The sequence below is a fragment of the Streptomyces chumphonensis genome, from assembly GCF_014779715.1.
Taxonomy (GTDB): Bacteria; Actinomycetota; Actinomycetes; order Streptomycetales; family Streptomycetaceae; genus Streptomyces; species Streptomyces chumphonensis.
In genome coordinates this window covers 56,822-247,875 of the sequence record NZ_JACXYU010000008.1, presented here as the reverse complement: position 1 = coordinate 247,875, position 191,054 = coordinate 56,822, and the positions used below count along the sequence as shown (strand labels likewise).

149 protein-coding genes, 3 tRNA genes and 2 pseudogenes (1 of these 154 cut by a window edge) are annotated in these 191,054 nt (G+C 72.2%); 61 read left to right on the top strand and 93 right to left on the bottom strand.

Annotated elements, in window-relative coordinates; genetic code table 11:
- Nucleotides 1–130: 130 nt before the first annotated feature.
- From IF129_RS17020 to IF129_RS17000, 5 genes are all read right to left on the bottom strand, one after another.
- Nucleotides 131–1,036, bottom strand: a complete 906-nt coding sequence (locus tag IF129_RS17020; RefSeq protein ID WP_191210528.1) for an anti-sigma factor family protein — start codon at nucleotides 1,034–1,036, stop codon at nucleotides 131–133.
- Nucleotides 1,033–1,743, bottom strand: coding sequence for an RNA polymerase sigma factor SigM (sigM, locus tag IF129_RS17015; protein ID WP_191210550.1), 711 nt, complete (start codon nucleotides 1,741–1,743; stop codon nucleotides 1,033–1,035). Before sigM ends, IF129_RS17020 begins: the two co-directional genes overlap by 4 nt.
- Nucleotides 1,744–1,788: 45 nt before the next feature.
- Nucleotides 1,789–3,633, bottom strand: a complete 1,845-nt coding sequence (locus IF129_RS17010; protein WP_191210527.1) for a protein kinase family protein — start codon at nucleotides 3,631–3,633, stop codon at nucleotides 1,789–1,791.
- 141 nt (nucleotides 3,634–3,774) lie between these two features.
- A complete protein-coding gene (murJ, locus tag IF129_RS17005; RefSeq protein WP_425579782.1) occupies nucleotides 3,775–5,943 on the bottom strand; it encodes a murein biosynthesis integral membrane protein MurJ in 2,169 nt (722 codons plus the stop codon).
- 397 nt (nucleotides 5,944–6,340) lie between these two features.
- Entirely contained in the window at nucleotides 6,341–8,611 is a 2,271-nt protein-coding gene (locus IF129_RS17000) for a DUF6049 family protein (RefSeq protein WP_191210525.1), read from the bottom strand.
- Between the two features lie 264 nt (nucleotides 8,612–8,875).
- Here IF129_RS17000 and IF129_RS16995 point away from each other — a divergent pair, with 264 nt between their 5' ends.
- A complete protein-coding gene (locus tag IF129_RS16995; protein WP_191210524.1) occupies nucleotides 8,876–10,360 on the top strand; it encodes a CCA tRNA nucleotidyltransferase in 1,485 nt (494 codons plus the stop codon).
- 92 nt (nucleotides 10,361–10,452) lie between these two features.
- On the opposite strand, the gene IF129_RS16990 is transcribed toward IF129_RS16995, so the two are convergent.
- The 3 genes from IF129_RS16990 to dnaB form a co-directional block, all read right to left on the bottom strand.
- A complete protein-coding gene (locus IF129_RS16990) occupies nucleotides 10,453–11,748 on the bottom strand; it encodes an MFS transporter (protein ID WP_191210523.1) in 1,296 nt (431 codons plus the stop codon).
- 61 nt (nucleotides 11,749–11,809) lie between these two features.
- On the bottom strand, nucleotides 11,810–13,276 hold the full coding sequence (locus IF129_RS16985; protein ID WP_191210522.1) for a glycosyltransferase family 87 protein: 1,467 nt from the start codon (nucleotides 13,274–13,276) through the stop codon (nucleotides 11,810–11,812).
- A gap of 74 nt (nucleotides 13,277–13,350) precedes the next feature.
- Nucleotides 13,351–14,826: a replicative DNA helicase gene (gene dnaB, locus IF129_RS16980; protein WP_191210521.1), complete on the bottom strand. Its 1,476-nt coding sequence runs from the start codon at nucleotides 14,824–14,826 to the stop codon at nucleotides 13,351–13,353.
- 456 nt (nucleotides 14,827–15,282) lie between these two features.
- Here dnaB and IF129_RS16975 point away from each other — a divergent pair, with 456 nt between their 5' ends.
- On the top strand, nucleotides 15,283–16,665 hold the full coding sequence (locus tag IF129_RS16975) for an MATE family efflux transporter (RefSeq protein ID WP_191210520.1): 1,383 nt from the start codon (nucleotides 15,283–15,285) through the stop codon (nucleotides 16,663–16,665).
- A 93-nt stretch (nucleotides 16,666–16,758) separates the two neighbouring features.
- Here IF129_RS16975 and rplI read toward each other — a convergent pair whose 3' ends face one another.
- From rplI to rpsF, 4 genes are all read right to left on the bottom strand, one after another.
- On the bottom strand, nucleotides 16,759–17,205 hold the full coding sequence (gene rplI / locus IF129_RS16970) for a 50S ribosomal protein L9 (protein ID WP_191210519.1): 447 nt from the start codon (nucleotides 17,203–17,205) through the stop codon (nucleotides 16,759–16,761).
- 17 nt (nucleotides 17,206–17,222) lie between these two features.
- Nucleotides 17,223–17,459, bottom strand: a complete 237-nt coding sequence (gene rpsR, locus IF129_RS16965; RefSeq protein ID WP_003978893.1) for a 30S ribosomal protein S18 — start codon at nucleotides 17,457–17,459, stop codon at nucleotides 17,223–17,225.
- 62 nt (nucleotides 17,460–17,521) lie between these two features.
- Nucleotides 17,522–18,079 carry a single-stranded DNA-binding protein gene (locus tag IF129_RS16960; RefSeq protein WP_191210518.1) on the bottom strand — a complete coding sequence of 186 codons (558 nt, stop codon included), beginning with the start codon at nucleotides 18,077–18,079 and terminating at the stop codon, nucleotides 17,522–17,524.
- 80 nt (nucleotides 18,080–18,159) lie between these two features.
- Nucleotides 18,160–18,450, bottom strand: a complete 291-nt coding sequence (rpsF, locus tag IF129_RS16955; RefSeq protein ID WP_191210517.1) for a 30S ribosomal protein S6 — start codon at nucleotides 18,448–18,450, stop codon at nucleotides 18,160–18,162.
- Nucleotides 18,451–18,728: 278 nt separating this feature from the next.
- Between rpsF and IF129_RS16950 the strand changes: the two genes are divergently transcribed.
- The 3 genes from IF129_RS16950 (at nucleotide 18,729) to IF129_RS16940 (ending at nucleotide 21,457) form a co-directional block, all read left to right on the top strand.
- The gene (locus IF129_RS16950; protein ID WP_191210516.1) at nucleotides 18,729–19,082 is read left to right on the top strand and encodes a hypothetical protein; all 354 of its coding nucleotides are present in this window, start codon (nucleotides 18,729–18,731) and stop codon (nucleotides 19,080–19,082) included.
- A 129-nt stretch (nucleotides 19,083–19,211) separates the two neighbouring features.
- Nucleotides 19,212–20,333, top strand: a complete 1,122-nt coding sequence (locus tag IF129_RS16945) for a lipid II:glycine glycyltransferase FemX (protein ID WP_191210515.1) — start codon at nucleotides 19,212–19,214, stop codon at nucleotides 20,331–20,333.
- Between the two features lie 92 nt (nucleotides 20,334–20,425).
- The gene (locus IF129_RS16940; protein ID WP_191210514.1) at nucleotides 20,426–21,457 is read left to right on the top strand and encodes an alanine racemase; all 1,032 of its coding nucleotides are present in this window, start codon (nucleotides 20,426–20,428) and stop codon (nucleotides 21,455–21,457) included.
- Between the two features lie 99 nt (nucleotides 21,458–21,556).
- Here the strand turns inward: IF129_RS16940 and IF129_RS16935 are convergent, their stop codons facing one another.
- Together IF129_RS16935 and IF129_RS16930 are read right to left on the bottom strand one after the other, a co-directional pair.
- Nucleotides 21,557–22,639 carry an inositol-3-phosphate synthase gene (locus tag IF129_RS16935; protein WP_191210513.1) on the bottom strand — a complete coding sequence of 361 codons (1,083 nt, stop codon included), beginning with the start codon at nucleotides 22,637–22,639 and terminating at the stop codon, nucleotides 21,557–21,559.
- Nucleotides 22,640–22,688: 49 nt separating this feature from the next.
- Nucleotides 22,689–23,342, bottom strand: a complete 654-nt coding sequence (locus IF129_RS16930) for a PadR family transcriptional regulator (protein ID WP_191210512.1) — start codon at nucleotides 23,340–23,342, stop codon at nucleotides 22,689–22,691.
- 466 nt (nucleotides 23,343–23,808) lie between these two features.
- Between IF129_RS16930 and IF129_RS16925 the strand changes: the two genes are divergently transcribed.
- Nucleotides 23,809–26,484 carry a transglycosylase domain-containing protein gene (locus tag IF129_RS16925; protein WP_191210511.1) on the top strand — a complete coding sequence of 892 codons (2,676 nt, stop codon included), beginning with the start codon at nucleotides 23,809–23,811 and terminating at the stop codon, nucleotides 26,482–26,484.
- Between the two features lie 66 nt (nucleotides 26,485–26,550).
- Here IF129_RS16925 and IF129_RS16920 read toward each other — a convergent pair whose 3' ends face one another.
- Entirely contained in the window at nucleotides 26,551–27,003 is a 453-nt protein-coding gene (locus tag IF129_RS16920; RefSeq protein WP_191210510.1) for a GNAT family N-acetyltransferase, read from the bottom strand.
- Nucleotides 27,004–27,287: 284 nt separating this feature from the next.
- On the opposite strand from IF129_RS16920, the gene IF129_RS16915 reads away from it, so the two are divergent.
- Both IF129_RS16915 and IF129_RS16910 read left to right on the top strand, forming a co-directional pair.
- A complete protein-coding gene (locus IF129_RS16915) occupies nucleotides 27,288–28,715 on the top strand; it encodes a globin domain-containing protein (protein WP_191210509.1) in 1,428 nt (475 codons plus the stop codon).
- Nucleotides 28,716–28,734: 19 nt separating this feature from the next.
- Nucleotides 28,735–29,670, top strand: coding sequence for a pyridoxamine 5'-phosphate oxidase family protein (locus tag IF129_RS16910; protein WP_318153789.1), 936 nt, complete (start codon nucleotides 28,735–28,737; stop codon nucleotides 29,668–29,670).
- 40 nt (nucleotides 29,671–29,710) lie between these two features.
- On the opposite strand, the gene IF129_RS16905 is transcribed toward IF129_RS16910, so the two are convergent.
- From IF129_RS16905 to IF129_RS16895, 3 genes are all read right to left on the bottom strand, one after another.
- On the bottom strand, nucleotides 29,711–30,184 hold the full coding sequence (locus IF129_RS16905) for an NUDIX domain-containing protein (protein ID WP_191210508.1): 474 nt from the start codon (nucleotides 30,182–30,184) through the stop codon (nucleotides 29,711–29,713).
- A gap of 46 nt (nucleotides 30,185–30,230) precedes the next feature.
- Nucleotides 30,231–31,394: a cystathionine gamma-lyase gene (locus IF129_RS16900; RefSeq protein WP_191210507.1), complete on the bottom strand. Its 1,164-nt coding sequence runs from the start codon at nucleotides 31,392–31,394 to the stop codon at nucleotides 30,231–30,233.
- A 128-nt stretch (nucleotides 31,395–31,522) separates the two neighbouring features.
- Nucleotides 31,523–31,894, bottom strand: a complete 372-nt coding sequence (locus IF129_RS16895) for a phage holin family protein (RefSeq protein ID WP_191210506.1) — start codon at nucleotides 31,892–31,894, stop codon at nucleotides 31,523–31,525.
- A 53-nt stretch (nucleotides 31,895–31,947) separates the two neighbouring features.
- Here IF129_RS16895 and IF129_RS16890 point away from each other — a divergent pair, with 53 nt between their 5' ends.
- From IF129_RS16890 to IF129_RS16880, 3 genes are all read left to right on the top strand, one after another.
- Nucleotides 31,948–32,265, top strand: coding sequence for a cupin domain-containing protein (locus IF129_RS16890; RefSeq protein WP_191210505.1), 318 nt, complete (start codon nucleotides 31,948–31,950; stop codon nucleotides 32,263–32,265).
- A 155-nt stretch (nucleotides 32,266–32,420) separates the two neighbouring features.
- Entirely contained in the window at nucleotides 32,421–32,642 is a 222-nt protein-coding gene (locus tag IF129_RS16885) for a DUF5326 family protein (RefSeq protein ID WP_191210504.1), read from the top strand.
- Nucleotides 32,643–32,860: 218 nt separating this feature from the next.
- On the top strand, nucleotides 32,861–33,277 hold the full coding sequence (locus tag IF129_RS16880) for an SsgA family sporulation/cell division regulator (protein WP_191210503.1): 417 nt from the start codon (nucleotides 32,861–32,863) through the stop codon (nucleotides 33,275–33,277).
- A 33-nt stretch (nucleotides 33,278–33,310) separates the two neighbouring features.
- Here the strand turns inward: IF129_RS16880 and IF129_RS16875 are convergent, their stop codons facing one another.
- Nucleotides 33,311–34,588, bottom strand: coding sequence for a YibE/F family protein (locus IF129_RS16875; protein WP_318153788.1), 1,278 nt, complete (start codon nucleotides 34,586–34,588; stop codon nucleotides 33,311–33,313).
- A 189-nt stretch (nucleotides 34,589–34,777) separates the two neighbouring features.
- On the opposite strand from IF129_RS16875, the gene thiC reads away from it, so the two are divergent.
- A complete protein-coding gene (thiC, locus tag IF129_RS16870; protein WP_191210501.1) occupies nucleotides 34,778–36,580 on the top strand; it encodes a phosphomethylpyrimidine synthase ThiC in 1,803 nt (600 codons plus the stop codon).
- 81 nt (nucleotides 36,581–36,661) lie between these two features.
- Here thiC and IF129_RS16865 read toward each other — a convergent pair whose 3' ends face one another.
- The 4 genes from IF129_RS16865 to IF129_RS16850 all read right to left on the bottom strand — a co-directional run bounded on the left by IF129_RS16865 (nucleotide 36,662) and on the right by IF129_RS16850 (nucleotide 41,211).
- Nucleotides 36,662–37,594: a BRO-N domain-containing protein gene (locus IF129_RS16865; protein WP_191210500.1), complete on the bottom strand. Its 933-nt coding sequence runs from the start codon at nucleotides 37,592–37,594 to the stop codon at nucleotides 36,662–36,664.
- Nucleotides 37,595–37,683: 89 nt separating this feature from the next.
- A complete protein-coding gene (locus IF129_RS16860; protein ID WP_191210499.1) occupies nucleotides 37,684–38,508 on the bottom strand; it encodes a hypothetical protein in 825 nt (274 codons plus the stop codon).
- 196 nt (nucleotides 38,509–38,704) lie between these two features.
- Nucleotides 38,705–39,877, bottom strand: a complete 1,173-nt coding sequence (locus IF129_RS16855; protein ID WP_224755077.1) for a metallophosphoesterase — start codon at nucleotides 39,875–39,877, stop codon at nucleotides 38,705–38,707.
- A gap of 215 nt (nucleotides 39,878–40,092) precedes the next feature.
- The gene (locus IF129_RS16850) at nucleotides 40,093–41,211 is read right to left on the bottom strand and encodes a LacI family DNA-binding transcriptional regulator (protein ID WP_191210498.1); all 1,119 of its coding nucleotides are present in this window, start codon (nucleotides 41,209–41,211) and stop codon (nucleotides 40,093–40,095) included.
- 411 nt (nucleotides 41,212–41,622) lie between these two features.
- On the opposite strand from IF129_RS16850, the gene hisC reads away from it, so the two are divergent.
- A complete protein-coding gene (gene hisC / locus IF129_RS16845) occupies nucleotides 41,623–42,714 on the top strand; it encodes a histidinol-phosphate transaminase (RefSeq protein ID WP_191210497.1) in 1,092 nt (363 codons plus the stop codon).
- 89 nt (nucleotides 42,715–42,803) lie between these two features.
- On the opposite strand, the gene IF129_RS16840 is transcribed toward hisC, so the two are convergent.
- Complete coding sequence (locus IF129_RS16840; protein ID WP_191210496.1) at nucleotides 42,804–43,193, bottom strand: cyclophilin-like fold protein; 390 nt, start codon at nucleotides 43,191–43,193, stop codon at nucleotides 42,804–42,806.
- A 276-nt stretch (nucleotides 43,194–43,469) separates the two neighbouring features.
- Between IF129_RS16840 and IF129_RS16835 the strand changes: the two genes are divergently transcribed.
- The 4 genes from IF129_RS16835 (at nucleotide 43,470) to IF129_RS16820 (ending at nucleotide 51,439) form a co-directional block, all read left to right on the top strand.
- Nucleotides 43,470–45,008 (top strand): cytochrome ubiquinol oxidase subunit I, encoded by a 1,539-nt coding sequence (locus IF129_RS16835; protein WP_191210547.1) that lies wholly within the window; start codon nucleotides 43,470–43,472, stop codon nucleotides 45,006–45,008.
- Between the two features lie 62 nt (nucleotides 45,009–45,070).
- Nucleotides 45,071–46,135: a cytochrome d ubiquinol oxidase subunit II gene (gene cydB, locus IF129_RS16830; RefSeq protein ID WP_191210495.1), complete on the top strand. Its 1,065-nt coding sequence runs from the start codon at nucleotides 45,071–45,073 to the stop codon at nucleotides 46,133–46,135.
- Between the two features lie 4 nt (nucleotides 46,136–46,139).
- Complete coding sequence (gene cydD / locus IF129_RS16825; RefSeq protein WP_191210494.1) at nucleotides 46,140–49,775, top strand: thiol reductant ABC exporter subunit CydD; 3,636 nt, start codon at nucleotides 46,140–46,142, stop codon at nucleotides 49,773–49,775.
- Nucleotides 49,776–49,798: 23 nt separating this feature from the next.
- Nucleotides 49,799–51,439, top strand: a complete 1,641-nt coding sequence (locus IF129_RS16820) for a sensor histidine kinase (RefSeq protein ID WP_191210493.1) — start codon at nucleotides 49,799–49,801, stop codon at nucleotides 51,437–51,439.
- A 67-nt stretch (nucleotides 51,440–51,506) separates the two neighbouring features.
- Here the strand turns inward: IF129_RS16820 and IF129_RS16815 are convergent, their stop codons facing one another.
- Nucleotides 51,507–52,403 (bottom strand): Cof-type HAD-IIB family hydrolase, encoded by an 897-nt coding sequence (locus IF129_RS16815; protein WP_191210492.1) that lies wholly within the window; start codon nucleotides 52,401–52,403, stop codon nucleotides 51,507–51,509.
- An 89-nt stretch (nucleotides 52,404–52,492) separates the two neighbouring features.
- Nucleotides 52,493–53,383, bottom strand: coding sequence for an LLM class flavin-dependent oxidoreductase (locus IF129_RS16810; RefSeq protein ID WP_191210491.1), 891 nt, complete (start codon nucleotides 53,381–53,383; stop codon nucleotides 52,493–52,495).
- Nucleotides 53,384–53,704: 321 nt separating this feature from the next.
- Here IF129_RS16810 and IF129_RS16805 point away from each other — a divergent pair, with 321 nt between their 5' ends.
- From IF129_RS16805 to htpX, 4 genes are all read left to right on the top strand, one after another.
- Nucleotides 53,705–55,717: an NHL repeat-containing protein gene (locus tag IF129_RS16805; RefSeq protein WP_191210490.1), complete on the top strand. Its 2,013-nt coding sequence runs from the start codon at nucleotides 53,705–53,707 to the stop codon at nucleotides 55,715–55,717.
- 124 nt (nucleotides 55,718–55,841) lie between these two features.
- A complete protein-coding gene (locus IF129_RS16800) occupies nucleotides 55,842–56,048 on the top strand; it encodes a DUF2191 domain-containing protein (protein WP_191210489.1) in 207 nt (68 codons plus the stop codon).
- A gap of 57 nt (nucleotides 56,049–56,105) precedes the next feature.
- Complete coding sequence (gene pspAB, locus IF129_RS16795) at nucleotides 56,106–56,675, top strand: PspA-associated protein PspAB (protein WP_191210488.1); 570 nt, start codon at nucleotides 56,106–56,108, stop codon at nucleotides 56,673–56,675.
- Between the two features lie 104 nt (nucleotides 56,676–56,779).
- Nucleotides 56,780–57,682 (top strand): zinc metalloprotease HtpX, encoded by a 903-nt coding sequence (gene htpX, locus IF129_RS16790; RefSeq protein WP_191210487.1) that lies wholly within the window; start codon nucleotides 56,780–56,782, stop codon nucleotides 57,680–57,682.
- 55 nt (nucleotides 57,683–57,737) lie between these two features.
- Here htpX and IF129_RS16785 read toward each other — a convergent pair whose 3' ends face one another.
- Complete coding sequence (locus tag IF129_RS16785; RefSeq protein ID WP_191210486.1) at nucleotides 57,738–58,130, bottom strand: hypothetical protein; 393 nt, start codon at nucleotides 58,128–58,130, stop codon at nucleotides 57,738–57,740.
- 943 nt (nucleotides 58,131–59,073) lie between these two features.
- Between IF129_RS16785 and IF129_RS16780 the strand changes: the two genes are divergently transcribed.
- The gene (locus IF129_RS16780) at nucleotides 59,074–59,490 is read left to right on the top strand and encodes a hypothetical protein (protein ID WP_191210485.1); all 417 of its coding nucleotides are present in this window, start codon (nucleotides 59,074–59,076) and stop codon (nucleotides 59,488–59,490) included.
- Nucleotides 59,491–59,501: 11 nt separating this feature from the next.
- Here the strand turns inward: IF129_RS16780 and IF129_RS26980 are convergent, their stop codons facing one another.
- The 4 genes from IF129_RS26980 to IF129_RS16760 form a co-directional block, all read right to left on the bottom strand.
- Nucleotides 59,502–60,716: a PucR family transcriptional regulator gene (locus IF129_RS26980; RefSeq protein WP_191210484.1), complete on the bottom strand. Its 1,215-nt coding sequence runs from the start codon at nucleotides 60,714–60,716 to the stop codon at nucleotides 59,502–59,504.
- A 32-nt stretch (nucleotides 60,717–60,748) separates the two neighbouring features.
- Nucleotides 60,749–61,393 carry a GNAT family N-acetyltransferase gene (locus IF129_RS16770; RefSeq protein ID WP_191210483.1) on the bottom strand — a complete coding sequence of 215 codons (645 nt, stop codon included), beginning with the start codon at nucleotides 61,391–61,393 and terminating at the stop codon, nucleotides 60,749–60,751.
- A 154-nt stretch (nucleotides 61,394–61,547) separates the two neighbouring features.
- Entirely contained in the window at nucleotides 61,548–62,522 is a 975-nt protein-coding gene (locus tag IF129_RS16765) for a magnesium and cobalt transport protein CorA (RefSeq protein ID WP_191210482.1), read from the bottom strand.
- A 99-nt stretch (nucleotides 62,523–62,621) separates the two neighbouring features.
- Entirely contained in the window at nucleotides 62,622–64,400 is a 1,779-nt protein-coding gene (locus IF129_RS16760) for an SDR family oxidoreductase (protein WP_191210481.1), read from the bottom strand.
- A gap of 282 nt (nucleotides 64,401–64,682) precedes the next feature.
- Here IF129_RS16760 and IF129_RS16755 point away from each other — a divergent pair, with 282 nt between their 5' ends.
- The 6 genes from IF129_RS16755 to IF129_RS16730 all read left to right on the top strand — a co-directional run bounded on the left by IF129_RS16755 (nucleotide 64,683) and on the right by IF129_RS16730 (nucleotide 70,880).
- Nucleotides 64,683–65,654 carry an ABC transporter ATP-binding protein gene (locus IF129_RS16755; RefSeq protein ID WP_191210546.1) on the top strand — a complete coding sequence of 324 codons (972 nt, stop codon included), beginning with the start codon at nucleotides 64,683–64,685 and terminating at the stop codon, nucleotides 65,652–65,654.
- Nucleotides 65,644–66,573 (top strand): ABC transporter permease subunit, encoded by a 930-nt coding sequence (locus tag IF129_RS16750; RefSeq protein WP_191210480.1) that lies wholly within the window; start codon nucleotides 65,644–65,646, stop codon nucleotides 66,571–66,573. Before IF129_RS16755 ends, IF129_RS16750 begins: the two co-directional genes overlap by 11 nt.
- Entirely contained in the window at nucleotides 66,570–67,487 is a 918-nt protein-coding gene (locus IF129_RS16745; protein WP_191210479.1) for an ABC transporter ATP-binding protein, read from the top strand. Before IF129_RS16750 ends, IF129_RS16745 begins: the two co-directional genes overlap by 4 nt.
- A gap of 15 nt (nucleotides 67,488–67,502) precedes the next feature.
- Entirely contained in the window at nucleotides 67,503–68,225 is a 723-nt protein-coding gene (locus tag IF129_RS16740; protein ID WP_191210478.1) for an ABC transporter permease subunit, read from the top strand.
- A gap of 216 nt (nucleotides 68,226–68,441) precedes the next feature.
- Nucleotides 68,442–69,359: an ATP nucleotide 3'-pyrophosphokinase gene (locus IF129_RS16735; RefSeq protein ID WP_263576240.1), complete on the top strand. Its 918-nt coding sequence runs from the start codon at nucleotides 68,442–68,444 to the stop codon at nucleotides 69,357–69,359.
- A gap of 60 nt (nucleotides 69,360–69,419) precedes the next feature.
- Complete coding sequence (locus tag IF129_RS16730) at nucleotides 69,420–70,880, top strand: dihydrolipoyl dehydrogenase family protein (RefSeq protein ID WP_191210477.1); 1,461 nt, start codon at nucleotides 69,420–69,422, stop codon at nucleotides 70,878–70,880.
- Between the two features lie 73 nt (nucleotides 70,881–70,953).
- On the opposite strand, the gene IF129_RS16725 is transcribed toward IF129_RS16730, so the two are convergent.
- From IF129_RS16725 to IF129_RS16680, 10 genes are all read right to left on the bottom strand, one after another.
- On the bottom strand, nucleotides 70,954–71,709 hold the full coding sequence (locus IF129_RS16725; RefSeq protein ID WP_191210476.1) for an SDR family NAD(P)-dependent oxidoreductase: 756 nt from the start codon (nucleotides 71,707–71,709) through the stop codon (nucleotides 70,954–70,956).
- Between the two features lie 33 nt (nucleotides 71,710–71,742).
- Complete coding sequence (locus tag IF129_RS16720) at nucleotides 71,743–72,546, bottom strand: HAD family hydrolase (protein WP_191210475.1); 804 nt, start codon at nucleotides 72,544–72,546, stop codon at nucleotides 71,743–71,745.
- The gene (gene serS, locus IF129_RS16715; protein WP_191210474.1) at nucleotides 72,543–73,820 is read right to left on the bottom strand and encodes a serine--tRNA ligase; all 1,278 of its coding nucleotides are present in this window, start codon (nucleotides 73,818–73,820) and stop codon (nucleotides 72,543–72,545) included. The genes IF129_RS16720 and serS overlap by 4 nt, the downstream gene beginning before the upstream one ends.
- 463 nt (nucleotides 73,821–74,283) lie before the next feature.
- Nucleotides 74,284–75,213 (bottom strand): prephenate dehydratase, encoded by a 930-nt coding sequence (gene pheA, locus IF129_RS16710; protein WP_191210473.1) that lies wholly within the window; start codon nucleotides 75,211–75,213, stop codon nucleotides 74,284–74,286.
- A 76-nt stretch (nucleotides 75,214–75,289) separates the two neighbouring features.
- On the bottom strand, nucleotides 75,290–76,627 hold the full coding sequence (efeB, locus tag IF129_RS16705; RefSeq protein ID WP_191210472.1) for an iron uptake transporter deferrochelatase/peroxidase subunit: 1,338 nt from the start codon (nucleotides 76,625–76,627) through the stop codon (nucleotides 75,290–75,292).
- On the bottom strand, nucleotides 76,614–78,599 hold the full coding sequence (locus IF129_RS16700; protein WP_191210471.1) for a copper resistance CopC/CopD family protein: 1,986 nt from the start codon (nucleotides 78,597–78,599) through the stop codon (nucleotides 76,614–76,616). The genes efeB and IF129_RS16700 overlap by 14 nt, the downstream gene beginning before the upstream one ends.
- Before the next feature lie 13 nt (nucleotides 78,600–78,612).
- Nucleotides 78,613–79,158 carry a copper chaperone PCu(A)C gene (locus IF129_RS16695; RefSeq protein ID WP_318153787.1) on the bottom strand — a complete coding sequence of 182 codons (546 nt, stop codon included), beginning with the start codon at nucleotides 79,156–79,158 and terminating at the stop codon, nucleotides 78,613–78,615.
- Nucleotides 79,155–79,847 carry an SCO family protein gene (locus IF129_RS16690; RefSeq protein ID WP_191210470.1) on the bottom strand — a complete coding sequence of 231 codons (693 nt, stop codon included), beginning with the start codon at nucleotides 79,845–79,847 and terminating at the stop codon, nucleotides 79,155–79,157. The genes IF129_RS16695 and IF129_RS16690 overlap by 4 nt, the downstream gene beginning before the upstream one ends.
- 126 nt (nucleotides 79,848–79,973) lie before the next feature.
- A complete protein-coding gene (locus IF129_RS16685; RefSeq protein ID WP_191210469.1) occupies nucleotides 79,974–80,708 on the bottom strand; it encodes a YcnI family protein in 735 nt (244 codons plus the stop codon).
- Between the two features lie 234 nt (nucleotides 80,709–80,942).
- Nucleotides 80,943–81,731, bottom strand: coding sequence for a hypothetical protein (locus tag IF129_RS16680; protein WP_191210468.1), 789 nt, complete (start codon nucleotides 81,729–81,731; stop codon nucleotides 80,943–80,945).
- 186 nt (nucleotides 81,732–81,917) lie between these two features.
- Between IF129_RS16680 and IF129_RS16675 the strand changes: the two genes are divergently transcribed.
- A complete protein-coding gene (locus IF129_RS16675; protein WP_191210467.1) occupies nucleotides 81,918–82,358 on the top strand; it encodes an ATP-binding protein in 441 nt (146 codons plus the stop codon).
- Nucleotides 82,359–82,367: 9 nt separating this feature from the next.
- Here IF129_RS16675 and IF129_RS16670 read toward each other — a convergent pair whose 3' ends face one another.
- The gene (locus tag IF129_RS16670) at nucleotides 82,368–83,936 is read right to left on the bottom strand and encodes an MFS transporter (protein WP_191210466.1); all 1,569 of its coding nucleotides are present in this window, start codon (nucleotides 83,934–83,936) and stop codon (nucleotides 82,368–82,370) included.
- A gap of 106 nt (nucleotides 83,937–84,042) precedes the next feature.
- Between IF129_RS16670 and IF129_RS16665 the strand changes: the two genes are divergently transcribed.
- Nucleotides 84,043–84,702, top strand: coding sequence for a class-II aminoacyl-tRNA synthetase family protein (locus IF129_RS16665; protein WP_191210465.1), 660 nt, complete (start codon nucleotides 84,043–84,045; stop codon nucleotides 84,700–84,702).
- 41 nt (nucleotides 84,703–84,743) lie between these two features.
- On the opposite strand, the gene IF129_RS16660 is transcribed toward IF129_RS16665, so the two are convergent.
- Nucleotides 84,744–86,183 carry an LCP family protein gene (locus IF129_RS16660; RefSeq protein ID WP_450163464.1) on the bottom strand — a complete coding sequence of 480 codons (1,440 nt, stop codon included), beginning with the start codon at nucleotides 86,181–86,183 and terminating at the stop codon, nucleotides 84,744–84,746.
- Nucleotides 86,184–86,891: 708 nt separating this feature from the next.
- Here IF129_RS16660 and IF129_RS16655 point away from each other — a divergent pair.
- A complete protein-coding gene (locus IF129_RS16655) occupies nucleotides 86,892–88,340 on the top strand; it encodes a hemolysin family protein (protein ID WP_191210463.1) in 1,449 nt (482 codons plus the stop codon).
- Nucleotides 88,337–89,356 carry a hemolysin family protein gene (locus IF129_RS16650; RefSeq protein ID WP_191210462.1) on the top strand — a complete coding sequence of 340 codons (1,020 nt, stop codon included), beginning with the start codon at nucleotides 88,337–88,339 and terminating at the stop codon, nucleotides 89,354–89,356. The genes IF129_RS16655 and IF129_RS16650 overlap by 4 nt, the downstream gene beginning before the upstream one ends.
- A gap of 94 nt (nucleotides 89,357–89,450) precedes the next feature.
- Here IF129_RS16650 and IF129_RS16645 read toward each other — a convergent pair whose 3' ends face one another.
- Together IF129_RS16645 and IF129_RS16640 are read right to left on the bottom strand one after the other, a co-directional pair.
- Complete coding sequence (locus IF129_RS16645; protein WP_191210543.1) at nucleotides 89,451–90,200, bottom strand: ZIP family metal transporter; 750 nt, start codon at nucleotides 90,198–90,200, stop codon at nucleotides 89,451–89,453.
- A gap of 113 nt (nucleotides 90,201–90,313) precedes the next feature.
- The gene (locus IF129_RS16640) at nucleotides 90,314–91,210 is read right to left on the bottom strand and encodes a hypothetical protein (protein WP_191210461.1); all 897 of its coding nucleotides are present in this window, start codon (nucleotides 91,208–91,210) and stop codon (nucleotides 90,314–90,316) included.
- Nucleotides 91,211–91,433: 223 nt separating this feature from the next.
- On the opposite strand from IF129_RS16640, the gene IF129_RS16635 reads away from it, so the two are divergent.
- Nucleotides 91,434–92,267, top strand: a complete 834-nt coding sequence (locus IF129_RS16635) for a DUF1206 domain-containing protein (protein WP_191210460.1) — start codon at nucleotides 91,434–91,436, stop codon at nucleotides 92,265–92,267.
- A 139-nt stretch (nucleotides 92,268–92,406) separates the two neighbouring features.
- Here IF129_RS16635 and IF129_RS16630 read toward each other — a convergent pair whose 3' ends face one another.
- Together IF129_RS16630 and IF129_RS16625 are read right to left on the bottom strand one after the other, a co-directional pair.
- Entirely contained in the window at nucleotides 92,407–93,864 is a 1,458-nt protein-coding gene (locus tag IF129_RS16630; RefSeq protein WP_191210459.1) for an aminopeptidase P family protein, read from the bottom strand.
- A 132-nt stretch (nucleotides 93,865–93,996) separates the two neighbouring features.
- On the bottom strand, nucleotides 93,997–95,427 hold the full coding sequence (locus tag IF129_RS16625; protein ID WP_191210458.1) for a PP2C family protein-serine/threonine phosphatase: 1,431 nt from the start codon (nucleotides 95,425–95,427) through the stop codon (nucleotides 93,997–93,999).
- Between the two features lie 670 nt (nucleotides 95,428–96,097).
- Between IF129_RS16625 and IF129_RS16620 the strand changes: the two genes are divergently transcribed.
- The gene (locus tag IF129_RS16620; RefSeq protein ID WP_191210457.1) at nucleotides 96,098–96,817 is read left to right on the top strand and encodes a bifunctional DNA primase/polymerase; all 720 of its coding nucleotides are present in this window, start codon (nucleotides 96,098–96,100) and stop codon (nucleotides 96,815–96,817) included.
- Between the two features lie 292 nt (nucleotides 96,818–97,109).
- Here the strand turns inward: IF129_RS16620 and IF129_RS16615 are convergent, their stop codons facing one another.
- The 3 genes from IF129_RS16615 to IF129_RS16605 form a co-directional block, all read right to left on the bottom strand.
- Nucleotides 97,110–98,078: a DUF5926 family protein gene (locus tag IF129_RS16615; RefSeq protein WP_191210456.1), complete on the bottom strand. Its 969-nt coding sequence runs from the start codon at nucleotides 98,076–98,078 to the stop codon at nucleotides 97,110–97,112.
- Nucleotides 98,079–98,263: 185 nt separating this feature from the next.
- Entirely contained in the window at nucleotides 98,264–98,788 is a 525-nt protein-coding gene (locus tag IF129_RS16610) for an ATP-binding protein (RefSeq protein WP_191210455.1), read from the bottom strand.
- A 198-nt stretch (nucleotides 98,789–98,986) separates the two neighbouring features.
- Nucleotides 98,987–99,772: a glycerophosphodiester phosphodiesterase gene (locus tag IF129_RS16605; protein ID WP_318153785.1), complete on the bottom strand. Its 786-nt coding sequence runs from the start codon at nucleotides 99,770–99,772 to the stop codon at nucleotides 98,987–98,989.
- 237 nt (nucleotides 99,773–100,009) lie between these two features.
- Between IF129_RS16605 and IF129_RS16600 the strand changes: the two genes are divergently transcribed.
- The 4 genes from IF129_RS16600 to IF129_RS16585 all read left to right on the top strand — a co-directional run bounded on the left by IF129_RS16600 (nucleotide 100,010) and on the right by IF129_RS16585 (nucleotide 106,412).
- On the top strand, nucleotides 100,010–101,728 hold the full coding sequence (locus IF129_RS16600; protein ID WP_318153784.1) for a S1C family serine protease: 1,719 nt from the start codon (nucleotides 100,010–100,012) through the stop codon (nucleotides 101,726–101,728).
- Between the two features lie 41 nt (nucleotides 101,729–101,769).
- Nucleotides 101,770–101,856 (top strand) — tRNA-Ser (locus IF129_RS16595).
- 861 nt (nucleotides 101,857–102,717) lie between these two features.
- Entirely contained in the window at nucleotides 102,718–104,025 is a 1,308-nt protein-coding gene (locus tag IF129_RS16590) for an esterase/lipase family protein (protein ID WP_191210452.1), read from the top strand.
- The gene (locus IF129_RS16585) at nucleotides 104,022–106,412 is read left to right on the top strand and encodes a hypothetical protein (protein WP_191210451.1); all 2,391 of its coding nucleotides are present in this window, start codon (nucleotides 104,022–104,024) and stop codon (nucleotides 106,410–106,412) included. Before IF129_RS16590 ends, IF129_RS16585 begins: the two co-directional genes overlap by 4 nt.
- A 336-nt stretch (nucleotides 106,413–106,748) precedes the next feature.
- On the opposite strand, the gene IF129_RS16580 is transcribed toward IF129_RS16585, so the two are convergent.
- From IF129_RS16580 to IF129_RS16565, 4 genes are read right to left on the bottom strand one after another with little or no spacing between them, the layout of a single operon-like run.
- Nucleotides 106,749–107,147, bottom strand: a complete 399-nt coding sequence (locus IF129_RS16580) for a hypothetical protein (RefSeq protein ID WP_191210450.1) — start codon at nucleotides 107,145–107,147, stop codon at nucleotides 106,749–106,751.
- Nucleotides 107,144–107,437, bottom strand: a complete 294-nt coding sequence (locus tag IF129_RS16575; RefSeq protein ID WP_191210449.1) for a hypothetical protein — start codon at nucleotides 107,435–107,437, stop codon at nucleotides 107,144–107,146. Before IF129_RS16575 ends, IF129_RS16580 begins: the two co-directional genes overlap by 4 nt.
- The gene (locus IF129_RS16570) at nucleotides 107,431–107,859 is read right to left on the bottom strand and encodes an ATP-binding protein (RefSeq protein ID WP_191210448.1); all 429 of its coding nucleotides are present in this window, start codon (nucleotides 107,857–107,859) and stop codon (nucleotides 107,431–107,433) included. The genes IF129_RS16575 and IF129_RS16570 overlap by 7 nt, the downstream gene beginning before the upstream one ends.
- Nucleotides 107,860–107,904: 45 nt before the next feature.
- Nucleotides 107,905–108,312, bottom strand: coding sequence for an NUDIX hydrolase (locus IF129_RS16565; protein WP_191210542.1), 408 nt, complete (start codon nucleotides 108,310–108,312; stop codon nucleotides 107,905–107,907).
- A gap of 117 nt (nucleotides 108,313–108,429) precedes the next feature.
- Here IF129_RS16565 and IF129_RS16560 point away from each other — a divergent pair, with 117 nt between their 5' ends.
- The 11 genes from IF129_RS16560 (at nucleotide 108,430) to IF129_RS16510 (ending at nucleotide 115,574) form a co-directional block, all read left to right on the top strand.
- Nucleotides 108,430–109,218, top strand: coding sequence for a GntR family transcriptional regulator (locus IF129_RS16560; protein WP_191210447.1), 789 nt, complete (start codon nucleotides 108,430–108,432; stop codon nucleotides 109,216–109,218).
- Between the two features lie 207 nt (nucleotides 109,219–109,425).
- Nucleotides 109,426–109,782: an SCO3933 family regulatory protein gene (locus IF129_RS16555; protein ID WP_191210446.1), complete on the top strand. Its 357-nt coding sequence runs from the start codon at nucleotides 109,426–109,428 to the stop codon at nucleotides 109,780–109,782.
- Between the two features lies 1 nt (nucleotide 109,783).
- Entirely contained in the window at nucleotides 109,784–111,163 is a 1,380-nt protein-coding gene (locus tag IF129_RS16550; RefSeq protein WP_191210445.1) for an FtsK/SpoIIIE domain-containing protein, read from the top strand.
- 82 nt (nucleotides 111,164–111,245) lie between these two features.
- Nucleotides 111,246–111,851 (top strand): DUF2637 domain-containing protein, encoded by a 606-nt coding sequence (locus IF129_RS16545; protein WP_191210444.1) that lies wholly within the window; start codon nucleotides 111,246–111,248, stop codon nucleotides 111,849–111,851.
- 10 nt (nucleotides 111,852–111,861) lie between these two features.
- Nucleotides 111,862–112,041: a hypothetical protein gene (locus IF129_RS16540; protein WP_191210443.1), complete on the top strand. Its 180-nt coding sequence runs from the start codon at nucleotides 111,862–111,864 to the stop codon at nucleotides 112,039–112,041.
- Nucleotides 112,042–112,043: 2 nt separating this feature from the next.
- Nucleotides 112,044–112,235, top strand: coding sequence for a mobile element transfer protein (locus IF129_RS16535; RefSeq protein WP_191210442.1), 192 nt, complete (start codon nucleotides 112,044–112,046; stop codon nucleotides 112,233–112,235).
- A 14-nt stretch (nucleotides 112,236–112,249) separates the two neighbouring features.
- Nucleotides 112,250–112,447: a hypothetical protein gene (locus tag IF129_RS16530; protein WP_191210441.1), complete on the top strand. Its 198-nt coding sequence runs from the start codon at nucleotides 112,250–112,252 to the stop codon at nucleotides 112,445–112,447.
- Nucleotides 112,448–112,461: 14 nt separating this feature from the next.
- Nucleotides 112,462–112,746 (top strand): SpdD protein, encoded by a 285-nt coding sequence (locus tag IF129_RS16525; protein ID WP_191210440.1) that lies wholly within the window; start codon nucleotides 112,462–112,464, stop codon nucleotides 112,744–112,746.
- A gap of 94 nt (nucleotides 112,747–112,840) precedes the next feature.
- Nucleotides 112,841–114,184 carry a replication initiator gene (locus IF129_RS16520; protein ID WP_381480520.1) on the top strand — a complete coding sequence of 448 codons (1,344 nt, stop codon included), beginning with the start codon at nucleotides 112,841–112,843 and terminating at the stop codon, nucleotides 114,182–114,184.
- Nucleotides 114,184–114,396, top strand: coding sequence for an excisionase family DNA-binding protein (locus IF129_RS16515; RefSeq protein ID WP_191210439.1), 213 nt, complete (start codon nucleotides 114,184–114,186; stop codon nucleotides 114,394–114,396). The genes IF129_RS16520 and IF129_RS16515 overlap by 1 nt, the downstream gene beginning before the upstream one ends.
- The gene (locus tag IF129_RS16510; protein ID WP_191210438.1) at nucleotides 114,396–115,574 is read left to right on the top strand and encodes a tyrosine-type recombinase/integrase; all 1,179 of its coding nucleotides are present in this window, start codon (nucleotides 114,396–114,398) and stop codon (nucleotides 115,572–115,574) included. The genes IF129_RS16515 and IF129_RS16510 overlap by 1 nt, the downstream gene beginning before the upstream one ends.
- 238 nt (nucleotides 115,575–115,812) lie before the next feature.
- Here IF129_RS16510 and IF129_RS16505 read toward each other — a convergent pair whose 3' ends face one another.
- The 16 genes and pseudogenes from IF129_RS16505 to IF129_RS16430 form a co-directional block, all read right to left on the bottom strand.
- Nucleotides 115,813–117,219, bottom strand: a complete 1,407-nt coding sequence (locus IF129_RS16505; RefSeq protein ID WP_191210437.1) for a tyrosine-type recombinase/integrase — start codon at nucleotides 117,217–117,219, stop codon at nucleotides 115,813–115,815.
- 66 nt (nucleotides 117,220–117,285) lie between these two features.
- Nucleotides 117,286–117,474, bottom strand: coding sequence for a helix-turn-helix transcriptional regulator (locus tag IF129_RS16500; protein WP_191210436.1), 189 nt, complete (start codon nucleotides 117,472–117,474; stop codon nucleotides 117,286–117,288).
- A 183-nt stretch (nucleotides 117,475–117,657) separates the two neighbouring features.
- Nucleotides 117,658–118,908 carry a DUF3631 domain-containing protein gene (locus IF129_RS16495; protein WP_191210435.1) on the bottom strand — a complete coding sequence of 417 codons (1,251 nt, stop codon included), beginning with the start codon at nucleotides 118,906–118,908 and terminating at the stop codon, nucleotides 117,658–117,660.
- Nucleotides 118,905–119,267: a hypothetical protein gene (locus IF129_RS16490; RefSeq protein ID WP_191210551.1), complete on the bottom strand. Its 363-nt coding sequence runs from the start codon at nucleotides 119,265–119,267 to the stop codon at nucleotides 118,905–118,907. The genes IF129_RS16495 and IF129_RS16490 overlap by 4 nt, the downstream gene beginning before the upstream one ends.
- Entirely contained in the window at nucleotides 119,264–120,160 is an 897-nt protein-coding gene (locus tag IF129_RS16485; protein ID WP_191210540.1) for a bifunctional DNA primase/polymerase, read from the bottom strand. The genes IF129_RS16490 and IF129_RS16485 overlap by 4 nt, the downstream gene beginning before the upstream one ends.
- An 82-nt stretch (nucleotides 120,161–120,242) precedes the next feature.
- Complete coding sequence (locus IF129_RS16480; RefSeq protein WP_191210434.1) at nucleotides 120,243–120,506, bottom strand: hypothetical protein; 264 nt, start codon at nucleotides 120,504–120,506, stop codon at nucleotides 120,243–120,245.
- A gap of 11 nt (nucleotides 120,507–120,517) precedes the next feature.
- Nucleotides 120,518–120,994, bottom strand: a complete 477-nt coding sequence (locus IF129_RS16475) for a hypothetical protein (protein WP_191210433.1) — start codon at nucleotides 120,992–120,994, stop codon at nucleotides 120,518–120,520.
- A 213-nt stretch (nucleotides 120,995–121,207) separates the two neighbouring features.
- Complete coding sequence (locus IF129_RS16470) at nucleotides 121,208–123,358, bottom strand: ATP-binding protein (RefSeq protein WP_318153783.1); 2,151 nt, start codon at nucleotides 123,356–123,358, stop codon at nucleotides 121,208–121,210.
- Nucleotides 123,359–123,446: 88 nt separating this feature from the next.
- Entirely contained in the window at nucleotides 123,447–125,063 is a 1,617-nt protein-coding gene (locus tag IF129_RS16465) for a hypothetical protein (protein ID WP_191210432.1), read from the bottom strand.
- Nucleotides 125,060–125,377 (bottom strand): hypothetical protein, encoded by a 318-nt coding sequence (locus IF129_RS16460; protein WP_191210431.1) that lies wholly within the window; start codon nucleotides 125,375–125,377, stop codon nucleotides 125,060–125,062. The genes IF129_RS16465 and IF129_RS16460 overlap by 4 nt, the downstream gene beginning before the upstream one ends.
- A 71-nt stretch (nucleotides 125,378–125,448) precedes the next feature.
- Nucleotides 125,449–125,838 (bottom strand): RRQRL motif-containing zinc-binding protein, encoded by a 390-nt coding sequence (locus IF129_RS16455; protein WP_191210430.1) that lies wholly within the window; start codon nucleotides 125,836–125,838, stop codon nucleotides 125,449–125,451.
- Entirely contained in the window at nucleotides 125,835–126,929 is a 1,095-nt protein-coding gene (locus IF129_RS26450) for a conjugal transfer protein (RefSeq protein ID WP_381480494.1), read from the bottom strand. Before IF129_RS26450 ends, IF129_RS16455 begins: the two co-directional genes overlap by 4 nt.
- A gap of 11 nt (nucleotides 126,930–126,940) precedes the next feature.
- Complete coding sequence (locus IF129_RS16445; RefSeq protein WP_191210429.1) at nucleotides 126,941–127,096, bottom strand: hypothetical protein; 156 nt, start codon at nucleotides 127,094–127,096, stop codon at nucleotides 126,941–126,943.
- Nucleotides 127,093–127,308: pseudogene (locus IF129_RS16440) on the bottom strand (DUF6284 family protein); the annotation flags it as partial. The pseudogene IF129_RS16440 and the gene IF129_RS16445, both read right to left, overlap by 4 nt.
- A gap of 152 nt (nucleotides 127,309–127,460) precedes the next feature.
- On the bottom strand, nucleotides 127,461–127,631 hold the full coding sequence (locus IF129_RS16435) for a hypothetical protein (protein ID WP_191210428.1): 171 nt from the start codon (nucleotides 127,629–127,631) through the stop codon (nucleotides 127,461–127,463).
- Nucleotides 127,632–127,731: 100 nt separating this feature from the next.
- Nucleotides 127,732–127,959, bottom strand: a complete 228-nt coding sequence (locus tag IF129_RS16430; RefSeq protein ID WP_191210427.1) for a hypothetical protein — start codon at nucleotides 127,957–127,959, stop codon at nucleotides 127,732–127,734.
- Between the two features lie 424 nt (nucleotides 127,960–128,383).
- Between IF129_RS16430 and IF129_RS16425 the strand changes: the two genes are divergently transcribed.
- The 3 genes from IF129_RS16425 (at nucleotide 128,384) to IF129_RS16415 (ending at nucleotide 131,314) form a co-directional block, all read left to right on the top strand.
- On the top strand, nucleotides 128,384–129,154 hold the full coding sequence (locus IF129_RS16425; protein ID WP_191210426.1) for a GntR family transcriptional regulator: 771 nt from the start codon (nucleotides 128,384–128,386) through the stop codon (nucleotides 129,152–129,154).
- Nucleotides 129,151–129,714, top strand: coding sequence for a GNAT family N-acetyltransferase (locus tag IF129_RS16420; protein WP_191210425.1), 564 nt, complete (start codon nucleotides 129,151–129,153; stop codon nucleotides 129,712–129,714). The genes IF129_RS16425 and IF129_RS16420 overlap by 4 nt, the downstream gene beginning before the upstream one ends.
- A gap of 193 nt (nucleotides 129,715–129,907) precedes the next feature.
- Nucleotides 129,908–131,314, top strand: a complete 1,407-nt coding sequence (locus tag IF129_RS16415; RefSeq protein WP_318153782.1) for an ApeA N-terminal domain 1-containing protein — start codon at nucleotides 129,908–129,910, stop codon at nucleotides 131,312–131,314.
- A gap of 321 nt (nucleotides 131,315–131,635) precedes the next feature.
- Here IF129_RS16415 and IF129_RS16410 read toward each other — a convergent pair whose 3' ends face one another.
- The 15 genes from IF129_RS16410 to IF129_RS16340 all read right to left on the bottom strand — a co-directional run bounded on the left by IF129_RS16410 (nucleotide 131,636) and on the right by IF129_RS16340 (nucleotide 168,364).
- Nucleotides 131,636–132,283: a hypothetical protein gene (locus IF129_RS16410; protein ID WP_191210423.1), complete on the bottom strand. Its 648-nt coding sequence runs from the start codon at nucleotides 132,281–132,283 to the stop codon at nucleotides 131,636–131,638.
- Nucleotides 132,284–132,715: 432 nt separating this feature from the next.
- Nucleotides 132,716–133,528, bottom strand: coding sequence for an alpha/beta fold hydrolase (locus tag IF129_RS16405; protein WP_191210422.1), 813 nt, complete (start codon nucleotides 133,526–133,528; stop codon nucleotides 132,716–132,718).
- The gene (locus IF129_RS16400; RefSeq protein ID WP_191210421.1) at nucleotides 133,525–138,336 is read right to left on the bottom strand and encodes a non-ribosomal peptide synthetase; all 4,812 of its coding nucleotides are present in this window, start codon (nucleotides 138,334–138,336) and stop codon (nucleotides 133,525–133,527) included. The genes IF129_RS16405 and IF129_RS16400 overlap by 4 nt, the downstream gene beginning before the upstream one ends.
- Nucleotides 138,337–138,466: 130 nt before the next feature.
- Entirely contained in the window at nucleotides 138,467–138,691 is a 225-nt protein-coding gene (locus IF129_RS16395) for an MbtH family protein (protein ID WP_191210420.1), read from the bottom strand.
- Nucleotides 138,692–138,769: 78 nt separating this feature from the next.
- Nucleotides 138,770–140,527, bottom strand: coding sequence for an ABC transporter ATP-binding protein (locus tag IF129_RS16390; RefSeq protein WP_191210419.1), 1,758 nt, complete (start codon nucleotides 140,525–140,527; stop codon nucleotides 138,770–138,772).
- Nucleotides 140,524–142,473, bottom strand: coding sequence for an ABC transporter ATP-binding protein (locus IF129_RS16385; RefSeq protein ID WP_191210418.1), 1,950 nt, complete (start codon nucleotides 142,471–142,473; stop codon nucleotides 140,524–140,526). The genes IF129_RS16390 and IF129_RS16385 overlap by 4 nt, the downstream gene beginning before the upstream one ends.
- An 11-nt stretch (nucleotides 142,474–142,484) precedes the next feature.
- Complete coding sequence (locus tag IF129_RS16380) at nucleotides 142,485–143,711, bottom strand: MFS transporter (protein WP_318153781.1); 1,227 nt, start codon at nucleotides 143,709–143,711, stop codon at nucleotides 142,485–142,487.
- A gap of 123 nt (nucleotides 143,712–143,834) precedes the next feature.
- Nucleotides 143,835–144,839 carry an ABC transporter substrate-binding protein gene (locus IF129_RS16375; protein WP_191210416.1) on the bottom strand — a complete coding sequence of 335 codons (1,005 nt, stop codon included), beginning with the start codon at nucleotides 144,837–144,839 and terminating at the stop codon, nucleotides 143,835–143,837.
- A 51-nt stretch (nucleotides 144,840–144,890) separates the two neighbouring features.
- On the bottom strand, nucleotides 144,891–145,700 hold the full coding sequence (locus IF129_RS16370; RefSeq protein WP_191210415.1) for an SDR family NAD(P)-dependent oxidoreductase: 810 nt from the start codon (nucleotides 145,698–145,700) through the stop codon (nucleotides 144,891–144,893).
- The gene (locus IF129_RS16365) at nucleotides 145,693–151,740 is read right to left on the bottom strand and encodes a non-ribosomal peptide synthetase (protein WP_191210414.1); all 6,048 of its coding nucleotides are present in this window, start codon (nucleotides 151,738–151,740) and stop codon (nucleotides 145,693–145,695) included. The genes IF129_RS16370 and IF129_RS16365 overlap by 8 nt, the downstream gene beginning before the upstream one ends.
- A 52-nt stretch (nucleotides 151,741–151,792) precedes the next feature.
- Nucleotides 151,793–152,968 (bottom strand): acyl-CoA dehydrogenase family protein, encoded by a 1,176-nt coding sequence (locus IF129_RS16360; RefSeq protein WP_191210413.1) that lies wholly within the window; start codon nucleotides 152,966–152,968, stop codon nucleotides 151,793–151,795.
- Nucleotides 152,961–159,086, bottom strand: coding sequence for a type I polyketide synthase (locus IF129_RS16355; RefSeq protein ID WP_191210412.1), 6,126 nt, complete (start codon nucleotides 159,084–159,086; stop codon nucleotides 152,961–152,963). The genes IF129_RS16360 and IF129_RS16355 overlap by 8 nt, the downstream gene beginning before the upstream one ends.
- Nucleotides 159,083–160,519, bottom strand: coding sequence for a SidA/IucD/PvdA family monooxygenase (locus tag IF129_RS16350; RefSeq protein ID WP_191210411.1), 1,437 nt, complete (start codon nucleotides 160,517–160,519; stop codon nucleotides 159,083–159,085). Before IF129_RS16350 ends, IF129_RS16355 begins: the two co-directional genes overlap by 4 nt.
- 150 nt (nucleotides 160,520–160,669) lie before the next feature.
- Nucleotides 160,670–167,260 (bottom strand): non-ribosomal peptide synthetase, encoded by a 6,591-nt coding sequence (locus IF129_RS16345; RefSeq protein ID WP_191210410.1) that lies wholly within the window; start codon nucleotides 167,258–167,260, stop codon nucleotides 160,670–160,672.
- 231 nt (nucleotides 167,261–167,491) lie between these two features.
- Complete coding sequence (locus IF129_RS16340; RefSeq protein WP_191210409.1) at nucleotides 167,492–168,364, bottom strand: aspartyl/asparaginyl beta-hydroxylase domain-containing protein; 873 nt, start codon at nucleotides 168,362–168,364, stop codon at nucleotides 167,492–167,494.
- Between the two features lie 681 nt (nucleotides 168,365–169,045).
- On the opposite strand from IF129_RS16340, the gene IF129_RS16335 reads away from it, so the two are divergent.
- The 4 genes from IF129_RS16335 (at nucleotide 169,046) to IF129_RS16320 (ending at nucleotide 173,092) form a co-directional block, all read left to right on the top strand.
- Nucleotides 169,046–169,699 (top strand): GNAT family N-acetyltransferase, encoded by a 654-nt coding sequence (locus tag IF129_RS16335; protein ID WP_191210408.1) that lies wholly within the window; start codon nucleotides 169,046–169,048, stop codon nucleotides 169,697–169,699.
- A gap of 246 nt (nucleotides 169,700–169,945) precedes the next feature.
- Nucleotides 169,946–170,251 carry a hypothetical protein gene (locus IF129_RS16330; protein ID WP_191210407.1) on the top strand — a complete coding sequence of 102 codons (306 nt, stop codon included), beginning with the start codon at nucleotides 169,946–169,948 and terminating at the stop codon, nucleotides 170,249–170,251.
- A gap of 291 nt (nucleotides 170,252–170,542) precedes the next feature.
- Nucleotides 170,543–171,205, top strand: coding sequence for a SigE family RNA polymerase sigma factor (locus IF129_RS16325; protein WP_191210406.1), 663 nt, complete (start codon nucleotides 170,543–170,545; stop codon nucleotides 171,203–171,205).
- Between the two features lie 219 nt (nucleotides 171,206–171,424).
- Nucleotides 171,425–173,092 (top strand): long-chain fatty acid--CoA ligase, encoded by a 1,668-nt coding sequence (locus IF129_RS16320; RefSeq protein ID WP_191210405.1) that lies wholly within the window; start codon nucleotides 171,425–171,427, stop codon nucleotides 173,090–173,092.
- A 51-nt stretch (nucleotides 173,093–173,143) separates the two neighbouring features.
- Here IF129_RS16320 and IF129_RS16315 read toward each other — a convergent pair whose 3' ends face one another.
- Entirely contained in the window at nucleotides 173,144–176,758 is a 3,615-nt protein-coding gene (locus IF129_RS16315; RefSeq protein ID WP_191210404.1) for a response regulator, read from the bottom strand.
- A 141-nt stretch (nucleotides 176,759–176,899) separates the two neighbouring features.
- Nucleotides 176,900–177,265, bottom strand: coding sequence for an SSI family serine proteinase inhibitor (locus IF129_RS16310; RefSeq protein ID WP_224755074.1), 366 nt, complete (start codon nucleotides 177,263–177,265; stop codon nucleotides 176,900–176,902).
- Nucleotides 177,266–177,548: 283 nt separating this feature from the next.
- Between IF129_RS16310 and IF129_RS16305 the strand changes: the two genes are divergently transcribed.
- Nucleotides 177,549–177,639, top strand: a tRNA-Ser gene (locus IF129_RS16305).
- Between the two features lie 202 nt (nucleotides 177,640–177,841).
- Nucleotides 177,842–177,914 (top strand) — tRNA-Arg (locus IF129_RS16300).
- Nucleotides 177,915–178,087: 173 nt separating this feature from the next.
- Here IF129_RS16300 and IF129_RS16295 read toward each other — a convergent pair.
- From IF129_RS16295 to IF129_RS16285, 3 genes are all read right to left on the bottom strand, one after another.
- On the bottom strand, nucleotides 178,088–178,306 hold the full coding sequence (locus IF129_RS16295; RefSeq protein ID WP_191210402.1) for a hypothetical protein: 219 nt from the start codon (nucleotides 178,304–178,306) through the stop codon (nucleotides 178,088–178,090).
- 1,873 nt (nucleotides 178,307–180,179) lie between these two features.
- Nucleotides 180,180–181,121, bottom strand: a complete 942-nt coding sequence (locus IF129_RS16290) for a restriction endonuclease (RefSeq protein WP_191210401.1) — start codon at nucleotides 181,119–181,121, stop codon at nucleotides 180,180–180,182.
- 451 nt (nucleotides 181,122–181,572) lie between these two features.
- The gene (locus IF129_RS16285; RefSeq protein ID WP_191210400.1) at nucleotides 181,573–181,929 is read right to left on the bottom strand and encodes a hypothetical protein; all 357 of its coding nucleotides are present in this window, start codon (nucleotides 181,927–181,929) and stop codon (nucleotides 181,573–181,575) included.
- Nucleotides 181,930–183,149: 1,220 nt separating this feature from the next.
- On the opposite strand from IF129_RS16285, the gene IF129_RS16280 reads away from it, so the two are divergent.
- Both IF129_RS16280 and IF129_RS16275 read left to right on the top strand, forming a co-directional pair.
- Nucleotides 183,150–183,521 (top strand): hypothetical protein, encoded by a 372-nt coding sequence (locus IF129_RS16280; protein ID WP_191210399.1) that lies wholly within the window; start codon nucleotides 183,150–183,152, stop codon nucleotides 183,519–183,521.
- An 85-nt stretch (nucleotides 183,522–183,606) separates the two neighbouring features.
- Nucleotides 183,607–184,599, top strand: a pseudogene (locus IF129_RS16275) (DMT family transporter); the annotation flags it as partial.
- A gap of 72 nt (nucleotides 184,600–184,671) precedes the next feature.
- Here the strand turns inward: IF129_RS16275 and IF129_RS16270 are convergent.
- Complete coding sequence (locus IF129_RS16270; protein WP_191210398.1) at nucleotides 184,672–185,676, bottom strand: TIGR00341 family protein; 1,005 nt, start codon at nucleotides 185,674–185,676, stop codon at nucleotides 184,672–184,674.
- A 200-nt stretch (nucleotides 185,677–185,876) separates the two neighbouring features.
- Here IF129_RS16270 and IF129_RS16265 point away from each other — a divergent pair, with 200 nt between their 5' ends.
- Nucleotides 185,877–186,728: an extensin family protein gene (locus tag IF129_RS16265; protein ID WP_191210397.1), complete on the top strand. Its 852-nt coding sequence runs from the start codon at nucleotides 185,877–185,879 to the stop codon at nucleotides 186,726–186,728.
- Between the two features lie 45 nt (nucleotides 186,729–186,773).
- On the opposite strand, the gene IF129_RS16260 is transcribed toward IF129_RS16265, so the two are convergent.
- Both IF129_RS16260 and lpdA read right to left on the bottom strand, forming a co-directional pair.
- The gene (locus tag IF129_RS16260) at nucleotides 186,774–190,094 is read right to left on the bottom strand and encodes an AfsR/SARP family transcriptional regulator (protein ID WP_191210396.1); all 3,321 of its coding nucleotides are present in this window, start codon (nucleotides 190,092–190,094) and stop codon (nucleotides 186,774–186,776) included.
- Between the two features lie 196 nt (nucleotides 190,095–190,290).
- A protein-coding gene (gene lpdA, locus IF129_RS16255; RefSeq protein ID WP_191210395.1) for a dihydrolipoyl dehydrogenase crosses the window boundary here: on the bottom strand, nucleotides 190,291–191,054 show its 3' portion. The gene runs 640 nt beyond the window's last position; 764 of the gene's 1,404 nt are visible here — the last part of the coding sequence; its start codon lies beyond the right edge, outside the window; it ends in the stop codon at nucleotides 190,291–190,293.

Sequence of the window (191,054 nt, the reverse complement as noted above, 5' to 3'; positions counted from 1 at the left end):
CGGGTGTCTTCCTTCTGTCTGCCGACGGCTTCCGGTTCCGAGTGGGGGTCTCACCCCGCCCAACGGATACTACGGGCCGCACATTCCCGGCGGTCCTCACCGGGCGGGCGAGCACGCTGCCGTGCCGGGGTCAGGAACGCTCGACGGTGCGGAAGGCCAGCTGTCGGCCCTCCCCCTGGGGGGCCTGGGTGACGCAACTCGCATCGACGACGTAGGCGTCGACACGGCCCGCGTCACCGGGGTGGGGAAGCACGACCAGGTAGGCCGCAGTGCCCTGGTAGCTCTCCTCACCCAGGGCGAGCGGCTGCTCGACCCGGCCCACGGCGCGCTCGACGCAGGGAGGCACGGCAGGGGCGGTCTCCGTGGTGAAGGGCAGGTTGGGGTCGCCCTGGGCGCTCGGCCCCTCGGGCGTCTTCGGGTCCTGTTCGGGGCGCGTGCCCGGAGACGTGGTCGGCGCCGTGAGAAGGGCACGGACCTGGTCTTCCAACCGTTCGTCTCCCGCGGCCTCCTCCTGGGGCTGTGCCACGCTCGGCGGGTCGTTCGTGCTGTCACTCGTCAGCACGCCGGACACGAGCACCCCACCCAGGGCGGCGACAGCGAGCGCTCCGGCCGTGCTGAGCAGCGCGGTGCGGCGGTCGGCCCAGGCGCGACGCCGGGTCCGGGGGCGGCCGGGCCCGGTGGCAGCCCCGGAGGTACCGGAGGGACGTCGTGTTTCACGTGAAACATGCGCCCCCGGATCTGCGGAGGGCTTCGGGGAACGGACGGGGGGGCGGGGTGGCTGTGCGGCCTCGGAGGACAGGGCGGCCTCGATCCGGGCGATGACATCCTCCGGCATCGGCTCCGGGACGTTCAGCTCACGGAGCCCGCCCTGGACCGCGGCCAGGGTGTCGCGCACCTCGGCGCAGGGTCGGCACTGCTGGAGGTGCGCCCGCACCTGAACGGCATGTTCGGGGGCCAGCAGTCCCTCGGCCAGGTCAGCGATGTCCTCGACCTCGGGATGGTCGTTCCGGTCGGGTGTCGAGAAAGACGCGGTCATGCTGTTCCACCTCCGCCCTTCACGGCTCCGTTTCCTCTGACCCCTTGCGGCGGTGGGACGGATGCCCCGCCCGTCCGGTTCCGTCCTGGTGCCAGGGCGGTGCCGCCCCCCGGGGGGTCGCCGTCCGGCCGCAGGTGCCCGACGAGGGGGACGAGCCGGGCCCGGCCACGGGCGCAGCGGCTCTTGACGGTACCGACGGCCACATCGAGGATCCGGGCCGCTTCCGCCACCGGATAGCCCTGCATGTCCACGAGCACCAGAGCGGCCCGCTGATCGGCCGGGAGCCGGTTCAGCGCGGCGATCAGCTGGCGGTGTACGTCCGAACGCTCCGCAGGTGCCTCGGCGGATTCCTCCGGCTCCATCAGCCGGTCCAGATGTTCGGTGTCGTCGGTCAGGGAGGTCCGCCGCGAAGCGGCCTTCCGCGCGCGGTCGAGGCAGGCGTTGACGGTGATCCGATGCAGCCAGGTCGTCACTGCGGAGCGGCCCCGGAACGTCTCAGCCCGGCGGTATGCCGAGACCAGAGCGTCCTGAACGGCGTCGGCCGCCTCCTCGCGGTCTCCGAGCGTGCGCAGCGCCACGGCCCACAGCCGGTCACGGTGGCGGCGCACGAGCTCCCCGAAGGCCTCCGGATCGCCGGCCACGTGGCGGGCCAGCAGCTCGTGGTCGTCGGGCGGCTCGGGGGCGTCACCGTGCCGGGTGCGCCCCATGGCGTTCTCGCCCACCGCAAGGCCCTCCCTCAGCCTGGGTACGGATCAGCTCCGTATGCCGATCTCCGTGATCCGGCCACGGTATTCGCCGTCCTCGGTGAGTGGTAGCTCCGTGAGCCAGACCAGCACGTAACGCGTCTTGATCGGCTTCTTCGCCTCCAGGGCGACCTCGGACCCACGACCGCTGCTGACCATGCTGAAATCGTGCAGCGAGTCCGGCTCACCGCCCGCGGAGGACGGTGCGGCGAGGAAGTCGACGGCCGTCTCCCCCCGGAACCGGACGTCGAGTGTGCTCACCTGCTGCACGGACCCGAGGTCCAGGATGAGCCCCACTCCCTGCTTGAGGTTTCCGAACCGCGCACTGGCGTAGTACAGCGTCTGCCAGTGGCTGCCCTCGTCGCCGTCGAAGGCCAGGCCCGCGTCCTTGGCGCTCTCCCGCCCCACACCGCCGGGATCGAGGATGCGGGCCGACTCGATGGAGACCGGCTTCCCGGTCTCCGGCTTCTTCGCCGGGGAGTCCTTGCTCTGCTCCTGAGCGTCGTCCTCGTTCTGCTGCGTCGTGTCCGTCCCGCGGTCGCCGCGCAGCAACGTGTCGGCGACCTGCCAGCTGCCCAGGCTCAGGGCGGCGACCAGGAGAGCCGCCACCCCCCACTTGAGGGCCTTGCCGGTCCGGCCGGGCAGTGCGGGCGGTGCGTCGGCGACCAGGCCGGGGCGGTTCCCGGGCCCGACCGGGCCACGGTCCGCCGCCAGAACGCCCTGCTGGTAGGTGGTCCGCTCGTACGGGGCCGGGTGCACGAACTCGGGCTCCGGCGGACGGATGCGTGGCAGCTCGGCGACGGCCGCCACCAACTCCTCGGGCGTCGTGCACGGGGGGTTCTCGCTGGCGGCCGTCGCACCGTCGTTGACCAGGGCGCGCATGGCCAGCTCCGACAGCCCACGGTGAACGCCCGCGCGGACCTGGTCGGGGGGCATCAGAGTGCCGCCGGCGAGCTGGGTGGCGGCGCTCAGCCCGTAGGCGTCCTCCTCGTACGGCCAGAGCCGGGTGAGGGCGGCGTAGAGCAGCGCGCCGACGGCCTCCGTGTCGGAGCGCTGCGGGGTGTCCGAGGAGATGCCGCGCAACGCCGCGTTCACCGCGAGGCCGCGGATGCGGTACTGGCCGGTCACGGTGCGCAGCACGGCGCCCGGGGTCAGGCGGAGGTGTGCGAGCCCCTCGCGGTGGGCCGCCGCCAACGCCCCGGCGAGGTGCCGCACCAGCTCGTAGGCCTCGTGGGCGGGCAGCGGACCGGCGGCCAGAAGAGCCGTCAGCGGCGTCGCGTCCGGCAGCCACTCGTGGACGACGTAGACCAGCTCACCGTCCTCGACCGCGTCCAGGACCTGGACGAAGCGGGGGTCGCCCAGGAGCGCGGCCGAGCGGGCCGCGGCCAGCACCGGACGGACGCGCCGGTGGTCCGCCGGCAGCACGTGGACGCCCACGGCCCGTCGCAGCTTCTCGTCCACGGCACGCCAGCTGCTGAAGCCGTCGAGCCGGGTGACGCACTCCTCCAGGCGGTAGCGCTTGGCGAGCTTGTGGCCGCTGTGCAGCTCGGGAGGGGGAGGGCTCGGCCGGGGGGCTCGGGCGTCGACCGCAGGCGTCCGCGCAGCCTCCTCCGAGGAGACGGTGCCGTCCTCCCGGGAGGCGGGAGCGGGGGGCGAAGCGGTGTCTTCGCGGGGCTCCGTGTCCTCGGCGCTGTCGTCGGCTCCGGCCGCGGCGTCGGCCTCCCGGTCTTCCTGCTGGGGCGTGGCACCGTCGGCCGCGGTGTCCTCGGTGGTGTCGGTGCGGGGCGACTCCTCGCCACCGCCCTGACCGCCCGAGTGCGCCACGTCGACGGCAGCTGTGCTCCGTTCCGCCACCGTCGCTCCTGCCTCCCCGTCCGTTCCGTCCCGTGAACCGGCCCGATGAGCCCGGCACATCGGGCGGGCCGGGACCGGCCACAGCCAATTGTGCCCGCCCTCCCCCGTGGCGCACGACACGGGAGGGCGGTTGGGGTGGTATCAGCGACCGAGTTTGGCGCGGACCATGCCGATCATCGCGGTCATCTCCTGGATCCGGAGTCGCTTCGCCATGAGGACGAAGAGCACGGCCATGAGGAGTGATCCCGCCACGAGCGCGGTCAGCCCGCCCACGAAGCCGTCGCCGAGCGTGCGCACGATGCCGTACGCGGCCGCGCCACCCGCCAGGGTGCCCGGGATGCTCGCGAGCCCGAGCCGCGCGTAGGTGCGGACGATGCGGGAGCCGTCGAGGTCGCCGTCGAGCTTGCCGCGCAGGCGGCGCCAGGCCACGGCGACGCCGACGACGTAGGCCAGACCGTAGGTGGCGGCCATGCCCGCGACCGCGTACCGGCCGGGCAGCAGCAGGTAGCAGAGTCCGGCGCCCGCCGCGTTGCCGATGGCGACGATGACGGTGTTGTAGAACGGCGTGCGCGTGTCCTCGTAGGCGTAGAACGCCCGCAGCACGATGTACTGCACGGAGTAGGGAATGAGCCCGAGGCCGAACGCCATGAGGATCAGGCCCATCGACGTCGCGGGATCGGAACCCACCGACGCGTAGAGCACGAGGCACATCGGGACGCCCAGGGCCAGGAACGCGAAGGCGATCGGCACGATGGCGACCGCCGAGGTGCGCAGGCCGTGCGAGAGGTCGTCGCGTACGGCGTCGCGGTCCTCGTCGTGGGCCGAGCGGGAGAGTCTGGGCAGCAGCGCGGCCATGACGGAGACGGTGATGATGGCCTGCGGCATCTGCCAGATGAGCAGGGCGTTCTGGTAGCCGAGGATGCCGGCTCCGTCGTTGCCCCCGGCCGCGGCCTCGGCCCCCGCCGCCGTGGCGAGCTGCGTGACGACCAAGAGGCCGGCCTGGTTGGCGAGCACGAAGAAGAACGTCCACTTGGCCAGCTTGGCGGCCTTGCCGAGACCCTGGCCCTTCCAGTCGAAGCGGGGCCGGAAGTGGAATCCGGCGGCCCGGAGGTAGGGCAGCATCGCCAGGGCCTGGACCACCAGCCCGAGCAGGGTGCCGGCGCCGAGGAGCCGGACGCCCTCGGGCGGGATGCTGCCGACACCGAGGCCCGAGCTCTCCGCACTGCCGTAGACCCAGATGAACGAGCCGAACGTGAAGATGATGACGAGGTTGTTGAGGACCGGCGTCCACATCATCGCGCCGAACCGGCCGCGGGCGTTGAGGATCTGCCCCATGACGACGTGCACGCCCATGAAGAAGATCGTCGGCAGGCAGTAGCGTGCGAAGGTCACGGCGACGTTGTTCGCATCGGGTTGATCTGCGATGGACACCGAGAGCATGCGCACCAGGAGCGGTGCGCCCACGAAGGTGAGCAGCGTCAGACCGGCGAGGATCACCATCACCAGCGTGAGCAGCCGACTGGCATACGCCTCCCCGCCGTCCTCGTCGTTCTTCATGGCCCGGACGAGCTGCGGCACGAAGACGGAGTTGAGGCCGCCGCCGATGGACAGCATGTAGACCATGGTGGGCAGCGTGTAAGCGACGGTGTAGGCGTCACCGAGAGTGGCTGCGCCGAGGGCGGCGGTGATCACGAGGGTGCGGACGAAGCCGGTGACGCGGGACACGAGGGTGCCCGCGGCCATCACCGCACTGGACTTCAGCAGCCCGCCGCCACGGCCGCCGGACTTGGCGGGAGCGGAGGGCGTCGCAGCACCTGCCGCGTCACCGGCCGGCGCGCCTGGCGGGGGCGTCGGGGCCGCGGTGGGCGGGACACCCGGCGTGGGCGGGGCAGGCGGTGCCTCGGGCTGCGGGACGGCTCCCGCCGGCGCCCCGTGGTGCGGGCTCCGTGGCGGCTCTCCGTACTCGGCGTACCGCGCGTACTCGGGGTTCTGCGCGTACCCGGACGGCTGCGGTGTCCGCGCGCTCCCGTAGGGCCCCTGGTGGGCGTACGGGCCACCGGGCTGCTGCGGTCCGTGCTCCGAGGCCGGCTGCTGCCGGGCCGGGTCCCCGTACGGCACTCCGTAGGTCGGTCCGGGTTGCGCGGAGGCGTCGGGGGAGGGCCCTGGGTGGCCGTACGGGTGCTGCGGCGCGTGCTGCGGCGGCTGCTGGGGAATCTGCTGCTGGTCGCGGAAGAGGTGCGCGAAGGCGTCCTCGGCGGGCTCGCGGGGGACGGCGCCGTGGCGGTCGTCGTGGTCGGGCGCGCGGGTGATCAGTTCGTCCACCCCGGTGAACTGGACGCGCGCCGCTTCGTCACCGTAGGGCAGGTGCCGGGAGGGCCCGTCGGGCTCGGGGGCGGGCGGTGTGGCCCAGCGGCGGGGGTCCGGCGCGTGAGGTGGAGCCTGCGGCGGCTGGTAGAGCGTCTCCGGCGCGGGCGGCGGGGGCGGCGGGGGGTGCTCGGCACGGTCGTACAGTGCCTCGTCCACCGGGTCCTGCGAGGCGAGGTCGCGGTTGCGGTAGGGGTCGGCGGCATAGGCGTCCCGCACGTACGCGTCGTGTCCCTCCTCGCCCGGTGCGGCCGGTCCCCGCTCGCCGCCCTCGCGGTCGTACGGCACATTCACTGCGTACCCCACCTCATCAGTCGCGCCGGCGTTCGGCCCGGTACCTCGCTCAACGCTCCACTTTCTCACCTGGTCCGGGGGACTCCGTGCTTTCCGGCCCGGTGTCCTCGGTTGCGGCCGCGCCGGGGTCGTCCTCCGCCCCGTCCTCGCCGGGGGCCAGCGGGGCGTCGGGGTCGGGTCGGGGGCCGCGTCGCTTGCGCTGCGTGTACATCCGCACACCGGCGAGCACGACGAGCAGGACACCGCCCGCGATGACGAGCAGAACGGTGGAGGTGATCTCCGTGACGTCGACCTGGAACGTCATCGGCTCGCCGTACGGCTTGTCGTCCTCGGTGTAGAGCTGGGCGGTCAGGAAGGTGCGGCCGTTCGCCTTCGCCGAGGTGTCGAAGGTGATGGACTGGCTGTGGCCGCCCTCGACGACGACGGGCTTGACCTCGTCGTCGATCTCCAGACCGATCCGGCGCCCGGAGGTGAGCCTCAGCTTCAGGCCGTCGACCTCCTGCACCAGGTTGTTCTGCACGGTCACGGGGATGGTGGCGCTCCGGCCGGACAGCGTCATGGGCGACTTCGGCACGAGCTGGACCTGCTCGGTGAGGCCCATGAGGTAGTCGTGGACGGACTCCCGGTAGGCCCGGGCCTCGCCGCCACGGCCGCGCCAGGCCGTGGACATCTCGCGCCGGATGGCACCGCCGAACGGCGTCACCACGCGGTCCTCCTGGCTGAGGATGACCGCGAAGTCCTTGAGGGTGGTCTGCGTCGCCCGCATGGACTCGAACGCCTCGGTGGGCAGCTCCTCCTTCCGGAGGCGCTCGGGGTAGGCCTTGCCCCCCGGCACCTTCCGGTTCGCCCGCGCGTCCGGCTCCGCCTTCGCCGTCTCGGCGAGGTCGACGAAGCGGGCCCAGCCGCCGTGCTCCGCCAGCGCCTCCACGGTCGTCGCCATGACCCCCGCCTGGCTCGCGGTGGGCATGCGGTCCGGAGCCACGAGGATGCTGCGGCGCTTCGTCGGGTTCTCCTCGGTGATGGACAGCGTGTGGGAGACGAACCGCTGGACGGCGTCCGTGGTGTTGTCCGCCCGGGTCATGTCACCGCGGAACACGGTGGACAGCGTGGCGTCGGCCGACACCGCGGTGATGCCCCCGCCGATCGGCCGAGCGGCGTTCGGCGTGTAGGGAAGGCTGCGGTCCTCCCGCAGGCTGTCGCTGCGCGTGATGACGTTCCGGGCCCCCGCTGAGGTGGCGACGGCGACCACGGACCCGTCGACGGCGCCCTCCACCGGCCAGGCGAAGTCGGTGTCGGGCGTGGTGTTGAGAATGGTCTCGGTCGTGACCTCGGCTGCCTCGGTGGCCGTCTGCAGATGCCCCAGGGAGCCGGACACGTCACGGCCCCGGTGGGCCAGGGAGGCCACGTCGGGGTCGCCGAAGGGAAGGGCGACGACCTCGCGGTCCGCGGTGGCCTCCTGGAGGTCGTTCAGCCACCGGTTCGCGGCGTCCTGGCCGCGTCCCGCGACCGGCCCGTCGGGCGTCTCGACCTGGTAGGTCTGTCGCATCGCGTCCACCGAGGCGAGGAGGTCGGGGTCGACGACCCACGTCACCGGCAGGTCGGCCCCCTGCCGCACGAGCTCGTAGAGGCGCCCGCCCGGGGAGATCTCGTCGAGGAGGTCCTCATCGCGGAAGACGGGCGTCTGCTGTTCGTCCGACGCGGTACGGGCGGTGAGATGCGGGGTGGAGACCAGCGGCCACAGGAACGTGACGTCGGTACGGGTGGAGGCCGGGTCGGCCTGCCAGGGAAGGAAGGTCCGCTCGATGCCGAGCACCTGCTCGTACCCCACGGAACGGGTGTGACCGGACAGCGCCACACCGAGCTGGTACGTCCCGCTCTCGTCGAACCCGAGCTCCTCGACGGGCACGTCGAGTGTGAAGGCCCGCGTGCCACCGGAGGGCAGGTCCTCCATCGGCAGCGTCGCGGCGTCGTCCGTGACCTCCCGGCCGTCCTGGTCGTACGCGAAGCCCTTCCGGTCGGCGGCCCGTTCGATCGAGCTCCGCGTGGTGAGGACCGGGCCGGTGCGAAGGTTGACCTCAAGGTCGGTGAGGGGATCGCGTGACCGGTTGGTCACGCTGCCGCTGATGGTGAGGGTGTCCTCCTCGTCGGGGATCACGGGGCCCACCTTGGTGATCGACACCTCGGCGGCCTCCGCGCCCGTGTCCGCCTCGGCCAGCGTGGTGCTCCCGGCGCCGGGAGCGGAGGGCGCGGGAGCCGCCGAAGCCGGTGCCGCGTGCAGGGCGCTCGCGAGCAGGGGTGAGAGCATGACGGCCGTCGCCATGCGGTGCAGTCGACGTCTGGGGGCAGGGGCGGAACGCCTCCCCGGGGTCTTCGGCGCTTCGGCCACGCGATCGTCCGTCCCGTCTTCTGCTCTACCGCTGGTGGTCTGCCGCTCTCCCGATGCTAACGAGCCCCGCGGGCCGGGGGTGCCGCGGTCCACGGCACGCCCCGGCGGCCGCGCCCCCGCACCGGTACCGGCGCTTCGGGAGCACCCGAGCGGAATGGGTGCGCGGCGGTCGGGAGGCGGCACGTACCCTGTGCTGTTGTGCCGAACGCCAAGACTGACAGCAACGTCCAGCAGCCGAATCAGGAGCTCAGTATCGCGCAGCGCCGTGCGGTGACCGAGTTGCTGAGGGTGTCCCCCGTGGCCGACGACCTGGCCCGTCGCTTCCAGGAGGCCGGCTTCTCCCTCGCCCTGGTCGGCGGATCGGTGCGGGACGCTCTGTTGGGGCGGCTCGGCAACGATCTGGACTTCACCACGGACGCGCGCCCGCAGGACGTCCTGAAGATCGTGCGGCCGTGGGCGGACGCGGTGTGGGAGGTCGGCATCGCCTTCGGCACGGTCGGCTGCATCAAGGCCGTCGAGGGGGACGAAGGCGCCCAGGAGTACCAGATCGAGGTCACGACCTATCGGTCCGAGATCTACGACCGGTCCTCCCGCAAGCCGGACGTGTCCTACGGCGACTCCATCGAGGACGACCTCGTACGGCGTGACTTCACGGTCAACGCGATGGCGGTGGCGCTACCGGAGAAGGAGTTCATCGATCCGCACCGGGGCCTGGAGGACCTGGCACGCAGGGTGCTGCGCACGCCGGGCACCCCGGAGGCCTCCTTCTCGGACGACCCGCTGCGGATGATGCGGGCTGCCCGGTTCGCCGCCCAGCTCGACTTCACCGTGGACGAGCCCGTGCTGGTGGCGCTGCGGGACATGGCCGAGCGCATCGACATCGTCTCGGCGGAGCGGGTCCGGGACGAGCTGAACAAGCTGGTCCTCTCCGGCCACCCCCGGAAGGGGCTGGAGATCATGGTGGACACCGGCCTGGCCGCGCGTGTGGTGCCCGAGCTGCCCGCCCTGCGGTTGGAGCGGGACGAGCACCACCGGCACAAGGACGTCTACGAGCACTCGCTGACCGTGCTGGAGCAGGCGATGGACCTGGAGGACGGCGGACCGGACCTCACGCTCCGCCTGGCCGCGCTCCTGCACGACATCGGGAAGCCGAGGACGCGACGCTTCGAGAAGGACGGCCGGGTGTCGTTCCACCACCACGAGGTGGTCGGGGCGAAGATGACGCGGAAGCGGATGACGGCACTGAAGTACTCGGGTGAGCTCGTCAAGGACGTCTCCCGACTCGTCGAACTCCACCTGCGCTTTCACGGTTACGGCTCGGGTGAGTGGACGGATTCCGCAGTGCGGCGCTACGTGCGCGACGCGGGCCCGCTCCTGGACCGGCTGCACAAGCTCACCCGCTCTGATTGCACCACCCGGAACCGGCGCAAGGCCGCTGCGCTCTCGCGTGCCTACGACGGTCTGGAGGAGCGCATCGCCCAGCTCCAGGAGCAGGAGGAGCTGGATGCGATCCGCCCGGACCTCGACGGCAACGAGATCATGGCGGCCCTGGACGTGAAGCCGGGCCCTCAGGTCGGCGCGGCCTACCGGTTCCTGCTGGAGCAGAGGTTGGAGCACGGTCCGATGAGCCGGGAGGCGGCGGTCTCCGTGCTCAAGCAGTGGTGGGCGGAGCAGCAGAGCTGACCCGCGCGAAAGGGTGGCCACCGTTGGGGGGTGGGGTGTGTTTCACGTGAAACACACCCCACCCCCCAACGAAGCGAGCCTCACGTCCACGGTCAGGGCTGCTTCGCCTCGACCCTCCTGAGCCGGAAGACTCCGGCGGCCGTGAGCCCGTAGAGCACCGCGATGCCGACGACGAGAGCGGCCGACCTGCCATCGGGAGGCAGCATCAGCGCGGCCACCGCTGCGGCCCCGACGAACGCCACGTTGTACTGCATGTCGTACAGAGCGAAGACCCGTCCCCGGAAGCCGTCGTCCACGGCCGACTGCACGACGGTGTCCGTGATGATCTTCGCTCCCTGGGATGCCGCGCCCAGGAGGAAGGCGGCGGCCAGCATGGGGACGGGCTGGAACGGGAGCCCCAGGGCGGGCAGGAGGACTGCTGCGCCTGTGGCGCACCACGCCATCCAGCCGAGCCGACCGAGCCGTCGGGCGCCCCAGGGAGTGACGACGGCGGCGACGAAGAAGCCGAGGCCGGACACGGCGAGTGCGACACCGAGGAGCGCCATCCCCTCCGAGACGCTGTCACTCCAGGCGTAGCGGCACAGCATCAGCACCATGACGGTCAGCCCCCCGTAGCAGAAGCGCATGACACCGACGGCGAGCAGTGTGTGAGCGGCGGTGCGCCGGTGGGCCAGGTGACGAACTCCGTCCACGAGCCCCCGGGCCGTGCTGACGACGGCCGCGAGCACGCGGGGCTGTGCCTGTGCGGGATCGGGGCCCAGGAGATCGGGCCCCATCCGTAGCGCCGAGAGTCCGGCCAGCGCGTAGATCGCGGCTGCGCCCAGCACCACCCAGGCGTCCGCGGCGGCACCCTCGCTGAGGAGGGCCCGAAGGCCGAGGGCCAGCCCGGCGCCCAGGGTCGCAGCGAGGGTCCCCGCCGTGGGCGAGACCGAGTTGGCCATCACCAGACGGTCGCCGTCCACCACGCGGGGGAGCGCGGCGGAGAGACCGGCCAGGATGAACCGGTTGACGGCGGTGACCGAGAGCGCGGAGAGGTAGAACAACCATGTGGGGACGGAGGCCAGCACCAGGGCGCAGGTGCCCAGAGCCAGGACGGAACGCAGCAGGTTGCCGAACAGCAGCACCTGTCGACGGCGCCAGCGGTCCAGCAGCACGCCGACGAACGGGCCGAGGAGGGAGTAGGGGAGCAGGAGCACGGCGAGGGCTCCCGCGATGGCTCCCGCCGAGGCTTCCCGCTCGGGGGAGAAGACGACGTAGGCCGCCAGGGCCACCTGGTAGACACCGTCGGCCAGTTGGGACAGGAGGCGGACCGTGAGGAGTCGGCGGAAGTTCCGGAACCGCGCGAGGGTCCGTGCGTCGTGGATCAGGTTCCCCCGCACGGCGGGCATACGTCGCCTCGGCTTCCGGTCGTTCTCATGTTTCACGTGAAACAGTGCCTGAGGGCTCCGTTCAGCCGCTCGGGTTCCCCCAGCGTACGGTGCGGTCCTCAGCGTCCAACGACGGCTCGGAGTCACCGGAGAGGGTCTCGTGCGCCGTGAAGGCGTCGGGGGCGCCGTCGAGCACTCCGCCGGCCGGATCGTCCGAACCGTCCCGGCGCACCGGGTCGTGCTCGGGGAGCATCACATCGCGGACGACCATGCCGCACAGGTAGAGCACGCCGATGAGGTGCACGGCGATCGCGACGTGGTATCCGTCCTGCGGCAGCCCCTGGTTGTTCCCGCCCGTGGTGTAGGCGAGGTACATCCAGATGCCGAGGAAGTAGAGGACCTCGCAGGCCTGCCAGATCAGGACGTCGCGCCAGCGTGGGCGCGCGAGGGCGGCGAGCGGGATGAGCCACAGCACGTACTGCGGCGAGTAGACCTTGTTGGTGAGGATGAAGAGGGCCACCACCAGGAAGGCCAACTGCGCGAAGCGCGGACGCCGGGGGGCGTAGAGCGCGAGCAGGGCGATGGCCGCACAGCCCAGCAGCATCAGCAGGATGCCGTAGGCGTTGGCCTTCTCCAGGGGCTGACCGGTCTGCTGGGAGATGATCAACCAGATCGAGCCGTAGTCCACGGGCCGGTCCTGGGAGAAGGAGTAGAACGTCGCCCAGCCCTCCGCCGCGAACAGCATCACCGGCAGATTGACCACGAGCCATGACACCGCCGTGCCCACCAGAGCCGAACCGAACGCGCGCCAGCGGGCCGCGCGCCAGCACAACACGAGCAGTGGACCCAGCAGGAGCACGGGGTAGAGCTTGGCGGCCGTGGCGAGGCCGAGCAGCAGGCCGAAGGCCAGCGGACGGCTCCGGGACCACATCAGCATCGCGGCCGCCGTCAGGGCGACGGCCAGCAGGTCCCAGTTGATCGTGGCCGTCAGCGCGAGAGCCGGGGCGAGCGCCACCAGGAGCCCGTCCCAGGGGCGCTTGCGGTGGGTGCGGGCCACGCACACCACGAGCACCGCGGTGCAGGCCATCAGCATGCCGGCGTTCACCAGCCAGTACGCCTGCTGCTCCTGCATCGTCTCGGCGAAGTCGGGCGTCAGCCAGGCGGCGACCTGCATGAACAGGCCCGTCAGCACGGGGTACTCCAGGAACTCCATGCCCCCGGAGTACTGCGTGATGCGGTCGACGTACGGGGTCAGACCCGCTTCGAATCCCCGGCCGGTGTAGAGATGCGGAATGTCGGAGTAGCAGGCGTGCACGTACTGGGCGCCCTGGCCGAAGAACCAGCCGCCCTCGTAGCAGGGCAGTTTCTGCACCATGCCCAGGGCGAAGACACCCAGAGCGCACAGCGCCACGACCCGTACGGGTGTCCACCAGTGCGCGCCGAGCAGCGCACGCCGACCCACGGGGCCGCCGATCAGCTCACTGCCTGCGGCGGCGACCTCGTCCTCGACCGTGGGCCGCACGACCCCCTCGTCACGCACGCTCGTCATGCCCCACATCCTGCCTCACACCGCCTCCGCCCCACCCCCCAGGCGCCGATGGCTTTCGGCCTCGCGTCAGCGGGTCAGGTCTGGGCCATGTCGACGAAGCGGGAGTAGTGGCCCTGGAACGCCACCGTGATGGTGGCGGTGGGGCCGTTGCGGTGCTTGGCCACGATCAGGTCGGCCTCGCCGGCTCTGGGGGACTCCTTCTCGTAGGCGTCCTCACGGTGGAGGAGGATCACCATGTCGGCGTCCTGCTCGATGGAGCCGGACTCACGCAGGTCCGAGACCATCGGCTTCTTGTCGGTGCGCTGCTCCGGGCCACGGTTGAGCTGGGACAGCGCGATGACGGGTACTTCGAGTTCCTTGGCGAGCAGCTTCAGGTTCCGCGACATCTCGGAGACCTCCTGCTGACGGGACTCGGGACGCCGGGATCCGCCGGACTGCATGAGCTGGAGGTAGTCGATGACGATCAGCTGGAGGTCGTTGCGCTGCTTGAGCCGCCGACACTTGGCACGGATCTCCATCATCGTCAGGTTCGGTGAGTCGTCGATGTAGAGGGGGGCGTCGGTGACCTGCGGCATCTGCCGGGCGATCTTGTTCCAGTCGTCGTCGGTCATGCTGCCGGACCGCATGTGGTGCAGGGCGACGCGAGCCTCGGCGGACAGCAGGCGCATCGCGATCTCGTTGCGTCCCATTTCGAGCGAGAAGATGACGCTGGGGAGGTTGTTGCGGATGGAGCATGCTCGGGCGAAGTCGAGGGCGAGCGTGGACTTGCCCATGGCGGGGCGTGCGGCGATGACGACCATCTGGCCCGGGTGAAGGCCGTTCGTCAGTGAGTCGAGGTCGGTGAAGCCGGTGGGCACGCCGGTCATCTGGCCGCTGCGGGAGCCGATGGCCTCGATCTCGTCGAGGGCGCCTTCCATGATCTCGTTGAGCGGCAGGTAGTCCTCGGACGTACGCTGCTCGGTGACGGCGTAGATCTCGGCCTGCGCGGAGTTCACGATCTCGTCGACATCCCCGTCGGCCGCGTATCCCATCTGGGTGATGCGGGTGCCGGCCTCGACGAGGCGGCGCAGAACGGCCCGCTCGTGGACGATCTCCGCGTAGTACTCGGCGTTGGCGGCCGTGGGGACCGTTTGGACCAGTGAGTGAAGGTAGCCGTTGCCACCCACCTTCGTGAGCTCCCCGCGCCGGGTCAGCTCGGCCGCGACGGTGATCGGGTCGGCCGGCTCTCCCTTGGCGTAGAGGTCGAGGACGGCCTGGTAGATCGTCTCGTGCGCCGGACGGTAGAAGTCCTGCCCCTGTAGGACCTCCACGACGTCCGCGATCGCTTCCTTCGACAGGAGCATGCCGCCCAGGACCGACTGCTCGGCGGCGAGGTCCTGCGGCGGGACACGTTCGAAGGTGCTGCCGGAGAAGCTGTCGTGACTGCGGTCGTGCTGTTCGCCCTCGGGCTCGCCCCCGCGCCGGGGGCGGGAGACGGGGAGGCGGTCGCCGGGCCGCTCGGCGGTCGGCGTCGCCGCCCAGGGGTCCTCCAGATGCTCGGGCTGAGTCACCCTGCCCACCTCCTCCCGTGCGAGCCGCAGCGCGCAGTTCCTCTGCTTTCTACGGCACCGCTCTGACAACTGAAGGCGCCGCACTCCGGTGACGTCGCGTGGGTCCTGCGGCGAAGACGAGGGGAACACGGGGCGGGCGCCGGACAACGGTACGGCCGCGCGGGAGCTGGGCCAATTCGGTTATCCACAGGGCCCTGTGGGTGACGTGCCCCATCCTGTGGAGAACTGCCGTGAACCTGTGCACGGGCCGGGGGACAGCCCTGTGGAGAAGCTCACCCGGAACCCACGGCACCCCGCTCGACCTGCATGTTCTCCGTCCACCGCCTGTGCAGGGGAAAAAGTCGACGGCGAGCTGCGCCAACCGGGGCCGAGAGCGGTCGAGTCCACCCCGGCGTTGACCTTTGTAAGGGTCACTCGTGCATTGCGATTATTACCTGTGGATGTTTCAATCTCCTCATGCCCCCGCTCCGCCCCACGTCCGGTCCCCGGCAGAAGACGGACGCCGCCCACAGCGGCCGACGCTCGACCGGGCGCCGCCACGACCGCGAGATCCTCGCCCTCGCGCTGCCGGCCTTCGGCGCCCTGGTGGCCGAACCGCTCTTCCTCATGGCCGACAGCGCCATCGTCGGCCACCTCGGCACGCCGCAGCTGGCCGGTCTCGGGATCGCGGCGGCACTGCTCACCACCGGCGTCAACGTCTTCGTCTTCCTCGCCTACGCCACCACGGCCGCCGTGGCGCGCCGCGTCGGCGCGCAGGACCTGCCCGCCGCGATCCGGCAGGGCATGGACGGCATCTGGCTCGCGCTCGCCCTCGGCCTGGCGGTCCTCGCCGTGGTGTACCCCCTGGCTCCGACCCTCGTCGACGCCTTCGGCGCCTCGGCCACCGCGTCCCCGCACGCGGTGACGTACCTGAGGATCAGCCTCTTCGGCATCCCCGCCATGCTCGTCGTCCTGGCGGCCACGGGAGTGCTGCGCGGCCTGCAGAACACCCGCACGCCGCTGTACGTCGCCATCGCGGGCTTCACCGCCAACGCCGTACTCAACGTCGTCCTCGTCTACGGCGTGGGCCTCGGCATCGCGGGCTCCGCGTGGGGAACCGTGCTGGCCCAGTGCGGCATGGCCGCCGTCTACCTCGGGGTCGTCGTGCGCGGAGCGCGCCGCCACGGTGCGTCCCTGCGCCCCGACGCGGCGGGCATCCGGGCCTGTGCCCGGGCCGGTGCTCCCCTGCTCGTGCGCACCCTGTCGCTCCGCGCGGTGCTGCTCATCGCGACGGCCGTCGCGGCAGGGCTGGGGGACGCCTCGATCGCGGCACACCAGATCACCCTCACCCTCTGGTCGCTGCTCGCCTTCGCGCTGGACGCCATCGCCATCGCGGGCCAGGCCATCATCGGCCGGTACCTGGGGGCGGACGACGCCGCCGGCGCCCGGGCGGCCTGCCGCCGCATGGTGCAGTGGGGCATCGCCTCCGGGGTCGTGCTGGGGCTGCTGGTCCTACTGGCCCGGCCGCTCATCCTGCCCCTGTTCACCAGTGATCCGGGCGTGCACGCGGTGCTGATGCCGGCGCTGCTCGTCGTGGCCCTCACGCAGCCCGTGGCCGGTGTGGTGTTCGTCCTGGACGGGGTGCTGATGGGCGCGGGCGACGGACCGTACCTGGCCTGGGCCATGCTGGCCGTGCTGGTGGTCTTCGCGCCGGTGGCCCTGGCCGTACCGACTCTCGGGGGCGGCCTCGCCGCCCTGTGGTGGACGATCGCCGGCCTCATGATGACGACGCGCCTGGTGACGCTCTGGGTGCGGGCCCGCTCCGGCCGGTGGGTGGTCACCGGGGCCGTCCGCGTCTGAGGGGGCGCCCGGCGTTCCGACCCCGCACGGCGTAGCGGGCCGCACCCGGTCAGGGTGCGGCCCGCTACGTGGAGCCGGTCGGCAGCGCAGTGGTTACGCGGCCTGGACCTCGACGCCGACCTTGGCGACGACGTCGGTGTGCAGCCGGACCGAGACCTCGTGCGCGCCGAGGGTCTTGATCGGGGAGCCCAGCTCGATGCGGCGCTTGTCCACGTCCGGACCGCCGGCCGACTTCACCGCGGTGGCGATGTCGGAGGGGGTGACGGAGCCGAAGAGCCGGCCGCCGTCGCCGGCACGGACCTTCAGGCGCACGCGGGTGCCTTCGAGCTGTGCCTTGACGTCGTTGGCCTGCTCGATCGTGGCGATCTCGCGGATCTTGCGGGCGCGACGGATCTGCTCGACGTCCTTCTCGCCACCGCGGGTCCAGCGAATCGCGAAACCACGGGGGAGCAGGTAGTTGCGGGCGTACCCGTCACGGACGTCGACGACGTCCCCGGCGATGCCGAGGCCGGAGACCTCGTTGGTAAGGATGATCTTCATGATGCGGTCACCCTTCCTTATCGAGCGGTCGACGTGTAGGGCAGCAGCGCCATCTCACGGCTGTTCTTCACGGCCGTGGCGACGTCACGCTGGTGCTGGGTGCAGTTGCCGGTGACCCGGCGGGCACGGATCTTGCCACGGTCGGAAATGAACTTCCGCAGCAGGTTCGTGTCCTTGTAGTCGACGTAGGAGATCTTCTCCTTGCAGAAAACGCAAACCTTCTTCTTCGGCTTGCGAGCAGGCGGCTTCGCCATGGTCTCTCTCCAGTGAGTTCAAGAAGTTGCGGGTGAGCCCGCTTCCGGCCGGTCGGAACCGGTCAGAACGGGGGCTCGTCCGAGTAGCCGCCGCCGGAGCCGCCGCCCCAGCCGCTGTTGCCACCGCCGCCCTGCTGGCCGCCGGCCGGAGCACCGGTCGCCCACGGGTCGCCGGCGGGGGCACCGCCCCCGCCCTGCTGGCCGCCGGGACCGCTGTTCCAGCCTCCGCCGCCGCCCTGCTGGCCGCCGCCGCGCCCGCTGGTCTTGGTGACCTTCGCGGTCGCGTTGCGCAGGCTGGCGCCGACCTCGTCGACGTCCAGCTCGTAGACCGTGCGCTTGATCCCTTCACGGTCCTCGTACGACCGCTGCTTGAGGCGGCCCTGCACGATGACCCGGGTACCCCGGGTCAGGGACTCGGCGACGTTCTCCGCCGCCTGCCGCCAGACCGAGCAGGTCAGGAACAGGCTGTCGCCGTCCTTCCACTCGTTCGTCTGCCGGTCGAAGGTGCGGGGCGTGGACGCGACGCGGAACTTCGCGACCGCCGCACCGGAAGGGGTGAAGCGCAGCTCGGGGTCGTCGACAAGATTGCCGACGACCGTGATGACGGTCTCGCCTGCCATGGGGGTACCTCTCGGCGTGCTGCTGGCTGCTGGGGCTGCGTGGCGCTGCTACTCGGGGCCTTCGTCCGTGAGCCGGGGGCTCAGCGAACGGAGGGGCGGAGCACCTTGGTCCGGAGGACCGACTCGTTCAGGTTCATCTGGCGGTCGAGCTCCTTGACGACCGCAGGCTCGGCCTGCAGGTCGATGACCGAGTAGATGCCCTCGGGCTTCTTGTTGATCTCGTAGGAGAGACGACGACGGCCCCAGGTGTCGACCTTCTCGACCTTCCCCTTGCCCTCACGGACAACGGAAAGGAAGTTCTCGATCAGGGGGGCGACAGAGCGCTCCTCGAGATCGGGGTCGAGGATCACCATCACCTCGTAGTGACGCATGTGGAACCCACCTCCTCTGGACTCGGCGGCCACGGTCGTTCCGTGGCAGGAGGGTTGTGTATGCGTGTAGCCACGGTCCCTGCCGTTATATCCGCCGCCACTGACAGTCCCCGGACTCGGCCGGAGCAGCGCGGGCGGACAGGACAGACACCGGTGCAGACGGCACAGCCTACCCGCGATGGGCCTTCCGGTTGAAATCCGGCCCGAGCACCCCGCAATCTGGACACAACGGGTGTGAGCGGCGCCACAGCGCGCCGCCTTCCGCTGGGAGGTGCCCCATGGCACAGGCAACACGGCAGCACGACCACCGGCACGGCCCTCTGTCCGTACTCAACACCGACGGCCGGGCGCATCCGGTGGAGAACGCCTTCGCCGCGGCGACGATCGTGCTGGGGCTCGTCGCCTTCGTCACGTCCTTCTTCGCCGGGCTGCACATCCTGGCGTCCTGGGTGGGCCTCGTGGGGGTCCTGACCGGATTGCGCGGCCAGATGATCTCCGCGACGACCGCCGAGCGCTTCCTGCTGATCATCGGACTCGGCATGGCGGCCTTCGGCCTGTACCTGGGCATGGCGAACGGCGGCTTCTTCGACGGCTTCTTCGGCGACCGGCACGGCGGCTTCAGCGCCCTCTGACCGACACGGCGGCACGGGACCGGTGCGGTGACGTCCTTTCCGGGCGGGCCCGCGCCCCGTACGGGGCGTTCCCCGGAGCAGTAGGCTTCGCGCCAGACCCTGCGAAGTACGCCGGAGGAGCGCCCCCCCATGAGCCTGACCCTGAGGACCATCAGCCGCGAAGAGCATCTGGCGTACATCCGGAGCCTGCCGTCCGCCAGCCACTGCCAGGTCCCGGCGTGGGCGGACGTGAAGACCGAGTGGCGCGCGGAGAACCTCGGCTGGTTCGACGAGCGCACGGGTGCGCAGGTCGGCGCCGGGCTGGTGCTCTACCGGCAGTTGCCGAAGGTCAAGCGCTATCTCGCGTACCTGCCGGAAGGACCGGTGATCAACTGGTACTCGCCCCATCTGGAGGACTGGCTCAAGCCCATGCTGGCCCACCTCAAGGGCCAGGGGGCGTTCTCGGTGAAGATGGGCCCGCCGGTGGTGATCCGCCGCTGGGACGCGGTCGCCATCAAGAAGGGCATCCAGGACCCCGAGGTGAAACGCCTGCGTGACGTCGAGGCGACCTTCATCGAGCCGCGGGCCTTCGAGGTGGCCGACAAGCTGCGGCGGATGGGCTGGCAGCAGGGCGAGGACGGCGGCGCCGGCTTCGGCGACGTCCAGCCGCGCTACGTCTTCCAGGTCCCGCTGGAGGAGCGGAGCCTGGAGGATGTCCACAAGGGCTTCAACCAGCTGTGGCGGCGCAACATCAAGAAGGCCGAGAAGGCCGGTGTCGAGGTCGTCCAGGGCGGCTTCGACGACCTTCCCCAGTGGCAGCGGCTCTACGAGGTGACGGCCGAGCGCGACCGCTTCCGGCCCCGCCCTTTGAGCTACTTCCAGCAGATGTGGAAGGCGCTCAACAACGAGGACCCCAACCGGATGAGGCTGTACTTCGCCGTGCACGAGGGCGAGGCGGTCGCGGCCGCGACGATGCTCGTCGTCGGCGGGCACGTCTGGTACTCCTACGGAGCCTCCGCCAACCACAAGCGTGAGGTGCGCCCGTCCAACGCCATGCAGTGGCGCATGCTGCAGGACGCCTACGCGCTCGGTGCGAGCGTGTACGACCTGCGGGGCATCTCGGACTCCCTCGACGACAGCGACCACCTCTTCGGGCTGATCCAGTTCAAGGTCGGCACCGGCGGGGAGGCCGCCGAGTACCTCGGCGAATGGGACTTCCCGCTCAACAAGCTGTTGCACAAGGCGCTCGACATCTACATGTCGCGTCGCTGACCCCCTTCGCCCGCGCCGGGTCGCACCGGACCCCGGCCGGGCCGCATTTCCGTCCACCAAGCCCGCGTACACGAGAAAGGTCCCCCACCGGCATGGCGCTCTCCCTTTACGTCAACACGTCCAGCTGGCGAGCGCACCAGCAGACGGTGCTGGAGCAGTTCCCCGGCATCGTCCCCGTCTGCAAGGGCAACGGCTACGGCTTCGGGCACCAGCGGCTGGCCGAGGAGGTCACACGCTTCGGCTCGGACATCCTGGCCGTGGGCACGACCTACGAGGCGGCCCGCATGAAGGACTGGTTCAGCGGGGACCTGCTGGTGCTGACCCCGTTCCGCCGCAGCGAGGAGCCGGTGCCGCTGCCCGACCGGGTCATCCGGTCCGTCTCCTCGGTGGACGGGGTGGGCGCACTCGTGGGTGCTCGCGTCGTCATCGAGGTGATGAGCTCGATGCAGCGGCACGGCGTCCAGGAGGAGGACCTCGGCAAGCTCCGGGCCTCGATCGAGGACGTGCGGCTGGAGGGCTTCGCGATCCACCTGCCCCTGGACCGCACCGACGGTTCGGATGCCGTGGAGGAGGTCATCGGCTGGATGGACCGGCTGCGGGCCGCGCGGCTCCCGCTGGACACCATGTTCGTCAGCCATCTGCGTGCCGACGAGTTCCAGCGGCTCCAGCAGCAGTTCCCCCAGACCCGCTTCCGCGCACGCATCGGTACGCGCCTGTGGCTCGGGGACCACGCGACCACGCAGTACAAGGGCGCCGTCCTGGACGTCACCCAGGTCGCGCGCGGGGACCGGTTCGGCTACCGGCAGCAGAAGGCCCCGGGTGACGGCTGGCTGGTCGTCGTCGCGGGCGGCACCTCCCACGGGGTGGGCCTGGAGGCGCCGAAGGCGTTGCAGGGCATGACCTCGCGGGCCAAGGGCGTCGCGCGGGCGGGGCTGGCGACGGTGAACCGCAACCTGTCGCCCTTCGTCTGGGACGGCAAGCAGCGGTGGTTCGCCGAGCCGCCGCACATGCAGGTCTCGATCCTGTTCGTGCCGGCGGAGGCGCGCGAACCGCACGTGGGTGACGAGCTGGAGGCCCATCTGCGGCACACGACGACGACGTTCGACCGGCTCGTGGAGCGCTGAGCCGGAGGCACACGTGAAGGGGGTCGTGTTTCACGTGAAACACGACCCCCTTCACGGTGACCGGCCGACTCGCGTCGGATCAGTGCGACGGTCCGGCGCTCAGCGCTCGACCTCGCCCTTGATGAACTTCTCGACGTTCTCCCGGGCCACGTCGTCGAAGTACTGCACCGGCGGGGACTTCATGAAGTAGGAGGAGGCCGACAGGATCGGGCCACCGATGCCCCGGTCCTTGGCGATCTTCGCGGCGCGCAGCGCGTCGATGATGACTCCCGCGGAGTTTGGGGAGTCCCAGACCTCCAGCTTGTACTCCAGGTTCAGCGGCACGTCGCCGAAGGCACGGCCTTCGAGCCGGACGTAGGCCCACTTGCGGTCGTCGAGCCACGCCACGTAGTCCGAGGGACCGATGTGGACGTTGTGCTCACCGAGGTCGCGGTCGGGGATCTGCGAGGTCACGGCCTGCGTCTTGGAGATCTTCTTGGACTCCAGGCGCTCGCGCTCGAGCATGTTCTTGAAGTCCATGTTGCCGCCGACGTTGAGCTGCATCGTGCGGTCCAGGATGACGCCCCGGTCCTCGAAGAGCTTCGCCATCACACGGTGCGTGATGGTCGCGCCCACCTGGGACTTGATGTCGTCGCCGACGATCGGCACACCCGCCGCGGTGAACTTGTCGGCCCACTCCTTGGTGCCCGCGATGAACACCGGGAGGGCGTTGACGAAGGCGACCTTGGCGTCGATGGCCACCTGCGCGTAGAACTCGACGGCCGTCTGGGAGCCCACGGGCAGGTAGCAGACGAGGACGTCGACCTCGGCGTCCTTGAGCGCCTTCACCATGTCGACCGGCTCGTCGGCCGACTCCTCGATGGTCTCGCGGTAGTACTTGCCGAGACCGTCGTGGGTGTGGCCGCGCTGGACCGTCACGCCGGTGTTGGGTACGTCACAGATCTTGATGGTGTTGTTCTCGCTGGCGCCGATGGCGTCGGCCAGGTCGAGGCCGACCTTCTTGGCGTCGACGTCGAAGGCGGCCACGAACTCCACGTCCCGGACGTGGTAGTCGCCGAACTGGACGTGCATCAGACCCGGGACGCGGCTGTCCGGGTCGGCGTCCTTGTAGTACTCGACGCCCTGGACCAGCGAGGCGGCGCAGTTGCCCACGCCGACGATGGCTACGCGAACCGAACCCATTCCGGTTGCTCCCCTTTTGTACTCGAATGAATCCCGCACCATGCGGGACTCAGGTGGTGTCATCGGACGAATCCGGTCGGGTACCGCCCCGATGCCGGGGCAGATCGCCCGTGTCTCCTGACTGACGTTGCTCGCGCTGATCGCGCCCCGCACGTTCGCTCTCGATCAGCTCGTTGAGCCAGCGGACTTCGCGCTCCACGGACTCCATGCCGTGGCGTTGCAGCTCGAGGGTGTAGTCGTCCAGGCGCTCGCGGGTGCGCGCCAGCGAGGCGCGCATCTTGTCGAGACGCTCCTCCAGACGGCTGCGGCGGCCCTCCAGGACCCGCATGCGCACGTCCCGCGAGGTCTGCCCGAAGAAGGCGAACCGCACGCCGAAGTGCTCGTCCTCCCAGGCGTCCGGACCGGTCTGGGCCAGCAGCTCCTCGAAGTGCTCCTTGCCCTCGGCGGTGAGCCGGTAGACGATCTTCGCCCGCCGTCCGGTCAGCGCCGCAGCCCGCGGGTCCTCCGTGAGGCCGCCTTCCTCTTCGGTGATCCATCCCTGCTGGACGAGTGTCTTGAGGCAGGGATAGAGCGTGCCGTAGCTGAAGGCGCGGAAGACGCCCAGCGAGGTGTTGAGCCGCTTGCGCAGCTCGTACCCGTGCATGGGGGCCTCTCGCAACAGGCCCAGAACGGCGAACTCGAGGATGCCGGAACGCCTGCTCATAGGCGCCGTGCCTCCTTTCCGCCTCGCGGCCGGTTCGCCGATGTCCACACTGACCGTTCTCGTGTACCTCAGCGACGCGTCCCCGCTCCACGATGAACCGCTGGAGCCCTTGGGGGGCTCCCCGCGATGTGTCTCACCGATGTACTGGGACGATGTATCGCTTCGATACATCCCGACGATAGAACGCTCCGAGGTACGCGGCAAGGCCGGGGTGGGAGTGTTCGGGCTCACATCTGTGAATCTCCAGGTGCGAGTTGCCTGCTTTCGGATGAATGTCAGGCAAGAAGTGTTTTGATGATGCGTACGCTGACGCTGTGCAGAAGACCACCAGGAACCAGGAGCCGCCGGTCGGCGTCCTCATCCTGGACGCAGTGCGCCCAATGAGGCTGACGGGACGCACGTGGGGGGTCCGGAAGTACACTGCCGCCTTCAGGCGCGGGTGCCTGACCGAGGAGTAGCTGTTCCCATGAGCGAGCACCGCCGCAAGCCGCCGCAGTCCCGCGGCCGCCGCGCAGCGCAGCCGTCGTCATCCGGGCGTCGTGCTGCGGCTGCCCCCAGCGGGCCCACCACGAGCACGCACGGCGTGCCCGAGCAGCGGCCGCACGCCAGCCGCGCCGAAGCACGCCGCGCCGCACAGCGCAGCGGGAGCCGGCGGCGCGCGCAGACCGCGACCGCGGCCGGGGCGGGGGGCGCCGCCGTCATGTCCGGTCGAGGACGCGCGGCCCCGGTGGCCAAGAAGCGCTTCATCGACTACCCGCGCTCGGACAAGGACGGCGTCCGACGGTGGCTGCCGTCCTTCAAGCAGATCGCCGGCCTCTGCGTGACGGGCCTCGGACTCCTCGTCGGCCTCTTCGCCGTGGGCTACCTCATGGTGCAGGTGCCGAGCGAGGCGAACGCGGCCGCCCAGCAGCAGAACAACGTCTACTACTGGTCGGACAACACCGTCCTGGGTCGCGAGGGGGAGACGAACCGGCAGAACATCCAGTTCGCCGACATCCCCAAGTCGATGCAGGAGGCCGTCGTCGCGGCGGAGAACGAGACGTTCTGGACGGACAGCGGCGTGGATCCCAGGGGCATCGCCCGGGCCGTGGTGAACATGGCCAAGGGCGGTGACACCCAGGGCGGCTCGACGATCACGCAGCAGTTCGTGAAGAACAACTTCCTCACCCAGGACCAGACGCTGACGCGCAAGTTCAAGGAACTCTTCATCGCCATCAAGGCGGACACGAAGATGGAGAAGGAGGAGATCCTCCAGGGGTACCTGAACACCGCCTACTACGGTCGCAACGCCTACGGGCTCCAGGCGGCCGCGCAGGCGTACTACGGCAAGAACGCCGTGGACCTCGAACCGGACGAGAGCGCGTTCCTGGCCACCGTCCTCAAGGGGCCGGACCTCTACGACCCGGCCGGCGGCCTCAGCGACGCCGCGACACCGGAGGCCAACACCGAACGGGCCAAGGAGCGGTACGCCTGGATCCTCGAACGGCAGCTCGATCTGAAGATGCTGTCGAAGGAGGAGTACGCCGAGTACCGGGACTTCCCGGATCCGCAGGACCCGAAGCCCGTCACGGGGGACTCCGCCCAGGCCAGCTACATGATGGAGACCGCCAAGCGCTATGTGATGGCCAAGACCGGTCTCACCCGGGACGACTTCGAGCGTGGCGGCTTCCAGATCTACACGACCTTCGACAAGAAGAAGACCGGGCAGCTGGAGAAGGCGGTCAAGTCCGCCCGCGAGAAGCACCTCAAGCCCGAGGAGCGGGAGAAGGACCGGTTCGTCCAGTTCGGTGCGGCCTCCGTGAAGCCGAACGACGGAGCCATCGTGGCCATCTACGGCGGTGAGGGCGTCGAGAAGGGCCACTACAACAACAACGCTGACACCAGCGGCATCCAGGTCGGTTCGACGTGGAAGCCGTTCGTCCTGGCGGCGGCCATGGAGTACGGCACCCACCGCAGTGACGGGCAGGGCATCTCACCGAAGAGCGAGTACGACGGCGACAACGCGGTCGTCATCCGGAACCAGGACGGCACGCCGTACCTGACGGACGAGAACGAGCCCTTCCGGCAGGTGAACGAGGCCGACAAGGACTACGGGGTCGTCACCCTGCGGGAGGCCATGGAGCGCTCGGTCAACACCCCGTTCGTCCAGCTCGGCATGGACGTCGGCATGGAGAAGGTGCGGGACGTGGCCTCGGCGGCCGGCATCAGCGACCACAGCTTCGACGCCATCAACCCGTCCTTCGCCCTCGGTACCTCGACCCCCTCGGCGATCCGCATGGCCGACTCCTACGCGACCTTCGCGGCGTCCGGCGTGCAGACGGAGCCCTACTCCGTCACCAAGGTGGTCCACAAGGGGGTGGAGGAGGAGGGCTTCGAGAAGCCGAAGAAGGAGCAGGCCCTCGACGCCAACGTCGCCAACACGATCACCGACGTGCTGAAGGGCGTCATCGAGAAGCAGCACGGCACCGGGTACGCCAACGCCCGTGATCTCGGCCGTCCGGCGGCCGGGAAGACCGGTACCACCGACGACAACAAGTCGGCCTGGTGGGTCGGGTACACGCCGCAGCTGTCCACGGCGGTGACGATGTTCCGGGAGGACCCGAAGAACCCCCAGCTGCTCTCCATGAAGGGCACCGGCAACCTGCCCTCCATCCACGGTGGTGACATCCCCACCCGGGTGTGGGTCGACTTCATGAAGCCCGCGCTGGAGGGCGTCGACGTGGAGGACTTCCCGAAGCCGACGCCGATCGACAACGTCGTCAACGGCGGCAACGTGCCCGAGCCCGAGCCGGAGCCGACGGAGGAGCCTTCGGAGGAGCCCAGCGAGGAGCCGAGCGAGGAGCCTTCGGAGGAGCCCAGCGAGGAGCCGAGCGAGGAGCCTTCGGAGGAGCCCAGCGACGAACCGTCGTGCGGTCCGCTCGACTGGGGCTGCGACGACTCCTCCGGGCAGGACCCCGGCGGCCAGAACGGCGGCGGGGAGACCGACGGGCAGACGGACGGCCAGACGGACGGTCAGACGGACGGCCAGACGGACGGCCAGACCGACGGGCAGAGCGGCGGCGACTCCGACGGCGGGAGCCAGGGCAACGGCGGCGACAGCGGCGGCCTGTTCGGCGGCCCGGGCCGTCCGGAGGACGAGTAGCGGTCGGCGGGTGCGGTCGCCCGGCGCCCGGCGGCGTCGGTCGGACGCGTCCGCGCCCCGCCGCCGTCAGAGCGTGAGCTTGAAGCCCACGTGCGAGGCGGTGAAGCCCAGCCGCTCGTAGAAGCGGTGGGCGTCCGTGCGCGACGCGTCCGAGGTCAGCTGCACGAGCCGGCAGCCGAGCCGCCGTGCCTCGGCCACCGCCCAGCCGATCAGTTCGGAGCCCAGGCCGCTTCCGCGTTCGTCGCCGTGCACGCGGACGGCCTCGACGAGGGCCCGGGAGGCGCCCTGCCGCGAGAGCCCGGGGACGACGGTCAGCTGGAGCGTTCCGACGGTCCGCCCCGCGCGCTCGGCGACCACCAGGTGCTGCTGCGGGTCTGCGGCGACGGCGGCGAACGCGGCACGGTACGGCGCGAGGTCGCCCGGCGACTCGCGGGCGGCGCCCAGGGGGTCGTCGGCGAGCAGGGCCACGATGTCCGCGAGGTCGTCCGCCGTGGCGGGTCGCATGGTGAGGTCGCTCATGGCCGCAGCCTACGGGGAGCGACCCCCGCGCCTGCGGGGGCGACGGAACGTCACCTCCGCAAGGCGGTGGCGGATTCGCGGAATTGCTCCATCACCGACGGCTCTTGTGTATGCATGAGGTAACGGTATGGTCGACTCCGCATCACGCCGCAATGCTTGGTCGGACGTCTGCCCTGCCCACAATCCGCGGTGCCATAACCGCGTCAGATAGGGGAAAAGACGAGTCACTTCCGCTCAGTCGAGAGTGCACGAACCGACCGAAGACGTAGAGGACGAGGCACACCATGACCACCACGTCGGCCGACAACGGGATACCCGGCTCCGACCCCGGCAACGATGGTGACTGGGGCTGGTTCTCCACCACCCGACGCGATCCCGGCTCCGAGAGCCCCCGGACGGCGGGCGGTGGCCGGGGCGGGCACCCCGGCGGTGTGCCCCCGCAGCAGCCGCAGCCCCGGCAGCCCCCGCAGGACGGCGGCGCCCAGCAGGTACGGCAGACCCCACCGCCCCCGCCGCGCTCCGCGTTCGAGCCGGTGACGGCCCCGCCGCCCACGGCGCACAGTGCTCCGCCCACCGCAGACGCCACGCTCATCCGCCGCACGATGGAGGAGATCGAGCCGGCCGCGGACGCCGTCACCTCGTACTTCTACGCGATGCTCTTCGTGCGGCACCCCTATCTCCGGGACCTGTTCCCCGCCTCGATGGACTCCCAGCGCGACCGGCTCTTCGCGGCGCTGCTCACCGCCGCCCGGAACGTCGACAACCCGGCCGTGCTGACCGAGTACCTCCAGGGGCTGGGCCGCGGCCACCGGAAGTACGGCACCCGACCCGAGCACTACCCGGCCGTCGGCGAGTGCCTGATCTCCGCGCTCACGCGGTACGCGCACCACAGCTGGTCGCCGCAGACCGAGGCCGCCTGGGTGCGCGCCTACACGACGATCTCGCAGATCATGATCGACGCCGCGGCCGACGACGAGGCGCACTCCCCGGCCTGGTGGCACGCGGAGATCGTCTCCCACGAGAAGCGCACCGACGACATCGCCGTCATCACGCTCCGCCCGGACCAGCCCTACCCCTTCCTCGCGGGCCAGTACACGAGCGTGGAGACGCCCTGGTGGCCCCGGGTGTGGCGCAGCTACTCCCTGGCCTCCGCACCGCGCGCTGACGGGACGCTCAGCCTCCACGTGAAGGCCGTCCCGGCCGGTTGGGTCTCGGGCGCGCTGGTCCGGCGGGCCCGGCCCGGCGACGTCGTACGCCTCGGCCCCGCGGCGGGCTCGATGACCGTGGACCACCGGACGGACAACGGACTGCTGTGCCTGGGCGGCGGCACGGGCATCGCGCCGATCAAGGCGCTGGTGGAGGACGTCGCCGAGCACGGCAGGCCCCGCCCGGTGGAGGTGTTCTACGGAGCCCGCAGCGATCACGACCTGTACGACCTGGAGACGATGCTGAAGCTGGAGGCGCGCCATCCGTGGCTGTCGGTCCGGCCGGTCGTCGCGGACGGCTGCCCGGTGCGCGCCTCGGGCCTCGCCGGGCAGCTGCCGGACGCGGTGCGGGGCACGGGCCGGTGGAGCGCGTACGACGGTTACGTCTCCGGCCCGCCCGGGATGATCCGCAGCGGGGTTGACGCGCTCCGTGGTGTGGGGATACCCGTCAACCGGATACGGCACGACTCCCTGGACGAGCTCGTGTCGCAGAGCACACAGGACTGAACCCTTGGGGGCACACGACGTGGCGACCAGCGGAAGCAGCAGCCGGCCCGGCAGCTCCGGTGAACACGCGGTACAGGAGCAGCTCGGTTCGACGCACCGCGCGGACCGCTTCTACGCCGACCAGATGCTCGACCACCTGAACGAGCGCATGCGCGAGTTCACCGGGCGGCAGGAGATGTTCTTCCTGTCGACGGCGGACCGGCACGGCAACTGCGACAGCACCTTCCGGGCCGGGCCGGCGGGATTTCTCCGGGTGCTGGACGAGCACACCCTCGCGTTTCCCGAGTACCGGGGCAACGGCGTGCACGCGAGCCTGGGGAATATCCGGGAGAATCCGCATCTGGGCATTCTCCTGGTGGATTTCGTCCGGGCCCGGATCGGTCTGCACGTCAACGGCTCGGCGGAGATTCTGGAGGACGCCGAGATCCGCTCCGAGCACCCCGACCTCCCGCAGGATCCGGTGCCCGGTCGCCGGGCCGAGCTGTGGGTGCGGGTGACGGTCCACGAGGCGTACATCCACTGCGCGAAGCACATCCCGCACCTCCAGTACGCCCCCAAGCGGACGTCGCGGGACTGGGGCACCGACGACCACAAGCGCAAGGGCGGCGACTTCTTCGGGACGGCCCGGGACCGGGCCGCGCGCGGGAGCGTCGGGTCCGCCGGGCCCGCGGCGCCCGCCGAGCCCGCCGTCGGAGAGGACGGGCCGCGACCCGGGGACGTTCCGCCGACTCCGGCCCCGGCATCCGTGCCCGCCGTCGGGCGGCCGGGGGGCGTGCCCGCGCCGGCGCCCGCCCCGGCGGCGGAAACGATCCGCCCGCCCGTCCCGGCCGATCCCCCCGCGCCCTCGGCGCGGGCCTGGCGGGAGCGGGCCGAGCGGCTCCTCGCGGACGCGCGGGCCCGCCGGGCCGCCGGGGAACGGCCCTCGTACGAGGAGTGGTTCAGCCCGCCGCAGTGAGCCACCGGGCCGGGCGGAGCGGGCCCGGTGCCGGGCCCGGTCAGCCGAGGTCGTCCGCCAGCAGTGCCCGGACGCCCTCGACGTTGCCCCGCAGATACGCCCGGAGCGTGGGCGGGACGACGTCCACGGCGTCGATCCCCTCCGGCGTGAAGGGCAGCCGGACGACGTCGTACGTGCCGCACGGCTCCTCCACCTCGGGGCCGTGCCGCAACGTGAGGTCCATCGACGTCAGCCGGCACACGAAGAAGTGCTGGACCTTCACCCCGCCCCCGTCGCCCTCGGGCACGGTGTCGACGAAGGCGGGGACGACGTCCGTCACCTTCGCGCCCAGCTCCTCGTCCAGCTCCCGGTGCAGCGCGTCGACCACCGAGGCGTCCTCGGGCTCCATGCCGCCGCCCGGCGTGATCCAGTACGGCTCCCGGCCGGGCTTGGTGCGTTTGATGACGATCAGCGAGTCGCCGTCGAGCAGGATCGCGCGGGCCGTGCGCTTGACGACGGGTCGGGCGGAGGACATATGAGGGATCTGCCGCACGACGGTGTGGCCGAAACCTCATCCACCGCTACGTCCGGTCGGCCGCGTCCAGCGCCCGCAGGAGATCGGCCACCACGTCCTCGGTGTCCTCCACGCCCACCGACAGCCGCACGAAACCCTCCGGCACCGCGTCTCCGCCCCAGCGGCCCCGCCGTTCCGCCGTGCTGCGCACCCCGCCGAAGCTCGTGGCCTGGTGCACGAGGCGCAGCGCGGCGAGGAACCGTTCGGCGTGCTCCAGGTCGGGCAGCGTGAAGGAGACCACACAGCCGAAGCGCCGCATCTGGCGGGCGGCGAGCGGGTGCGCCGCGTCCTCCGGCAGGCCCGGATGCCGCAGACCGCTCACCTCCGGGCGTTCGGCCAGCGCGCGGGCCACGGCCAGCGCGGTCCGCGCCTGCTGGTCCACGCGCAGGCGCAGGGTCGCCAGGCTGCGGTGGGCGAGCCACGCCTCCATCGGGCCCGGCACGGCGCCGACGATCTTCCGCCACTGCCGCACGCCGTCCGCCACCTCGGCGTCCCGGCAGGCGACGTACCCGAGGAGTACGTCACCGTGGCCGGTCAGCGCCTTCGTGCCGCTGGCCACCGAGACGTCGGCGCCCAACCGCAGCGGACGCTGCCCGAGCGGCGTCGCGAGGGTGTTGTCGACGACGACGAGGGCGCCCTCCCGGTGCGCGGCGTCGGCGAGCGCTCGGACGTCGCAGACGTCCAGGCCGGGGTTGGACGGCGTCTCCAGCCACAGCAGGGACGCGCCGGACAGCGCACGGAACTGCTCCTCCCCGCCCGTCGGCACGCGACGGACCCGGGCGCCGTGGGCCTCCAGTCGTTCCCGCAGCCGTGCCAGCAGGTTGTAGCCGTCGTCGGGGAGGACGACGACGTCGCCGGGGCGCACCCGGGAGAGCAGCACGGCGGACATCGCCGCCATCCCCGAGGCGAACGCCACCGCGTGGGCCGTGCCGTCCGGGTCCTCCAGCTCCGCCAGCGCCCGCTCCAGGGCCGTCCACGTGGGGTTGCCGTCCCGGCCGTAGGTGTAGGGGGCCCCGGCCGGATCGCCGGGCAGGTGGTAGTGGGCGGCGAAGGCGGGCCCGGCCAGGGGCGGCGCGTACGGCTCGTCCGGCGGCAGCCCGGCGTGCACGGCCCGGGTGCCGTCGCCGAGGGGGGCGGCGGCGTGGTCGTCCGGTGCTCCGGTGGGTTTCATCGTGCGCGCAGCTCCTTCGTGACGGCGTCCGGCGGGCGCGGCGTCGGCCGTGCCCCCATCATCGGTGACCGGTTCCGGCCGACCGGCGGCGGGCCGGGCGGACGGGACCGGTCACCGTCCGGTGGCGCTCAGTCGGGCAGGACCAGCTCCACCGCCCAGGCGACGATGGCGATGATCAGCCCGCCCAGCAACGCGGTGCCGAAACCGTCGACGTGGAAGGGCACGTCCAGCACGTCGGCGATCCAGGAGGTGAGCAACAGCATGAGCGCGTTGATCACCAGCATGAACAGGCCGAGCGTGAGGATCAGAGCCGGGAGTGACAGCAGGTTCACGATCGGCTTGACCACGAGGTTGACCACGCCGAAGATCAAGGCGACCACGATGAGCGTGAGCGTCTTCGAGCCGGTGCTGTCACCGGTGAGGGTGATGTCGCCGAGCAGCCACACGGCGACGCCGAGGGCGACCGCGTTGGCGATGGTTTTGACGATGAGATTCATCATGGTGGGGATGGTCTCCCAGAACCGCCCGGCGAAACGGCGAGAGGGCACTGGAGATGAAGGCATTTCGGCTGGAGGAGCTGGAGGCGGAGCGCGCGGCGAACGACGGCGCCTACCTGCAGTTCCTCCGGGAGCGGAACATGTCGGTCGGTTTGTACGCCCTCGACCGCGGCGTCACGGACCCGCAGCAGCCGCACCGTCAGGACGAGGTGTACTTCGTGGTCAGCGGACGGGCCGCGCTGACCGTCGGTGACGAGACGACGAGCGTCGCGCGCGGCAGCGTCGTCTACGTGCCCGCCGGGGTGCCGCACCGCTTCCACCACATCAGCGAGGACCTGCGCGTGCTCGTGGTCTTCTCTCCCCCGGAGGGATGACGCCCGCCCCCGCTCCGGGGACGGCACCCCTAGGGGAACGGTCAGGGACGGGCGGGGGCCGACCGAGCCCCGCCGGCGACCGGTCCCCGCCTAGCATGGGAGGTGTCCGGGCGGGACGCGTCCCGGACCTCGGAGACAGGAAGCAGGGGACGGACATGACGGCAAAGGGGACGCTGGCGGGGCTGCCGACGTGGGTGAAGTGGGTGGGCGTCATCGTCGTGGCGCTCATCGTGTTCAAGCTGGTGATGGCCGTCCTGACGACGGTGATCGGGCTGCTGTTCAACATCCTGCTGTTCGCCGCGATCGTGGCCGCCGTCGTCTTTCTCGCACGGAAGTTCCTGTCGTCGTCCTCGGGTTCCTCCTCCGACCGCTGGTGACGGGCCGCTCCGGGCCGCTGAGCTGGGCGGTCCGGTCGGCCTGCGGTAGGTGGTGACACCAACTCCGTTGTCAATCGGGTGACTTTGAAGCACGCGCATTGTGGAACTTCTCGATCTTGGTGAACGATGCCCCCAGGGGCCACCGGCCCCTGAAATCCACAGCGAGATCCACAGCACCCGGTCGAGCCGCGACCGGGCACGAGTCGCCGGGGGCGCGGATGAACGGCAGGGTTCAGGCGCAGGTCATGATGAGTTTCCTCGCCTCGGAAGAGCTTTCCTTCCGGATTCCGGTGGAGCTCGTCTACGAGCCCGACGACCCCTACGCGGTGCGCTTCACCTTCGGCCTGCCCGGCGACGAACCGGTCACCTGGGTCTTCGGGCGCGAGCTCCTGGTGGACGGCGTGAGCCGCCCCGCCGGTGAGGGCGACGTGCACATCGCTCCGGTCGCCGACGAGCCCCTCGCCGACCTGCACATCCGCCTCCAGGTCGGCCCGGAGAGCGCGCTCCTGCGGGTCAGCGCCCCGCCCCTGGTGGCGTTCCTCGACCGCACCGACCGCGTCGTCCCCCTCGGCCAGGAGCCCGCCTGCGCCGACATCGACGCGGAACTGGACCGCATCCTCGCCGGCCGCCCGTAGCCGGCACGCGCCCCACGGCACGCGCCGCGGACCTCACCTGGCGCGCCGCCGGCGTCCCCGCGACGTACGGCGCAGCCCGGCGTCCTCCCGGCCGAGCCCGGCGGAGACGACGAGCGCGGCCAGGCCCGTCGTCACCGGCACGGACGCCACGAGGCCGATCGAGCCCACGAGCGTGCGGACGATCTCCTCCGCCACCAGCTCGCTCGTCGCCACCCTGCCGACGCCCGCCTCCGCGACGGAGAACAGCAGCAGCAGAGGCAGCGCGGCCCCCGCGTAGGCCAGGACCAGCGTGTTCACCACGGACGCGATGTGGTCCCGCCCGATGCGCATCGCGGCGCTGTAGAGGCCGCGCCGACTCGCCGTCGGATCCGCCTGCTTCAGCTCCCACACCGCCGAGGTCTGGGTGACGGTGACGTCGTCGAGCACACCGAGCGAACCGATCAGCACCCCCGCCAGCAGCAGCCCGCGGATCTCGATGTCCGGATAGAGGCTGTGCACCAGCGCCGTCTGGTCGTCGGTGTTGCCCGACAGCTCGGCCCAGTCGATGAACAGCGAGCCCAGCAGGCCGATCAGCACGAGGGAGATCAGGGTGCCCAGCACCGCCACGGACGTCCGCGCCGTCATGCCGTGACACAGGTACAGCGTCACCAGCATCACCGCGCTGCCCCCCACCACGGCCACCAGCAGCGGGTTCGACCCCTGCAGTATGGCGGGCAGGATGAACAGCGTCAGCACCCCGAACGTCACCACGAGCCCCACCAGCGCCAGCAGTCCGCGCAGCCGGCCCACCGCGACGACCACCAGCGCGAAGAAGACGGCGAGCAGGATCATCGGGAACTCGCGGTCGATGTCGACGATGCTGTACTGCAGCTCCTCCGGAGCCTGCGGAGCGTAGGCGACGACGACACCCTGCCCGGTGTCGGGACGGCGGGTGGCGTCCGGCGTGAGGACCTCGGTGAACGTCCGCCCGACGTGCGGGCCCGTCGTCACCTCCACCGTCAGCAGGCGGCACGTGCCCGCCGTCGCCGCGTCGCCGTCCTGCTGCTGCGCGTTGACGTCCGCGCAGTCCACCGCCTCCGACTTCGTGATCCGGGCCTCCTGCGTCTGCCGGTCGAAGCCGACGCCCGTCCGGCCGTCCTCGCCCTCCGGCGCGCCGCCGGGCCACAGGGCGACCAGACCGACGAGAACCGCGGTGGCGAACGGGATCAGCACCGCGGCGATGACCGTCCGCAGGTGCCGTGACACCGGCGCTGCGGGGCCGTGGTGATGGGTGTGGTGGGGGCCGCCGTGCGGGCTGTGGGAATCGGTCACGGACCGATCATCGCAAGACCTACTGGCGCGGCGCCCGGACGAACCGCTAGCGTGTGCGTGCTTTTGCACATCGCGGGAGCTCCGAGCACGGGGCTGAGAGGGCGCTGACGTCCGTACGGAGATACGGAGGCGAGCTGCGTCGACCGCCGAACCTGTTACCGGGTAATGCCGGCGTAGGGAGTGGGTCTCATGACCATGCACGATGCACGCACGCGCGCGGACGCCGACGGCGGGGCCGACGGGTCCGCCGAGCAGACCGAGCAGCCGCGCTTCGGCTGGCACAAGGGCTACGTCGACGGCTCACGCCCCGACATCCGCGTGCCGGTGCGGCGAGTGCACCTGACCAACGGCAAGGACGTGACGCTCTACGACACCTCCGGGCCGCACACCGATCCCACCGTCGACACCGACGTCCGCCGCGGCCTGCCGCCCCTGCGGGAGAACTGGATCATCGCCCGGGGCGACACCGAGGAGTACGCGGGCCGCGAACTGCGGCCCGAGGACGACGGCGTCAAGCACACCGCCCCGCGCGGCGGGCTGCGCAACCTCGACGCCGTCTTCCCCGGACGCCCGCGCCAGCCCCGCCGGGGCCGCGACGGCGCCGCCGTCACGCAGCTCGCCTACGCGCGACGCGGTGAGATCACCCCCGAGATGGAGTACGTCGCCGTCCGGGAGAACCGCTCGCCCGCGTTCGTGCGCGACGAGATCGCGGCGGGACGAGCCGTCCTGCCCGCCAACGTCAACCACCCCGAGATCGAGCCGATGATCATCGGCAAGAACTTCCTGGTGAAGGTCAACGCCAACATCGGGAATTCCGCCGTCACCTCCTCCATCGAGGAGGAGGTCGAGAAGATGACGTGGGCGACCCACTGGGGCGCCGACACCGTGATGGACCTCTCCACCGGTCGCAACATCCACACCACCCGCGAGTGGGTCCTGCGCAACTCCCCCGTGCCCATCGGCACCGTCCCCCTCTACCAGGCCCTGGAGAAGGTGGACGGCAGGGCCGAGGAGCTCAGCTGGGATGTCTACAAGGACACCATCATCGAGCAGGCCGAACAGGGCGTGGACTACATGACCGTCCACGCCGGCGTGCTGCTGCGGTACGTGCCGATGACCGCACGCCGCAAGACCGGCATCGTCTCGCGCGGCGGCTCGATCATGGCCGCGTGGTGCCTGGCCCACCACAGGGAGAGCTTCCTCTACACCCACTTCGAGGAACTCTGCGAGATCCTGCGGGCCTACGACATCACGTTCTCCCTCGGAGACGGCCTGCGCCCCGGCTCGATCGCCGACGCCAACGACGAGGCCCAGTTCGCGGAGCTGAAGACGCTCGGCGAGCTGAACGGCATCGCCAAGTCGCACGGCGTCCAGACGATGATCGAGGGCCCGGGGCACGTCCCGATGCACAAGATCAAGGAGAACATCGACCTCCAGCAGGAGATCTGCGAGGAGGCGCCGTTCTACACGCTCGGCCCCCTGACGACGGACGTGGCCCCCGGCTACGACCACATCACCTCCGGCATCGGGGCCGCCATGATCGGCTGGTGGGGCACCGCGATGCTCTGCTACGTCACGCCCAAGGAGCACCTGGGCCTGCCGAACAAGGACGACGTCAAGACGGGCGTCATCACCTACAAGATCGCCGCCCACGCCGCCGACCTGGCCAAGGGCCACCCCGGCGTGCAGGAGTGGGACGACGCGCTGTCCGACGCGCGGTTCGAGTTCCGCTGGGAGGACCAGTTCAACCTGGCCCTCGACCCGGACACGGCCCGTGCCTTCCACGACGAGACACTCCCGGCCGAGCCGGCCAAGACCGCGCACTTCTGCTCCATGTGCGGACCCAAGTTCTGCTCCATGAAGATCAGTCAGGACATCCGCCGCGAGCACGGCGGGGACTTGACGACGGAGGAGATCGACGAGGGCATGGCCGAGAAGTCGAAGGAGTTCGCCGAGGCGGGCAACCGCGTCTACCTGCCCCTGGCCGACTGACGCACCCGGCACGGTGCGCTCGCCCGGACGCCCCCGTCCGGCCGGGCGCACCGCCGCCGCCCGCCGCTCGGGCGGGGGCGGTCAGGGGCAGGGGACCAGGACGGGGCTGCCGTTGTCGGCGAAGCCACGCTGCTCCACGCAGCCGTGACGACGCAGCTCGGTCAGGGCCAGACTCGTCTGCTGCGCGGTCAGCCCGGCCTTGACGGCGAGGAAGTCGACCGACATCCGTACCTCGCCCTGCTCCACCAGGTGCGGCAGCAGGTACAGCGCCACCGGCCACGCCCGGCTCCCGCGCGGAAGGCGCCGCCGCCACCGGTCGAGGACCTCCCGCGCCGAGGCGGCGGGCACCGGTGCTGCCGGCTCGGCCGGAGCGTCCGGCTCCGGGTGGCGGCCCCCGGCGGCCATGCCTTCCACCGCCGCCGCGATGCGCTCCACGGCGTCGGCCACGCGCTGCTGCGTCGCCAGGGACTCCCGCTGGACCGCGGCGAGCATCTCGTCGGTCCGCAGGTTGCGCTCCTCCAGGCGCACGATGGCGTCCACGACGGGCTGCGGCATCGCGTACGCGACCGGCGCGGCGGGGTCGGGGGACTGCACGGCGGCGGGCTCCAGCTCGTACACCCCGTCGCGCTGCACGGCGACGACGACCTCGGTGACCCACTGCTTGAACGGCATGGCCTCGGGCTTGGTGCAGCCGTTGACGAGCTGGACGAGCCCCTGGAGATTCACCATCTGAAGGTCTCGGCGCCACTCCCTACCTGGGGGAATGCCGAGACCGTGACGTCCGGTCACAGTCTGGAGCATCTCTCGGTACGTTTCCGGTACATGATCGACCAGGGCCTTGCGGGTGGTCGTGTATCCCAGCCTCCGACACACGTCCGACGCCGGGAACCAGTGGGTGCCGTCGGGCAGGGTGACGCGGCGGACGCGGCTGCCGGTCGCGGCGTGGACGAAGTCGCTGATGTCGATGGCTTCGTGGCGGACCGCCCGGTCGGGCGACGTGTTGTGCTCGGACATCGAGCATCACCTCCGCCGTGGAGCGTAGGTGTACGAAAATCGAACACGCCCGGGGTAAACCTCAGTTCACCCGAACGGGTAACGGCAGGTCAGTCCGGTTCGCCGTCGGGACTGGTGAAGTCCGGGCTGGTGAAGTCGGGGCTGGAGTAGCGGGGACGGTCGCGGGTCTCCTGCGGGGCGCCGGGGCTGGTGAAGCCGGGGTGGGAATACCCCAGACGCGGGGTGCGCGACGGGTCGGGCGAGGCGGTGGACGCCCCCGTGGCGGCGAGGGCGTCGCGGAGGAAGGGGGCGATGCCCCGGTCGAGGAGGGCGCGCCGCCAGGCGTCCCGGGCCCGGTCGACCTCGGAGGCGAGGGAGCCGTCACCGCTCCGGGCCGGTGTGCCGCCCGGTCCGGCCGCGGTGGACGGGGGAGCGGCGGAGTTGCGCAGGGCCGTGAGCACGAGGCTGACGCAGGCGGCGAGCAGGCCGGCGGCGGCCAGGGCCGCGAAGACCCAGCCCACGTTGCGCAGGGGCTGGGCCAGGGCGACGTCGGGCGAGACGGCGGCGAGGGTGTAGCCGACCGCCAGGAAGATGACGGCCGCCGCCCCCGCCAGGATCGGGGCGAGGACGGACAGGAGGGCGAAGAGTCCGGCGCCGCCGGTCTCGGCCACGGTGGCGGCCAGCCCGGAGGAGCCCCGGGTGCTGCGCCGCAGGTCCTCGCGCAGACCGGTGAAGTGCTGGTACTCGGTGGCCGCGCAGGCGGCGATGGTTGAGACGGCGGCCAGCGCCATGGCGCGCAGCTGCTCGCGGCCGGGCCGCGGCCCGTCGGCCTCGCCGCCGCGCGGTACCGAGGCGGTGTTCAGGGCGGTGTCCAGGAGCCGCTCGAACTCGGGCCGGTCTTCGAGCCGCAGGTGCGGAGCGCTGTTCATGTGCATCCCCCGATGCTCCGTGGGGCCGTGGGCCGTGGTGCGGCCGGCTTCCGGGCAGGTGGAAGGGCGGATGGAAGGGCCTTGATGGTAGAGCGCATCCGGTGCACCGTGACAGGGGGTTTCCGAAATTGCTCACAGGCCGCTGTGACCGGCTCGGCCCGCTCCCGTGGCAGGTCAAGCCGTGGTGGCTGGAACTGTTCGGTCAGTTGCCGAGGGGAAGACGGCTCACCAGGAGCTTCCCGGCCATCGTCACCCCGCCGTCCATGGCGACGGCGAGGCCGTCCGCGTAGACGTGGGGGCCGGTGATCTGTGGCTCCTTGTCCCCCTCGGCGTCGTCCTCGACGGGCGGGACGTCGCCGAGCAGGTAGGGGATGGGGCTGTGACCGTGGACGATGCGTCGGCCGCCGTAGGCGTCGAGCAGTTCCCGGGCGACCTGCGGGCCCGTCTCCTCGTCGCGGAAGGCGAAGCGCTTGGTGAACTTCCGGAAGAGGTCCCAGGTCTCGTCCGCGTCGCGCCGTTCGAGCGCGTCGGTGATCGCGTCGTTGACGGCCCCGATGGTCTCGCCGTACTCCAGGTAGGCGGTGGTGTCGGAGTGCAGGAGCAGGTGGTCGTCGGCGAGCGTCATGGCGTCCAGCCGGGACATCCACTGGAGGTGGTGCTCCTCCAGGCGTTCCATGTCGCTGCGCTGGCCGCCGTTGAGCAGCCAGGCGGCCTGGAACGACGCGGTGCCGGCGCCCGAGTCGACGGGTGTGTCACCGAAGCGTTTGGCCCCGAGGATGAGCAGCTCGTGGTTGCCGAGCAGGGCCTTGCAGTAGCCGCCCGCGGCGGCGGCCTCGGCGGACAGGCGCATGACGAGGTCGATGACGCCGACGCCGTCCGGGCCGCGGTCGGTGAAGTCCCCGAGGAACCACAGCCGCGTGTTGCCGGCGGCCCAGCGGTCCTCGGCGTCGACGAGGCCGGCCTCGCGCAGCGCCGCGCGGAGCTCGTCGAGGTACCCGTGGACGTCGCCGACGACGTAGAGGGGGCCGAGGGGGTCGGCCTCGGAGGCGCTCGGTGCCGCGGTGTCCACCAGCGTCGGGGTGGGCTCGGCGACGCCGGCGGCCCCGGCACCGATGACGGGCAGGTCGCGCACGGTGGGCGTGTAGCCGTCCTCGTCGGGCGGGTAGTCGCCGCCCGCCTGTGCCGCGTGGCCGACGTGCTGCTGCGGCGGATGAGCCGGCCCCCGAGCTCCCGCCCCGGGGTACTCGGGGGGCGTCGCCGACCCCGCCCGCGGCGGGGTGGGAACGGACGTGAGCGTGGGCCGGGGTGTGACGAAGCCGCCGCCCATGTCCGTCGGCTGCCACCTCGCGGGTCCCTGACCGGCCCCCTGAGTCATCGACCCCTCCACCCTTGCGCGCAGCTTGCACCTGCCGGACCGTGATGTCGTGGGCTTTCCTGGTCGGAGGCCGGACCGGTGCCGTGCGCTCCATCATAGGAACGCCGCTCGGGGCTTGTGACGCACCTGGGGGGTGGCAATTCCCGCCAGGACGCCGGTGAACGCGATTTCCTCCGCATTTTTCCGGAGTGTGGGGTGTGCACCGGGGCGGGCCGTCAGCCTGTGGAGCCGGGACCCCGGCGCGGAGGGCTGATGGTGGTCCGGGGCGGACGGCGTTGGGAGGAGGCGCGCACGATGAGTTCCGTGGGCATGACCTGCTGGACGGGCCGCCCCGCGCCGCCCACTCCTTCGATGGCGTCGATGAGCAGTTGGACGACGGTGGTGCCGATGCGTCCGGGCTTGAGGGAGAGGGTGGTGATCGGCGGTTCGGTGGCGGCGTACACGGAGGATTCGCTGCAGCAGACGAGCAGCAGGTCCTCGGGAACGCGGAGTCCGTAGCGCCGGGCGGCGGCGAGGAGGTCGGTGCCGTTCGGGTCGAAGAGCCCGTAGACGGCGTCGGGCCGGTCGGGCCGCGCGAGGAGCCGGTCGGCGGCGACGGCGCCGGCGCAGGGGTCGTGGGCGGGGTAGGTCTCGTAGACGGGGGGCTGGCCCACGCGTTCGCACCAGGTGAGGTACGCGGTGGTGGACAGCCGCGTGTAGGTGTCGGTGCTGGTGCCGGTGAGGAGCCCGATGCGCCGGGCTCCGGACTCGGCGAGGTGGTCCAGGAGCCCGGTGACGGCGGCCTCGTGGTCGTTGTCGACCCAGGCGGTCACGGGGAGGGTGGCGCCGGGGCGACCGTCGGAGACGACGGGGATTCCCTGCCGGACGAGTTCGGTGACGACGGGGTCGTGGTCGGCGGGGTCGATGACGACGGTGCCGTCGAGTGCGACGTTGGCCCAGACGTCGTAGGCGCTGTGCCGGGCGGGGGCCGGGAGGATGACGAGGGCGTACCCACGGGCGAGCGCGGCCGAGGTGGCGGCGCGCACCATGTCCGCGAAGTAGGCGAATTCGGTGAAGGTGAACGGTTCTTCGCCGTAGGTCGTGACGGTGAGCCCGATGAGCCCGGACTTGCCGGTGCGCAGGGTGCGGGCGGCGGCGGAGGGGCGGTAACCGAGGCGGTCTGCGACCTCCCGGACGTGGCGGCGCGTGGCGTCGGGGAGCCGGCCCTTGCCGTTGAGTGCGTCGGAGACGGTCGTGATGGAGACGCCGGCGGCGGCGGCGACGTCCCGGATGCCCGCACGCGCCAGCCGGCGACCGGTGGACCGGCTCACCTGGTGCTTCCCTGCTGCTGTCATGGCGAGCCGATAGTAGGGCTGTGGGAGGGGCCTCGCGGCGCCACCGACCCCCCAGGGGAAAGGCACGATTCTGCAAGATCGATTACAGGTAACTGCCTTGGATTACACGGTAGTTGGGCTTCCTGGGAAAGGGTGCGGGGGCCCAGAGGGTGCTCGGCCCCCCACTTCCTCGGAGGTTGCGAAGAGGTCTCAACTCACCTGTATGAGTGATGCGCGCCAGGGAGTCCGCCACCGGCGCGCAATTTTCGTTCCGCGCCCCCTTGATCGGAGGGCAGCGGCGGGGAGCGCGGGTGCGGGCCGTGACCGGCCCTAGGTGCCCGTGGACCATTCCTCTTAGGGTGTGCAGTATTGGCGGACGGGCTCGCGGGGCGGTCGATCCGGAGCCCGCCGAGGCTGTCAAGGAGGACTGCGATGACCGACGAGACCCCGAAGCTGCGCGCGGCGCTGGACGGTGTCCCCACGTACAAGCCGGGCAAGCCGGGGGCCGCGTCCGCCGCCGGGGCCGTGTCCTACAAGCTGTCCTCCAACGAGAACCCCTACCCGCCGCTGCCGGGTGTGCTGGAGTCGGCCGTGGCGGCGTCCGGCGCCTTCAACCGCTACCCGGACATGGCCTGCACCGGTCTCATGGCCGCGCTCGCCGAGCGGTTCGACGTGCCCGTGACGCGCCTGGCCACGGGCACCGGTTCGGTGGGCGTCGCCCAGCAGCTGCTCCAGGCGACGGCGGGCCCCGGCGACGAGGTGATCTTCGCCTGGCGGTCCTTCGAGGCCTACCCGATCATCACGCAGATCTCCGGGGCGACGGCGGTCAGGGTGCCGCTGACCGAGACCGAGGAGCACGACCTCGACGCGATGGCCGACGCGATCACCGACCGCACCCGGCTGATCTTCGTCTGCAACCCCAACAACCCCACGGGCGCGGCCATCCGCCGCCGGGAGCTGGAACGTTTCCTTGACCGGGTGCCCGGGGACGTCCTCGTGGTGCTGGACGAGGCGTACCGGGAGTTCGTCCGCGACGAGGACATCCCGGACGGCCTGGAGCTGTACCGGGACCGTCCGAACGTGTGCGTCCTGCGCACGTTCTCCAAGGCGTACGGGTTGGCGGGGCTGCGCGTCGGCTTCGCGGTGGCGCACGAACCGGTCGCGGCGGCCCTGCGCAAGACGGCGGTGCCCTTCGGAGTCAGCCAGATCGCCCAGGACGCCGCCGTCGCCTCGCTCGCGAGCGAGCAGGAACTGCTGGAGCGGGTGGAGGGGCTCGTCGCCGAGCGGGCCCGGGTCAGTCGGGAACTGGTCGTGCAGGGCTGGACCGTGCCCGAGACCCAGGCCAACTTCGTCTGGCTGCGGCTGGGCGCCCGCACCACGGACTTCGCGGCCGCGGCGGAGCGCGCCGGGGTGGTCGTGAGGCCGTTCCCGGGGGAGGGCGTGCGGGTGACCATCGGGGAGCCGGAGGCGAACGACCTCTTCCTCCAAGCGGCTGCTGAGTTTCGCAAAGAGCCGGAGGCGTGAGCCTCTCGGCGGGTTCCGTGGCGTGAGCCTCTCGGCGGGTTCCGTGGCGTAGGACTCCCGGCGGTCGCTTCGCCCCGTCCGCGTCGGGCTCAGGCGAGTTCGACCCGGACGGGGTCGCCGCTGCGGACGGTCGCCAGCCGGCGGGGATCGCCGTCGACGGACCCCAGCACGTTGCACGGGCCGGCCAGCCGGCACTCGTCCCCGCGGGATATCGGTGTGGGGCCGTAGGGCAGCGCGAGGGCGTCGCCCTCCGTCCAGAACGCGACGGTCCCCGGGTCGACGACCTGTCGGGCTCCGCTGTCCAGGGGAAGGCTCAGCCCGGTGTCGAAGTAGACCTCCTCGCCCCAGGTCGCGGCCCGGGACTCGATCGGGAGGGCGTCCAGCAGGGCTCGCGCGGCCGGAGTGTCGCCGAGGGTCGCGGTGAGCCGGCCGGCGGGCCAGACGATGCGGATGCTGCGGGCTTCGGGTGTCTCGCTCATGGCTCAGATTTCAACATTTTGTTGAGTTGCAGGGAAGGGGGGACCCCCCGATCGGAGCCTCGCGGCGGTACGACATAATGCTTGTGATTGTGAACGCATTCACGAGCGCGTCTGTTTCATTCAGCTTCAGTCCGTTTCGGGCGTCCATGATCGAGAAGCGAAACCATGACAAGACGCCACATGCCCGGATGAGACCGGAAGGGAGAACCGGACGCGACGGGCGGCAGCCGTGCGCACCCGTGCCCACGGCGAAGCGAAGGAGACAGCGACGTGCACGTGGACCTCGCTCTGGCGCCGGAGACGCTGGCGCGCTGGCAGTTCGGCATCACGACCGTCTACCACTTCCTCTTCGTCCCGCTGACGATCTCGCTCGCCTCGCTCACGGCGGGCCTGCAGACGGCGTGGGTCAGGACGGGGAAGGAGAAGTACCTCAGGGCCACCAAGTTCTGGGGGAAGCTTTTCCTGATCAACATCGCGATGGGCGTCGTCACCGGCATCCTGCAGGAGTTCCAGTTCGGCATGAACTGGTCCGACTACTCCCGCTTCGTCGGGGACGTCTTCGGCGCTCCACTCGCCTTCGAGGCGCTGATCGCCTTCTTCTTCGAGTCCACCTTCATCGGCCTGTGGATCTTCGGCTGGGACAAGCTCCCCCAGCGCATCCATCTCGCCTGCATCTGGATGGTCGCGGTCGGCACCGTCCTGTCCGCGTACTTCATCCTCGCCGCCAACTCCTGGATGCAGCACCCGGTCGGCTACCGCATCGACCCGGAGTCGGGACGTGCGGAGCTGACGGACTTCTGGCACGTCCTGACCCAGAACACGGCGGTGGCGCAGTTCGCGCACACCATCACCGCGGCCTTCCTCACCGGCGCGGCCTTCATGGTCGGCATCGCCGCCTACCACCTCATCCGCCGTCGGCACGTCCCGGTGATGCGCACCTCGCTCCGGGTGGGCCTGGTGACCATGGTGGTCAGTGGTCTCCTCGTCGCCGTCAGCGGCGACCGACTCGCCAAGATCATGTACGAGCAGCAGCCCATGAAGATGGCCGCCGCCGAGGCGCTGTGGGACACCGAGGGCCCGGCGCCCTTCTCCGTGTTCGCCTACGGCGACGTCGACGAGGGGCACAACACGGTGGCCGTCGAGATCCCCGGTCTGCTCTCCTTCCTCGCCCACGACGACTTCAGCACGCCCGTCCCCGGGATCAACGACACCAACGAGGCCCTCAAGGAGCAGTTCGACGAGGAACTGGGCCTCGGCGACTACCGGCCCAACATCCCCGTCGCCTACTGGGGCTTCCGCTGGATGATCGGCTTCGGCATGACGTCCCTCGCCCTCGGCGTCGTCGGCCTCTACCTGACCCGCCGGAAGCGCTGGCTCGCGCCCTCCCTGCGCACCGGCGCGGACGAGGTGCCACGGCTGGCCCTCACCCGGACCCGGGAGCTCGGTCCCACCCTGACGCGCTGGTACTGGCGTGCGGCGTTCCTCACGATGGCCTTCCCCCTCATCGCGAACTGCTGGGGCTGGATCTTCACCGAGATGGGCCGCCAGCCCTGGGCGGTGTACGGGGTGCTCCCGACGGCCTCCGCCGTCTCGCCGAGCGTCTCCCAGGGTGAGGTGATCGCGTCGATGTCCCTCTACACGGTCCTGTACGCGGTGCTCGCGGTGGTGGAGTTCCGGCTGCTGGCCAAGTACGCCAAGGCCGGACCCCCGGACCTCACCGAAGCGGACCTGGACCCGCCCACCCGCATCGGGGGCGGACGCGGCGCCGGGGCCGACGAGGACGCGGACGACCGCCCCATGGCCTTCTCCTACTGACCGACGCCGATCCCCGGGCGGCCCGGCCTCCCGGGCGCCCCGGACTCCCCGAAAGGAGCGTCATGGAGCTCCCCACCCTCTGGTTCGTCCTCATCGCCGTCCTGTGGACCGGCTACTTCTTCCTGGAAGGCTTCGACTTCGGCGTCGGCGTCCTCACCAAGGTCCTCGCCCGCGACCGCGCCGAGCGCCGCGTCCTGATCAACACCATCGGCCCCGTCTGGGACGGCAACGAGGTCTGGCTGCTCGCCGCGGCGGGCGGGATGTTCGCCGCCTTCCCCGACTGGTACGCCACCCTCTTCTCCGGCTTCTACCTGCTGTTGCTGGCCGTGCTCATCAGCCTCATCGTGCGCGGGGTCGCCTTCGAGTACCGGGCCAAGCGCCCCGAGGAGCGGTGGCAGCGCAACTGGGAGCACGCCGTCTTCTGGTGCTCGGCCCTGCCCGCGTTCCTGTGGGGCGTCATCTTCGCGAACGTCGTCCGGGGGGTGCCGATCGACGCGGAGAAGGAGTACGTCGGCTCGCTGCCGGACCTGTTCACCCCCTACGCCCTGCTGGGCGGGCTGCTCACCCTGGCGCTCTTCACCTTCCACGGCGCGGTGTTCACGGCCCTGAAGACGGTCGGGGACATCCGGTCCCGGGCACGGAGGCTGGCCACGGGGCTCGGCGTCCTCGTCACGGTGCTGGCCCTGGCCTTCCTCGGTGCCACGCAGGCGGACGGCGGCGGGCCGGCCTCCCTGGCCGCCTTCCTCGTGGCCGTGGCCGGGCTGCTCGCGGCGCTCGTCGCGAACGGCCGGGGCCGGGAGGGCTGGGCCTTCACCTTCTCCGGTGTCACCGTGGTGGCGGCGGTGGTCATGCTGTTCCTCGTCCTCTTCCCGGACGTGATGCCCTCCTCCCTGAACGAGGAGTGGAACCTGACCGTGGAGAACGCGGCCTCCAGCCCGTACACGCTGACGATCATGACCTGGTGCGCGGGCATCGCCACGCCGCTCGTCCTGCTCTACCAGGGCTGGACGTACTGGGTCTTCCGCAAGCGCATCGGCACTCGGCACCTCGCACCCGACCCGCACGCGGCGAGCCGCTCCGACGGAGCGACGGCCTCCGGCGAGGCGACGGCTCCGGCCGTCCGGTGACGCCGTGCGCCCGATAGACCCGCGGCTGATCCGCCACGCGCGTGCCACCCGGCTGTTCCTCCTGGCCGCCGTGGTGCTCGGGCTGGCCGGCGCGGGCCTGGTCATCGGCCAGGCCATGCTGATCGCGGAGATCGTCGTCCGCGCCTTCCAGGAAGGCGCCGACGTGGCCTCCCTGGGGCGTCCGCTGCTGCTCCTCGTGCTCGTCTCCCTGGGCCGGGCCCTCGTGGCCTGGCTCACGGAGCTGTCCGCGCACCGTTCCAGCGCCGCCGTGAAGTCACAGCTGCGCATGCGGTTGCTGGTCCACGCCTCCGCGCTGGGGCCCGCCTGGCTCGGTGGCCGACGGACCGGGGAGCTGACGACGCTCGCCACCCGGGGGGTCGACGCCCTCGACGACTACTTCGCCCGCTACCTCCCGCAGTTGGGGCTGGCGGCCGTCGTCCCGGCCGCCGTGCTGGCCCGCATCGTCTGGTCGGACTGGATCGCCGCGGCCACGATCGCGGTGACACTGCCGCTGATCCCCGTCTTCATGGTGCTGATCGGCTGGGCCACCCAGGCCCACATGGACCGGCAGTGGCGGCTGCTCGCACGGCTCTCCCACCACTTCCTCGACCTCGTGGACGGGCTGCCCACGCTCCGGGTGTTCGGGCGTGCGAAGGCGCAGGCGGACAACATCCGGGCCATCACCGGTGACTACCGTTCCGCGACCCTGCGCACCCTGCGCATCGCCTTCCTGTCCTCCTTCGCGCTGGAGCTGCTCGCGACGATCTCCGTCGCGCTGGTGGCGGTGGGCATCGGCATGCGGCTGGTGCACGGTGAGATGGATCTCTACACGGGGCTCGTCGTGCTCATCCTGGCGCCCGAGGCGTATCTGCCGCTGCGCCAGGTGGGTGCGCAGTACCACGCCGCCGCCGAGGGGATCGCGGCGGCGGACGAGGCCTTCGCGGTGCTGGAGACGCCGCTGCCGGAGGGGGGCGACCGCACGCTGGGGTCGCTCGGGCCCGTTCGCGAGCTGCGCCTGGACGGCGTCAGCGTCCGGCACGAGGGCCGGACCACGGTGTCGCTGCCGGTCACCGACCTGACCGTGCGCGCGGGCGAGACGGTCGCCCTGGTCGGACCCTCGGGGGCGGGGAAGTCCACGCTGCTCAGTACGGTGCTGGGCTTCACGCGGCCGGACACCGGCCGCGTCCGGGTGGACGGTGTGGACCTGGCGGAGCTGGACCTCGCGGACTGGCACCGGCGCATCGCCTGGCTGCCCCAGCATCCGTACCTGTTCGCCGGAACGGTCGCGGACAACGTGCGGTTGGCGCGTCCCCAGGCGGGCGACGACGCCGTCCGTGCGGCACTCCGCGACGCCGGGGCGGCGGAGCTGGATGCCTCGGCGGAGCTGGGGGAGGGCGGATCCGGGCTCTCCGCCGGTCAGCGGCAACGCGTGGCGCTGGCCCGTGCGTTCCTCGCCGACCGGCCGGTGCTGCTGCTGGACGAGCCGACCGCCGCGTTGGACGGCGCCACCGAGGGCACCGTGGTGGACGCGATCCGGCGGCTCGCCGCAGGCCGCACCGTGCTGCTGGTCGTCCACCGCCCCGCGCTGCTGGCGGTGGCGGACCGGGTCGTCCGGATCGGCGGCCCACCGACGGCGAAGCGACCCTCGACGAGGACGGTCGACGGCGGCCCGTCGGGCGAGGAGGCTCCGGAGCCCGGCGCGGCGGCTGGCCGCGCACGGGAAGAGGTCATGTTTCACGTGAAACCGGTCCACGTGAAACCGGGTCACGCGACACCGCCGTCCGCCGTCACCGCCCGCCCCTCCCCGGCGGTGGAGGCGGCCCCGGAGGCGGCCCCGGCGCTTGGTGCGCTGCGCCGCGTCCGGAGCGCGGGGCGCCGTCTGCGTGGCCGGTTCGCCCTCGCCGCGACGCTGGGCGCGCTGGCCCTGGCCAGCGCGGTCGGGCTGATGGCGGTGTCGGGCTGGCTCATTTCCCGGGCGTCGGAGCAGCCCCCGGTGCTCTACCTGCTGACGGCTGTCACCGCGACCCGGGCCTTCGGTATCGGCCGGGCCGTCTTCCGCTACGCCGAGCGGCTCGTCTCCCACGACGCCGTCCTGCGCGTCCTCGCGGATCTGCGGGTAGCCGTCTACGCACGTCTGGAGCGGCTCGCTCCGGCGGCCCTGCACCGCAGCCGCAGGGGAGACGTGCTGGCCCGCCTGGTGGGGGATGTGGACGCCCTCCAGGACTACTTCCTCCGCTGGCTCCTGCCGGTCGTGGCCGCGGGCGTGGTCTCCGTCGGGGCGACGGGATTCACCGCGTGGCTGCTGCCGGAGGCCGGTGCGGCCCTGGCCGTCGGGCTGCTGCTGGCCGGGGTGGGCGTGCCGTGGCTCACCTCCGTGGTGGCCCGCCGAGCCGGACACCGGCTGGCCCCCGCGCGCGGCACCCTGAGCGCGCGGACCGTCGAACTGTTGACCGGCGTCGGGGAGCTGACCGTCGCCGGGGCGCTGCCCTCCCGCGTCGCCGCCGCCCGCCGCGCCGACGCGGAACTGACCGGTATCGCGGCGCGCGGGTCCGCCGCGACGGCGCTGGCCGGCGCCGCGACGGCGCTGGTGACGGGGGTGACCGTCTGTACGGCGGCGGCCTTCGGTGCCGCAGCCGTACAGACGGGTCGGCTGGAGGGCGTCTGGCTGGCGGTCGTCGTGCTGACCCCGCTCGCGGCCTTCGAAGGGGTCCTCGGACTGCCGTCGGCCGTGCAGTACCGGCAGCGGGTGCGGCGCAGCGCCGAACGCCTGTACGAGGTGATGGACGCCCCGGAACCGGTGCGGGAGCCGCGTCGACCGTTGCCGGAACCCGACAGCGTCTTCCCCCTGGAGCTGCGGAACGTGACCGTCCGCCACCCGGGGCAGCAGCGCCCGGCCCTGGCGGGGATCGACCTCACGCTGACTCCCGGGCGACGGGTCGCCGTGGTCGGCCGCTCGGGCTCGGGCAAGACGACGCTCGCCCACACCCTGCTGCGGTTCCTGGAACCGGAGTCCGGGACGTACGTCCACGGCGGCGCCGACGCGGCGTCCTACGACTCGGACGCCGTGCGGCGCGGCGTGGGCCTGTGCGCTCAGGACGCCCACCTCTTCGACTCCACGCTGCGGGAGAACCTGCGGCTGGCCCGGCCGGGCGCGACGGACGCGGACCTGCGCCGGGCGCTCGCCCGGGCCCGGCTCCTCGACTGGGTGGCGGCGCTGCCGCAGGGGCTGGACACCCCGGTGGGCGAGCACGGTGCCCGGCTCTCGGGCGGGCAGCGGCAGCGGCTCGCCCTGGCCCGCGCGCTCCTCGCCGGCTTCCCGGTCCTCGTCCTCGACGAGCCGGCCGAACACCTGGACCTGGAGACGGCGGACGCGCTGACCGCGGACCTGCTCGCGGCCACCGAGGGCCGGACCACGCTGCTCATCACCCACCGGCTGGCCGGGCTCGCCGCCGTGGACGAGGTCGTCGTGCTGGAGGGCGGACGCTGCGTGCAGCGCGGCCCGTACGCGCAGCTGTCCGCCGTGCCCGGACCGCTGCGCGAGCTGCTCGCCCGGGAGGCGGAGAGCGACGCGCTCCGGTCCACTGGAGGGAGGGACGATGCTGCGGACACCGCGCTCCGGGCGCTGCTGCCGCAGACCTGACGGGGCGGGGAGAGGGGTGAGCGATGGCGCCGCAGGACCCGGACGCCGAGGGGAACCCCGTGCCCGGCGCGGAGGCCACCGGTTCGCTCGCCGAGCAGCTGGCCGCCGAGTCGTTGCAGAGTCTGACGCCCGAGCTGGTCCGCAGGCTGCCGCAGGCCCTGGAGGCGATGGTCGCGATCGGCGGTGACGTCGACCTGCGGACGGTGCTGGACCGCATCGTCCGCACCGCCGCCGCGCTCACCGACGCCCGGCACGCGGCGATCGGGGTGCTGGGCGTCGAGGAGAGCGCCGCGCTCGACGACTACGTCACCCACGGCGACGCGGCGACCATCCGCAGCCGGATCCGCGGGCGGCCCGACGCGCACTTCCTCAGCGTGCCGATCCGGGTGCGGGACGAGCCGTTCGGCCACCTCTACCTGAGCGACAAGGCGGACGGCTCGCCCTTCACGGACGCCGACGTCCAGCTGGTCAGGGTCGTGGCGACGGAGGCCGGCATCGCCATCGGGCACGTGCGGCTCCTGGAGTCCGCCCGGCAGCGGGCCCGGTGGATCGACGGCAGCGCGGCCCTGACGACGGCGGTGCTCCAGGGGACGGGCGACGCCCTGTCGGTGGTCGCCGAGCAGGCACGACGGTTGGCCGACGCCGCCGCGGGGCTGGTGCTGACCCCGAGCGAGGAGGGCGGCCTGGAGGTCGTGGCCGTGGCGGGGGACGATCCGGACGCCCTGCTGGGCGTGCGCATCCCGCCGCACAGCCCCCTGGTGGCCGCCCTGCTGCTGGGACAGCCCGTCTTCGTGGCGGACTGCGCCACCGATCCGCGCATGATGACGCGTGCGGCGGCCCGCTACGGGCCGAGCATGATGCTCCCGTTGGGCAGCGAGGGTCGCATCCTCGGCACCCTGGCGGTGCCCCGGAAGCCGGGCGCACCCCTGTTCACCGCGACCGAACGCACGCTGGCGCAGCGGTTCGCCTCGCAGGCGGCCCTGGCGCTGCTGCTGACCGAGGCGCAGCAGGACCGGGAACGGCTGGCCGTCTACGAGGACCGCGACCGTATCGCCCGCGACCTCCACGATCTCGTCATCCAGCGGCTCTTCGCCACCGGCATGCTGCTGGAGAGCGCGCGCAAGCGGGCCGCCCGGCCGCCCGACGACGAGGCGGCGCGGGAGGTTCGGGACCGGATCTCCCGCGCCGTCGACGAACTGGACACCACGATCCAGGAGATCCGCACCGCCATCTACGCGCTTCAGCAGGCGCCCGCGCCCCATCCGGAGTCGCTGCGCACCCGGGTGCTGCGCGAGGTGGGCGCCGCCGCCCTCGCCGCCGGCTTCCAGCCCTCGGCGACGTTCACGGGGATGGTGGACGTCCTGGTCGGTGAGCAGGCGGGCCGGAACCTGGTGGCGGCGGCCCGCGAGGCGCTCTCCAACGCCGTGCGGCACGCGGGCGGGAGCCGGATCGAGCTGACCGTCGACGCCACGGTCACGCTGCCGGACGGCCGTCCGGGGGTGCGCCTCACCGTGGCCGACGACGGGGTGGGGCTGCCGCCGGGCGGGCGGCGCAGCGGGCTCGTCAACCTCCGCCGCCGCGCGGAGCAGCTGGGCGGCACCTTCGGTACGACGCCCGGCCTCGGGGGCGCGGGCACCACGCTCGTGTGGGAGGTGCCGCGGTGAGGACCGGGGACGCGGGTCGCCCGCGGCGGACGGACGAGTCGAGCGGAGAAACGTTCCGTCGGTCCGGTCACCGCAACGTCAGCAACCCCTCGATGGCCACCGCGACGCCGTCCTCGTTGTTGCTGAGCGTCTCGAAGGTCGTCGCCGCCCGCACCTGCGCATGGCCGTTGGCCATGGCGTACGACGTCCCCGCCCAGGTCAGCATCTCCAGGTCGTTGGGCATGTCGCCGAAGGCCACGACCTCGTCGGGCGCGATCCCCCGCGCCACGCAGCAGCGCGCCAGCGTGCTCGCCTTGCTCACCCCGCGCCCGCTCACCTCCAGCAGGGCGGTCGGGCTGGACCGGGTGAACTCCGCGAAGTCCCCGGCGGCCCGGCGCGCCAGTTCCAGGAAGAAGTCCGGCGCCAGCTCGGTGTGGTGCGCGAGCAGCTTGAGGACCGGCTGCTCCGCGCCGGGCCCCCGGCCCGCGCGGTGCCGGTCCGCGCCGCCCTCGCCGAGCAGCTTGGCGATCGGCGCCACCACCGCGCCCGGGTCCTCGAAGAACGGCGGGTAGTCCGGCTCGTAGGTGATGCCCCCGGTCCGCTCCACCGCGAACGTCACGCCCGGGGCCACCTCGCGCAACGCCCGCACCACCGCCATGGCCGACCAGCGGCTCAGCTCCCGCACCTCGACGATCTCCCGCCCCCGGTGCAGGTCCACCACGGCCGCTCCGTTCCCGCAGATCGCCAGCCCGTGCCGGTGGACGTGGTCGCTCACGACATCCATCCAACGCGCCGGGCGGCCGGTGACGAAGAAGACCTCGATCCCCGCCTTCTCCGCCGCGTCCAGAGCCGCGACCGTCCGCGCGGACACGGACTTGTCGTCGTGCAGCAGGGTGCCGTCCAGATCCGTGGCGATCAGCCGCGGCGCACGCGCGGGCAGGGGGACACGACGGAACGTAGCGGAGGGATCAGTCACGGTGACCATCCTCCCCCACGGGTCCGCACACTCGTGCAGCACCCTGCCCATTCGAGTACGTGCCGAAGCGCCGTCGTCCGGACGCGCCGGCCTCCGGGTCAGAGCCGCCCCGGGGCCTCCGTGGCGATGCGCTCGAAAACGCCCTGGTCCGCCGCGAACCGCGTACCGGCGATCGGCCAGTGCACCACCAGTTCCGTGACGCCGACCGCCGCGTGGCGCCCCGCGAAGTCCACGAACGCCTCCACCGAGTCCAGCGGCCGGCCCGGCGTGAAGCCCACCAGCAGCACCTTCTCCAGCTCCGCCGCGTCCCGGCCGGTGGCCTCGCAGGCGGCTCCCAACCGCTCGATCTGCTCCCCGACGGCGACCACCGACTGCTCCGGCGTCCCCGCGTCGCCCAGCTTCGGATCACCGGTGGTGACCCACGCCTGCCCGTGCCGGGCCGCGAGCCGCAGGCCGCGCGGGCCGTTCGCCGCCACGGCGAACGGCAGCCGGGGCCGCTGCACGCAGCCGGGGACGGTGCGCGCCTCCACCGCCGAGTAGAACCGGCCCTCGTACGTCAGCTCCGGCTCCGTCAGCAGCCGGTCCAGCAGCGGCACGAACTCGGCGAAGCGGTCCGCCCGCTCCTTCGGCGTCCACGGCTCCTGGCCCAGCGCCGTCGCGTCGAAGCCGGTCCCCCCGGCCCCGACGCCGAGCGTGACACGCCCGCCGGAGACGTCGTCGAGCGAGATGAGCTCCTTCGCCAGCGTCACGGGATGGCGGAAGTTCGGCGAGGTCACCAGGGTGCCCAGGCGCAGGCGGGTCGTCGCGGTGGCCGCCGCCGTCAGCGTGGGCACGGCGCCGAACCACGGCCCGTCACGGAACGGCACCCGCCACGAGAGGTGGTCGTAGGTGTACGCGGTGTGGAAGCCGAGCGACTCGGCGCGGCGCCACTTCTCGCCGCCCCCCTCGTGCCAGCGGTCGACGGGGAGGATCACGGTACTCAGTCGCATGACCCCGACGATACGGCGGCCTTCCGCCAGCACGTCATGGGACCGGCCGGTGGAGCGGCTTCGGGAGGCCCGCCCTCGCCCTGACCGGGAGCGCACGGCGTCATGGGCGCGCTGGGAAGGGCTTGGCCGAGGTGGCGAGGGCGCCCGGAGGCCGTCTGGCCGCCGTCCGGTCACCGGATCAGGTAGCGATGGCGCGACGCCACAGGTCCTGACCCGGTCGCCCGCCTCCGGCCTGGCACCGTGACCCGAGTCGCCGAGTGGTGCGACCGGGTCGCCGGGCGTTCGGCGGCTTCCCCGCCCCACCTCGGAAAGGCACCACCCGTGCGTCTTCGGAGAGCCGCTCTGCTCACCACCCTCCTGGCCGGCCTCGTGACGGGGGCCGCGGTCCCTCCGGCGATCACGGGCGAACCGCCGCCCGGGGACGAACCGCTGAAGCAGCGCGGCGTCGTGCGCAGCGGAAGCGGCCCCGTCGCCGCCGCCGAGGTGACGCTGTTCCAGGCCGGTGACCGTCCCGGGGCCGGCGCCCGGCCGCTGGCCCGGACCCGAAGCGACGCCCACGGCCGGTTCACCCTGAGGTACCGGACCCCGGACCGTCCCGACGCGGTGCTGTACCTGACCGCGGACGCGGCGCCGGACGGGCGGCGGCACGCCCGGGACCGGCGGTGGGTCCCACCGGTCCGGCTGGTCGCGATGATCGGTACCCGGCAGCCGACCGGCCGGGTCGTGCTCAACGAGCGGACGACGGTGGCCGCCGGGTTCTCCATGGCCCAGTTCACCCGTCACGGCGAGGTGGCGGGCCGCCGCCCCGGCCTGCAGAACGCCGCCGCCGTCGCCCACAACCTGGCCGACATCAAGGACGGCTCGGTGGGCGACGTCCTCGCCGCACCGCCCAACGGCGACCGGACGTCCACCCTGCGCACCGTCAACACGCTGGCCGACATCCTCTCGGGCTGCACCGCGGGAGAGACCTGCCAGAGCCTCTTCGACCTCGCCCGGCACCCCGGCGCCCCGCCGCCCCGGGAGACCTTCCAGGCCGTCGCCGACATCGCCCGCCTGCCCGGACGGAAGGCCGCCGAACTCTTCGCCCTCGCCGAGGGCCGCGACGCCTACGTCCCCCGGCTGACGCAGGCGCCGGACGCCTGGACGATCGCCCTGCGGTACGTGGGCAACGGGCACGAAATCGACGGACCGGGGAACGTCGCCTTCGACGCCCAGGGCACCGCCTGGATCATCAACAACTACACGTTCCGCGCCGATCCCCGGCTGCCCACCTGCGGTTCTCGCATCCTGTCCCGGCTCACCCCGACGGGCCACGCGGTTCCCGGCGCCCCGTACCGGGGCGGCGGCCTCTACGGAGCCGGCTTCGGCGTCACCATCGACCCCGGCGGGCGGGTGTGGGCGGCGAACTTCGGCTTCCAGGGAACCGGCTGCCCGCTCGACGCCGACCGTCTCTACCGCAGCGTCTCCGAGTTCACCCCCGATGGCCGCCCCCTCTCGCCGCCCGGAGGCTGGCGCTTCGGCGACATCGTCCAGCCGCAGGGGACGGCCTCCGACCGCGAGGGGAACATCTGGATCGCCAACTGCGGCGGCAGGAGCGTGACCAGAATCCCGGACGGGGACGCGCGCCGGGCACGGAACATCGCGCCGGGCGGTGACCGGCTGATCAAGCCGTTCGGCGTCACCGTGGACACGCGCGGGCGCGCCTGGGTGACCGGGAACGGCAGTGACAGCGTCATGCAGCTGTCCCCGAACGGCAGACCCCTGCGGTCGATCACCGGCGGGGGGATCAAGCGGCCCATGGGTGCCGCCTCCGACTCGCTGGGCAACGTGTGGGTGGCCAACAGCGGCGCGGTCGTCGCGCCCTGTGAGGGCACCACGCCCGCCATGGTCGCCGAGGCGATCGAGTCCATCGTCACGCGGCACGTCGACGCCTCGGTCACCCTCATCCGGCCGGACGGGACCACGCCCGACGAGCCGTTCGTCAACGACGGCCTGTTCCTGCCGTGGGGGATCGCCGTCGACGGCGACGACACCGTCTGGGTGGCCAACTTCGGCGGTCACCGCCTGGCCAACCTGTGCGGCGCCCGCGAGTCCGCCTGTCCGTCCGGCCTGCGTACGGGCGATCCGATCTCGCCCGCCGACACCGGATACCCCAGCGACGGCCTGGACCGGAACACCGCGGTCCAGATCGACCCCTCCGGGAACGTCTGGCTGGCCAACAACTGGCGCACCGTGCCGCTGCAGACCAACCCCGGTGGCCGCGAGATGGTGGTCTTCATCGGGCTCGCGGCTCCGGTGCGCACTCCGCTGCTCGGGCCACCGCGGCCCCTCTGAGCAACCGGAACACCGACGGGCATCGCCCGGCGCCACAGGGTGTCGGGCGATGCCCGCGGCACGCGGCCCGGCTCCGGCACCCGGGCCCTGGTGCGGGCGCGCGGCTCCGACCAGGATGGGCCCCATGGCCAAGGTTGATGTCAGCCTCGACGCGGAACTCGTCATCGAGGCGATGCTGCTCTCCGGAACCCGCAACCCCCAGGACGCCGTGGAGGTCGTGGTCCGCGACTACGTCCAGCGCGGGCACCGCACCGAAGCCCGCACCGGCAACACCGACGAGGAGCTGCGGCACCTGGAGCTCCGGCGGACGGAGACCGACACCGCCGGGTGACCCCGGCCGGGTCGGAGCGGGAAGCGCCGCGGAGGGGATCGGCCTACAGTCGGACGCGTGGGCTTCTGGGACGCGCTGATGGGCCGCAGGAAGCCGGTCAGGCCGGACCTCGACCGGCTCTTCGCGCTGCCCTCCGCCGCCGTCACCCTGCAGGCCGGGGCGGGCTTCGCCCCCACCGGCCTCGGCTCGGTGTGCTTCGCGGGCGTCGAGGGCGGGGCGTTCGACCGGATCGAGACCGACGTCCGCGCGCTGCTGCCGGGGGCCGAGTTCAGCGAGGACGCGTACGGCTACACCTGGGCGCTCTCGCGGCACACCCCCCGGGAGCTCCCCGCGCTGGTCAACGACCTCCACGCTGTCAACACGCTGCTCCAGGACGGCGGCTTCGGACCGCGGCTGCTCTGCTCGCTCGTCGGCTTCCGCGACCAGGACGGGGACGGCCGTCCGCTCGCGCTCGTCTACCTCTACAAGCGCGGCACGTTCTACCCCTTCGCCCCGCTGCCCGGCATCGCGGCCGAACGGCGGGACAACGCGCTCGAACTCCAGACCCGCGGCCTCCTCGCCGACGACCTGCCGGTGGAGGAGGACCTCAGCCGCTGGTTCCCGCTCTGGGGCGCGCCCGGCCTGTGAGAAGCCCGGCGGCGCGGGACCCGCAGCGGACGAAAGCACGAAAAGCGGACAAGGCGTACAGTCCGAAGGAGATGGGGTGACCGGGGAGGCAGGAGGCGCGCGCCATGGCCAGAACGACCCGCTACGCACCGGACCGCGGTCTCACCCGCCGCATGGCCACGACGATGTTCCTCATCGGCCTGCTCTACGTCGTCTTCATGGGTGTGCTGATCGCGCTGCTCCAGAACGCCTGGCCGCTGATCGTCCTCTTCGCCGGGGGCATGTTCGTCGTCCAGTTCTGGTTCAGCGACCGCATCGCCGCCTACAGCATGGGCGCCCGTGAGGTGACCCCCGAGCAGGCCCCCGAGCTGCACGGGGCCGTCGACCGCCTCTGCGCCCTGGCGGACATGCCCAAACCCCGCGTCGCCATCGCCGACACCGACGTCCCCAACGCCTTCGCCACCGGCCGCAGCCAGGACAAGGCCCTCGTCTGCGCCACCACCGGGCTGCTGCGCCGTCTGGAGCCGGAGGAGCTGGAAGGCGTCCTGGCGCACGAGCTGTCCCACGTCGCCCATCGCGACGTCGCCGTGATGACCTTCGCCTCCTTCCTCGGCGTCCTCGCGGGCAGCCTCACCCGGCTGGCCCTGTGGGGCGGCATCATGCGCGGTGGCGACCGCAACCAGAACACGGCGATCCTCGCCCTGATCATTCCGCTGGTCAGCGTGGTGGTGTACGTGATCAGCTTCCTGCTGACGCGGCTCCTGTCCCGGTACCGCGAGCTGTCCGCCGACCGGGGCGCGGCGCTGCTGACCGGCAAACCGTCGGCCCTCGCCGCCGCCCTGACGAAGATCAGCGGCCAGATGTCCCGCATCCCCACCCGCGACCTGCGCCGCGCCGAACCGTTCAACGCCTTCTTCTTCGTCCCCGCCTTCTCCGGCGACTCGCTCGCCCGGCTGTTCTCCTCGCACCCCACCCTCGAACAGCGCCTGGCCCAGCTCGCCACCATCACCCGGCACCTGAACCGCTGACCGGTCCGTCCGGTACCGCGCCGCCGGTACCGGACCGCGTCGCACGGCCTCGCCGTCACCCCAGCCGGTAGATCGTGTGCTGGGCCCGTGACGTCTCCCCGACCGGGCGCAGGCAACCGGCCAGACACAGGTCCAGCAGCGCCCGGTTGACGACGGCGATGTCCAGCCCGGTGCGCTCGGCGATCCTGCGCGGCGAAGCCCGGAGGGTGCCGTGGCTGACGATGATCGGCAGCGCGTAGGCGGCCACGGCCCACACCGCGTCGCTCAGCAGGTGCTCCGCGCGCCACTGCTCCAGCAGCGCGGTGGCCTCGTCCCGACGCCGGGCGGGCGACAGCGGCCGCGTCGGACTCCGCGGCTCGGCCGTCCCCCGGTCGATACCCGCTCGGTCCCCGTCGGCCCGGACGGCCCCCTCGCCAGGAGCGGCGCCAGCACCTCGTGCCGCCCCCACCGGTCGAACGCCTTGGCCGACGGCTTGCGGGCGTTGGAGAGGATCTTGATGACCCCGGGCAGCGAGATGAGGACGCGCAGGGGGTTCCGGATAACGTCGCCATTGGCGATACTATCCTGACCTGCGGAAACGTCGATCTTCTGCCATTCGTCCGCGTCGAGACGTCGCCCGAGCTCCTTCCTGAGGTGAGGCAGTCCCGCCGGTGGGCTTGCGTGGCCCGTGCCGCCGGTCGGGCGGGAGGTTCTTGAGCCCCGGTGGTTGAACCCGAGGGGTTGCCTCTCGCACGCACAGGCGCTGGGTCACCGGAGTCCGGAATGCCGGACGCGGTGGTGGGCTCGGGCGCCCGGGTCTCCCGCGCCTCGTCGTACGGGGTGTCGTACACCTCGTACACCGTGTCCCTCCGGCCGGTGACGGGGTCGTCGTCCTGTTGACGGCGGAGGTTGCAGGCCGACTCCAGCTCCCGCAGGGGCGTCCGCGACGCGGTCGCGGCCCTCCTTGCGCGGTGTGGCCAGGGAGCGGATGTGTCCGTGGTGGCCCGCTCGGGGAGGCTCAGGGGGTAGACGAGGATGCCGGCGGCGCACCACGAGATGCGTCGGTCGCGGAGCAACGCGTTCGAGTCGGTGGAGAAGGAGCGCCGGGGCGTCCTACGATAAATGCGCATGGGAAGTGCTGTTCCTCGTGCCACGGCCCTCGGATGTTGGCACATCGCGGGGGCCTTTTCGTGTCCGCGGTCGAGTTGAACCTATCCCTACCGAGTGCGGGGAGAATAGGTGAAACATCAATGTGACCGGGTCCTGAAAACCCGTACACGGCGCTTTCAAAGCCGCCTCTTCTGGGCCGTGAGCTGCGGAGACTCATTCTCCCTGGAGGGTCATCAGTGCGGAATGCGGCATTCCGAAAAAATGCTTCTCACCCTCCCGGGTGAACGTGAAAAGATGCGGTCATGACGCGTTCCTTCATCCGGTTCCAGGCGACGACGCCGAACCGGCGCGGTGTCCTGCCCGGCATCTTCGTCACCGTGAACGGCCTGGCGCGGGACGGGAGGCTGACCGCCGAGCAGGAGGAGTTCCGCCGGACGACGAACGCCTGGTACGACGCCGCCTACACCAACCCCACCCACGTCGAGCCCACGGTCTACGACCCCGCCGTGAACCCCGGCGCCGTCGCGTGGTTCAAGGCGTCCGCCGGGCACCTGCTGGCCCGGGTCGAGGGCTACCTCGCCATCCTGACCGCCCACGGCGTGCCCCACGTACGCCTGGAGTCCGCCGATCCCGGGCGGATCGTCTACGAGGACGCCGACCAGGTCGTCGTCGTCCCGCACCCCGCGCACCCCGCGCGCCCGCCGCAGCCGGGAGGCTGAGCCCGGGCGCGTCAGTCCGTTCGGCGGGCCTCGCCGAGCCAGGTGCGCAGGGCCCAGTGCCAGTGGAGGCCGGTCAGGAGGGACGGGCGGGCGCCGGGGTCGGCGGCCTCAGGCAGGGTGCCGGTCAGGGCGGCCAGGCGACCGAGCCGGTAGCGGACGGTGTTGGGGTGGACGTGCAGCACGGCCGCCGTCTGGTCCTGCCGCATCCCGTGGTCGAAGTAGGCGCGTGCGGTGAGGGCCAGCTCCCGGTGGAAGGCGTCGGCGGGGTCCAGGGCGCCCAGCAGGTCCCGGCACAGCAGCTCGGCCAGCCGGGGCTGCGCGTCCAGGGCGATCTCCACGGCCAGATCCGTGAGGCGGTGCAGGCCCGTCGTGCGCGCCCCGGCGGGCCCCTGGCCGCCCAGGGCGCGCAGGCCGGCGTCGCACAGCGCGTGCATGTGGCGCGCCCGGCTCAGCGGAGCGGCGGGCGCCACGACGACGAGGGCGTCGGCGCCCACGGCCGCGGCGGTGGGGAGGCGGGCGGCGAGACCGGCCAGCCGACCCTCCACCAGCCCGAACGCGCCCCCCGAGGAGGCCAGTCGGCCCTCCAGCGCCTGTGCGCGCACCGGGTCCGTCACGTCGGACAGCACACAGTGGTACGGCCGGTCGGGGCGGAGCCCGGCGCGTTCCAGCTCGTCCGGGTCGACGGCGTCCGGCGAGCCCGCGCCGTCCGCCGTCCGCCGGTCGCCGTGCAGCAGGCGGCGCAGGACCTGGGTACGGGCGTCCCGCGCCGTGCGGGCCAGTTCGAGCTGCGCGGTGTGGTAGCCGTCGATGACGTGCAACTCCATCGCCCCCGCGTAGCGGTCGAAGTCCAGGAGCGCCCCGATGACCGCTTCGGGGGCGACACCCGCCGCGCGGCCGCGCTCGACGGCGATCTCCGTGGCGCGGCCGCGACCGGCCTGGACGCCGCGGAGCAGCGCGGTGATCGGCACGCCCTGGGCCGCGCGGTCGCGCCCCAGCAGCGTCGCGGCGGTGAAGTCCTGCTCGCCCGGAGCCGGTGGGCCGCCGGCGGACGCCAGGGCCGCCGCCAGCAGCACCGCGATGTGGCGGCGGTTCTCGGACTCCGGCAGCCGGGCCACGGCGGGCGAGTGGCGTCGGGCCGCCGCGACGATCTCCTCGACGACCCCGGTGTCCGACGCGAGGTCGTGCAGCACCCGCCGGAAGAGGGCGCGTCCGGTCGCTTCCGTCACCGGCGTCCCCCTCTCACCACCGGACCGGCGCGTCAACGCGAGGACGTCCCCGCGCCCGGCTCGGCGTCGGTCGCCAGCCGGGCGTGCACCTCCACATCGTGGCGGATGCCGTCGTACGCCAGCCGCTGCCGCTGGAGCCCCTCCACCGCGTAGCCGGACGCGAGGGCGACGGCGCAGGAGGCCGGGTTGTCCACCCGGTGCCCCAACTCCAGCCGGAAGAGGCCCAGGTCGTCGAAGGCCCAGCGCGACACCGTCCGGCACGCGAACGTCGCCACGCCACGGCCGCGCGCGGCGGTGACCGTCCAGTAGGACACCCAGCCGGTGCCGTGCACCCGCTCCACCGCGCTCACCGCCACGTTGCCCAGGACGGCGTCGGCCGCGTCGACCACGGTGAACGCGTACGACGTGCCCGCCCCCCACTCCTCGGCGCGTCGGCCGATCCACGACCGGGCGGCGGCCGGGGTGTCGACGGGCGTCGCCGTCTGACGGTCCATCTCGGGCTCGGCGAAGGCCGCCACGAGCGCGTCGGCGTCGTCGGTACGCCACTGGCGAAGCTGCACGGTACGGACCTCCTGTCGGATCGCCGGCCGAGGTGCGGCGACGGCACACGGCCCGCCCGCGTCGGCCAGGTAGGCGGGCAGGCCGTGGGCCGAGCAAGTCACCCGTTCGAGTGACATGTTGCCATCATCGAACAGCGGACCGGGCCGACGCCACCGTGCGGCGCCCGCCACCGACCACCGCCGTCACCCCTTCGGCCACCGCCACAGGCCCGTCGCCCCCCGGGGAGGACGTTGGTGCACGCACCGGGTCTCCGGGCCCTGAACCTCTCTCTCACAGCCAGCCGTTGCGGCGGAAGGCGCGGTACAGCAGACCGCTGATCGAGGCCATGAGCCCGAGGGCGGCCGGGTAGCCGTAGGCCCAGTGCAGCTCGGGCATGTGGGCGAAGTTCATGCCGTAGATCCCGGCGATCATCGTCGGAGCGGCGATGATCGCCGCCCAGGCCGAGATCTTGCGCATGTCCTCGTTCTGCCACATGCCCGCCTGGGTGCTGTGGGCGTCCAGCATGGAGTCGGTGAGCTCGTCGCACCCGGCCACGGCCGAGGCGACCCGCAGCACGTGGTCGGCCACGTCGCGGAAGTAGGGGGCCAGGGCCTCCGGGTAGCGCTGCGGAGCCGGGGACATGAACGCGTGGGCGACGGGCACGAGCGGCCGGACGGCGCCCCGGAACTCCAGGACCTCCCGCTTGAGCGAGTAGATCTCCTTCGTCAGGTCCACCCGCTCGGGGGTGAACACCCGCAGCTCCAACTCCTCGATGTCCTCGCCCACGAGGCCGACGATGTGCCCGTAGGTGTCCACGACGGCGTCGGCGAGGGCGTAGAGCAGCCCGTACGCACCGTGCTCCAGCAGCTCCGGCTTCCGCTCCAGTGCCGCGCGGGCCGCGTCCGGGGCGTCGCTCGGGCCGTGCTGGACCGTGACGACCCAGCACGGGTTGCTGAAGATCATCAGCTCCCCGGTGTCGATGGCGCTGGTCGCCTCGGTGTAGCGCAGGGTGCGCAACACGTAGAACACCATGTCGTCCCCGTACCGCTCCCGTTTGGCCCGCTGGTGCGCGTGCAGCGCGTCCTCGACGGCCAGCGGGGGCAGGGACAGCGCCCGCGCGACCGGCAGCAAATCCTCCGCCGTCGGCTCGACGAGGTGCACCCACGCCAGCCCGCCCTCGGGAAGATCCCGGGCGTACCGAACGGCCTCGCCGGGGCTGACGGCACGCAGCACCGGATCGTCGGGAAGGGACACGAATCCCTGCATGCGGCCCATCCTGGAGCTTGAGACCAACTCCCGCACTCCTGCCCACCCCGTCCGGCCGCATGCGGATCCCCGCTGTGCCGTCCGGCGGGACGCGCGGTGTCACAGACGATCACTGAGGCGTGCGACGGCGCGTAGGAGGCGGGGGGAGAGGCGGGAGAGGGCGTGGACGAGGCGCGCCTCCGGCGTCACCGGGACGACCGCGCGGTTGTGGACGACGGCCCGCAGGACGGCCTCCGCCACCTTCTCCGGCGGATAGCCGCGCCGGGCGTAGAGCCCGGCCGCCCGGTCCCGGCGGCGCTGCTGCTCGGCGGCGTCGACCCCGGCGAACCGGGACGTGCGGGTGATGCCGGTGTTGACGATGCCGGGGCAGACGGCGGTCACCCCGATGCCCCGCCCGGCCAGTTCGGCGCGCAGGGACTGCGTGAGCATGAGCACCGCCGCCTTGGAGGTGCTGTAGGCGGGGAGCATCGTCGAGGGCAGGAAGGCCGCTGCCGAGGCGATGGTGACGATGTGTCCGCCCTGGCCGCGCGCGGCCATCTGACGGCCGAAGAGGCGGCTGCCGTGGATCACGCCCCAGAGGTTGACGTCCAGCAGCCGCCGCCAGTCCTCCGTGGTGGTGTCCAGCAGCGGGCCGGCCAGCCCCACGCCGGCGTTGTTGACCAGGACGTCGACGACGCCGTGTTCGTCCGCCGTCCGGGCGGCCAGCTTCTCCATCGCCCGCTCGTCGGCGACGTCGACCTCCTCGGCCCACGCCTCCTCCGCACCCACGATTCGGGCCGTCTCGGCGGTACGGGCGGCCCCCGGGCCGTCCCGGTCGACGGCGACGACGCGGGCCCCCGCCTCGGCGAAGGCCAGGGCCACGGCCCGGCCGATGCCGCCGGCCGCGCCCGTCACCAGGACGAGGCGGCCACCGAACCGGTCGGAGTGGGGGCCGGGTGCCACCACCCGCCGGGGAGCCGCGGCGTCCTCGTGCGCGGTGACGTGGGAGGCAATCCACCGGGCGAGCTGGTCCGGGTGGGTGCGCTGCACCCAGTGCTTCGCGGAGATCGTCCGCCGCGTGAGCCGGGGCGCCCACCGGTCCAGGTCGTCGTAGAGGGAGGGGTGCAGGTAGGCGTCACGCGTGGGGACGACGAGCTGCACCGGCACGTGCGCGACGGCGTCCTCGCGTGGACGCCGCATCCGGGGCCCGATGTTGTCCCGGTAGAGCCAGGCCCCGTGCACGGCGTCGTCGGTGAAGGAGGCGGTGGGGTAGCCGTCGTCCGGCAGGCCCTCCAGGCGCCGCAGCAGGGCGGGGCCCCGGCGCCCGAGCGGCCCCCTGAGCACCCGCTCCGGCAGGTCGGGGACGTGCAGGACGCCGATGTACCACGACTTGGCGCGCTGCCGGGCGAGCTGGATGGTGTGCCGGGGCGTGGGCCGGGACCGGCGCTCGCGCGTCCAGAGCGCGAAGTGGTCCGTCAGCGGGCCGGAGACGGACGTGAAGGTGGCGATCCGGCCCTCGGTGCGCGGCACGGTGGCGAACTCCCAGCCCTGGACCGAGCCCCAGTCGTGTCCGACGAGGTGCACCGGACGCTCGGGGCTCACGGCGTCGGCCACGGCGAGGAAGTCGTCCGTGAGCTTCTCCAGGGTGAAGCCGCCGTGCAGGGGCCTGGGCGCGCTGGACCGGCCGTGCCCGCGCACGTCGTACAGCACCACGTGGAAGCGGTCCGCCAGCCGCTCGGCGACCAGGGACCACACCTCCTTGGAATCCGGATAGCCGTGCACGAGGACGACGGTCGGCCGGCCGGTGTCGCCGAACTCGGCGACGCACAGCCGCACCCCTTCGGGCCTGACGACCCACCGCTCCCGCGCGACCGCCCGCGATCCGCCCTCGCTGCTCATACGGCTGCTCCTCCACCCGGTGCGCCCTGGCCCGCCCTCGCCGACACCGCCGGCCTGAGCCTGCGCACGCCGCCGTCCGAGCCGATCCCGCTTCACCCTAAGGCGGCGCGACAGCGCCGCGAAAGACCTGTGGATACCTGCGGTAACGCTCCTCGCGCGGTGCCGACACCAGGGGCGGCCCTACCAGCGGTGGGGCCGGCCTCCGACCTGAGGCGGAGACGGGTCCCACCGCAGAGGCGGACGCCACGCCCCCACACCACCGATAGCGTCGGGCCCGTGACTGTGATCGTGACCCAGAGCCTCACCAAGCGGTATCCCCGGGTGACCGCGCTCGACCGCCTGACCGTCGACATCACCCCGGGCGTCACCGGCCTCGTGGGGGCCAACGGCGCGGGCAAGTCGACACTCATCAAGATCCTGCTCGGCCTCTCCCCGGCCACCGAGGGGGACGCCCGGGTCCTCGGCCTGGACGTCGCCACCGAAGGGCCGGCCATCCGGGAGCGGGTCGGGTACATGCCCGAACACGACTGCCTGCCGCCCGACGTCTCGGCCACCGAGTTCGTCGTCCACATGGCGCGCATGTCGGGGCTGCCCCCGACGGCGGCCCGGGAACGCACCGCCGACACCCTGCGCCACGTGGGCCTCTACGAGGAGCGCTACCGTCCGATGGGCGGCTACTCCACCGGCATGAAGCAGCGCGTCAAACTCGCGCAGGCCCTCGTCCACGATCCGCGCCTGGTGCTGCTGGACGAGCCGACCAACGGCCTCGACCCGGTGGGCCGCGACCACATGCTCGACCTCATCCGGCGCGTCCACACCGACTTCGGCATCTCCGTCCTCGTCACCTCGCACCTCCTCGGCGAGCTGGAGCGCACCTGCGACCACGTGGTCGTCGTCGACGGCGGACGGCTCCTGCGCTCCTCGTCGACCTCCGACTTCACGCAGGCCACGGCCGCGCTCGCCGTCGAGGTCACCGACACCGACGCCCACCCCGACGGCGGGGCGGCCCTCCTGGCCGCCCTCACCACCGCCGGGATCGCCGCGCGGCCGGCCTCCGCCGAGGGCGGCCTGCCGGGCGCCGGACACGTCCTCCTCGTCGAGGTGGCCGGGGAGGAGACCTACGACCTGGTGCGGGACGCCGTCGCCGACCTCGGCCTCGGCCTCGTCCGCATGGAGCAGCGCCAGCACCACATCGCCGAGGTCTTCCAGCAGCACGACAGCGACACGAAGGGAGGCAGCGGCCATGCAGGCTGACCCCACCCACCCGGGCGGCGGCACGAGCGACACCCCCGGGCACGCCGCCAGCATCCACAACATCGGCTACCGCTCCTACGAGGGCGCCCGGCTCGGCCGGGGCTACGCCCGCCGCTCGCTGTTCGCCCAGTCCCTGCGCGGGGGCTACGGGCTCGGTCGGTCCGCCCGCTCCAAGGTCACGCCGATGCTCCTCTTCGGGATCATGTGCGTGCCCGCCCTCGTCGTCGTGGCCGTGGCCATCGCCACCGGGGTCGATGAACTGCCGGTGGACTACCGCGCCTACGCCTCCTTCCTCGCGCCCGTGATCGGCCTCTACCTGGCGGCCATGGCCCCGCAGTCCGTCTCCCGGGACCTGCGCTTCCGCACCGTGCCGCTGTACTTCTCCCGGCCCATCGAGCGCGTCGACTACGTCCTGGCCAAGTACGCGGCCATGGCGGCGGCGCTGTTCGTCTTCACGGCCGTGCCCCTGCTGGTGCTGTACGCCGGGGCGCTGCTGGGGGAGCTGGACTTCGCCGAGCAGACGCGCGACCTCGCGCTGGGCCTGGTCTCCGTCGCCGTGCTCTCCCTCGTCTACGCCGGGATCGGGCTCGTCGTCGCCGCCCTCACCCCGCGCCGCGGCTTCGGTGTCGCCGCGATCATCGCGGTGCTGACGATCCCCTACTTCGCCGTGACCACCGTGCAGTTCATCGCCTCCGAGAGCGGGGGCGACGGCACGGCGGCCGTCGGCTGGCTCGGGCTGGCCTCACCGGGCACGCTGATGTCCGGCTTCCAGGCGAAGTTCCTCGGCGCGCCCTCCGACTTCCCCGGCCGTGTCGTCCCGAGCGACGCGGCGGGCCTGTGCTACCTCCTCCTCGTCCTCGCCCTCGTGGCCGGCTCGTACGCCGTCCTGATGGCCCGCTACCGGAAGGCCGGACTGTGACCACGATCCGCATCGACCACGTCTCACGCTGGTTCGGGAACGTCGTCGCCGTCAACGACGTGACGATGGACGTGGGACCGGGCGTCACCGGCCTGCTCGGCCCCAACGGCGCGGGCAAGTCCACCCTCATCTCCATGATGGCCGGATTCCTCGCCCCCTCCGTCGGCACCGTCACCCTCGACGGCGCCACGATCTGGCGCAACGAGGGGGTGTACCGGCACATCGGCATCGTGCCCGAGCGCGAGGGCATGTACGACTTCCTCACCGGCGAGGAGTTCGTCCGCGCCAACGCCGAGCTGCACGGCCTGCCGGACCCCGGCGCCGCGTCCCGTCGCGCCCTGGCCACCGTCGAGATGGAGTACGCCCAGGACCGGCGCATCGACACCTACAGCAAGGGCATGCGGCAACGCGTCAAGATGGCCTCCGCGCTCGTGCACGAGCCGGCGGTCCTGCTCCTCGACGAGCCGTTCAACGGCATGGACCCGCGCCAGCGCATGCAGCTCATGACCCTGCTGCGGCGCATGGGCGAAGAGGGCCGCACGGTGCTGTTCTCCTCCCACATCCTGGAGGAGGTCGAACAGCTCGCCGCGCACATCGAGGTCATCGTCGCCGGGCGGCACGCCGCCAGTGGCGACTTCCGGCGCATCCGCCGTCTGATGACCGACCGGCCGCACCGCTACCTGGTCCGCTCCACGGACGACCGGGCCCTCGCCGCCGCCCTCATCGCCGACGACTCCACGGCCGGCATCGAACTCGACTGGAACGAACGGGCCCTGCGCGTCCAGGCGATCGACTTCGCGCGCTTCACGCGGGAACTGCCGCGCATCGCCCGTGCCCACGACATCAGGCTCCTGACCGTCTCGCCCTCGGACGAGTCGCTGGAGTCCGTCTTCGCCTACCTCGTCTCGGCCTAGCTAGGAGCCCGCGATATGTACGATCCCACCGTCGCCCGGCTCACCTACCGGGCGCTGCTCGGCCGCCGCCGGGCCGCCCTGCTGGCCGTGCTCCCCGCGCTGCTGCTCCTCATCGCCACGGTCGTGCGCGTGATGGACCTCGCGGACCAGGACGTCGCCGTCAACCTGCTCAGCGGCTTCGCCCTCGCCACGATGGTGCCCCTGATCGGCGTCATCGCCGGCACCGGGGCCATCGGACCGGAGATCGACGACGGCTCCATCGTCTACCTGCTGTCCAAGCCGGTGAAGCGGCCGACGATCATCGTCACCAAGCTCGTCGTGGCGGTCGCCGTGACGATGGCCTTCTCCGCGCTGCCCGTCCTGCTGGCCGGGTTCATCCTCGTCGGCGGCGACCAGCAGATCGCCGTCGCGTTCGCCCTCGCCGCCCTGTTCGCCTCCCTCGCCTACAGCGCCCTGTTCCTGCTGCTCGGCACGGTCACCCGGCACGCCGTGGTCTTCGGCCTGGTGTACGCGCTGCTGTGGGAGACCCTGATCGGCTCGCTCATGCCCGGCGCCCGCACCCTCAGCGTGCAGCAGTGGGGCCTGGCGGTGGCCGACGAGGTCGTGGCCAGCGGCGTTCGCCTCGACGCCGACGTGAGTCTCGGCCCGGCGGCCGTCCTGATCGCCGTCGTGACGGTCGCGGGCACCTGGTACGCGGGACAGCGGCTCAAGGTGCTGACGCTGGCCGGCGAGGAGTGAGAAGCGCCGCTGGTTTCACGTGAAACCAGCGGCACCCACCCACGTCCCACCACGGAGACGGCGACGGCACGGCAACCGGCACGGCCACGGCGGCGCCCAGCCCCTCCGCCGTTCAGGTCGGGCTGACCGCCCGTCGGAGGGACGGGCCGTGACGCCACGGCGGCGGGCGGAGTTGTACGCGGCGCACTTGCTTCCCCACCGTAGGGATGTACGCCGATGACTACTCCGTCCCCCGCCCCGACCTCCGGTCTGCTGCGCCCCGCCGCCCGCGCCGTCGCCGGAGCCGTCCTCGCAGCCGCCCTCGCCCTGACCGCCGCTCCGGGTGCCACCGCCCTGGCCGCACCGGCCGCTTCCGCCGGAACCCCCGCCTCCGGCGCGCTGCTCGGCCCGGCGCTCAAGGCCGGGCCGCTGCCCGTCGGCGGCCCCACCGACACGATCGACACCACCCCGGCACCCCGGCCCGAGGCCGCACCGGCCGAGGGGGGCGGCTGGCGTCAGGGGGACCTGCACCTCGACGCCCGGGAGAACGCCGCCGTCGAGGAGTTCCTGGACGAGGCGGCCCGGGCCGAGAAGACCCTCACCCCGCAGCTGCGCACCGTCGCCGCGTGGACGGGCGCGGAGCTCGTCGGTCTCGACCAGCGGCTCAAGTCCGAGGACTCCACGAAGCGCAAGATCGCCACCTGGTTGGCGGGCGACCCCGACCAGACCGTCCACGAAGCCCTGGCCGACCTCAACGACTCCGTGCGCTACACCTTCCAGTGGGAGGACCACGCCTACACCGAGGGCGTCCGGACGGCCTCGCACCTGCTCGTCGACTGGGGACACGAGAACGTGCGCTGGGCCAACACCTGGAAGGACCGCACCACCTACCAGGGCGTCAACGCCGCCTGGAAGGAGCCCATGTGGGGTCACACCTACGAGGTCCAGTTCCACACCCCGGCCGGCAAGCAGGCCGCGACGGTGACGCACCCGCTCTACGAGGAGCAGCGGCTGCCCAGCACCTCGCCGCAGCGTAAGGCCGAACTCGCCGAGCGGCAGAGCCGGATCTTCGCCGCCGTCCCGGTGCCGGAGGGCGCCGAGGAGCTGGCGGCGCCCGCGCACACGCGGCCGCCCCGGGTGCCCCAGCCCGCCTGAGCGACCGTCACCAGCGCGGTCGTCCCCGCAGTACGGGCCCGATGCGGCCATGATGGCGGAATGGACGACTTCGATGTGATTGTGGTGGGCGCGGGCCCGGTCGGTGAGAACGTCGCCGACCGGGCTCGCGCGGCCGGCCTGTCCGTGGCGCTCGTCGAGAACGAACGCGCCGGAGGCGAGTGCTCGTACTGGGCCTGCATGCCCAGCAAGGCGCTGCTGCGCCCGCCCGCCGCCCTGGCCGAGGCGCGCGCCGTGGCGGGAGCCCGCGAGGCCGCCGGGGGACGGCTGGACGCGGGCGCGGTCCTCGCCCGTCGCGACTCCTTCGTCGCGCACTGGGACGACGCGGGACAGGTCCGGTGGGTCGAGTCCACCGGGGCGGAGTTCCTGCGGGGTCACGGCCGCATCGACGGCCCCCGGCGCGTGACGGTCGAGGACGCCCGCGGTGGGCGGCGCACGCTGACCGCGCGGCACGCGGTCGCCGTCTGCACCGGGACGCGGGCGAAGCTCCCCGGCCTCCCCGGACTCGCGCGGGCCGGGAGCGGTGGCGAGAGCCCCGACGCGGGCGTGCGGCCGTGGACCAACCGGGAGGGGACGTCCGCCTCGCGCGTGCCGGACGCGCTGGCCGTGGTCGGGGGCGGGCCCGTCGCCGTCGAGCTGGCCTCGGCCTGGCAGGCGCTCGGCTCGTCCGTCACCCTCCTCGTCCGGGGCACGGGCGTGCTGGACCGGATGGAGCCCTTCGTCGGGGAGTACGTCACCGAGGGGCTGCGGGGGGCCGGGGTGGACGTGCGGCTGGGCACCGAAGCGGCCGAGGTGGCGCGGACCGCCCCGGACGGCCCGGTCAGCGTCCGGCTGCGCGACGGGGGAGAGCTGCGGGTCGACGAGATCCTGTTCGCCACCGGGCGCGAGCCCCGCACCGACGACATCGGCCTCGACACCGTCGGTCTGCGGCCCGGCGACTGGCTGGAGGTGGACGACTCCTGCCGCGTCGGCGGAGTGCGTGGGGGCTGGCTGTACGGCGTGGGCGACGTCAACCACCGCGCGCTCCTCACCCACCAGGGCAAGTACCAGGCCCGTATCGCCGGTGCCGCCATCGCCGCCCGTGCGGCGGGTGTGCCGTTGCTGGAGAGCGACCGCTGGGGCGCGCACGCCGCCACCGCCGACCACGACGCCGTCCCGCAGGTCGTCTTCTGCCATCCCGAGGCGGCGTCGGTGGGCCGCACGGCGGCCCAGGCGGAGGCGGCCGGGCTGCGGGTGCGGGCCGTGGACCAGGACCTCGGTGCCGTCGCGGGCGCCTCCCTCTTCGGTGACGACTACCGGGGCCGCGCCCGCATGGTCGTCGACGAGGACCGCCAGGTGCTGGTGGGCGTGACGTTCGTCGGGCCCGGCGTCAGCGAGCTGCTGCACGCCGCGACGGTCGCCGTCGCGGCCGAGGTGCCCGTCGAGCGGCTCTGGCACGCGGTACCGGCGTTCCCGACGATGAGCGAGGTGTGGCTGAAGCTGCTGGAGGGCTACCGGGGCTGACGCCGCGCCGGAGGCGCGGGTCGGGGCGGCCCCCGGGGACGCGGGAGGCGGCCCGGGGACGTCCGAGGCGCCCTCAGAGCCCGAGCCGCGCCCCGCCGTTCACCTGGACGACCTGCCCGGTGATGTGCCCGGCCGAGTGCGAGGCGAGCCAGTGCAGCGTCTCCGCGACGTCACCGGGCGTCCCGGGCCGCCCGGTGAACGTCTCCGCGACGAGGTGTTCGTGCCGCTCGGGTGACAGGCCCTCGCCGAAGAACTCGGTGGACTCGACGTACCCGGGCGCCACCACGTTGACCGTCACGCCGCGCGGGCCGAGGGTGCGGGCCAGGTCGAAGGCGTAGGGGTGCAGCGCCGCCTTGCTCGCCGCGTAGGCGGCCGAGCCGGAGCCCCGGTAGGCGGCGATGGAGGACAGGAACAGCACCCGGCCGCCGGGGGAGGCCAGCCGGGACCGCAGGGCCTCGGTGAGCAGCACGGCGGTCAGCGCGTTGAGCCGGAAGTTCAGCGTCCAGTCGTGCTCGGCGCCGGCCACCGGGTCCGTGCGGTCCAGGTCCGCCGGCTCCGGCTCTCGGCCGCCGTTCCCGCCCGCGCTGTGCACGAGCACGTCCACCGCGCCGAACTCCGCCGCCACGACCCGGGCCACCTGCCGCGCGCCCGCCGCCGTGGCCAGGTCGGCCGGGACGGCGAGGGCGCCCGGGACCCGCCGCACCGCCTCGTCCAGGACGTCCGGGCGCCGCCCGGCCAGGACGACCTGGTCGCCCTCCGCGGCGAAGCACCGCGCCGTCGCGAGCCCGATGCCGCTACCGCCTCCGCTGATCACCACTGTCCGCGTCATGGCGTGAGCGTAGCGTCAGGGAGCCGGGGAACCTCAGAGCGCGAGCAGGCGTTCCAGCACGCGGGCGACGCCGTCGTCGTCGTGGGACGCGGTGACCTCGTCGGCGACGTCCCGCAGGTCGGGGTGGGCGTCCGCCATGGCCACGCCGTAGCCGGCCCAGCGGAGCATGGGCACGTCGTTCGGCATGTCGCCGAAGGCGATCGTCCCGGCGGCCCGGACGCCGAGCCGCCGGGCGGCCAGCGACAGGCCGGTGGCCTTCGACAGCCCCGGCGGCAGCAGCTCGACGAGGTCGGGCCCGGCCACGGTGACGCCGACGAGCGCCCCGGCCGCCTCCCGGGCCGCCTTGGCCAGGGCGTCGTCGGAGAGCTCGGGGTGCTGGAGGTAGAGCTTGGCCAGCGGCGCCGCCCACAGCTCGTCCCGGTCCGGGCAGGCCCGGACCGGCAGCGGCCCGGGCAGGACGCGGTAGCCGGCCGTGGCCAGCACCTCGCCGTCCAGACCGTCCCGTGCGGCGGCCAGCAGCAGCGGCCCGGTCACGGCCTCGACGCGCTCCACCGCGAGCCGGGCCAGCCGACGGTCGAGCGTGACGGACGTCAGCAGCCGGTGCTCGCCCGCGTGGTACACCTGCCCGCCCTGCCCGCACACGGCGAGGCCCCGGTAGTCGAGGGCGTCGAGGAGGTGGCGCGTCCAGGGCACGGAGCGGCCGGTGACCACCAGGTGTGCGGCACCGGCCGCCGTGGCGGCGGCCAGGGCGTCACGGGTGCGCGGGGAGACGGTCTCGTCGCTGCGCAGCAGGGTGCCGTCGAGGTCGGTCGCCACGAGCCCGTAGGGGAAGCTCACGGGGCGACGGGCTCCAGCAGCTCACGCCCGCCCAGATAGGGGCGGAGCGCCTCCGGCACACGCACCGAACCGTCCGGGCGCTGGTGGTTCTCCAGCAGCGCGACGATGGTCCGGGGGACGGCGCACAGGGTGCCGTTCAGCGTGGCCAGCGGGCGCACCTGCTTGCCGTCGCGCATCCGCACGCCGAGGCGCCGGGCCTGGAACTCGTCGCAGTTGGACGTGGAGGTCAGCTCGCGGTATTTGCCCTGGGTGGGGATCCACGCCTCGCAGTCGAACTTGCGCGAGGCGGAGGCGCCGAGGTCGCCGGTGGCGACGTCGATGACCTGGAAGGGCAGTTCGAGGGAGGTCAGCCACTGCTTCTCCCACTCCAGCAGGCGCGCGTGCTCCGCCTCGGCCTCCTCGGGGGCGACGAAGGAGAACATCTCCACCTTGTCGAACTGGTGGACGCGGAAGATGCCCCGGGTGTCCTTGCCGTAGGTGCCGGCCTCGCGGCGGAAGCAGGGCGAGAAGCCCGCGTACCGCAGCGGCAGCTTCCCGGCGTCCACGATCTCGTCCATGTGGTAGGCGGCGAGCGGGACCTCGGAGGTGCCGACGAGGTAGAGGTCGTCCTTCTCCAGGTGGTAGACGTCCTGGGCCGCCTGCCCGAGGAAGCCGGTGCCCTCCATGGCGCGCGGGGTGACGAGGGCGGGCGTCAGCATCGGGGTGAAACCGGCTGCCGTGGCCTGCGCGATGGCGGCGTTGACCAGAGCCAGCTCCAGCAGCGCGCCCACGCCCGAGAGGTAGTAGAAGCGCGAGCCGGAGACCTTCGCGCCGCGCTCCACGTCGATCGCGCCGAGCAGCCTGCCCAGGTCGAGGTGGTCCTTCGGCTCGAAGCCCTCGGCCGCGAAGTCGCGGGGGGTGCCGATCGTCTCCAGCACGGTGAAGTCGTCCTCGCCGCCGACCGGGACGTCGGGGTGGACGAGGTTGCCGAGCCGCCCCAGCAGCTCCTGCGTCCGGGCGACGGCCTCGTTCTGCTCGGCGTCGGCGGCCTTGACGGCGGAGGACAGCTCCCCGGCCCGGCGCAGCAGCTCGGCCTTCTCGTCGCCGGTGGCCTTGGGGACGAGCTTGCCGAGCTGCTTCTGCTCGGAGCGCAGTTCGTCGAAGCGGACGCTGGAGGACCGGCGCCGCTCGTCGGCGGCGAGGAGTTCGTCGACGAGGCCGACGTCCTCTCCTCGGGCGCGCTGGGAGGCGCGCACACGGTCCGGGTCCTCACGAAGCAGGCGAAGGTCGATCACCACCCCAGGCTACCGGCGCCGGGGCGGCGGCCCCCAACCGATATCCAACGTGCCGACTTTTCGTCCGTTTTCCATGGATTTGCAACGCATGGCCCCGGTGTGGGGCGTGAAGCTTCCGTGACGGCTTATCCACAGGTCACGCGGGGTCCTCGGGGATATCCACAGGGTGCGCGAACAGCTTGTGGAAATGAGGGGATGGAGTTTGTGGGCCGGAATCACGGGGCTGGCCGTGTCGAATTACCCGGGCAATTCGGGCTATTCGCCGGGCAAACCCGAGCCCCCTCCCCGTGCGGGCGGTTTCCGCGTGACGTGCCTCACTGCATCAGGTGAAGGGCGGGTGTCGTCTTGACCGCTCGACGGCGTGACGCGGCGACCGCCCCCGTGTCGCCGGGCGCCGGTGTCGACTTATGCACAGGAAGGACACCCCGACCTGTGGATAACTCCCGCGCTCCGGCGGCCCGACTCAGCCCCGGCCGTCCATGCACCGCTGGACCCAGTCCGCGGCGGCCGTGAAGTCCCCGTCCGTCGTGCCGGGTTCCAGCGTGGGCCGGACCTCGTCGGCGCGCGGGTAGGAGCCGAGGAAACGCACCTCCCGGCAGGACCGCCGCAGCCCCATCAGCACGTCCGCCACCCGCCGGTCCTGGAGGTGGCCCTCGCAGTCGACCGAGAAGCAGTACCGGCCGATGCCCTCACCGGTGGGACGCGACTCGATGCGCATCATGTTGACGCCGCGCGAGGAGAACTCGTGCAGCACTTCCAGCAGCGCACCCGGGTGGTCCGTGCGCAGCCACATCACCACCGACGTCTTGTCCGCGCCCGTCGGGGCGGCCGGCCGGGCCGGGCGGCCCACGAGCACGAACCGCGTCACGGCGTTCTCCGTGTCGTGGATGTCCCGCACGAGGGGCTCCAGGCCGTAGGTCGCGGCGGCGAACTCACCGGCGAACGCGGCGTCGTAACGGCCCTCCTGCACCAGCCGGGCACCGTCGGCGTTCGACGCGGCCGACTCCCAGCCGGCCTCCGGCAGGTGCGCGGCGAGCCACTTGCGCACCTGCGGCTGGGCCACCGGGTGCCCGGTGACCGTCTTGATCGACTCCAGCCCGGTACCGGGCCGCACCAGCAGCGCGAACGCGATCGGCAGCAGCACCTCCCGGTAGATCATCAGCGGTCGGCCGGACGCCAGTTCGTCCAGCGTCGCCGTGACGCCGCCCTCCACCGAGTTCTCGATGGGGACGAGCGCCCCGGCCGCCTCCCCGGCCCGTACCGCGTCCAGCGCGGTGGCCACGGAGACCATGGGGACGAGCTCGCGGGTCGCGGCTTCCGGGAGCGAGCGCAGCGCCGCCTCGGTGAAGGTTCCCTCGGGGCCCAGATAGGTGTAGCGGCTGGCAGGTGACATGGCGCAAGAGTAGGCGCAGCCGACGCGCCCGTGGGCCGCCGTCTCACCCGCCGTGCGCGCCGGTCGGCGCCGCGCGTCAGCCCTCCAGGAGGGGCTGGGCGACGTAGCCGCCCTCCGGCGCGGCCGGCGGCACGGCGAACAGCGCGCTGGCCTCGTGCCGCACGAACGCCGACAGCGCGTCCCCCCGGTCCAGCTTGCGCTGCACCGGCACGAAGCCGCGCACCGGGTCCGCCTGCCAGGCGACGAACAGCAGTCCCGCGTCGGGGACGCCGTCCCCGTCGTGGCCGTCGTGGTACGAGTACGAGCGGCGCAGCATCGCGGCACCGCCGTTCGTCTCCGGGGCCGACACCCGCACATGGGCGTCGGTCGCGATCGCGAGCGTGCCGTCGGCCGTGCGCTTCTCCAGGTCCACCGGGGTCCGCTCGCCGCCCCCGGACAGGGGCGCGCCGTCGGACCGGCGGCGGCCGATGACCCTCTCCTGCTCGGCGAGCGGAGCCCGGTCCCAGTCGTCGAGCAGCATCCGGATGCGGCGGACGACGGCGTAGGAGCCGTCGGCCATCCAGGCCGGATGCCGGTCGCCGGAGCCCTCGCGCGGGACGAAGACGCGCTCGTCGAAGTCGGGATCCGACGGCACGGGGTTGTTCGTGCCGTCGACCTGGCCCATGAGGTTGCGCTGCGGGCGCGGCTCCGCGGTCGCGCCGGGCGTCCGGTTGAAGCCCGCCATCTGCCAGCGGACGCGGGCGGCGTCACCGGCCGCGCGCTCGACGGCGCGCAGGGCGTCGAAGGCCACGAGGGCGTCGTCGGAACCGATCTGCACCCACAGGTCGCCGTCCGAGCGCCGCCGGTCCAGCGCGTCGCCGGAGAACTCCGGCAGCGGCGCGAGCGCGGCGGGCCGGGCGTCGGCCAGGCCCGTGCGGTCGAAGAAGGAGGCCCCGAGGCCGAAGGTGACCGTCAGCGCGGAGGGCCCGGCGTCCAGCGCGCTCCCCGTGCCCGTCCCCTCGGGCGTCCGGCCCGCCATCAGCTCGGCGGCCGCGCGCGACCAGCGGCGCAGCAGGGCAGCCGCCTCACGGCGACCGGCCCCCGGCGCGAGGTCGAAGGCGACGAGCCGGCCGTGCGCCTGCAACGGCTCGACGATGCCGGGCTGGCGGCGCCCGTGGAAGGCGTAGGCCGCGCGGCCGACGCTGCTCAGCGCCGTCGGCGCCGCCTCCCGCGTCGCCGCGTGCCCGAGGGCGCCGCCCGCCGCGCCGACGGCCAGACCGGCCGCTCCGGCGGCCCCGGCCGTCCCGAGGAGCCGTCGCCGGGTGACGTGCGGGCCGCCGTGCCCGGCTGTGTGGCCGGTCTCGTGGTTCTCGGAGGTCTCGGGGTTCTCGGGGTTCTCGGGGTTCTCGGGGGTGCTGTCGTTACGTGTGGTCATGAGTGTCGCTTCGGCCGATCGTGACGGTCTTCTTCTCGGTCACCTGGTCGACGTCCGAGGTGCGGACGGTGACGGCTATCTCCCACTCGCCCTCGACGGGCACCTGGACGTCCGGCGCCGACCAGCGCAGTCCGGTGCCGTCGGACGCCTCCGGCGTGACGGTGAGCGGGCCGATGTCCCGGGAGGGCAGCGTCAGCGCGACGCGCACCTCCACCGCCGACACGTCCGTGTCGACGGTCAGTGTGTTCTCCCCGGGGCCGCCCGGGTCCAGCCGCACCTCCGCCGTCCCCGCGCCGTCGGGGCCGCCCGTGTCGAACGGGACGCTCACCGCGACGGACCCGGCCGCGCCGGGCGCGGTGCCCCCGGCGGCCGTGCGGGCCGGTTCCGTCCCGGTCAGCCCGGTGGTGACGGCCAGCAGCACGACGGCGATCCCTGCCTCGGCCAGCACGGAGCGGCGCAGCGCGGCGCGGGGCGGGTCGGCGTCCCTCGCGCGCCTGCGGCGTGCGGTCGCCACGGCCGCGCGCTGCCGGGCGAGTTGCGCGGCCCGCTCGGGGGAGACGGCGTCGGGCGGCGGTCCCCCGTCCCGGGCCGTCGCCTCGGCACCGGCCTCGGCACCGGCCTCGGCACCGGCCTCGTCCGCCGGTTCGGGCGGGGCGTCGCCGAGCCGGGCCGTCCAGCGCCGGGAACCGGCCGCCACGCCCACCAGGACGGCGACGAGCAGCACCTTCACCAGCAGCAGCCGTCCGTAGTCGGTGGACGTCAGCGCCGACCAGCCGCCGACCTGCCGCCACGACTGGTACAGCCCCGTCACGACGAGCAGCACGACGCTCGCGAACGCCAGCCGGGAGAAGGCCGCCACCGCCGCGCGGGGCACCGGCGGGCCCCACCGCAGCGTCGCGGCGAGCGCGGCCAGTCCGCCCAGCCACGCGGCGACGCACAGCAGGTGCACGATGTCCACGGGGATCGCGACGCCCGTCTGGATGCCGGTGGAGGCGTGCTCGGACAGCGCCCACGTCGCCGCCAGCCCGACCGCGACCACGCCGCCGCCGAGGGCGAGCCCGTACCGCAGGTCCCGCCGGTCCTTCTCGGCCTGGGCCTCCCGTGCCGTCCGCTCCTCCCGCTCCTCCTCCCGCTCTTCCCGCGCCGGCTCCTCGGAGACGGTGCGCAGCCGGGCGTACGACCCGAACAGGACGGCGACGAACAGCGACGCGGCCCCCAGCAGGAGCAGCCGGGAGACGAGGGCCGCGCCCGTCTTCGTGTCCAGCACGGCGCGGACGCCGCCGAGGTCGAGGACGTCCGTGAGGCCGCCCCCCGTGGTGTACGGGGCCCGCAGCAGGAGCAGGGCGAGTGTGGCCAGCAGCAGCGTCACCCAGCCGGTGACGACGACCCGGCGTACGGGCTGGGCACCCGTCCCGCCGGGCCAGCACGTCAGCACGAACGCGACGCCGCCGACGAGCAGCACGAAGCCCGCGTAGGCCGCGTAGCGGGCGATGTCGTAGAGCAGTCCCACCGGCCCGGTGCCGGGCTGCCGCTGCGCCAGGCTGACGCTCGTCTCCGACGGCGCGCCGATGGAGAAGGTGAACGCCCCGGCGATGGGGTGGCTGTCGGCCGAGACGGCCTGCCAGGCCACCGTGTAGGTGCCGTCGGGGATGCCGGGGGTCAGGTCCACGTCGAACGTGCGCGGCGCCGACTCGGTCACCCGGCCGCTGTCCGCCCGGTCCCCGTTGGGGTCCAGGACCCGCACGCCGTCGCCGGAGAGGGCGACGTCCTCGGAGAAGGTCAGCGAGACGTCCTCGGGTGCCCGGTCGAGGACCGAGCCCTCCGCCGGGTCGGTGCCGACCAGCGAGGCGTGGGCAGCCGCCGGAGCGGCCCAGGCCAGCGACGCGAGCAGGGTGGCGCAGGCGAGCGCGAGGCCGAGCAGCAGGCGCCGGTGCGCGGCGGGACGCCGACGCGGCGGGAGGGCGGTGGTCATCGTCGGCAGGACCTCACTGGTGGTCTCCGTGGTCTCCGTGGTCCTCGTGGTCTCCGTGGTCCTCGGGGGCCGCTCCCGTGTCGCCGGAGCCGCTCTCCTCGGAGGCCGGACGGTAGGTGGCGGCCTTCACCGGCACGTCCAGCGTGAGGGGGTCGGACGTCTCGAAGTGCAGTGTCACGGTCACGGTGTCGCCCTCACTCGGCTTGCGCTCGAGGTCCGCGAACATCAGGTGGTTGCCGCCCCTGCTCAGTTCGAGCCGCCCGTCGGCCGGGACGGTGAGGGATTCCACGCGCTTCATCGTGTTGTCGACGGTGCGGTGGAGCGTGATGTCGTCGGAGAGGTCGCTGGTCACGGACGTCAGCGCGTCCGCCTCGTCACCGTCGTTGGTGAGCGTGAGGTACCCGGCGGCGAGCTTCCCGGTGACGGGGACGGGCATGTACGCGCTGCCCTCGACCGCACTCGGCGCGGGCCCCGAGGACCCGCACGCGGAGAGGACGAACGAGCCGGCGAGGGCGAGCGCGGCGGCCGTCGGCGTGCGGAGACGCTTCGCCCGGGTCACGGCAGCTTCCCCTCGGCGAGCTGGGGCAGGTCCTTCTCGTAGGTCTCCAGCGGCACGTCCTCGGTGTAGAGGACCCGGGCCCTGTCGTCCTCGGGGGAGAAGTAGAGGACCTGCGAGCCGTGCATGGACTCGACCTCGCCGTCCTCGTTCACGGTCGACGGTTCGATGCTGATGCCGAGGCTGCGCGCACCGGCCTGGATGGTGGCGAAGTCGCCGGTGAGGCCGACGGCTCCGGGCGCCACGCCCTTCAGCCAGGACCCGAGTTCCTCGGGGGTGTCCCGCTCGGGGTCGGTGGTCACGAAGACGACCTGGAGGTCCTCCCGCTGCTCCGCGTCGAGCTGGGACTCGGCGACGGCGATGTTGCCCATGGTCAGCGGGCACACGTCGGGGCAGTTGGTGTAGCCGAAGTAGATGAGGGTGGGCTTGCCCGCCGTCTCCTCGACCAGGCTGTACTCCTCGCCGCCGGTGTCGGTGAGGACGAGGTCGGGCTTGTCGAAGGGCTTGCTGAGCACGGTGCCCTGCTCGGTGTCGGCGGCGCCGGACACCTCGGCGACGGACCGGTCCTCGCCGGCGTCGCCGTCCGAGCCGCCGCAGGCGGCGAGGCCGAGAGCCAGGACGACGGCGGTGCCGAGCGCGACGCCGGCGCGGCGGTGGCGTCCTCGGCGCGAAGGGGTGGAGCTGCTGTGCATGGGATGTTCCTCGGGTCGTCCCCCGGCCGGTGGGCCGGGGAGGTGCGGTGCTGCGGGACGGGGCGGGCGCCCCGGTCCGGCCCGTCGCCGGGCCGGACCGGAGCCGCCCCGGGGGCGTACGGTCCGTCAGGCGTTGCGGCGGCGCCCGGCGAACGCGCCGTACGCGAGGCCGCCGACGCCGACGACGATGCCGACGACGGCGAGGACGCGCGCGGTGGAGTCCGTCCCGTCGCCCCCGTCGTCGGCGGCCGACGTCTCCGCGGCCGGTTCGGCGTCGTCGGCGTCCGACGACCCGTCGGAGCCGCCGCCGTGGTGACCGTCCTCGGACGCGGTGAGCTTCAGGACGGGCGCCGGGCTGTCGGGCGCCTCGCCGCCCTCCTCCGGTACCTCGATCCAGCGCACGACCTCGTCGCTGTCGTAGGTCTGGACGGCCTTGAAGACGAGCCGGTCGGCGTCCTCCGGCAGGCGGCCGACGGAGACGGGGAACCGCTGGAAGGTGCCGGGCGCGATGCCGTCGCCGTCCGCCGTCCAGGTGATCTTGCTGGGCGCCTCGTCGATCTCCTCGCCGTGCATCTCGATCGGCTTCTCGAGCTTGCCGTCCTCCACCGTGACCTTCCAGCCCGGCACGGGCTCCGGCATCACCGAGGCGAGCGGGTGGTCCGTCGGCAGGGTGACCTCCAGCTTCACGGTCGAGGCGTCGTCGCGTTCGTTGGGCACCTTGAAGTTGACGGTGGCGTAGCCGCCCCCGGGCGCGGACTGGGGGTCGACGGTGACGTGGGCGAGGGCCGGGCCCGCCGCGGCGAGGACGGCGGCGGAGGCGAGGGCGGCAGCGGCGGCGAAGCGGCGCGGGACTGCGTTCATCAAGGGGAACACTCCAGAGACGAAGACGGTGGAAGGGAGCGTGCGCGGACGCGCCCCGGGGGCACGGCCTCGAAGGGCCCACCGCCGGGCGGCGGTGGCCGGGCACGAGGAGAACGGTGAACGTACGCGCGCGCACGCCGTTCCGCTCGCCCCATCCGTGAAGTCCGTCATCTCGTGAGCGGAAAACCGCCTGACGAACGGGGAGGAACCAGAGAGGACGTCAGAAAGGGGGCGTCAGGCCGCGAGCGCGTAGCCGGGGGAGTCCGGCGGGCCGCGCCGGACGACGGAGTGCCGCAGTACCTGCGGCTCGGCCGGTACGTCGTCGTGGGCGCTCCCCACCGGACGGCCGGGGGCCGCGGGCACGGCGCGGGCCGAGCCGCGCAGCCAGGCGAGGGCCGCCCGCAGGGAGCGCAGCAGCAGGCCGTCGACCGCCGTCACCGACAGCCGCAGCAGCCGCCACAGCGCGGTGTCGCCGCGCCGCAGCAGCCATCCGGCGGCCAGCGCGGCCAGCAGGTGCCCGCCCAGCATCGGCCACGACAGGAGGTCGAGGAGGGCGGTCGTCGCGTGGTCCGCCGGTGCCGCGCCGGCGCCGGGCCCCGGGGCGGCGGCCATCGGGCCGAGCCCCGCGTCGTCCAGCACCCGACGGGCCTCGGTGGCCGTCATCGGCCCGGCCTCGGCGTCGTTGCACAGGACGCTCCGGGCGAGGGCGGCGAGGCCGCCTTCGCCGACGGGCGGGCCGCCCGACGCGGGTGGGTGGTCCTGTGCGGTGGAGAAGAGGAGGTGCAGTCCGACCTGCCCGGCCGTGAGGGCGGCGGCGATCCCCGGGAGGGAGCGCTCCCGCCCGGCCAGGGGCAGCGCGAGGGCGAACACGAGCGCGGTGGCGACGCCGAACGTCCACACGGGAAGCGTCGCGCCGGCGGCCAGTACGTGCCCCGCCGAGGACAGCGCGACACAGGCCGCGGTGAACACCGCGGCCCTCAGCAGTCGCAGATCGGCGCTCGCGCGCGCGACGGGCACACCCATGGCGGGCACATCATCTCACCAGGGGGTGTGCGGCGGGGGGCGCAGGGTCCGTTTGGACCCTTCCGGCGCGACATCGGCCGAATGAGCGTTGTGCCGCGACGCCCATGCTTACGGTCCGCTGAGAAGGGCAATACGTATCCGTATGTCAAGCCTCGGTTCGTCGAGCCGCAGCCAGGAGGCTGAAGCATGAGCATCTGGTGGTCTCTGCACCTGCGGCGTGAGGCCGCGAGCGTGCCGCTCGCGCGGCGCCTGCTGCTCGGTGCGATGGAAACCGCCGGGGTCGAACCGGACATCGCGTACGAACTGTCCCTGGCCCTCTCCGAAGCGTGCGCCAACGCCGTCGAACACGGCGGCGGCCCGGACCACGCGGGGGACTACCAGGTCACGGCGTACCTGGACGGCGAGATCTGCCGGATCGAGGTCACCGACCACGGCCCCGGCTTCGTGCCGCCGGCCTTCCCGGCCGGTGTCACCGGTCCGCACGACGCCGAGCACGGCCGCGGCCTCTTCCTCATCAACGCCCTCGCCGACCGCGTCCGCTTCCGCAACGGTCCCGAGGAGGGCGCCGTCGTCACCTTCGACAAGATCCTCAAGTGGCGTGACGACGCGCCGCTGCTCTCGGCCTGAGGCGGGCGTTCACCGGTGGTCCGGCGCGTGGTCCCGCTCCGGCGGCGGCCCGGGGGAGCCCGGGTCCAGCGGTGGTGAGGTGACACCGCAGTGGGTCCGGCACTCGGCGGTGCACGGGTGCTCTCCGGCCGGTGCCGCGTCCGGCGCGTGGTCGCCCGTCTCCAGCACGTCGCGGTGGACGGTCAGCCAGGCGAGCACCGCCCCGGCGACCAGGATGACCGCGCAGTAGACCATCGAGCGCCGGAAGGCCGCGTCGAACACCTCCGGGTCGCGGTAGGAGTCGGGCCCCATGCCGGCCAGCAGCGGAAGGGCCGCGACGGCGAGCAGTCCGGCCGCCCGGGCGACGGCGTTGTTGACGCCGCTGGCGAGCCCGGCGCGGGCGACGTCCACCGACGCCAGCACCGTCGCCGTGAGCGGGGCCACCAGCAGCACCATGCCCGCGCCGAGCACCAGCAGCGCGGGCAGCACGTCGGTGAGGTAGGAGGCGCCCGGCCCGACCCGGACCATCAGGAGCATGCCGGCCGCGCACAGCAGCGGTCCGAGCGTGAGGGGGATGCGCGGCCCGATCCGCTGGCCCAGCTCCCCGGCCCGTGCCGAGAGCAGCAGCATCAGGACCGTGGTGGGCAGCAGCGCCGTACCCGCCGCGAGCGCCGAGTAACCCAGCGAGACCTGGAGCTGCACGACGGAGAGGAAGAAGAAGCCGCCGAACGCCGCGTACACGCACAGCGTCACCGCGTTGACGGCCGTGAACTGCCGGGACGCGAAGACGGCCGGCGGCACCATCGGCGCCGCCAGGCGCCGCTCCAGCCGGACGAACAGGGCGCCGAGGACGACACCCGCCACCGCCGCCCCGACGACCACGGGTGACGCCCCGTCCTCCGGCGCCGCGATCATGGCGTAGGTGACGCCGCCCAGCGCCAGGGCGGCCAGCGCGGCCCCGGCGACGTCGAACCGCCCCTCGGCCGCCGGATCGCGCGACTCCGGCACGTGCCGCAGCGCCACCGGCACGCACAGCAGGGCCAGCGGCACGTTGAGCAGGAACACCCAGCGCCAGCCGAAGGCGTCCACCAGCCAGCCGCCGAGGAAGGGGCCGACGGCCGCCGCCACGCCGCCGAGCCCCGACCAGGCGCCGACCGCGCGCGCCCGGTCACCGGGGCGGAAGGTGGCCTGGATGAGGGCGAGCGAACCGGGCGTCAGCAGGGCGCCGCCGACCCCCTGCAGGGCGCGGGCCGCGATCAGCACGCCCGCGTTCCACGCCAGCCCGCACAGCACCGAGGCCAGCGTGAACCAGACGACGCCGACGAGGAAGACACGGCGCCGGCCGTAGCGGTCGCCGAGAGCGCCGCCGAGGAGGATGAGCCCCGCGAGGGTGAGCATGTAGGCGTTGACGGTCCACTGGAGCGCGCCGAGGTCGGCGTCGAGGTCGGCACCGATGCGCGGGAGGGCCACGTTCACGACGGTGCTGTCGAGCATCGCCATGCCCGAGCCGAGCACGGTGGTGAACAGCACCCAGCGGCCCTGCCGCGCGGAGAGCCGCAGGGCACCGGCGGGGGCGGGGCCGTCGATGGGTGCGCTCATAGGCGGATCATCTCCGCTCCGGCACGGTCGGGCCACCGGGAGGCCGCTCACGCATTACCCTGCCAAGGGCCGAAGGGGCGGGCCGCGCAGGGGTGGTGACGAGCGTATGGACGACAGCACGGCGACGGGCCGGACGGGCGCCGGGACACCGACCACGGGCCCGGCGCGCACGACGCGCGCCGGTCGGGCGACCGCGCTGGTGGGCGCGGCGCTGGTGCTCGCCGGCGCCGCCGTCGCCCTCACCGCCTTTCCCGCAGGGCTGACCGGCCCGGACGCCCCGGCGCCCCCCGCCGTCTCGTCGCCCGACGGCCGCGCCCCGTCCGTCACGCCCGTGACGGCGGAGGCCGAGGCGGCGCTGCGCCGCCTGAAGCGGGCCGGGCTGCCGGTCGAGGGCTACCGGTCGCTGACGCGCGGCAGCGACCCGGACCGGCTGCTCGGCCGTGTCGACGGGTACCGCAGCAAGCTGACGTTCGAGGACCGCAGGGTCAACGGCGGCCTCGTCGTCGACAACGACCCCGGCAGCGTGGCGCTCGGCGGCGTCATCGAGGTGTTCCCGGACGCCGCGTCCGCGCGGGCCCGGGCGGAGCAGCTGCAGCGCGACGCCCTCGGGATCCCGCCGAGGGCCGAGCGCGGCTACCTCTCGGGACGCGTGCTGCTGCGGCTGTCCCCGTACCTGGCCGAGGCGCAGGCCCTGGAGTACCGGCGCGCTCTGGGCGCCGAGCCGGTGCCCTCCGCCTCCCCGCCGCAGGACCTGCGCGACGCGTAGCGCAGGTCCTGCGGGGAGGCGGGGTGAGGCGGGGCGGGCGGTCAGCCGCGCAGGCCCGTGAAGTCCGCGCCGATCACGAGGGTCAGCAACCCGGGCGTCGTGGCGTCGTCGGCGGAGACGGCCGCGTCCTGAAGCCGTCCGGCGAGGGCGTCGGCGTGGACGTCCATGCCCTGCGGGTAGCGGATCGCCGTCTCCTGCGCGGGTTCCTCGGCGTTGCCCGTGGCGACGACCTGGAACCCGGCGCGGCGCAGCTCCTCGGCGACCTCACCGGCCCGGCCCGGGGTGTCGGTGCCGTTGAGCACCTGGACCCGGGTGGTGGAGGGCCGCACGTCCAGGCTCTCCTCCGCGCTGTCCGTCAGCTCCTTCTTGTCCACCTCCTCGTCGTTCGCGAGGCGGGTGAACAGGGTGTCGGCCTGGGGGTACTGCCACACGACGTTCGCCCGGTCGGTGGGGTGGTCCAGCTCCCGGGGGTAGTTCGGCACGGTGAGGAACGTCAGCCGGTCCGAGGGGATGCCCTGCACGCTGGTGGCGAGCTTGCGCAGGGGGTCGATCCCGGCCATCGCCCGGTCCGTGGCGAGGTTGGAGGTGAAGGCCTCCAGGAAGTCGAAGAGGGCCTTCGGGTCGGTGAGCTTGGACCGGGCCTTCTCCGCCAGCGTCTTGAGGAAGTCCTGCTGGCGGCCGATGCGGCCGATGTCGCTGTTGTCGCCGACGCCGTAGCGGGTGCGGACGTAGCCGAGGGACTCCTCGCCGTTCAGCGTCTGGCAGCCGGCCGCCAGGTCGAGGTTGGCCTTCTTGTCCCGGATCGGCTGCTCCGGGCAGACCTCGACCCCGTCCAGCGCGTCGACCATGCCCTTGAAACCGTTGAAGTCCAGCGACATGAAGTGGTCGACGCGCAGTCCGGTGTTCTGCTCCACGGCCTTCACCGCGCAGGTCAGGGCACCCTTGACCTCACCGCTCAGCCCGCCGATGGCGAACGCCGAGTTGATCTTCGCGTGGTGGGCCTTGGACAGCCGGCCGTCGCCCTGGTCGCAGGAGGGGACCTCCACCCAGGAGTCGCGCGGCAGGGACACGACGGTCGCCCACTCGCGGTTCGCGGCGATGTGCACGAGCATCAGCGTGTCGGACTGCATGGTCTCGAAGCCCGAGCCGTACTTCCCGCCGGTGCCCTCACGGCTGTCCGAGCCGACGACCAGGATGTTCTTCGCACCCGGGCTCAGGTTGGCCGGGCGGTTGTCGCCGAGGTCGTCCTCGATGTCGTAGCCCCGGATGTTGCCGTCCAGACGCTGGTACAGGTAGGCGCCGACGCCGGTGCCCGCGACGAGCAGCGCCGCGAGCGTTCCCGCCGTCCAGAACAGGACGCGGCGGCGCGTCGAACGTGGCGCCCTACGGCCACGGCGACGCTCCCGGCGGCCGGCCTCCGGCGCACCGCCCTCAGCGGCCGCCGTGTTCCTGGCCGCCCGGGACGCGCTGTGTATACCCACGTCCAAACCTTTCCTGCCGTTCGGGGCCTGCCACGCCCGGAGAGCCGGCCGGGGTTCGGGCCCCGGCCGGGCGGGCCTGGCCATGACAGCCGCACATCGTGCCCGGAAGGACGGTGGGGCGCCGGACCGGGTTCCGCGCGCGCCGTGGGGGCCGCACAGCGAGGAGGCGGCAGGCGCGAAAGGGGACAGTACCAACAGGTAGGCCGGGAACGGCAGATCCGTGATCTTGGACCCGGCGTTCTCCGGAGTCCCGTGGCGGCCGCGGCCCGGTGACCGGTCGCGCACGGCCGGTGAGCGTCGCCGGGAGGGTGGTGCCCGGCGCCCCGCCGCGGGGTGGCGCCACCGCCGCGCCGAAGCCCTGGTCGGACGGTCGGCGCGCGGGGCGCGGGGAATGCGGGCCCACCCGGGCCGGTTCTTGCTTTCGAAGCCGCCGATGCCCGGTTCGCCTCGGAGTGTGGCACGGACCACGCGCGAATATTTGCGTTTCCTTTACTATGCCCGGATAGGAATTGATTGCAGCGGGCATACCCAGAGTTCCGGCCGTACGGTGATTCCCCCACAGCGGCCGACCCACGGATCCGGCCGGTCCCCATGACCGGCCACCCGCCTCACCGAAAGGAGCCGTAGTCCCGTCATGGGCGAACCTCCCAGTACCGGCCGTGCCAGGCCCTGCGTCCCGACGATGCGCGCGGAAGCGGGGGTGGCACGGTGACCGAAGTGCTGCTTCTGCTCCTCGCCCTGCTGCTGACTCTGGCCTGCGCCCTCTTCGTGGCGGCCGAGTTCTCCCTGACCACCGTCGAGCGCGGTGCGCTGGAGCGTGCGGCCGAGTCCGGTGAGCGCGGCGCCGAGGGTGCGCTGCGCGCCGTCCGGAAGCTGACGTTCCAGCTCTCCGGCGCCCAGCTGGGCATCACCGTGACCTCGCTGGTCATCGGCATGCTCGCGGAGCCGTCCCTCGCGGCGCTGCTGCGCGGCCCGCTGCGATCGGCCGGTCTGCCCGGCGGTGTCGCGTCCTCCGTGGCGCTCGCCCTGGGCGTGGTCATCTCCACCGTGGTCCTCATGGTCATCGGCGAGCTCGTGCCGAAGAACTGGGCGATCTCGCGCCCGTTGGCCGTGGCCAAGGTCGTCGCCGGGCCGCAGCGCGGCTTCACGGCCGTCTTCTCCCCCCTGATCCACCACCTCAACGAGACGGCCAACCGCCTCCTGCGCCGCATGGGCCTGGAGCCCGCCGAGGAGCTGGCCTCGGCCCGTACCCCGGCCGAGCTGATCGCCCTCGCCCAGCACTCGGCGGCCGAGGGCGCCATCGAGCCGGACTCCGCCGAGCTGTTCGTGCGCACCCTGCACCTGAGCGAGCTGACCGCCGAGAACGTCATGACGCCCCGGGTGGACGTCAAGGCCCTGGAGCTGCGGGCCACCGCCGCCGACGCGGCGAACCTCACCCTCGCCACCGGCCTGTCCCGCTTCCCCGTCTACCGCGAGTCGCTCGACGAGGTGATCGGCATCGTCCACGTCCGGGACGTGCTGGCGCTGGACGAGGCGCAGCGCGGCTTCACCCCGGTGGGGGAGCTGGCCGCCGAGCCGCTGTTCGTCCCGGACAGCCTCCCGGTGGACCGGCTGCTGGACCGGCTGCGCGGCAGCCGCACCATGGCCGTCGTCGTGGACGAGTACGGCGGCACCGCCGGCGTCGCGACGCTGGAGGACATCGTCGAGGAGGTCGTCGGCGAGGTGCGGGACGAGCACGACCCGGAGGAACACCCGGGCCTGCTCCCCACCGGAAGCACGGGCGCCGGGCAGCCGGTGTGGGACGCGGAGGGCAGCGTCCGCATGGACGAGCTGGCCGACATCGGCCTGGACGCCCCCGAGGGCCCCTACGAGACGCTGGCCGGGCTCATCGCGACCCGGCTGGAGCGCATTCCCGACAAGGGCGACCGGGTGCTGCTGGACGGCTGGGAGCTGACGGTCCTGGAGACCGAGCACCACCGCGCGGACCGCATCCGCATCACCGGCCCGCGTGACGCCGACCCGTCGGCCGCCACCGGCCCGGCGTCCGTGCCCCGGCACGCCGCCCCCGCCGACGCCCCGGCGGCGGCCGACACCGAGGCCGACGCGCCGGCGGACGCCGACGCCGGTCGCGCGCGCCGCCTGGAGGACGCCCGATGACCGCGCTGCAACTCACCATCGGCGTGCTGACGCTGTTCACCAACGCCTTCTTCGTCGGCGCCGAGTTCGCCCTGATCTCCGTGCGCCGCAGCCAGATCGAGCCGCTGGCCCGGGCGGGCGACAAACGGGCCCGCACGGTGCTGTGGGGCCTGGAGCACGTCTCCGTGCTCATGGCCACGGCGCAGCTGGGCATCACCGTCTCCTCGCTCGTGCTCGGCATGGTCGCCGAACCGGCCATCGCGCACCTGCTGGAGCCGCCGTTCGAGGCGATCAACGTGCCGGACGCGCTGGTGCACCCGATCGCGTTCGCCATCGCCCTGACCCTGGCGACGTACCTGCACATGCTCATCGGCGAGATGGTGCCGAAGAACATCGCGCTGGCCGCACCCGAGCGCACCGCGCTCGTCCTCGGCCCGGCGCTGGTCGGCCTCACCCGCGTCATGCGGCCGGTCGTCTTCGGCATCAACAAGCTGGCCAACGTGCTGCTGCGGATGCTGCGGGTGGAGCCCAAGGACGAAGTGGCCTCCGTCTTCACCGACGACGAACTGGCCCGTCTGGTCGAGGACTCCCGTGCGGCGGGGCTCCTGGAGCCGGGCGACAGCGCGCGACTGCGGGACGCCCTGGAGCTGGGGAGGCGCCCCGTCGGCACCGTCCTGGTGCCCTTCGGGCGCATGGTGACCGTCGGCCACGGCGTCACCCCGGCGCAGCTCGAACGGGCGGCGACGACCTCCGGGTTCTCCCGCTTCCCGGTGGCGGGTCCCGGCGGCACGGTGCTGGGCTACCTGCACATCAAGGACGCCCTCGGGGTGCCCCGGGACAAGCCGTTCCCGCGCGGCGCGCTGCACACGGTGATCCGGGTCCGCATCGACACGCCGCTGGACGACGCGCTCACCGCCATGCGCGCCGCGGGGACGCACCTGGCCGCCGTCACCGGCGACAAGGGGGCCGTCCTCGGCTTCGTCACCATGGGCGACGTCCTGGAGGAGCTCGTCGGCTCCGCCCCGGCGGCCGGCTGACGGCCGCCACCGCGCCACGCTCCGTCGCGCGCGCCCCTCACGGTGGGCGTCCGGCCTGTCGCCGCAGGCCGGACGCCCACCACCGCCACCGGGGTCAGCTCTGCGACAGCGCGAAGGCCGCGAGGAAGCCGAGCACCGTCACCAGCCCGGTGAGCAGGTGCGCCCTCTCGAACGCCTCGGGGATCATCGTGTCCGCGATCATCGACAGGATCGCCCCGGCCGCGAGCGCGCTCACGGCGGCCAGCGCGGCGTCCGGCATGGTGCCCAGCACGGTGCGGCCCAGCAGCGCGGACATGCCGCTGATCACCGTGATCCCGCACCACAGCCCGAACACGTAGCGGCGGTCGCGACCCGACCTGCGCATCCCCGCCGAGCTGGACAGCCCCTCCGGCACGTTGCTGATGAACACCGCCGCCACCGTCGCCGCACTGACCCCGCCGCCGCCGATCAGGCTGGCCCCGATCACCACCGACTCCGGGATGCCGTCCAGCAGGGCACCCAACGCGATGGCGTTGCCGGAACCGGGCCGCTCCGCCTCGGACGGCTGCTGACCGCCGGAACGCTTGCGGTGCCGGGCGCCCCGGCGGGCCAGGAGCACGTTCGCCCCGGTGTAGAGGCCGGTACCGGCCAGGGCGCCGAGCAGGGTCGGCGTCAAGCCCCCGCGTTCGTGGGCGTCGGTGACGAGGTCGAAGGTGACCGCCGCGATCAGGATGCCGCTGCCGAAAGCCATGACGAGGGCGACGGCGCGGGCCGACATCCGCAGGTCGTAGCCGACGAAGGCGCCGATCAGCAGCCCCCCGCCCGCCAGCAGCCCCCAGCCGCCCGCGACGAGTGCCTCTTCCAGCACGTCTCTCCCTCTCCACGCCGTTCACCCGTACGTGTCGCCAGGAGGAGGTCGGCCGTCGGCCACGGGCCGCCCGGGGGGTGTCCCGCGGCGGCCCGTCCGGTCTCCGGGGCTCAGGCCCGTCCGTGGCGGCGGTACCAGAGTGCGCCACCGATGAGCGCCAGCACGCCCGCCCCGCCGAGACCCCAGGCGGTCGTGTCGGACGTGGCGCCGCCGCCGACGCCCGTCGCCACCCCGCCCCGGGGCGCCGGACTGTGGTGGGCCTGCGGTTCCGCGGCACCGGTGTCCCGGACGCCGTCCTCGCGGTGGTCCGCCTCCGCGTCGCCGTGGCCACCGTCGCCGCGCCGCGCCTCGGCCGCCGCGGACGGCTCGTGCCCGGACCCGCCCGCGCGAAGGTCCTTCTCGGCGGCCCCGCGCTCGTGCCGGCCGTCCTGCCCGGCTCCGGACTCCTCGTGCCGGTCCTGTTCGTGCCCGTCCTGTTCGGGCCGGTTCTCGGTGGGCCGCCGGTCCGCCTGAGGACCGGGCCCCGCCTCCCCCCGCGGCTGCGTGCCCGCGTCCCCGCCCTCGTGGCGCGGGTCGCCGTCGCCCCCGCCGCGACTGCTCCCCGTCACGGTGAAGCTGCCCGTGAACGGGCCCGCGCCGTCGCCGCACTCGACCGTGACCTTGTAGTAGCCGGGCTCCGCGTCCTCCGGCAGGACGCTCACCGCGCCGATCATGTTGCTCAGCGGTTCCAGCCGCAGGTCGGGCAGCCGGGTGCCGCCGGGCGGCGGGACGAAGGAGGCCGTGCCCGTCTCGGCCGCGCAGTTGCCGCCGTCGAAGACGGAGAAGTCGCCCCCCGGCGCCACCCGGGTCGGCTGCACGACGACGCCACGGCCCCGCTCGTTCCCGGTGCCGGACGGATCGCCGTCGCCGTCTCCGTCCGCCGCCGTGGCCCCGGTGGCGGCGCCCAGCACGGCGGTGGCGGCGAGGGCGGTGGCGGCGGTCAGGGTCGGGAGGGTCGGTATACGCATGGTGCTGCTCCTCGGGACACGCGGAAGACGTCGGACGTGCCACGTGCCATGTCACCCGCTGCGCGGGCCCCGGACCACCGGACGTGCTCCGTTCAGGCGAGCCGGAGGGAAGCGGCGGGCCGGTGGGGCGCGGCGTTTCCGGCGGGGGCACCGGGGCAGACGCAGCACTGCACCGGCGCGGTACACACCGACCGCGCCGCACACCACCAGGGAGGGCCGTCGGATGAGTGTCGGGACCGCTGCGCGGAGGGGCCGGGCCGCCGCCCGGCGCACGGCCGGGAGTTCCGCGATGGACGCCGCCGCCCGCTGGGGCCTGGCGGCTCGCGGTGTGATCTACCTGCTCGTGGGGCTGCTGGCGCTGCAGATCGCCTTCGGGGGCGGCGGCGAGGAGGCGGACCAGTCGGGAGCGCTGCGGCAGGTCTCCGAGCAGCCCTTCGGCCGCGTCGTCGTGTGGGCGATCGGCCTCGGACTCGTCGGCATGGCGGTGTGGCGCCTGGCCGAGGCGCTCTTCGGCGCGGCGGGGAGCGGCGGCCGGAAGCCGTCCCGGCGGCTCGTGTCGGCGGCCCGCTTCGCCGTCTACACGGTGCTGGCCACCTCCGTCCTGCTGTTCGCGGCCGGGGAGAAGGGCAGCGGCTCCAGCGACGAGCAGTCGCAGGACCTCACCGCCCGGGCTCTGGAGCTTCCGGCGGGCCAGTGGCTGGTGGGCGCCGCGTGCCTCGTGGTCGTGGGCGCCGGGTGCCACATCGCCTGGAAGGGGCTCAAGCGGAAGTTCCGGGAGGAGCTGAAGCGTGGCGCCATGTCGCGCACCACGCGCCGCACGGTCGACGTGCTCGGCGTCGCGGGCAGCGTGAGCCGGGGGGCCGTGTTCATCGTGGCCGGTGTCTTCCTCGGTCAGGCCGCGCTGGCCTCCGACGCCGACCAGGCCAAGGGCGTCGACCAGACCCTGCGCTCGTTCGCCGACACCCCGGCGGGCCCGTGGCTGCTCGTGGCGGTCTCCGTCGGCCTCGCCCTCTTCGGTGCCTTCTCCCTCGCGCTGGCCCGCTTCAGCCGCGTCTGACCCCGCGCCCCGCGTCAGCCCTCGCAGCACGTCGCCCCGCCGAGCTCACGCTCGGCGGGGCGACGGGGCGAAGTGGCCAAGGGGTGGGGACCGAGCCGTCCGGGGCCTCCCCCGCGCGGACGGCCCCCGCCCGCGCGGCTCAGCCGCGCAGGCGCGCCATCCACGCCTCGACATCGGCCGAGGTGCGCGGCAGCCCCGCCGACATGTTCCGGTTGCCGTCCTCGGTGACGAGGATGTCGTCCTCGATGCGCACGCCGATGCCCCGGTACTCCTCGGGCACGGTCACGTCGTCCGGCTGGAAGTACAGGCCGGGCTCCACGGTCAGGCACATGCCCGGCTCCAGCGTGCCCTCCGCGTAGAACTCGCGTCGGGCGGCCGCGCAGTCGTGCACGTCGAGGCCGAGCATGTGGCCGGTGCCGTGCAGCGTCCACCGGCGCTGGAGACCCAGCTCCAGGACCCGTTCCACCGGGCCCTCCAGCAGACCCCACTCGACCAGCTTCTCCGCGAGGACCCGCTGGGCGGCGTGGTGGAAGTCCAGGTACTTCGCGCCGGGACGCACCGCCGCGATCCCCGCCTCCTGCGCCTCGTACACCGCGTCGTAGATCGTGCGCTGGAGCTCGGTGAACGTGCCGTTCACCGGCATGGTGCGCGTGACGTCGGCCGTGTACAGGGTGTGCGTCTCCACGCCGGCGTCGAGCAGCAGCAGGTCGCCCGAGCGCACCGGTCCGTCGTTGCGCACCCAGTGCAGCGTCGTGGCGTGCGGACCGGCGGCGCAGATCGAGCCGTACCCGATGTCGTTGCCCTCGACGCGGGCGCGCAGGAAGAACGTTCCCTCGATGTAGCGCTCGGACGTCGCCTCCGCCCTGTCGAGCACCCGGACGACGTCCTCGAAGCCGCGCACCGTGGAGTCCACGGCCTTCTGCAGCTCGCCGACCTCGAAGTCGTCCTTCACGAGCCGCGCCTCGGAGAGGTGGACCCGCAGCTCCTCGTCCCGCTCCGCGGTGACCTTGTCGGTCAGCGCCCTCTCCACCTCCGCGTCGTGGCCGCGCACGACGCGGACGGGCCCGGTGGCCTCCCGCAGCTTCCCGGCGACCTCGCGGACGTCGGCGCACGGCAGGCCGTACAGCTGCTCGCCCTCGGCCAGGCTGTTGCGCCGGCCGACCCACAGCTCGCCCTGGCCGTCCAGCCAGAACTCGCCGTTCTCCCGGTTCGAGCGGGGGAGCAGGTAGAGCGTCGCGTCATGACCGCCCTCCGGCCTGGGCTCCATCACGAGGACGCTGTCCTCCGTCTGGTTCCCGGTGAGGTAGACGTACTCCACCGACGCACGGAAGGGGTACTCCGTGTCGTTGGAGCGGGTCTTGAGCCGTCCGGCCGGGACGACCAGCCGCTCGCCGGGGAAGCGCTCGGACAGCGCCGCACGGCGGCGGGCGGTCTGCCCGGCCTGCTCGATGGGTGCGAGGTCACGCCGTTCGGTGTCGGCCCACCCCGACTTCATGTTCTCCGCGAGCTCGTCGGACACGCCGGGTTCCAGACCGTTCTTCCGTCCCTCGTTCGGCTGCTCGTCTTCCGGGGTCTCCGGCGACTGCTGCTCGGCCACGTCGCTGCCTCCTTGCGTACGGACTGAAGCCGTCGTCCATCGTATGTCCGAACGCCGGGCGACCCCAGGGGACGCCCGGCCACGAACCGGGGGTCACCGCGGTGCTGCGCAGGGTGGCCGGAGACGCGGCGTTCAGAAGCCGGCGGCCAGCAGGACGACGTCCTCCTCGCTGTCCGTGTCGTCCGCGAGACCGTCCGGCAGGACGGTGTGCAGCACGTGGTCGGCCAGCTGCTCCGGGTCCTCGCGGACGGCCTGCGGTGCCGCCGCGGCTGCGGCGTGCAGCCGGGCGAACGCCCGGTCCATGGGCTCCCCGGTGCGTTGCACGAGCCCGTCGCTGTACAGGAGGAGCGTTTCGCCCGCCGCGAGGCTCAGCTCCACGCTCGGCGCTTCCCAGCACGTCAGCATGCCCAGCGGGGCGGAGAGCGTCGTCTCGGCGAACTCGCACCGCTTCGGCCCCACGATCAGCGGCGGGCAGTGCCCCGCCCCGGCCAGGGTGACGCGTCCCTCCGCCGGCTCGGCGTAGCCGAACAGCGCCGTCGCGCAGCGGGCGGGCTCGGTCACCCGCAGCAGCAGCTCCAGGTCGGACAGGACGGCGACCGGATCCTCGCCCTCCATGACCGCGTAGGCGCGCAGCGACGCGCGCAGCCGGCCCATGACGGCGACGGCGCCCGGCCCGGCCTCGCTCACCCCTCCCACGGAGAGCCCGAGCGCCCCCTCGGGCAGCGGGAGGACGTCGTACCAGTCACCGCCACCGCGCGGCCCGGTGCGGTGGCGCACCGCCGTCCGCACGCCCGGCACCCTCGGCAGCCGGACGGGCAGCAACTCCTCGCGGATCGCCGCGACCGCGCCGTGCGCGCGGGTCAGCTCCAGGTGGCGGGCCAGGTGCTCGCCCGCGCAGCGCAGGTAGAGGTGCAGCAGGTGCCGCCCGCGTTCCGAGGGGCGGCCCGGTTCCGCGTACAGCCAGACCGCCGTGCCGAGCGCCGACGCGGGCCCGGCGGTCAGCCGTACGGCGTGGCTGGCGGCGAAGCCCAGCCGCGCGGCGACCTCCCGGTGCCGGGGGCCCGCGCCCTCGGCCCGTGCGAGGTCGGCGTGGGTGACGGCCATGTCCGGGACCGTCTCCAACTGCCCGAGCTCGGCGCGGTCGAGGCCGAGCCCGACGGTCGTCCGGGGGCCGAGGCCGTCGTCCGGCTCCAGGGACAGGAGGCCGCGCCGGGCTCCGAGCAGGGCGGCGCCGCCGCGCAGGGTCTCGTGCAGCGCGGCGTCGAGCGTTCCGCTGCGGGCGAGGCGCTCCGTCAGATCGTGCAGCGTGCTGAGGTCGGCGATCCAGCCGGCGAGCCGGTCCTGGGCGGCGGCGAGCCGCTCGACGGGATGACGGAGGGGGTCCGGCGCCTGGTCGGCGGCGCCGTGCCCCGGGCCACCGGTGGTGGTGTGTCCGGCCGGGCCCGGGCTTCCCGGTGACCGGGCGAGCGTCGAACTCCCGTACGCGGCGGGCGGGTCAGTGTGCTCCGGCGATGTCGGGGGCGGGTTGATTCCGGCCACTTTCGACGGATGGGGCGTACTCATGAGGAGCAGCTCCCGTCAGGGGTGAATTCTCGCAAGAGCATCGCAAACCCCCATGTCGTGCTGCTCTGCTACCAATGCCTCCAGATGTACACGTCGCGGCGACGGGATGTCCAGCATTGCCCGTTTGGGTGCGGTGGTGTCCAGGAGGTCCGGGGCCGGGGGTGACGCTGCCAGTCTCCCGCAGATTGGCTGAAAAAGTACCCTGCGTGCGCATATTCACGGTCGACTGGCCTGGCTCAGCAGCGGTCGCACGGCTGCACCGCGTACGCATGAACACGGCGGACGCGGGCAGTTGGCGCCATGTGGAACCTGACGACGAGGCTGCACGTCGTAGTCGGTGAGGCGCGGTCGGCCCGGTGGACCGGGCGCCCGGCCTCCCGAGTGGCGAAAACGCAGGGCATCAGGCACGTTCGGATCGAACGCACAACCCAGTACGACGAGAGCGCAAGCGCCACGTGCGCGCCACCCCCCGCCACGTTCCACGCCCGGCCCCCGGCATGATGCGCTGCCTTGCACGCGCGGTGACGGGATCCGGACCCAGCGCAGCAGTACCGGCGATGCGACAGACAGAACGCACGGCGCATCACGCAGTACGGCACGACGCAAAGCGACAGCCTTCCTTCGGCGAGCTGTCGGTGTTTACGGACGTTACGGAAAGGAACGAGCGCTCATGCGCGAGATCCTCGGAAGGCGACGTGTCACCCGATGGGCGCGGCGTACGGCCGCGCTGACCTGCGCCACCCGGTGGCGATGGCCGGTGGTCCCCGGTGCCGAGACCCGGACCCCGCCCTGGCGGCCGTCACGGCAGCTGCGGCAGGCCGTCGGCGCCGCGCGGGGGAACGGTTCCGGACGGCGCGCCGCCGCGACAATGGCCTGTTCGTGCCCGCTGCCGGACTGCGCCGTACCCGGAGCGCACCCCCTGGACCCCCCGCTGCTCGCCGCCACGACCGACGCCCGCATGGTGCGCTGGTGGTGGACGAACCGTCCCGGCGCGGCCCTCCTCCTGGCCACCGGCGGCCGGGCGCCGTGCGCGCTGAGCCTCCCGCTGGAGGCCGGCGTCGGGGCGCTGGAGACCTGCGACCGGATGGGCCTGCGGACCGGGCCCGCCCTGGCCACCCCGACCCGCGTCGCCCTGCTCGTCCGGCCGTACGACCTGGCCGAACTCGGGGAACTGCTGTACGCGCGGGACCGGGTGCCCAGCTCCCTGCGCTTTCACGGGGAGGGCGGCTACGTGCCGCTGCCCCCCACGCGGCTGCCCGCCGGGCCGGTGCGCTGGCTGCGTCCGCCGGAGGGCGACGTGCCGTACCTGCCCCGCACGGAGCCGCTGCTCGACGTCCTGGTGGACGCCGGCACGGCCGCTCCGGACGGCGGTGACCGCCTCGCGCACTGAGGGGCGCGAGGCGGCGTCCCGGCGCGTGCGACGCGTCCGGGACGCGTCCCGGGCATGAGAAAACCCGGTCGCTGGCGACGGGGGATGCACCAGCGACCGGGCTCTGAGAACGGTAACAAGACTTGGGCCGTTCGCAAATCCCGCACCCCCTTTTCAGCCCCGTACTCCGGGCCTGAAAAGGGGAGTTGTGACGAGGATCACGACTGATTGAGTGTTCAACAGTTTCCCCCGGGTCCGATCCGGGCCGCTCGCCGGTCCGCCGCCCGCCACCGGCCGCCGGTGGCGACCCCGCTCAACTCAGCGTGATCTGACGGTTGGTCAGCCCGCTGCGCGCCCGGCGCTCGTCCGCCGTCAGCGGCCCCTCGTCGGCCAGCGCGTCACCCAGCCGCTCCGCGAACCCCCGCGCGGGCTTCTCGCACTCCTCGGCGGTCATCGCGCCCGGCAGGTCCCACACCGGCACCATCAGCCCGTGCGCGCGGAACGAGCCCACCAGCCGCGTGCCGTCGCCCAGCCCGGAGGCGCCCGCCGCGTGCAGCCTGGCCAGCGCGTTCATCAACCGCTCCTCGGAGTGCGGCATGACCCAGCGCAGGTGGTTCTTCTCCGGCGTGCGGCACCAGTACGCCGCCTCCACACCGGTGAGCCGGGCCGTCGGCAGCGCGGCGGCGTTGGCCCGCTCCAACGAGGCCGCCACCTCACCGCTCGCACTCTCGGCGTCCGGCAGCCAGAACTCGAAGCCCTCGTGCACCTCCGGGACGAACGCCGCCTCCGGGTCCAGCAGGTCCTGCAACCGCGGCCCGCCGCTCTCCGCGCGCTCCGCCGGCACCGGCTGCCCGGGCTCGGAGGTCAGCGCACGCCGCAGGACGTCCGCCAGGTCGCGGCTCAGGTCGCCCGAGGCCGTGTCGTTCTGCAGCCCGATCATCACCGCGCCGTCCTCGCGTCGCAGCGCGGGCCAGGCCATCGGCAGCACCGTCGCCAGCGTGAGGGAGGGGACGTCCTCGGGCAGGCCGTCGGCCAACGTCAGCGGGACCGTCGCCGCGGGGACCAGTTCGCGCAGCGCGACCCAGTCGCACTCACCGGCCAGCCCCTCGAAGGGCCGCTGTACCAACTCCGTCGCCGCCTGTGCCGCCGCACGCCCGTGGCACGCCTTGTAGCGGCGTCCCGAACCGCACGGGCACGGTTCCCGCGCACCGACGACCGGGACCTCCCCGTCGACGAGTTGCGGCTTCGCGGACTGGGGCTGGGGACGGCGCTTCTTGGCCATGAGGCGGATTCTCCGTGCGTCACACTGGCGGACAGACTGACCGGCAGCACTGGGGCCCGGCCGGCGCTTCAAACCGTACGCCGTTCCCGCCGTCGTCGGGTATTCCCCGCGCAGAGGACGACCCCGCCCGACCCGGCGCCGCCCGGACGGCTCCCGCCCGCACAGGGCACCGGTGGACCGCGGCGTCAGACGCCGATGCCGTCCAGGCCCTCGAACCCGTCCAGCCCCTCGATGCCGTCGAGACCCGTCGGCGCGTGCCCGTTCTTCGCGCCCGCACCGAACTCCGGGCGCCCCACCACGGCCCAGACCGTGACCGCCTCCCGCTCCACGTCCTCCCGCACACCCCAGGCCTGCGCGAGCGTCGTGATGATGGAGAGCCCCCGCCCGCCCCGGGCCGTGACCGACGGCGTCGCGGGCAGCGGACGCGTGGGCCCGCCCCCGTCCGTGACGGAGATCGTGACCTCCCCGGCGACCCCCCGGTGCCAGCCGGCCCGCACCGACTCGTCGGGCGGCAGCGGACGTGCGTGCCGGGCCGCGTTGCTCAGCAGCTCCGAGAGGATCAGCACGGCGTCGTCCACGACCGCGTCGGGCGTCCCGGAGGCGCGCAGCTCGTCCCGCATCCGCCGCCTCGCCGGGCCGACGCCGACGGGGCCGTGGGGAACGGCCATCGTCGAAGACGTCGGCACTTCCTGTGCCACCACGAACGCCACCCCCGAACCTCCTTTGCCCCGCGCAACGTCATGGATGCCCTCTCGGCACAGGCCGGAAACCGACCCGCGCCCGAGTATTGACGCACTACGGACGAAGCGGTACCCACCGAATGCGCCGGTGCACTCCCCGTGAGTAACCTGCGCCGGTGGTCTTGACACACGTCGCCGAGGCGACCGCCGTCACCGCCGTCCCGCCGCTCACCTGCGGCCGAGGGACCGCAGTTGGTCGATGACCTGACGCGGCCGGTTGGTGATGATCCCGTCGACGTCCAGCCGCGCGCACAGCTCCACGTCCAGCGGATCGTCCACCGTCCACACGTGCACCCGGTGCCCGGCGCGCTGGGCCCGGATGACGTAGTCCGGGTGGTTGCGGATGATCCGCATGCTCGGCCCCGTGATCCCCACGCCCGGCGGGAGCCGCCCCTCGCGGTGGCGCGGCAGCAGGAACTGCATCAGGAACACCGTCGGGACCTGCGGAAGCGCCCTGCGCACCCGGTGCAGCGACCGCGCCGAGAAGCTCATCACCCGCACGGAATCCGTGAGTCCGTACTCGCGCACCAGCGCCACCAGACGTTCTTCCACCTGCCCCGCCCAGCGCGTCGGGTGCTTGGTCTCGATGGCGAGCTCCACCCGGCGTCCCGCCTGTTCGGACTCCTTCACCAACCGGAGCAGCCGATCCAGCGTCAGCACCGAACGGCCGTGCCGGTCCATGGACTCGGGCTTCTCGTAGGGGTCCTTCCACGAGCCGAAGTCCAGCGCTGCGAGATCGGCCAGCTCCAGCGTCGACACCGCGCCCCGGCCGTTGGACACCCGGTCGACGCGGCGGTCGTGCACGCACACCAGATGCCCGTCGGCCGTGAGCCGGACGTCGCACTCCAGGCCGTCGGCGCCGTGCTCGATCGCCATCCGGTAGGCCGCGAGCGTGTGCTCCGGGGCGTCCTCGGACGCGCCGCGGTGCGCTATGACGGAAACAGGACGTCGCACGCTGACATCGTGCCACCCCACGCCACCCTCCCGTACCGTCCGTGGCCGGGCACGATGTGCGGCGCGTAAAGGAGCGGCCGCGGGGTAGCCGCATGGCTTACGCCGCCCTGACGTCCTATGGGCAAAGCTGTCTGCACACTGGAACCGGGGCCGCGGCGCCGCCGGCTCCGTGCGGCGCCACCGCGTCCCGCACCGGTGATGACCGCGAAGGCGACGACTGGAACCGAGGAGACTGCTGTGAACACCGAGCACGAGGGCGTGGACCGATCGGCTGAGGAGAGCCGCGCCGGCCGGCCGTCGGCCGACGGCGACCACGTGCCTCCGACGGCGTCCCCCGACGCTCCGCAGCGGCCCGCACCCGACGACGCGACGGCGCCGCTCCCGGCCACCGAAGCCACTCCGGCGGCCACCCCCGGCGCTGCCCCCGAGGCCGCCGACGCGGCCGGTCCACCCGCTCCGGGGCCGGACTCCGCCGCCGCCCCCGCGCCCCCGGCCGCACCACCGGCCGCGCCGGGTTCCACGGCCCCCGCCGAGACGTGGCAGCGGCACCCGGCCCCGTCGGCCCAGCAGCCCACGGGCGGCTGGGGACCGCCCCCGGCCTCCCCGACGCCCCCGCCGGGCACCCCGGGCGCGTCCTCCGGCGACACCCCGCCCCCCGTCCCGCCCTCCGGCCACGCCCACGGCCCGAACGACCCGGGCCCCGGCGGCCCCGGCCCCGGCGGCCCCGGCTACGGCGGCCCCGGCTACGGCGGCCCCGGCTACGGGGGGCCCGGGGGCCACGGCCCCGCCCAGCCGTGGGGCGCCCCGCTGCCTCCGCCCCCAGCCCCCCGCAAGCGCCGCGGCCCGCTGATCGCCGCCGCCCTGGTGGGCGCCCTGCTCATCGGCGGCGTCGGCGGCGGCGTCGGATACTGGGCGGCCGAGCGCACCACCCATTCCTCCTCCGAGACGGTGGAGTCGCCCGCGCGTGACGGCCGCCAGGCCCTCAACCGCCCGCCGGACTCCGTCGCCGGCATCGCCGACGAGGCCCTGCCGAGCGTCGTCACCATCCAGGTCAACGGCGGCAGCGACAGCCAGGGCGGTGGCACCGGCACCGGCTTCGTCTTCGACAAGCAGGGCCACATCCTGACCAACAACCACGTGGTCGCCAGCGCCGCCGACGGCGCCGAACTCAACGTCGTCTTCTCCGACGGCAAGCAGTACGACGCCGAGGTCGTCGGCCGCGCCGAGGGGTACGACATCGCCGTCATCAAGCTCACCGACCCCGAGGGCGTCACCCTCACCCCGCTCCCCCTCGGCGACTCCGACGCCGTGGCCGTCGGAGACTCGACGATCGCCATCGGCGCGCCCTTCGGCCTCTCCGGCACCGTCACCACCGGCATCGTCTCCGCGCTCAACCGCCCCGTCGCCTCCAGCGACGCCCAGGGCTCCTCGGCCTCCTACATGAGCGCCCTCCAGACCGACGCCTCGATCAACCCCGGCAACTCCGGCGGTCCCCTCCTCAACGCCGACGGCGAGGTCATCGGCGTCAACTCCGCCATCCAGTCCACGGGCGGCGGCCCGATGGAGGGCCCGGCCGGCAGCATCGGCCTCGGCTTCGCCATCCCCGTCGACCAGGCCAAGCGCGTCGCGCAGACCCTCATCGAGACCGGCCGCCCCGTCTACCCGATCATCGGCGCCACCGTCGACATGCGTCAGGGCAACGACGGCGCCGTCATCTCCGAACGCGGCGAGGGCGACTCCGAGGCCCTCACCCCGGGCGGCCCGGCCGACGAGGCCGGCCTGCGGCCGGGCGACGTCATCACCAAGTTCGACGGCGCCCCGATCGACAGCGGCCCGACCCTCATCAGCGAGATCTGGACCCACACGCCCGGCGAGAAGGTCACCCTGACCTACGAGCGCGACGGCAAGCAGAACCAGATCGAGCTGACCCTGGGCGAGCGCGTCGGCGACGGCTGACCCGTTAGGCTGTCCCCGCGCAGCGCACCCGCGCGGCGCGGGGAGGTGTGCCCGAGCGGCCGAAGGGAACGGTCTTGAAAACCGTCGTGGCAGCGATGTCACCGTGGGTTCAAATCCCACCGCCTCCGCCCTGACACCAGCGAAAACGGCCCCTGACCAGGCACCTTGGTCAGGGGCCGTCTCCGTTGCCCGCGCCCCGCACCCGCCCGCAGTTCCCCGCCGCTCCCCGCCCCCTCGGGCACGCAAGGGGCACGCCCGCAGGCCGATCCGCCGATCCTGTCCCTCTGACGGTCAGCCTTCGTGGGGGCCGTCTGAGCCTCAGCCAACGACAGCCCGCCACGACGGCGGGCGCGCCAACCGATCACGCACGCGTGTGCTTCGCTGCATCCCCACGGGCCTCAGCCACGCTGCACTTGTCGTCGACCCGAGTAGGAGAGACGGTCGAATCGTGAAGATGATGCCTAAGCCACAGGCTTGGGAATCCCCGGCCACTGGGCTCCGACTCACGTGCTGACCTGCACATACGGCCGCCTCAGCCCCTCAGAGCTGGCCGATGGATGACCGGCGTTGACCGTGGTTTCCCGTCTGTTCTGGTGCGTATCTGGTGCGGGATCCCACTGGTCCGAGGAACTGGGTGTGGTCGACGAAGTGACGAAGCCTGGCTTGCGGTGGTTCGGGCGGGCGAGAGTACCGCTTTAGGAGAGAGGCTGGGGCGTCGGGCCAGTGACTATGCCATCAGGGCGCGGGGAACCATGCTGCCCACGGGTGGCGGTGCGCGTCGGTCATCTCGACGTTGGAGACCAGCCGCCGCTGGGTACTCGTTCGACCACCGCCGCCCAACCCGCTGGGAAGGCGCGGGCCACGAACCAGCTCTGTCCTGGCAAACCACCTACCGTCTACCGCACCGATCCAGCCAAGGGATCACCTGGCCCTGATGCCAGGTGAGGGAGTAAGTTGCCGACTGACTGATCGGCAGAGGAGCGCTAACGGTGGGTGAGAAAGAGCGGCTCGCGGCGGTTTTCGTCCACGGATTCGCTTCGAAAGTGGACACGTGGAGTAGTTTCGATCAAAGAATCACCGAAGATCAGGACCTTGGTTCAGTGAACGTGCTCCACTTTGCCTACTCCACACGAGTTCCTCGGTCTGTGATATGGCGGCCCGATCGTAGACTCCCCACCCTTAGCACTATCGCGGACGTCTTGCAGACATATCTGGAAACAGAAGTAGCCGACTACCGAAGGGTCGTATTCGTCTGCCATAGCATGGGCGGCTTGGTAGTTCAGCGTTACCTTCAACGAATGCTCAGCCAGGGGCGTGGCAAGGAACTGGCACGGATCCGTCGCGTGGTGCTGTTCGCGACGCCCAATGCTGGATCAGAGTTTGCACGCAGGTTGCGGCGCGACCTGCTCGGTAGCCATCCGCAGGAGAAGGACTTGCGGACACTGAACGAAGAGATTCGGGACACACACGCCGCCGTGATCCGCGACGTTGTAAATGCAACATCAGTGGGGGAAAGAACGTGCCCCATCCCATTCTCTGTCTATGCTGGCGCTGATGATAATATTGTCCCCAGAGCCTCGGCCCAGGGGTCCTTCCCGACGGTGGGTGCACTCTCCGGAGATCACTTCAGCATCATCAAGCCGACTTCGCGCGATCACAGTTCTTACACGACGTTGCGGCGACTTCTTCTCGAAGCAGCCGCAGACAGTGACCCGCCTAGCGATGATGCTCGACCTTCCGCAGCACCGAGTGGCCTCGATAGTCGGCGGTCCCCCCGACGCGACACTCCATCCGCAGTCATCGTTGCAGAATTGCGTACGGACTATGACGGGACTGCATGGGAGGACATATATCACGAGGTACGGGAGCAACTTACCTCAGCGTCAATTTTGGTTGTTGACAAATGGGCTTATCCCAAGGCGGCCGTTGACGTGGTCATCACGGTCAGGTCGACAGAGGTGGTTATGCGGTCGAACACGCCGGCCCGGGTCGCCATCCTCAAGGTATACACAGAACACGCCCAGAGTGAAGGAAGACTGTTCGTCGGAATTTGTGCGGTAGGCGAATACGCCGAGGCCGCAAAATCAGTCATCATAGAGTGGCTGCCATCGAACATTGACGGCTCCTTCTACGTCGTAGGAGTTGCTGACGCGGTGCAGCTTTATGAGGCCATGATGAAATGGATTCAAGCCGCCATCAGGCGTAACTCGCCGATTATGCGAGACGGTTCGCGAATTGATCGAGTACTGGACCTGGCGCCAGACCCATATGACATTCCAGGAAAGGAACTGCTATGAATCTGGCATGGATTATTGCGATCCTGCGTCCGCTCGATATTGCTCCGCACGCCAACTTCAGGCGTCCGGAATACGACGCTTTGCCTTTCGCTTTGCTCGCTGGGTTGGTATCTGGGGAGCCCAGCCGCCTCCCCCATTACTCCCTGGATGACACTGAAGCATTCAGGGAAAATGACCCCGGCATTCGGTATGCCGAGCTGAGTCTTACTCATCAGGGGATTCGAGAGGGCCTAGCTGGGCTGATCGGAGAAGTTGAAGCTGCGACAGTTGGTGATCAGGCGCGCGCATCGGCATTCGGCCTGCTCGCTTGTTGCGCCGCAGCCGAGTTGGATGAGTACGAAAGGTGCGACAGTGTTTTGCATCATCTGTTGCAGAGGACAGACCTGGGAACACCTGAGGGAAAACTGATCCGAGCCGCTCTGCTGCAACAGAAAAGTCTGCGGTACCGGGACTCGGGGAGAAAATATACGTCTCTCACCACGGAGACGATGGAACTGCTTGATCAGATCGAAGATGCGGATTTTTCGGAATTCCCCGTGAGTCCCGGATCATCGGTGACCTACGCGGAGTCAGTCAAGCATTTGATTACCTCCCTCCGTCACGCGGCATGGAGTCTCGTTCCAGCAAGGTTCGCCGTAAACGGAGATCAACAGGTCCTGCCTTCTGTGCCTACTTGGCAGCAAATAGTGCGAACTCAGAAGTCTAATCAAGCCAGTAGGATTGATCGACTGAGAGCGTCAGAGTACTCGAAGTTCGTCGAGGGCTCATTCAATCGCATGTTCCGAAGCCAAACGCGTACGTTTGGTGGCCATGCACCTACGCTTTTCTACGCCGCGCTCAATATGGAGCTGCTGGGGGATCTAGCAGTCTTGCGCCTTCGGAAGGAAAACGCTCTGCTGAAACTCGTGCAATGCATGAGTTCGGACCGCCCTCACGCGGATGACGTAGCGGACGCCCTGCGTCTACTCAGGAATGCCAACGTAAAGTCTGAGATCGACCTTGCCGTCGAACGAATTCGGGCTTCAGGCCCTCTTGAAGCTCTGAAGAAGGATGCCATTCAGGTTTTGCGGCACCGTACACAACCTCGCATGGTACGTGCCTCTGAGTTGCGCATCCTGCGTGGGGCAGCTGAGTTGCTGACGCAGAGCGAGGCTCAAGAGGCATTGTCCTTGGTGTTTCAGGTGATTGAGGCGGGCGGTGCTCAGCCGTCACCTGATTCAACTCAACTGGATGTCGTCCGGCTGGAACCTGCTTGGCTTACAGCAGCACATCTGGCCAAGATCACGGAGGACGATGATAGGGCCGCTGTCGTTCTACTTCACGCAGCGCGATCTGGAGGTCCGTCTGATGAACTGCGCGACAGGGCGATCGGACGCTCTTTGCGAATCCTGAATTGGCAAAGAGTATCAGGTGATACTCGCTCTCGATGGAGCGAATTCCTTCAATCTGAGGGATCCGTCATGAGTACTAGTCGCAGCGTCTTCGAGGCGCTTACAATCAGTGAGTCGGCAAGTTTCGGAGTCGACATCGAGGATCTCGAAGATGTGGCTAATCGAGTAAATGTCGCAATGCGTGGAGGGTCCATCAACAATGAGGAAGCCTCTTCCTGCGTTGAGATCGTGAGGGGCTCCATGGCGCAGATCAGAGACGAATCCTCACATGGCGTCTTCGCGTTCCGTGCGCTTGATCCAGCAGACATCGCCGCAGCTTTGATTGTTCATGGAAATGCACAAGAGCTATGGTCCGACCTAGTTGAATTTCTCACGGACCGGAGCGTGCAAAGGTCCGACAAGAGTGGAGCTTTTGACCGGCTCGCACATGGTTCAGTGGAGCTTCCACCTCAAGTGTCCGAGAAGTTTCGTCGGAACTGCAGGGTACTGCTGTCAGCTCCAGGTGACCCATTCGAGGACGATACTATTGTGCCCTTCCCGGCAGCGTTGCGGTTCTTTGCATCGCAGCGAATCGTTGACGAAGCCGAGACGTTCTCTCTAATTTCTCAATTGTTTGGTAGGGTGGAAGCGAGGTCCAGGGAAGAGGCATCCCGTACCGTGGCGGCACTTGCGGGGTCTATCATGAACCCATGGCTACTCGCCCAGGCGATGCAGTTCAGCCATGACGCAGAGCCGGGAGTAAGAGGGCATGCGGCCAGGGCGCTGGCCACGTTCTCCGCCATTTCACCTGAATATGGCAAGACTGCAGAGGTTCGCCTTGTTGAGATGATGCGAGAGGAAGGGATCCTCGTCCCCCTTCTCGTCCTTCGTCAGGTTCAGCAAATCTCAAATATTCCTGAGTCTACTAAACAAGCCCTAGGGGATTTGGCGGCGAATCACCTCTCCGTACTTGTACGTAGGGAGGCTGCAGCGTTGCTACGCGAGGCGGCTCAGTAAGGTCGGTGGAGCGGCTTTGGGCTGGAGCTGCTTTGGCACGAGTGATCATGGCCTCGTGAGCTTACGGTGTGTCGGGCAGTCTGTGGACCTGGCCGGTAAGCACGACGTTGGGGCCATGATCTTCGAGGCTCGCGCCAAATGGCTGCCTAAAGCCGTGGAGCCGACCGCCTCAGCCACGCCATACCCCTTCTCTGGCCTCAGGCGGCTGTTTGCTTTGCGCGCGGCACGGGCGCCGGCCGGGCTGGAGCGGGGCGGAGACAGGAGCGCAGGCCCGGCCGGGGGCCGGGCCGCGCGCGGCGAGCGGAGCGAGCCGCCTTGAAGACGTAGAGAAAGTTGTTACTCGCCCCTCGTGCTGAGGTCGGTGTGGGTGAGGAGTTCGGCGCAGGGTGGTAGGGCGCTGGTGGTCCGGTGGGCAAGGGTAAGGAAGGTGACCGGGCGGGCTGTCCAGGTGATCCGGGTGGTGCCTTGGGTGATGGTGAGGGTGTGGGGTTCGCCGAAGTTGAGGTCGCGTTGGGCGTCTGTGTGTTCGGCTTCGAGCCAGTGCCATGCCTTGGTGCGTGCTCTGCCGTGGAGGGCCGGCGCGATGGCACGCAAGGCCACGCGGATCCAGCGGATTCCCTGACCGGGTGTCGTGGCGTCGAAGGTGGCCAGGGTGCGGGGTGCGCCGCTTGCCGGGTCACGGGTCAGGCATTCGCACCAGATGCCGGGTGTCGTGAGCGCTCCGCGTCGGGTCATCGGGTGGGCTCCGCGTGGAAGACGTAGCGGGCTTCGTCGTCGTAGGCGGTGAGGGTGTACGGGTGCCCGTGTACGAGGAGGTGGAGGGCGTGTTCGTGTTCGGCTTCGTCGGTGAGCCAGTGCCGTAAGGGGCGTGCGTAGGGCGGGTCCAGTTGGGTGGCGATGTGGTGGGTTCGGCTGCGAAGCCATCGCAGGGCCAGGCGGGGGTTTCGGGTGAGGTCTGCGGCCAGTAGGAATCGGCGTTGCCCGGTGTGCGCGGTGGCGTGGCAGTGGATGGGGCGGGTCAGCATGAGCGGGCCAGGGCACGGGGACGGTGGGCTGCCTCGATGGGCAGGTGGGCGGTGACGGTGTGGCCCTGAGATGTGGGCGTCACGGTGAGCTGCGCTGCGAGGGTGGCGACGATGCTGAGGCCGCGGCCGTGGATGGAATGGTCGTCGGCCTGGTGGAGACGCGGGCTGGTGTTGCTCCTCCCCGTGTCGGTGACGGCGATCGTGACGCCCTCGGTGGCGACCGTGATCGTGATGCGCAAGGTCCGGCTGGTGGTGTGGGTGACGGCGTTGGCTCCCAGTTCGGTGACGATGAGGGCGGCGTCGTCGGCGCACGGGGTGTCGTGGAGGAGGTCACGGGTCCAGCGGCGGGCGCGGCTGACCTCTTCGGGGAGTCCGGGCAGGAGGAGTTCCCAGACGCGGCATGTGCTCGTATACTCGTGCATATAAGTTCTCCTGTGCTGGTGGCCGCTGTGGACCGTGGGTGTGTGCTAGACGAGTTTGACCCCGTCGTGAGCGCGGATGGCGGGCGGCGACGTGGCGTCGAGTGCGTCCAGGACGCGGATCGCGTACGCCTCGTCGGCCAGCTCGGAGACCTCTTCGCGCGTGGCCCAGCGCAGGGCCTTGGTCTCGTCGCCGGTGGTGGGCTGACCGTCGACGGCCTCGCAGCGGAAGACCAGGGAGACGATCAGGCCCTTCATGTTCTTGTAGACGCCGGTCAGGGCCGCCGGGGTGGCGATCTTGATGCCGGTCTCTTCGAGTACCTCGCGCTGGAGGGCCTCGGGCAGGGTTTCGCCGGCCTCGACGACGCCGCCGGGCGGCTCCCAGTGGCCGTTGTCGCGTCGCTTGATGAGCAGGGCGCGGCCGTGGTCGTCCACGATCACCCCGGCGACGCTCACGGAGTGGGGGCGCTCGGCAGTGCTCACGTTCGGCGGCTCTCGTTCTGTCGGCTGGCTAGGCTCTCTCACGGTAGCAACAGGACTCAGCCTCTCGTCTAGATATCCAAAGGAGTACACATGGTCGCTCTTCCTTCCGGCCTGCTCGGCTCGCTGGACCCGACCAGTGATCGCGCCGTGTTTCGACAGATCGCTGATCACCTGCGGGAGGCCATCGACAAGGGCCGCTTCGCGGAGGGCGCCAAGCTGCCCTCGGAGTCGGAGTTGGTGGATCACTTCGGGGTGTCCCGGATGACGGTCCGCAACGCGCTGTCGATGCTCCAGAGTGAGGGGCTGGTCTCCTCGGAGCACGGCAAGGGTGTCTTCGTCCGGCCGCGTCCGCCGGTCCGTCGGCTGGCCTCCGACCGGTTCGCCCGGCGTCACCGTGAGCAGGGTAAGTCGGCCTTCACCATGGAGGCCGAAGCCGCGGGGAGTCGGCCCGAGGTGGACAACCTGGAGGTCAAGGAGGAACGGCCGTCGGCTGACGTCTCCGCCCGGCTGGGTGCGCCCCGGCGGGTGCTCGCGCGGCGTCGGCGGTACCTGCTCGACGGGCGGCCGGTGGAGTTCGCCACGTCGTACCTGCCGCTGGACCTGGCCCGCGATACGCCGATCGCCCAACCGAACCCCGGCCCCGGCGGCATCTACGCCCGGCTGGAGGAGCTGGGGCACAAGCTCGACCACTTCGAGGAGGAGATCCGCGCCCGGATGCCCTCCCCGCAGGAGATCAAGACGCTGCGCCTGGCCTCCGGAGTGCCGGTCATCCACCTCGTGCGGACGGCTTACGACACCAAGGGGCGAGCCGTGGAGGTGTGCGACACGGTGATGGCTGCGGACGCCTACGTCCTGTCCTACCAGCTGCCTGCCACGTAGGAAGCGGGTGTCGCACGGGTGTTGACGACGCCTCGGGAGGTTCGCCGCCGCCGAACTCGTACACACCGAGAGGCATACTCGTATAGACGAGTGGGCAAGTCCTGTGGCACAGTGGTTCGCGTTCCCGGTCGAACCTCTCGGCCTGGCGCATCTTGTCTAGACGACTAGGTGTTAATGGCTGAGGCTGACACGAAGGAGACACATCCCGTGCGTTCCATCCGAGTTGAGACCTCCACCGCGACGATTCTCCTGACCGAAGCTCCCCAGCCGAAGGTGCGGGACCGCCAGACGGGAGAGATCGCGAAGGACGCCGTGAGCGGCGAGGCGCTGATGAAGGTCGGCGTGGTCTACATCGACGAAGGGGAGTCCTCGCTCATCCACGTCACCGTTCCCGAGAGCGGTGTCGTGGAGGGGCTGGCCCTCGGCTCGCCGGTCGCGCTGCCCGGCCTGGTCGCCCGGCCGTGGGAGTCGGTGTTCAACGGCCAGCAGCGGCACGGCATCGCCTACCGGGCCGCCGCCGTCACCGCTGGCGCCGTCCCCGCTGCGGCCGGTGCGGGGGTCTGAGGTGTCCGAGCTGCTGCACCTACTGGAGCTGGGTGGCCCCCTCGTCGCGCTCGGCGGCGGGGCCGCCTGGGCCCGAGTCCGTCACCCGGCCCTCTACTGGAACACCGTCGGCCTGCCGCTGTCGGTCGGGCGGCTACTGGCCTCGTACGGGTCGGTGATGGAGTCCTGTGGGCTGACGGTGGCCCCGACCCGGCTGCGGGCTCTCGCCGTGCACGCCACGACTCGTCGTGAGGTGCGGCCGGTTCCGCCTCGGCGGGGCCTCATGCGGCCGACGTCCACCGGGCTTCGGCTTCGGCTGCGGCTGGCACCGGGGCAGGAGCCCGCCGACTTCGCCGCCTCGGCCGAACGGCTGCGTCACGCCTGGGGCGTACACGCCGTCCACGTGACGCCGGTCAAGCCGGGTGTGGTGGAACTGCGGCTCGTCGGCTTCGACGTCCTCACCCGGGTGCGGATGCCGAAGTCGGCACCGGCCGAGCTGCTGAAGGTGACGGTCGCGCTGCGGGAAGATGCCACGCCGTTCGTGCGCGACTACCTGACCGTGCCGCATCAGCTCACCCTCGGGGCGACGCTGTCGGGTAAGTCCATGTACCTGCGGAACCTGGTGGCCGGGCTCGCCCGTCAGCCGGTCGCCCTCGCTGGGATCGACTGCAAGCGCGGGGTGGAACTGGCGCCGTTCTCAGCACGTCTGTCCGCCCTGGCCACCGACCCGGACGAAGCCGCCGAGTTGCTGTCGGCCCTCGTAACGGAGATGGAGGACCGCTACGACCTGGTCAAGGCACGGCAGGGCATCGCGCCCGACACCCCGGACGAAGAGATCACTTCCGACGTCTGGGGCCTGCCCGAAGCCGACCGTCCGGTGCCCGTCGTGCTGTTCGTCGACGAGGTGGCCGAACTGTTCCTCACCGCGACGAAGAAGGACGAGGAACGACGGGACGCGATGGTCACCCAGCTCATCCGCCTTGCCCAGCTCGGCCGTGCGGCGGGCATCCACCTGGAAGTCTGCGGCCAGCGGTTCGGGGCCGAGCTGGGCAAGGGCGCGACCATGCTCAGGGCCCAGCTCACCGGCCGCGTCTGCCACCGCGTCAACGACGAAGCCTCCGCCAAGATGGCCCTCGGGGACATCGCCCCCGACGCCGTCGGCGCGGCCTGCGCCATCGCCCCGGAACGGCCCGGCCTCGCCGTGGCCGGTAACACCTCCGGCGGCTGGACCCGCATCCGCACCCCGTACCTCTCCCTGAGTGACGCAGCCACCGTCTGCCAGAAGACGGCCGAACTGGTCCCCGACGTCCCGGCCCTCGCTCCGTTCCGGCCCGCTACCGCTGTTCGCCCGGCTGCGGCCCCGCCCATGCCGCTGACCAAGCCCCGGCCCGTCACCGGCTGATCTCCCGTTCCGCCCGGTCGGCGCGGCCTCATCGCGCCACGTCCTTACCCCGCCATGCCCGAAACCGAAAGGAGGTCCCGCGATGCGCCGCTCGCTGGCCCGGCTCGACGCCGTACTGATCCAAGCGGTGATCGCCGGTGCCCTGTCCTTCGCGCACCTCCACGACCTCGCCGAAGCCGCCGGACAGCACGGCTGGATGGCCTGGGCCTACCCCGTCTCCGTCGACCTGCTCCTGGTCGCCGCCTGGCGACGCCTGCGAACCGGACAGAACACGGCTTCCGCCTGGTGCTGGTTCCTGGTTGCCCTGGTGGCCTCGTTGGGGGCCAACATCGCCACCGCCGGACTCCTCGACCTGGACGACGTCCCGGCCTGGCTGCGCATCCTCGTCGCCGGATGGCCGGCCGTCGCCTTCCTCGGTGGCACGCTCCTGGCCCACAGCCCGGCGCCGGAGCGCGAAGAACAGCCCGGCGTCTCCCTCGTCCCACCTTCCGAGCCGAGCAAGCTCCCCGCCGTTCCTGACCCGGAACCGGTTCGGGTCGACGTTCCCGCCGCCCTTGTCGAGCACGCGCGCAAGGTCGCCACCGCTCACCAGGAACGCACCGGACGACCCATCGACGCGGACACCCTCCGTGCCCGCCTCGGGGTCCCGCCGTCAGTCGCCCAGCAACTCGCCGCCCAGCTCCCGTGAAGGGCCTGTCATGACCGCTGATGACGACGTCGCCGACTTCCTCGACGCCGCCGACGAGATGGCCACCGCCGGGCGCCTCGTCCTGGCCCGGCTCCTGGCCGAGGAAGCCGCCGCACGCGTCGGTGACGACACCGAAGCCGCACGAATCCTCGCCCTCTACCCCGCCCACAACCTCGATCAGGAGGCGTGACCATGACCGCCAACCGCCGCTTCCGCCGCGTACTCCGCATCGGCCCCGTACAGGTCGGCACCGCCTACGACGGACGGGGCCGTGAGAAGCACACCGCCGCGTGCACCGCCCCGCGCTGCGGCTTCTCCGCCGACTACGACTCCCGCGCCGCCGCCGAATTGGCTGCCCGTACCCACCGCTGCCCCGTCCGCTGACAGGAGCTCTCGCCGTGACCGTCTCCCTGCCCCTCGTCCTGGTCCTGGGCGTCACCGCCTGGGCCGCCGTGAAGTTCCTCGGCGTCCGCACCTGGGTCGTCGTGGTCATCGCCCTCTTCGGCTTCTACCTCAACCAGACCTTCCTGGCCCCCGCCATCGACTCCGGCACCCGGACCGGGGTCGACGTCATCAACGGCACGACCAACGAGTGAAAGGACACCCCGCCATGTTCTTCCGCCCCGAACTGCCGACCCCGCCGCAGGTACCGGCTCAACCGCACGCCGCCGTGCACCCGAGCCTCTGCTCCTGCCAGACCGCGAGCCCGATACCGGCGGCTACCAGGACTGCGTCGCCGTCGCTGCTCTCCGGCCGGAGTGGCGCCGTGGTCGGCGTGCTCCTGGGCGGCGTCGTGCTGACCGCCCTCCTGACGGCCGTCGCCGTCACCGCCGTCTCCGTCGCGATCACCGGAGTCGTCCTGCGCTCGCTGCTCACCTCCCAGCGCAACCGCTGAGCGCCCGTCGGGGCGGCCTCGATACCGCCAAGCATCCGCCGCCCCGACGGGCCAACCCCTCGCCCGACACCAGCCAGACAAGGAGAAGACCATCATCGCCCGTGACACCGCTCCCCCGCCCACGGAGCTGAACCGTCTCGCCCGGTACGGGCAACTGCCCGGCCTCGTCCGGCAGCTCGGCACCCTCGGCGGGTGCGCCCGGCCCATCCGGCTCGACGGCCACCGCACCGAACACCGTCTCGACACGGCCACCGGTGAGATCGGCGCCGTCCTGCACCACCTCGACTCGACCGCCCTGCCCGCCGGGCACCTGCTCGTCCGCTGCAACAACCGCCGCACCACCCGGTGCGCCACCTGCGCCGAGACCTACCGCCGCGACACCTACCACCTGATCACCGCCGGACTGCGCGGCGGCAAGGGCACCCCCGAAGAGGTCGCCGCCCACCCACGCGTCTTCGCCACCTTCACCGCTCCCAGCTTCGGACCCGTCCACAACCGACCGAGCAGCCGCTCCGCCTGCCGCTGCGGCACCGTCCACGCACCCGACGACCCTGCCCTCGGCACGCCGCTGGACGCGGAACGGTACGACTACGAAGCGGCAGTGCTCTGGAACGCCCACGCCGGGGCCCTGTGGCGCCGCTTCTCCATCTACCTCCGCCGGGAGATCGCCAAGCGCGCCGGGCTCATCCAACGCGCCTTCCGCCGCTTCGCGCGCGTCTCCTTCGCCAAGGTCGCCGAGTACCAGCGGCGCGGCGCCGTCCACTTCCACGCCGTCATCCGCCTCGACGGCCCGGACGGTGGGCACACGCCCCCACCCTCGTGGGCAACCGCCGAGTTGTTGACCGATGCCATCCGGGCCGCCGCTTCCGCTGCCCGCGTCGTCGGCCCGGTCATCGACGGGCGTGAGCACACGTTCGTCTTCGGGCGCCAACTCGACGTCCGCGTCATCCGCTCGGCCGACTTCGACGGCGGGACCGAGCTGACCGATCGCGCCGTAGCGGGCTACATCGCCAAGTACGCGACCAAGGGCGCCGAGACAGCGACCGGCACCCTTGACCGCCGCATCCGCTTTCTGGCCGAGCTGGCAGACGCCGAGATCACCGATCACGCACGCCGCCTGATCCGCACCTGCTGGGAGCTGGGTGCCCGCCAGGACCTCGAACACCTCCGGCTCCGTGCCTGGGCCCACATGCTCGGCTTCCGCGGCCACTTCTCCACCAAGACCCGCCGCTACTCGACCACCCTCACGACGCTGCGCAACGCCCGAGCCGAGTGGCGACGCCTCCAAGCCGCACTTGCCGACGGCGACGACGGCCAGGCGCTGGCCGACTCCACGCTCGTCCTCGCCCACTGGGCCTACGCCGGAACCGGCCTGACCGACGGCGAACGCTGGCTCACCGACGTACTGAACGCACAGCGCACGGAAGGAGATGGCTGATGGACCGACTGCTCACCGTGGCTGAGGTCGCCGATCGGTTGGGGACCTCGATCCGCTTCCCGCGACGGCTGGTGGAAGAGCGGCGTATCACCTTCGTGAAGGTGGGCCGCCATGTCCGCATCCCTGAGAGTGCGGTCGGTGACTACGTCCGGGAGCACACGGTCGCTCCCGTTGCTTGCCGCTCTCGGCGTCGCTTCCGGGCGGTGGTCTGATGCCTCCCCAGCGCAAGCGGCGCCGTGGCTTCGGCCGTGTACGGAAGCTCCCATCCGGCCGCTATCAGGTGCGGTACCCGGGTCCGGACGGGGTTCTCCGCCCGGCGGACCGGACGTTCGCCACCGTGACGGATGCCGATCTGTGGCTCGCGAAGAAGCGGGTGGAGATCGAAGAGGGCCGGTGGCTCGACCCTGAGCAGGGACAGACGACGGTAGAGGCGTGGGGTGCGCGGTGGCTGGCCTCGGTGGCTCCGCAGCTCAAGCACAAGACGCGGGCGTCGTACCGGTCGCTGATCGTCTCGCGCATCAACCCGGCGCTCGGCAGTCGGGAGCTGGCTGCCGTTCGGCCGATCACCGTTGCGGAGTGGGTCGCCGCGATGAAGTCGGCCGGCCTCAGTCCGTCCCGCATCCGTCAGGCGTACCGCGTGCTGTCGCAGATCATGGCGTCGGCCGTGGACAACGGGTTGATCGCGGCGACGCCGTGCCGGGGCGTTCGGCTGCCGAGGATGCCGCAGACCGACCCCCATATCCTCACGCCGCAGGAGGCATCACGCGTCGTGGCCAACGCGGCGTACCCGAACGACCTGCTGATCGCGCTCTTGGCCTTCGCGGGGCTGAGGGTGGGCGAAGCCTTCGCGCTGCGTCGGTCCGACATCGACGTCGCCGCTCGGAGAGTCGTCGTTGACGAGAATCTGGCCGAAGCCAACGGCGCCCTCGTCTTCGACACCCCGAAGTCGCACCAGAAGCGAACGCTGACCCTGGCGCCGTCCCTCATGGAGCGATTGGCAGCACACCTCGACCGGTTGCCGGGAGAGGGTGACACGCTGCTGTTCACGAACTCCAAGGGTGGGGCACTGCGCTACAACCAGTGGCGCAAGGCGTACTTCGACCCGGCGGTGGAGGCGGCCGGACTGACGGACCTCACCCCGCACGACCTCCGGGCCTCGCACGGCACATGGGTCGCCGACCGGTACGGAGTGATGACGGCGGCACATCGGCTCGGGCACTCCAACGCGAGTGTGACGACGCGCCACTACGCTCGACCGGTGGCAGGCCGTGACTCCGAAGTCGCCGACGCCTCGGACGCCTGGTTCACGGGGCACGCGGAACCCAGAAGGGCACGGGGAGGGCACGACGACGGCGAGACGACAGACGGTGAGGCCGAGACGGATCGCTGACCTGGGCTGATGTGCGGTAACCCGTCGAGCCCGGGAAGGTCTTGAAAACCGTCGTGGCAGCGATGTCACCGTGGGTTCAAATCCCACCGCCTCCGCCCAGGTCGTAGAACGCCCAGCTCAGAAGGGGTGTCCCGCACAGCGGGACACCTCTTCGGCGTTCACCCTGTCTCACCCTGGGTCGCCCGTGTACCAGCGTTGACCAGTACGTATGGGCCATCTGTGGGCCAAGGCAGGGCCCCTACTCCTCGGCGAGGCCCTGGGCGATGAGCCGGTTCGAGCGGGCCTGGTCGCCCTTGAGAATCTTCGCGTAGAAGCGGTACAGCACAGCGATGCTGTGCCCCGCCCGCTCGGCGACCTCAGCCGGGTCCACGCCCGCCTTGATCCACAGCGAGACCCCCGCATGGCGGAGCGAGTAGGGCACCGAAGCCAGAGGCGTTTTCGCCTCCTGCTCCGACAGCACCGCGCTGCGGGCGCCGTCCCACAACTCGCAGTACTCGGTTGAGCGCACCCGGCCGCCCTGGGCGGCCCTGAACAGCCGACCGTCCTCGGCGGTGCCGTACGCGGCGATGTGGTCCCGGAGCATCGTCACGAGGATGGGCGGGACGGGCACGGACCGAGTCGCCGTCCTCGCCCGACGCTTCAGGCCCCGGGCCTCGTATGACGCGCCGTCATCTGTCCAGCCGCCGCCCACCTCCGGCCGACTCTCGCCCAACAGCAGTTCACCCCACTGCTCGGCCGCCGCAGGTGTATCCGGCGGCAAGGTGCAGTGCGAGACCTTCAGCGAAGCGATTTCACCAGGGCGCATGGCGGCGTAGTAGAGGCACCCGAAGAAGGCGGCAAGGTGCCGGCCGCGTGGGCCGGAGTCCCGCACGGCGTGGATCAGCCGGCGGGCCAGCGCGGGGCCTGGGACGTACCGGAAGTCGATCTCGTCTTCCGTCTGCGGCGGCGTCCAGTCGACCCGACGAAGAGGGTTGGCGGACAGCAGCCCCTTTTCCTCCACGGTGTAGCGCAGGAAGTTGCTGAGCACCATGCGCTTTCTTCGAGCCGTGTTCTCCGCCGCCTGCTGACCATCCAAGCGGCGGGAGAGCGCTTCGAGAGCAGGACGAAGCAGCGCCGGATTCTCCAACTCCTTCACCTTCATCGAATGCTGAGAAAGCCATGCGAGCGCAGCCGAGATGTCGTCCGGGGCCTCCTCGGCGACATGGCGAGCGACCAGCTTGCCGTCGGGTCCGAGGACGGCGCGAAACGCCCACTGGTAGAGCGCGGCCCGCATCGCCCTCTGTTCCGGCGCCCCACGATGCGTCGTGACGAGCGTCGGAATGACCACCGCCAGCGCTTCCGCGATCCCGGCGCGGTGCTTGGCTGCGGCTCGGGACCACTTCACGAGCACGTATTCGGTGGCGTGCTCGTACCAGCTGGGAGAGTTGAGGGCGGCGAGTTCACGTGCCGGCAGGCCGGTGTCCTCGTCGAACTGTTCACGGTCACGGAGCGCCGCCATGAGTTCCGAGCGGCGACCGTCAGCCTGGGGCTTGAGCTTGAAGCTCTTGGAGTGTGGGCGGGCGCCGACCCGCCAGCGCAGCTCGTACGGCTTCGGCCGCCCCGCGCGCTTTCGGATCGACCAGATGTCTACGTCATACGTGAGCATGTGTCTCCATGAGGAAGGGGGCCCGCCTCCTGATGGCGGGCCCCCTCGTCGGCGGGTTCCGGCGGCCTACGCGGCGCTCTGCTCGCAGCGCTCCCACCACATGTCCAGGTCCTTCCGGCTGATACGAACCTGGCCGTTGGGGAGCTTGCGAATGCGGGGCGCCTTGCCACGGGCGCGCATGCGGTAGAAGGCGGCGCGGCTCATGCCGATCTCTTCGAGGACTTCGGGGAGCTTGAGCATCTGGGTGCGTGCCATGACGCGACTCCTGTTTCCGAGGCTCGGGTGGGGGCTTCGCGCTTCCCCCGTCTGTGGGTGCCGCTACATCCGCTACATCCGCTACACCGCAGGTCAGGGCCGGTGTGGGTGTAGCGGATGGGCGGGATGTAGCGGATAGGTGCCGCTACGCCGGGGCGTGCGGCTGGGGGTGGGTGTCGGTGGTCAGGCGACGGTGCCGGTAGCGGTTGCGGGGTGGATGTAGCGGATTCCGGGGAGCTCTTCCGCTACATCCGCACCCCCGTTGACCTGGTGTGTAGCGGGTGTAGCGGATGTAGCGGACTTCTCAGGGGGGTGGGGGCAGTAGCGAAGCCAGGCGTCGGTGAGGTCTTCGGCGTAGTAGCCCTTGGGGACTCCGCCGGCGGTTCGGATGGATCGCGGCCGGATGGGCTTGTTCTCGCTGGTGACGTAGTCCCCGAGGAGCTTGGAGAGGCCGCGGGCGGTGAGGGCTTTGCCGTTGCCGTCCATGTCGGTCCAGGGGGCGTCCTCGATGGCGTGGAGGCATTCGAGGATGGCGGCGGTGGGCATGCGGTCGGCTCCGCAGAAGACCTGGTCGCGCAGGTCGGTGAGGAGTTGGACGCCGACGGACGCCTTGTCGCCTTCCCGGGCGGCGTGGACCAGCTCGACGCAGGCGGCGCGGGCCCGCTGGGGCCAGTGGCCTCCGGCGGCGTCGGCGACGGCGAGGAGGGGTTCCCACACGTCGGCGGGCCGGTCGCTGATGCCCTCGGGCATCGTGGGCCAGGCGCCGTCGACCTGGTCGCGGACCTGGTCGGCCCAGGCGGCGAGCCGGTCCCGCAGGGCGTGGCCCTGGGGTTCGTGGGTGCGCAGCCGGTAGGACTCGACGTGCTCGTTGGGGGCCCGCTTGCGCATGCGGATGATGACCGAGCGGCTCAGGATCGTGTCCGGCAGGGAGCCGAGGCCGGCCATGGCGACGGCGCAGAACGTCTCGAACATCTTGGCTTCCTGGTGGGAGCCGTCCCCGACGCAGCGCAGGACGCCGACGCCTCGGCGGTGGCCTGCGTTGATGAAGCCGCGCAGGGGCTCGTTGTCCCCGGCCTTGGGCCCGAAGATGGTGTCCACTTCGTCGAACAGCACGGTCGGCAGGTGGTCCCCGTCGCCGACGGCCCGGTACATGGCGTTGGCGGTGGCGTGCGCGGCCACCAGCCGGTTCGGCACGAGGGTTTCCACGATCTCCAGCGCCCGCGACTTCCCCGAGCCCGGCTCGGGGGAGAGGAACGCGATGCGCGGGGTGGAGTCGAAGCAGTCGATGAGGTGGGCGTGGGCGTCCCACAGGGCGACGGCGACGTAGGCGGCTTCGCGGGGGAAGACGTTGAAGCGGCGGTGGAAGGCTTCGACGTCGTCCAGCAGGGCGGCGCCGTCGATGGCCTGCGCGGTGGTGGCGTTGGGGCCGGTCATGCGGCTGACCGTCCTTCCTGGGCGTTGCGGAGCGGGCAGAGGGTGCGGTGTGCGGTGTGCTCTTCGGCCAGGGCGAGGACCTGGCGGTGCCCGACGGCACTGCGGTCCCGCCCGCACGCGCACGTCGACGTCGCGACGGGGATCGTGCCGCGTCCGGGGGCGGTGATGTGCAGCCACGCGACGGGGTGGCGTCCGTCTCCCGGGTGCGGGTCAGGGCGAAGAGCTGAAAGGACGCCCTTGCGGGCGGCGTTCCTCGGCGCCCCACCCGCCGTCGCGGCCGGGGTGGTGTCGGCGGCTGCCGGGCCGGTGGGGCGCCGGGTGGGGCTTTTCAGGGCGGGGGGCGGCGTCTGGTGGTTCATGCCGTCTCCCGGGGGCGGGCGGTGCGGATGGACCAGTTCAGGGCGCTGCGGATGGTGGCGCGGCACTCCTGCGGTGCCAGGCCGGCCGCCTCCCCTGCCCCTTGAAAAGCCTCCTCGACCTGGTGGCGGGGGAGGTCGCCCCATGCGACGAAGCGGCCCACGGCGCGGGCGCTGGCCAGCAGCTGCGTGTTCCTGCCGCCCTCAGCGGTGGCGGCAACGGCGGCGGTCTCCCGTTCCAGGACGGCGTCGGCGAGCCGGTTCCCGCAGCGGGCCACGGCCAGCCGGACCGGCCGCGGCGGCGCCGGGGTGAGGGCGTCCAGCAGCCATGCCGGGAGTTCCGTGACGGGGGTGTCGTCGATGAGCTGGTAGGTGCCCTCGGGGATATTGCTGCCCGGGGCGACGACGTAGCCGCCCCAGGCCCGGGTGTCGATGTTGCCGGCGAGTTCGTCCTGGGTGTTGCGGAGCTGGACCCGATCGGGGGCGCGGAAGTACAGGTGCTTCCCGCCGCGCGCGGTCCGGACGGTGCGCGTGGCGGGGACGGGCTGCCCGGCGCGCTCGCAGAGCGCACGGAAGTTCGTCACGCCGCACGGCGTGCCCGTCTTGCTGTCGTCCTTGGGCAAGTCGAGGTCGACGACAACGAGCCCGGCCGGCCCGGTGGCGATGCCGACGTTGAACGGCGCCGTCGCCCAGCAGCGCTCGATGCGCCCCGGGTCGGTGGTGGCCCGCTGCTCCCACTTCACGTGCCCACCGGCGCAGATGCCCTGGCCGGTGCACGCCTTCTCGCCGTGGAGGGCGGGACGCTTGCCGCAGGGACGCAGGGGGTGGACGGGCCAGCCGCGTTCGGCGGCGTCCAGTGCTGCGGAGAGCAGCACGGTTTTGCGGTCATGGGTCATGCTGGAGGTCTCCAGTTCTGTTGAGTGCTGGGAGACGAGGGCGGCCCCGGTCATTGGCGTGAGGGGGCCGCCCTCGGCGTAGCTAGAAGGGCGGCTCGTCGCAGTAGCCGCTGCGGGAGGTGGGGCGGGGCCGGCGGCGGGGGAGCGGGATCAGAACCCAGCGGCGGTCCTCGTGCCAGCAGGGGCAGGGCTCCCAGTCGGTGCCGGCGTACTCGCCGGTGAAGGGCTCGCCGTAGTCGTAGGCGTTGCCGCCCTCCCCGCCGCAGTCGCGGCAGTCGGGACGCGGGGTGTCGGCGAGAACGATGGCCCGCCGGGGCCAGGTGATGCGGCGGATGCGCAGTCGCATGCGTGCCTCTCTCAGTGGTGGTTGATGGTGCCGTTGGCGCGGCCGAAGAGGCCGGTGGCGGAGATGTTCTGCGTGATGTGAGGCGGCGTCGCCGTCGCGTCGGGGCGACGGCGGGCAGCGGTCAGCAGGAGGGGGACGGCGACGGCGGCTGCGGCGACGAGGGCGGCGGCGGCCCACAGGGCATGGCTCATGGCGATCAGTCCCGGGGCGGCGTAGGAGAGTCCGATACCGGCGACGGTGATGCCGCCACCGACCGTGGGGGTGAGGAGGGCCGTCGTCTTGGCCCAGGTCGGGATCGGCGCCCCGGCCGGACTCGTCTGCGGCGCGGGCGCGGCGGAGGGCTGGGTGTAGGCGAGGGTGCGGATGCCGCCGGGAAGGGTGACGACTTCGACGCCGGGCGGGAGTTCGCGGAGCTGCATGACGGGCGCCGGGGCGGGGAGTTGGTGGAGGGCGAGGGTGGTGATCTGGTGGCGGGTGTCGGCGTGCACACGGGGTCCTTTCGACGCGGCTGGGCGGCACCCGGGGTGTGGGTGCCGCCCAGCCGGGGGTCACGGTGCGTGTTGCTAGTGGTCAGTGACTACTGGCTAGTGGCTACTGGCAAATGCCCTGTTGAAGAGGCTCAGGGAGCCTTCTGAGGGCCGTTTACTGCCTAGTGGCAGGTTGCCGGTAGGCAGTAGCCAGTAGCCCTGTGTGAGGCGTTCTCAGGCGTGATCGGGGTGGACGTAGACGGAGTGCGGGCCGTTGTCGCGGTAGACCAGCTCGCCTCGTTCAGCCGCTGCCTTGAGGGCATCGCGGACGGCCTGGCGGCTTCGGCCGACCAGGTCCGCGACGGCGCCCGGCTTCATCCCGGCGGCGCCCGCGTCCTTGATCGCGGCCATCGCGGCAGTGAGCCACTCGGGCCCCTCGTGTCCCGACGCGGTCTCCGGCATGGCCTGACTCGGGCTGGGTTCGGGGGTGGTGCCGTACCGGCTGTCGATGGCGTCCATGAGGCGGGCGACGGCGGCGTCGGCCTCGTCCTCGCGTCGCTTGTAGGCCAGGTTCAGCCCCGGCCGCCGCTCGCCCGGGGCGTCCTTCTCCGGCGCCTTGTCGGTGGTCGTGGCCGGGATGAGCCCGTCGTTCCACATCCATCCGGCCCGCTCGGGACTCCAGCGTTGGGCGTAGGCGTCCCCGGCAGCCCGCACGGACACGTCGTCCAGGGTGGGGCGGCGGTTGCTGGTGGCGATGACGACATCGCGAACCATGCCGGGCGTGGTGTGCCAGCCCTTGAACGGCGTGGGGGCGAAGCCCTCGCGGCGGGCGTTGCCGATGACGCCGGCACCGGCCTCGTTCAACTGCCCGGTGTCGATCCTGGCTCCGGGGAAGAGCTTGCCGGTGTTGTTTCCGGCGGACTCGCCAGAGGTGAGCGCGACGCCGACAGGCGAGAACTTGCGGACCTGGGTGTCACCGATGGCCGACAGGTTGCCGTCCACGGCCGTCAGGACGAAGCGGATGCCCATAGCACGAGTGGTGCGCATGCCCTCCCGGATCAGCTCACCCACCCGACGGCGCTCCTTGTCTCGGGGCCCGGCGGAGAGCGCTTCGGCACCCTCGTCGACGACGACCATGATCTGCGGCAGGCGAGGGCTGACGGGGAGCAGGGTCGTATTGGCCTGGGCCATGAGCTGTTGGTAAGCGGCCTGACGGGCCTTGTTGATCGCCAGCACCGTCTGAAGCATGACGATGGCTTCCGTGGTGGTGCCCGCGATCCAGTCGACGCCCGGCCGCACCCCCTGCGGCGCTGCGGGGTAGCCGGAGACGGGCGGTAGGAGCCCTTCGGCTTCAAGGTAGGGGCGGGCCCAGGGCATACCTACGGCGCCTTGCTTGAGGTCGATGACGAAGGTCAGGACGTCGGTGCAGCGGGCGAAGCCCGCGAGGACCGCATCGAGGAAGGTGGACTTGCCCGACCCGGGCGGGCCCAGGATCAGCGCACAGGCTTCCCGCAGGTGCAGCGTGACGGGCTCGGAGTGCGGCAGCAGCCCCCAGGGAATGCCCGTGAGCACCGACAACGGCCCGTAGTCGCTTGGGTAGGAGACAGTGTCGGCCATGACGTTGCGGGTGGGGACGTCGAGGACGACGCGACCTTGAACGTCGCCTTCCTCCACGTGGACGACGCAGCCGCGCGGCAACCGCGCGTCGGCCGCCAGAGCCCGTGCCCTGGCGCGGATGCGGTCCCAGGTGGCGCCGTCTCCAGGGAGTTCGGCGGCCAGGGAGAACCCGGCGCCGCTGGCCCAGGACTCGACGGCGAAGACGCGGGCCTGGAAGCCGGTGACGCGGGCGATGCGGTCGCTCCATTCGGCGGCGACGGCCCGCCGCTCGGCCGACAGCTCCCGTGCCGCCTCCCGGGCCTGGGCGGAGAGGCGTTCTTCCTCGGCAACCTCTTCGTGGACGGCGGCGTTGGTCGCGGCGGCCCCGATCCCGACTCCGAGCGCGGCCAGGGTGCCGACGGCGGTCCAGGAAAGGGGGTCCGTGGCGATGGCCCAGCTCGTCCAGCCGCCCGCCAGCAGCCATGAGGTGGCGCGGGTGGCCAGCGTGCGGGCGGTCATGCGGCGAATCAGGCTGTGGGCGATGCCGTGCCCGAGGGCTCCGGCGGCGCCGACGAGGAGGGGCCAGCCCGCCGGCATGCCGGTGGCGGCTCCGAGGAGGGCGAGTGCGCCGGCGCCGGTGGCGGCGGACACGGCACCGGAGACAGGGCCGTGGGTGGCGGCCCAGTCCAGCGGTGGCCCGCCCCGCCCTGCGGCCGGCTTCCTGCGGGTGGGCGACTTGGCCAGGGACACACGGCCGGAGGCCGGTTCGGATGCGGGGTTGGGGGTCACGGTGCTCCCTTCACGCAAGGGCAGTGAGTAAGAAGACGGGCCCGGCACACGTGGTGTGCCGGGCCCGTGAGGGTGCGATGGGCGGGGGTCAGTCGCCCAGGTAGTTCCACTTCTCCTCGCCGTTGCGAGGCGCTTCCAGACGCTCGATGTCGGCCTCGTGTGCGGTACCGAAGGTCTTGCAGACCTCCTCGGCGCCGGTGACGGCCTGGGTGAGGAGGTGGTGAACGTCCGCGAGGGCTTCGCCCACGGCCGGGTCCATCGGGTACTCGGCGTCCGAGCGCTCGACGAGGAGGGCGAAGATGTTGGCGATGGACTGCAACCCCTCCGGGATCGAGTGGATCGCCGCCATGACCTCCATCATGCTTTCGGGGTCGTACTTCTGGGCTGCGGTTTCCATCTCGGCAGCCGCCTCGGCGAACCCGAACTGACCGTCGTCCATACCGGTTCCTTCCGTCGTGTTGGCGTTGCGGCCGCGCGGCACGCGGTCGCTGATCTCGTCGTCCTCGCGCTCGTCATCGTTCGACGCGGCCTGGGCGAGGTCCTCGGTCAGGCGTGCGCGGGCAGTGGCGGTCATCGCCGCGTACAGCCGCCGGCCCGGGTACATCAGCCACGCCCACCCGAGCTTCCGGCCTAGCGGCGTGGTCAGCAGGCCGAGGAGCCCGAGCGGGAGGGCGAGGGCGGCTGCGGGGAGGGCACGGGCCAGGTAGCGCAGCCGGGCCCGCACCAGGGCTCGCAGCAGGGTTCTGCGGGCGGACGCGGCCATCCGGGCCTTCTGCGCCCGCTTCGCTCGCAGGTCCGCGGTTTCGTCCTGCCGCTTGCGGTGTGCGGCCCGCAGCGTGGCCGGCACCGACCGCACCACCTGGCCGGGTGAGCGGCGCCCCGACTTCCCGCCGCCGCTGTTCGCTGCGGCGTTGCGGGCACGAGGTGACGACGAGGCTGAACCGCTGCTGTGGCCCAGAGCAGTTGAGCTGCTGTTGCGGCTGGGCTGGGACTTGGTCCCGGGGCCGGTGCCCACGCTGCTGCGGTGGGCTCTGGCGGCGCGGCGGGCGTCGGCCACCTCACGGCGGGCCGCCGTCTGCTGCTGGCGCCGCTGAGCCCGGGTGGGTGTGGCGGCGGCCTGCTGGCGGCGCAGCTTCCGCACTCCGCCCGCCGACGACGCCAACCGCGCGCCCGAAACCCTCCCTGCCTTGATGCCGCTGCCGTCGGCAGGGCCCGTCCTGCCGGGCCGGTTCGTCGAACTCGCCGACCGGGTGCCCGCCGAAGCCGTTCCCGTCCCGGTGCGGCCACCGCTGCCGGCGGACCGACGTCCGCTGCTGATGCCAGCGCCCGAACCGTGTGCTGTGCGGGCGCCGGTTCGCTCGGGGCTGGGCCGCGTGCTGCCGTTTCCGGTCCCGATGCCGGTGGAGCGGCGGCGGTTGGTGGTACGGCAGGCGGCGGCAGTACCGGCCGTCAGCATCCCGGCCCCGAGCACGGCGGCCAGCGCGGCCATGGGCCCGGCCGCCAGCGCAGCCGCCGAAACGCCGCCGACGACGCTGTTGGCGGCCATAACCGCCACCGGGACGGCGGGGATGCCACCGGGCGTGTGGGCCGGTCCCGGGGCCGAGGCGTCGCCCTGCTCCGGACGGCGCGGTGCCGGGGCCGTGGGGATGGGCGCCGTGGTCCCAGCGTCGGCCGTGGACGTTGTGGTGTGCAGGTCGGCGGTCATCGAACCTCCCTGGTGGGCCCGTGGTGAGGGTGGTTCGCGGTGGCGGCCCGCCAGCGGGTCACCTCGGCGGAGTCGGCGCCCGTCAGCTCGACTCCGAAGTCACAGTCCAGGCAGGACAGCCGGACCGTGAAGAAGCGAGCGACCAGCCGGTCAACGGCGCCGAACATCACCAGGAACAGGGCGCTCCCGCAGACGCCCACCAGGTGCCAGGGCACCTGGTGGGCGACGAGCTCCCGCACCTGAGCGGCGGCGAGCAGGGCACAGACGGCGGCGGCTGCCGTCCGCAGGACACGGTGCTTGGCGTGCTGGTTCACTAGACAGTCCTTCCGGTTGGGAGGTGAGCCCGGCCGCGTGCTGTGGTAGGTGGGCGGCCGGGCTCGTACGTTCATGCCGCCAGGGCGGCGGAGGGCCGGTCGTGGCAGGGCACGCAGGTGCCCAACGACGTGGAGATCGTGTAACCGGCGTCCTGCCCGCAGTCGGGGCAGACACGGCGCGCGGCCAGTGCCCGCCCGAGTGCGGCCCACTTCGCGGGCGTCATCGGACGCACGGGCTTGGCGGCGTCGATCCGGTACAGGTAGGCGACCAGCGGTTCACGCCCCCGGCGGCGCGGTCGGAACACTTGCGCGGCCACCTCCTGTCCGCCGGGACGCAGCCCGAGGGCGCGGAGCTGACGCCGCGTGGCCAGCCCTTGGGGGGCGAGGCGCCAGGGGTAGGTGGGGACGCCGAACCGTACGCCGTCGGGGTCGAAGCAGTCGGCGCGGCCCAGGCTGGTCATGAGGCGCGGGGCGCGGTGACGACCTGGCGGCGTAGGTCGGTGGCCGCACGGCGGGTAAGGCCCAGGTCGGTGCGCAGGCGGCCGATGGTCACCGGGCGTCCGGTCTCCTTGACCGCCTGTCGGTTCAACCGCCGGACCGCCCGGCGCAGCTCACCGGCGGTCATCTCCCCGGCCGGGGTGGTGGTCATCTCGGTGACCGCTTCGGTGACCACCTGACGCGGCTCGGCAGCGGCCGCCACGACCGGGCGGGGGCGGTCGTCCCAGAACGGCCCGACCGTCCAGTCCGGAACCCTCACCGGCTCCGCCGACGTGACCGCCTCGGTGACCGGCGGGGTGGCCGGGTCGGTGACCGTCCTCGGGCGGGCGACGACGGGCAGCATGCGGGCACCGGCCGGAACCACCTGGGGCACGTCCCGCCGTTCTGCCGTGGCCAGCGCGGGACGGTCCGTGGCGGGGAGCTGGGGTGGTGTGGCGGTGCCGAACATGTCGACCAGGGCTGCGTCGGCGCCCGCCTGCATCCGCTCGCGCTGAACAGTCAGGAGTTGAGCGTCAAGGGTGGTGTCACCGTTGCCGATGCGGCGGGCCAGGCGCCAGGAGCGGTGTTCGGACGCCTTGCGGACCCACCCGGTGGGGTGGTGAGCGGCGCGGGCGCGGTGGTAGGCCAGGGCCCGCACTGCACCGGCCGCGCGGGCTTCGGCCTCGACGTCCCGTCCGTGCTGGTGAACCACGATGCGCCGGGCCAGGAAGGCCATGCCTTCGGCGGCGACGGTCATACCCATGGGGGTGATGGCGTAGATGACGGCCTGGCCCGGATCGTCGGCCGCGGTGACGGCCATCGCGGACGCGGCTGCCGGCAGCAGCCACAACCCGGCTCGCACCACGGCCGGGGCCGACTGGCCCAGCATGGTCAGACCGAGGAGGACCAGGGCGAGGACGGCGGTGGCGCCCTCGCCGGCTGCGACGGCACCAACCGCCGTGCCCTGCCCGTAGGCGGCGGCGACGTTGGTGTAGGTGCCGATTCCGCCGGCAATCCCGGTGGCCAGCATCGGCACGAACGCGGCCGTCAGCACCACCTTCTGCGGTGTGCTCAACGCGGCACCGTTCACCGCGCACCCCCGATCACGGCCAGGACGGCGGCCAGGGCGAGGAAGGCTCCAAGCGCAGAGATCAACAGCGAGGCCCTGGCGGAGGTGCAGGCGAACTCCGCCCGCACCTCCGCCAGGGCCGCATCAGCGGTGGGCGTCGGGTGGTTGGTCATGCGGCACCGCCGTCACTCAGGAGATGGACGGGGGCGCGGTTGGTCAGGTCGTGCAGGAGGTTCTGGGCGCGGGTGGTGGCTCGGCGCAACCGCCGGGCGTCCAGCTCGGTCATCGGCCTGTCCAGCAGCGCGATTTCCACGCTCAGCAGCTCGACTTCGGCCTCAATGGCGGGCAGCTCGGCTTCGATGGCGGCCAGGTCGGCGGCGGTCGGCTCGCCCTCCTCGTCCGGGACGGGGCTGCCGAGCGGGGGGGACCAGGTGCAGGTGGGTGTTCATGGTGTCTCCAAGCAGGGACATGGACGACGCAGCGGGTCGGACCGAGGCCATATGGCCGGGGCCCGCCCCGCGCTTGGGTGTCGTCGTGTCAGTGGGTGAGGTGGAGTCGGCAGAAGGTGCAGGGCCAGCGGCGGCCGATGATGACGACGGTCGTGACCGTCAGCCCGGCCGCTCGCTGGGCGTCGGCCCACCGGGGGCAGTCGCCCCACCAGGCGGTTCCGGTGTTGCCGATCGCGGCCCAGCCGCGACGACGCTTCACTTTCCGCTGCCCTTGAGCGAGCGGCGGTTGACCTCGGCCAGCTTGCGCGAGAGCTCCTCACGCTCCTCGTCGGTCATCCCGGCCTGGGCGATGGAGGGGTTCACCGCAGCCACCCCCCGGCCACCAGTCGGCGCCCGGAAGAGGGCGAGGCGCTGCGGGACCAGTCGGTCAGCAGCTCGGCCAGCATCTGCTCACCCCGCCGCTCGGGCGGCAGCGTCTCTCCGGGGCTGCGGATCGGCAGCGGCGGCCGGTTCTCCTCGCCGCCGGACTCGGCGAGAGACGGATGGGTGTTGCCCGCACGCGGCGGGCCAGCGATCATCGTGCTCACAGGTGCCTCCAGTTCAGGTGCCTGTCTGCGCCACCTGGGATGCCCCCCAGGTGGCGCTTCACTTCGGAGCGGGATTCCGGCTCCCCTCGGCTCCGCCCGTACGAGACGGGCGGAGGAGGCAACCGGCCCGTGACCACACGGCCACGGATGGCTGTACTGCGCGGACCTCTGCCGCGCTGGCCGCCTTATCGGAGGAGGCGGCGACCTCGTCGCGCTGTTCAGTTCTCAATGCACGAGCGCTGCCTTTCGACCCGTCTCACGGGGCCGTCCGGGCGCAGCAAACAGAACCCGCAGAACGGGTTCCACTCATTCAACTTGTTGGTACAAGTCGAATGAGTTGATGCTTGCCTACAAGCAGTGACCGTGTCAAGCGATGGGAGCCTGCATGTACCAACAAGTTGAGCGAGTGAGTGATGATGGAGGCATGAGCAAGCAGCCGAAGTACCGACAGGTGGCGGACGCCCTGCGCCGCGAGATCGACAGCGGCACCTACCCGCCGGGGTCGCGGCTGCCCTCGGAAAGCGAGCTGTCGGCTCGGTTTGAGGCGTCGCGCAACACGGTCCGCTCCGGACTCGGGCTGCTGGTGTCCCAGGGACTCGTGACTTCTAGCCAAGGGCTGGGATACGAGGTGGCGAAGCACGAGGTGTTCGAGCTGAACGCCTCGCGCTTCGAGAACCTGAGCTTCCCCCAGGATGGGGACGCCTACAGCACCGATGTGGCCAACGCCGGCCGCAGGCCGCACCAGACGTTCCGTGTCGAGATCCGGCCGGCTCCCGAGGACGTGGCACACCGGCTCAAGGTGGAACCGGGATCGCGCACGGTACTCCGGTTCTGCCACCGCTTCGTGGACGACGTCCCTTGGTCCACGCAGGCGACCCACTACCCGTCGTGGCTAGTGGACGAGGCTCCTCGACTAGCTGAGCCGGGCGACATCGCGGAGGGAACGACGAGGTACCTGGCGGCGCACGGAGTCGAACAGGTCGGGTACTTCGACGAGATCGCGACCCGCATGCCCACCCCAGAGGAAGCGCGAATGCTGGAGATCGGCGCGGGCGTCCCGGTACTCCTCTGGACCCGCACCGGCTACTCGGAGGAACGCCCGATCCGGTCCACCGTCACCACTTTCCGAGGCGACCTGAACCGGATGAACTACGAGATCGGCAGCCTGGCCGCTCGGGAAGGGAACACCCAGTGATCATTCGATCGGCTCGGCCCGAAGACGTCGCCCAGCTCCTCGCCTTCCGCGAGGAAGCGGCCTCGTGGCTCCTCCAGCTCGGCTCCGACCAGTGGCAGCGGCCCTACCCCGCGGACCGGCTACTCACCGCTGTGGAGGCCGGATCAGTCTTCATGCTGGACGACGGCCCGGTTACAGCGGCCACCATCACCGTGGACGCCACAGCCGAAGAGGGCTTGTGGACCGACGAGGAACTCAGCGAGCCGTCCATGTTCATCACCAAGCTCACCGTTGCGCGCACCCACGCCGGCGCGAACCTGGGCGCGAGACTCCTCGACTGGGCAGGCGACCGGGCGTACCGCGCCGGCGCCAAGTGGCTCAGGCTCGATGCGTGGACCACTAACGAGGGTCTCCAGCGCTACTACCTGCAGCAGGGCTTCGAGCACGTCCGCACGGTCCGCGAGGGCACAGCCGTCAACGGCGGCCCCCGAGTCTCAGGCTGGCTGGCCCAACGCCTCACCGCCCCCGCCGACCACGGCTTCGTGGACGTAACACCCACACCGACATCTGCCGGCGGGTAGGCGGCACCGTGTGCTTAGCTAACGTACCGAAAGCCTCCGGAGCCGTGATCACTTGCGGTAAAGAATTTCGAAATATCTGCCCCATCGGCTCCCGGAAGTCCTTTGCATGGAACATCAGGAGGATTTCAGCATAACCGCTGATTTCGCCTAGCATGACCCTGCTAGTAGCACTCAACGAGACAACGGAGATGCGATGGTAGCGCGGCGGTCTATCGAGTTTGGCGACTCCGTGACGGGAATGTTGGTCGATGGCATCGATGGGACTCCGTACGTCGCTGCAACCCTGCGGCTAAGTGAAACCAATGGTGCCCAAGTCGAAGTTCCGTATCTCGATTTCCCTGGAGAATCCCAGTTTGGGTCCACTGCGGAATGGTTCAACTCGGAGGAGCCTCCGAGCAATTTGCTGCTGATGTCCCTTGATGGGGATATCTCGCTATATGGTTGTCGATACTCAGGTCACACGGTTAATTATCCGAGAGGGATTGGAGTTGGCCGGGTGACGCCGTCTGAGCTCGTACTCCACGGGAGGGATGGAGATTTTCACGATCAACTCGAAGTGAAGGAATTTCGATCTCGTATTGACGGTCTTATTGACTGGACCCGCTACGGCTCAATCAGGAGGAAAACAGACCAAGACGACCAGGGTCGTGTGCAAAGAGTCACAATCGAAATTGCGAGTCTAGACGGGAGCCAATGGCGGCAAGGCGCGTCCATGATGAAAATTTCGGGCGACTGGAACGTTGATCCAGCCCGAAACAGTGTGAATGTAACCGAAGGTGTGTCGCTAGTTAGCACATTCGAATGCCCTAAGCCGGTACTGCAACACTTGGCTGAGCATCGCAAGGTGTCTGCGCTGTTGTCCTTCATCTTTGGTTGCGCGACCTACTTTCGACGCCATGACATCAAAGATTCGCGATTCAATGCAAAAACTTTGGATGGTAGTGTAGTTGAGACTCCTTTTTACCAATTGGTGAGCCGAGGCACCGTGAAGGAGCACTCGAAGCCGTCGCCCTCACGTAAAAGGTTGCAGTCCCCGCTAGTGGAATTTAGCAAAGTCGGGTCGAATGGCCTGGAAAACTGGTCCACTTGTTACGATACTTGGGTGCGCTTCATTCACCCTGCGGTTAGTGCGCTAAACCGACCGGGTGCGATCATCGAAAATTTGGTAATTAGTGCTGCGATGAGCATGGAGGCAGCAGCGAATCTGATCGGACCGGTAGATGGCGAATCGCCTACGTGTAGGCGAAACGGGAGTCCAACGACTGCGACATACATGTATCGCTGCCTCGTTGAAACCGGCTGGGACTGGTCGGCTCTTTGTTCATCAGTGGTCGGCTTGGCCCAAGCAATTGCAAACAATTACAATACTATCAAGCACTTCGATCGCGGGCAATTCCCTGACCCGACCGAGACGCATCTCGTAAGTTCCGTAACGGCTCTTGCGGTACGTATGCTGGCACTTCGGGTTACTAGGCCAGATTTGGAGGCGGTCGACCTGTTTGGTAATCGAGTACACGACTTCGATCGCCTCAAAGACGAGTTCGATGCGTATGGCCTCTTTGTCAACGGAGACGGCCAGTTTGTTTCCCGCCATGCCTGACATGGACGGTACTGGATGCTGGTGCACGCGCGTGCCCGCGTGCGGTGCCCACAGCGACAGGGGTCATGCAGCCGATGCGTGCCCCGGTTGAACCCCCAAGGCAGTTCTCGTCTCTTATGATGTGCTCCTGCGTAGGCCCCTTGTCTCTATCAATCTTTCTTCGCAGAGCCGGGGGCGAGCCACAGAAGGCGTCGTCGTGTGTCGGTCGGCTCCACGACTCTAGGCACATCCCCGGCTCGGGGCTCTCGTCGAGCAAAACCGGGGGCCACCTGGGTGAAGCGCGGGCAGGCCACCGGGCCCAGGATCTCCACCGACCTCAGGTCACTCTCCCCTCTCGGTCGCCTTAACCTTGGTAGCGAGGATCTTCAAAGCGGCGTCGGCCTTCTCCACATCCTCGCGCGTCAGGTCTTGAGGAGAGTTACTGTAGGCAATGTAGGACGTAGGAGCCCACATATGGGCAGCACGCCAGGTGAAAGTGAGCACAGACGTCCAGTCCTTTCTATGACCGAGCCGAGCCTCAATTCGGATGCGATAGTCACGTGCCTCTGGCACGAAGCCAGGAAAGGGGGCGCCGAACTCGATGAAAATCTGCTCCGCCTCTCGGCCCGCTACCGAGAAAACCGATGGCAGCAAGTGTCCATCATCCGATGCGGGCATGAGTTTAGCCCTAGACGTTCGCCAGGGAAGCGGCATCAGTGCGCCAGGTTCGTCGGGGAATCGCAGCCGAAGATCCTGAACAATGATGGGCTTTGCTCCTGTGTTGTACATCACAAGGGGCAGTCGGAGTAGCGTCTTTTGCTGGTTAGCGCAGGCTGCGAAGGAGTGCGGTTCGTAGAGTTGCAGCTTGCCCTGTCTGGCATTGATCCACCAGAAAGAACCCACGGTGAAGAGCAAGGCGCACACCGTCACAATTGCTACGGGGGTCCAGCTAGCAGTTCGGCTCGCGGCCGCAAGGATCAGCGTTGTCACCTCGTCATTATGGCAAGCCTCATGCCGACTTGGCGTGTGTGCGGATTAACATCATTAAGTTGACATCAACGGTCGCAGAGGCGTGGGCCATATGTGGGCCAAGCTTGCCGCAGAGGTTGGCACCGTGAGCAGTACGCGCAGGTCAGATGGCAATTCTGGCTCCTCAAGGGGCCGGTCTTGAAAACCGTCGTGGCAGCGATGTCACCGTGGGTTCAAATCCCACCGCCTCCGCCCTGAGAGCAGCAGGATCGGCCTCTGACCGGGCATCCCGGGCAGAGGCCGATCTGCGTGTCACCCGCGTCGACCGGGCGTGCCTACCCGCCTCGGGGGCCTCGGGCGCTCACATCCGGCGATCGAGAAGGTTCGGTCTCCACCTGTGACCGCGCGCCTCGCGTGACCGGCCCGCGACGTACCGGTGTCCGACGGTGGCACTCATCCGGTGAGGAAGTCGACCAGCAGGCGGTTGACCTCTTCGGGCCGTTCCAGGTAGCCGAAGTGGCCCGTTTCGGCGACCAGCTCGTGTCGGGCGTCGGGGATGGCCCGGGCCACCTCGACACCGAGGTGCGGCGGGGACAGGCGGTCGTCGGTGAAGCTCACCACGAGGGTGCGGGCCGAGATCCGGCCGAACTCGGTGATGTCGTGCGGGAAGTCGGTCAGTGCCGCCGCGAACTGCTGGCGTACTCCGGCCGAGGGGGTGGCGGGAACCATACCGAGCATGTCGAGCCAGTCCTGGGCCCGTGCGTCGTCCCGCAGGCTCGCCGGGGAGAGGCCGGCCAAGGCGTTCAGAGCCACCCAGAGTTCGGTGGGCACGGCGACATCCTGGTCGTGGACGGCCATCTGGGCGTGGGCGTAGGCGGTGAGGGCGGCGTCCCCCCTGCCGCGCGTCGCCAGGAGGGCGAGCCGGTCGACCAGCTCGGGGCGGGTCAGCGCGAGGCGTTGGGCAGCGCGGGCGCCGATGGAGGTGCCCACGATATGGGCGTGGCCGTCGGTCGTCTTCTCCACCAACGTGGCCAGGTCGTCGGTGAGGTCGGCGAGAGTGAAGCCCTCGGGGCACTCGGAGCTTCCCCCCACCCCCCGGTGGTCGTAGGTGACGACCCGGAAGCCGGCGTCGACGAGCGCGGGCACCTGGTAGGGCCGCCAGACCCGGCCGGGTGATCCGGCGCCCATGACGAGGACGACCGTCGGACCGCCGCCGAACTCCTCGTAGGCGATCGTGACGTCCCCGGTGTCGATGAACTCCGTCATGTCTGTGTCGTTCCTTCCTGCTGTTCGACCGCTGATGCGAGGGCCAGGAGCCCCCGGTTCCACCAGCGAGCCAGGTCGTGGACGTCCTCGTGCGCGGTGACGTCCGGGTTGTAGCGCCAGGTGGATTCGAACACCGGGCCGGGATGAACGGCGGCGACGATCTCCAGGGAGAACGCCTGATCCATTTCCGGCTCGCTGTCCTCGGGGAAGGCGGCACGCAGCCCGTCGTCCAGGACCACGGTCCAGGGGGCCGGGGCCTCTGCTCGGGTCCGGTCCGCGAAGAGCAGCCCGTCGACGCGGCCCAGGTAGCTGAAGAGGATCTGCGGGCCTCCGGGGTCGTCCGGGGCCCTCGTCCGCAACCCGTGGTCGAAGCCGCCGTGCGGTACGGCGTCCAGTTCGCGCTGTGCCTTCTCCAGCAGGCGGCGGGTGCGGTGGGCGTCCGTCACCGCCTGCTCGACGCTGAGGCGCCGGTCCCGGTCCGGGCCCAGAGCGCACGGTTCGTCCGACGCGGCGGAGTCGACGACGTGCGGGTGGAAGACGTTGAACCAGCCGACGGTCCGGGAGGTGTCCGCCGGGGCGCCGAGGTGGGGCTCCAGCAGTTCGTCCCGGCGTCCGTGGCTCTCCCGCAGGATCGCGAGACCGGTGTCGGATCGTATGGCGCGGGCGCTGCGCCAGCTCGCTTCCGCGAGGGCGGTGGCGGCGAGCAGGGCGGCTTCGGGGCTCCCGTACCGGGTGTGCAGGAGGGCCGCCGCCACCTTGGTCGAGCTGATCACGCGGTGGGACCGGAGCTTGCCCCGGGTGTCGGTGCCGGGCTGGAGCGCGCGCCTCCCGAGGCGGGGGGCCTGCGCCGTCTCCTTGTGCACCGCGTGCCAGTAGGTCGACTGGGCCGCGGGTTCGGGGCCTTCGGCGCGGGCCGCCAGCGCGCGGGACCACGCCGTCATCGGGGTCGGTTCCGCCGGGAGCGGCTCGGGCGCGGCCGGGGCGTCAACTCCGGGACCGGCCGCCCGGTGTGCGGCGGCGAGGTCGGTGAGGATGATCCGCCAGGACACGACATCGGCGACGGCGTGGTGGATGGCGAGGAACAACCGCTGTGTGCCGCTTCGGAGTTCGTGGTGAACGGCTCCGGCCATCATGACGCCGGAGTCCGGGTCGAGCCGTTCCCAGACCCGTTGTGCCGACTTCAGGACACGCTGTGGTGTCCAGTTCTCACATTCTTCGTGGGTCAGGGGTACCCGGGCGTCTCCGCGTGTGTCGGCGGGCAGCAGGCACAGGCGGCCGTCCTCGCCCACGGAGGTCCGGGTGGTGAGCTGGGGGTGGGCCCGGAGCACTCCGCTGAGCAGGGCGTCGAGCCGTTCGGCGGTGAGATCCTGCGGCAGTTCGACGAGTTGGGACAGTGCGAAGCGCCGGTAGTCACCGAGTCCGTGCATCCAGTCCAGCGCCGGGGTACGGACGGCCGCGGTTTCGGCTCCGGTCGGGCCGTGGTCCGGGGCGGGTGACGGGGCGTCCCGGCCGGGTCCGACGGTGTCGATGGAACGGGCGAGTTGGGCGGCCGTGCGGTGGGTGAGGACATCGCGTGGCGTGCAGTGCAGCCCCGCCCGGCGCAGTCCGCTGACCAGGGAGATGGTGGCGATGCTGTCCATCCCGTGGTGGAACATGTCGTCCTCGGCTCCGAGGGCGACCGCGTCCAGCAGTTCGCGGGCGGCAGTGAGGACGGCCTTCTCGGTCGGGGTCGCGGCGTCGCGGTATGTCCCGGGCCCGGTCCGGGACCCGGTGGTGCCGGTGGGGTCGGGCAGCGCCCGCACGTCCACCTTGCCGTTCACCGTCAGCGGGAGGGAGTCCAGCTCCACGAAGCGGGCGGGGATCATGTAGTGCGGGATGCGTCGCGCCAGGTCGTCCCGGAGTGCGACCGGGTCCAACACGCCACCGTCCGTCCGGTTCCCGGCCACCTGTGCGGCGCGTACCGGGCCTGCCGCGCGGGCCGCGCGGGTCGCGACCACGTAGGCGGCGAGCGCCTGGCCCTGGCTGCCGCGGAACGGGACGACGACCGCTTTGGCGACATCCGCGCGGTCTTCCAGCGCGGCCACGATCTCGGCCGACTCGACCCGGTAGCCGCGGATCTTCACCTGCTCGTCCTCGCGGCCGAGGAAGACGATGCGGCCGTCGGCGTCGCGACGTACGACGTCGCCGGTGCGGTAGAGGCGTTCGCCGGTGGCCGGGTCGGGGACGAAACGCTCGGCGGTCAGGGCGGGACGGGACCGGTACCCACGCGCGACCTGGTCGCCACCCAGGTACAGCTCGCCGCGCATGCCCAGCGGAACGGGCCTGAGGTCCGGGCCGAGCACCTGGGCCGTGGACCCGACGGCGGCCCGGCCGATCTGAGGCTCCCGCCCGGCCGTCACGCGGGCGTTCACCGCTTCGACGGTGATCTCGGTCGGTCCGTAGAAGTTGTGGACGCGGGTGCCGGACAGGCCGGCCAGCATGTCCCAGGTGGCACGGGAGATCTCCTCGCCGCCGAGCGCGAGGATCCGCAACGGGCAGCGGCCACCGTCGATGAGCCCCGCCTCGGCGAGCCGGCCGAGCATCGACGGGGAGGTGTCGAGCATATCCACCCGGTGCTCGCGGATGCCCCGCACCAGGCGGTAGGGATCACGCTGGTCCTCCTCGTCGAAGAGCACGACGGTGTAGCCGGTGAGAAGGGCGAGTTGGGGCTGCCAGCTTGCGTCGAAGGCGAACGACCAGGAGTGCCCCACCCGCAGGGGTTCATCCGTCCCGGTGACGGCGGGCCGGTAGATCTGCTCGCGGTGGGCGTGGAGCAGCGTGAGCAACCCGCCGTGGGTGGCGACGACGCCCTTGGGCTCGCCGGTGGAGCCGGAGGTGAAGACGGTGTGGACCGCCTGGTCGGGGTGGGTCGTCCCCGGCAGCCGGCCCGGGTCGGGCGTGTCGGTTCCCGGACGGCCGACCGGCGCGGTGGCGCCGTCCGCCGGCGCGACCCGGCCCGGGTGGAGCTCGCAGCGTGCGCCCTTCCACCAGAGCTGCTCTCCGGGCCGGGTGACGAGTACCCGGGCCCCGGAGACGCGGGCGATGGTGGTGTTGCGTTCGGCCGGGGCGCCCAGGTCGAGCGGAACGAGCGTTCCGCCCGCCTTGAGGACGCCGAACAGGGCGGCGAAGTAGTCCGCTTCGCGGGGCAGCGCGACGGCGACCTGGGTCTCCCGGGTGACGCCGAGGGCCCGCAGCCGGTGAGCGACCCGGTTGGCCCACCGGTCCAGTTCGGCGTAGCCGACGGCCCCGTGCCGGTCGCGAACGGCCTCGCGATCCGGGTACAGGTCGGCGACGTGTTCGAACTCCCGGTGCACGCCGGGGAGGAGCGCCCGGTGGCTCTCCCCGGCCCCTTCCCGGTCCCCGGTCGGGCCCGGTGGCGCCGGGGGTGTGTCCGGCCCGGCCAGGGCACGGAGTTCCGCCTCCTCGCCGGGCAGCAGGATGTCCAGCTCGCGGTGGGTCCGCTCGGGGTCGCGGGCGATCTCCTGGACGAGGTGCAGGAAGCGCTCGGCGAGCCGTCCGGCGTCGAGGCCGCCCAGGGCGGCGTCGATGTGGTCGACGTTGACGTACAGCCGGTCGTCGAGAAGGAACGGCACGATGGTCAGGGGGTAGTGGGTGAAGCTGTCCATGAGCACGGGCGTCATCGTCACGCCCTGCCCCACGTCCAGGGTGCTGCGGGCCTCGCCCTTGGGGGTGTTGTGGAAGATCATCAGGGTGTCGAAGAGGTCACCGGCGCCGGCGGCCCGCTGGATCTCGCTGAGACCGGTGTAGCCGTGGGTGCGCTGCCGGGCCGCATGTTGCTGGACGCGTCGGCACAGGTCCGTCAAGGACTCCGTGGGGTCCAGAGTGACGCGCGCGGGAACGGTGTTGATGAACAGTCCGATGGCGGACTCGATCTCCGTCACCTCTTCGGGCCGTCCGGAGACGGTGACGCCGAAGGTGATGTCCTCGCGCCCGGTCAGCCGGTGCAGCAGCACGGCCCAGGCGGCCTGTGCGACGGTGTTGACGGTGAGGTTCAGCGCCCGGACCCTGGCGAGGAGCGTGTCGAGCGGAGGTCCTTCCAGGTAGCGCATGGTCAGGGTGGCCGTGGGCGTCCCGCCGCCCGCAGGGCCGCCGGTGCCGACGACGGTGGGTTCGGTGACGCCCGCGAGCGCCTCCCTCCACACGTCGAGCGAGGCCCGCGCGTCCTGCTCCCGCAGCCAGCCGATGTAGTCCCGGTAGGCGCGGGAGGGCTCGACCGGCCCGGGGAGGTCGGCGCGGTAGCGGTCGGCCAGCTCGCGCCAGAACAGCGGCACGGACCAGCCGTCGATCACGATGTGGTGGAAGACGCACAGCAGCCGGTGGTGGTCGGGGGCGAGCCGGGCGAGGGTGACGCGTAGCGGCGGCCCCGCGGTGAGGTCGAAGGACGCCTCGGTCTCGGCCCGGACGTGGCTCCGGAACGCCTCGGCGGATGTTTCCATCTCCCGCCATCGGACGTCCACGGTGGCCGGGACGAGCTGCACCGGGTGCGGTAGGCCCTCGTGCCGGAAGGTCGCGGCGAGATGGGGGTGGCGGGCCAGCACGGCGTTGAGCGCGCGGCGCAGTCGCTCCGTGTCCAGGGGCCCGTGGAAGTCGGTCAGGACGGCCACGGCGTAGCCGTCGCCGCCGCCGGCTCGGGGAGCCCCGCCGGGGCGGTGGGTGTCGTTGACCAGTCGGTTGAGTGAGTACAGCCCGCGCTGAAGGGGGCCGAGTGCCAGGACATCGGCGATGTCGTGACTGCCGTTGGAGACCACCGCGTGTTCCTCGTCGTGTGGGTCGGTCGTGGAAGGGCGCGCCGGTCCGCGCGTCGGGTCGGTCGGTGCGCGGACCGGCGCGCTGACCCGGTGCCACCGCGGCCGGGCGGCGGTACCGGGAGCGGGGCGGTCAGCTCGGGACGTCGGACTCCATGGCCTCGCGCAGACCGCGTGGGCGCATGTCGGTCCAGGTCCGCTCGATGTACTCCAGGACCTCGGCGCGAGAGGCCTCTCCGTACACCGAGTGCCAGCCGTCGGGGATGTCGCGGAAGGCCGGCCACAGGGCGTACTGGTCCTCGTCGTTGACCACCGCGTGGAAGCGGCCGTCGTCGTCGTCGAAGGGGTTGGTCGGCATGGGGTTCTCCGTTCCGTGGATCCGCGCCCGGTGCTGTCGGGACGGCGTGTGTCGGTATGGGCAGGGGGGTTCGGGGGGTCAGGGACGGGGGTGGGCCGCCGTGGTGAGCCGCCATGCGTCCGCCCGGCGGCGCAGTTCGACGAAGCGGCGGTAGGTTCCGTCGCGGAGCAGCAGCTCCTCGTGCGTGCCCTGGTCCTCCAGACGGCCGTCGTCGAGCACGAGCACGTGGTCGGCGCCGACGACGGTCTGGAGCCGGTGCGCGACGACGAGGACCGTGCGGTCCTTCGCGAGGCGCGTGACGGCCTGCTGGACGAGCCGTTCGTTGACCGCGTCCAGCGAGGAGGTCACTTCGTCGAGGAGGACGACGGGGGCGTCCTTGAGGAGGGCGCGGGCGATCGAGACGCGTTGCCGCTCACCGCCGGAGAGCGTCGAGCCGCCCTCGCCCACGCGGGTGTCCCAGCCGTCGGGCAGCCGGTGGACGATCTCGTCCACCCGCGCCTGCCGGCCGACCTCCTCCAGTTGTTCCCGGGTGGCGTCCGGCCTGGCCTGGAGGATGTTGTTCGCGATCGTGTCCTCGAAGAGGTACGGGTTCTGGGAGACGAGCGAGATCCGGCTCATCAGCCGCCGGGTGCCGAGCTCGCGGACGTCCTGCCCGGCGACCTCGACCGTGCCCTGCCCCGGCTCCAGGTCGTGGAAGCGGGCCAGCAGCGCCAGTACCGTCGACTTGCCCGCTCCGGAGGGGCCGACGAGGGCCGTCAGCGTGCCCGGTTCCGCGCGGAAGGTGAGCCCGTGCAGAACCGGACGGTCCGGGGTGTAGCCGAAGGTGACGTCCCGGAAGGCGACCGAGGGCGCGCCGGGTTCGGCGGGTTCGGCGGGCTCGGGGAGCGGCTCGTTGCCGAGCACCTCCTGGAACCGCCGCATCCCCACGGCGGCGATCCGCAGCCCGCCCGCGACCTCCGCGACGGCGGTCAGCGGTTCCACGAACCGCACGGCGAGCACCATGACCGCGAGCAGTTGGGCGATGTCGACGTCCTGCCCACCGCCGAGGGACAGGTGGACGACGAGCGCGAGCACCGCCGTCAGCACGGCCTGGAGGACGAGGAAGAGGGGCGCGCCGGCCGCCGAGTTGCCGAGGACCATGCGGCGCGAGGCCGCGTCCTGCTCGGTGAAGGCGGCCTCCAGCGGGGCATGGCCCTCCACCGTGCGTCCGAAGGCGCGCAGCGCGGGCTGCTGGGTGGCGTACTCCAGCACCCGGGCGGAGGCACGGCTGGTGCTCTCGTCCCAGCGGCTCTCGACCCTCTCGATGATGCGCAGGTAGAGCCGGTAGGCCAGCAGCGCCAGGGGCGCGCCGAGCAGCAGGCACAGGCCGACCTCCCAGCGGACCACCAGGCTCACCAGGATGATCGTCGCCGGGGTGACGAACGCCGTGACCACCGGGGCGACGAGGTGGGCGGGGGCGGTGGCGACGTCGAGGGCCGTCTTGCCCACCAGCCTGCCGACGGTGGCCGAGCGGCCGGGGCCGAACCAGCCCAGCGGTGTCGTGGCCAGGGTGTCGCCGAGTCGCTGGTGGAGCAGCTTCAGCAGGGAGCTGGACAGCTCCCCGGCGTGCCGGTGGTTGCGCAGGATCAGCACGTGATGGACGAGGACGAGCCCGGCCAGGACGGCCGCCCAGGTCCACATCCCCGACCAGTCCTCGGCGAAGACCGCGCTGAGCAGCGGGATGAGCGTGCAGGCCGCGAGACCCTGGAGGACCGCGCAGGCCGTGACCCGGACGAGCAGCGCCCGGAGTTCCCGGCACCCGGCGTCGTCCAGCAGGGCGAAGAGTTGTCTGATCATGCGGGGTCGTGTCCTTCCCTGCCGTCGTGCCGGCGTTCGTCGGCCTCTGCGGCGGCGTCCGTACCGGGGCCGGAGGCGTCGGCGCGCCACAGCGAGGGGTAGAGGGTGCCGTCGGCGAGCAGCGTGTCGTGCGTGCCCTGCTCGACGACGCGCCCGCCGTCGAGCACGACGATGGAGTCGGCGTGGCGCACCGTGTGCAGCCGGTGCGCCACGACCAGCAGCGTCTTGTCCGCGCTCAGCGCGTTCAGCGCCTCCTGGAGGAGCGCCTCGTTGTCCGGATCGACGGCCGAGGTCGCCTCGTCCAGGATCAGCACCGGGCGGTCGGCCAGGATCGCGCGGGCGATCGCGACGCGCTGGTACTCCCCGCCCGAGAGGACGGCGTCCACGCCCACGATCGAGTCGAGGCCCTTCGGTAGCCGCTCGATGACGTCCTCGACCCGTGCGGCCCGCGCCGCGCGCAGCACCTCGCCGTCGTCCGCGTCGGGCCGGGCGAGGCGGATGTTGTCGCGCAGCGACACGCGCAGCGGGGAGGTGTCCTGGAAGACGAAGCCGACGTGTCGGTAGAGGTCGGGGAACGGCAGTTCACGCAGGTCGGTGCCGGCGATGGTGACCCGGCCCGCCACCGGGTCGTCGAACCGGGCGAGCAGCTTGGCCAGAGTGGACTTGCCCGAACCCGAGGGTCCGACGAGTGCGGTCATGGTCCCCGGTTCCAGCGTCAGCGAGACGTCGTCGAGCGCCGTCGTCCCGCCGTAGCGGAAGGTGACCCCCTCGAAGCTGACGGGTGCGTCCGAGGGCAGCGTGACGGGCGGGCCGCCGACCGAGGGAAGCTCGGGCTCGGAGAGCACTTCCCGCACCCGGTCCGCGGCGCCCCTGGCCGCCAGCAGCGCGTGGTAGTTGAAGCCCAGGGCCAGCAGCGGCGCGGGGATGGCCAGGCCGAGCACGACGAAGGGCAGGAGTTCCAGCGGGCCGTCCAGATGGCCGCTCTCCAGCAGTGCGCCGCCCGCCACGGCGGTGGTCAGCAGCAGCGTCATGGGGGAGAGGGCCAGCTCCATGAACGTCGCGCCCGCCGAGCTGGAACGCATCCACGCGTGGTGCTTGCCGTCGAAGTCCTCCGCCGCCTCGCGGTAGGCGCCGTGGGCGCGGCCGAGCGTACCGAAGGACTTGACCTCGGCGATGCCGTCCACGAACTGCACGGTGACCGCACCCAGCCTGGCCAGCGAACCCGCGTACTCCACGAGCCGTTCCGACGTGCCCCGAGTGGCGACCTTCAGCCCGAGCAGACCCGCCAGCACCGGCACCAGCGTGACGACGGTCATCGCGACGTCGTGGAGCAGGAGGTACCCGACGATGGTCGCGGGGACGACGATCGCCCATGTCATCTCGGTGACCGAGTGCGCGACGAGGTGGTGCAGGGACCCCACGTCGTCCTGCACGGCCTTCTTCACCAGGCCCGAGTTGCGTTCGGTGAACCAGCCGAGCGGTACGCGGCCCAGCCGCCGGACCACCGCGCGGCGCACGGTCGCGGCCAGCCGCACGTCGGCCAGATGGGAGACGGTGGACGCGGCGAGCATCAGCAGCAGCCGCAGTCCGAGCGCCCCCACGGCGATCCACACCGTGCGCCAGGCCGCGGCCCGGTCCACCTCGCCCCCGCTGACGGCGGGGAGCAGCTCCCCGGCCAGTTCGACGACGCAGAGGAACGGCACCACGCCGGCGAAGGCCGAGACGGCGGCGAGGACGGCGCTCAGCGACAGCAGCGGCCGGACGGGGCGCAGCAGTGCCGCGAGGGAGGCGGGGGCGTCGGCGGGGGCGGCCGGCTCGGCCCGGGGGGCGGGGTCGGGCGTCGGCTCCGTGCCGGGTGCCGCCGTCTCGTCCGGCGGCGTCTCCGGTCTCGTTCCGGAGGCGGTCCCGGCCGGTGGCCGGGCCGTCGTGTCGGCGTCCGACGCCACGTGGCTCTCCTTCACTTCGTGGCTCCCTGCGGGTCGTTGGTGGAGGTGTCGGCGGAAGGCCCGTGGGCCGCCCCGCGGAACGCCAGCGTGAGCAGGCCCAGGGCGAGCGCGCAGGTGACGGCGGTGGCGGTGGGCAACCACCCCGCGGTGGCGTGCGAGAGGATCAGGCCGCCCAGCGCGCCGCCGACGGCTATGCCGAGGTATCCGGCGCTGGTGTTGAGCGCGAGTGCCTGCGCGGTGAGGTCCCCGGCCACGTGGTGAAGCCGCGCTTGGACGGCGGGTGCGCTGAGGTAGGCGGTGACGCCCCACACCACGACGAGCGGCATGAACACGTACAGGGGGACGGGGCGCAGCGTCCACAGCGCCGCCAGTGTCGCCATGACGGCGACGAAGACGACGAGGCCCAGCCGGATCGTGCGGTCCGGTCCCAGCCTGTCCGTGGCCCAGCCGCCCGCGAAGACTCCCACGGTGCCGGCGACACCGAGCACGGCGAAGACCAGCGCCCGTACGCCGTCGCCGTCGTGGAGGAGTCCCTGGAGGAAGGGCGCCAGATAGGTGAGGAGCATGACCGAGCCCATGACGGCGAGTGCGCCGCCGGCCAGGGCGAGGGAGATGGGCCGTGCGGACAGGGCCCGGACCTGCTCGCGGAAGGGGACGGGTGCTTTGGGCTCCGTCTCGGGCAGCGAGGCGGCGACGAGCAGCAGGCTGAGCGCGCCGCAGCAGCCCATGGCCGTGAAGGTCGCCTGCCAGCCCAGGGCGGTGCCGATCCAGCTTCCCAGCGGCACGCCGAAGGCGATGGAGCCGGTGATACCGACGGCCAGGACCGACAGGTACCGGCCGCGGAGCCGGTCCGGCGCGAGTTCCGCCGTGCTCGCGAAGATCAGCGGCGTGGCGGCCGAGGCGGCGAGCGCGGCGATGATCCGCAGCACGACCATGACCGCGTAGTGGTCCACCAGGGCCGCCACGAAGTTCACGACGGTGAAGACGCCCAGGGCGGTCAGCACCACCGTGCGCCGAGCCGCGCGGAACAGCAGGAAGCCCGCGACGGGGGTCGCCACCGCGATCGTGAGGGAGAAGACGGTCACCAACTGACCGGCCACCGCCTCGGACACGGACAGGCCGTCCGCGAGCTCGGGAAGGATTCCCGAGATCACGTGGTCATCCGTGTAGAACGTGAATACGGACAAGAACAACGCGGGGAGCCACAGCGGGACTGCGGACCCCTTCTCCTCTGACACCTGTCTCTCCCTGACCCGATCGGGCTGCCGGACGGCGCCGGGCACCGGCTGTCCCCGGTGTCCGGTCGTGTGGTGGCGGAAGCGGTGTCCCCGAGCGGGGCGGGGACACCGCCGTGTCCACGCCTACTGCTTCTCGGTCTCCTCCAGGAACGACGCCCAGATGTCGCCGATGTTGTCCGCGGAGCTGATCTCGCCCTCGTCGGTGGCGAGGGTGCGCAGGTCGTACGCGGAGGCGTAGAAGGCGAAGCCGGACATGCCGAACCAGACGTCGGCGTCGGGTGTGAGCACCTCACCCGTCAGCTCGGCGAACGTCGGCTTCTCCCGCATGGCGTCGGCGTCGTAGTACTCGCCCTCGGGCACGATGACCATGTCCGCGTCCTGCTCCGGCAGGAACTCCGCGGACAGCGGCACCGAGTAGCCGTCCACCTCCTTCTGCTGGAAGGCGGGCCGGGTGAAGCCGGCCTCCTTGATCAGCGTGGAGATGGGGACGTGCGGGGGCATCGTGAAGTCGTTCTCACCGAAGGAGTTGCCGAGGAGCGACAGCGTGCGCTCGCCCGACACCGCCTCGGCCGCGTCGTTCAGCACGGCCTCCGTCGCGACGATCTGCCGCTTGCCCCGCTCCTCCTCACCGAAGAAGGCCGCGGTCTTCGTGACGATCTCGCGCCACTCGCCCTCGATCGGCAGCACGATCGTCGGCGCCAGGTCGGTGAGCTTGTCGTAGTTGGTGCCGGTGGGTCCGGCGGAGCCCGTGCCCACGAGCAGGTCCGGCTTGGCCTTGGCGAGCTGCTCCAGCGGCGGGGTCGTCCCGACGCTCACCTCACGCAGCTCCACGCCCTCCTCACGGAGGATCTCCTGGGCCCTGGGCTGGGCGCTGGCCATGTACACCGCGTCGGGTGTGATCCCGAGGGAGACCAGCGTCAGCCCGGCCACCTCGTCCAGCGCGATGACGGCCTCGGGGTCGGCCGGGACCTCGGTGCTCCCGAGTTCGTGGGTGACCTCGCGGGAGGTCTCCTTCGCGGGGGCCTTCTTCGCGTCCCCGGTGTCGTCCTTCGTGTCGGCGGAGCCGCAGCCGGTCAGCAGCAGGGGTACCGCCAGGGCGGCGGTGGCGCATGCGTAGCGAGTTCTCATGTTCCTTCTTTCCTGTGTTTCCTTCATTCCGGCGGTCCTGCGGCCCGGCCGCTAGGCGCGCGCGCCCGCGTTGCCGAGCATCCGGTTCACCCGTTGTGCGAGACCCCGGGGCAGCCGGGACACCGCTGAGATGAAGACCTTGTTCCGCAGCCCGGGAAGCGAGTAGTCCCGGCCCCTGGCCAGGTCGGCCAGGCAGCGGTCGACCACGGCTCCCGGCTCCGACCACCAGCCGTCGCCCACCTGCGTGACGTCGATGTCCGCGCGGGCGTGGAACTCCGTGCGCACGAATCCGGGGCTGAGCACCATCACCCGGGTGCCGGTGCCGCGCAGCGCGGCGCTGAGGCCCTGGGAGAAGTAGCGGATCCACGCCTTCGACGCGGCGTACGTCGATCCCCGCCCCGGGATCAGCCCCGTGATGGAGGAGAGGTTGACGACCGTCCCGCCGCGGCCTGGCACCATCGTCCGGAGCGCGGCGTGCGTGAACTCCTGGGTGCTGATGACGTTGACGGCCAACTGCGCGTCCAGGAGCGCTCGTTCGACGGTCCAGAAAGATCCCGCGACGCCGAATCCGGCGGCGTTCACCAGGAAGTCGACGCCTGCCCCGATCCGTTCGACCACCCGGTGCCGGTCTGCGGCGTGGGAGAGATCGGCCGGGAGCACCTCACAGCGCACGCCGTGCCGTTCACCCGCCGCCCGGGCCACCGCCGCGAGTCGCGGCTCGTCCCGGGCCACGAGCACCAGGTCGAAGCCCCGGGCGGCGAGCCGGTCGGCGAAGGCGGCGCCGAGGCCGGAGCTCGCACCGGTGATCACCGCGTACTTGCGGCCGCTCGCCGCCTCGTCGACCACGCTCCGCTCAGCCATGGGTGCGCCCCGTCCGCTCGGCGGACACGTCGGCGGTGTCGCGGTCCCGGTCCCCGAGATAGGCGTCGAGATCCTCCGTCGTCATCGCGGCGACCTCGCGGTAGAGGGCGGCGGCCTCCTCCAGGGCCCCCGGGTCGGCCGCCCGGTCCCGCAGCAGGGCGGCGAACTCGCCCGCGCTGCGGGTAGCGAAGACCGCGCCCGCCCGCACAGGCGTCCCCACCAGCACCTCCCGCAGGTCCACCACCATGCGGGAGACGACGAGCGAGTCGCCGCCCAGGACGAAGAAGTTGTCCTCCGGCGTGACCGGTACGCCACCGAGCCGTCGCGACCACACGTCGCAGACCAGCCATTCGAGCGCGGTGTCCGGGGCCCGGCCCTCCAGGACGCGGCCGGAGTCCTCGGCCCGGCACTCCTCACGGTGGCGGCGGGCGAGGGCCTCCCGGTCGATCTTCCCGTTCCGGGTGGTCGGCAGCGTCTCCACGGCGATCACGCGCTGCGGCCTGGCCGGGCGGGGCAGGCCCGTCCGGGCGGCGGTCCGGATCGCCGCCAGATCCGCCTCCTCGGTGAGGACGACGAAGGCGGCCAGGCCCCGGACGCCACGGGAGCCTCCGGTGTCCGGGTCCTCCAGCGGCAGGACCGCCGAACCGCGGACTCCGGGCTGCCGGTTGAGGAACGCCGAGACCTCGCCCGGCTCGACCCGGTGACCGTGGATCTGCACCTGGTCGTCGCGTCGGCCGACGAACTCGATCAGCCCGCCCCTCCAGCGGCCCAGATCCCCGGTCCGGAAGAAGACCTCCCCGGTGCCGGGGTCGGTCCAGTGGTTCCGGTGCGGGTCGTCCCCGCCGCCGGTGAGGTAGCCCGGAGTGACGCCCACCCCGGCGACGAGCATCTCTCCGACGGCGCCCTCCGGGCGGTCCCGGAACTCGGCGTCCACCACGCGGTAGTACGTTCGCGGGATGGGCCTGCCGTAGGGGACGGCGGTGGCGTCGGACCGGAGTGCGTGCGGTCCGGTGACCGGATGCGCGATGTTCCATCCGGTCGTCTCCGTCGGCCCGCCGATGCTGACGGGCAGCACTCCGGGCGCGGCCGACCGCAGACGCCGCAGCAGCGGCACGGGCACCCAGTCGCCGCCGGTGAGCACCAGCCGCAGAGCCGCCAGCGGCCCGTCGGGGCGGTCCTCGCCGGCGCCGTCGAGCAGCATCTCGACCACGGCCGGCGCCGCGCACATCGCGGTGACGCCGTGGCGTTGGACGTCCCGGGCCCACTGCTGGATGTCCGTGTCGCCGCCGCGCCCGGCCAGGACCACGGTGCCGCCCGCGCCGAGGACGACGAACAGGTCGAAGAGCGACAGGTCGTGGTGGACGGAGGCGACCGCCAGGGAGCTGTCGCCGGGCCCCAGGCCGAACGCGCGGATCGTGTGCTCGACGCAGTTGGCCAGTCCGGCCAGGGTGACCGGCACGCCCTTGGGCTCGCCCGTGGAGCCGGAGGTGAACAGCACGTAGGCCAGGTCGTCGCCGGTACGCGGATCGTCGGCGACCGGGCGGCGCGACGGCGTCCGGGGCGCCAGGTCGGAGACGTCCACCCGCCGGGCTCCCGCGAGGTCGAGGGGGCCCGTGCGGCCGGAGGTCCACCCGTCCGTCACCACCAGGCGCACGCGGGCCCGGCGCAGTACGGTCGTGATCCGCTCGGGCGGCAGCTCGGCGTCGAGGGGCAGGTAGGGGTGCCCCGCCTCCAGCACGCCCAAGCAGGCCGCGTACTGCCTCCAGCCGCGCTCCAGCAGGACGGCGACCGGTTCCGTCGGCACGGCCCGGCCCCGGCGCTCCGCCGCCACGGCGTCCGCCACGCTCTGCGCGGCGCCGGCCAGTTGGGCACGCGTCAGCTCGGTCGGCCCGTCCACGAGGGCGGGCGCGTCCGGCTCCTGCGCGGCCAGATCGCGGATCACGGCATGCGGCCACACGCCGCCGGGTGCGTGGTCCGGCCCGCGGCCCCGCTCCTCGGCACGGGAGCGCGACACGGCGGGCAGCGGCTCTCGTGACCAGGAGGAGGGCTCCTGCGCCAGCAGTTCCAGCTGGCCGACGAGGAGCCGGAAGACCCCGTCCACGACGGCGGTGGGGAACAGCTCCTCCACGACGTCCCAGTTCAGGACGAGCTGCCCGGCGCGCTCGCGCAGCAGGAGGTCCATCCACACCTGAGGGGTCTGGCTGAGCGCGAAGGTCTCCGACATCAGCCCGTCGAAGATCCGGTCGATGCCGTCACCGACGCCCAGCTCGCTCGTCATCACCACGGGTGCGAGCGCGGCACCGAGACCTCCCCGGCGGCGGATCAGCTCGCGGGTGACCTCCATCCCGCTGAAGTGCCGGTGGTCGAGATCGTCGACCAGCCGGCGCTGCACCCGGACCGCCAACTCCTCGAACGTGGACACCTGTGCGGTGTCCACCTCCAGCAGGGTGAAGGAGGCGAACTCGCCGAGGACGTCGTCGATGCGTGGATGCACCGGATAGCGGCTCATGCTCGGCACGTTGAGCAGGAAGCGGGGCTCGTCCGACCACTGCGCCAGCGCCCAGGCGTAGGCCGCGAGGACGACGGCGGTCGGGGTCAGCCCTCGGGCCGACGCGTGCTCGCGAACCCGGTCCCAGCGTGCCGCGTCCATCGTGTGGCGCCGGTTGACGAACACCGGCGTGGTGCTCGTGGGAGCCTCCGTCCGCTGGGGCAGCCCGGGGGCGTCGGGCAGCGAGTCCAGCCGCTCCTTCCAGTAGGCGGCGGCCCGTTCGTGGTCCGGCCCCTCCCTGATCGCCGCCACCGTGGCCACGTAGTCCCGGAACGTGGGCGTGTCCTTCGAGGAGGCGCTCTCGCCCCGCAGGGCCGCGCGCCAGGCGTCGAACAGGATCTGCACGCCACGGGCGTCGGCGAGGAGGGCGTCGATGCTCACGCACATCCGCAGCACGCCGTCCGGCAACCTCACGAAGACGACGCTGAACAGGGGGAACTCACCGGGCGGACGGGCCTCGTGGGACAGCCGGTCACGGACGGCGCCGGCGGCCCCGGGGTCGGTGACGCCGTCGACGACCTCGATGACGTAGGGGGGCAGCTCGTCGGCGGGGATGACGCGCTGGGTGAGCTGGTGCTCGTCGAACACCGTGCGCAGCATGTCGTGTTCGGCGATGACACGGCGCAGCGCCTCCTGGACCCGGTCGATGCCCACCCCGTCCGCGTCCTCGGGGCCGACCGCCTCCCGGCCCTCGTACTCCAGGTAGAGGTGACAGGCGACGCCTCCGCCCTCGATGTCACCACCACGGCCGACCAGGTACGCCTGCTGCTGGTCGAGGAGGTCGAACGGCTCGTGCCGGAGCTCCGGCCGGGACCGCAGCAGCGGGCCGGAGGTGACCTCCGCGGTGGCGTCCAGGCGGCTCCCGACGAGGTCGGCGAAGTCGGCGAAACGCGAGTGCCCGGTGACGTCCCGGACGCCCAGGGGCACTCCCAGCCGCTCCCGTACGGCGGAGACGACCTTGATGGCGGCGAGCGAACTTCCGCCGATCCGGAAGAAGTCGTCCTGATCGGCCACGTCCGCGACGCCGATGGCCTCGGCCCAGATCCGGGCCAGCTCGGCCGTCGCACCGTCACGGCCACCCCGGTCGCCGGTTCCTCCGGGCACGGGCGCGTCGCTCGGCGCGGGCAGAGCGACCTTGTCCACCTTGCCGCTGGGCGTCAGCGGCAGCGCGTCCAGCGGCACGACGGCGGAGGGCACCAGGTACGCGGGCAGCTCGTCCGCCAGCCGGGCGCGCAGGGCCTCAGCGAAGGCGGGGCCGCCATCGGACGCGGCGCGGGGCACCGCGTAGGAGACCAGCACGTTGTCGCCGCCGTCGGTGCGGCGTACGACGGTCGCCGCGTTCGCGACGTCCGGCTCGTCCAGCAGCCTGGCGGTGACCTCGTCCGGCTCGACGCGGTGGCCGCGCACCTTGGCCTGGAAGTCGGCCCGAGCCACGTAGCCGAGGTGGCCGTCGGGCAGTACCCGCACCAGATCGCCCGTCCGGTACATCCGGGCGCCGGGCGGGCCGTGGGGGTCGGGGACGAACCGCTCGGCCGTCAGCCCCGGCCGGTTCAGGTACCCGCGTGAGAGCTGCCGGTCCGAGGCGTACAGCTCGCCCGTGGCGCCCGGCTCCACCGGCCGCAGCCCGGGATCGAGCACGTACGCCGCGCAGGTGTCGAGCAGCGGTCCGAGCCGGTAGGGCCCCCGTGGCTGCTCCCGTCCGCCCCGGGGCAGAGGCAGGGCGGTGATGACGTGCGTCTCGGTCGGGCCGTAGTGGTTGTGCAGGGTGACGTGGGGGTTGGCCTCCAGGAACCGCTCGATCCACTCGTTCATCACGAGCGGTTCGCCGGACTGGTAGACGTGCCGCAGCGCGGGCAGCGCCGTACCCGTCTCCAGGGCCGCCCGGCACATCGCCTGCAACATGACCTGCGGGCAGAAGTACTCCGTCACCCGCTGAGCGGCCAGCAGGGCGACGAGCGCGTCCGGGTCGGTGCGCTCGTGGTCCTCGGGCAGCACGAGGCACGAGCCGCTCGCCAGTGCCGTGAGGATCTCCTGGCCGGCGACGTCGAAGTTGAGACTGGCGAACTGGAGAACCCTGCGGTCGGTCTCGGCCGTGGCCGTCCGGGTGTGCCAGTCCACGAGATTGCCGATGGCGCCGACGGTGTGGACGACCGCCTTCGGCTGCCCGGTGGAGCCGGAGGTGTAGAGCACGTAGAGGGCGTCGTCGGCCTCGGCGGCCGCCCACGGTTCGGCCTCCCGGGGCTCCCGGGCCGAGGCGATGTCCACGGTGTCCAGGTGCGCGTAGGTCGCCAGCGACTCCGCGTCGCCCAGCACCGTCGACACGCCCGAGTCGGCCGCCATGAAGGCCAGTCGTCGTGCCGGGTAGGCGACGTCGAGCGGCAGGTAGGCGGCGCCCACGCGGAGGATCGCGACGATGGCCACGACCGCGTCGACCGAGCGGGGGAGCGCCACGCCGATGACGCTGCCCCGGCCGTGTCCCCGCTCGCGCAGGACCCCGGCCAGGGCGGCCGAACGCCGCTCCAGCGTGCGGTGGTCGATCCGTTCGGCGCCCCGGATCACCGCGGGGGCGTCCGGGTCGCGGGTGATGCCGCCCGCGATGCGTGCGGTCAAGGGCGTGCCGTCCGGTGCGGGGAGCCGCTCACCGGCCGTCACGCGCCGCAGCAGCAGTTCGATGTCCGCCCGGGGGACGGCGGTGACGTCGTGGTCCACGACGAGCGTGCGGGATCCGTCGGGGCCGACGCGGAGTTCCGCACTGAGCGGGTAGGCGTTGCGCGGGTCCTCGCTGTGCTCGGACAGCTCCACCGTGGCCCGGGGCCCGGCGCAGTCCGCGGGCAGCCCGACGGCCCAGGGCCGGTCGAGCAGCAGCGAACCGCCCTCCGGATCGCTTCCGGCGAGGGCCGTCCAGGGGTGCGCGCCGGGCGGGGGCCCTTCCCGGGGTGTCGACTCCGGGGCCGCTGTCACCGTGCGGACGGCTCCCGGCGCGGCGGCGGGCAGCAGCTCGGAGAGCCAGGCCCGTTCCGTGCCGGGCGGCACGGAGGCGGGCACCGGCACCTGCCGGCTCCGCCGGTCCGGATAGCGCGTCCGGGTGCCGCGGCCGTGGGGGTCCGGGGCCGGCTGTGGTGCCGGAGGTGTCGGTCCGCCGCGCAGCAGGTCGCACAGGTGGCGTGCCGCGGTGAGGGGCAGGTGCTCGGTCCCCGGAACCCGGGGGGCGACGAAGGAGAGCAGGTGCGTCTCGCCGCCGTCGGCCGGGATGCGGGCGACGTGCAGTGTCCAGGTGCCCGGCGTCCGGCCCAAGGCGTCGTGCCACTGTGCCTGCTGCGCTTCGCGGAAGGTCTCCAGCGCGACGGCGGGCTCCTCCCGGCCCGGTTCGGCCAGATCGGAGCAGGAGGTGGCCGCGGGGGGCACCGGGCACCGGGCGGCGGCCCGCAACCAGCGCGACGCGGGCACGTCCCCGCGCACCCGGAGCACCACGTGGGCTATCGGCAACCGCATGGCTCAGACCGCCTTCGAACGATGAGGGGACACGGACACGCTCCTTGGGGGGTCAGAAGATGGAGAGGTCGAGCGGGGCACCACCGAAGTGGCCGCCCAGGGACTCGGTGGTGCGCACCCGGCTCGGGGGATGGAAGGCCAGGGCCCGGGAGGTCGCCAGGAGAAGGCCGACGTCACCGCTCCCGACGAACGCCAACCCGCCCAGCAGCCCGGCCAACCGGGCGCACAAGTTCGGCAGTCGCTCCTCGACGAGGGTGCGGGCCAGCAGCGCCGCCGTCATGGCCGACTCCGCCGTGGCTCCGGAGTCGAGGACGCCGGCCGCCGCCTGGCAGGTGCTGCGGTAGCCGAACAGTTCGGCCGCCGCCTCCCCCAGAGCCCGCCGGTCGGTGCGCGGAGAGGCGGCCGCGCGATCGAACAGGGCCTGTGCGGTGCCCAGATAGGTTCCGCAGGCGAGCACCTCGAACCAGATCCACGCCCGCACCTGGAGCTCGTCCATACCGCTCTCGGGGTGGCCGCCCGGCAAAAGCATCACCGAGGGGACGCGCACGTCGTCGAGTACGACCTCCTCGCTCTCGGCCGCGACCAGCACCGGGCTGCGCCAGAACGGACGGACGGAGACGCCCTCCAGCGTGGCCGGGAGGACGGCCAGGGCGACCGTCCCGTCCCGTTCGTCCGCCGAACGCACGCGCACGCTCGTGGTCAGGATGTCCATGGAGCGGGCCAGACTGCAGGGCTTCTTGGCGCCGTTGAGCACGTAACCGGCGCCGTCGTCCACCGCGGTGGCCGTCGTGTTGGGAACAAGGGCGTCGTCGCCGCGACGGGCTTCCGAGGAGGCCGATGCGACCAGATGACCGTTGTTCGCGATGGAGGCGAGGAGGGCCCACTGCGGTGCGTCGTCGCCGACGTGCACGCGGAGGTACTCCACGAAGGAGACCACGGCGAGGTGGTGCATCATCGTCCCCACCCCCAGCGAGGGGGAGAGGGTGGCCAGCGACGACTGGACACGCAGCGCGCCACGGCAGTCGAGTCCCAGTCCGCCGTGCGCCTCGGGAATCAGCAGCCCGGGGCCGCCGGCCCGGCGGAACAGCTCCAGCACCGGGCTGTCGGCGTCCTCCAGCCGACCCAGGTCGTGCTCGGCCAGCGCGGAGATCAGCCCGGGCAGTCGCTCCTCGGTGTACTCGGCGTCCGGCGCCGTGAACTCGCTCCAGCAGGGCTGACGTTCACTCATGGCTGGGCTCCTCGCCGCTGTTCGGATGGTGGTCGCGCACCCAGCGGGCGAGCCGCTCGGGTGTGTCGTGTGTCTGGAAGGCCGCCACGGGCACGTCGACCCCGAGCGTGTCGCGGATGCGTCGTCGCAGGTCGATGGTGGTGAGCGAGTCGAGCCCCAGCTCCCGGAAGGAGCTGTCGGCGGTCCGCCGGGCGTCCCCGGCCCCCAGGCCGAGGACGTCGGCGACCTTCCGCAGCACGACGGCGTCCACGGGCTCGGGGGCGGCCGGACCGGCGTGGGACGTGCGCTCCGGTTCCGGGGCCGGCCGGTCGGCGCCGCGAGCACTCTCCGTTCCCACGGCCCCGGTCCGAAGCCAGAACCTCCGCCCGTCGAAGGGCGTGGGCGGCAGATCGGCCGGACCCGCGCCGGCCACGCCCAGTGCGTCGGCGTTCCACGCGACGGGTACGCCCTGCGCCCACGCCAGGGTCAACGAGGCCAGGAAGTCCCGGAGTCCGCCGCGCTCACGGCGGAGACTGCCGACGGCGGCGGACGCTCCCGCGCCGTCGAGCCCGTCCAGCACGGCGGTGACGGACGTGGTCAGCACCGGGTGGGGGCTGACCTCGACGAACGCCGTCGGGCGGTAACCGGCCACCGCGGTGACGGAGTCGGCGAACCGGACCTCTCCGCGCAGGTTCTCGTACCAGTAGGAGGCGTCGAGCCCGGTGCCGGTCAGCCACTCCGCGCGGGCCGTGGAGAAGAACGGCGTGCGGGCGGCCCGGGGGGTGATCCCGGCGAGTGCGTCGAGCAGCTCCGCGCGCACCGGCTCGACCATCGCCGAGTGCGAGGCGTAGTCGACGGCGATCCTCCGGGTACGGACGCCCGCCGTCGCGCACCGGTGCAGGAGCGCGCGCACGGCCCCGGTGGGCCCGGAGACGACCGTGCTGCCCGGCCCGTTGACCGCGGCCACCGCCACGCCGCCGACCGCCGCGTCGGGGGCCCACTCCGCCCGCTCCGCCAGCAGGGCCCTCACGTCGGGCTCGTCGAGGCCGATCACCGCCATGGTGCCGCTGCCGGACAACCGGGCCAGCACCCCGGCCCGCGCGCTCACGACGGTCGCGGCGTCCTCCAGCGTCAGGGCCCCGGCGATGTGGGCGGCCGCGACCTCCCCCTGCGAGTGGCCGATCACCACGTCCGGGGTCACCCCGCAGTCGCGCCAGAGCTCCGCGAGCCCCACCATCACGGTGAACAGCGAGACCTGGACGCCCACCAGGGTGTCCGCCCGCCCCTCGGCGTCGTCCCCGGCGAGCAGGCGGAGGACGGAGAAGTCCAGATGGGGCGCGAACGCGGCTTCGCACCGGGCCGCCGCGCGGGCGAACACCGGGGACTCGCGCAGCAGCCGCCCGGCCATGCCGGTCCACTGGGAGCCCTGGCCGGGGAAGACGAAGGCCACGGCCGGCTCACCGCGCACCCGGCCGAGGGCGACGTCGTCTCCGGAGTCCCCACGGCGCGCGGCGGTCAGGCCGGCGAGCAGTTCCCCCCGGTCCGCGGCGACGACGGCGGCCCGATGGGGGAGCTGGGCCCGGCGGAGGGCCAGAGTCCCGGCCACCGCCGTGAGCTCCGGCAGCGGGGTCCCCGCGTCGTCGTCCCCTCCCGCGGGAGCCGCGGCGTCCGTCCCCTCCGGACCGGGCCGACCGGGCGTCAGCGCCTCCCGCAGGCGTTCGAGCTGGTCCCGCAGAGCGGAGTCGCTGCCGGCCGAGACGACGAACGGCAGAGCGCCGGGGTGGTCCGGGTGGGTGGTCGACTCCGTCCGCGCGCCCGACGCCGTCGCGGGCGGCTCCTCCACGATCACGTGAGCGTTGGTGCCGCTCATGCCGAACGAGGACACGGCCATCCGGCGGGTCCGCGACCCCTTCGGCCAGGGCACGGGGCCGCGCGGCAGCAGCACGCTCGACGGCCAGTCCACCTTGGGGGTGGGGTCGGCCCCGGACAGGGTTCCCGGCGCCAGCCCGTACCGCATCGCCAGCACCGCCTTGATGAGGCCGCCGACACCGGCGGCGGCCTGGGTGTGGCCGGTCACCGCCTTCAGCGAGCCGAGCACGACCTGACCGTCCGCGGGGGCCCGGTCGCCGTAGGTCTCGATGACGCCCCGGGCCTCCACCGCGTCGCCCAGGACGGTGCCGGTGCCGTGTGCTTCGACGACGTCCACGTCCCCGGCGCGCAGCCCGGCGTCCGCGAGCGCACGCCGTATGACCCGGCGCTGGGCGGCACCGCTCGGCGCCGTCAGGCCGTTGCTCGCACCGTCCTGGTTGACGGCGCTGCCCCGGATGACGGCCAGGACCGGACAGCCCCTGCGTCGCGCCTCGGAGAGCCGGGCCAGGACGACCAGTCCCGCCCCCTCGCTCCACACGGTGCCGTCGGCGTCGGCCGAGAACGGGCGGCAGCGGCCCTCGGCGGACAGCCCGCCGAGCCGCTGGAAGTCCTCGAACATCCGGGGGGTCGACATGACCGTCACCCCGCCGGCCAGGGCGATCTCGCACTCTCCGGCCAGCAGGGAGCGGGCCGCCAGATGGAGTGCGACGAGCGACGAGGAGCAGGCCGTGTCCACGGTCATCGCGGGGCCTTCCAGGCCCAGTTGGTAGGAGACGCGGCCCGAGAGCACGGCGTTGGAGGCTCCGGTCAGCTCGTGGCCGCCGAGCGCGTCGCCGCCCTCGCGGGCAGCGGCGGCGTAGTCGCCCGCCATCGCACCCAGGAAGACGCCGACGTCGCGGCCGCGCAAGGACCCGGGATCGACCCCGGCACGTTCCACCGCCTCCCAGCACAGCTCCAGCACGATGCGCTGCTGTGGGTCCATGGCCCGTGCCTCACGCGGGGAGATGCCGAAGAAGGCCGCGTCGAAGTTCGCCACGTCCTTCAGGAAGCCGCCCATCCGTGCGTGCTCCCCCTCGGCCGCCCAGGCCGGGCCCCGGTCCGAGGGCAGTTCGCCGAGTGCGTGCTGTCCGGACAGCGCCAACCTCCACAGCGCCTCCGGGTCGTTGACGCCCCCCGGATAGCGGCAGGCCGTCGCCATGACGACGACCGGGTCCTCCGCCACCGCCGCCGGGGGCGCGGAGGCGGCCGGCTCCGGCGTCCCCACCCCCGCCGACCCGGAGGCCCTGAGACCGAGGTCGGTGAGCCGGTCGGCCAGCGCGCGCGGGGAGGGGTGCTCGTACAGGAGTGAGGAGGGCAGGTCGAGCCCGGTGAGCGCGACGAGTTCGGCGCGCAGTTCCAGACCCGGCAGACTCGTCATTCCCAGGTCCGCGAGTGCCTGGTCCGGGGGAACCGGCCGGTCGGCCGGCAGGCTCAGGACCTCGCGGACCGCCCCGAGTACCAGGGCGAGCGGATCGCGCGGGGGCGCGACCGCGGGCGTCGTGGCCGCCGGTGCGTCCACCGCCGCCGTCGTGTCGGCCGGTGCCTGGGACGCTCCCGCGTCCTTCGCCGCGCCGAAGGGGTAGGTGGGCAGCGGGGTCCACCCGTCTCCGGCGAGCCGGGGCAGCGCGTCGTAACGCACCTCGTGCCCCCGTACCCCGGCGAGGACGAGGGCGTCGAGGAGGCCGGCGTACTCCGCACGGGGATCACGGACGAACGACTCGGCCGCCACGTCGTCCCCGGGCCCGGCGTCGTCGAGGGTCAGACCGGTGAGCGTGCGTCCGACGCCCAGCTCCAGGCAGAGCCCGGTCCCCTGCTCGCGCAGCACGCCGAGCCCGTCGGCGAAGCGGACGGTACGCCGGACGTGGTCCACCCAGTAGTCGGCGGTCCGCAGGTCACGGCCGGTCGCGAGAGCGCCGGTGAGGTTGGAGAGGACGGGCCGGTCGGGTGCGTGGTAGTCGATCCGCTCGGCGGCGGCCCGGAACTCCTCCAGCACCGGGTCCATGTGGTGGGAGTGGAAGGCGTGGGCCACCGCCAGCTCCCTGACCCGGAAGCCCCGCTCCCGCAAGGCGCCCGCGCACGCGAGCACGGCGGCCCGGTCGCCCGAGAGCACGGTGGTGGAACGGCCGTTGACCGCGGCGATGTCCACGCCGGGAGTGTGCGCGGCCACGACGGCCCGAGTCTCCGCCAGCGGCGCACGGACCGAGACCATCACACCCGTCGGGTCGGCCTTCGCCATGGCGTTGCCGCGCGCGATGACGAGGCGGACGGCGTCCGTGAGCGAGAACACGCCCGCGACGTGCGCCGCGGCGAGCTCGCCCACCGAGTGGCCCAGGAGCACGTCGGCCCGCACGCCCAGGTCCTCCACGCAACCGCTCAGCGCGACCGAGAAGGCGAACAGGGCCAGTTGGGCGTTCCGGGTGGAGCGCAGCACGTCGGGGTCCTGGGCATCGGTGGTGAGGACCAGGTCGCGCAGCGGCGTGTCCAGCATCGGGTCGGCCACCGCGGCGATGTCGTCGAAGCGGCGGGCGAAGCCGGGGAGCCGGGCGTGCAGTTCCGCGCCCATGCCCGGATGCTGGCTGCCCTGACCCGGGTAGAGGAAGGCCGTACGGGCGCGGTCGCCACGGCCCCGGTGGACCGACCTGGCCCGTCCGTGGGACGCCAGCCGGCCCAGGCGCTCGCGCAGCTCGCTCACCGAACGGGCGGTGAACCCGGCCCGGTGGGCCAGCCGGGCCCGGCGTCCCGTGAGGGTGCGTGCCATCGTGGCCAGCTCACCGGGCTCGGCGAGTCGGTCCGCGTGCTCCGCGGCCCAGGCGTCCAGCGCGTCGGCGGCGCGGCGCACGGCGTCCTCGGTCGCAGCGGACAGCAGCACCGGGACCGGCTCGGCGGCGTCGGCGCCGGTGCGCGTCCGCTCATCCCGTCGGGTCGGCGTGTCCGGTGCGGTGGACGGCGCGGGCGGCGGGCCGAGGACGACATGGCAGTTCGTGCCGCCCATCCCGATCGAGCTGACCCCGACGAGCGTGCCCGGGGGCAGCCCCACGAGATCGGCCGGAACCTCGATCCCGGCACGCGACAGCCGTCGGGCGGACTCACCGCCGCGGTGCCCCGAGGTCCCGGGCACGGCGCCCGCCCGTACCGCGAGCACCGCCTTGACCAGCCCGAGCAACCCGGCCGCGCCTTCCAGGTGCCCGATCGTCGTCTTGATCGAGCCCACCCGCAGCGGTGCCGCCCGTCCCGGGTCGGGCCGCTCGCCGAAGACCCGGGTCAGCACCTCGGCCTCCGCCGCGTCACCCACGCGGGTGCCGGTGCCGTGCAGTTCGACGTAGCCGATGTCCCTCGGTGCCACCGCGGCCCGGGACTGGGCGCGGAGCATGGCGCGGACGTGTCCCGCCGGTTCGGGGACGAGGAGGGCGGGCCCCTCCCCGTCGTGGGTGACGGCGCTGCCCCGCAGCACCGCGTACACGCGGTCGCCCGAGCGCAGGGCGTCGGCCAGCGGCCGCAGCACGACCGCCGCCCCGCCCTCCCCGCGCACGTAGCCGTCGGCGTCGTCCTCGAACAACGTGGCCCGCCCGGAGGGTGACTGGCCGCCGAAGGAGGCCGTGGCCACGGCCGCCTCCGTGGAGAGGTTGAGGTTCACCCCGGCGACCAGGGCGCTCGAGCAGTCTCCCGCGCGCAGGGCCAGCAGCGCGTGGTGGACGGCGACGAGCGAGGAGGACTGTCCCGTGTCGAGCACCAGACTCGGGCCACGCAGCCCCAGGGCGTGGGAGACCCGGGCGGCGAGGACCGAGGTCTCCGTGGCCGCCAGGGTGCCGGGACCGATCCTGCCCCGGCGCCCGGCCGCGTGCTCCATCGCCCAGTCGGCGCCCATGGAGCCGACGAAGACCCCCGTTTCCCCCTCCGCCGGCGCGGCCGGGTTGCGGCCGGCGTCCTCCAGAGCGGTCCAGCACAGTTCGAGCGTGGCGCGCTGGTGCGGGTCGATCGCCGCCGCCTCGCGTTCCGTGACGCCGAAGAGTCCCGCCTCGAAGCGCTCGACGTCCGCGAAGTAGTGGCCCTGACCGAGACGTTCACGCACCTCCCGGGGAACGGCGTCGAGGGCGAAGCGGCCCTTCGGCGCCGGACTCCCGGCCCGGCGGCCCTCGGTCATCAGGCGCCACAGTTCCTGCGGGCCCTCCGCGCCGGGCACCCGGCAGGCCAGTCCGACGACGGCGATGTCCGGGGGTACGGGGGTGCTCATGCGATCTCGTCGTCCTTCCGTACGGCGCGGACCGTCAGCCGGTCGGCGACGATCGGCGCGGCGGCGGAGGTCGGGGCGCCGTCGGGGTCGGCGGTGGTCGGATCGGTGCTCGGCCCGGCCGTCGGCACGGAGGCCGGTACGGTGACGCCCAGAACCCGGTCCGCCAGCAGTCCCAGCGAGCTGAGGTTGGCGAAGCCGGGGCCCTGCGCGTAGCCCGCCAGCGTCGGCAGGACCAGCCTCGGCCGCAGCCCGACGAGGGAGAGGTCCGCGCCGATGTGGTGCTCCAGCGCTTCCGTCGTGTCGGCGGAGTCGCCGATCACCGTCCGGACCGCCTGCCGCGCCTGCGGGCCGAGGAGGTCGAGGAACCAGTCGTGCCGGGCCCCCGTCGCATCGATCACGACGTCGAAGCGCAGGGCGAGGTCGGCGCGGTCGGGGTTCCGCAGCACGAGTTCGACCCGCCCGTCCACGCGGTGCGCCGACACCACCCGGCCCTGCCGGTGGGACACCGGGCAGCCCTCACTGGCGATGGTCTCGATGGCCCGCGGCGAGTACACGGCGCGGTCGGTCCGTGCGATGACCTCACGGCGGTCGACGTCGGACAGCTCCAGCCAGCGCTCGGGCTCGGAGTAGAGCGCGTTCTCGAAGTAGCCCTCGCCCCGGCTGTAGACGACGGGTTGCGGGCTGATGACCGTCGTCGTCCCGGCGTTCTCCAGCACGAGGTTCTCGACGATGGAGGCCGCCGTCTCACCGCCTCCGACCACAGCGACGCTCGGCTCGGTCAGCGAGGTGTCCAGACCAAGCCGCCAGTACTCCTCCACACTGCACACGGCGTCACCGGCCAGCACACCGTCCCGGGGGCCCGGTCCGCTCACCATGACGGCCCCGGCACCGATCCGGGCCTCCCCGCCACGGCTGCCCTCGACGGTGACCTCCCAGTGGTCCCCGGCCACCTCCATGCGGCGGACCCAACCGCCCACCACCGGGACGTCCAGCCGTCCCGCGGCCCACCGGAGGTACGCGGCCCACGTCGAGTGGCGCGGGCTCGGCCGTCCGGCGTCGACCCAGGCGGCGTAGCGTCCGGTGGCGACCAGGAAACCCGTCCAGCCGAACTCCTGCACGCGGGAATTGACCTCGCCACTGAGCGCTCCGTATCCCGCACGGGCGTACGGGAAGCCCAGATCCTTCTCCGGGCTGGTGGAGAGCCGCGGCTTGCCGTTGGTGCGCCCGCCGACGGCCGTCCAGTTCGCGCCGACGCCGTACGGCTCGACGATCACGACGCGGGGCGCGTCGAACCCCATCTCGCGCAGGACCTGACTCTTGGCCGCGGTGGCCAGCGCCTTGGGACCCGCGCCGACGACGCAGAGAAGCCCTGAGGTGACCGGGCCCGGGACGCCGAAGCGGCGTTGGGCTTCCTGGGGGGACAGCGGCTCCATGCTCAGCGCTCCAGCTTGTGGTCGGACCCGGGGTCTGCCGGGTGGGTCGGGCCTGTGCGGACGGCCCGGTCGGTCGGGTGTGCCGTGGGTGGGGTGGGGGCGTGCCGGCCCGTGCGGGGGTGCGTACCGCTGGGCCGGCAGGCCCACCGCTCAGTTCGGGTTCCAGCTACCGAGGAGCGCTTGGAGCGTCTCCTGGTCCAGCCCCGAGGCGTCGGCGCCGGGGCGGCCCGTCGCCGTGGAGCGCGACGGTTCCCGGCTTCGGGCGGCGGCCTCGTCGCAGGCCGTCGCGAGCTCCGCGACGGTCGGGTTCTCGAAGACCATCTGCGCCGTCAGGGGCAGGCCCCGCGCCCGGGCCCGGCTGGCCAGTTGGACGGAGACGATGCTGTCGCCGCCCAGGGCGAAGAACCCGTCGTCGCGGCCCACGTCCTCGACCTTGAGCACCTCGCCGAGCAGCTCGGCGACCAGGCGTTCGGTCTCGGTGCGCGCCGGCCGCCGGGCCCCCGACGTCGTGATGTCGGGCAGGGGCAGCGCCTGGCGGTCGAGCTTGCCGGAACCGGTCAGAGGCATGGACTCCAGCACCGTGAGCGCCGAAGGGTGGAGGTAGACGGGCAGGACGCGCGTCAGGTGCTCCCGCACCCCGTTCAGCACCGGTTCGGGGTCCGCACCGGGGTCGGTGAGGGTCAGGTAGCCGGCGATCCCCGCGGACCCGCCCGACTCGTGGACCCGGGCGGCCGAGGCGGCGACCCCCGGCGCAGCCCTCAGCGCCGCCTCGATCTCCCCCAGTTCGACGCGGATGCCGCGCACCTTGACCTGGTGGTCGGTCCGGCCGCCGAACAGCAGCCGTCCGTCGGCGCTCCACCGTGCTCGGTCCCCCGTGCGGTAGAGCACCGAGCCGGGGGTGTCGGCGTACGGGTCGGGGATGAAGCGGGCGGCCGTCAGCGCGGGCCGTCGCCAGTAGCTGCGGGCCAGCTGATGACCCGCGGCGTAGACCTCCCCGGTCACACCGGGCGGGCACAGGTTCAGGTGCTCGTCGAGGACGAGCACCCGGGCGCCGTCCACCGGTGTACCGAGGTGGAGACCCGCCGAGTGCAGGGGCCCCCGGACGACGCCGCCGCTCAGCTCCGTCGCACCGTAGTTGTTGACGATCTCGCTCTCCGGCGCGGTCGCCCGCAGCCTGTCCAGGAGGGCGGGCGTCATCGGTTCCCCGCTGCTGATCCAGCGCGGCACCGAGCGCACGGCCTCCGGGGAAGCGCCGATGAGCGCGTTGATGGCCGTCGGCACCGCGGTGACCTGGCCGATCGGATGGTCCCGGATCAGCCGGACGAGGCTGCCCACGTCCCTGGCCTCGGCCTCGTCGGCGAGGACGAGCTTCGCTCCGGCGAGGAGCCCGGCGAGGATCTCGCAGCCCCCGTCGTGGAAGCTCAGCCACCCCTGGCACAGCCGGACGTCGGGCGAGGCGATCGGGTAGCGCACGGGCTGCCAGGTCAGCCGGGCCGCGTAGGCGCGGTGGGTGCCGAGCACCCCCTTCGGCACGCCCGTCGAGCCCGAGGTGTAGAGGAAGTACGCGATGTTCTCGCCACGGGCGGCGCGGGACACCTCGGCAGGCAGCGGCTCCGCCGTCTCCGTGTCGAGTTCGGCGGCCACCTCCGGGTCGTCCAGCCGCAGGACCGGTGGGCCGTCGGCTTCCGGCAGCTCGAGGGGCGCGTCGGAGCGGGTGACGACGGCCACGGGCGCCGCGTCGGACACCATGAACGCCACCCTCTCGGCCGGCAGCCGCAGGTCGAGGGGCAGGTAGGCGGCCCCGGTCTTCACCGTGGCCAGCAGGGCCACCACCATGTCGATCGAGCGGGGGACCGCGAGCGCCACGAACCGTTCCGGGCCGGCTCCGCGCCGCAGCAGAAGCCGCGCCAACCGGTCGCTGCGCTCGTGCAGGTCGGCGTAGTCGAGTGTCTCCCCGGCGCACTCCACGGCGACCCGCCCGCCGGGTGCGGCGGCCGGCGTGGTGCGGCTGCGTTCGACCAGTTCCGGCAGTGTCTCGGCGCGGTCCGGCACAGCGAGCGGGCCACGGCTCCATTCCCGCAGGATCAACCGCCTCTCCTCGTCCGAGACGAGGTCGAGGGTGTGCAGCCGCCGCGTCGGCTCCGTGGCGAGGGTCCGCAGGATCAGCCCGAGCCGGTCGACGAGCTGTCGCACGGTGTGCTCGTCGTACAGGTCACGCCGGTAGATCAGCTCCCCGATCCAGCCTCCGGTGGCGGAGCACGGCTCGAAGTCGACGGAGAGGTCGTACTTGGCCGTCGCCGTGTAGCGGGTGAGCGAGCGCCACGTCAGGTCGCCCACCGCGCCCCGCAGAACCTCCTCCGCGCGCAGCTGCACCAGTACCTGGAAGAGCGGGTTGACCGCGAGCGAGCGTTCGACGCCGACGGCCTCCACGACCTTCTCGAACGGCAGCCCGGCGTGCTGGTACGCCTCGGCCGCACGGGTGGTGGCACGCCGTACCACCTCCTCCAGCGTGGGGTCCCCGGACAGGTCGTTGCGCACGACGAGAAGGTTCACGAACAGCCCGACGACCTCGTCGACGGCCTCGTCCGGCCGGTTGGCGATCGGGGTGCCCAGCGGAACGTCGTCCCCCGCCCCGAGCTTGCCCAGCAGCAGCGCCACAGCCGTCTGGAGCACGATGAACGGGGTGGAACCGAGCCGTGCGGCGAGCTCCTCCACGCCCCGGCGCACCTCGGCGTCGTATCCGAAGGGCACCACTCCGCCCGCCCGGTCGGGACGCGCCGGGCGCGGCCGGTCCAGCAGTACGGCGGTGTCCTGCGGCAGGTCCGCCAGCGTGTCGCGCCAGAACTCGGACTGCCGTGCGGCCTCCTCCCTTCCCTCCGTGCTCTCCTCCCACTCCCGCTGCCACAGTGTGTAGTCCGCGTAGTGGACGGTCGGCACCGGCAGCACGGGAGCGTCCGTGCCGCTCTCCCCCCGGGCGCGCAGGCCGTAGGCACGGGTGAGGTCGGCGACCAGCAGTCCCGCCGAGACCTCGTCGCACACGATGTGGTGGAGCAGCAGCGACAGGACGTGGCGGTGCTCCGCGACACGGAACAGTGCCGCCCGGAGGGGCCGTTCACGGGCGAGGTCGAAGGGGTGCTCGGTGTGGTCGGCAAGCGCCTGGGACAGGCCGTCCTCGGGCTGGTCCACCACTCGCAGGGCGACCTCGTGGTGGTCCAGGATCTCCTGGTGTCCGACGCCGCCCCGGTCCGGGAAGACCGTCCGCAGGCTCTCGTGCCGGCGTACGACGTCGCCCAGGGCCTGCCGTAGCGCGGCCACGTCGAGCGGGCCGGTGAACTCCAGGGCGAGGGGGATGTTGTAGGTCGTGCTGTCCTGCTCGACCCGGTCCACGAACCAGATGCGGCGCTGCGCCGCCGACATGGGCACGACCTCGGGTCTCGGCCGAGCGGTCAGCGCGGCCCGGGGGGACGCGCCACCGGTGGGTGTCCGGGTGTCGGGGGCCCCGGTACCGGCGGCCTCACGCACCAGGCGCGCCAGTTCCCGGGGCGTGGCCCGGGCGAACGCCTCCCGCAGGTCCAGCCGCACGCCGTGGTCGCGGTGCAACCGGGAGACGAGCCGGGTCAGCAGCAGGGAATGGCCGCCGAGTGCGAAGAACGAGGTGTCGGCGCCCACGCGGCGGCCGTCCACCGTCGGCTCCGCCCCAGCGCGCGCCCCGGTGTCCGAGGCGGCTTCCCCGTCCGGCGCCCCGGACGGGTCGCGGGGGGCGAGGAGCGTGGCGAACAGGAGGGCGATCCGCCGTTCCAACCCGGCTGCGGCGGGGCGGAAGACGTCGGCCTCCGCCGGTGGGGCGTCGGGCAGGGCCCGCCGGTCCGTCTTGCCCGCCGGGGTGAGGGGCAGCGCGTCGAGCACGACGAACGCTCCGGGCACCAGGTAGCGGGGCAGCAGGCCCGCCATCCGCTGCCGCAGGGCGGCCACATCGAGCGTCCCGTCCCCGCCGGGGGTGACGTAGGCGACCAGGCGGATGCCGGTGTGCTCGTCCTCGCGCGGAACGACCACGGCACTGCCGACCTCCTCGTCGGCGCGCAGGACGGCCTCGACCTCGCCCGGCTCGACGCGGAACCCGCGAATCTTGACCTGGTCGTCCACGCGCCCGGCGAACTCCAGGTCGCCGTCGTCGTTGAACCTGGCCAGATCCCCGGTGCGGTAGAGCCGCGCGCCCGGTGTCAGCGGGCTCGGCACGAAGCGTTCGGCGGTGAGCGCCGGCCGGCCGAGATAGCCGCGCGCCAGCGAGCTGCCCTCCAGGTACAGCTCGCCGACCTCTCCGGGTGGCACCTGGGCCAGATCCGCATCGAGCACCAGCGCCGTGTTGCCCCACTTGGGCCGGCCGATGGGCACGGTACGCGGCCCCTGCGCCGTGGTCACGGCGTAGCCGGTCACCGCCTGGGTGGTCTCGGTGGGGCCGTAGAAGTTGCCCAGCACCGACCGTCCGTCGGAGCCGAAGCGGGCGAGCACCCGGTCGGCGAGATCGCCGGGCAGGGCCTCCCCGCCCACCGGGAGCCAGCGCAGCGCGGGAAGCTTCGCCCGCGGCGCGGCGCTCACCAGGTAGTGCAGGAAGCTCGGCACGGCGTGTACGACGCTGGCCTCCAGCTCGGCCAGCTCGGCGAACAGGGCGTCGAGGTCCTTCTCGACGTCGGCTCGGGGCACGAGCACCTCGCCCCCCACGACCAGCGGGCCGAGGACCTCGCCGAGGGAGACGTCGAAGGCCGGGGAGGCCAACTGCAGCCAGCGCACCCGCTCGTTCTCCGCGTGGCTGTCCCGGAAGCGGCCGACCAGCCACTCCAGGTGCTCGCCGAGAGCGGCGTGCGTGGTCCCCACGGCCTTCGGCGCTCCGGTGGAGCCCGAGGTGTGGATGACGTAGGCGAGGTTGTCGGCGTGCAGGGGCCGGACCCGGTCGCGGTCGCCGACGTCGGCCCCTCCCGAAGCCGCCTCGACCTCGGCGAGCCAGCCCGCCGAGTCGGCGACGGTGCGCGGCACGCCGTCGCCGGGGACGAGGGAGTCCGTCGCCGACATGGTGATCAGGTGCCGGGGCCGGGTGCCGAGCAGCAACCGCTCCAGTCGCTCCCGGGGGTGGGCGACGTCGAGCGGGACCAGGACGGCCCCCGACTTGAGGACGCCGAGCGTCACCGCCACGGCGGTGAACGAGCGCTCCAGCGCGCAGGCCACCGGGTCCTCGGTGCCGAGGCCACGGGCGGCCAGCCGACGGGCGACGGCGTTGGCGCGGTCGTTCAGCTCGCCGTAGGTCATCGTGCCCTCGGCCCCGCGCAGTGCCACGGCCTCCGGATGGGCGGCCACGCGGGCCTCGAACTTCTCCACCACGGTCGTGGCCGGACCGGGGAAGGGCGCAGAGCTGCCGAAGCGCAGCAGCCGTATCCGCTCCTCCTCGGTGATCCGCCTCAGGTTCCCCAGCGGGACGTTCGGCGTGGCCGCTCCGGCGAGCAGCACGCGCCGCGTGGTGTGGGCCACCGAGCGAACCCGGTCGGGCGTGAAGGCGGTGGGCATGAAGGCGAAGCGCAGCACCCAGTGCCCGGCGGGCTCCCGGCGGGCCAGCACCGAGAGCGGGACCTGGAGCACGTCCGTGCGGGCCTGCCGCGACGTCACCTCGACTCCGGGAAGCCGGAGGTGGACGCCGACGTCCTCGACCGCGAAGCTCACGTCGACCGGCTGGTCGCGTCCGGCGGCGCCGAGCAGTCGCACGGTCCGGTCGTAGGGAAGGTCCTGGTGCGCGATCGCGTCGGCGAGGATCCGCCCGGTGTCTCCGACGGCCTCCCGCAACCCGCGGCGCGGGTCGCCGGGCAGCGGAAGCAGGACGACGTTGCCGAAGTAGCCGATGGCCCGCGCGCGGGCGTCGTCGTCGCGCAGTGTCACCGGGCTGGCGATGAGCTGCCGTTCGCCGCTGCCGTGCCGCCGCAGGGCCGCCGCGAGAGAGCTGAGGAGGACGGCGAACGGTGTGGTCGCGCAGCTCCGGGCGAGTGCGTCGACGGTCGCCGACTCGGCGCTGTCCAGGCTGATCTCCAGGGACCGGCCGGGCGCGGTGCGGGTGTCGGCCCCGTCCCGGTCGCGGAGGCCGGCCACGCCTTCGGCGCCGTCGAGGACCTGCGACCAGTGCCGGTCCAGGTCCGGAAGGCTTCGCGCGAGCGCTCGTTCCTGGGCGAGCGCGGCGTCCGCGTGGCAGACGGCGGGGCCGCGGTCGCGGCCCTCCACGGCCTCGGAGAGGTCGTCGAAGAACAGCTGCCAACAGGCGTCGTCCCAGGCGATGTGGTGGGCGACGAGCAGCAGGGTGTACCGCCCTGCCCCGTCCTCGTCGGTGCCGCGGTCGTAGAGGGTGACCCGGACGGGTTGGTCCGCCGCCAGGTCGAAGGGCGTGTGCACGGCTCGGTGCACGAGGGCGTCGACGTCGTCCTCGGTGGCCTCGCGGGCATCGACCACGGTGAGGGGGGCGGTCTCCGGGAGGTCCGGGACGGCCCGCAACTCGCCTGTGTCGGAGCAGAGATAGCGGGTGCGCAGGATCTCGTGACGGCCGATCACCTTGCCCAGCGCGACCCGCAGAGCGGGGACGTCGACGGCGCCGCGGAGGTCCATGGCGCTGCCCACGTTGAGCGCGACACCGCTCGGGTCCGACTCGTGCTGGAGCCAGAGCCGTTGCTGAGCGGTACTCGCGGGCGTCGGGGTACCGGGCTGCCGCACGGCCTCCCCCGTCCCTGCGGACGGGTGCCCGGCCCCGTCCCCGGCCACAGGCCCGGAACGGCCGTCCTCGGACCCGCCGGGCGGGCCGACGGTGGCTGCCCCGCGTTCGGCGAGCTTTCGCCGGAACGCTTCCATCCGACGCTCCCGGTCGCCTTCTCCGGACGTCTGACTCCGCGCACCCACCGTCTGGTCCCCCTTCATCGTGTCGTGTGTCGTAGGTTCTGCTGTCGGCTAGTTCCAGGAATTGATGCTGAACCGCTCGCTGAGTTCACGGGCCCCGATCGCGTATTCGCGGAGTTCGGCCGCCTTGTCGACGAGAACCCGGTCTCCGGACGAGGCGGCGATTTCGGTGAGCCAGTCGTAGGTGGCCTCCGCCGGAACGTCGAAACGGAAATGCACCTTCGACAGGAAGAACAGGAATTCCTTGAAGTTGGACCGGTCGACGACCTTGCCGAGATCCCCGATGGCCGCCCGGCGCTCCGCCGGAAGCGGCGGGCGGTCGATGACCCGGGCGTCGGTGGACGGGCGGTAGTGGGCCGGGTCCCGGAAGATGTCGGACTCCTCGTACTCCCCGTCGAAGGCGAAGTCGACACACAGCATCTGGCGCGGGTCCGAGGAGAAGTTCGCCGCCGCGTGCACCGAACCCGCGTCGAGGAACCACACCTCCCCGGGACGCATGTTGATCACGGTGTCGTCGTTCGAGTGGAACGCCGCCGGGTTGTCCTCCAGGAACATCAGCACCCGGAAGTACTGCTCGGCGTCGCGGTCGAGTTCCACGAAGTCCCGGTGGGGGATGACGACGGCGTCGACGAGGTTGCGGGCCCGCACCATGGTGATGCGGTCGGTATCGAACACCTTCTCCACCAGCCCTCGGAGGTAGCCGGTGTTCTTTCCGTGCTCGGTGAGCTGGGCCGGTGAATCGGTGTCCCGGTAGAGATCGTCCCCGGAATCGCCGCTGGCGTTCCACAGCGGAACGTTCTTCCAGTAGCCGTTGCTGAACTCGTCGTATCCCTCCTCACCGCGCGGAACGGCGGAGAGGTATTCCAGGTCCCGGCTCAGCGGCGTCTCGTCGAGCTCGATGTTTCCAAGGATGTGTGACCTCATCGTGGGGCAACCTTTCTGGGGCACGTCGGGAACCGGGTTCTCCGGAAGGGGACGACCTCAGCCGTCATCCGCCTTCACTGCACGCTCCTGACGCCATGTGGGCCGACCACCTCACCTGGCGGTGGAAGCCGCCGCGTACTGCGGCGTGGAATGCCGTGCCCCCGGTCCGGCCGACCGCGACTACGCGGGCACCGTGACGCACGCATCCCCACGACGTTCCGGCTGGTCCAGTACGTCGATGATCGAGACGGTATCCATGACGGCAAAACTTTGGCAAGGCTTACCTAAGTTGTTGGTGAAAATGATGTTCGTCTGACGGCTCGTCGACGCCGTCGCCGGACCTCCGGATCCCAACCGCCCCTTGGGGAAGCGGTGATGACGGTGTGGAGGGGGGCCGTCCCGGTGTGATCCCGGTCTCGTTGTCCGGGGTCGCGGCGTCCTGTAACAATCGCCCCGTCCACCGCGCCTCCGATGCCCGCGGTGGTGAGGCGCCCCGCCTCGACCCCGAGGGCCCGAGGGCGTGTCCGGGTGTCATCTCCTCCACGGACGTGGGCGCCCGTTTCCTGATGTTCCGTCCACCTCGCCGGGATGGGACGCATCATGCGTCGTGCCCGGCGCCGTGCCGACGCGCCTCGGGTCGCCCAGTCCGGCCCACACGCACTCCGTAGACCGGGAGGTCCCGTGAATCACGCCGACATCTACCCCGTCCTGCCCCGCCACAGGATCGACGGGCTGCCCGAGTCCTGGCTCGGCGTCCCCCCGCCGCCCACCGGCTTCAGCCGGGAGGGATTCCACTTCCGGGAAGCCATCGCCGACCGTGCGGACATCGAGATGATCCACGCGTGGATGAACCGCCCGCACACGGCGAAGGGATGGGAGTACGACTGGCCGCTGGAACGCTGGGAAGCCCACATCAAGGCGCAGTTGGCGACGGCCTACTCCCGGCCCATCGTGGTGGAGCGGAAGGGACGGCCCATCGCGTACATGGAGTTCTACCGGATGGCGCAGGACGTGGTCGGCCACCACTACCAGGCGGGGCCCTACGACCTGAGCTTCCACCTGGCCATCGCCGACCCGGCCGACACCGGCGGCGGTCTCGGCACCACGTTGCTGGGGACGGTCATCGCGGAGTTCTTCGAGCGCGACCCCCGGTGCGACGCGATCGTCCTCGAACCGGACGCGGCCAACGGGGCCTCGCGCCGGATGATCGAGAAGAACGACGCCGTCCACCTCGGAGACGTCCGGGTGCGCCACCGGCACATCGCCCTGTACGCGAAGGTACGCGAGGGCCGCGACCTGCCCCGGCTCCTCCCCGGACACTCCACCCCGGTCTGACGGCTCCTCCACCGGACGGGACGCCCCGTCGCCCCTGAGTCCCCGTCCCCGGAAGCGCCCGGATCCCACCGGGTGTTCGCCCGCGCGCCGGGTTTGTTCACACATCTTCATACCTTCGGGGGAAGCGCGCCGATTCGGTGGATTCGGTGCCGATGGGCCGGGCAGCGTGGGGGCGCGACGTCGTCCCGCCGGACGGTCGGCCAGCCGTCCGGCAGCGCAACATTTCCGTTTCTGGAGGAAACAGCTATGGCACGTGTCCGAACCGCTCGGGTCATCGCCGCCACCGCCGCTCTGCCGTTCGCGGTGGCGGCGCTCGGCGGCGTGGCGCACGCCGACAACGGCGCCTTCGCGGGGGACGGCTCCAACGCGGGCGTGGTCAGCAGCGTCGGGAGCGGGGTGAGTGGGGACAACGCCGGGAACACGACGACGAACCAGCAGGCCGCGACCGGTCTGGGCGCCTCGAACCAGGCGAACAACGCGAGCGTGAACGGCGCCGACAACGCGGCGATCGAGCAGAACACCGTGTCCATCCACTTCTCCGAGCTGAGGTGAGCCGGTAGGCGCCTCCTGGGGAAGGGCGGCGCCGTGGGAGTCACATGAGGTACGGGCCGGACGGCCGCACCGGGGTGCGGGCGTCCGGCCCGTCCGTGCGTCCCGGCCGGCCCCGCCGCGCGGCGCCGCTCCCCGGCGTCGAGGTCCGGGTCGGGGGAGGCCCTGAGGCGGAGGGCACCGACCTCCACCCCTGGGAGGGTGGCGGGCGAAGCCGTCCTACAACTTGAGGCGGAGAGGGCTCGGCACCTCCGGCCGATCCCCGGACGGGCGGCGCGCTCATAGCGTTGAGCCATGACCACGCCTGGGACTTCCGCCGGCAACTCCGCACCCGTCGCGGCGCCTGGCGGCGCCACCGTGACGCGGCTGGTGCCGCGTCGTCCGCTGCCCACCTCGTCCGCCGCCCCGGCAGGCCGCGCCCCGGGCGCCGCGCCGTCCGCGTCGCCGTCGGTCCCGTCGTTCACGTCCTACGTGCGGCAGCGCGGCCCGGTCCTGCTGCGCACCGCTCGTTCCCTCACCTCGGACCCGTGTGACGCCGAGGACCTCCTGCAGACCGCGCTCACCAAGACGTACCTGGCGTGGGAGCGCATCGAGGACCACCGCGCGCTGGACGGCTACGTGCGCCGGGCGCTGATCAACACGCGCACCTCGCAGTGGCGCAAGCGCCGGGTGGACGAGTTCGCCTGTGAGGAGCTGCCCGAGCCGGAGCCGGTGCCCGGCCCCGACCCGGCCGAGCACCAGGCCATGCGCGACGCGATGTGGCGCGCGGTGCTGAAGCTTCCGCCCCGGCAGCGTGCGATGGTCGTGCTGCGGTACTACGAGGACCTCAGCGAGGCGCAGACGGCGGCGGTCATGGGCGTCTCGGTGGGGACGGTGAAGAGCGCCGTCTCCCGGGCGCTGGCGAAGCTGCGGGAGGACCCGCAGCTGACGGCCGACGCGCTCGACGCCGCGGCCTGACGCGTCTCGGCCCGTCTCGGCCTGACACGGCCCGTCTCGGCACCCGGCTCGGTCGGCGCCGTCGCACGTCGGAGCGGTGCGGTGAGGGGGAGGCGTTTCCGCCGGCGTGCCCCGGCGGTGACGGTCACGACACAGGCCCCAGGTAGTGACATTCGGTCTCGTACGACCCGAGAATCAGCCTGTTACCCGCACGTAGCTGGTTCTTCGGGAGGCTGGCCCATGCTGAGCACGATGCAAGACGTACCCCTGCAGGTCGCGCGGATTCTTGAGCACGGTCGCACCGTTCACGGCAGGTCCGAGGTCATCACCTGGACGGGGGAGGGCGAGCCGCAGCGCCGGTCGTTCGCGGAGGTCGGCGCCCGGGCCGCGCAGCTCGCCCACGGTCTGCGCGACGAGCTCGGCGTCCGGGGGGACGAGCGCGTCGCCACCCTGTGCTGGAACAACGCGGAGCACCTGGAGGCCTACCTGGCGGTTCCCGCCATGGGCGCCGTCCTCCACACCCTGAACCTGCGGCTGCCGCCGACGCAGCTCGCCTGGGTCGTCAACCACGCGGCCGACCGCGTCGTCCTCGTCAACGGCACGCTGCTCCCGCTGCTCGTCCCGCTGCTGCCGCAGCTGAGGACGGTGGAGCACGTCGTGGTCACCGGGGTGGGGGACCGGGCCGCGCTGACCGAGGCGGCGCAGACGGCGGGCGTCCGCGTGCACGACTACGAGGAGCTGATCGGCGGCCGTCCGACGACCTACGCGTGGCCGGACGTCGACGAGCGGCAGGCCGCGTCCCTCTGCTACACCTCCGGCACGACGGGTGACCCCAAGGGCGTGCTGTTCAGCCACCGCTCGACGTACCTGCACGCGCTCCAGGTCAACTCGGCCGAGGCGTTCGCGCTGTCGCAGGCGGACATCACGATGCCGGTCGTCCCCATGTTCCACGTCAACGCCTGGGGGCTGCCGCACGCCGCCTACATGGCGGGCGCCTCGCTCCTCATGACCGACCGGTTCCTCCAGCCCGCACCGATCGCGGAGATGATCGAGGCCGTGCGCCCGACGGTGGGTGCCGCCGTTCCGACGATCTGGCAGGGCCTGCTGGCCGAGCTGGAGACGAACCCGCGCGACATCTCCTCCTTCGGCAGGGTCGTCATCGGGGGGTCGGCCTGTCCGCCGAGCCTCATGCGGGCCTTCCAGGAGCGGCACGGCGTGACGCTCGTCCACGCCTGGGGCATGACGGAGACCTCGCCGCTGGGCACCGTGGCCCGCCCGCCGGCCGGGGTGTCGGAGGACGAGAGCTGGGCGTACCGGCTCACCCAGGGCCGCCTGCCCGCCTCCGTCGAGGCACGGCTGGCCGCGCCGGACGGGACGTTCGCCCCGTGGGACGGCGAGAGCACCGGCGAGCTGGAGGTGCGCGGCCCGTGGATCGCCGCCGCCTACTACGGCGGGGCGGGCGCGGAGGAGCCGCTGCGCCCGGAGGACAAGTTCAGCCCCGACGGCTGGCTGCGCACCGGCGACGTCGGCACGATCTCGCCGGACGGCTTCCTCACGCTGACGGACCGGGCGAAGGACGTCATCAAGTCCGGCGGCGAGTGGATCTCGTCGGTGGAGCTGGAGGGCCACCTCATGGCGCACCCGGACGTCCTGGAGGCGTGCGTCGTCGCCGTGCCGGACGAGAAGTGGGGCGAACGTCCGCTGGCCACCGTCGTGCTGCGGCAGGGGTCGGACGCGGACTTCGCGGTGCTGCGCGAGTTCCTCGGCCGGCACGTGGCGAGCTGGCAGCTCCCGGAGCGCTGGTCGGTGATCCAGGAGGTGCCGAAGACGTCGGTGGGGAAGTTCGACAAGAAGGTGCTGCGCAAGCGGCACGCGGACGGCGAGCTGGAGATCACGACGCTCGGATAGGGGTCTCCCGCCTCGCCCCCGGATCGGCCGCGGCCGGCCCGGGGGCGGGCGTCAGTTCGCGCCGATCTTGGCCAGCAGGTCCACGATGCGGCTCTGCACGTCGGGGCTGGTCGAGCGCTCGGCGAGGAACAGCACGGTCTCGCCCGAGGCGAGCAGGCCCAGCTCGGCCGGGTCCATCGCGGCGGACGTGTAGACCACGAACGGCGTGCGGTTCAGCAGCCCGTTGACGCGCAGCCAGTCGATGATCCCGGCCCGACGGCGGCGGATCTGGCGCAGGTCCATGACGACGAGGTTCGGCCGGACCCGCGCCGCGATCGCCGCCGCCTCGCTGTCGGTGGGCGCGTGCGTGACCTGCATCCCGCGCCGCTCCAGGGTCGCGCCGAACGCCTGCGCGATCACCTCCTGCTCCTCCACGAGCAGGACGCGCGGCGGATGCTGGTCGCTGTCACGGGGGGCGAGCGCCTTCAGCAGGACGGCCGGGTCGGCCCCGTACGCCGCCTCCCGGCTCGCCTGCCCCAGCCCGGCCGTGACGAGCACGGGCACCTCGGCGGCCACGGCGGCCTGGCGCAGGGACTGCAGGGCGGTGCGCGTGATGGGCCCCGTCAGCGGGTCGACGAACAGGGCCGCCGGGTAGGCCGCCATCTGCGCGTCCACCTCCTCACGCGAGTGGACGATCACCGGACGGTAGCCGCGGTCGGTGAGGGCCTGCTGCGTCGAGACGTCCGGTTCGGGCCAGACGAGGAGTCGGCGCGGGTTGTCCAGCGGCTCGGGCGGCAGCTCGTCGTCGACGTCGATGGGGTGCGGCGGCGTGTGCGCGCCGCTCTCGCGGACCTCCACCGCGCCGTTCGGCCCGTCCAGCGGTTCCGGGCCCTCGTCGGCACCGGCCTCCGGAGCGCTGATGGCGAACTGGCGCGCCGGGGCGGGCGGGTGCGCGGGCGGCGGCGTGCCGGGGTGGGGGCGCCCCGGGACCTGGCTCGCGGGGGCGTCCGGCGCGCCGGGGGCGGGTGCGGCGGTACCGGGGGTTCCCGGTGGGGAGGCGCCCGGCCGACGTTCCCCCTCGGCTGGCGGCGCCGCGAGCTTGCGACGGCGGCCGGTCCCGGCGGCCGGGGTCGACGAACCGGTCGGAGCGGCCGGTCCCGTGGCGGGCGCCTCCGGAGCGGCCGGATGCGGCGGGACGGACTGCGGGGTGGTGGGCACCGCGTGCTCGCCGGAGTCGGCGGCGCGGCGGGCGAAGGGCACGCCCTGGCCGAGCGTCCGCACGCTCACCCCCGCGCCCGGAGCGCTCTGCGCGTGCGGGTCCCCGCCGGGCGCGGGCTGGGTGGGGGACGACGACGGTTCGGGGTGGCTCGGCGGGCCGCCGCCCAGTATCGGGCTGCGCGCCACGACCGGATGACCGGCGCCGGGATCCTTCCGGGCCGGCTCCAACGCCCCGTGCCCGCCCGCCGCGGGCCCAGCGTGACCCGACTCGGCGCCGTGGTGGCCCGGCCCGTGCCCGTAGTCGTCCGGCCCGCGGCTGTGCTGGTCCGGCCCGCGGCCTTCGGGTGACCCCGCGGCTCCGCCGTCCGGCACCGGCGCCCGGCCGGGAGCCGTCGGGTCCGTGGGCTCGCCGGGCGGCGCGGGTTTGCGACGCCGCCCCGTCGGGCGGTCCCCGACCGGCGGCGCGCCGGGGTGGCCCTCGCCCCCCGGACGGTCCACGGGCGCGCCCTCCGCCGGACGGTCCGGGGCGGCCGGGGCGCGGTCCGCAGCCGCCGGGGGCAGCGCGAAGGGGGCGCGCCGTTGCGGCTCCGCGCCCTGCGCCGGGCGGGCCGGAACCCCGCCGGGGGGCACGACGTCGGGACGCTGCGGCGCGTCCGTCGGCCCGGGCCGGGCGCGCCGGGCCCGCCGTCCGGTCCCGGGCGGTACGTCGACGGGATTCCCCTGCTCCGGAATCAGGCCCGCCACGCCCTGGCCGGCCGTCTCGCCCCCGGTCTCGGACCCGCCGTCCGTCCCGGTGCCGACGCCGTCGGACGGCTCGTCGACGCGCCGCAGAGCGCGCCGGGCCCGTCGCCCCGTCGGCGTCGCGGGGACGGCCTCCGCCGATCCCGTGTCCGGCCCACTCGCCGCGTCCGCCGCGTCCGGGGCGGGCTGCTCGGCGTCCGGCTCGGGCTCCGGCGCGGGCGGCACCAGGCTCTCGTCCACGTCGCCGACCGGCACCTCCAGCACGAAGGCGCTCCCGTTCGCGCCACCGCCCGGCAGCTCGTGCGTCTGGAGCACACCGCCGTGCCGCGTCACGACGCCGCGCACCACGGGCTGGTGCACCGGGCTGCCGCCGGGATGCGGGCCCCGCACCTCGATGCGGACGACGGCGTCGGCGCCCTTGCCGCGCTTGGCGGCGGCCACCACGACCGTCGACCCGCCCCCGCCGCCCCGGATGGCGTTGCCCGTGGCGTCCACCCCGGCGACGTCCGCGACCAGGTGCGCGATCGCCAGGCTCAGCAACCGGGCATCGACCACGGCCTGGATCGGCGGCGCGTGCACCGCGAACTGGACGCGTCCCGGCCCCACCAGCTCCACCGCGCCCTCCACACCGGCGGAGATCACCGCGTCCAGCGCGACCTGCTCTTTGGCCAGGCTCTCCCGGCCCGTCTCCAGCGCGTGGAAGCTGAGGACGTTGTCCATGAGCGTCGTCATGCGCGCGTACCCGGCCGACAGGTAGTGCAGCACCTGGTTCGCCTCGGGCCACAACTGCCCCGCCGGGTCCGCCGCCAGGCCGCCCAGCTCCCGGCGCAGCTCGTCCAGCGGGCCGCGCAGCGCGGTGTCGACGACGGCGAGCAGCTGCTCGTGCCGGGCCTCCAGGGCGTCGAACGACGAGCGGTCGGTGAACGTCAGCACCGCGCCGACGAGCTGCTCACCGTCGCGCACCGGCGCCGTCGTCATGTCCACCGGCACCGGACGACCGTCCTTCGCCCACAGCACCTGCCCGCGCACCCGGTGCTTGCGGCCGGACCTCAGGGTGTCCGCGAGCGGCGTCTCCTCGTACGGCAGCGGCGTACCGTCCGCCCGCGAGTGGTGCACCAGCGGATGCAGCGGCTGCCCGCCCAGGTCGCTCGCCCGGTGGCCGAGGATCGACGCCGCGGCCGGGTTGACCAGCACGACCCGCCCGTCGACGTCCGTCCCGACGACGCCCTCGGCCGCCGCCCGCAGGATCATCTCCGTCTGCCGCTGCTGCCGGGCCAGCTCCGCCTCGGTGTCCAGCGTCCCGGTGAGGTCCCGCACGACGAGCATCAGCAGCTCGTTGCCCGTGTAGCTGTTCCCGTGGTCCGCGTAGGCGGCCTCGAACGACGACTCGTACGGCGTCCGGCCGTCCTCCAGGTTCGCACTCGTGACCTCGACGGGGAACTCCTCACCGTCGGTCCGGCGCGCGATCATGCGCGTCGGCGGCTGCCGCCCCTCCACCTCTTCATCGGGCCGGCGCATCGACCCGGGGATGCGCTTGGAGTCGAACGCGGGCAGCAGGTCGAGCAGCCCGCGCCCGATCAGCGCGGTCCCCGGAGTCTCGAAGAACTCCAGGGCGATGCTGTTGGCGTTCACGACGGTGCCGTTGGCGTTGACGAGCAACAACGCGTCGGGCAGGGCGTCGAGGATGGCGGCGAGGCGAGCAGCGCCTCGGGACGGCCTGCTGCTCACGTCGGCGTTCCTCCCGGTCAGTCTGGGCGTGTCACCCCAGGGAGTCTACGGGCACCTGTTGCACACGCCACGGTCGCCGCAGACGCTGTGTGATCCCACAAACGCCAACACCCCAACTCCGCCCGAACCGGCGCAGAACCGCTACTCCACCTCGGGCAGCGCGGGCGTCAGCCGGTCCCAGCGCGCGATCTCGCAGCCGTTGGTGCGCTCGAAGGAGGCGTCGATCGTCCGCCCCTGCCACGTCCCCGTGACCCGCGCCGTCTGCGGGCCACCGTAGATGTACGTGCACATCGCGTCCTGCTCCACCGGCGCGAACGGGCTCGCCGCCCGGTTCCGCGTCTCGCGGTCCACTGCCGCGCACGCCTCCTCCGCCTTCGGGTGGTCACCACCGGCCGGGTGGCACTCCAGGACGAAGCGCTGGACGTCCGCCGTCCGCCCCTCCTGGTAGGTGATCGTCAGCCGGTCCCCCTCCCCCGGCGACGGGCAGGCCACAGCCGTCCCACCCATCCCGGCCAGCGCAGCGACACATCCGACGACAACAGCAGCAGTACGGCGCACCATCACAACTCCCTGAGGATGAGGAACCACAACCCGGCCCCACCCTCCTAACGCTCCACCCCGTCCCGCGTTGCGCAACTCGGCCGGACACCCACCCGAACGAAGCACCTCACACCCCGCCGTCCCAGCGCTTTGCCCAGGGCGCCACCGGCCGGGTACTCTGACGGCGATCGGTCGCAGCCGCCCGAGGCTGTACCATCATCTGCGCATACCCGCTGGCCGTGGTGTGCCTGGAGGCTTCGCCTAGTCTGGTCTATGGCGCCGCACTGCTAATGCGGTTTGGGGCTATCACCCCATCGAGGGTTCAAATCCCTCAGCCTCCGCTCGATCCCCAAGATCACGAGAAGCCCCTGCCGCCTGCGGCAGGGGCTTTCGCGTACCTTCCGCAGCCCCTCGCCAGGACCTCACCGGAGAGGCGTTTTCGCAGGTCAGGCCGCCTGTCCGAATCGGATTTCGCCTACCGGCACCGGTCATGTAATGTTGTCCCCGCAAACGCCGAACGGCAGGAAACAGCCGGGAAGCCAAGCGCTCGTAGCTTAACGGATAGAGCATCTGACTACGGATCAGAAGGTTGCAGGTTCGAATCCTGCCGAGCGCGCAGCAGGTCAAAGCCCCCTCGGGATCATCTCGGCGGGGGCTTTTTCGTGCGCGAAGCGGGGAACGTACAGCAACCGCGTCAGCCGCTACCGCCCATGGCATCCTGCGTGGCCGCTGAGGTCGACACGTGCCCTCGCGGCCCTCGCGCCGACGGCACGCGAGGGGCGGAGGCCGTCAGGGCCCGGTGACGAGGCGACTCGTGTATCCGGCGTCGCAGAGCCGCTGGTACGCCGTGCGTACCCGGGCCGGCACCGCCATCTCGATCATGAACCCCCGCTCGGGATAGACGAGCAGCCGCTGCACCGTGCCCACGAGCATGCTGATGACCTTGTGGCTGTCGCCGATGCGCTCCAGGTACTCCTCGAAGCCCACCACCGCCGAGTGGCACGTCACCTCGACTCCGGGCCCAGAGCTTGCGGGCGGTGGCGTAGACGCGCCGTTCCTCGTACGGCTTGCTGACGAACACCACCGACTCCACGGCCACCCCTGCCCCCCTGAGCAACTTCCGAGTGAAGGTGACGTTCTCCACCACCTCGCGCAGGGGTACGCCTACCATCTGACCGCCTGCTACGACGAAGTCCTATACCGCCTCCACGCGGAGCCCACCCGATGACCCACCGGCCCTTTACGACTGTCGGCATCTGGTGCGAACGCCTCACCTACAGCCCCGCCAGCAGTGAACGCCGCACCGTGGCCACCTTCGACACCGCCAGCCCCCGGCCAGGCCCTCCGCTGGATCCGCGTAGCCCTACGCACAGTCATGCCAGCCTTGGACAACTCCGCCCGCCCCCAGGCATGGCACTGGCTCGAAGCCAGACACGCCAACGCCCACCGCGACCTCAACTTCGGCGAGCAGCACACCTTCACGGTCACCCAGGGCGCCACCTGCATCGTGTGGACAGCCCGTCCGGTCACCTTCCTCGTACTCGCCGATCGAGACCCGGGGTCCCACCACCCTGTGCCGGACTCTTCGCCGAGGCCGACAGGCGTCGACGCTGAGTAACAACTTTCTCTGCGTCTTTCAAGGCGGCTCGCTCCGCTCGCCGCGCGCGGCCCGGCTCCCGGGGCCCCCGCTCCTGTCTCCGCCCCGGTCCACCGCCCCGCGCAGACGGCAAGCGAGTACCAGGGCGAAGGTCAAAGAGGGCGCCGTCGTGGCTGGGGGTCGGCTCCGCGACTTTAGGCACCTCCCCGGCTCGGGGCCCTCATCGAGCAAGACCAGGGGGCCACTTGGGCAAAACGCGGGCAGGCCAGAGGCTGCCCAAGTTCGCTGGCGAGCGTATGGCCCCCTAGTCATGCTCGATCCCAAACCGGGCAGGCCACCGCCCAAAGTCGCTCCGCCGACTCGCTCTGCGCCCAGCGAGACGTACGGCGAGCTGTGAAATTTCAGCAGCCCGCCGTACGCTGATGGCACCCTGGTCTTCAGCTACATCACACGAGAGCTGTTACCAGGACCGCAAAACCTGCTGCAACGATGGCAGTCGTCAGCAGCAGGTCCTTCAGGCGGACAGTCCGACACTCATCCTTGATCGCAAAACGGACTGTCCGCCCAACTTCCTTGAATAGTTCATTCACTTTTTCTTCAATCTCTTAGTTTGGGTGATTCGCTTTCACTCCTTAGGTGTTTGAAGCAAAAAAAAGTCCGATCGTATATCCGCATTTGTTGGATACGCGGAAATAGATCGGACTTAGCTTGTCCATGCCTCACCAAAAGAGGCACCGCTACATGGCGCATCATGGACTGATGGCCTGGAACGGGCTTGCCTATTCGATTATCAACTGACTCGCCCTCGCACAGCCCGCCGCATACGGCAGTGCATCGAGGTGAGTTCGATGGTAGGCAGAGACTGACTTGCCGTCAAGTCTGTCCTTGCGGGGCACGGTTGCTTCACTCGAAGAACCGTGTCGCATGCACGGATTCCGTAGTGCCCGAAGCACTAGCAGGGGGCCGAACGACTCCATGCGGCCACTGTAAAGATGCACCAGGCGGTGACGGTCGCTGTCGTTGCGCGGGCACCCATCGTCGAAGGCCTGACGAGGGCAATCAGTGCAGGTTAGCGCTGAAATAGCGCCCAAACAGCCGGTAATTCCCAAGCTGAGGGCTCAGGCACAGTCGTCGTGTGCCGGTCGGGGGCCTCTGCCACGTTGCCAGTGTCGTTGACCAGAGCACGCCACGAACCGCGCAACGAGGGACTACATGCAGCTCGGAGGCTTCCTAGTGATCCAGGTCCACGAGATCGGGGGCTTCAACGTGAGCTAAACCGGCCAGTCAGTCAGTGCCCGAGAAGATAGCCGACACCGGCATGTAGCAGTGGCCGGTCTGGCTGGCGTGCTGGCGTTTGCGAGCGATCAGGTCGTCTAGACGGATGCGCTGCTCTAGGACCGCCATGAAGTCACTTCCGTCCATCGTGATGAAGGGTGTGCTGTAGCTGTAGACGGCCAGGGCATCTGAGGTGAAGCCACTCATGCTGATGTACAGGCCCAGCGTGTTCTTGCCCTTGCGCTCAATGTTGCTTTTGAACACGTCCAGCTCCCGGCGACCAATGGCCTCCTTCCACCACTTGGCCTCAAGGACGTAGTGGTCGGTGGCGTAGGCGAACGCGCCGTCGATCTGCTCATGGTCAAGCCTGTACGACGCCCGGGGCTCGAGGTCGTACAGCCCAAACAGCTTGTTGATGAAGTCCTCGAAGTCAGTGCCGCGCCGGTGCGGGTCACTGGACGTGTGCATCTCAAAAAAGCGTAGCTTCAGGGCCTCATGGTCGGCGTTGAACAGCCGATCCTTCTCCGCTTGCCTGGCGCTGTCGGCAATGGTGGCTGAGTGGTCTTCGTGCTCCTGGATGACGTGCCGCTGGAGCTCGGTCCACTCGCGCAGCTCGGCCACAGCGGCTTCGGCACGGGCCACCATCTCGTCCCGGTCTACTTGCTGCTCCAGGTTCGAAAACCGCTTCATCTCCGCGATGTCGAGCATGAGCTTGATGGTCAGGTCCTGGTACCGGGCTTCATTGGCCCGAAGAAGATCGACTAGGTGGCCAGCGGTCTCGCGCTTGGTGGTGCTGAAGTCGAGCCGCGCCAGAAGCTCGCTGTGGTCTTGCAACATCCCCCGGAGATACCGCGCAAAGGGTGGTTTGTTCCAGAAGATCACCGTGAGTGCGTCGGCCAGAGCGATATTTGCACGCGGGTTGATCTTGTTGCTGCTGGCGCTCTGTGGCATAGCCCCCTCTTCCCCAAGCCCTATTCAGGCGTACCGCCATCTCAACACGGTAGCGCGGCGACGGCCGTTGATGCGCCCTTCACCTCGCCGGATGATGCGTCACGCGGTCTGCTCCTCGGTCGCCTGGAGCAGCGTGGCTGATACCGGTGGGGGTGCAGCGAAGCGCGCGCTTGGTCGGTCGGTGCACCCGCCGTCGTGGCTGACTGTCGTCGGCTGGGGCTCAGGCGGGCCCCAGCGGATGCTAAGCGCCAGTGGAATGGAACCGGCCGGGCGGGCGTGCCCCTTGCGTGCCCGATGGGGCGGGGAGTGGTGGGGAAGTGCGGACGGGTGTGGAGGGCGTGCATCGAGAACGGACCCTGACCGAATGTGCTGGTCAGGGTCCGGTGTCGCTGGTGTCAGGGCGGAGGCGGTGGGACTTGAACGAACGGTGACATCGCTGCCACGACGGTTTTCAAGATGGGCCACTGTGCGTCGAGCGGCGCTCGACGCCAACGATTTCGTACAGCCAACGGTCGAAGTAGTGCCCCTCAGCTTCTCGTTCGCCCTCGATTGTCAGCCATTCACGGGCGGCCGTGACCATATGCTCCTCGGCCTGGTCCGCTTCCGCAGGCCGCAGCTCGACCCAGTCGGTCAGCTCACCCCAGATGAGCACGAGCCAGTTGCTGGCTTCGTCGCCGTCGTCGATCGGGTGCCCACCACTGGCGAGACCCAAGATCTCCAATGCCGGTTCGTACGGAGACGCGTCAGCCTTCGCAATGGTCTCTGCGCACGCTCGCACCGCCACACGGAAGGCCTCCGAGTCATCCATGAGGAAGAGAGTAGGCGACGCGGTTCGCGTAACCCGGGCCACGGCGCGGGTGCTGCCCGTACAAACAGCAGCGAAGTACAGCAACCGCAGCAACGGACGTCGCCCTTCAGTCCCCGTCCGAGGTCGTCTAGCGGCCGGTATGGCCGTCGGCGACCGTTCCCGCTAGAGCTACGGATCAGAAGGTTGCTGGTTCGACCTGCCGAGCGCGCAGCAGGTCAAAGGGCCCACCGGTTCAACCGGTGGGCCCTTTGACATCGGCGTCATCGGCATCGCCGCCCAGGCTGTGGACTCCCCGGTTGAGTCGTCCCCCGCCTCTTGGTCGAGCCCAGGTCGTTGTGCATCTGTGCAACGGATGCTCGCAGCGTCGTCCCATCACTGCGCATAGGCGTCCAGCGTGATCGTGATCGTGCTGTGCCCGAGCGGCCTCATGGTGGAGCGCGCACCGACCGACAGAGCCAGCAGCCGCGACGCGCAGCTATGCCGCAGGTGGTGCACACGTACGCTTGGCACCTTTGCGTCTCGGCACGGATCATCAGCACCCTGTCCAGCCTCCGGGCTGTCTCCCTGACCCGTCGGTGGTGCGCGCACTGTCGCCAAGAGGTGGAATCCGAACCTTCCCACTCCCGGCTGGTGTGGCCCGGTCGGTGAGGGCCTCAGTCGTGTCGTCGTCGAGTCACTGCTTGCGAACGGTGATTGAGGCCTGTCCGGCCGGGATAGTTGCTGTCGGACGCGACGACCAGCCTTCCTTGGTCGAACCCGGGAGGCAGCAAGCTCGGGGGTGGCGCCTCATCGACAGCCTTCCCCCATGTCATGCGGGCCTGTGACTCGGTGCCCAGCGAGAGCGGGACTGTAGTGCCTCGATGAAGCCTTGCAACCGGTCTTCCCAGTTCGGTGACGGCGTCGCAGCCGACCAGACACAAGAACATGGGTTGGGGTGTGGTGGCACCTCGTCTTCCTGGGCGGCCCGGGCGATGGCGGAGCGATGACGGAGACGCGTCGACCACAGTGGGGCGGCTGACTGCCGAGGTGGGCCAATAGTCGATGGTCAGCGTCTGCGCCCTGCGCGTGCTTGACGCTGTGGACACCAGGGGCGTCCTCTTCATCGTCGCCCAGGATGGCATCGCCTGCTTGATTCCGCCTGAGATGCCAACGCCCCCGATCGGGGCGGCAAGCATGGGCGTTCACCTGATCGAGGCACAAGCGCCTGCGACGATGTAAGCATGCTGACGCCTGGAATGCCGCTCCAAGCTGCCCTCATCCCCGACTGCAGTGAACTGGAGGCCCACCGCGCTGCCTACAAGAAGGCCAAGGCCAACGATGCGATCTTTGTGTGCATTGCTCGCCATGGCCAGCGCTGGAAGGTGCAGCTTGACGCCATGGCCAGCCGCAAGCCCCTTATTCCGGACCAGTCGATGACCGTCCTCCGGTCGGCTGCCGAAGCGCTGGTATTGGGCGGCATCGCGGAGCAGATCAATATCGGAGCTGACTACATCTCGATGTGGCCGATCCGGACTGAGGAGGAGGCTCGTGCAATCGCAGCCACGTTTCACGCTGCGATGCACGGTCTCCAACAGCTGCACATCCTCGTGTAGAGGCCGTAGCCTCGGGTGGATCCATCGTCGCCGACGCACGCGGCGGCGCGGTGTGCGTGGTGTGGCGTGAGGCGGGGCCGGGTCTGTGGGCTCGGCCGGAGTCGCCCCGGCCCTGAGACGACGAAGCCCTACGTGGATCGGGGAAGGTGAGGTCGGAAATCCGCCGGTCTGCGGGGGCGGGGTGCGTTTGGCTCGGACGGGAGGGTGCGAGACGCGCGCCCCGTGCCGGAGTGGAGGGCTCGTGCCGGTCTTCGTCCAGTTCGTTCTGCTGGCCCTGGCCTGGGGGTCGAGCTTCCTGCTGATCAAGGTGGGCCTTGACGGGTTGTCCCCGGCGCAGGTGGTCTGGGGCCGGATGGTGTCCGGTGCGGTCGCCCTGTGGGTGGTCGCTCTGGTCACCCGGCGCCGCGTCCCGCGCGACCCGGTGTTGTGGGGCCACCTGTCCGTCGTGGCCGTGCTGCTCTGCGTCGTGCCCTTCGCCCTGTTCGCCTGGGCGGAGCAGCGGATCTCCTCCGGTCTGGCGAGCACGTACAACGCCACGACCCCGCTGATGGCGGTGGCGTGGTCCGTCCTTCTTCTTCCGGCCGAACGCCTGACCCGACGGGGTGCCCTCGGTCTGCTGCTCGGGTTCGCCGGCGTGCTGGTGGTCCTCGATCCTCTCGGGGCCGGGTCGGGCGGCGGGGTCGGGGCGCAACTGGCCTGCCTGGCCGCGACGGCGTGCTACGGCATCGCCTTCGTCTACCTGCGGCGCTTCGTCTCTCCGCGCGCGTTGCCGGGGCTCTCCGTCGCCGTCGTCCAGGTGAGCGCGGGGGCCCTGGTGATGCTGGCGGCGACGCCCTTCCTCGATCGGAACCCGGTGGGGGAGGCGTCCGGCGCCGTCGTGTTGGCCACGGTCGTTCTGGGGGTCTTCGGCACCGGCTTCGCCTACGTCTGGAACAGCAACGTCGTCGCCGCCTGGGGCGCGGCCGACGCCGCAGCCGTCACCTATCTGACGCCGGTCGTCGGGGTCGCGCTCGGTGTGGCCCTGCTGGGTGAGCGGGTCACCTGGACCCAGGTGGCCGGCGCGGTCCTGGTCGTGCTCGGCGTGGTGGTGACCCACGGCCGTCTGCCCGGGAACGGTGTGCGGCGTCCGGTGGTGCGCCGGGGGCGGGGGTCAGGTGCCGACGCGGCCGGCGTCGAGGCGGCGGCCGCGGGTGGTGTCGACGACGACGGGCACGCCGTCGGGGACCTGTCCGTCGAGCCGGTCCAGCAGGCCGTCGATCGGGGGCAGGTCGCCCGGTACGCGCACGTGGACGTACAGCGTGCGCGAGACGGCGTCCACGCCGGTGACGGTGGCGTCCGGGTCGTCGGAGAGCCACTGGGTGGCCGCCTGCTTGGCCCGGGCCGTCCAGGTGTCGACCAGCAGGGTGAGGGCCGTGTTGGCGGCCAGGGGGACGAACACGACGGCGAACAGGGTGGTCATGGCGACGTAGGTGCGGCGGGCGAGTCGGCCGGTGCGCCGGTGGTCGGTCGCTCCGCCGTAGCCGAGGGCGGCGAAGATGACCATGCCGCCGAAGACGAGGGCGAACAGGTTGGAGACGAACAGCACGAGGGCGCCCAGGGCGAGCCAGACGGACTGGTGGCCCAGGCAGACGCCGGCGACGACCAGGGGCGGGACGAGGGAGATGGCGATGGCGACGCCCGGCAGGACGGCTGCGACGTCCCGACGGGCCAGGGCGACCGCACCGGCGAAGCCGGTCGCCAGGGCGGCGACGAGATCCATGATGCCCGGTGAGGTGCGGGAGGCGATCTGGGTGTTGGAGAGCAGGTCGTAGTCGCCGGGGAGGGCGGCGGACAGCAGCGTCCCGAGCACGATGACCAGGAGGCAGGCGAGGAGGACGGTGCGTGCCGCTCCGGTACGCCGCTGCTGGACCGACCCGAGGGCGATGCCCATGATCGGCGTGGACAGGGGGGCGATGATCATGGCGCCGATGACGGTCGCCGTGGAGTCGGTCAGGACGCCGCCGGTGGCGATGACGGCCGAGAGCGTCAGCATCGTCCAGAAGGCGGAGCGTTTGGCTCCGGTGTCTCCCGTGGAGAGGTCCAGGTCCTGGGCGAGGTCGTCCAGGGACCGGCGCTGGGAGGGCGGCAGGACACGGGAACGCAGTCCGCTGATCATGCGGCCGAGTATCCGGCGAGGACGTCCGCTCGCCGGGCAGGACACCGGCGGGTGCGCCATGTGGGGGAGTCGGGGCGGGTGTGCTGTCAAGCCCCGGGGTGTTAGCGCGGGGTGAGGTCGGACGTAGGCGCGGGGCGAACCATCGCAGTCACGACGTGCGGGGCGGTCGGGTCCCGCACGGCTGCGGAAGGGCGTTCACCATGCGGGAAGACGAGCGGGCGAGGGGTCTGGACCGGCGGCTGTTCCTCGGCGGGGTCGGGGCCGCGGCGGCGGGGGCGGTCGTGGCGGGGGCCACGGGCGGGAGCGCGTGGGCGGCGGAGGACCCGGGGTTCGAGGCGCTGCCCCGGGAGATGCAGGCGCCGGAGGGCGACGTCTCGGCGCAGGCGCTGCGGACCTTCAGCCGCATCGACGGTACGCCGGTGTACTACTGGCGGGGGAACAGAGGCAACACCGTGCTGCGCGACTGGCGCTGCACGCAGGGGTTCTACGACCGGCTGGTGGTGTGGATACGCGACCTGCGGGACCTGTCGTCGGACGGCGGGTTCGGCGGGGTCAAGTTCCTCGTCTCGGCCGGGTTCTACGTCAACCGGTCGGGCCAGCACGGTGCCGGCACGGCGATGGACCTGGACCTGGTGCGGTGGAACGGCGGCCGGCAGTCCTCGATGCTGGACGGTCACCACGCCGCGTCGGACCGCACCCTGCGCCGCCGCTACCTGGCGGTGGACGCGACCTGCCGCCGCCGGTTCCGGTACGTGCTCGACGGCTGGTACAACTCGGCCCACCGCGACCACATCCACGCCGACTTCGGCGGGCTGCCCACGCTGTGCCAGAAGGGCAGCTCCAGCGACACCAGGTTCGTCCAGGCCATGTGCAACAACTTCATGGGCTCCGGCCTGGCCGTGGACGGCATCTGGGGGCCGAACACCGACAACGCCTTCGGCCAGGCCAAGAACCGGCTCGGCATCAGCGGCAATCCGCACGCGGACCTCAACGCGTGGCGGAACATGCTGGCGCGCGTCGCCCGGCACGGGTTCCGCGACGAGGCGTTCTGACCGGCCCCGCCCGGCCCGTCACGTCGTCACGTCGCGGCCGGCCCGTCACGTCGTCACGTCCGCCGGTGGCAGCAGCCGGCGGACGTGGGCGGGCAGGCGCAGGCAGGCCGGGCCGAGTGCGTGGCGGAGCAGGAGGGCGCGGCACGCGTCGGCGTGCCGGTGCGCCGGGGCGGGGTCGCCCGCGAGCCGGTGGACGACGGCGAGGCGGGCGCGGGTGCGGGCGATCTCGACGGGCAGGTCCATGCGGGCGTAGAGGGCGAGCGCGTCGTCGAGGCGGTGCCGGGCGTCGTCCCACCGTCCGGTGCCGAGGGCCGCGTCGCCGAGGCTGCGCAGGACGCCCGCCTCGCCGGACGTCTCGCGCTGGGTGCGCAGCGTGGCCAGGACGCCGGTCAGGCGGTCGTGGGCGGCGTGCCAGCGGCCGTGGGCGAGGTCGACGAGGGCCCGGCCCCGTTCGACGTGGGCGGCGCCGACGTCGTCCCCGATCGCGCGGACGATGGCGTCGGCGGCCGTCAGGAGCTCCAGGGCGCGCGCGCCCTGCCCGGCGTCGCTGTGCGCCTCGGCGCAGCGCAGCAGCATCACGACCCGGGTGCGGTCGGCCCCGGGGTGGCGTTCCAGTGCCTGCTGGTAGCTCCGGACGGCCTCGGTCGGCTCGCCGAGGTCGGCCAGGACGTTCGCGAGGCCGGTGAGGGCGTAGACGTGGGCGCGGGCGGAGAGCCCGAGGTGCTCGGCGTCCTCGACGGTGCGCCGGTAGTACGCGGCGGCCTCGGTGAGCCGGCCGCGCAGGGCGGTGGCGCGGCCGAGCTGCCAGGCGGCGTCGGCGACGACCTCCGGGTCGCCGAGGTCGCGGGCGACCCGGAGGCCGCGCTCGGCGGCGTCCGTGAGCTCGGCGTAGCGGTCCTGTTGGTACAGGGTCCAGCAGAGGGCGAAGTGGAGCCGGGAGAGTCGTCGGTCGGCGGTGGGACGGTCCCCCCAGCTGGCGATGGCGGCCCGGACGACGGCCTCCCGCTCGGCCTCGTAGAAGCGGATGACGAGGTAGCCGCTCAGCTGGAGCGCGAGGTCGCCGGCCAGTTCGGGCAGGTGGAGGCGGCAGGCGTGCAGGGCCGCGTTCAGCAGGTTGGCCTGCTCGGCGGCGAACCAGCGTTCCGGACGGTCGCGGGCGGCATCGGCGGCATCGGCGGCATCGGCGGCATCGGCGGCGTCCGGCGGTCCGCCCGGGGCCGGGGTGACGGGGTCGAGGACGCCGCCGTGGCCGAGGCGTCCGGCCGCCTCGGAGGCGAGGGCGAGCCAGGCGCGCAGGACGCGCTCGACGGCGGCGTTCCGCTCCTCCTCGGTGTCCTCCGTGAGGGTGCGTTCGCGCGCGAAGTCGCGGACGAGGGCGTGCAGTTGGTAGCGCGGCTGGCCGGCCTGGTCGCGCCCGCAGGTCTCCAGCAGGTTGCGTTCGACGAGCTGGTCGTGGAGCCACGGCTCCGCCGGTCGTCCGGCCAGCGTCCCGACGACCCAGCCGGGCACGCTGTGGGATTCCAGCAGCGCCAGGCGGCGCAGGGCCGTGCGCAGTCCGGGGCCGAGGGAGCGGTAGCTGAGGGCAATGCCCGCGCGGACGTCGAGGTCGCCGGCGGCGAGCTGGTCGAGCCGGTGGTGCTGCTGGGCGAGCCGGTCCCGGAAGCCCGCCACCGTCCAGTCGGGACGGGCCGCGAGCCGGGCCCCCGCGATGCGCAGGGCCAGGGGGAGGCGGCCGCAGAGCCGGGCGACCTCGGCGGTGGCGACCCGGTCGGCCCCCGCCCGTTCGGCGCCGACGAGGCCGGCGAGGAGGGCGGCGGCGTCGGCGGGCGTGAGGGTCCCGACACCGAGGACCCGCGCGTCGGCCAGGGCGGTGAGGCCGGTCAGCCGGTTGCGGGAGGTGGCGAGTACGGCGCAGCCGCCGTCGGCGGGCAGCAGGGGGCGCAGCTGCGTCTCGTCGCGGACGTCGTCGAGCAGGAGGAGCACACTGCGTCCGGCGAGTCGGCTGCGCAGGTCGGCGACGCGCTCGTCGGCGTCGGTGGGGACGTCCTGGCCGTCGACGCCGAGGGCGCGCAGGAAGCGGGCGGCGGTCTCCGGGGGGTCGGCGGGGGAGGCGTGGGAGCCGCGCAGGTCGGCGTAGAGCTGCCCGTCGGGGAACCGGGCGGCGAGGCGGTGGGCGGTGTGCAGCGCGAGGGCCGTCTTGCCGACGCCGCCGGGCCCGGTGAGGACGACGACGGGCGGGCCCGGGGCGGGGTGCGCGGTGGTGCGTGCGGCGGGGTGCGCGGTCAGGGGCGACGGCGGGGGCGCGAGGGCGTCCCGCAGTTCGCGCAGGAGGGCCTCGCGGCCGTACAAGCGGGCGGGCGGAGGCGGGAGTTGGCGCGGAATCGGGCGGGCGCGGGATGGTTCCCCGGCGGACGGCCCGGTGCCCGGTCCTCCGGCGGACGGTTCGTCGACGGCGGGTCCCGCTGCCGACGGCTCCCGGGCCGGCGGCCGTGCGTCCTGACGCGGGCCCGGGAGGGGCGCGGGGTCCGCCGTCGCACCGCTGCGGCGCGCCGGCGGCCTCCGGCGGGCCGCGCCGCCGCCGCGGCCCGCGTCCTCCGGCCGGCCGGGGAGCGCCGGGGCCGCGCCGCGCAGGAGCTGCTCGTGCAGGTCGCGCAGGGCCGGGCCCGGCTCGACGCCCAGGTCCTCGCCCAGCCGCCGGTAGGCCCGCCGGTAGCTGGCCAGCGCGTCCGCCCGCCGTCCCTGGGCGGCCAGGGCGAGCATCTGCCGCCGGTACAGGTCCTCCCGGTAGGGCTGCTGCTCCAGCCAGGGCCCGACGTCCGCGAGGACGCGTTCGTAGCGGCCCAGCCCGAGGTGGACGTCCAGCAGCGCCTCGACGGTGCTCCAGCGCTCGTCCTCCAGCGTCTGCCGGGCGGCGGCGGCGAACGGCGCCGCGCAGCCGGACAGCGCCTCGCCCCGCCACTGGCCGAGGGCCTGCGTCAGCAGTTCGGCGGCGCGGTGCCGGGCGCCGGACTCGGCCGCGTAGCGGCCCTGGGCGGCGGCCGACCGGAAGGCGGCCAGGTCGGTGTGGTGCCGGGCGGGCTCCAGCCGGTAGCCGCCGTCGGCCGTGACGAGCACGTCGGCGCCGGCGGGACGGCCGGGGGCGGGGTGGTGCAGGCGGCGCCGCAGTCCGCTGACGAGGTTGTAGACCTGGGCGCGCGCGCTCTCCGGCGGTTCCTCCCACAGGAGCGTCACGACGTGGTCGGCCGTGAGGAGGCGGCCCGCGTTGAGGACGAGCAGGGCCAGCAGGGAGCGTTCCCGGCCGGGCCGCAGGGCGATGCGCACACCGTCGCACCGGGCCTCGACCTGGCCCAGTATTCCGAACCGCACTCGGCACGTCCCTCCGTGCGTCAACGCCGCCACACCGTCGCGGTGTTCGATTCCGCATGTTTGCCCAACCGGGCGGCGACCATGCGAACGCGGGATGGCGACCTCGCGTGCGTCGCCTCCACGGCGCACCGGCCGGCCACGGGCCGGTGGCCGAGGCGCCACGGGCCGGTGGCCTGCGCGCCGAGGGGTGCTGCGCTCAGAAGTTGATCATGTGTCCGGCCAGGCCGTGCACGGCCTCCTTGACGGCCTCGCCCAGCGTCGGGTGCGCGTGGACGTTGCGGGCGAGCTCGTGCACGGTGAGGTCCCACTGCTGGGCCAGCGTCAGCTCGGGCAGCAGCTCGGTGACGTCGGGCCCGATGAGGTGGGCGCCGAGCAGCTCACCGTGCCGGGCGTCGGCCAGGACCTTCACGAAGCCCGCCGTCTCCCCGAGCCCGTGCGCCTTGCCGTTCGCCGTGAAGGGGAACGTGGCGACCCGCACGTCGAAGCCCTTCTCCCGCGCCTGCTCCTCCGTCCACCCGAAGCTGGCCACCTGCGGGCGGCAGTAGGTGGCGCGCGGGATCATGACGTAGTCGAGCTCCATGGTCTCGGCCCCGGCCAGGGTCTCGGCGGCCACGACACCCATGGCCTCGGCGGTGTGCGCCAGCATGAGCTTCGCCGTCACGTCGCCGATGGCGTAGAGGTGGGGCCGCGTCGTGCGGCCGCGCCCGTCGACCTCGATCGCCCCGCGCTCGGTCAGGCCGACGCCGGTGTTCTCCAGGCCGTAGCCCGTGACGTTCGGGGCGAACCCGATGGCCTGGAGGACCTTGTCGGCCTCCAGCACCTGCTGCGCGCCGTCCCTGCCGGTGACCGTGACCCGCACCCGCGGTCCGGACTCGTCGATCGCCTCCACCCGCGTCGACGTCATGACGTCGATGCCGAGCCTGCGGTACTGCTTGGCGAGCTCCCTGGAGACGTCCGCGT

Excerpts from the sequence above, each read along its gene's own strand:
- IF129_RS17020 (WP_191210528.1), bottom strand. The coding sequence starts at position 1,036 with ATGACCGCGTCTTTCTCGACACCCGACCGGAACGACCATCCCGAGGTC.
- sigM (WP_191210550.1), bottom strand. The coding sequence starts at position 1,743 with ATGGGGCGCACCCGGCACGGTGACGCCCCCGAGCCGCCCGACGACCAC.
- IF129_RS17000 (WP_191210525.1), bottom strand. The coding sequence starts at position 8,611 with ATGGCGACGGCCGTCATGCTCTCACCCCTGCTCGCGAGCGCCCTGCAC.
- IF129_RS16990 (WP_191210523.1), bottom strand. The coding sequence starts at position 11,748 with ATGCCCGCCGTGCGGGGGAACCTGATCCACGACGCACGGACCCTCGCG.
- IF129_RS16985 (WP_191210522.1), bottom strand. The coding sequence starts at position 13,276 with ATGACGAGCGTGCGTGACGAGGGGGTCGTGCGGCCCACGGTCGAGGAC.
- IF129_RS16975 (WP_191210520.1), top strand. The coding sequence starts at position 15,283 with ATGCCCCCGCTCCGCCCCACGTCCGGTCCCCGGCAGAAGACGGACGCC.
- rplI (WP_191210519.1), bottom strand. The coding sequence starts at position 17,205 with ATGAAGATCATCCTTACCAACGAGGTCTCCGGCCTCGGCATCGCCGGG.
- rpsR (WP_003978893.1), bottom strand. The coding sequence starts at position 17,459 with ATGGCGAAGCCGCCTGCTCGCAAGCCGAAGAAGAAGGTTTGCGTTTTC.
- IF129_RS16960 (WP_191210518.1), bottom strand. The coding sequence starts at position 18,079 with ATGGCAGGCGAGACCGTCATCACGGTCGTCGGCAATCTTGTCGACGAC.
- rpsF (WP_191210517.1), bottom strand. The coding sequence starts at position 18,450 with ATGCGTCACTACGAGGTGATGGTGATCCTCGACCCCGATCTCGAGGAG.
- IF129_RS16950 (WP_191210516.1), top strand. The coding sequence starts at position 18,729 with ATGGCACAGGCAACACGGCAGCACGACCACCGGCACGGCCCTCTGTCC.
- IF129_RS16945 (WP_191210515.1), top strand. The coding sequence starts at position 19,212 with ATGAGCCTGACCCTGAGGACCATCAGCCGCGAAGAGCATCTGGCGTAC.
- IF129_RS16940 (WP_191210514.1), top strand. The coding sequence starts at position 20,426 with ATGGCGCTCTCCCTTTACGTCAACACGTCCAGCTGGCGAGCGCACCAG.
- IF129_RS16935 (WP_191210513.1), bottom strand. The coding sequence starts at position 22,639 with ATGGGTTCGGTTCGCGTAGCCATCGTCGGCGTGGGCAACTGCGCCGCC.
- IF129_RS16930 (WP_191210512.1), bottom strand. The coding sequence starts at position 23,342 with ATGAGCAGGCGTTCCGGCATCCTCGAGTTCGCCGTTCTGGGCCTGTTG.
- IF129_RS16925 (WP_191210511.1), top strand. The coding sequence starts at position 23,809 with ATGAGCGAGCACCGCCGCAAGCCGCCGCAGTCCCGCGGCCGCCGCGCA.
- IF129_RS16920 (WP_191210510.1), bottom strand. The coding sequence starts at position 27,003 with ATGAGCGACCTCACCATGCGACCCGCCACGGCGGACGACCTCGCGGAC.
- IF129_RS16915 (WP_191210509.1), top strand. The coding sequence starts at position 27,288 with ATGACCACCACGTCGGCCGACAACGGGATACCCGGCTCCGACCCCGGC.
- IF129_RS16905 (WP_191210508.1), bottom strand. The coding sequence starts at position 30,184 with ATGTCCTCCGCCCGACCCGTCGTCAAGCGCACGGCCCGCGCGATCCTG.
- IF129_RS16900 (WP_191210507.1), bottom strand. The coding sequence starts at position 31,394 with ATGAAACCCACCGGAGCACCGGACGACCACGCCGCCGCCCCCCTCGGC.
- IF129_RS16895 (WP_191210506.1), bottom strand. The coding sequence starts at position 31,894 with ATGATGAATCTCATCGTCAAAACCATCGCCAACGCGGTCGCCCTCGGC.
- IF129_RS16890 (WP_191210505.1), top strand. The coding sequence starts at position 31,948 with ATGAAGGCATTTCGGCTGGAGGAGCTGGAGGCGGAGCGCGCGGCGAAC.
- IF129_RS16885 (WP_191210504.1), top strand. The coding sequence starts at position 32,421 with ATGACGGCAAAGGGGACGCTGGCGGGGCTGCCGACGTGGGTGAAGTGG.
- IF129_RS16880 (WP_191210503.1), top strand. The coding sequence starts at position 32,861 with ATGAACGGCAGGGTTCAGGCGCAGGTCATGATGAGTTTCCTCGCCTCG.
- thiC (WP_191210501.1), top strand. The coding sequence starts at position 34,778 with ATGACCATGCACGATGCACGCACGCGCGCGGACGCCGACGGCGGGGCC.
- IF129_RS16865 (WP_191210500.1), bottom strand. The coding sequence starts at position 37,594 with ATGTCCGAGCACAACACGTCGCCCGACCGGGCGGTCCGCCACGAAGCC.
- IF129_RS16860 (WP_191210499.1), bottom strand. The coding sequence starts at position 38,508 with ATGCACATGAACAGCGCTCCGCACCTGCGGCTCGAAGACCGGCCCGAG.
- IF129_RS16855 (WP_224755077.1), bottom strand. The coding sequence starts at position 39,877 with ATGACTCAGGGGGCCGGTCAGGGACCCGCGAGGTGGCAGCCGACGGAC.
- IF129_RS16850 (WP_191210498.1), bottom strand. The coding sequence starts at position 41,211 with ATGACAGCAGCAGGGAAGCACCAGGTGAGCCGGTCCACCGGTCGCCGG.
- hisC (WP_191210497.1), top strand. The coding sequence starts at position 41,623 with ATGACCGACGAGACCCCGAAGCTGCGCGCGGCGCTGGACGGTGTCCCC.
- IF129_RS16840 (WP_191210496.1), bottom strand. The coding sequence starts at position 43,193 with ATGAGCGAGACACCCGAAGCCCGCAGCATCCGCATCGTCTGGCCCGCC.
- cydB (WP_191210495.1), top strand. The coding sequence starts at position 45,071 with ATGGAGCTCCCCACCCTCTGGTTCGTCCTCATCGCCGTCCTGTGGACC.
- IF129_RS16820 (WP_191210493.1), top strand. The coding sequence starts at position 49,799 with ATGGCGCCGCAGGACCCGGACGCCGAGGGGAACCCCGTGCCCGGCGCG.
- IF129_RS16815 (WP_191210492.1), bottom strand. The coding sequence starts at position 52,403 with ATGGTCACCGTGACTGATCCCTCCGCTACGTTCCGTCGTGTCCCCCTG.
- IF129_RS16810 (WP_191210491.1), bottom strand. The coding sequence starts at position 53,383 with ATGCGACTGAGTACCGTGATCCTCCCCGTCGACCGCTGGCACGAGGGG.
- IF129_RS16800 (WP_191210489.1), top strand. The coding sequence starts at position 55,842 with ATGGCCAAGGTTGATGTCAGCCTCGACGCGGAACTCGTCATCGAGGCG.
- htpX (WP_191210487.1), top strand. The coding sequence starts at position 56,780 with ATGGCCAGAACGACCCGCTACGCACCGGACCGCGGTCTCACCCGCCGC.
- IF129_RS16780 (WP_191210485.1), top strand. The coding sequence starts at position 59,074 with ATGACGCGTTCCTTCATCCGGTTCCAGGCGACGACGCCGAACCGGCGC.
- IF129_RS16770 (WP_191210483.1), bottom strand. The coding sequence starts at position 61,393 with ATGTCACTCGAACGGGTGACTTGCTCGGCCCACGGCCTGCCCGCCTAC.
- IF129_RS16765 (WP_191210482.1), bottom strand. The coding sequence starts at position 62,522 with ATGCAGGGATTCGTGTCCCTTCCCGACGATCCGGTGCTGCGTGCCGTC.
- IF129_RS16760 (WP_191210481.1), bottom strand. The coding sequence starts at position 64,400 with ATGAGCAGCGAGGGCGGATCGCGGGCGGTCGCGCGGGAGCGGTGGGTC.
- IF129_RS16750 (WP_191210480.1), top strand. The coding sequence starts at position 65,644 with ATGCAGGCTGACCCCACCCACCCGGGCGGCGGCACGAGCGACACCCCC.
- IF129_RS16740 (WP_191210478.1), top strand. The coding sequence starts at position 67,503 with ATGTACGATCCCACCGTCGCCCGGCTCACCTACCGGGCGCTGCTCGGC.
- IF129_RS16735 (WP_263576240.1), top strand. The coding sequence starts at position 68,442 with ATGACTACTCCGTCCCCCGCCCCGACCTCCGGTCTGCTGCGCCCCGCC.
- IF129_RS16730 (WP_191210477.1), top strand. The coding sequence starts at position 69,420 with ATGGACGACTTCGATGTGATTGTGGTGGGCGCGGGCCCGGTCGGTGAG.
- IF129_RS16725 (WP_191210476.1), bottom strand. The coding sequence starts at position 71,709 with ATGACGCGGACAGTGGTGATCAGCGGAGGCGGTAGCGGCATCGGGCTC.
- pheA (WP_191210473.1), bottom strand. The coding sequence starts at position 75,213 with ATGTCACCTGCCAGCCGCTACACCTATCTGGGCCCCGAGGGAACCTTC.
- efeB (WP_191210472.1), bottom strand. The coding sequence starts at position 76,627 with ATGACCACACGTAACGACAGCACCCCCGAGAACCCCGAGAACCCCGAG.
- IF129_RS16700 (WP_191210471.1), bottom strand. The coding sequence starts at position 78,599 with ATGACCACCGCCCTCCCGCCGCGTCGGCGTCCCGCCGCGCACCGGCGC.
- IF129_RS16690 (WP_191210470.1), bottom strand. The coding sequence starts at position 79,847 with ATGCACAGCAGCTCCACCCCTTCGCGCCGAGGACGCCACCGCCGCGCC.
- IF129_RS16685 (WP_191210469.1), bottom strand. The coding sequence starts at position 80,708 with ATGAACGCAGTCCCGCGCCGCTTCGCCGCCGCTGCCGCCCTCGCCTCC.
- IF129_RS16680 (WP_191210468.1), bottom strand. The coding sequence starts at position 81,731 with ATGGGTGTGCCCGTCGCGCGCGCGAGCGCCGATCTGCGACTGCTGAGG.
- IF129_RS16675 (WP_191210467.1), top strand. The coding sequence starts at position 81,918 with ATGAGCATCTGGTGGTCTCTGCACCTGCGGCGTGAGGCCGCGAGCGTG.
- IF129_RS16670 (WP_191210466.1), bottom strand. The coding sequence starts at position 83,936 with ATGAGCGCACCCATCGACGGCCCCGCCCCCGCCGGTGCCCTGCGGCTC.
- IF129_RS16665 (WP_191210465.1), top strand. The coding sequence starts at position 84,043 with ATGGACGACAGCACGGCGACGGGCCGGACGGGCGCCGGGACACCGACC.
- IF129_RS16650 (WP_191210462.1), top strand. The coding sequence starts at position 88,337 with ATGACCGCGCTGCAACTCACCATCGGCGTGCTGACGCTGTTCACCAAC.
- IF129_RS16640 (WP_191210461.1), bottom strand. The coding sequence starts at position 91,210 with ATGCGTATACCGACCCTCCCGACCCTGACCGCCGCCACCGCCCTCGCC.
- IF129_RS16635 (WP_191210460.1), top strand. The coding sequence starts at position 91,434 with ATGAGTGTCGGGACCGCTGCGCGGAGGGGCCGGGCCGCCGCCCGGCGC.
- IF129_RS16625 (WP_191210458.1), bottom strand. The coding sequence starts at position 95,427 with ATGAGTACGCCCCATCCGTCGAAAGTGGCCGGAATCAACCCGCCCCCG.
- IF129_RS16620 (WP_191210457.1), top strand. The coding sequence starts at position 96,098 with ATGCGCGAGATCCTCGGAAGGCGACGTGTCACCCGATGGGCGCGGCGT.
- IF129_RS16615 (WP_191210456.1), bottom strand. The coding sequence starts at position 98,078 with ATGGCCAAGAAGCGCCGTCCCCAGCCCCAGTCCGCGAAGCCGCAACTC.
- IF129_RS16585 (WP_191210451.1), top strand. The coding sequence starts at position 104,022 with ATGAATCTGGCATGGATTATTGCGATCCTGCGTCCGCTCGATATTGCT.
- IF129_RS16580 (WP_191210450.1), bottom strand. The coding sequence starts at position 107,147 with ATGACCCGACGCGGAGCGCTCACGACACCCGGCATCTGGTGCGAATGC.
- IF129_RS16575 (WP_191210449.1), bottom strand. The coding sequence starts at position 107,437 with ATGCTGACCCGCCCCATCCACTGCCACGCCACCGCGCACACCGGGCAA.
- IF129_RS16570 (WP_191210448.1), bottom strand. The coding sequence starts at position 107,859 with ATGCACGAGTATACGAGCACATGCCGCGTCTGGGAACTCCTCCTGCCC.
- IF129_RS16560 (WP_191210447.1), top strand. The coding sequence starts at position 108,430 with ATGGTCGCTCTTCCTTCCGGCCTGCTCGGCTCGCTGGACCCGACCAGT.
- IF129_RS16545 (WP_191210444.1), top strand. The coding sequence starts at position 111,246 with ATGCGCCGCTCGCTGGCCCGGCTCGACGCCGTACTGATCCAAGCGGTG.
- IF129_RS16540 (WP_191210443.1), top strand. The coding sequence starts at position 111,862 with ATGACCGCTGATGACGACGTCGCCGACTTCCTCGACGCCGCCGACGAG.
- IF129_RS16535 (WP_191210442.1), top strand. The coding sequence starts at position 112,044 with ATGACCGCCAACCGCCGCTTCCGCCGCGTACTCCGCATCGGCCCCGTA.
- IF129_RS16525 (WP_191210440.1), top strand. The coding sequence starts at position 112,462 with ATGTTCTTCCGCCCCGAACTGCCGACCCCGCCGCAGGTACCGGCTCAA.
- IF129_RS16515 (WP_191210439.1), top strand. The coding sequence starts at position 114,184 with ATGGACCGACTGCTCACCGTGGCTGAGGTCGCCGATCGGTTGGGGACC.
- IF129_RS16510 (WP_191210438.1), top strand. The coding sequence starts at position 114,396 with ATGCCTCCCCAGCGCAAGCGGCGCCGTGGCTTCGGCCGTGTACGGAAG.
- IF129_RS16505 (WP_191210437.1), bottom strand. The coding sequence starts at position 117,219 with ATGCTCACGTATGACGTAGACATCTGGTCGATCCGAAAGCGCGCGGGG.
- IF129_RS16500 (WP_191210436.1), bottom strand. The coding sequence starts at position 117,474 with ATGGCACGCACCCAGATGCTCAAGCTCCCCGAAGTCCTCGAAGAGATC.
- IF129_RS16495 (WP_191210435.1), bottom strand. The coding sequence starts at position 118,908 with ATGACCGGCCCCAACGCCACCACCGCGCAGGCCATCGACGGCGCCGCC.
- IF129_RS16490 (WP_191210551.1), bottom strand. The coding sequence starts at position 119,267 with ATGAACCACCAGACGCCGCCCCCCGCCCTGAAAAGCCCCACCCGGCGC.
- IF129_RS16485 (WP_191210540.1), bottom strand. The coding sequence starts at position 120,160 with ATGACCCATGACCGCAAAACCGTGCTGCTCTCCGCAGCACTGGACGCC.
- IF129_RS16480 (WP_191210434.1), bottom strand. The coding sequence starts at position 120,506 with ATGCGACTGCGCATCCGCCGCATCACCTGGCCCCGGCGGGCCATCGTT.
- IF129_RS16465 (WP_191210432.1), bottom strand. The coding sequence starts at position 125,063 with ATGACCGCCGACCTGCACACCACAACGTCCACGGCCGACGCTGGGACC.
- IF129_RS16455 (WP_191210430.1), bottom strand. The coding sequence starts at position 125,838 with ATGACCAGCCTGGGCCGCGCCGACTGCTTCGACCCCGACGGCGTACGG.
- IF129_RS16445 (WP_191210429.1), bottom strand. The coding sequence starts at position 127,096 with ATGACCAACCACCCGACGCCCACCGCTGATGCGGCCCTGGCGGAGGTG.
- IF129_RS16425 (WP_191210426.1), top strand. The coding sequence starts at position 128,384 with ATGAGCAAGCAGCCGAAGTACCGACAGGTGGCGGACGCCCTGCGCCGC.
- IF129_RS16415 (WP_318153782.1), top strand. The coding sequence starts at position 129,908 with ATGGTAGCGCGGCGGTCTATCGAGTTTGGCGACTCCGTGACGGGAATG.
- IF129_RS16405 (WP_191210422.1), bottom strand. The coding sequence starts at position 133,528 with ATGACGGAGTTCATCGACACCGGGGACGTCACGATCGCCTACGAGGAG.
- IF129_RS16395 (WP_191210420.1), bottom strand. The coding sequence starts at position 138,691 with ATGCCGACCAACCCCTTCGACGACGACGACGGCCGCTTCCACGCGGTG.
- IF129_RS16390 (WP_191210419.1), bottom strand. The coding sequence starts at position 140,527 with ATGATCAGACAACTCTTCGCCCTGCTGGACGACGCCGGGTGCCGGGAA.
- IF129_RS16375 (WP_191210416.1), bottom strand. The coding sequence starts at position 144,839 with ATGAGAACTCGCTACGCATGCGCCACCGCCGCCCTGGCGGTACCCCTG.
- IF129_RS16370 (WP_191210415.1), bottom strand. The coding sequence starts at position 145,700 with ATGGCTGAGCGGAGCGTGGTCGACGAGGCGGCGAGCGGCCGCAAGTAC.
- IF129_RS16365 (WP_191210414.1), bottom strand. The coding sequence starts at position 151,740 with ATGCGGTTGCCGATAGCCCACGTGGTGCTCCGGGTGCGCGGGGACGTG.
- IF129_RS16360 (WP_191210413.1), bottom strand. The coding sequence starts at position 152,968 with ATGAGTGAACGTCAGCCCTGCTGGAGCGAGTTCACGGCGCCGGACGCC.
- IF129_RS16355 (WP_191210412.1), bottom strand. The coding sequence starts at position 159,086 with ATGAGCACCCCCGTACCCCCGGACATCGCCGTCGTCGGACTGGCCTGC.
- IF129_RS16350 (WP_191210411.1), bottom strand. The coding sequence starts at position 160,519 with ATGGAGCCGCTGTCCCCCCAGGAAGCCCAACGCCGCTTCGGCGTCCCG.
- IF129_RS16340 (WP_191210409.1), bottom strand. The coding sequence starts at position 168,364 with ATGAGGTCACACATCCTTGGAAACATCGAGCTCGACGAGACGCCGCTG.
- IF129_RS16330 (WP_191210407.1), top strand. The coding sequence starts at position 169,946 with ATGGCACGTGTCCGAACCGCTCGGGTCATCGCCGCCACCGCCGCTCTG.
- IF129_RS16325 (WP_191210406.1), top strand. The coding sequence starts at position 170,543 with ATGACCACGCCTGGGACTTCCGCCGGCAACTCCGCACCCGTCGCGGCG.
- IF129_RS16320 (WP_191210405.1), top strand. The coding sequence starts at position 171,425 with ATGCTGAGCACGATGCAAGACGTACCCCTGCAGGTCGCGCGGATTCTT.
- IF129_RS16310 (WP_224755074.1), bottom strand. The coding sequence starts at position 177,265 with ATGGGTGGGACGGCTGTGGCCTGCCCGTCGCCGGGGGAGGGGGACCGG.
- IF129_RS16290 (WP_191210401.1), bottom strand. The coding sequence starts at position 181,121 with ATGCCACAGAGCGCCAGCAGCAACAAGATCAACCCGCGTGCAAATATC.
- IF129_RS16285 (WP_191210400.1), bottom strand. The coding sequence starts at position 181,929 with ATGGATGACTCGGAGGCCTTCCGTGTGGCGGTGCGAGCGTGCGCAGAG.
- IF129_RS16280 (WP_191210399.1), top strand. The coding sequence starts at position 183,150 with ATGCTGACGCCTGGAATGCCGCTCCAAGCTGCCCTCATCCCCGACTGC.
- IF129_RS16270 (WP_191210398.1), bottom strand. The coding sequence starts at position 185,676 with ATGATCAGCGGACTGCGTTCCCGTGTCCTGCCGCCCTCCCAGCGCCGG.
- IF129_RS16265 (WP_191210397.1), top strand. The coding sequence starts at position 185,877 with ATGCGGGAAGACGAGCGGGCGAGGGGTCTGGACCGGCGGCTGTTCCTC.